152 protein-coding genes and 1 tRNA gene (1 of these 153 cut by a window edge) are annotated in these 230,686 nt (G+C 34.9%); 95 read left to right on the forward strand and 58 right to left on the reverse strand.

Features of this window, described 5'->3' with window-relative positions:
* The 11 genes in view from HQN62_RS09150 to flxY are tightly spaced (at most 34 nt apart) and all read left to right on the forward strand, a layout consistent with a single transcriptional unit that may run on beyond the window.
* Nucleotides 1-33 carry the 3' portion of a polysaccharide deacetylase family protein gene (locus HQN62_RS09150; protein WP_254454511.1) on the forward strand. 741 nt of this gene lie to the left of the window's left edge, so the window shows 33 of its 774 coding nt (coding positions 742-774); the start codon falls outside the window, past its left edge; it ends in the stop codon at nucleotides 31-33.
* A complete protein-coding gene (lolA2, locus tag HQN62_RS09155; protein ID WP_173504118.1) occupies nucleotides 23-658 on the forward strand; it encodes a flexirubin biosynthesis/transport protein LolA2 in 636 nt (211 codons plus the stop codon). Before HQN62_RS09150 ends, lolA2 begins: the two co-directional genes overlap by 11 nt.
* Entirely contained in the window at nucleotides 636-1,271 is a 636-nt protein-coding gene (gene lolB2, locus HQN62_RS09160) for a flexirubin biosynthesis protein LolB2 (RefSeq protein ID WP_254454512.1), read from the forward strand. The genes lolA2 and lolB2 overlap by 23 nt, the downstream gene beginning before the upstream one ends.
* A 5-nt stretch (nucleotides 1,272-1,276) precedes the next feature.
* Nucleotides 1,277-1,882: an outer membrane beta-barrel protein gene (locus tag HQN62_RS09165; protein ID WP_173504120.1), complete on the forward strand. Its 606-nt coding sequence runs from the start codon at nucleotides 1,277-1,279 to the stop codon at nucleotides 1,880-1,882.
* A 4-nt stretch (nucleotides 1,883-1,886) separates the two neighbouring features.
* Nucleotides 1,887-2,258, forward strand: coding sequence for an ApeI family dehydratase (locus HQN62_RS09170; RefSeq protein ID WP_116795486.1), 372 nt, complete (start codon nucleotides 1,887-1,889; stop codon nucleotides 2,256-2,258).
* Between the two features lie 34 nt (nucleotides 2,259-2,292).
* Complete coding sequence (locus HQN62_RS09175; RefSeq protein ID WP_173504121.1) at nucleotides 2,293-2,775, forward strand: hypothetical protein; 483 nt, start codon at nucleotides 2,293-2,295, stop codon at nucleotides 2,773-2,775.
* A 16-nt stretch (nucleotides 2,776-2,791) separates the two neighbouring features.
* The gene (locus HQN62_RS09180) at nucleotides 2,792-3,973 is read left to right on the forward strand and encodes a DUF2062 domain-containing protein (protein ID WP_173504122.1); all 1,182 of its coding nucleotides are present in this window, start codon (nucleotides 2,792-2,794) and stop codon (nucleotides 3,971-3,973) included.
* A 4-nt stretch (nucleotides 3,974-3,977) separates the two neighbouring features.
* On the forward strand, nucleotides 3,978-7,667 hold the full coding sequence (locus HQN62_RS09185; protein ID WP_173504123.1) for an MMPL family transporter: 3,690 nt from the start codon (nucleotides 3,978-3,980) through the stop codon (nucleotides 7,665-7,667).
* A 2-nt stretch (nucleotides 7,668-7,669) separates the two neighbouring features.
* A complete protein-coding gene (locus HQN62_RS09190) occupies nucleotides 7,670-9,187 on the forward strand; it encodes a phytoene desaturase family protein (RefSeq protein WP_173505546.1) in 1,518 nt (505 codons plus the stop codon).
* 16 nt (nucleotides 9,188-9,203) lie between these two features.
* Nucleotides 9,204-10,871: a C45 family autoproteolytic acyltransferase/hydrolase gene (locus HQN62_RS09195; RefSeq protein WP_173504124.1), complete on the forward strand. Its 1,668-nt coding sequence runs from the start codon at nucleotides 9,204-9,206 to the stop codon at nucleotides 10,869-10,871.
* The gene (gene flxY, locus HQN62_RS09200; protein ID WP_173504125.1) at nucleotides 10,871-12,169 is read left to right on the forward strand and encodes a flexirubin biosynthesis putative acyl-CoA ligase FlxY; all 1,299 of its coding nucleotides are present in this window, start codon (nucleotides 10,871-10,873) and stop codon (nucleotides 12,167-12,169) included. The genes HQN62_RS09195 and flxY overlap by 1 nt, the downstream gene beginning before the upstream one ends.
* Nucleotides 12,170-12,342: 173 nt before the next feature.
* Here flxY and HQN62_RS09205 read toward each other — a convergent pair whose 3' ends face one another.
* From HQN62_RS09205 to HQN62_RS09215, 3 genes are all read right to left on the reverse strand, one after another.
* Nucleotides 12,343-13,770, reverse strand: a complete 1,428-nt coding sequence (locus HQN62_RS09205) for a membrane dipeptidase (protein ID WP_173504126.1) — start codon at nucleotides 13,768-13,770, stop codon at nucleotides 12,343-12,345.
* Between the two features lie 276 nt (nucleotides 13,771-14,046).
* On the reverse strand, nucleotides 14,047-14,283 hold the full coding sequence (locus HQN62_RS09210; protein ID WP_173504127.1) for a heavy-metal-associated domain-containing protein: 237 nt from the start codon (nucleotides 14,281-14,283) through the stop codon (nucleotides 14,047-14,049).
* Between the two features lie 201 nt (nucleotides 14,284-14,484).
* Entirely contained in the window at nucleotides 14,485-16,896 is a 2,412-nt protein-coding gene (locus HQN62_RS09215) for a heavy metal translocating P-type ATPase (protein WP_173504128.1), read from the reverse strand.
* 374 nt (nucleotides 16,897-17,270) lie between these two features.
* On the opposite strand from HQN62_RS09215, the gene HQN62_RS09220 reads away from it, so the two are divergent.
* The 10 genes from HQN62_RS09220 to HQN62_RS09265 all read left to right on the forward strand — a co-directional run bounded on the left by HQN62_RS09220 (nucleotide 17,271) and on the right by HQN62_RS09265 (nucleotide 27,588).
* Nucleotides 17,271-18,152: a pirin family protein gene (locus HQN62_RS09220; protein ID WP_173504129.1), complete on the forward strand. Its 882-nt coding sequence runs from the start codon at nucleotides 17,271-17,273 to the stop codon at nucleotides 18,150-18,152.
* A gap of 5 nt (nucleotides 18,153-18,157) precedes the next feature.
* The gene (locus HQN62_RS09225) at nucleotides 18,158-18,547 is read left to right on the forward strand and encodes an OsmC family protein (protein ID WP_173504130.1); all 390 of its coding nucleotides are present in this window, start codon (nucleotides 18,158-18,160) and stop codon (nucleotides 18,545-18,547) included.
* A 132-nt stretch (nucleotides 18,548-18,679) separates the two neighbouring features.
* Complete coding sequence (gene tpx, locus HQN62_RS09230; protein ID WP_116795476.1) at nucleotides 18,680-19,177, forward strand: thiol peroxidase; 498 nt, start codon at nucleotides 18,680-18,682, stop codon at nucleotides 19,175-19,177.
* Nucleotides 19,178-19,186: 9 nt separating this feature from the next.
* Nucleotides 19,187-19,561 (forward strand): diacylglycerol kinase family protein, encoded by a 375-nt coding sequence (locus HQN62_RS09235; protein WP_116795475.1) that lies wholly within the window; start codon nucleotides 19,187-19,189, stop codon nucleotides 19,559-19,561.
* Between the two features lie 18 nt (nucleotides 19,562-19,579).
* Entirely contained in the window at nucleotides 19,580-22,021 is a 2,442-nt protein-coding gene (locus HQN62_RS09240) for a DNA translocase FtsK (RefSeq protein ID WP_173504131.1), read from the forward strand.
* 415 nt (nucleotides 22,022-22,436) lie between these two features.
* Nucleotides 22,437-23,102 (forward strand): outer membrane lipoprotein periplasmic chaperone LolA1, encoded by a 666-nt coding sequence (gene lolA1, locus HQN62_RS09245; protein WP_483299265.1) that lies wholly within the window; start codon nucleotides 22,437-22,439, stop codon nucleotides 23,100-23,102.
* 8 nt (nucleotides 23,103-23,110) lie between these two features.
* A complete protein-coding gene (locus HQN62_RS09250) occupies nucleotides 23,111-24,562 on the forward strand; it encodes an LptF/LptG family permease (RefSeq protein ID WP_116795473.1) in 1,452 nt (483 codons plus the stop codon).
* 1 nt (nucleotide 24,563) lies between these two features.
* Nucleotides 24,564-25,697 carry a 3,4-dihydroxy-2-butanone-4-phosphate synthase gene (gene ribB / locus HQN62_RS09255; RefSeq protein WP_173504132.1) on the forward strand — a complete coding sequence of 378 codons (1,134 nt, stop codon included), beginning with the start codon at nucleotides 24,564-24,566 and terminating at the stop codon, nucleotides 25,695-25,697.
* A gap of 322 nt (nucleotides 25,698-26,019) precedes the next feature.
* Nucleotides 26,020-26,107 (forward strand) — tRNA-Ser (locus HQN62_RS09260).
* A 260-nt stretch (nucleotides 26,108-26,367) separates the two neighbouring features.
* On the forward strand, nucleotides 26,368-27,588 hold the full coding sequence (locus HQN62_RS09265; RefSeq protein WP_173504133.1) for a site-specific integrase: 1,221 nt from the start codon (nucleotides 26,368-26,370) through the stop codon (nucleotides 27,586-27,588).
* Between the two features lie 71 nt (nucleotides 27,589-27,659).
* Here HQN62_RS09265 and HQN62_RS09270 read toward each other — a convergent pair whose 3' ends face one another.
* From HQN62_RS09270 to mobA, 3 genes are all read right to left on the reverse strand, one after another.
* A complete protein-coding gene (locus tag HQN62_RS09270; RefSeq protein WP_173504134.1) occupies nucleotides 27,660-27,944 on the reverse strand; it encodes a helix-turn-helix domain-containing protein in 285 nt (94 codons plus the stop codon).
* 43 nt (nucleotides 27,945-27,987) lie between these two features.
* On the reverse strand, nucleotides 27,988-28,413 hold the full coding sequence (locus HQN62_RS09275) for a hypothetical protein (RefSeq protein ID WP_173504135.1): 426 nt from the start codon (nucleotides 28,411-28,413) through the stop codon (nucleotides 27,988-27,990).
* A gap of 244 nt (nucleotides 28,414-28,657) precedes the next feature.
* Nucleotides 28,658-29,089 (reverse strand): conjugal transfer protein MobA, encoded by a 432-nt coding sequence (gene mobA, locus HQN62_RS09280; protein WP_173505548.1) that lies wholly within the window; start codon nucleotides 29,087-29,089, stop codon nucleotides 28,658-28,660.
* A 165-nt stretch (nucleotides 29,090-29,254) separates the two neighbouring features.
* Here mobA and HQN62_RS09285 point away from each other — a divergent pair, with 165 nt between their 5' ends.
* Nucleotides 29,255-29,572 carry a DUF6922 domain-containing protein gene (locus tag HQN62_RS09285; protein ID WP_173504136.1) on the forward strand — a complete coding sequence of 106 codons (318 nt, stop codon included), beginning with the start codon at nucleotides 29,255-29,257 and terminating at the stop codon, nucleotides 29,570-29,572.
* A 7-nt stretch (nucleotides 29,573-29,579) separates the two neighbouring features.
* Here the strand turns inward: HQN62_RS09285 and HQN62_RS09290 are convergent, their stop codons facing one another.
* The 5 genes from HQN62_RS09290 to HQN62_RS09310 all read right to left on the reverse strand — a co-directional run bounded on the left by HQN62_RS09290 (nucleotide 29,580) and on the right by HQN62_RS09310 (nucleotide 33,435).
* A complete protein-coding gene (locus HQN62_RS09290; protein WP_173504137.1) occupies nucleotides 29,580-29,996 on the reverse strand; it encodes a hypothetical protein in 417 nt (138 codons plus the stop codon).
* Between the two features lie 921 nt (nucleotides 29,997-30,917).
* A complete protein-coding gene (locus tag HQN62_RS09295; RefSeq protein ID WP_173504138.1) occupies nucleotides 30,918-31,259 on the reverse strand; it encodes a hypothetical protein in 342 nt (113 codons plus the stop codon).
* A 55-nt stretch (nucleotides 31,260-31,314) separates the two neighbouring features.
* Complete coding sequence (locus HQN62_RS09300; protein WP_173504139.1) at nucleotides 31,315-31,866, reverse strand: hypothetical protein; 552 nt, start codon at nucleotides 31,864-31,866, stop codon at nucleotides 31,315-31,317.
* Between the two features lie 144 nt (nucleotides 31,867-32,010).
* Complete coding sequence (locus HQN62_RS09305) at nucleotides 32,011-32,556, reverse strand: hypothetical protein (protein ID WP_173504140.1); 546 nt, start codon at nucleotides 32,554-32,556, stop codon at nucleotides 32,011-32,013.
* A gap of 3 nt (nucleotides 32,557-32,559) precedes the next feature.
* Nucleotides 32,560-33,435 carry a hypothetical protein gene (locus tag HQN62_RS09310; RefSeq protein ID WP_173504141.1) on the reverse strand — a complete coding sequence of 292 codons (876 nt, stop codon included), beginning with the start codon at nucleotides 33,433-33,435 and terminating at the stop codon, nucleotides 32,560-32,562.
* 172 nt (nucleotides 33,436-33,607) lie between these two features.
* Here HQN62_RS09310 and HQN62_RS09315 point away from each other — a divergent pair, with 172 nt between their 5' ends.
* From HQN62_RS09315 to HQN62_RS09400, 18 genes are all read left to right on the forward strand, one after another.
* Entirely contained in the window at nucleotides 33,608-34,003 is a 396-nt protein-coding gene (locus tag HQN62_RS09315; RefSeq protein ID WP_173504142.1) for a helix-turn-helix domain-containing protein, read from the forward strand.
* Nucleotides 34,004-34,269: 266 nt separating this feature from the next.
* Nucleotides 34,270-35,268, forward strand: a complete 999-nt coding sequence (locus tag HQN62_RS09320; protein ID WP_173504143.1) for a helix-turn-helix transcriptional regulator — start codon at nucleotides 34,270-34,272, stop codon at nucleotides 35,266-35,268.
* Nucleotides 35,269-35,328: 60 nt separating this feature from the next.
* Nucleotides 35,329-37,785: an N-6 DNA methylase gene (locus tag HQN62_RS09325; RefSeq protein ID WP_173504144.1), complete on the forward strand. Its 2,457-nt coding sequence runs from the start codon at nucleotides 35,329-35,331 to the stop codon at nucleotides 37,783-37,785.
* Nucleotides 37,775-38,941, forward strand: coding sequence for a hypothetical protein (locus HQN62_RS09330; RefSeq protein WP_173504145.1), 1,167 nt, complete (start codon nucleotides 37,775-37,777; stop codon nucleotides 38,939-38,941). The genes HQN62_RS09325 and HQN62_RS09330 overlap by 11 nt, the downstream gene beginning before the upstream one ends.
* Nucleotides 38,942-38,991: 50 nt before the next feature.
* The gene (locus HQN62_RS09335) at nucleotides 38,992-41,997 is read left to right on the forward strand and encodes a hypothetical protein (protein WP_173504146.1); all 3,006 of its coding nucleotides are present in this window, start codon (nucleotides 38,992-38,994) and stop codon (nucleotides 41,995-41,997) included.
* Between the two features lie 8 nt (nucleotides 41,998-42,005).
* On the forward strand, nucleotides 42,006-47,906 hold the full coding sequence (locus HQN62_RS09340; protein WP_173504147.1) for a DEAD/DEAH box helicase: 5,901 nt from the start codon (nucleotides 42,006-42,008) through the stop codon (nucleotides 47,904-47,906).
* Between the two features lie 65 nt (nucleotides 47,907-47,971).
* A complete protein-coding gene (locus HQN62_RS09345; RefSeq protein WP_173504148.1) occupies nucleotides 47,972-49,234 on the forward strand; it encodes a DUF2130 domain-containing protein in 1,263 nt (420 codons plus the stop codon).
* A gap of 13 nt (nucleotides 49,235-49,247) precedes the next feature.
* Entirely contained in the window at nucleotides 49,248-50,174 is a 927-nt protein-coding gene (locus HQN62_RS09350; protein WP_173504149.1) for a 5'-nucleotidase, read from the forward strand.
* Nucleotides 50,175-50,180: 6 nt separating this feature from the next.
* On the forward strand, nucleotides 50,181-51,659 hold the full coding sequence (locus HQN62_RS09355) for a type I restriction-modification system subunit M (protein ID WP_173504150.1): 1,479 nt from the start codon (nucleotides 50,181-50,183) through the stop codon (nucleotides 51,657-51,659).
* Complete coding sequence (locus HQN62_RS09360; RefSeq protein WP_173504151.1) at nucleotides 51,652-52,857, forward strand: restriction endonuclease subunit S; 1,206 nt, start codon at nucleotides 51,652-51,654, stop codon at nucleotides 52,855-52,857. Before HQN62_RS09355 ends, HQN62_RS09360 begins: the two co-directional genes overlap by 8 nt.
* Nucleotides 52,854-53,351: a hypothetical protein gene (locus HQN62_RS09365; protein ID WP_173504152.1), complete on the forward strand. Its 498-nt coding sequence runs from the start codon at nucleotides 52,854-52,856 to the stop codon at nucleotides 53,349-53,351. The genes HQN62_RS09360 and HQN62_RS09365 overlap by 4 nt, the downstream gene beginning before the upstream one ends.
* Nucleotides 53,352-53,361: 10 nt before the next feature.
* On the forward strand, nucleotides 53,362-56,799 hold the full coding sequence (locus HQN62_RS09370; protein WP_173504153.1) for a DEAD/DEAH box helicase family protein: 3,438 nt from the start codon (nucleotides 53,362-53,364) through the stop codon (nucleotides 56,797-56,799).
* A gap of 22 nt (nucleotides 56,800-56,821) precedes the next feature.
* Nucleotides 56,822-61,366 carry a DEAD/DEAH box helicase gene (locus tag HQN62_RS19110; protein WP_371811600.1) on the forward strand — a complete coding sequence of 1,515 codons (4,545 nt, stop codon included), beginning with the start codon at nucleotides 56,822-56,824 and terminating at the stop codon, nucleotides 61,364-61,366.
* 1 nt (nucleotide 61,367) lies between these two features.
* The gene (locus HQN62_RS09380; protein WP_173504154.1) at nucleotides 61,368-62,201 is read left to right on the forward strand and encodes a V-type ATP synthase subunit I domain-containing protein; all 834 of its coding nucleotides are present in this window, start codon (nucleotides 61,368-61,370) and stop codon (nucleotides 62,199-62,201) included.
* Nucleotides 62,198-62,746 carry a hypothetical protein gene (locus HQN62_RS09385; protein ID WP_173504155.1) on the forward strand — a complete coding sequence of 183 codons (549 nt, stop codon included), beginning with the start codon at nucleotides 62,198-62,200 and terminating at the stop codon, nucleotides 62,744-62,746. The genes HQN62_RS09380 and HQN62_RS09385 overlap by 4 nt, the downstream gene beginning before the upstream one ends.
* 293 nt (nucleotides 62,747-63,039) lie before the next feature.
* On the forward strand, nucleotides 63,040-63,273 hold the full coding sequence (locus HQN62_RS09390; protein WP_173504156.1) for a hypothetical protein: 234 nt from the start codon (nucleotides 63,040-63,042) through the stop codon (nucleotides 63,271-63,273).
* Nucleotides 63,274-63,276: 3 nt separating this feature from the next.
* A complete protein-coding gene (locus HQN62_RS09395) occupies nucleotides 63,277-64,044 on the forward strand; it encodes a nucleotidyl transferase AbiEii/AbiGii toxin family protein (protein WP_173504157.1) in 768 nt (255 codons plus the stop codon).
* Between the two features lie 302 nt (nucleotides 64,045-64,346).
* Entirely contained in the window at nucleotides 64,347-64,964 is a 618-nt protein-coding gene (locus HQN62_RS09400) for a hypothetical protein (protein WP_173504158.1), read from the forward strand.
* A 290-nt stretch (nucleotides 64,965-65,254) separates the two neighbouring features.
* On the opposite strand, the gene HQN62_RS09405 is transcribed toward HQN62_RS09400, so the two are convergent.
* The 6 genes from HQN62_RS09405 to HQN62_RS09430 all read right to left on the reverse strand — a co-directional run bounded on the left by HQN62_RS09405 (nucleotide 65,255) and on the right by HQN62_RS09430 (nucleotide 69,170).
* On the reverse strand, nucleotides 65,255-65,503 hold the full coding sequence (locus HQN62_RS09405; RefSeq protein WP_173504159.1) for a hypothetical protein: 249 nt from the start codon (nucleotides 65,501-65,503) through the stop codon (nucleotides 65,255-65,257).
* Between the two features lie 23 nt (nucleotides 65,504-65,526).
* Nucleotides 65,527-66,507 (reverse strand): DUF3871 family protein, encoded by a 981-nt coding sequence (locus HQN62_RS09410; RefSeq protein WP_173504160.1) that lies wholly within the window; start codon nucleotides 66,505-66,507, stop codon nucleotides 65,527-65,529.
* Nucleotides 66,488-67,381, reverse strand: a complete 894-nt coding sequence (locus HQN62_RS09415) for an AAA family ATPase (RefSeq protein ID WP_173504161.1) — start codon at nucleotides 67,379-67,381, stop codon at nucleotides 66,488-66,490. Before HQN62_RS09415 ends, HQN62_RS09410 begins: the two co-directional genes overlap by 20 nt.
* Before the next feature lie 63 nt (nucleotides 67,382-67,444).
* Nucleotides 67,445-67,789 (reverse strand): hypothetical protein, encoded by a 345-nt coding sequence (locus HQN62_RS09420; protein WP_173504162.1) that lies wholly within the window; start codon nucleotides 67,787-67,789, stop codon nucleotides 67,445-67,447.
* 182 nt (nucleotides 67,790-67,971) lie between these two features.
* Nucleotides 67,972-68,622, reverse strand: coding sequence for a hypothetical protein (locus HQN62_RS09425; protein ID WP_173504163.1), 651 nt, complete (start codon nucleotides 68,620-68,622; stop codon nucleotides 67,972-67,974).
* A gap of 26 nt (nucleotides 68,623-68,648) precedes the next feature.
* A complete protein-coding gene (locus HQN62_RS09430) occupies nucleotides 68,649-69,170 on the reverse strand; it encodes a P-loop NTPase family protein (protein WP_173504164.1) in 522 nt (173 codons plus the stop codon).
* A 159-nt stretch (nucleotides 69,171-69,329) separates the two neighbouring features.
* Here HQN62_RS09430 and HQN62_RS09435 point away from each other — a divergent pair, with 159 nt between their 5' ends.
* Entirely contained in the window at nucleotides 69,330-69,581 is a 252-nt protein-coding gene (locus HQN62_RS09435; RefSeq protein WP_173504165.1) for a helix-turn-helix domain-containing protein, read from the forward strand.
* A 183-nt stretch (nucleotides 69,582-69,764) separates the two neighbouring features.
* Here HQN62_RS09435 and mcrC read toward each other — a convergent pair whose 3' ends face one another.
* The 9 genes from mcrC to HQN62_RS09485 form a co-directional block, all read right to left on the reverse strand.
* The gene (gene mcrC / locus HQN62_RS09440; protein ID WP_173504166.1) at nucleotides 69,765-70,796 is read right to left on the reverse strand and encodes a 5-methylcytosine-specific restriction endonuclease system specificity protein McrC; all 1,032 of its coding nucleotides are present in this window, start codon (nucleotides 70,794-70,796) and stop codon (nucleotides 69,765-69,767) included.
* 2 nt (nucleotides 70,797-70,798) lie between these two features.
* Entirely contained in the window at nucleotides 70,799-73,432 is a 2,634-nt protein-coding gene (locus HQN62_RS18855; protein WP_217362479.1) for an AAA family ATPase, read from the reverse strand.
* A 51-nt stretch (nucleotides 73,433-73,483) separates the two neighbouring features.
* On the reverse strand, nucleotides 73,484-74,857 hold the full coding sequence (locus HQN62_RS09455; protein WP_173504167.1) for a restriction endonuclease subunit S: 1,374 nt from the start codon (nucleotides 74,855-74,857) through the stop codon (nucleotides 73,484-73,486).
* A 6-nt stretch (nucleotides 74,858-74,863) separates the two neighbouring features.
* Nucleotides 74,864-76,411 carry a hypothetical protein gene (locus HQN62_RS09460; RefSeq protein ID WP_173504168.1) on the reverse strand — a complete coding sequence of 516 codons (1,548 nt, stop codon included), beginning with the start codon at nucleotides 76,409-76,411 and terminating at the stop codon, nucleotides 74,864-74,866.
* Nucleotides 76,408-78,585: a type I restriction-modification system subunit M gene (locus tag HQN62_RS09465; protein WP_173504169.1), complete on the reverse strand. Its 2,178-nt coding sequence runs from the start codon at nucleotides 78,583-78,585 to the stop codon at nucleotides 76,408-76,410. Before HQN62_RS09465 ends, HQN62_RS09460 begins: the two co-directional genes overlap by 4 nt.
* Before the next feature lie 556 nt (nucleotides 78,586-79,141).
* Nucleotides 79,142-80,425, reverse strand: coding sequence for an AAA family ATPase (locus HQN62_RS09470; RefSeq protein WP_173504170.1), 1,284 nt, complete (start codon nucleotides 80,423-80,425; stop codon nucleotides 79,142-79,144).
* 4 nt (nucleotides 80,426-80,429) lie between these two features.
* Complete coding sequence (locus tag HQN62_RS09475) at nucleotides 80,430-80,717, reverse strand: helix-turn-helix domain-containing protein (RefSeq protein WP_173504171.1); 288 nt, start codon at nucleotides 80,715-80,717, stop codon at nucleotides 80,430-80,432.
* Between the two features lie 74 nt (nucleotides 80,718-80,791).
* Entirely contained in the window at nucleotides 80,792-81,790 is a 999-nt protein-coding gene (locus HQN62_RS09480) for a hypothetical protein (RefSeq protein ID WP_173504172.1), read from the reverse strand.
* Nucleotides 81,791-81,806: 16 nt separating this feature from the next.
* Nucleotides 81,807-83,039, reverse strand: a complete 1,233-nt coding sequence (locus HQN62_RS09485; protein ID WP_173504173.1) for a tyrosine-type recombinase/integrase — start codon at nucleotides 83,037-83,039, stop codon at nucleotides 81,807-81,809.
* 474 nt (nucleotides 83,040-83,513) lie between these two features.
* On the opposite strand from HQN62_RS09485, the gene HQN62_RS09490 reads away from it, so the two are divergent.
* Both HQN62_RS09490 and HQN62_RS09495 read left to right on the forward strand, forming a co-directional pair.
* A complete protein-coding gene (locus tag HQN62_RS09490) occupies nucleotides 83,514-83,732 on the forward strand; it encodes a helix-turn-helix domain-containing protein (RefSeq protein WP_116795471.1) in 219 nt (72 codons plus the stop codon).
* 183 nt (nucleotides 83,733-83,915) lie between these two features.
* Entirely contained in the window at nucleotides 83,916-88,721 is a 4,806-nt protein-coding gene (locus HQN62_RS09495) for a RecQ family ATP-dependent DNA helicase (RefSeq protein ID WP_173504174.1), read from the forward strand.
* Nucleotides 88,722-89,380: 659 nt separating this feature from the next.
* Here the strand turns inward: HQN62_RS09495 and HQN62_RS09500 are convergent.
* The 3 genes from HQN62_RS09500 to HQN62_RS09510 form a co-directional block, all read right to left on the reverse strand.
* A complete protein-coding gene (locus HQN62_RS09500) occupies nucleotides 89,381-89,545 on the reverse strand; it encodes a hypothetical protein (RefSeq protein ID WP_173504175.1) in 165 nt (54 codons plus the stop codon).
* Nucleotides 89,546-90,090: 545 nt separating this feature from the next.
* Nucleotides 90,091-91,590: a serine hydrolase domain-containing protein gene (locus tag HQN62_RS09505; protein ID WP_173504176.1), complete on the reverse strand. Its 1,500-nt coding sequence runs from the start codon at nucleotides 91,588-91,590 to the stop codon at nucleotides 90,091-90,093.
* A 105-nt stretch (nucleotides 91,591-91,695) separates the two neighbouring features.
* Nucleotides 91,696-92,268, reverse strand: coding sequence for a helix-turn-helix domain-containing protein (locus tag HQN62_RS09510; protein ID WP_173504177.1), 573 nt, complete (start codon nucleotides 92,266-92,268; stop codon nucleotides 91,696-91,698).
* Nucleotides 92,269-93,204: 936 nt separating this feature from the next.
* On the opposite strand from HQN62_RS09510, the gene HQN62_RS09515 reads away from it, so the two are divergent.
* The 9 genes from HQN62_RS09515 to HQN62_RS19030 all read left to right on the forward strand — a co-directional run bounded on the left by HQN62_RS09515 (nucleotide 93,205) and on the right by HQN62_RS19030 (nucleotide 108,253).
* On the forward strand, nucleotides 93,205-95,943 hold the full coding sequence (locus HQN62_RS09515) for a substrate-binding domain-containing protein (protein ID WP_173504178.1): 2,739 nt from the start codon (nucleotides 93,205-93,207) through the stop codon (nucleotides 95,941-95,943).
* 230 nt (nucleotides 95,944-96,173) lie between these two features.
* Complete coding sequence (locus HQN62_RS09520) at nucleotides 96,174-97,532, forward strand: sugar porter family MFS transporter (RefSeq protein ID WP_173504179.1); 1,359 nt, start codon at nucleotides 96,174-96,176, stop codon at nucleotides 97,530-97,532.
* The gene (locus tag HQN62_RS09525) at nucleotides 97,495-99,096 is read left to right on the forward strand and encodes a glycoside hydrolase family 32 protein (protein WP_173504180.1); all 1,602 of its coding nucleotides are present in this window, start codon (nucleotides 97,495-97,497) and stop codon (nucleotides 99,094-99,096) included. The genes HQN62_RS09520 and HQN62_RS09525 overlap by 38 nt, the downstream gene beginning before the upstream one ends.
* Before the next feature lie 12 nt (nucleotides 99,097-99,108).
* Nucleotides 99,109-102,213: a SusC/RagA family TonB-linked outer membrane protein gene (locus tag HQN62_RS09530; protein WP_173504181.1), complete on the forward strand. Its 3,105-nt coding sequence runs from the start codon at nucleotides 99,109-99,111 to the stop codon at nucleotides 102,211-102,213.
* Nucleotides 102,214-102,234: 21 nt separating this feature from the next.
* Nucleotides 102,235-103,926 (forward strand): RagB/SusD family nutrient uptake outer membrane protein, encoded by a 1,692-nt coding sequence (locus tag HQN62_RS09535; RefSeq protein ID WP_116795463.1) that lies wholly within the window; start codon nucleotides 102,235-102,237, stop codon nucleotides 103,924-103,926.
* 20 nt (nucleotides 103,927-103,946) lie between these two features.
* A complete protein-coding gene (locus tag HQN62_RS09540; RefSeq protein WP_173504182.1) occupies nucleotides 103,947-105,344 on the forward strand; it encodes a DUF4960 domain-containing protein in 1,398 nt (465 codons plus the stop codon).
* A gap of 19 nt (nucleotides 105,345-105,363) precedes the next feature.
* On the forward strand, nucleotides 105,364-106,920 hold the full coding sequence (locus HQN62_RS09545) for a glycoside hydrolase family 32 protein (RefSeq protein WP_173504183.1): 1,557 nt from the start codon (nucleotides 105,364-105,366) through the stop codon (nucleotides 106,918-106,920).
* Between the two features lie 117 nt (nucleotides 106,921-107,037).
* Nucleotides 107,038-107,958: a carbohydrate kinase family protein gene (locus HQN62_RS09550; protein ID WP_116795460.1), complete on the forward strand. Its 921-nt coding sequence runs from the start codon at nucleotides 107,038-107,040 to the stop codon at nucleotides 107,956-107,958.
* 166 nt (nucleotides 107,959-108,124) lie between these two features.
* On the forward strand, nucleotides 108,125-108,253 hold the full coding sequence (locus HQN62_RS19030; protein WP_256411838.1) for a hypothetical protein: 129 nt from the start codon (nucleotides 108,125-108,127) through the stop codon (nucleotides 108,251-108,253).
* A gap of 491 nt (nucleotides 108,254-108,744) precedes the next feature.
* On the opposite strand, the gene HQN62_RS09560 is transcribed toward HQN62_RS19030, so the two are convergent.
* The 3 genes from HQN62_RS09560 to dinB all read right to left on the reverse strand — a co-directional run bounded on the left by HQN62_RS09560 (nucleotide 108,745) and on the right by dinB (nucleotide 113,556).
* Nucleotides 108,745-109,206, reverse strand: a complete 462-nt coding sequence (locus tag HQN62_RS09560; RefSeq protein ID WP_173504184.1) for a DUF1810 domain-containing protein — start codon at nucleotides 109,204-109,206, stop codon at nucleotides 108,745-108,747.
* Nucleotides 109,207-109,277: 71 nt separating this feature from the next.
* Nucleotides 109,278-112,331: a DNA polymerase III subunit alpha gene (locus HQN62_RS09565; RefSeq protein ID WP_173504185.1), complete on the reverse strand. Its 3,054-nt coding sequence runs from the start codon at nucleotides 112,329-112,331 to the stop codon at nucleotides 109,278-109,280.
* A gap of 43 nt (nucleotides 112,332-112,374) precedes the next feature.
* On the reverse strand, nucleotides 112,375-113,556 hold the full coding sequence (gene dinB, locus HQN62_RS09570) for a DNA polymerase IV (RefSeq protein ID WP_173504186.1): 1,182 nt from the start codon (nucleotides 113,554-113,556) through the stop codon (nucleotides 112,375-112,377).
* Nucleotides 113,557-113,643: 87 nt separating this feature from the next.
* Here dinB and HQN62_RS09575 point away from each other — a divergent pair, with 87 nt between their 5' ends.
* Nucleotides 113,644-114,414, forward strand: coding sequence for an XRE family transcriptional regulator (locus tag HQN62_RS09575; RefSeq protein ID WP_116795456.1), 771 nt, complete (start codon nucleotides 113,644-113,646; stop codon nucleotides 114,412-114,414).
* A gap of 387 nt (nucleotides 114,415-114,801) precedes the next feature.
* Here the strand turns inward: HQN62_RS09575 and HQN62_RS09580 are convergent, their stop codons facing one another.
* Nucleotides 114,802-115,500, reverse strand: a complete 699-nt coding sequence (locus HQN62_RS09580) for a DUF1826 domain-containing protein (protein WP_173504187.1) — start codon at nucleotides 115,498-115,500, stop codon at nucleotides 114,802-114,804.
* Between the two features lie 201 nt (nucleotides 115,501-115,701).
* Between HQN62_RS09580 and HQN62_RS09585 the strand changes: the two genes are divergently transcribed.
* A complete protein-coding gene (locus HQN62_RS09585; protein ID WP_371811601.1) occupies nucleotides 115,702-115,854 on the forward strand; it encodes a hypothetical protein in 153 nt (50 codons plus the stop codon).
* A 162-nt stretch (nucleotides 115,855-116,016) separates the two neighbouring features.
* Here the strand turns inward: HQN62_RS09585 and HQN62_RS09590 are convergent, their stop codons facing one another.
* Together HQN62_RS09590 and HQN62_RS09595 are read right to left on the reverse strand one after the other, a co-directional pair.
* A complete protein-coding gene (locus HQN62_RS09590; protein ID WP_173504188.1) occupies nucleotides 116,017-116,829 on the reverse strand; it encodes a DUF6544 family protein in 813 nt (270 codons plus the stop codon).
* A 704-nt stretch (nucleotides 116,830-117,533) separates the two neighbouring features.
* Nucleotides 117,534-118,064: a GNAT family N-acetyltransferase gene (locus tag HQN62_RS09595; protein WP_173504189.1), complete on the reverse strand. Its 531-nt coding sequence runs from the start codon at nucleotides 118,062-118,064 to the stop codon at nucleotides 117,534-117,536.
* Nucleotides 118,065-119,246: 1,182 nt separating this feature from the next.
* Between HQN62_RS09595 and HQN62_RS09600 the strand changes: the two genes are divergently transcribed.
* The 13 genes from HQN62_RS09600 (at nucleotide 119,247) to nagB (ending at nucleotide 141,099) form a co-directional block, all read left to right on the forward strand.
* Nucleotides 119,247-119,858 carry a sigma-70 family RNA polymerase sigma factor gene (locus HQN62_RS09600; RefSeq protein WP_173504190.1) on the forward strand — a complete coding sequence of 204 codons (612 nt, stop codon included), beginning with the start codon at nucleotides 119,247-119,249 and terminating at the stop codon, nucleotides 119,856-119,858.
* Between the two features lie 128 nt (nucleotides 119,859-119,986).
* Nucleotides 119,987-121,156: a FecR family protein gene (locus HQN62_RS09605; protein ID WP_173504191.1), complete on the forward strand. Its 1,170-nt coding sequence runs from the start codon at nucleotides 119,987-119,989 to the stop codon at nucleotides 121,154-121,156.
* 182 nt (nucleotides 121,157-121,338) lie between these two features.
* A complete protein-coding gene (locus HQN62_RS09610) occupies nucleotides 121,339-124,986 on the forward strand; it encodes a TonB-dependent receptor (protein ID WP_173504192.1) in 3,648 nt (1,215 codons plus the stop codon).
* Between the two features lie 18 nt (nucleotides 124,987-125,004).
* Complete coding sequence (locus tag HQN62_RS09615) at nucleotides 125,005-126,468, forward strand: RagB/SusD family nutrient uptake outer membrane protein (protein WP_173504193.1); 1,464 nt, start codon at nucleotides 125,005-125,007, stop codon at nucleotides 126,466-126,468.
* Nucleotides 126,469-126,569: 101 nt separating this feature from the next.
* Nucleotides 126,570-127,499 (forward strand): dihydrodipicolinate synthase family protein, encoded by a 930-nt coding sequence (locus HQN62_RS09620; RefSeq protein ID WP_173504194.1) that lies wholly within the window; start codon nucleotides 126,570-126,572, stop codon nucleotides 127,497-127,499.
* Between the two features lie 54 nt (nucleotides 127,500-127,553).
* Nucleotides 127,554-128,690: a galactose oxidase gene (locus tag HQN62_RS09625; protein ID WP_254454424.1), complete on the forward strand. Its 1,137-nt coding sequence runs from the start codon at nucleotides 127,554-127,556 to the stop codon at nucleotides 128,688-128,690.
* 93 nt (nucleotides 128,691-128,783) lie between these two features.
* On the forward strand, nucleotides 128,784-130,028 hold the full coding sequence (locus tag HQN62_RS09630) for an MFS transporter (RefSeq protein WP_173504196.1): 1,245 nt from the start codon (nucleotides 128,784-128,786) through the stop codon (nucleotides 130,026-130,028).
* Nucleotides 130,029-130,225: 197 nt separating this feature from the next.
* On the forward strand, nucleotides 130,226-132,334 hold the full coding sequence (locus tag HQN62_RS09635) for a GDSL-type esterase/lipase family protein (protein ID WP_173504197.1): 2,109 nt from the start codon (nucleotides 130,226-130,228) through the stop codon (nucleotides 132,332-132,334).
* A 92-nt stretch (nucleotides 132,335-132,426) separates the two neighbouring features.
* The gene (locus HQN62_RS09640; protein ID WP_173504198.1) at nucleotides 132,427-133,614 is read left to right on the forward strand and encodes an AGE family epimerase/isomerase; all 1,188 of its coding nucleotides are present in this window, start codon (nucleotides 132,427-132,429) and stop codon (nucleotides 133,612-133,614) included.
* Between the two features lie 56 nt (nucleotides 133,615-133,670).
* Nucleotides 133,671-136,892 carry a LamG-like jellyroll fold domain-containing protein gene (locus tag HQN62_RS09645; RefSeq protein WP_173504199.1) on the forward strand — a complete coding sequence of 1,074 codons (3,222 nt, stop codon included), beginning with the start codon at nucleotides 133,671-133,673 and terminating at the stop codon, nucleotides 136,890-136,892.
* Nucleotides 136,893-136,966: 74 nt separating this feature from the next.
* Nucleotides 136,967-138,082: an N-acetylglucosamine-6-phosphate deacetylase gene (nagA, locus tag HQN62_RS09650; RefSeq protein ID WP_173504200.1), complete on the forward strand. Its 1,116-nt coding sequence runs from the start codon at nucleotides 136,967-136,969 to the stop codon at nucleotides 138,080-138,082.
* A gap of 21 nt (nucleotides 138,083-138,103) precedes the next feature.
* Entirely contained in the window at nucleotides 138,104-139,021 is a 918-nt protein-coding gene (locus HQN62_RS09655; RefSeq protein ID WP_217362480.1) for a DMT family transporter, read from the forward strand.
* A gap of 140 nt (nucleotides 139,022-139,161) precedes the next feature.
* A complete protein-coding gene (gene nagB, locus HQN62_RS09660) occupies nucleotides 139,162-141,099 on the forward strand; it encodes a glucosamine-6-phosphate deaminase (RefSeq protein ID WP_173504201.1) in 1,938 nt (645 codons plus the stop codon).
* 568 nt (nucleotides 141,100-141,667) lie between these two features.
* On the opposite strand, the gene HQN62_RS09665 is transcribed toward nagB, so the two are convergent.
* The 4 genes from HQN62_RS09665 to HQN62_RS09680 all read right to left on the reverse strand — a co-directional run bounded on the left by HQN62_RS09665 (nucleotide 141,668) and on the right by HQN62_RS09680 (nucleotide 146,588).
* Nucleotides 141,668-142,432: an SDR family NAD(P)-dependent oxidoreductase gene (locus HQN62_RS09665; RefSeq protein WP_173504202.1), complete on the reverse strand. Its 765-nt coding sequence runs from the start codon at nucleotides 142,430-142,432 to the stop codon at nucleotides 141,668-141,670.
* A 30-nt stretch (nucleotides 142,433-142,462) separates the two neighbouring features.
* Nucleotides 142,463-144,103, reverse strand: a complete 1,641-nt coding sequence (locus HQN62_RS09670; RefSeq protein ID WP_173504203.1) for a UxaA family hydrolase — start codon at nucleotides 144,101-144,103, stop codon at nucleotides 142,463-142,465.
* Between the two features lie 24 nt (nucleotides 144,104-144,127).
* Complete coding sequence (fucP, locus tag HQN62_RS09675) at nucleotides 144,128-145,417, reverse strand: L-fucose:H+ symporter permease (protein ID WP_173504204.1); 1,290 nt, start codon at nucleotides 145,415-145,417, stop codon at nucleotides 144,128-144,130.
* A gap of 304 nt (nucleotides 145,418-145,721) precedes the next feature.
* Nucleotides 145,722-146,588, reverse strand: a complete 867-nt coding sequence (locus HQN62_RS09680; RefSeq protein ID WP_173504205.1) for an AraC family transcriptional regulator — start codon at nucleotides 146,586-146,588, stop codon at nucleotides 145,722-145,724.
* 286 nt (nucleotides 146,589-146,874) lie between these two features.
* On the opposite strand from HQN62_RS09680, the gene HQN62_RS09685 reads away from it, so the two are divergent.
* Complete coding sequence (locus HQN62_RS09685) at nucleotides 146,875-149,184, forward strand: glycoside hydrolase family 20 protein (protein WP_173504206.1); 2,310 nt, start codon at nucleotides 146,875-146,877, stop codon at nucleotides 149,182-149,184.
* Nucleotides 149,185-149,265: 81 nt separating this feature from the next.
* Here HQN62_RS09685 and HQN62_RS09690 read toward each other — a convergent pair whose 3' ends face one another.
* From HQN62_RS09690 to HQN62_RS09765, 16 genes are all read right to left on the reverse strand, one after another.
* On the reverse strand, nucleotides 149,266-150,318 hold the full coding sequence (locus HQN62_RS09690; protein WP_217362481.1) for a sialidase family protein: 1,053 nt from the start codon (nucleotides 150,316-150,318) through the stop codon (nucleotides 149,266-149,268).
* Nucleotides 150,319-150,334: 16 nt separating this feature from the next.
* Nucleotides 150,335-152,461, reverse strand: coding sequence for an alpha-L-fucosidase (locus tag HQN62_RS09695; RefSeq protein WP_173504207.1), 2,127 nt, complete (start codon nucleotides 152,459-152,461; stop codon nucleotides 150,335-150,337).
* Nucleotides 152,462-152,551: 90 nt separating this feature from the next.
* Nucleotides 152,552-154,000, reverse strand: a complete 1,449-nt coding sequence (locus tag HQN62_RS09700) for an alpha-L-fucosidase (RefSeq protein WP_173504208.1) — start codon at nucleotides 153,998-154,000, stop codon at nucleotides 152,552-152,554.
* Nucleotides 154,001-154,059: 59 nt separating this feature from the next.
* The gene (locus HQN62_RS09705; RefSeq protein WP_173504209.1) at nucleotides 154,060-154,734 is read right to left on the reverse strand and encodes a copper homeostasis protein CutC; all 675 of its coding nucleotides are present in this window, start codon (nucleotides 154,732-154,734) and stop codon (nucleotides 154,060-154,062) included.
* A 27-nt stretch (nucleotides 154,735-154,761) separates the two neighbouring features.
* The gene (locus tag HQN62_RS09710) at nucleotides 154,762-155,766 is read right to left on the reverse strand and encodes an isoaspartyl peptidase/L-asparaginase family protein (protein WP_173504210.1); all 1,005 of its coding nucleotides are present in this window, start codon (nucleotides 155,764-155,766) and stop codon (nucleotides 154,762-154,764) included.
* A gap of 43 nt (nucleotides 155,767-155,809) precedes the next feature.
* Nucleotides 155,810-156,718, reverse strand: coding sequence for an ROK family protein (locus tag HQN62_RS09715; RefSeq protein ID WP_173504211.1), 909 nt, complete (start codon nucleotides 156,716-156,718; stop codon nucleotides 155,810-155,812).
* Between the two features lie 259 nt (nucleotides 156,719-156,977).
* Nucleotides 156,978-159,161 (reverse strand): alpha-galactosidase, encoded by a 2,184-nt coding sequence (locus tag HQN62_RS09720; protein ID WP_173504212.1) that lies wholly within the window; start codon nucleotides 159,159-159,161, stop codon nucleotides 156,978-156,980.
* 91 nt (nucleotides 159,162-159,252) lie between these two features.
* Nucleotides 159,253-160,335, reverse strand: coding sequence for an alkaline phosphatase family protein (locus HQN62_RS09725; protein WP_173504213.1), 1,083 nt, complete (start codon nucleotides 160,333-160,335; stop codon nucleotides 159,253-159,255).
* A 10-nt stretch (nucleotides 160,336-160,345) separates the two neighbouring features.
* Nucleotides 160,346-161,806, reverse strand: coding sequence for a glycoside hydrolase family 125 protein (locus HQN62_RS09730; RefSeq protein WP_173504214.1), 1,461 nt, complete (start codon nucleotides 161,804-161,806; stop codon nucleotides 160,346-160,348).
* Nucleotides 161,807-161,883: 77 nt separating this feature from the next.
* On the reverse strand, nucleotides 161,884-164,169 hold the full coding sequence (locus HQN62_RS09735) for a GH92 family glycosyl hydrolase (protein WP_173504215.1): 2,286 nt from the start codon (nucleotides 164,167-164,169) through the stop codon (nucleotides 161,884-161,886).
* Between the two features lie 34 nt (nucleotides 164,170-164,203).
* Complete coding sequence (locus tag HQN62_RS09740; RefSeq protein WP_173504216.1) at nucleotides 164,204-165,061, reverse strand: endonuclease/exonuclease/phosphatase family protein; 858 nt, start codon at nucleotides 165,059-165,061, stop codon at nucleotides 164,204-164,206.
* Nucleotides 165,062-165,098: 37 nt separating this feature from the next.
* The gene (locus tag HQN62_RS09745) at nucleotides 165,099-167,366 is read right to left on the reverse strand and encodes a GH92 family glycosyl hydrolase (protein ID WP_254454425.1); all 2,268 of its coding nucleotides are present in this window, start codon (nucleotides 167,364-167,366) and stop codon (nucleotides 165,099-165,101) included.
* 32 nt (nucleotides 167,367-167,398) lie between these two features.
* Nucleotides 167,399-169,411: a beta-mannosidase gene (locus tag HQN62_RS09750; RefSeq protein ID WP_254454426.1), complete on the reverse strand. Its 2,013-nt coding sequence runs from the start codon at nucleotides 169,409-169,411 to the stop codon at nucleotides 167,399-167,401.
* A 42-nt stretch (nucleotides 169,412-169,453) separates the two neighbouring features.
* The gene (locus HQN62_RS09755) at nucleotides 169,454-171,319 is read right to left on the reverse strand and encodes a glycoside hydrolase family 35 protein (protein WP_173504217.1); all 1,866 of its coding nucleotides are present in this window, start codon (nucleotides 171,317-171,319) and stop codon (nucleotides 169,454-169,456) included.
* A 122-nt stretch (nucleotides 171,320-171,441) separates the two neighbouring features.
* A complete protein-coding gene (locus HQN62_RS09760) occupies nucleotides 171,442-173,898 on the reverse strand; it encodes a carboxylesterase family protein (RefSeq protein ID WP_217362482.1) in 2,457 nt (818 codons plus the stop codon).
* A 246-nt stretch (nucleotides 173,899-174,144) separates the two neighbouring features.
* Nucleotides 174,145-176,433 (reverse strand): hypothetical protein, encoded by a 2,289-nt coding sequence (locus HQN62_RS09765; protein ID WP_217362483.1) that lies wholly within the window; start codon nucleotides 176,431-176,433, stop codon nucleotides 174,145-174,147.
* 646 nt (nucleotides 176,434-177,079) lie between these two features.
* Here HQN62_RS09765 and HQN62_RS09770 point away from each other — a divergent pair.
* The 15 genes from HQN62_RS09770 (at nucleotide 177,080) to HQN62_RS09840 (ending at nucleotide 206,180) form a co-directional block, all read left to right on the forward strand.
* Nucleotides 177,080-178,528 (forward strand): alpha-L-fucosidase, encoded by a 1,449-nt coding sequence (locus HQN62_RS09770; protein ID WP_173504218.1) that lies wholly within the window; start codon nucleotides 177,080-177,082, stop codon nucleotides 178,526-178,528.
* Between the two features lie 74 nt (nucleotides 178,529-178,602).
* A complete protein-coding gene (locus tag HQN62_RS09775; protein ID WP_173504219.1) occupies nucleotides 178,603-178,950 on the forward strand; it encodes an L-rhamnose mutarotase in 348 nt (115 codons plus the stop codon).
* 86 nt (nucleotides 178,951-179,036) lie between these two features.
* Nucleotides 179,037-179,816 (forward strand): SDR family oxidoreductase, encoded by a 780-nt coding sequence (locus HQN62_RS09780; RefSeq protein ID WP_173504220.1) that lies wholly within the window; start codon nucleotides 179,037-179,039, stop codon nucleotides 179,814-179,816.
* 46 nt (nucleotides 179,817-179,862) lie between these two features.
* Nucleotides 179,863-181,680, forward strand: a complete 1,818-nt coding sequence (locus HQN62_RS09785; RefSeq protein WP_173504221.1) for a right-handed parallel beta-helix repeat-containing protein — start codon at nucleotides 179,863-179,865, stop codon at nucleotides 181,678-181,680.
* A gap of 54 nt (nucleotides 181,681-181,734) precedes the next feature.
* Nucleotides 181,735-184,290: a beta-galactosidase GalB gene (gene galB, locus HQN62_RS09790; RefSeq protein ID WP_217362484.1), complete on the forward strand. Its 2,556-nt coding sequence runs from the start codon at nucleotides 181,735-181,737 to the stop codon at nucleotides 184,288-184,290.
* A gap of 22 nt (nucleotides 184,291-184,312) precedes the next feature.
* Complete coding sequence (locus HQN62_RS09795; protein ID WP_173504222.1) at nucleotides 184,313-185,650, forward strand: alpha-L-fucosidase; 1,338 nt, start codon at nucleotides 184,313-184,315, stop codon at nucleotides 185,648-185,650.
* 125 nt (nucleotides 185,651-185,775) lie between these two features.
* Nucleotides 185,776-188,442 carry a glycoside hydrolase family 38 N-terminal domain-containing protein gene (locus tag HQN62_RS09800; RefSeq protein ID WP_173504223.1) on the forward strand — a complete coding sequence of 889 codons (2,667 nt, stop codon included), beginning with the start codon at nucleotides 185,776-185,778 and terminating at the stop codon, nucleotides 188,440-188,442.
* Between the two features lie 117 nt (nucleotides 188,443-188,559).
* Nucleotides 188,560-191,229 (forward strand): glycoside hydrolase family 3 C-terminal domain-containing protein, encoded by a 2,670-nt coding sequence (locus HQN62_RS09805; protein ID WP_173504224.1) that lies wholly within the window; start codon nucleotides 188,560-188,562, stop codon nucleotides 191,227-191,229.
* Between the two features lie 72 nt (nucleotides 191,230-191,301).
* Nucleotides 191,302-193,569, forward strand: coding sequence for a glycosyl hydrolase family 95 catalytic domain-containing protein (locus HQN62_RS09810; protein WP_173504225.1), 2,268 nt, complete (start codon nucleotides 191,302-191,304; stop codon nucleotides 193,567-193,569).
* A 36-nt stretch (nucleotides 193,570-193,605) separates the two neighbouring features.
* On the forward strand, nucleotides 193,606-194,796 hold the full coding sequence (locus tag HQN62_RS09815) for a peptide-N-glycosidase F-related protein (RefSeq protein WP_173504226.1): 1,191 nt from the start codon (nucleotides 193,606-193,608) through the stop codon (nucleotides 194,794-194,796).
* 36 nt (nucleotides 194,797-194,832) lie between these two features.
* Complete coding sequence (locus tag HQN62_RS09820; protein WP_173504227.1) at nucleotides 194,833-197,082, forward strand: family 20 glycosylhydrolase; 2,250 nt, start codon at nucleotides 194,833-194,835, stop codon at nucleotides 197,080-197,082.
* A 206-nt stretch (nucleotides 197,083-197,288) separates the two neighbouring features.
* Complete coding sequence (locus tag HQN62_RS09825) at nucleotides 197,289-199,514, forward strand: glycoside hydrolase family 3 C-terminal domain-containing protein (RefSeq protein WP_173504228.1); 2,226 nt, start codon at nucleotides 197,289-197,291, stop codon at nucleotides 199,512-199,514.
* A gap of 439 nt (nucleotides 199,515-199,953) precedes the next feature.
* A complete protein-coding gene (locus tag HQN62_RS09830; protein WP_173504229.1) occupies nucleotides 199,954-200,967 on the forward strand; it encodes a LacI family DNA-binding transcriptional regulator in 1,014 nt (337 codons plus the stop codon).
* A 281-nt stretch (nucleotides 200,968-201,248) separates the two neighbouring features.
* A complete protein-coding gene (locus HQN62_RS09835; protein WP_173504230.1) occupies nucleotides 201,249-204,578 on the forward strand; it encodes a SusC/RagA family TonB-linked outer membrane protein in 3,330 nt (1,109 codons plus the stop codon).
* Between the two features lie 33 nt (nucleotides 204,579-204,611).
* Complete coding sequence (locus HQN62_RS09840; protein WP_116795411.1) at nucleotides 204,612-206,180, forward strand: SusD/RagB family nutrient-binding outer membrane lipoprotein; 1,569 nt, start codon at nucleotides 204,612-204,614, stop codon at nucleotides 206,178-206,180.
* A gap of 614 nt (nucleotides 206,181-206,794) precedes the next feature.
* On the opposite strand, the gene HQN62_RS09845 is transcribed toward HQN62_RS09840, so the two are convergent.
* The 3 genes from HQN62_RS09845 to HQN62_RS09855 form a co-directional block, all read right to left on the reverse strand.
* Entirely contained in the window at nucleotides 206,795-207,763 is a 969-nt protein-coding gene (locus HQN62_RS09845) for a M20/M25/M40 family metallo-hydrolase (RefSeq protein WP_173504231.1), read from the reverse strand.
* A 70-nt stretch (nucleotides 207,764-207,833) separates the two neighbouring features.
* A complete protein-coding gene (locus tag HQN62_RS09850; RefSeq protein ID WP_173504232.1) occupies nucleotides 207,834-209,165 on the reverse strand; it encodes an alpha-L-fucosidase in 1,332 nt (443 codons plus the stop codon).
* A gap of 91 nt (nucleotides 209,166-209,256) precedes the next feature.
* Complete coding sequence (locus HQN62_RS09855) at nucleotides 209,257-210,930, reverse strand: GLPGLI family protein (RefSeq protein ID WP_173504233.1); 1,674 nt, start codon at nucleotides 210,928-210,930, stop codon at nucleotides 209,257-209,259.
* A 324-nt stretch (nucleotides 210,931-211,254) separates the two neighbouring features.
* On the opposite strand from HQN62_RS09855, the gene HQN62_RS09860 reads away from it, so the two are divergent.
* The 12 genes from HQN62_RS09860 to HQN62_RS09915 all read left to right on the forward strand — a co-directional run bounded on the left by HQN62_RS09860 (nucleotide 211,255) and on the right by HQN62_RS09915 (nucleotide 230,461).
* Nucleotides 211,255-212,007 carry a GntR family transcriptional regulator gene (locus HQN62_RS09860; protein WP_217362485.1) on the forward strand — a complete coding sequence of 251 codons (753 nt, stop codon included), beginning with the start codon at nucleotides 211,255-211,257 and terminating at the stop codon, nucleotides 212,005-212,007.
* A gap of 6 nt (nucleotides 212,008-212,013) precedes the next feature.
* Nucleotides 212,014-214,680, forward strand: a complete 2,667-nt coding sequence (locus tag HQN62_RS09865; protein ID WP_173504234.1) for an ROK family protein — start codon at nucleotides 212,014-212,016, stop codon at nucleotides 214,678-214,680.
* Between the two features lie 65 nt (nucleotides 214,681-214,745).
* Nucleotides 214,746-216,188, forward strand: a complete 1,443-nt coding sequence (locus HQN62_RS09870; RefSeq protein ID WP_173504235.1) for a sugar porter family MFS transporter — start codon at nucleotides 214,746-214,748, stop codon at nucleotides 216,186-216,188.
* Between the two features lie 9 nt (nucleotides 216,189-216,197).
* Complete coding sequence (locus HQN62_RS09875; protein ID WP_173504236.1) at nucleotides 216,198-217,046, forward strand: sugar phosphate isomerase/epimerase family protein; 849 nt, start codon at nucleotides 216,198-216,200, stop codon at nucleotides 217,044-217,046.
* Nucleotides 217,047-217,048: 2 nt separating this feature from the next.
* A complete protein-coding gene (locus HQN62_RS09880; RefSeq protein WP_173504237.1) occupies nucleotides 217,049-218,023 on the forward strand; it encodes a phytanoyl-CoA dioxygenase family protein in 975 nt (324 codons plus the stop codon).
* A complete protein-coding gene (locus HQN62_RS09885; protein ID WP_173504238.1) occupies nucleotides 218,010-221,378 on the forward strand; it encodes a glycoside hydrolase family 38 N-terminal domain-containing protein in 3,369 nt (1,122 codons plus the stop codon). The genes HQN62_RS09880 and HQN62_RS09885 overlap by 14 nt, the downstream gene beginning before the upstream one ends.
* A gap of 25 nt (nucleotides 221,379-221,403) precedes the next feature.
* Nucleotides 221,404-223,785 (forward strand): GH92 family glycosyl hydrolase, encoded by a 2,382-nt coding sequence (locus HQN62_RS09890; RefSeq protein ID WP_173504239.1) that lies wholly within the window; start codon nucleotides 221,404-221,406, stop codon nucleotides 223,783-223,785.
* Nucleotides 223,786-223,800: 15 nt separating this feature from the next.
* Nucleotides 223,801-225,096: a GH36-type glycosyl hydrolase domain-containing protein gene (locus tag HQN62_RS09895; protein WP_173504240.1), complete on the forward strand. Its 1,296-nt coding sequence runs from the start codon at nucleotides 223,801-223,803 to the stop codon at nucleotides 225,094-225,096.
* Between the two features lie 82 nt (nucleotides 225,097-225,178).
* Nucleotides 225,179-227,431: a DUF4838 domain-containing protein gene (locus HQN62_RS09900; RefSeq protein ID WP_173504241.1), complete on the forward strand. Its 2,253-nt coding sequence runs from the start codon at nucleotides 225,179-225,181 to the stop codon at nucleotides 227,429-227,431.
* Nucleotides 227,432-227,692: 261 nt separating this feature from the next.
* Nucleotides 227,693-228,430 carry a (Fe-S)-binding protein gene (locus HQN62_RS09905; protein WP_173504242.1) on the forward strand — a complete coding sequence of 246 codons (738 nt, stop codon included), beginning with the start codon at nucleotides 227,693-227,695 and terminating at the stop codon, nucleotides 228,428-228,430.
* A 46-nt stretch (nucleotides 228,431-228,476) separates the two neighbouring features.
* Nucleotides 228,477-229,850: a lactate utilization protein B gene (locus HQN62_RS09910; protein ID WP_173504243.1), complete on the forward strand. Its 1,374-nt coding sequence runs from the start codon at nucleotides 228,477-228,479 to the stop codon at nucleotides 229,848-229,850.
* A 26-nt stretch (nucleotides 229,851-229,876) separates the two neighbouring features.
* Nucleotides 229,877-230,461, forward strand: coding sequence for a LutC/YkgG family protein (locus HQN62_RS09915; protein ID WP_173504244.1), 585 nt, complete (start codon nucleotides 229,877-229,879; stop codon nucleotides 230,459-230,461).
* The last annotated feature ends 225 nt before the right edge of the window (nucleotides 230,462-230,686 follow it).

Here is a 230,686-nt window from a genome sequence, read left to right on the forward strand (position 1 = left end):
GAACTTCTGAATATAAAAGCTTATGAAGACTAAAATTTTTCTATTACTGATTTTTTTGAATATTTCCATTTTTAAATCTTTGGCTCAAGAACAAAAAATGAGCGAAAGTGAAATTGCTGCATTCAAACAATCTGTTGCGGTAGTGTCCACGAAAATCAAGACTTTGAGTACTGATTTTGTGCAATACAAACATCTTGATTTCCTGTCAAAAGATATTGAAACTTCTGGTAAAATGGTTTTCAAAGAACCTAATTCATTGCTCTGGCAGTACAAAAAACCATACAGTTATTCGATTGTTTTTAAAAACGGAAAAATACTGATTAATGATGAAGGAAAGAAAAGTGCTGTAGATATTGGAAACAGCAAATTATTTGGAAAAATCAACAGACTGATTGTGGGAAGCGTGAGTGGCGATTTATTTGATGATAAGGAGTTTTCTATTTCGTATTTTAAAAACAAAGATCAAAATATTACCAAGTTTATTCCAAAAGATGCGACGCTCAAAAAATACATCAAGCAAATTGAATTGACTTTTGACAAAGAAGATGCTACGGTTGTTCAGGTCAAATTATTGGAATCATCTGCAGATTTTACCCGAATTGTATTAAAAAACAAAGTAATCAATGGCAAAGTCGATGAAGCTTCTTTTACGAATTAGCAGTATTCTGGTACTTGTTTTATCATCCTGTTCAGCTAATAAAGTGGTACAAGATTATAAAAGTGCACCTTTAGAAAAAACGTCTTTGGAAGTCCCTTATTTTTCAAATCCCGCAATGGATTATGTTTACAAAGCAAACATTACAGTTTATGGTAATGAGCTAACGGGTATCTTTATTGCCAAGAAAATAAATGATACCACGCATAGAGTGGTGTTTACTACCGAATTTGGAAATAAACTAATGGATTTTGAAATTTCAGAGACTGATTTCAAAGTCAATTTCATTCAGGAAGAACTGGACAGAAAAATAGTGATTAACACTTTGATCAACGATTTTAGATTGCTTTTGCGAAGTCATTACACCATAAGCGAACAGTTTGAGAATAACGAAAATAATGTTTATAAGGCATTAGATAAAGACAAAATGAATTATCTATTCGTTTCAAAAACAACAAATAAAATAAATAGAGTTGTACATGCGTCTAAAAGAAAAGAAATAATAAACCTCATTTATACTTCAGAAAACGATATTTTTGCTGAGAAGATTGTTATTCAGCATCAAAACATAAAATTAAAAATAGAACTGAATTATTTTAACCAACAAGCCAATTAACCATTATGAATAAAAGAACTAAAGGAATACTGATTTTACTTTTTTTGTTTTTTGGAATAGTACAAACACGTGCTCAGGTGAGTTTTAGACCCGGATTTAGAGGAGGAGCCAATTTTAGTCATTTCACGAAAGGAAGTAATTATTATGCAGATCCTTATGCCCCTGCTTATCCAAGCGTTTCAACTGTCGATTATTCAACTAAAACGGACTTTTATATTGGCTTTTATGGCACTTTGAAACTGTCCAAATATTATTCTTTGCAACCGGAAATTGATTATTCATCGCAAGGTTCAAATTATAGATCGGGAACCAACAATGAAATTACTTTGGATGTTGATTATTTATCTTTTGAAGTTCTGAATAAATTTACTTTTAACGATAGATTCAATATGCATTTTGGCCCAACCCTTGATTTTGTAACAAGTACAAACTTCAATACGGATGCGAATGTTGATATGGCTTTTGTTTTGGGAATGGGAATTAATTTAACACGCAATTTTGGAATTGAAGGAAGAGTTAAAAAAGGAATAATTCCTGTTGTTGATTTTAATGATAACCATACTAATGTGGTCTTTTCGATAGGTGGAACTTATACTTTTGATGTAAAATAAAGCTATGTTATTAAAAGATTTTTATAAAATAATTTCATTGGAAAATACTGTCGATTCTAAATATAAGGCAGTGATTTCAATCAATGAGCAGCACGATGTTTTTAAAGGACATTTTCCTGGAAACCCGATAATGCCGGGTGTTTGTATGATGCAAATTATAAAAGAGCTGACGGAGCAAATTACTGGCAGTTCTTTGTTTATGCAATCATTATCCAATGTGAAATTTATGGCATTGATTAATCCGTTTCAAACCCCAGAATTACTTTTGGAATTGGATATTACCACAACAGAGGATAATTTGGTTAAAGTTAAAAATGTGAGCTATTTTGATGAAACCATTGCTTTGAAATTGAGCAGTGTTTACAGAAAAGTTTAGATTAAAAACGTATTAATTTTTTAATTTTACCTAAATGAAAACTATCTTTTTAGCCTTTTTTTTATTCCTTTTCAGTAGTCCTTCCATTATTGAAATTAGAAAATTGTATGCTGGCGCCAATAACTCGGAAAGTAATGCCAAAGAGTTTGCTGCAAAGTTGAATGGGGTAAGCAAAGAGGATAGTAAAACTCTGGTTGCCTACAAAGGCGCTTCATTGGCAATTCTTTCAAAACTGGAAAAGAAAGTATCGGACAAGTCCAAAAAATTCAAGGAAGGTTCGAGTTTAATTGAGTATGCTGTGGCAAATGAACCCAACGCTATAGAAATAAGGATGATTAGATTGAGTATTCAGGAAAATGTTCCAAAGATTGTTAATTATAGAGGAAATAAAAAAGAAGACGCAACCTTTTTATTGGATCATTATAAAGAGCAAACTGGGGCTTTGAGAACCTATATTGGTGATTTTATTGTACAGTCAAAAAGTTTTACAACTGCCGAGAAACAATCAATCAAATAGTTAAAGAATCGAGTAAATGAATACTAGCTTTCCCGAAATGGTAGGTTTTGAAAAATACAAAGTTTGTGTTATTGTGCCCACGTACAATAATCACAAGACTTTAAAACGAGTTTTGGATTCGGTTTTGCAATATACTTCCAATGTTATTGTGGTCAATGATGGCTCTACAGACAGTACCACTCAGATTCTGGAAACCTACTCTGATTTGGTTCAAATTCACCATTCCAAAAACAGCGGAAAAGGAATGGCGATACGCAATGGCTTCAAAAAGGCATTGGAATTAAATTACAATTATGCGATTACCATAGATTCTGACGGACAACATTTCGCCTCAGACATTCCTAGCTTTATTGAGACTCTAGAAACGAATGAAGATGAGCTCTTGATAGGCTGCCGAAATATGACCCAGGAAAATGTGCCTAAAAAAAGCAGTTTTGGAAATAAATTTTCTAATTTTTGGTTTTGGTTTGAAACGGGAAATAGGCTCGCAGATACCCAATCGGGTTTTAGAATGTACCCTTTACGAAAAATTCCGAGGCGCTATTTTACCAATAAATTTGAGTTTGAAATTGAAGTTATTGTTCGGTCGGCTTGGAAAGGTATTCCGGTAAGGAACATTCCGGTTCAGGTTTTGTACGATCCTGCTGAAAGGGTTTCTCATTTTAGGCCTTTCAAAGATTTTACCCGAATCAGTATTCTAAACACCGTTTTGGTTACCATTGCTATAGTTTATATCAAGCCGAGAGATTTTTTTCTGAAACTAAAAAAAAAAGGACTTAAGAAATTTTTCCTTGAAAACATATTAGAAAGCAGTGATTCGAATGCCAAAAAAGCATTTTCAATCGCGCTCGGGGTTTTTATCGGGATTTGTCCTTTTTGGGGATTTCAAACCATTCTTGTCTTGTCTTTGGCGGTTTTGCTGAAGCTGAATAAAGCCATTGCTTTTACCTTTTCCAATATCAGCTTTCCACCTTTCATTCCGTTTATTATTTATGGTTCGCTAAAAATTGGCAGTTTTTTTGTTACTAGCGATAAATCTTTGATTTTGAATTCGGATATGACTTTTGTCGATATCCAAAAAAACATAGCCCAATATGTTGTCGGAAGTTTTATTTTAGCGACTTTTATGGCTATTCTATTTGGTCTTACGAGTTATTTGCTTCTCGCTTGGGTAGATAATTTAAAAAACAAAAAGTAGCAGCATGCACAATTATCTATTCGATTTATATTCATTCATGACTAAGAGAAAGTTCCTTTCTGCAGGTATAGTAATTGCTATAGCTTTGTTTTTAGGTTTCTTTGCTTCCCAAATAACGTTTCAGGAAAATATAAATCAGTTAATCCCGTCCAACGATAAATCTGGAGTGACTTCAAAAGTATTGGAGCAGGTTAATTTTGCCGATAAAATCACCATCATTATTTCGACAATAGACAATGGTTCCCCCGAGAATCTGACGGAATATGCCAATGCCTTTATCGATAGTTTGGATGGTAGTTGCAAACCGTTTGTGGCAAAGGTACAAGGCAAGATTGAAGAAGAAAACATCCAGGAAACCTTTGATTTTGTGTATGCCAATCTGCCACTTTTTTTGGATCAAAAGGATTATGAGCAAATTCAGAATAAATTACAGAAAGACAGTATCGCCAATAGCGTTGCCTCCGATTACAAATCCATAATTTCTCCAGCGGGATTGGTTTCCAAAGATTTTATTCTTCGGGATCCGCTTGGAATTTCGTTTATTGCCTTGAAGAAATTGCAACAACTGAGTGTTGGCGATGATTTTGAGATTCAAAATGGGTTCCTATTAAGCAAAGACAAAAAGAATTTATTGCTTTTTGTGACGCCTAAATTGCAAACCAATGAAACGGACAAGAATACCACTTTTATTCATAATTTGGAGAAAATCAGAGTAGATTTGAATGTACAGTTCAAAGGAAAAGTGGAAATGACTTATTTTGGAGCGACACCAGTTGCGGTTGCCAACGCGACCCAAATCAAATCCGATGTGAAAAATACTTCTATTTTTGCCGGAGTTACGTTGGTTTTAATTTTGGCTTTTTTCTATAGAAACCTGTCAACCCCGATAATTATTTTTATTCCATCTTTGTTCGGAGCTCTTTTTGCTTTAGCAGTTTTGTATTTCTGTAAAGGGAGTATTTCGGCCATTTCTTTGGGTATTAGTTCTATTTTGTTGGGAGAAACTACTGATTATTCTATTTATGTTTTAACCCATTTGAGGAATAATAAAGATGTGAAATTACTCTACCGAGACATTACAAAGCCCTTGTTGCTTTGTGGTGTGACAACATCAATCACTTTTTTGTGCCTGTTTTTTATCAAATCAGAAGCTTTGCAGGATTTGGGAATTTTTGCGGGTTTGAGTGTGGTTTCTACATCTGTTTTCTCCTTGATTTTAATACCGATTTTGTACAAGTCGAATGGAAAATTATTCATTCCAAAGCCTAATGTTATTGATAAACTCGGCGCTTATTCCTATCATAAAAATAAATTTTTGGTTGGTTCAATGCTCTTGTTATTGGTCGTTTCGCTTTTTACCTATTCTAAGGTTACTTTCAATAATGATCTTTCGGCTTTAAATTTTATGACTCCCAAGTTAAAAATGGCCGAGAAACAGTTGGAGCATATTGCCAATGATGACTCATCAAAATCTATTTATTTGGCTACTTACGGAAAGAGTTATGAAGAAGTTGTAGCCAATAATAATCAACTTTTCAAGACATTGGAAAAGGACAAAAAAGAAAAAGGAATCTTGAATTTCAGTTCGATTGGGGGTATTGTTTTTTCGGCAGAAGTTCAAAAGCAAAAGATAGCGGAATGGAATACATTTTGGAGTTCCCAAAAAAAATCAAATCTGACGCAAGCCTTAATCAGTGAAGGAAATCAATATGGTTTTAAAACGACTACTTTTGATAGCTTTTATGAATTGTTGGATAAAAACTTTGGTCCAATATCGATTCAGGAATTCCTCAAGGTGAAATCCTTTTTCTTGGATGAGTTTATCTCCCAAAAAGACGGCTTTTATACCATTTCTACCTTGGTGAAAGTACCTAAAGTAAAAAGGGATGTCTTTGTGAATCAAATAAAAAAACAACCCAATTTAGTTGTTATCGACAGGCAACAAACGAATGAAACTTTTCTTGGAACACTAAAAACAAGTTTTGAAGATCTTGTCAATTATTCTTTTATAACCGTATTTTTTGTGTTGTTATTTGCTTTTAGAAAAATAGAATTGGCCATTATCAGCATTATCCCGATATTCATAAGTTGGATTTTTACCACCGGTCTTATGGGAATGTTTGGATTACAATTTAATGTTTTTAACATCATTGTCTGTACTTTGATCTTCGGAATAGGAGTGGACTATAGCATCTTTATGACATCGGCATTGCAAAAGGAATATACTTTTGGAAAAATCGAATTGCCAAGTTACAGAACCTCCATTTTATTATCGGTTGCAACCACAATTTTAGGAATTGGAGTGCTTATTTTTGCGAAACATCCAGCCTTGAAATCAATAGCTTTAATTGCGATTATTGGGATATTCTCGGCACTGCTGATCACCTTTATTTTACAGCCTTTAGTGTTTCACTTCTTTGTTACCAATCGGGTAAAAAAAGGAAAAGCTCCATATGAAATCAGACGATTATTGCATTCAACTTTTTCATTTGCCTATTTTGGTTTGGGAGGCTTTTTATATTCGATAGTGAGCGGAATTCTGATGAAAATCATGCCTTTTCCAAAAAAATCAAAACTGAGAGTTTTTCATTATATCTTATCTAAGTTTATGAAATCGGTTTTGATGAGCTATCCATCGATAAGACGAAAAATTATAAATAAATCCAATGAAAAATTTGATAAGCCAGCGGTAATTATAGCCAATCATAGTTCATTCCTTGATATTTTGGCAGTAGGATTGTTGAGTCCCAAAATCATTTTTTTGGTAAGTGATTGGGTTTATAATTCACCTGTTTTTGGAAAAGGAGTTCGTTTGGCGGGTTTTTATCCGGTTTCAAGCGGAATGGATAACGGAGTAGAGCATTTGCGGGCCAAGGTTGAACAAGGATTTTCCATTATGGTTTTTCCCGAAGGAACGCGATCTGAGGATAATTCGATAAAGCGTTTCCATAAAGGAGCTTTTTATTTGGCGGAGCAATTGCATTTGGACATTGTTCCAATTCTTATTCATGGCTATTCCGAGGTTTGTCCAAAAGGGGATTTTATACTCAATGGAGGAAATACTACTGTGACTATTTTGGACCGAATTTCACATGATAATTCAGTTTTTGGAAACAATTTAGCAGAACGGACAAAAAAAATAAGTACTTTCTTTAAACTAGAATATAAAAAGATACGTTTGAATTCAGAAGGTCCTGATTATTTCAAGGCAAAGTTGATGAACAGTTATGCGTTCAAGGAAGAGCAAGTTATATTAGCCATAAAAGGAAATTTAGAAAAATATTTAGATTTATACTATAGCTTGAATAAATGGATTGACTCTAAAGCCAGAATTCTACATTTTGCTAATGATTTTGGACAGTTGGATATGCTTTTGGCTTTGCAGGAACCGCAGAGAAAAATTGAATCCGTAATCGTTTTGGATGAAAACAGAGCGGTTGCCCAAACAAATTACATCGTAAAGAAAAGAAAGATTCAGTATTTAAATCCAATTAAACCGATTGTTCCAAATAAATATGATGTTATTTTGATTTCGGATAAAAACGCCTCAAATAATTTGGAAGCAATTTGTAATTTGGCTACAACCATCATTTTGTTAAATGCTGAAAATCTAAAAGACAGCGTATTGAATTTTGGATTTGATATTACTTTTGATAATGAAAAACTGATTGTTCTAAAAAAGAAGATACAATGAAAATGAAAAAACACTATGATGTAGTCGTAATAGGAAGCGGTTTGGGTGGACTCGTTTCGGCTGTCATTTTGGCCAAAGAAGGTTATAGTGTTTGTGTGTTGGAGAAAAACAATCAATACGGAGGGAATTTGCAGACTTTTGTGCGTGATAAAACCATTTTTGATACAGGAATTCATTACATAGGAGGATTGAACGAGGGGCAAAATCTGCATCAGTATTTCAAGTATATCGGAATTATGGATGGACTGAATCTCAAGAAAATGGATGAAGATGGATATGATATGATTTCTTTCGAGGATCATGAGCAAGAATTTCCACATGCACAAGGATATGATAATTTTAAAAAACAGCTAACCCAATTTTTTCCTGAAGAAAGAGAAGCCATTGAAAAATATTGTGAAGCAATAGTAAATACTTGTGATCGATTTCCACTTTATAATTTAAGATCGGAAGGAAAATATGACAATGATATTTTAGCTATAAATGCTAAAGAGTTCATCGATGGATTGACTGAAAATAAAATTTTGCGGGCAGTTTTTGCGGGCAGTAATTTTTTATATGCAGGAATGGGAGACAAATCTCCTTTTTATGTCCACGCATTGACGGTGAACACCTATATGCAAAGTGCTTGGCGTTGTATTAATGGCGGAAGCCAAATAACCAAACAGTTAATAAAAGAACTGAAAAAATACGGAGGCATAGCTTTTAAATACAAAGAAGTTTTTGAGTTAAGTGTTGAAGATAACGCTATTACAAAAGCCAAAATGAAGGACGGATTAAGTGTTTCTGCCCAATATTTTATTTCTAATATTGAGCCCAAAACCACTTTGAAAATGGCTGGGGAAGATCACTTCAGGAAAGCTTTTGTCAATAGAGTTTCCAGTTTGGAGGGCGGTGTTTCAGCTTTTAGTCTGTACATTGTTTTTAAACCTAAGACTTTCAAATACCTGAACCGAAATTATTACCACTTCAAAAACAGTGACGATGTTTGGACCGCTCAGGATTATACTGAGGAAACTTGGCCAAAGGCGTTTTTGGCTTCTATGAATGCCACAAAAAAGGAAGATGGTTGGGCTGAAGGGATGACTTTTATTGCTTACATGAAATTCTCAGATGTAGAGGCTTGGAAAGATACTTTCAACACGATTGCTGAGGAAAATGAAAGGGGAGAAAGTTATGAAGCTTTCAAAGCGCGTAAAACAAAACGTTTTCTGGAAGAAATTGAGAAAAAGTTTCCCGGAATTAAGGAGTGCATAAAATCGGTACATACATCGACACCACTGTCTTATAGGGATTATATCGGCGGCCATAATGGAAATATGTATGGTTATGAGAAAGATTCCAATAACCCAATGAAAACATTTATTCCCTCAAAAACAAAGCTGGATAATCTTTATCTGACTGGGCAAAGCATTAACATGCACGGGGTCTTAGGCGTAACGATAGGCGCTGTTGTTACTTGTTCGGAGATTTTGGGCAGAGAATATTTAGTCAATAAAATTAATCAAAATACGGATTGATGATAAATTGAGGTGTATGAAGAAACATATTCGACATATTGTTTTCATCGTTTTAGCTTTTGTGGTCGTATCTTGCGGTACTTCAAAATCTATGCACCATCAACCAGAAATAACAAGTTTTAACAACACCATTCCTGTTGTTACAAAACAATCCAATACCACTTTTTGCACTGGGAATAATTTTTTGCTAAAAAACAAACAAAATTTTTGGGAACTTTATGTTGAAGGCGATCCATTGGAACGAGGTTTGGCAATCGGAAGTTTGACAGATTCTTTGCTAAAAAAGCAAGAGTATGTTTTTTTTGATAGAGTAGATGTTTTGATTCCATCCAATTTTAAGAGGAATGTGATGATGCGCTTTTTAAATTGGTATAATCGAAAATTATACTTGAATGTTGATAATGAGTATCAAACCGAAATTTATGGACTTTCGCAATATGCGCCAAAAGATTTAAGTTATATAGCACCCAGTTTTTTAAGAGATATGTATTTGCATGGTGCTCATGATATAGGTCATGCCGTTCAGGATTTGGCTTTGGTAGGATGCACCTCTTTTGCGGCTTGGGGAAACAAAACGGAAGATGGGAACTTAATACTTGGTCGAAATTTTGATTTTTATGCTGGCGACGCTTTCGCAAAAGACAAAATAATTGCCTTTATCAATCCAAAAGAAGGATATCCATTCATGATGGTAACCTGGCCGGGAATGATAGGCGTTTGCTCAGGAATGAATGCAGAAGGGTTGACACTGACAATCAATGCCAGTAAGTCTAAAATTCCGTTGATTGCCAAAACACCTATTTCTATATTGACACGGGAGATATTGCAATATGCAAGAACTATTGATGAAGCAATTGAAATAGCTAAAACGAAAAAAGTATTTGTATCCGAGTCGATTATGGTAGGAAGTGCCAATGATAATAAAGCTGTTTTGATAGAAATCGCACCCGATAATTTAGGGGTTTTTGAAGTTTCAAATGGTAATCAGTTGGTTAGTTCCAATCATTTTCAAAGTGATGCTTTAAAAGAAAACGATCGAAATAAAGAACAAATTAAAAACAGCCATTCTCAATATCGTTTTGATCGAATGACTCAATTATTGGATGAAAATCCAAAAATAACACCTCAAATAGCTGTTGATATACTCCGAAACAAAGAGGGATTAAATAATTTACCTTTGGGATATGGGAACGATAAAGCGTTAAACCATTTATTAGCTCATCACGGAATTGTGTTTCAACCCTCGAAACGATTGGTTTGGGTATCGGCAAGTCCCTATCAATTGGGTGAATTTGTCTGTTATGATTTGAATGCCATTTTTAAAAACAGAAAAGTAAATGACAGTATAGTTTCGTTAGAAGATGAAAAACGAAATATTGCCGCTGACCCATTTCTGAAAACAGTTGCCTATCAAAACTATGAAAGTTTTCGGATTGAGGATAAAAAAATGGATCTCTTATTAAAAAATAAAGAGGATTTACCTACGGATTTTATTGAATATTATCAATCTTTAAACCCAGATTATTGGGTTGTTTATTATAAAGTAGGATTGTACTTTTATCAAAATAAAAAATACGTTTTGGCTCAAGAACAATTTGAAAAAGCATTGACCAAAGAAATTAGTACCCTTCCTGAAAAAGAGGAGATTACCAACTATTTAAAGAAAATTAAAAGAAAACGATAATGATTCCAAAGATAGAAATTGCCACTACAGCCGAAATAAAATCGTTTCAGGAAGATAAATTGGTAGAACTTTTGCGCTATGTGAATGCCAATTCCCCTTTTTACCGTTCCCTTTTTACTAAAAAAAATATTGATATTGCCAATATAAAAACAATTGAGGATTTGACTCAGTTGCCGGTTACCACCAAAGAAGATTTGCAAAAACACAATGATTATTTTTTATGTGTTCCTGCGAATAAAATTATTGATTATGCTACCACTTCCGGGACTTTGGGAGATCCAGTAACTTTTGGGTTAACCGACAGTGATTTGGACAGACTGGCTTATAACGAAGCCATTTCGTTTGATTGTGCCGGTATAAAAGAAGGTGATATTGTGCAGTTGATGACTACAATTGATCGCCGTTTTATGGCAGGATTGGCTTATTTCTTGGGTCTCCGAAAGATGAAAGTTGGTGTTATTCGTGTTGGTGCCGGAATTCCGGAACTGCAATGGGATTCCATTTTAAAATACAAACCGACCTATTTAATTACGGTTCCTTCCTTTTTGCTAAAAATGATTGAATATGCCGAAAACCATAACATTGATTTCAATAATTCCAGTGTTAAAGGTGCTATTTGTATTGGTGAATCACTTAGGAATCAAGATTTCACGATGAATGCGCTGTCCAAAAAAATATCGGATAAATGGAAAATAAAGTTGTTTTCTACTTATGCTTCGACCGAAATGAGTACCGCCTTTACCGAATGTCAACACGGAGTAGGTGGGCATCATCATCCCGAATTGATTATTGTGGAAGTGTTGGATGAAAATAATAATCCCGTAAAAAATGGTGAGTCAGGGGAATTAACTTTTACCACTTTAGGGATTGAAGCTATGCCTTTGGTTCGTTTCAAAACGGGTGATATTGTTCAGTTGCACACTGATCCTTGCCTGTGTGGACGAAACACGTTGCGGGTTGGCCCCGTTATCGGAAGAAAACAGCATATGATAAAATACAAGGGAACGACTTTGTACCCACCTGCAATGCACGATGTTTTGAATGATTTTGATACTATAGAAAGTTACATCATTGAGATTGGAACTAATGATTTGGGAACAGATGAGATTCTGATCAAGATTGCGGTAAAAGATCCCACACCAATTTTTCTGCAGGAATTAAAAGATCATTTTAGAGCCAAATTGCGCGTCACTCCAAAAATTGAATTCACTACGAATGAAGTTCTAAGACCTATTATTTTCAACCCCATGAGCAGAAAACCGATTCATTTTTTTGATAATAGGAAGAGTGTTGTTTAAGAGTTTTTTTTGGAATAATTGCAAAAATGCAAAATACTTCACTTTAGCCCCGGTAGCAGTGGAAATCCTTTTGTGCCGGTGTTCGGTACAAAAGATTGCAACGAATAGCGGGACCCATGCCTGCTAAAAAAAGCCAAATCTTTCTGCTCCAAAAAATTATAACAGAATTTAGGTTAATGGTAGTTTTTCTGTATAAACTGATACGTATTAATACCCATTATGCGGTCAACGATTTCTTCGGGATCAATACGGTTATGACTTTGGGTTAAATTGTTTGGGAAGTCTTTCCTGTAGTTATGGGCTTGTATTAAGAGGTAATCCGAAAGAGTAGGGTAGTTTTCTACTGTCCAATATCCGTTGAGAGGATTAATCATTCCATCAAAATCACTGCCGAGACTTTGAATTCCCCAAGCAAAAAGACCTTTGGAGTCCAATAATTCGGCAATATGTTGTATTTGCCTCCAAATTAAAACGGATGAATGAAATAAAACTTTTCGTCTTTCCATCCCATGAGATTTTTTTAATTCCTTATCTCCCGGTGCTACGATGCGTCTTTCGTCGAGTTGTATGCCAAACAAACCATTGGTTTCAGCTATCTTGATTATTTCATCATCATAAAAATTAATATCTTCCTGCAGAAATAAATGTTTGTCTTTTTCATTGCCAATTACAGCACCATGACTGACAATTATAGGGATGTTTTCATTTTTATATTTTGTTTCCAATAACTTAAAATATTCAAGGCGTGATTTCCTGCTCATGTGTTTGATGTCAATTAGGATTCTTTTGTTATTGGAGTTGTCGAGCAATTTTTCAAGGACAACAAGACCTAATGGGGTAAATCCTTCGTTCATACCATAGCTTTGGTCTGTAGCTTTTTTTACAATTCCTGTTAGACTTTTGGCATGGCCACATAATTCGTTGTAAAAGTGATGCGTCAGGGTGATAAATACAGGACGATGTTCCCAGTTTTTGACTTTATCTACATTGGCAAGAACCTGTTTTGGGTCGGTAGGATTCGTTTTTGGTTTTATTCCTGTTCCAAATGCATGAGCGCCTTCAATAGTGATGAATACGGCTATTGAGCTTACTTTTTTATTATTTATAGCATCTTGATTCAGAATTGCGTCTAGATGACTTGCACTTTTTGCAAGTGTATATTGATAGTTTGCCCGATCCGCAAGCGTAACTGTTTTGCCGTCTAACTGTTTTAGGTAATTGTATTCATTTTCAAGATCAATAAAATAATCGGTAATAGACTGAATATAATCAATTCTGCTTTTACCTACTGACGTTATAAAATTCAAGAGCATATCGTTGAAGTCTCCCGTTTTTAGCTTGTTGTCAAAGAAACTCCGCTCCATTGGATATAATGAGACAAATACAATTCCAGTGTTACCAAAACCCATAGCCGAAAAATTGCTCTGCCGGTATTTTACAATTCCTCCTAAAAGATCAATAAGTTTTTCAAAAAGATTAGGAGGATCATAATACCAAATGGAACTGTTAGATAATGGATTTTGACTATTTTCTTTTGATGGAAAGCTATGTCCATAGGACTTCATGGTGGGATGACTGTGAATGTCTGCAAAGTATTTCATGGCTTTACTATTTAAGAATTTATCCTGTTGATAGTTTTTTGCTTTTATACCAATTTTTTTTGTAAATATTAATTAAATGTAGTTATTATTTTCATATGTTCGTAATGTTATTCTTTAATAATGAAGCAATTATGATTTACAGGTACGGTTGTTAGGAGTGAATAACATATAAAGGGACAACTTTTAATTCGCTACTAATGAAGCTCTGAGGCCTCTAATTTATAATCCAATGAGCCGAAACCTGTTCATTTTTTTTGATAGCAGAAAAACGGTTCTTTAATCTAAAACTTCAATTTTAAACCCTGCCTTTTGAACCGTATCAATAATTTCGTTTTTTGAAATACCGTCGGAGGTAACGGATAGAATTTTGTCATTATCTGTTGTGTCAACTGACCATTGACTAATGCCTTTTGCAGCATCTAGAAATGGAGTTACTGTGGCTACGCAACCACCACATTTTATATTTGTTTTGAAATGAAATGTGGTTTCTTTTTCGTTTAAATTAGTGTTCATTGTTCGTTTATTTTATTGTTGTTTTAAATTTTGTATTAGTCAGTTTGTAAATTTATTATTAGCCTTAAGAGCGCCTTAGATGCAATCAACTGTCCGAGATAATTTTTATCTGTGATCTGCGTAAATCTGCGTGCTAATTATTTTTAAAGCAGATTAATAATTGAATTTTAAAATTTATATGACTTACATGTTTAAGCGATGTCACTTCCATTTTAATCTAAGACTGTTGCTCACCACACTTACGCTGCTCAATGCCATCGCTGCTCCGGCAATCATTGGATTCAGCAGGAATCCATTGATCGGGTACAAAATACCCGCAGCTATCGGAATACCGATGACATTATACAGCAAGGCCCAAAATAGGTTTTGTTTGATGGTTGCAACGGTTTGTTTTGAAAGTTTTATGGCTTCTGGAATTTTGTTAAGATCGGACGAGATGATAGTCATTTTTGCCACATCCATAGCAATGTCACTTCCTTTTCCCATGGCAATGCTCACATCGGCTTGAGCCAGTGCAGTGCTATCATTGATTCCGTCTCCAACCATCGCTACAATTTTTCCTTCGCTTTGCAATTGTTTTATGAAAGCTGCTTTTTGTTCGGGCAAGACTTCGGCTTTGTAGTTGGTGATTCCTGTTTTTTGGGCAATTGAAGAAGCCGTAACTTCATTGTCGCCGGTAAGCATATAAATCGCAATTCCCGATTCCTTTAATTGCTGAATAGCCTCAATAGATGTTTCTTTAATTTTATCTGCAATGGCGATTATTGCTATTGCTTGGCTGTCATCCGAAAACCAGATAACCGTTTTCGATTCGGCACTCCATTGATTGGCTTTTGTAATAAGTTCATCCGAAAGTTTAATGTTCTTTTCTAACAACAGTTTCTTGTTTCCAACCAAATACATTTTATCTGCTACGTTTGCTGCAACTCCTTTCCCTGTAATGCTTTCAAAATGTTCCAATGAAATACTGTTATTGTCATCAAAATGTTTGATTACGGCTTCCGCCAAAGGATGTTCGGATTGTTTTTCGATGCTTGTTAAGATTTGTTTTAAAAATGTACTTTCGTCTATCCAATGCGAATCAGTTACAACGGGTTTGCCTTCGGTAATAGTACCCGTTTTGTCCAGAACAACGGCATTCACTTTTTGAGCCAATTCCAGACTTACCGCATCTTTAATCAATATTCCGTTTTCTGCACCTTTACCAATTCCGACCATAATCGCGGTAGGAGTGGCCAAGCCCAAAGCGCACGGACAGGCAATGACCAAAACGGTAGCAAAAGCTATCAAACCTTGGGAGAATCCGTTTTCTCCGCCTAAAAGAACCCACGAAACAAAAGCAATAATCGCAATCACAATTACTATTGGAACAAAAATTCCCGCTATTTTGTCTACGAGTTTTTGGACGGGCGCTTTGCTTCCTTGTGCTTCCTGAACCATTTTGATGATGCTGGCCAACATCGTTTCGGAGCCCACTTTCTCGGCACGGAATTGAAAACTTCCTTTTTGGTTAATGGTTCCGGCATAGACTTTTTCGTTTTCTTTTTTCAAGAGTGGAATTGGTTCACCGCTCAGCATACTTTCGTCCACGTACGAGTTTCCCTTGGTCACGATACCGTCCACCGCAATTTGTTCCCCCGGTTTTACAAGAATAATATCTCCGTGCTTAACTGTATCGATCGGTATCGTGCATTGTTGTTCATCACCTGTAATAATGGTTACCGTTTTGGGCTGTAATCCCATCAGTTTTTTAATGGCAGTCGAAGTGTTTCCTTTGGCTTTTTCTTCCAATAATTTGCCCAATAATATAAACGTAATGATTACCGCTGCTGCTTCAAAATAAACATGGGCGTGCAATCCTCTTTCGTGCCAAAAATGAGGAAATAAAGTATTGAATACACTAAAAACATACGCTACTCCTGTTCCCAAAGCCACTAACGTATCCATATTAGCCGAACGGTGTTTGGCTTGTTTCCAAGCATTGATGTAAAAATTTTGACCAAACCAAACAACCACAGGAGTCGATAAAACCCACATGATTTCGTTGGCGTAGGGAATATCCATGAAAAACATCCCAATGATCACCACAGGAACTGTAAGCAATCCCGCCCAAAGCGTTTTCAATTTCAATTGGCTGAATTTTTTTTCGTGTATTTCTTCCAGCGATTCCTGTTCTTTATTGGCCTCTTCTATAAACAAATCATAACCGGCCAGCTGAACCGCTTTCTTGATTTCGTCTACAGAAATCATATTCGGTAAATATTCTATCGCCACAGTTGCAGTGGCAAAATTGACTGATGCCGAAACAATTCCAGGTTGTATTTGTATAGCGGTTTCTACCCCAATTGCACACGAGGCGCAACTCATCTCCAGAACGGGAACCGTTTTCTTTACCGTGGTCACGCCGTAACCCAAATCCCGAATCGCACTCACAGCTTCCGGTAATGCTTCGGGTTTCGAAGTCGTAATCACGGCTCTGTTATTGTTGAGTTCCACTTTATGGGAATCAATATTTTTTAATTTCCCCAAGCCGTTATCAACGATAATCGCACAATGTTCGCTCTCGACATCTTCCAGTGGAATATAAAATGTATTATTTATAGGAGTTGCCATTTTTGTATTTCTTTTAATTTATAGTACAAAGCTCAGCAGATAATCTTCTAATAAGTTACAGATTCTTGTGAAAGAGTTGCAAGACTTTGGTGGGTTTCAATTTGGGCATGACCTCGTTGTACAGCATTTGTTTTCTTAACATCAATTTTGGCAACGAGGTCGGGCTCTCCACTATATTCCCGATTTAGAAAAACTACGGCAAAAGCCTTGTTTTTCTAAATCGGGAGATGCCGTTGCGATCCCTCATGCAAATCCATTTGCATAACAATATTTTGATTTCATTCCCAATTCCTTTGTTTTTTTAATTAATTTAGTTTGTCTTTTGAATGACATTATTCCATTCCTAAGGATTTTAAACTCTCAAACAATATGTTATGTCAAATATTGGATTAATAATAGAAGAAAGAGCTGCCGATATAGGGAACTTTCTAGTGGGCAGATTGTTACCCTTCCGTGAAAAGCGTGCCGTTGGGCCTTTTGTTTTTTTGGATCATATGGGGCCTGCAAAACTAAAACAATACCAAAACTTAGATGTCGGACCCCATCCGCATATTGGTTTATCGACACTTACATATTTGTTTGAGGGAGCGATACTGCATAGGGACAGCCTTGGCACCGAAATGGAAATTACGCCAGGAGCCGTCAATTGGATGACCGCAGGAAAAGGAGTAGTCCATTCGGAGCGAACACCAGAGCGTTTGAGAACTACCGATAAAAGTCTGCATGGTTTGCAAATTTGGGTAGCCTTGCCCAAAGCAATGGAAAATATAGAACCTTCTTTTTTTCATATTGAAGCCAAAGACATACCCGAATGGCAACAGGATAATGTCTCCATAAAACTCATTGCAGGTAAAGCTTTTGGAAAAGAATCACCTGTTCCCGTTTACAGCCCTTTGTACTTAATCGAAATTAAAAGTACCAGTCCAGCCATACTGAATATTGGCAAAGACCTGTTTGGGGAAAGTGCTTTGTATATTTTGGAGGGCGAAATCAAAAATGACGGCAACACTTACGGATCAAAGCAAATTTTGGTAGCCAAGGAAAGCAGTCTTTGCCAGTTTGAAATGAGCGAAAACTGCACAGTCTATATTTTTGGAGGCGAACCCTTTCCAGAAGAGCATTTCATCTATTGGAATTTTGTTCATTCCGATAAAACCGTAATTGAAAAAGCAAAACAGGATTGGATTGATCAAAAGTTTCCAAAAGTACCCAATGAAACCGAGTTTGTACCCTTACCACAACCTAAATTCAGATAATTATCATGGCAAAAGTAATCGCTCATATTAAAGAAGTTCCTTTTAAAATAGAAATCAAATCTCCTACCGGAAATACCGTCATTGCTGACGAACCAGTTGAGAAAGGAGGGAAGGACATCGGATTTTCACCCAAAGAATTACTTACGGCATCATTAAGTGCCTGTACCTCGGCAACACTGCGGATGTATATTGATAAGAAAGGCTGGGACATACCCGAAATAAAAGTAGAAACAGAACTAATCGAAATGGAAGACAAAACGCTTTTTGCCAGAAAATTGGAGTTTATGGGCACAGTTGATGAAGATCAGAAAAAGCGTTTGATTTTAGTAGCCAATGCTTGTCCGGTTCATAAGATACTGTCCGGTACCATTGAATTCGAAACTGAATTAATATAATAGTCAATACTATTTTGGTGCAAAATAACGTAATAATATTTCAGAACTCTCAAGCCACAACTCAAAAAAACAAATCCTTTTAGATTCAAATATTAATCCTTACTTTTGAACCTCATTAAAAAAACAAACATTATGGCGTCTATAACATTAGGTGGAAACCCAATACACACTTCAGGTGAATTACCAAAAGTTGGTTCAAAACTGGCTGATTTTAAATTAGTTCAAAACGATTTATCTGTTGCTGATTTAAGCACTTTTGCAGGTAAAAAATTAGTTTTAAATATTTTTCCAAGTATCGATACAGGAACTTGTGCAACATCAGTTAGAAAATTCAACGAAAGTGCAAGTAACTTAGCAAACACCACTGTTTTGTGTATTTCCAGAGATTTACCTTTTGCCCAAAAACGTTTTTGTGGTGCTGAAGGACTTGAAAATGTGGTGAATCTTTCTGATTTTCAAGATGGAGCTTTTGGAAAAAATAATGGTTTAGAGATTGTTGACGGCCCATTGGCTGGTTTGCACTCAAGAGTGATTATCGTTGTTGATGAGAACGGTGTGGTAACTCACACGGAACAAGTGGGTGAAATTGCAAACGAACCGAATTACGAAGCCGCTTTAGCTGCACTTTAATAGTATATAATGGAATTTCAAAAAGACAATACATTACTTACGGGCCGATTGAAAAGCGTAAAATTCGCTTTTCTGGGTGCCGTAAAATTAATTACCACCGAGCACAGTATTATGGTTCAATTTTCAATTGGAATCTTAATGACCATTGCCGGTTTTTATTTTCATATCTCCACTACCGAATGGCTTTTTCAAACGATGGCCATTGGTTTAATTATGAGCATTGAAGGATTGAATACAGCTGTTGAAAAAATAGCTGATTTTATTCACCCTAATTATCATGAAAGAATCGGTTTTATAAAAGATATTGCTGCTGGAGCAGTATTTTTTGCTGCATTAACAGCAATCGCAATTGGTCTAATTATTTATATTCCAAAATTTTTATAGGTTCAATTAAATTCAAGAATGGCAAAATCTACAAAAAAAGAATCTTCAGATACAAAAAAAGAATCGGAATCTAAAGGCATAAGATCATGGGAATTCACCAAACAACACAAAATTGTTTTGGGATCTCTTTTGGTATTATTTTCAATCGCTTTATTAGTCGCATTTGTTTCCTTTTTTATCTATGGAAAAATCGATCAAAGTGCTGTTTCCGAATTAACAGACCGCAAAGAAGTGGTTCAAAACTGGCTGGGTAAATTTGGTGCTTATCTTGCCGATTTATTCGTGTACAGAGGTTTTGGTATTGCTTCCTTTTTATTTGTGCGTTTATTTTTCTTGACCGGTATGTATTTGGTTTTGAGTCTTTCAATAAAAAAACTAAAAGGAGTTTGGTTTTGGGATTTATTTGCTGTTATTATTTTATCTGTTCTATTTGGCTTTTTTGCCACTTCAATGCCTGAATTGGGCGGAACAATTGGATATGAATTGAATTTATTCTCTCAAGATTACATCGGAAAAACAGGAACCCTTTTGGTTCTGATTTTTGGTTTGATTATTTATTTGATTTTCAAATTGCAGGTATCACCAGAAAAAGTGCAATCTTTTTTTGAAAGCACCAAAAAAGAAATTAAAGAGGACTTGGCTACAAGCCCAATATTGACGTCTAATGACAGTGTCTATAATCTTGAGGAATTTGCAGTTGAAGAAACTGAAGAAGAAGAATTGGATGATATCCATTTGAAAACAACAGGATCTCAGTTTGAAATCAACAAAGAAGCTTTGAAACCAACAATTTCAAATGCTTCCGAAATTAATTTGGAACCTACTCTTAAACCGCTTCCAATGGAAATTTTGCCAACGGCTGCACCTGTTAAAGAAGAATCATTTGTTATTGAAAAAGCAGTAGAAGAAGATATTATTGAAGATAATCTGGCTTCACGCTTGGTGTCGGATTTTGGTTTGTTTGATCCTACTTTGGATTTATCGAATTACAAATTTCCAACCATTGATTTATTAAAAGAATATTCGACTGGTGGTATTACCATCAACCAGGAAGAACTGGAAGAAAACAAAAATAAAATTGTTGATACCCTTCGCAATTACAAGATAGAAATAGCACAAATCAAAGCGACTGTTGGTCCATCCGTAACTTTATATGAAATTGTACCCGAAGCGGGAATTCGTATTTCCAAAATTAAGAGTTTGGAAGACGATATTGCCTTGTCACTTTCGGCATTAGGGATTCGTATTATTGCTCCAATTCCAGGAAAAGGAACTATCGGTATCGAGGTTCCGAACAAGAATCCAACGATGGTTTCGATGAAAAGCGTTATTGGTTCCGCTAAATTCCAAGAAGCGGAAATGGAATTGCCTATTGCTCTTGGAAAAACTATTTCGAACGAAACTTTTGTGGTTGACTTGGCCAAAATGCCCCACTTATTGATGGCAGGTGCTACCGGACAGGGGAAATCGGTAGGATTGAATGCAGTTTTGACTTCGCTTTTATACAAAAAACACCCAGCCGAAGTAAAATTCGTATTGGTTGACCCGAAAAAAGTAGAGCTTACGCTTTTCAATAAAATCGAAAGACATTACCTAGCTAAATTACCCGATACCGAAGATGCCATTATCACTGATAATGCTAAAGTTGTTGCCACATTGAATTCACTTTGTGTGGAAATGGACAACCGTTATTCGCTATTGAAAGATGCGATGGTGAGAAACATCAAGGAGTACAACGAAAAATTCAAGGGAAGAAAATTAAATCCAGAGAATGGACATCGATTTTTGCCTTATATCGTATTGGTAGTCGATGAGTTTGCCGATTTGATTATGACAGCCGGTAAGGAGGTTGAAGTACCTATTGCGCGTTTGGCACAGTTAGCCCGTGCTATCGGTATTCACTTGATTATTGCGACACAAAGACCGTCGGTGAATGTAATTACAGGTTTGATAAAAGCCAACTTTCCTGCGAGAATTGCTTTTAGGGTAACCTCCAAAATAGACTCCAGAACAATCTTGGATACACAGGGTGCGGATCAATTGATAGGACGGGGAGATATGTTATATACGAACGGAAATGATGTGGTTCGTGTACAGTGCGCCTTTATTGATACTCCAGAAGTAGAAAAAATAACCGAATTTATTGGGTCACAAAAAGCGTATGCCACTGCTTATTTACTTCCTGAATTCGTAGGAGAAGATGGAGGAATTAGTTTGGAAATGGACATTTCTGAAAGAGATACTTTGTTTAGAGAAGCAGCTGAAGTAATTGTAAATGCACAACAGGGATCGGCTTCGTTATTGCAACGCAAACTGAAACTGGGTTACAATAGGGCAGGGCGATTGATTGATCAACTGGAAGCTGCCGGAATTGTTGGTCCTTTTGAAGGAAGTAAAGCCAGAAGCGTGAACATACAGGATATGACGGGGTTGGATCAGTTTTTTAATAATGAAAGTTAGAATATTAGAATGCAGATTTCAGAATAAAGATAAAAGAATAAAGATAAAAGAATAAAGATAAAAGAATTTAGGTTGCAGATTTTGGATAATTAGACTTTTAAATCTTTCAATCTTTCAATTTATAAATTTTTTCAATATTACAAAAGAGCGTTGATAACAGAAATTTAGCTTTTTTTTAGATGCTTTTCATTTTTTAGGTCTTTACATTTGCACCAAATATGATATTGCACGGATGCGTGAGGGATAGAAGCTAGTTACCGAAGTAACGCGGATAGCCCGACGCCGTTGAGGAAAGGGGCTTTGTAAGCGTTGCTATCAGTAAGCCCCTTTTCTCAATGGGGGCACGCCCAAGTGATTTCAATATTCAATTACGTACAAAAAATCATTAATAAGCATACAACAAAACACAGAACAAATGAGATTACAAAACAAAATGGGAGTGAAAATGGTGATGGGACTTTTGGTTGCCTTTTTTATAGGATTTACGACTCAGGCACAAGATAAAAAAGCAAAAGATTTACTGGATAAAGTAACTGCCAAAGTAAAAAGCTACGAGAATATTACAATCGATTTTAAATATTCTTTGAACAATGCCAAGGAAAATATCAATCAGGACAGTAAAGGAACCGTGGTGATGAAAGGGAATCAGTATGTGTTGAATTTTATGGGAATCACCAAGATTTTTGACGGTAAAAAGAATTATACTATTGTTCCTGAAGATGAAGAAATCACTATTTCGAAAGTGGATGAGAAAGACGATTCGGCTATCACACCATCAAAAATGCTGACTTTCTTTAATACGGGTTATAAATTCTCAATGGATATTGCCCAGAATGTAAGCGGTAAAAAAATACAATACATAAAACTGACTCCTACCAATGCGAAAGATCAAAGAAAAGAGATTTTGGTGGGTATTGATTCTAAAACCAACAATATTTACAATGTAATAGAAATTGCCAAAAAGGGAACGAAAACAACATTGACGGTTAATTCTTTTAAAACAAATCAGACATTGCCGAAAAATCAGTTTACCTTTGTTGCAAGCAAATATCCCAATTATTACATCAATAAATTAGACTAATTATTTAGGTGAAGATTCTAGACAGATACTTATTAAAAACATTTCTGGGTACATTTGCTACGGTATTTGTTATCCTTTTTTTTGTGTTCATACTGCAAACCGTCTGGTTGTTTATTGCCGAATTGGCCGGTAAAGATTTGGATTTCGTAATGGTTATTAAATTTTTGGCGTTCTCCATGCCTCGAATCGTGCCTTTGGTTTTACCGTTATCTATTTTATTGGCTTCGATAATGTCTTTTGGAAACCTATCTGAACATTATGAATTTGCGGCTATGAAATCTTCAGGGATTTCGTTGCAAAGAGCGATGCGAAGCTTGACTATTGCTATAGCGATATTGAGTATAGTCGCTTTTTTATTTGCCAATAATGTTATTCCGTATGCCGAATTTAGATTTGTCAATTTTAGAAAAAATATTGCCCAAGCCAAACCGGCTCTTGCCATTACCGAAGGACAATTTAGCGACGTTGGCACGTATAATATTAAAGTGAATAAAAAGTCGGGAGAAAATGGAAATCACCTTACCGGAATTACCATTCATCAAAAATCCGTAAATGGTGACGGCAGCAAAACGGTGATTCGCGCCACGGACGGAGAATTAATCAGCAGTGATAAAACAAGTATTTTACAGTTGGTTTTGAATGACGGAAATTATTATCAGGATATTGTGCCTAAAAAATACGAGGATCGAGATAAATTGCCTTTTGCCAAAAGTTCCTTTAAGAAATACCGCATCAATATTGATCTGTCCCAATTGAATAAAGTGGATACAAAAGATGAGAGCGTATCCAATACCAGTACTATGTTGACGGTGGGTGATTTGAAGTACACTTTGGATTCCTTGACTAAGAACAGGAACACCGAAATTGTTTCATTTTCTGAAAACAGCGGAGCAAGAATAGGTACCCTAACCAATAATAATGCTCCTCAAGTTGCAAAGAAAAAGGCTCTGGTTAAAAATTTGTTGTCAATCTACGATAACAAACAAAAAGTTGAAATTTTAAAAGCTGCCAGCAGTAATGCGCAAAGCACATTGTATACTATTGACGCTACCAGAAGCGAACTGGACAATAAAAAGAAAAACATAAACAGTCATATTTTGGCACTTTATGATAAATTTGTTATCGTTTATGCTTGTTTCCTGATGTTCTTTATTGGAGCTCCGTTGGGAGCCATTATACGAAAAGGAGGTCTTGGTTTGCCTATCGTATTCGCCGTTTTAATTTTTATATCCTTCCATTTTATCAATACTTTTGGGAAGAGGATTTCTCAGGAAGACGGTTTGCCGCCTTTCTTTGGGGCTTGGATGTCGTCTATGATCCTGACGCCGTTGGCCGTTTTATTGACTTATCGTGCCACCAATGATATTGGTTTAATCAATATGGATGTACTATTGGCACCTGTACAAAAAGTATTTCAAAAGTTGTTTCAAAAAATAATTCCATCTCAAAATAAAGAATAAGATGTCTACCACAAAAATACAACTCAACACAATAGAAGAAGCTATTGAAGATATTCGTCAAGGCAAAGTAATTATTGTGGTTGATGATGAAGACCGTGAAAATGAAGGTGATTTTCTGGCCGCTGCCGAAAAAGTAACGCCCGAAATGATTAACTTTATGGCTACGCATGGCCGCGGTTTGATTTGCGCACCATTAACGGAAAGCCGTTGTAAAGAACTTGGATTGCATGTGATGGTAACTAACAATACCGATCCTATGGAAACTGCTTTTACGGTTTCGGTAGATTTAAGGGGTAATGGAGTAACCACAGGAATATCCGCTTCTGATAGAGCCAAAACAATACTTTCGTTAGTTGATTCAAATACAAAACCACATGATTTGGCGCGTCCTGGACATATATTTCCGTTGATAGCCAAGCAAGGAGGCGTTTTGAGAAGAACGGGACATACCGAAGCTGCCATTGATTTTGCACGTTTGGCAGGGTTTAAATCGGCCGGAGTAATTGTCGAGATCATGAATGAAGACGGTTCTATGGCGCGATTACCACAATTGGTAAAAGTGGCCAAGAAATTTGACTTAAAATTAGTCTCAATTGAAGCATTGGTTGCCTATAGAATGCAACACGACAGTTTGATTGTCAAGAAAGAAGATTTTGATATCGAAACCCGTTTTGGTACTTTTAGACTTAGAGCGTATCAGCAAACAACCAACAAGCAAATACATATTGCCTTGACCAAGGGAACTTGGAATATTGGTGAACCAATTCTAACCCGTATCAACTCCACTTCGGTGAACAATGATATTTTAGGTACATTGACCAATGATGCCCATAAAAAGTTGGATGATATGTTTCAAATAATCAATGCAGAAGGCAAGGGGGCAGTATTGTTTATTAATCAAGAATTGCAATCAATAGATTTATTGAATCGCATTGTTGAATTGAAAGAATTACAGGCGAAAGGTGAATTCAAAGCGCCACAAATCAAGATGGATAATAAAGATTTTGGTATTGGTGCCCAAATATTGCACGATATAGACATTTCCAAAATTCGATTATTGTCTAATACCGAACAAACCAAACGCGTTGGTATGATAGGATATGGCTTGGAAATTAAAGAATATGTGAAGTATTAGATTTTTAGTGAATTGTGAATTGCGAATCGCTAAAAGTGAATAGTAGAATCCTTCGGAAATAATTTCGAAGGATTTTTTTTGATCCTTTTTATTCTGAATGAGCAATTGTATAAGGGGTCGAAGTCAATTATTAATCACTATTTATAAATCATACCGTTATTGTAAAAACTTTTTTTAAAAATATTTCTATTCTAAAACAAAGCAAATGAAACAATTAAAAAGTTACTTGTAAAATAGATGTAAATTTTATAAAAATACATTTGCATAACCAAAAAAGGTTCTTATATTTGCACTCGCAATCAGGTAATGAAAGCGACATACTGGAGAAATGGCAGAGCGGTCGAATGCGGCAGTCTTGAAAACTGTTGACTGTAACAGGTCCGGGGGTTCGAATCCCTCTTTCTCCGCCAGTAGAAGTTTCAAAAGAAACTTTAAAAATCAAAACCCTTTAAATACTAGTATTTAAAGGGTTTTTTCTTTTTTACAATATGTCAAAAAACACATATTAGAGCAAAGCGTGGTACACTTTTTAGTACACTTTTATTTTTTTGATTTTTGCGTCAAAAAAAAGTGTACTAAATTGAAAGAATTCCCCGGGAATTCCCTGTAAACAAAGGTGTCCTTCGAAATTTTTAAATCAATTTGAGTATTAATTTAAAAACTAGAAAACATGTTAAAAGTAATTTTTTACCTTAAATCCGAAAAAGCAGATAAAAACGGAGAATGCTCCATATTTGCGCGCATTACCTACAAAACCAACAGAGTTTCTCTCAGCACAGGAAAAACTATTTCCAAAGAAAGATGGATTTACACCAATAACCTCAGGAATCTGCTGCGACTCGAAAAAGAAAAGATCCTTAAAAATTATCTTGAATTATACCGCCTTAATGTCGAGAAAAAATTTAACCACCTTTTCAACATTGATCCCGAGGTATCTTTAGAAATGCTTAAAGCCGAACTTACCGGAAAATCTAAAATCCTAACAAGTAAAACAACAATCAATGAAGCTATGCAACGGCATAACAAATTTTTCAAAAGAAAAGTGGACGCAGGTGAAAGGTCAGCTGCATCACTTCAGAAGTACAAACGAAGTGGTGAGCTTTTGACCGCATTTATGAAAAAACATTATACTGTAGAAGATATGCCGGTCAGCGAAATTTCAAATTCGTTCGTTTATAATCTTGAAGAATACTTAAAGTACGAGAGTTCATTTAAGGGGCAGGTCGGAATAAAAAACAACTCTGTGGTTAAATATATGAAAATGTACAAAACAGCCTGCAACTATTGCATACGGATGGATTTGTTTGCCCGCAATCCCTTTGATGCCTACGACGGAAAATTAAGCGTAAAGGACGCGGTATTTCTAACCCAACATGAACTTAAACTTATTGAAGAAAAGCCAATCTTTATGGAGCGCCTACAGAAAGTCAGGGACATATTTCTTTTTTGCTGCTACACAGGATACGCACCGGTGGATGCTTTGAACCTGACCCCTGCAAATCTCTTCGAAGACAATGACGGTAACCTTTGGATAATGACAAACAGGACAAAAACTGCGATTAGGGAAAATGTACCTGTGCTTCCTCCTGCCATGGCTGTGATCAAAAAATATAAAAATAAACAGATAGGGCTGCTTCCGCAGATTTCAAATCAAAAGATGAATGCTTACTTAAAGGAGATTGCGGATATATGCGAGATCAATAAGCATCTGACTTGGTATGTTTCAAGACATACCTTTGCTACTACTGTCACTCTAGGAAATGGCGTTCGTCTGGAACATGTCTCAGCAATGATGGGTCATACAAATATTAAGCAGACACAGCACTATGCTAAAGTTTTAGATGTTAATATAATGGAAGATATGGAGAAACTGAAACTAAAGTACAAGTGAAATTCGTTAAAAAAAAAGGCTCCAAATTTGGAGCCTTTACTTTGACATTGTTGTGACTGAATACACTTTTGTTAGCCATTATTTTCGTCAAGAATTTTATCTATTTTTGCTGCATCGTACAGAAATATATCCCCCAGTTTAGTAAATGGGAGTATTCCTGTCTGCCTGTATTTTATAATAGTATTGCTAGACAATCCAAATATCTTTTTTAAATCTTCATTTCTATAATATACAGGTATCACGCCTTTACCCTGTCCGCTGATTTTTGAATCAATTGTTTCCAGCCTCAACAGTACAGGCTCTATTAATTGTTTTACTCTCATTACAAAAGAGAGTTTTCTTTCTTTTTTTGTCATAACTAAAGATTTAAATTTTGACACTAAACTATTTTACAAGCTCTTACCAGCTTTGAAGTCTTCTTTTTCTTTCCTGCATTTTTGTAATGAGTTCTTCTAAAAATGTAATCTGCTTCCCTTTATACGTATAACCTTTACATTCGGAGAACTGTCTGCTGATCGACTTAATTTTCGACTGTCCCCCATCATCGCCGGCATATGTGAAATTATTTTCGAGGAAAAGCTGAAACTTACTTCTATTATTTTTTTCATCTGCATTATCAAAAAACAATAGACCTTCATCCATTAAGATATAAAAGAGCTGGGCAAAGTCAATTTTACTGTAACAGGATTTACATTTTTCTTTTGAAAAAACAGATTGCACTTTGTTGTCCATGTCAGTTTCGCTGACTAGATTTTCTAATAATCGTAACCTTTCATCATATTTCAATATAACATTAAAGAACTCTATTTGCTTACCCCTTTTCATTGCTTCTAAAATTTAGTCATCATTCTTTAAATATGAACTATATCGTTTATTTGTATTCCTTGTCAGGGCATACAAAGAATTTCTACACTAATGCCAAATAGCATTGATGTAATTAAGACACCAATCTCATTACAGTAGTAAAGCGAATTTAAAAAGTAAAAGTATATCTCAGCTTTTTATTGTTTTCAAAGGAATATAATGACTTTATTTGGCATTGTTAGAAAATATAAAACATTGGCAATTCCTATTTCTTCAGGTGCTTTTCTTCAAATTCCTCAGTAAGTGATATGATTTTTTGGGATAAAACGGCAAATTCTGCGGTTTTTTTTTCCAGTTTGTACAGATATGCCAAAGCTTTCTTTTCGGAAAATTTTTGATATAAAATCTTTACCACCTGATTATAATTAACCCCGATAGCCCTAAACTGGCTGTAAAAAGAGGTCAGGCGCATATAATAATCCATTGTTGCTTTATCAATCTTGACTGTTTTTATGCCTTTTTGAAAAACACACGCTGTAATAAAGTGCGCCTTTATATTCATACCCGATGTTTCAAAAAGAGTCAGAAAACGGGCGTTTTCCTGAGCGGTAAGACTGATCGAATAGCGGTGGACGGCGGGATCATCTTTGGGATTCCTGCCTCCTTTGTGCGGGTTGGTTTTACCATTGTTTTCCATGACTTTTATTGCTGGCATTATTTAAAAACCAATATATTTTATTATCAGCATTGACGCTCAAATGTGGAAGCATTTGGAAGCAATCGGCTTCTTATTTCTTAAAGAAAAGGACGATTTCCACAGGCAAACGTTGCATAAGTCACTGAAAATCATTAAATTTAAAGTATGAAAAAGACAAAAAAACACAAAGAAATCCCCAATCTTCATCCCAAATTCTTTTGGGAATTCATATTTGATAAGATTGATTGGGATGGGGGATATAAAATGGTAATTGCTCGTATTATAGAGCGTGGAGGTCAGGATCAAATTGACGAAATTGTCCGTTTTTATGGTCGTGAAAAAGTGATTACGGCTGTCCGTGATGAGATTTACTTTCTGCCCAACTATGCCATTGAAGATGCCCTTAAATTCTTTCCCGAACTCAAAAAAGAAGAGATGTACTGCTACCTGAACCGCAAGGACAAACCGTATCACTGGATTTAGTGAATACCTAAATTCCTAAACGACTTTTTCTTGGTTGATTTACTTCCTCGTCTTTACTCTGCTGGGTCTTAATGTCAATATTAAGTGGCTGGTTTGTACGCTGTCTCAATGATTCTTTTTCGCTTGGAGTTAAATTGTCCGTGCTATTATTGTTTACATAACGAAAAACCGTTTTTACAGACCCCATTATATCCAAAGGCTTTTCAGGCTTCTCTGCTGGCTTCTTTTCACTTTCCTTAATTTTAATAACCAATAGCTTATCTAACAGTTTGCTTAGCCCTGTTTTTGTTGGATTTTTAAATTGTTTGAGAAAATTAGAGAAGAAATTTGTAAAGATGTTTCCACCCCTGTCTACCTGCATAAATGGAATATTTTTCTTATTCTTTTTTTTCTGCTCTTGATTTTTGTGCTTATCTTTTTTCATGATTTTGATTTTAAGGCAAAAGGTAATTAACAGACTTTTACATTCTTCTTTCTGGCACTTTAAGGCTTCGATCGGCTGAATATGTCAGACTTTGGACGGGTTGGACTTTATATTTTATACAAAGAAATAATAAAAAGAAAACCAAGGTAGGACGTGATGGATCAGCCTGTCCAAAAGACTTCGGCATAATGTTTTGCTCGTTCCTCACAAACCACCCTTCGGGACTTATTCCGATTCCTTTTAGTCTGTCTGCATCCCGTCCTTTAAAATTGCTTTCTTTTTCTTTTTTTCGGTTTTTCTGTTTTCTTTTGAAAATATATTTATGTTTTTAGATATGGATATATGTGTGTATTTGAAAGTCTATTTATTTACATAAGGGAGCATCCATGACTATGCGTAAAAGCATACATATATAAAAGAATAAAATTGTAAAAACGTACATACATACAGCTATACAAGCGCATTTACTTATAGGATTAAGTACTTCTTTAAATCTGCCCGTCCGTACAGAATTGCATTTATACGCAAATAGTCATGAGAAGATGTATTTAAATTTTAATGTACGCATCTGTATATTTCCAATTCGGCAGAGAATTGCAGTTAAATTTCTCTAGAATTTATGAACTTAAACGCATAAAGCCTGGACTGCCAATACTATCGTGTTTCTAAACAGCTATATCAAGGCTGATTTTGATCAAACGAATCACAGTACATAACATTCCTAAATAACTCCAAAACAAAAAAAAGGGCCTCAAGCCCTTTCAATTAAAACCATCGGTAATAATGTTTTCGAAAGAAAACAGCAAGTTGTGTTTTGAGATGCTTGAAATGAATTCAGCATCTCAAAACCACTTGCCCCTGCAGGGGGCTGGAAAACGTCTCCAAAGTCGCCGTTTTATTAAATTTACAATTGGAAACAGGTTAATTGGAATCACTCTTATTTTTTTCATTTAAATGTTTTCCATAAAGTATGTCCAGTAATTCCGCTTCTTCCAATGGGATCAGCATTTCTATTATTCTTAAAAGACTTCCAACATATCTTTCAGTATTTTTTGTATTTTCAATATTGACTTCAATTCCGTCTAAAGCAAATTTTGCTGTTTTAAGTAAATCCATTATCATACAAAACAGGTCTCTATATCCTTCCACATTTATTTCGATAATGTGTATATCATTTCTTGTTTCTAATGCTGGTTTTAGCAGTACAAAATAATGCTCTGGGTTCTCTATGAACTCGTTTAATTTGATTTTATCTTTTTCCATAATCTTTATTTTAAATCGATTAATAATTTATCTAGCGGACTGTTTGAAGTTTTCATCAAGTCGTGTTTTTGAAGTTTTTATCAGGACTATTGAAATAAGTATAAACCGATTCTAAAAATAGCCTCACTAACGCAAACCATGTCATCAGATCAATATGCTCATTCAGTTCAGGATCGTTTTGCAGTTCTATTGCGCTTTCTGAATCAAAATTTAAATTTTGTATTCTCTGCTGAAACTTTTGGTAGTAGTCTGTTCCAACCAGCGATATAACAACATAGAGCAGTTCATGTACAAACTGGGAGCAGGTAATAGATTTTAAAATATACCTGAGACTATCAAACCGCTTATCAGCTGGATTTGGATTTTCTTTTAGTTCATAACAAAAATGTAGCAGTAATTGCAGGCAAGACAGCAATCCTGCTGTCTTGACGTCCTGTGTCTCCGCATCAATGATTTCAAGATCACCTGAAAGCAATTCTTCCAAATCGTATTCCTGCAAAAGGTCAGGATATCTGTCAAGTAGCAAATCGAGCTTGGGATTTTTTAATTTATCGAGAAGTTCTGAAATCCCGCTTTCGAGATTCTTTTTTGAATTCTGCAAAAGCATATTCAATACTTTCTTTGCCTGTTCTGTTGATTTTACAAGTTTTTTTCTTTCTTAACGTTTTTATTATTTTTCATATTAAAAAAATTATAGTTTTTACAGTTGAGAATGTGCAGATATTATATTCCGTTACTGGAAATGTTATCTTTAAGACTGTACATTATTTTTGATCTTTTCAATCCCTCTTTCACGCATAAGCTGACTTGCATCCAGCATTTTGATTAAATAGATGTAGGGTGTGATCAAGTCATAATCAAATTCTTCGGTGCATCGAGACAGTGACAGGTGTATAACTTCAAATAGGAAGAATTCGAATTCATCAATGGTTTTCTCGGCAAATGCTTTTTTAAATACAAGGAAAGGATTCTCATACTCTTCCATTGTCAAGGATGCCAGATGAAGTTTTGACTTACAGTCAGATGGTTTCTTGACTTTCCATTTTTTATTTTTGTACTGCAGGAGAAAACAAACTTTAAGAAAAGAGCGCAGAGCAGTATAGAAAACAATTACCTGTCCGGGATAATCTTTTTTATACACTTTCTTTTTATGGACATATAAAAATGCTTCGCACAGTATCTCTTTATAGCAATCAAGATGGGCAAAGTCAAAAAAAGCCTCCAGCACTTGAGAAGAACTTTTAATCTCATGGCCTGCCCAAAAAATAGATTCAAAGGATATTTTATTCTTTTTCATAATTTATACAGGTTCTTTATCGGTTTTCTCGGGTTCATTTTCCAATTCATTTTGTCGGTTAATTTCATTTTGTATCAAAATTTCCGCTTGCTCTTTGAATTTTTTGCACCTTTCTTCCACTATCTGATAATATAAATAATCAACTTCGTTAGCCTTACTAAAACGCAATGTGTTGGGCTGTTGCTTAAGAAGTTTGAATATGGATTTGTCTTCACGGGTTTGTCGGGGGAAAAAATCTGCAGTTATGGTAGTAAAGTATTCGCAGAGATTAAATAAATACTCCAGTGCAAAATGATTAGGAGTGTAACCTATAAAGACACGGATCAAAGACAAACAGATTTGCTCCACTATTTGATGAAGAGCGGACATTTTTACTTCATCTGAACTATAAGCATCATCATCATTATACACCCAGCCCCAGATTGTAGCAATATTATTCTTCCTCCATGCTATATAATGCGATGTGGATTTTAAATTTCTTTTTGGAGTTTCGCTAATATTTAAATAAGGAGGCTTGTTAATATCTTGAAATAACAGCTCTGCGTTCCGCATGATCTGCCAAAAGAAAAACTGCTGGTCTTGGCAAAGGTCTTTAAGACTCTGTACGTGGTGTATAAGAACAGTAGCGGTCAAAGAACCCTGAGTCTTTGTTTTTATCTTATCACTTATATCACTGCCCGCATTTTCTTTGGTCTCCTGTACAAAAACTAAGAGGTATAAATGACTATGTTCTTTTTGAAGTTCTTTATCAGGATAAATTTTCCTGCTCGAACTATAAATTGTTTCCTGCCTGCCAAAACAATAAATAGCAGATGTTTTAATGTGGTCTGTAATTACTTCCTTCAACTCTTTTTGCTGTGAAAATTCAATTGCATTCATAATTTTAAATTTTTAGTTAATAATTATTTGAAAAATTGTATTTTTGTTTAAATACATAGCAAGTAAGCAATAGATTGTACCGTACCGAACTAACGGGAATTGTATCTCACAAAAGCGGGCTTGTTTTTTACCATAGCCTTTTTTTTAAAAGAATTTTAAATACCTTTGAGTTATGAATACAGCAACAAAACCAAAACATATTGGCAGGAATATCAGCCGAATTAGAGAGCTTAGAGGTATGAAACAAGAAGCATTGGCTAACGCTATTGGTGTAAGCCAACAATCTGTTTCTAATATTGAAGGAAGTGAAACTGTTGACGAAGAAAAACTACAAGCAATTGCTGAAGTGTTAGGCGTTTCAGCTGAGGCAATTAAAAACTATAGCGATGAAACGGTATTAAATGTTATAAATAATACTTTTACTAGTCATGATAGTTCAACAATTAATGCAATTAATATTCAACCAAATTTTAATCCCCTAGATAAAGTTGTTGAGTTATACGAACGTTTAGTTCAGACTGAAAAAGATAAAGTCGAGTATTTGGAAAAATTACTAAAAGGAAAATAATCTTTTATAAAACATATATTAATTCAAAGAAAGAGACCCTCACGAGTCTCTTTCCTGTTTTAGGCTATTGTTAAATTTTACTACAGATCATTACAAATAAAACTAACACAATGGATAAAACTCTGTGTTTTTCCCTTACACCCTACACCCTAAATTTATTTTCACTATTTTTCACTTATTTTCACCAGTTTACGGTTTTCCACAAAGAACTATAGATTACTTTTTTGTAAGTTTGTAAGAATATGTCTTTTTTAAAATAAATTGATTTGTCTACAAATAAACATGCTATAATCAGATATCAAACTTTAGATAGGTGCTTCCGGAATTCAGGGAGAAATTACGCTATTGACGATCTTGTAACGGAATGCAATAAATCAATTTATGAATATTCAGGAATGGATGATGGAGTGAAGAAAAGACAGCTTTACGATGATATTAGATTTATGGAAAGTGATCAAGGTTGGAGCATAGAACTAAAAAAAGTAAAAGATGGTAGAAGAGTTTTTTACAAATATGAAAATTCTAACTTCTCTATTTCAAATCAACCATTAAATGAAACGGAAGCTAATCAACTTAGAGAAGCTTTATTAACATTAGATAGATTCAAAGGTTTACCACAATATAATTGGATTAATGAAATAAATGCAAGATTAGAATCTTCATTTAATTTAAAACAACAAAACGATATTATAATCAGTTTTGAACAAAATGAGTACTTAAAAGGATTAGAATATATTCCAGAAATTTATAATGCAATCCTATATAAAAAAGTATTACATATTGAGTATAAGAATTTCAAAACTGAAAATTCAACTACTATTATAATCAATCCATATTATCTAAAGCAATATAACATGCGCTGGTTTTTATTTGGAAAATCGCATGGCTATGAGACTATCACTAATTTGGCATTAGATCGAATAGAAAAAATTGCTTCAGGCAGTGAAGAATATATGGAAACAGATATCAATTTTAGCGAATATTTTGAAGACGTTATTGGAGTTACAATTCCAAATGAAAATATTGTCGATATTGTTCTCAAAGTGGATAAAACATTAATTCCTTACATAACAACAAAACCATTACATGGATCTCAAAAAATCAAAGAAAAAGATAATGATATTGAAGTTCACTTAAAATTAATTCCTAATTATGAATTAGAAACATTGATTTTATCTTTTGGCGAAAAAATTCAAGTTTTAAAGCCAATTACTCTAGTTGAAAAAGTAGAGGATAGAATCTATAAAATGATGAACAATTATTAATGCACGTATAGTGCACAAATACAATATACATTTGCAAAGCAATTAGTAAAACAAATGTTTATGTCAGATAAGTTAGGTATGGTAGATAATAAAATGATAAATGAAATTTCAGAAAAAATTTGGTCATCTTTTAATATTTTAAGAGGTGAGATTAGTTCTGATGATTTTCATTTGGTATTATTTTTATTAACTATTAAGAGAATGGGTTTTAAATCAGAGTTTTTTTCAAATTCTATGGAAAACCAAGTTGCTCTTCTAGATTTTTTAAGTGACTATGACAATGTTAATGCTTCAAATATTATTGATGTTTATGGAGTTTATGATTCTTTGATCTATCGCTTACCAAACGAAAAACTCATACAATTATATTTCGTTATTGATTCTATAGATTCTAAAATATTGGATGACAATTTCTTAGAAATATTTGATTATATTTTATATAAGTTCTTACAATCTCTTGGTAAATTTTCTGGCGAATTTATTTTACCTATTGAGTTAAGTAGATTTATGATAAATATTGCTAATCTTAAACATAAAGGAAGTATTTATAATCCTTTTGCTGGAGCAACTTCTTTCGGAGTTTTAGCTCCTGAAAACAGTAATTACATAGGTCAAGAAATTAATCAAACAACCTGGGTTGTAGGGGTGTTAAGATTATTAGCCACAAATTCATTTCATTCCAAATCATTGATTTTAGGAGATTCTATTAAACAATGGAATCCAAACAGCTTAAAGTATGATTTAATAATTGCATCACCACCTTTTGGAATGAGATTACCTTTTGGTGTTTCAGGAAAATGGGGAACAATCAGAAACTTTGAAAATTTTGCTATCGAAAAAGGGTTAGATGATTTAAAGAATGATGGTAAACTGGTTATTTTAGTTCCAGAAAGCTTCCTGTTTTCTAGTGGACAAATTGCAAATTTGAGATACCATTTAATTGATCAAGATTTAATAGAATCGGTTATTTCATTTCCAAATGGAATTTTGCATCATACTGCTATCAAAACTTCTGTTTTAGTGATTAACAAATCTAAAAAAAATAAGGGATTTATTAATTTCATTATTGCTGATGATTTTGTAATTAATGGTGTGAATAGATCTAAAATTCTTAAAGATTTAGATTTTGTTGAAACTATTTCAAAAGGAAAAGAAAGTAGTTTTTTAAGGAAAATTTCTATTGAAGAGGTTAAATCTCAGGATAGAGTTTTAGATTGTCAAAGATATTTTTTAGAAAATTTTGATGGTGTTAAATTAAATGAATTTGTAACTAGAATAAGGGGACAAAGATTCAATTCGGGTGAAAATGGTAAGTGGGTTAAAATTAAAGACCTAAAGGATGACAACCATAATTTTTATTTAGATGTTGATAAAGTTGAAGAAATTCCATTTATCAGACAAGTAAGTAAAATTGAAGAGAACTGTATATTGATTTCTAAAATTGGTAGAACTTTGAAACCTACTTTTTTTGAATTTAGTGGCGAATCTATTTATATTAATGATGATATTTTAGCATTAAGAGTAGATAAGAAAATTGCATTACCAATTTTTGTTGTAATGGAATTCTACAAAGATTATGTTGTAGAACAAGCTAATTCATTTAGAAAAGGTGCTGTTATACCATTTTTAAAAGTTTCAGATATTTTATCCATAAAATTTGATTTACCTAATCTGCTTGAACAGCAAAAACAATTAGATTATTTTATTGAATTGACCTCTAAACTATATGATTTAGAGCAACAAAGAGACAATCTAAAGAGTGGTTTTAAAAAATATCAATTTGACGAATTTGCTTCGTTAAAGCATTCATTAGGAGCACCAAGGCAAAATATTTTATCAAATTCAAAAACTTTAATTAGGTTTTTTGAGAATGACAATTCAAATGAATTTAAAGTAGTTAGTGCCAAGTTTTTTGAGCATTATGGTATTGAATTGCAAGAAGTTTTTAATCAATTTAAAAATGATATTAATCAAATAAGTACCATTCTTGAAAAAGGAGAAAATGGTCTGTTAGTTAATGATTATAAGAAAGAACTAATTTCTTTATTTGAAATTAATAAATTTATAAATGGGCTATCAGATAATGGTTTTAATTTTAAAATTAGACCCAAACCTTTAAGCGAAGTTGATACTATTGAGAAATATTTTGAGTGTAATTTAACATTGTTGAAAATCCTTTTTGATAATATTTTTACAAACGCAAATAAATACGCTTTCGATAGTTTCGAAGAAACAAATGAAGTAGTCATTGAATTAGCTTTAATTGGTAATCAATTAGAGGTTTCTATAAAAAATAATGGTAGGCCTTTCCCTAAAAAATATAGTAAGGAGAAGTTTATTTCGAAATTTAGCACGAATAACACTAATAAAGGAAAAGGTATTGGTGGTTACGATATTAATAGAATAGCCGCATATTTTGAAAATGAGGATTGGACTATTGACTTAAATACAAATCCATTATATCCAGTAGTTTTTAAATTTTTATTCCCTATAAAAAATAGTGTAAATGAGCAATAAAGTATATCATATTCTTTGGGTAGATGATGAACATGAAGTCATGCCTGCATTTAAGCGACTAGCATTAGATTATGATTTAAAATTAGTGCCTTTTAAATCATTAGAAGCTGGAATGGCTGAACTAGAAAAAAATCTTGTTTTATATGATGGGGTTTTACTAGATGCAAAATTCTTTGAGAAAGAAGATGATATTCCAGACACAGAAGATACAGATTATGTTCATAGAGCAAAGGAGCGTATTTTACAACTTCCAAAGAAATTTGATATTCATATTCTAACAGGTCAAGCCGAAGCTTTTGATAGTCGAACTTTTAAACAAGCTTTTACGAAAGTGTTCCGTAAAGGTATTTCTGATGATGAAGATGCCATGTTTAATAGTTTGAAAGTTACAGCTGAGGGTCAGTTAGATTTTCAAATAAGAAATGAATACAAACGAGTATTTGAAATTGGTAATGAAAAATATTTAGGCTCAAAAATCTATGAACCAATAATCAATCTATTGAAACAAATTAAGTCAACAAATGATTTTGAACCAACCAAGGATAATTTGTTGCCATTAAGGAAAATTATTGAAAATAGTTTTGATAAATTATTTGAATTGGGAATAATTCCAGAAGAAATCTACAAAGCTGGGTTAAATCCAACAGTTAAATTTTTGAGTAATAACAAAAATAATTCTGGATATAGTGCAGTTAAAGATTTTATGCATCCATTTATGGCCTATTTCTTTGACAATCTAGTTTTTATTACCCAAGACAGTCAGCATGATAAAAAAGGATTAAAACTAAATGTGGATGAATATATTTCAAATATAAAATCACCTTATTTATTTAAGAGTTTAGTTTTTCAATTACTTGATTATTTGATTTGGTTAAAACAGTTTATTGACGAAAATTCTAATCCAGAGGTTAATTCAAATTTGTGGACTAAAGAGAATATTGTTGAAATAGCTATAACTGAAACCGTTCTAAGAGGTCAATTACAACAAGATGAAAGACGTAATTACTACATTGGTCAGTGTTTATTTCCTTACACTAAAGTGGATGGAAAATATAATATTGGTGATACGTTAGAAATCACAAAAACAACACTAAACGATAAAACAACAAAAGATAAATATCCATTATTTGTTTTTAGTTTCAACAAACCTGACTAGCGCACATCTGCCGCACACATTAATTATAGATTTGATGAAAATTGAAATATATGAGCGAATTTTACAAAATCTTAAAAACACGAAAGCTTGAATTTCATTCAGGTCAGCCAGTGTGGAAATATTCTATTTCTGATTTAGAGTTTAATCAACTAAAAGAGCGATTTAAAATTGTTCAACGTTTTTCTGAACTTGACTCAAGGGATTGTGCAATCTATTTTGCAGAATGGTGGAAAAGAATTTTCAATGGTGGATATCCATCAAAAGATGAAATTTATAATTCATTAGGTTCACAAAATTTGTGTTTTGATGTTAATGACTTTTATGAGTCAGCAAAAAAAGGTGGAAATCTTTTAAATTATAAATGGATTAAAATTCAAAATACTCATTACCTCAAAACCTTATTATTGCAAGGTGGCCTTCCGTTAAAACATATACAAAATAATAGCGGTAAGTACAGGGATTTTCTTTTAAAAATTATCCATTTAAACCCTAGCTCAATTGAAGATTTTTCTTCTAATACTGAATTAACTAGTTTTCTTCCTAAGTCTAGTCAAAATGAAATTATTTATAGTAGTTGCCTCGAAATTGTTCGTGCCGTATTAGATAATGATGAAAATGAACTGTTAAGTTTTAGAACTAATGCATATTTAAAACAAATTACCGAGGAGTTAATTATTGAAAGAGATAAGGTTAGAAAAAAAAATAATGCTATTAAATTTAAATGGAATTTTAATTCCAAAAGCAAAACTTTTTTTCTCAGTACTATTATTACTTCAAAAATAGGATTTGAAGAACTGAATTACATTTTAGATGATCAAATTGATGATTTTCATAATGAATATAAATTATTCGTTGGTGTAGATTTAATTGCTAAGATGATAAAAAGAAATAATGAAACATACAAAGTAATCCAGTTTAAAGATTTTGTCAGTTTTAAAGAAGATTTTGATACTGAAATTTATGTAATTGATAGTTCTGACAAAATTTATTATGCTAATCATTTACTCTATTCCAGATTAAACTTGGATTTTCCAACATTATGGGCATCAGGTAATAATGAAAATTTTGTTTTAGAAAAATCTAGACACACAAATAATAATTATGGTTACGTATTATCAAATGATGCTTTTTCAATAGATGGAAATTTTGAAGAAAAAATAGTAATAGAGATAAATAGTAAAGCTTTCTCTATTATAAAATTTCAAAATGAAATCAAATTAAAGAAGCCTGATGGTAATACAATAAAATTCAAAACAAATACGGAGAACATATTTGAATGGACAATACTATGTGAAAAACCAAACTGGTTAGTCAAAGGAAACTTAAACGTTGTAAAAGATAGTTTAAGAATACTTGTTTACGACAAGAATGGACAAAGGATAAATAATCCGAATATAGAATGGAAGTCAGTTAATAAAAATAATTGGAATTCAAAAAACACTGCATTAGAATTAGGAACTTTAGATGTCAAAATATCTCATGATGGGATTAATGAATTTGATAGAGTTTTTAATATTGGTAATTTATGTTTGTTGAGTTGTTCAGATCATAATAATCCTCAATTAACTGTTAATAACAATTCTTTTATTTTGGAAATATATAAATCTGAATTTTTTGATTTTAACATAAACCAAAATAAAATTAATTTTATTATAATAAATCCCGCCAAATTTCCTGCTTCAATTAAAACTAGAATTAGAGTTAATAATCAAAGTTTCGGTTTAATTGCTAATGTTCAATCACCTTTTCAAGGTGTTCTTTTGGTTGACCAAAATGAAAATATCATTGAGGAAGATGAAATATATTTGGATAAAATAAAAGGTTGGCGATTAATTACAAATTCTCACAGTAAAGAGTACGAAGTAAGAATTTCGAATAATAAAAATCATGAAATTATAATATCAAAAAAGATTAAAAGAAATATAAAACCTTTATTTGAGTTTTATGATACTTTTAAATCACTATTTCAACTTTTTAATATTATCGATTCTGATAATTTCTTAAAAATGGATATTTGTGAAATTCTCCCGAATAGAAGAAGCAAAACAATTAAAAGTTATAGTATCAAGCAGTTTTCTGAAACAATAAAATGGGAAATAAATTCTGAAAATGTTATAAAATTTACTGAAATCGAAAGTGTAGATATTTCAAGCAGTGTGTATGCTTTACCAATAGATTGTGATTTAGAGTATATCGATAAGATCGAAATAAAAAAAGATTCAGACTTTTATTCAATTAATACAACTAACGTCAATAAATTTATTCTCTTCTCTGATAAAAATTCAAAATTCAAAATTAAACCCGAGTTTATCTCAGTTAATCCCGAAAATGAATTAACTACAATTGAGGATAGAAATATTCGAATAATGAACTATTCAAAGCTGCTTTTAACAGAAGATTTTAGTTGTGATATATGGAACAAGTTTTGGGTTTATTATTATTTATGTAAAGAAAATGATCTGCCTTTTGCAACATTTGATATTATAAAAGCAATTACAACATCATCCGAATTAGCAGCAAAGGCATTTACTTTTTTATCGTTAAAATTTGATTCTGGTGAATACAAATTTTCAGGAAATGATTTTATTGAATTAGAAAATGACTTAGGATTCTCTTTCCATTGGGTTAAACTATCTGATTGGGAGAATATCTGTCAAATTTATCCAGATACTTATGGAGCTATTGCCATTATGTTTAGTTTGAATTGGAATATGCTTAAAGTTTGTCTACTACAAAATGGTAAAAACAACAATTTTGTTTTTCATGCAGAATTGAACAATGTTAGAGAACGTTTAGGTGAAAGGGTATTAAATCAACTACCTTCTTATGAAATAGAAAAAGATAGAAATAAATATGTTAAACCTATTCCGCAAAAACAATGGAATAATCAAGTTAATATTCTTGTTATTGCACCTTTAACGGTTGCATCATCTATTTCGGGTATTAATACAGGTCTTTGGCATGTCAATGGGGATAATTTCAGAAGAAGAATTAGGTATGTAGAAGACCTTGATAAAAAGTGGTATGAAGAATCATTAATTTATTATTTAAATTAAACTAATATATGAGCCAAGAAATTAAATTTACAAAAATATATAGCGAAATTCAAGAAAGGTTAAAAGATTCTATTTTATCACTTTGGGCAACGGGGGACGCTCAATTTCAAGACTATTTAACAAATTTGTTTGAAGAAGAAAAATTGTTAGCCGAACCAGTTTTTCAAAATACTTTCCCTTGGACACCTGCAAAAGAAACTTTTGGGGATCTATCTAATTTATTTGATAACAAATTTATCAGCAAACTAGATAAAATTAAAGGTGAATATGAGTTTCCTAAAAATAGAAATCCATATGAACATCAAATTAGAAGTTGGAATGCCCTTTTAAAAGAAAAAAAGTCTATTGCCGTTACAACAGGAACAGGCTCAGGTAAAACTGAATGTTTTATGTTGCCCGTTTTACAGGATTTGTATGAGAACTGTCAAGATGAACCAGGTATAAGAGCCATATTCTTATATCCTTTAAATGCATTAATTGGTAGTCAGAAAAAGAGAATGGATGCATGGGTTAAAGCGCTTGATGGCTTAACTTATGCAGTATATAATGGAAATACTCCAGATGGAAATACTCCTGCAAAACAAAGAAGCGAAGCGCGCCCTGAATTGATTGATAGAAAAGATATTAGAGAAACTCCTCCACAAATTCTTTTCACTAATCCCTCCATGTTAGAATATATCTTGGTTAGAGATAAAGACGTTTCTCTCTTAGAAAATTCAAAAGGGAAATTGCGTTGGATTTTATTAGATGAGGCACATACATTGGTAGGTTCAGCAGCTTCTGAAATGGCTTTGTTGATAAGAAGAGTTATTGATGCTTTTGAAGTTGATGTAAAAGACTTACGTTTCGCAATAACTTCAGCTACAGTAGGAAGTGGACCAGAAAGTGAAAATAGTTTAAAGGATTTCATGGCTAATCTTTGTGGTATTGAAAAACATCAAATTGAAGTGATTACTGGGAAAAGAGAATTTAAAGAGCTGCCTGATGATTTTAAAATTCAAAGTAAAACAGAAATAGAACTATTAAGAAAGAAAGTTTACAATTCAGATGCCATTACTTTGTCTGAAATAACAAACAGTTTTATTACCAAGGATAGTTCATTTGACCAAAAATTAAAAGTTGTAGACAGTATAGTCGAAAATAAGCTTAATGATATTTCTATTTTACCATTAAGAGCCCACCTATTTTCTCGTGGCATCGGTGGTGTTTATGTTTGTTCAAATCCTAATTGTGATAAGCATAAAAATTTTGAAGCCAAAAGTTTAATGGGGACTATGACAACCTATGCTGAAAAAAACTGTTCACATTGTAATTTCCCAATGTTTGAATTGATTGCATGCCGTTCATGCGGTAATGAATTACTTAAGGCTGAAAAGCAAATAGATAAAGGTTATGAATTTTTAAAATTGTCGACATCAATTAATCAAGACAATTTTATTGTTGATGATATAGACAATGATGAAGACGAAAATACTTGTTCTCCCTCACAATCATTTTTCTTTACAAAAAGAAACAACAGCAAAAGATATGTGGCTAATACGATTGATTTTGGTATTGATAATAATGGTAAAATAAACAGAAATCAAAATGAATTTATAGAGGCGGATCGTGATGGTGAATGTGTTTGCCCCCATTGTTCAAGTAATCTGGAAAATCCTTTGCATTTTAGAATTTCTTCTTCTTTTATGAACAGAATTTTATCAGATGTATTTCTTGAAAATACACCAGGCGCGAATGAATTAAGAACAGAAATGCTTTGGGATGGGCATAAATACATATCGTTTACAGACAGCCGACAAGGAACGGCCAAAATATCTGCGCTAATAAACATTGATAATGAGAACAATTGGATACGTTCCCAAATATTCCATTTAATTTGTACAGAACAATTAAATACTACTCTGGATCGTACATTTGATTCTGCTGATTTAAAAGAACTGGAAGAACAATTATTACTTCAAAAAAATCCTTTACTAAAAAAAATCATAGAGGAAAGCATTGATAAAATAAAAGCCACAGCACAGAAAAGCAATGCAAAAGTGAGATTATCATGGAAACAATTATATGAATTTATAAATCCTAAGTCTGATTTAAAAACATTATTCAAAAACAATAATCCTCGAGAGGGTAATGATGTTAATATTGAAAAATATTCAAGAGCATTACTTTTCGATAATTTTGCTAGAAGATTACCCCGTGAACGTTCCTTAGAAAATCTAGGAATGGTTAGTTTGGTTTATCCTGATTTGGACAATGTTCAATTACCTAAAATTGCGGAGCAATATAATATAACAAATGAAGAATGGAAAAGTTTGTTAAAAATTGGTTTGGATTATATTATCAGAAATCAATTTTATTTCTTTTTAGATAATTCTATTTACCCTTATTCTACATCATTTCTAAAAAGTTTTCAAATTCATGATTTAGATTCTAATATTACAAACGCCAAAAAATGGCCTGCTTACAGTAGAAATGAAGTTCGTCCAAATAGAATGTCACTATTATTATGTGCTGGATTGGGGTTTCATGATAGGTCAGAAATAACAAAAGAAATTGAGGAGGACATTAACAACCTTTTGATGCAAATTTGGAGAACCATAAAAGCAAGAATTTTAACTGCTGATGATAATGGCTTTAAACTTAATCTTGAAGAAAAAACTAGATTTCAATTACCTGACAAATTGTGGCTATGCCCAGTAAAAAGACGTTTAATAGACGCTCAATTTAGAGGTTTTTCTCCATGGATATCTGGTTCGTTTACTGAAGACAATATTAGACATTTTGAAATAAAGCAAACGCAACCTTACTCATTTCCAAAATTTCAATTTCCGTTTAATAGAAATGAACATAATGAATTAGACTTAGAAGCCACTAAAAAATGGATTGTGGAAAATTCAATTGGTTGGAAAGAAAAAGGATTATGGAATAACATACATGAAAAAACAATTTTAAATAGACCTTTGTATTTGTCTGGAGAACATTCTGCTCAACAAAATGAAAAGAGATTAAAACAACTAGAAGATAAATTTGAGAAAGCAGAGATTAATATTCTTAACTGTTCTACCACTATGGAAATGGGGGTAGATATTGGCGGTATCTCAACTGTTGTGATGAATAATGTACCGCCTGGTCCTGCAAATTATTTACAAAGAGCTGGGCGTGCTGGACGTAGAAAAGAAAGTAAATCACTGGCTTTTACTGTTTGCACACCAAATCCTATTGGATTGAATGCTTTTAGTAAACCTACTTGGGCATTAACACATAAAATTGCCCCCCCTTTTATTTCTTTCAATAGCACACAAGTAATAGAAAGACATATCAATGCCTTTTTTTTGGGTAAGTTTGTTCAAACGGATGAAGTAAAAGGTATTAGAGTTACAGATAAAATTGATAGCTTTTTCTTTGATGAAGTTGAACCGATTGCTGTCAAATTTAACAGTTGGTTATTGGGTAATGAGGCAGCCTCATTTTCAAATCAAGTAAAAAGTATAACCAAAGAAACTAGTTTTGCAGATAAAAGTTTCAATTATATTTTAAACAAAGTTTTTTTAAATTTTAATAAAATACTAAATAAATCCAAAAACAAAAAAGAAGGTTTCGAAAATAAATTAAAGGAGATGGAAGCAGAATTTGGAAAAAATTCACCTGCATTCAAATCCATAAACATTCAATCTATTCAGTTTCTTAATAAAAACGCTTTATCATATTTAGCTCAGGAAGGTTTTTTGCCAACGGCTGGTTTGCCTACAGGTGTTGTTGAATTTGATATAAGAAATATTGATGCAATAAATAAAAAGAATAGCAATTCAAGAGAAAACCCCTCCTACTTTATAACAAGAGCATTAACGGAGTTCGCTCCAGGCAATAATATAGTCATTGATGGTATGAATTATCGTTCTTCTGGGATTATTTTAGATGATAACCGGGGAACACAATCCTCTAAAGAAATCATCCAATTATGTAATTCTTGTGGGTATCAAAGAATTGTAGAAGTTGCAGAGGGACAAAATATTGATACACAATGTCCACATTGCAATAATAACAATTTTAGAGGGATTAATTTTAACGACACAGATCTGCGTAGCAATTTTACGGAAATGATTCAACCTGCTGGTTTTGCTGTGGATATTTATCAAACGGCTAATCGTAAAATATCAGAATCGTCTAAAATTCAATATGTGGATCCATTATTAATCAATGTTAAACCTTGGGAACAAAACAGCAATAATATTTATGATATTAGAGAAAGCGAAGAGGACGGAGAAATATTGTATTACAATGTAGGTAATGGTAATGGCTTCCATGTTTGTTTACACTGTGGTAAAACAGGTTTGTCATTGGAGGAACTTAATGACCATAGAAGATTAAGAGGAGGAAAAGACGATTCTGGCAACACTGCATGTTCTGGTAATTCTTCTCCTTCAGCAATAAAATCTAATGTAATATTAGGGGGAAGATTTAAAACAGATTTTTGCGAAATTAGAATTAGAGAGAAAACCGCCTATTCGAAAAATGAAACATTATTGTATTCATTAGGTTCAACTTTCGTGAAAGAACTGGCAAGTTATTTAGCCATTGAAGCAAATGAACTGGATTTTGGGATCAAACGATATGACAATTATTATACAATTTTCATTTTTGACACGACGAAAGGCGGTGCAGGATACGCTAATCAATTCTTTTTATATGCAGATGAAATATTTAAACAATCTCTCAATAAATTAGAATGTGAATGCCAAAATGCCTGCACCAAATGTTTAATTGATAGAAAGACCCAATGGCATATCAATCTACTAGATAGAAATATAGTATTAGATTGGTTAAAAACTATAAATGATTTCAAGATTCCGGAGGATATCATAAATATTTATCCCTTAGCTAAAAGAATGTTGGGAGGTATTAAACAAGAATTAGTCAAATTAAATTACGCATCAAAAATTAAGGAAATTTGGTTGTTTGTAAATCCTGCAATTCAAAATTGGGATTTAGATGGTAAATTGTTTTTAGAAAATTTAAAAAACAAAACAAAAATCAATATTGTTCTTAACGGCAATCCTATAATAGCTAATAATCAAGAGCTAATGACGGTAATTCAGCTTGCAGCGTGGTCTAGTTTATGGGTTAATAAGAGTACTGATAAGACACTATTTAAGGCGATTTCTTTGGCTCAACTTCAAGATGGAAGTATTTATAGCTATTTTGTTAATGATCAAGTAATCCTTGACTTAAATAAAAATTGGGGAGAAACAAATAATGGGGAGCTATATAAAATTAATTTGCAAGCATTACCTAATTTGGAAAAAATTGAAACAGACAAACTTTTAAATTCAGGTAATGTATTTGAGATCTACCTTGACACAGTTTTAAAGATACAGTCTGTAAATTTAGCAGATGAAGTACTTGCAAAACTAAAAAGTAAGGTAGATTTAAAAGCAAAAATGAATGGGAAAAAATTTAATATCTCATATTCTGACCGTTATTTAAAAACACCTTTTGGGTGCCTATTAATGTTACAATTTTTGGATCGACTACAAGTTGTTTTAAATTTTGAAATAGAAAATTTCACATTTTATGGTCAAAAATTTTATAATGAAAGAACACCGTATAAAATTTTCCATGAGTTCAAAGATAGTGAATCCAGAGATAGTTATATAAAATCAATTGCTTACGAATTGAATTTAGATACTGTAAATGTTTTAAGTGATTCAATTCCTCATTACCGTTATTTTGAACTTAGTAATGATGAAAATAAAATAATTATAAGACCTGATGCTGGTGTAGAACATGGTTGGAATTTAAAAGATAGTAACGCAAGAGTCGAAGATGCTAACAGTTTAGATATACAATTTGAAATTTTAAAAATGAATAATCATCCTATTTTATATACTATTAGTATTGAAAATAATTAATTGTGCAGATATACCGCACACATCGAGTTTACCTTTACAAAGTAAACCAATAAAAAGTAAATATTATGTCTGAGCAAACTGCTATCCAATGCCCTAATTGTGGAACTTCTATCGATGTGAATGATATTCTTAAACATCAATTAGAAGATAAAATTAGACAAGAATACCAACAAAAAGCAAACCAACAAGCTAAAGAATTAGCAACCAAAAACGAAGCGTTAGAAAAAGCCAAAGCCGATTTTGAAGCCAAGAAAAAACAGGAAAACGAACTATTTGCAGAACGCTTAGAACTAGCTAAAAAAGTATCTGAAAAAGATATAACAGAAAAGTTAAAAAAGAAGCTGGAAGAGGAAAGCAAAGACAGAGTAACGGAAATGGAAAAAGAACTATCTGAAAAATCAGAAAAGTTACGAGAATTAAGTAAAATGGAAGGCGAAGTGGCTAAACTACAACGCGAAAAACTCGAGCTGAAGGATACTATTGAAACAGCCGCTCAAAAGCAATTAAACGAAACCCTAGCTGTAGAACGTGAAAAAATCCGTAAACAAGAAGATGATAAAAATGAATTGAAATTTGCTGCGCTCCAAAAACAATTAGAGGATCAAAAGAAATTGACTGAGGAAATGAAACGCAAGCAAGAACAAGGTTCTATGCAGTTACAAGGTGAAGTGTTGGAATTAGCCATTGAAGACTGGTTGGCTTCTCAATTTCCATTAGACACCATCGATGAGATAAAAAAAGGAGCTATCGGTGCCGATTGTTTGCAGATTGTAAACACCAGAGAACTACAAAATTGCGGCACGATTTACTATGAAAGTAAGCGCACAAAAGCTTTCCAACACACTTGGATTGAAAAATTTAAGAATGATATTCGAGAAAAAAATGCTACTTTAGGGGTTTTGGTTACCGAAGTCTTGCCTATTGGCATGGACCGTTTGGGACTCAAAGACGGTATTTGGATTTGTACTTTCGAGGAATTCAAAGGGTTAAGTGCTGTCTTACGAGAGTCAGTAATAAGTGTAAGTAAAGCGATGCAAAACCAAGAAAACAAAGGAGATAAAATGGCGATGTTGTATGATTTTCTAACCAGTAATCAATTTCATTTGCAAATGGAAGGTATTGTGGAAGGATTTAGCCAAATGCAAAATGATTTAGTGAAAGAAAAAAGAGCCATGCAAAGCATTTGGAAACAACGAGAAAAACAAATTAGCAAAGTAATTAATAACGCTATCAATATGCACGGTTCTATTCGCGGTATTGCAGGTAATGCGGTACAATCAATCAAGGCACTGGAGTTAGATAATGAAATAAATGTAATAGAAGAATAAAGCAACTAAATATATGCCAGTAGATTTATCAAAAATATTAGTAGTGGGAGTTTCGACAAGGGCTTTATTCAATCTGGAAGAAGAAAATAAGATTTTTGAAGAACTAGGAATTGAAGCCTTTAGAGATTATCAATTAAAAAATGAAGATGAACTTTTAGAAGCAGGAACGGCTTTTCATTTGGTAAGAAGTTTATTAGAATTAAACAAAGTTGCCGATGAAAAGATTGTTGAAGTTGTGGTGATGTCAAGAAATAGTCCTGAAACAGGCATGCGAGTACTGAACACAATTGAAAAATATAAATTAGACATAACAAGAGTGGCTTTTACAGGTGGAGAACCTTTATCTCCATATATAGATGCGTATGGTATTGATTTGTTTCTATCAAAAGACCAAATCGATATTCAAACTATTATTGACTCTAATGAATGTGCTGCTGCATTTATATATGATCCTCCAAAAGCCTTTTCATCATTGGATCCAAGAGTGAAAATTGCCTTTGATGCAGATGCTGTTTTGTTTTCAGATGAATCGGAATATCGATATAAAACGGAAGGAATGGATTCATTCCATAAATATGAAAAAGAACATGAAGATGATGCTTTGGCTGAAGGTCCTTTTGCAAAATTATTAATAAAATTATCTAAGATACAAGAACATTTGCCAATGCGAATAGAATATTCGCCGTTAAGACTAGCAATCGTTACAGCAAGAAATGCTCCTTCACACAAAAGAGTCATTAAAACATTAAGAAAATGGGGGGTGTACGTAGATGAAGTATATTTTTTAGGAGGATTAAGTAAGGACAAGATTTTAAAAGCTATGGGAGCACAAATATTTTTTGATGATCAAGATACCCATCTAATTGACAGTTGTAAAGTAGTTCCATCTGCAAAAGTTCCTTATCAAACTACCTCTAAATTGAATGAAATAACACAATAATAATAAATGATAACAGGAGATTTAAAATCGCAAGTAGATAAAATATGGGACAGTTTTGCCACTGGAGGAGTGTCAAATCCTCTAACGGTAATTGAACAATTCACTTACCTTTTATTCTTAAGAAGATTAGACGAAACGCAGTTGAAGGAAGAGAAGAAATCGGCTATGATTAAAAAGTCTATTGTTAATCCAATATTTACCGAAGAGCAAAAAGAATTACGATGGAGTTCCTTTAAGAACAATGAACCACAGGCAATGTTTGACTTGTTTACCAAACCAATGGTTGAAGGACTTTCTGTTTTCGACCATATGAAACAGGTAGGTGCCGAAAATGGAGTTTTTGCCAAATACATGAGCGGAGCCACTTTTATGATTCCAACTCCAAGACTGCTTGACCCATTGGTGCAGATGATTGATAAAATTAAGATGGAAGACAGGGATACCAAAGGAGATTTATATGAATACTTACTTTCCAAAATTTCAACTGCTGGAAGAAACGGTCAGTTCAGAACACCACGACACATTATCAAGATGATGGTGGATATGGTACAGCCTAGCAAAGAAGATACTATCTGTGATCCTTCAGCGGGTTCTGCAGGATTCTTGGTTGCTGCAGGTGAATATTTCCATGAGAAACATCCCGAATATTTTCATGATAAGACTTTCAGAGAGCATTACAATACGCATATGTTTACCGGTATTGAATTTGACAATACCATGTTGCGTATTGGGGCTATGAATTTGCAACTGCATGGGATAGAAAACCCTAATCTGATTGGGAAAGATTCATTGAGTGAAAGTAACGCAGACATAAGAGACCAATTCTCTCTGATACTGGCAAATCCGCCTTTTAAGGGAAGTTTGGATTATGACGGTGTGGAAACTTCTATTCTAAAAGTAGTAAAATCTAAAAAGACCGAATTACTCTTTTTAGGTTTAATGCTTCGTATGCTGAAAACAGGAGGTCGTTGTGCAGTAATTGTACCTGATGGCGTTTTGTTTGGTTCTTCTAACGCTCACAAACAAATTAGACAAGAAATTATTGAAAATCACAAACTCGATGCGGTTATTTCTATGCCAAGTGGTGTATTCAAACCGTATGCAGGAGTAAGTACTGCAGTATTGTTTTTTACAAAAACAGGAACGGGTGGTACAGATAACGTTTGGTTCTATGACATGCAAGCAGATGGTTTTACCCTTGATGACCAACGTAGAGAAACAGTAGCTAATGACATACCCGATATTGTAACACGCTACCATAATTTAAACACTGAAACCAACAGATTACGTACTGATAAAAGTTTCTTAGTGCCTTTTGCAGAGATTAAAGCCAATGAATGGGATTTATCTATAAAAGGATACAAAGAGGTAGTTTATAATGAAGTTATTTATTCACAACCATCAATTATTATAGAAGATATTAAAACGCTTCATAATGAGAACAAATTGAAATTACTAATTTTAGAAGAGTTATTGAATGGATAAATTGAAAAGATATTCTCTAAATGAACTTGTAGATGTTAGGGATGGTACTCACGATAGTCCCAAATATGTTGATGATGGATTTCCATTGATAACATCTAAAAATTTAATTGATGGGAGGGTTGATTTTGAAAACGTAAACTTCATCACTGAAATTGATTATAATTCTATAAATAAAAGGTCAAAAGTAGATGAAGGAGACATTTTGTATTCTATGATTGGTTCCATAGGAAATTTTGCCATTGTCAATTTTGAGCCAAGATTTGCAATAAAAAACGTTGCGTTAATCAAGTTTAAAAACAGTAGCTTAAGTAGTAAATATTTTATTCATTATATAAAATCCAATGAATTTACGTCCCAAATAGAAAAACAAAGCAAAGGTGGTACGCAGAAATTTGTAACACTTAAAATATTGAGAAGCATTCAAATTCCCCTCCCGCCATTACCCCAACAACAAAAAATAGCCAACATACTCGATGCAGCAGATGAATTAAGACAGAATGACAAAGCATTGCTAGCAAAGTATGATGAACTTAAACAAGCATTGTTTTTGGATATGTTTGGAGATCCTGTGAATAATCCTAAAGGCTGGGAAGTTATTAAGTTAAAAGAAATTTCAACTAAGATACATAGTGGTAACACTCCAAAAGGAGGAAGTGAAGTTTATGTTGAAGAAGGAATTACATTTTTCAGAAGTCAAAATGTATGGAAAAATAGATTAGTTTATGAAGATATAGCTTTTATAGATCAAGCTACTCATGACAAAATGATGAAAAGTAGTTTGAAGCATAAAGATATTTTAATGACAAAGACTGGAAGAATAAATACTGAAAATAGTAGTCTAGGTAGGGCAGCAATATATTTAGGTGAGGATGATAAAGCGAATGTCAATGGTCATGTTTATTTGATAAGGCTAAAAAAAGACATTATCAATGAATTTGTTTTACATATACTAACAACAAAAGAATACAGAGGGCATATTAGGAGTGTATGTGTAGGAGGAATTGATAAAAGACAGCTTAACAAAGACCATCTTGAAAATTTTCCTATCATTAATCCACCAATAGAATTGCAAAACCAATTCACAAAAATAGTTGCACAAATTGAGGAACAAAAAGCTATTGTGCAAAAAAGTTTAGAAAAGTCAGAAGAGTTGTTTAATAGCCTTTTGCAAAAGGCATTTAAAGGGGGGCTATTATGAACCTGTTTATTGATTACTTCACATCTGAAGAGAGAAGTAGGAAAATATACAGAGATGCTATTGCATTAATAAAACCAATTGATTTACATTTTTCTGTGGATAATCGAGATGATTTTTTTGATGTAATAAATAGAAGAGATTTAACTAGTATCAATCACATTACTATTCTTACCCATGGAGTTAATAATAGTGAGTACATATGTAAAGATGGGCAATTAATAAATGCAATTAGTTACTTAGAACTTGTTCATTCTCTAAATTCTACGATCAATGGAATAGATGTTAAATTGAATTTAGTCGGTATTTGTGAGAGTTTTGAAATTAAACCATTTGTTAGATATTTAAATACACGGTTTTCTGAAATTTGGATATCTAAAGTCAAAAATCCTTCTCTTAGTGCACCAATAATAATGGTTTATGAAGGATTTGATTATTTAATATATGATAAAGATGAAGAAGATATTATTTATGAAAAAATATTAAACCCTTTATAGATTTGAAAAAATGAGCAATTTTAAATTCCTTCAAAAGGAGTGGTATTCACTCTACAGTAAGTTAAAAACAGCCGAAGAAAGGGTTTTTATAGAACCGGTTTCTTCGGCCAGTTATTGTCGTTTGGTATTAGAAGAGTCCATGTATCTCATGTACGATTTAGAACATATTGAAAAACCATTCAATACTGAACTCATCAACTTGATGAATGAAGAAGCGATTAAAAGTCTCATTCCATTTCAGCTTCATGAAGGATTGCATATTGTTAGAAAAACAGGAAACAATGCAGCGCACTTTGGTAATCGTATTAATTCCAAAGATGCATTAATAAGCATACGTTACATTTATGATTTTACCAAATGGCTGGCTCAAACCTATAGCGCAGAAATCCCTGATTTACCTGGAGTATTCAACGAAGCTTTCATCCCAAAACTAGGAGAAAAACAAAGACTCCTAAAAGAACAACAGCAAGAACAAGAAAAAGCATATCAGCAGTTACAAGAGCAAATTGCAAAATTACAACAAGAAAAAGAAGCTATTCTTGAAAAAGCACAAGAAAGTGAAGTCACACTTATAGCTTTACAGCAACAAACCCAACAAGCGGTTGTAAAACTGAAAAAACAAAAGCAGGAAAGACTAAAACCCTTAACTGCTGAGTTTACGGAGGCACAAACACGTCAGCACCTCATTGATGTCGATTTGAAAGAAGCAGGATGGACCAACCTCAATGTAGGTAGAGAATTAGAATATCCGGTAACAGGAATGCCAATAACGACAGACAATCCAAAAGGCAATGGCTTTGTAGATTATGTTTTATGGGACGACAACGGAAAACCACTTTCCATAATCGAAGCAAAACGCACTACAAAAGATGTTGAGGTTGGAAAACACCAAGCTTTTTTATATGCCAATTGTTTAGAAAAGATGCATGGTCAAAGACCAATTATTTTCTATACCAATGGCTATGAAACCAAAATTTGGGAAGACACTTTTTATAGTTCTCCCAGAAGAGTTTTTGGTTTTTATACCAAAGAAGAATTACAATGGTTAATTCAAAAAAGAACAACCATAAAAGACATTCGTAAGGCAACGATTAATACTGCCATTGCAAACAGACCCTATCAATTTGAAGCCATAAATCGGGTTGCAGAAACCTTTGTAACTGATGGTGCCAATGGCTTGTGTGGTAACAAAAGAAGAGCCTTATTGGTCATGGCAACAGGAAGTGGTAAAACAAGAACTGCTGCGGCTATGGTTGAGGTGTTATTCAAAAATAATTGGGTAAAACGAGTACTGTTTCTAGCAGACAGAAACGCTTTGGTGCGTCAAGCCAAAAATAACTTTAGCGAATACTTACCCGATTTATCAGCAATTGATTTAACAGAGGAAAAGGAAAATGATACCACGCGATTGGTATTCAGTACCTATCCGAGCATGATGAATAAAATAGACAATATTCGCAATGCCGATGAACGTTTTTACGGTGTAGGGCATTTCGATTTAATTATTGTTGACGAAGCACACCGTTCTATTTACAACCGATACAAAGCTATATTTGATTACTTCGATGCTAGTATTGTTGGACTTACAGCTACTCCTAAAGATGGAATAGATCATAATACTTTTGAGCTTTTTGGATGCAGTAATGAAGACCCAACATTTTTGTACGAGTTACATCAAGCTGTACCTCAGTATTTAAACCCGTATAAGAATATTGACATTACAACCAATTTTCTAAGAGAGGGTATCAAGTACAAAGACCTATCCGATAAAGAAAAAGAAAAGTACGAAGAAACCTTTGAAGACAAAACCACGGGACTTTTCCCAGAGGAAATAAGAGCCAACGCCATGAACAAATGGTTGTTCAATAAAGATACGGTAAATAAAGTGTTGGATGCTTTAATGGCAAACGGATTAAAAATTGAAGGTGGTGATAAGTTAGGCAGAACCATCATTTTTGCTGTAAATCAAAAGCACGCCAAATTCATTGTTGATTGTTTCACCGAAAGATATCCGGCTTTACCTTCAGGATTTATTTCTATGATACACAATGAAGTTTCTCATGCTCAAAGTTTGATAGATGCATTCTGTGATAAATACAAAGAAAACAATCCGCAAATTGCCGTTTCTGTCGATATGATGGACACAGGAATTGATGCTGTCAGAATACTGAATTTGGTCTTTTTCAAAGTGGTGAGGTCTTATGCTAAGTTTTGGCAGATGATTGGAAGAGGAACAAGATTATGTGAGGATGTTTTTGGACCAAATCAACCCAAAGACCATTTTTTAATATTTGATGTATGTGGCAATTTCGATTTCTTTGAAGTTCAGAAAAAAGGCAAGGAAACACTGATTGCAAAACCAATTACACAACAAATTTTTGAATCAAGATTACATTTAAGTAGGTTATTGGTAGAAGAAGGGGAAGAAGAAAATATAGAGCTTTCCAATACTTTACGTGATATATTGCACTTGGCAATACAACAATTAGACAGAACACGTTTTCAAGTAGCCATGAATTTAAAATATGTGGATGAATTCAACGAAAGAAACAGATGGAACAATTTAGATAGTAATGACGCACATATAATTGAAGAATATCTGTCTGAATTACCAATTCCGGAAACAATCAATGAAATGGCAAGACGTTTTGACTTGATGATGCTAAAACTACAAATAGCAACACTGATGATGTCAGGCACAAAAAAGAGATACGAAGAAACTTTAATTGATATTGCCGAAGGATTGAGTAAAAAATATACCATTCCTGCCGTATTACGCGCTAAACCAACAATTGAAAACATCCAAAAACAGGATTTTTACAAAGAGATTTCACAAAAGAAGTTAGAAAGCATAAGAGTAGAGCTTCGAGAATTGATTCAGTATTTAGATACCAACAATAGAGCAATAATTTACACCGACCTGGAAGATTCGGAAATAAGTATGGTTTTGAATGAACCAAACATATCGTCAAATTACGGTACATCCTACCGAAGAAGAGTAGAGAGTTTCATTAGAGAAAACAAACATCAATTGACGATTTCAAAATTGGTTTCAAACAATCCAATCACAACAAAAGAATTAAAACTTTTAGAAGACATTTTGTTTGATGGAGAAGAAAGAGGAACAAGAGAAGATTTTGAAAAAGAATTTGGGAAAGAACCATTAGGAGTATTCATTAGAAACATCATTGGTCTTGATGTAAAAGCAGCACAAGATGCCTTTTCAGAATTCCTACAGACAGGGAATTTGAGAGCTGACCAAATGACATTCATACAAAATATCATTACCTACTTAACCAAAAACGGTACCATAGAACCAAGCATGCTATTTGAACCTCCATTCACAGATATGAATGATCAAGGATTAATGGGAGTGTTTGAGGATAGTGATGCACACAAAGTGATAAGTATAATTGAAAAGATAAATGAGAATGCTTGTATAGCGTAATATAAATCAGCATTATATTAAGATGAAACAATTCAAAGCAGGATACATAGTAGATGCAATCAGTAATATAGTTACTGAGAACTTTAAATCATTGAATTATTTCAGTGAAAAAGAAAATAGTGAAATTAATAAAATCAAAGGATTGATTCAAAACCTGAGTGCTTTTGATGTAGAGTTTCCTGAACCTCATAAAATTGATTACGACAAAATCCATCCTGTTTTAGCAACCATTAATAACATTGTTACAAGAGGCTTGCCAACAAAAGCACCACTTATTATTGAAGAAGTTTTTACAGAAATTGGATTAACCATAAAGAATGACAATGAATATATATTAGACTATTCAAATGCAGTTAAAGAGTTAAGTTTTGAAACGGTTTTTGAATTACTACATATCATAGAACCCAATTTAAAATTCAATGATGAAAACTACATTGGAGAATTAGGTAGTCAATTAGAAAAGAAATTTTTAGGCAACCATCAGTTTATCAAACAACTTTTTCAAACCCAAAGAGACTTTGCTACAATAAATCCACATATGATTGGTGATAAATCAGTTGATTTTAGCTTTACATCGCCTTATTTGTATTGGAATAACATTCAAAATAGAGCAGAATATAAAACACGAATATTTGAAATAGATGGTCCACATCATTTGTTAGAAGAGTATGTTTTTTATGATACAAATAGAGATTTAGCTGCAAGTAAAGTGAATGCGGAAACGTTTCGTTTCACTCAAAATGAGATTAATAAAAATGAGATTCCTTACGATCGATTATTTACAGAGGAATTATATAAAATTTTTGAAAAAAACTTCACTAAAAATATTTCTGATTATTTAGAAGAATACAGTTTACTTTTTATTCCATTCGCAGTAGCTAGAATTCAAAAAACAATAATAGACCATTTTATTGCTAATAAAGATTTACTGAAAAAAGAAATTCTACAAATAGCCATCATTGAAAGAGATCTGCCTTGTGGTGCTTTAGCTATCAAAAGTTTAGAAGAATTATTTTCAAATTTAAATGCTTTATTGGAAGATCAAGACAAACTCCAAATACCAAAAATTGAACTAAGCATTTTTGAAAATGAAAAATGGGTAATCAATCAAAAACTGCATTGTGGTTATAAGCCGAAAAACGAGACCTATTTTGGAGCTAATGATTTTGATATCATAATTGACCATTCTATTTTAAGACGTTCTCAAATCTATAAAGAAAAAGAGTATTCTATTCGCGAAGCAATAGTGATTCGTTCATCGCATTACTATGATAACAGCATCGAAAGTTGTAAAAAGATATATTGTGCCAATTTACTACACTTCAAAGAATTAGTGGATAAAAAAAATGATGGCTCATATATTTCAATTGAAAAACACGAAAAAAACATTAATTTTTTTATTCAAAATATCTTTAGAAAATCTAGTTTTAGACCAGGACAATTACCAATAATTTCTAGAGCATTACAACAAAAACCTGTTATTGGTTTATTACCTACCGGTGGTGGTAAATCATTAACCTATCAGTTACCAGCTTTTTTACAACCGGGTTTATGTTTAGTAGTCGATCCCATTAAATCATTAATGGAAGATCAAGTTAGGGTTTTAAATAATAATTGGATTGACTGCTGTGATTATATAAATTCCAATTTAAAAAGAGAGGAAAAACAAAGCAAACTAATTGATTTTAAGTTTGGACAAACACAATTTCTCTTTGTTTCTCCTGAAAGATTTGTAATGGAGGATTTTAGAAAAATCATAAACACTATTGACAATACCAAATACAAGTTAGCATTCTCTTTTTGTATAATAGATGAAGTACATTGTTTATCAGAATGGGGACACGATTTCCGTTCCACTTATTTGATGTTGGGTAAAAATGCTCAAAAATTTGTAAAAACAAGAAGCGGTAAAGTAACTTTAGTTGGACTTACAGCAACAGCTTCTTATGATGTTTTAGCAGATATTGAAAGAGAACTTGATATAAAACACGATGATGCTGCAAATGCAGTAATTTCAATTGATAACACAATACGAAAAGAATTGTTTTTTGATTTTATCGAATGTAATGCGAAAATAGATAGCCATAGTATTTCTGATAGAGAAATTAAAAACAAAATCGGTACTGTCAAAAGAGATAAACTAAATGATTATGTCAAAAACAGTATAAATAAATTAAATACAATAGATAATACGGTTATTTCGCAATCTCTTGAACAACATTATGATGAGTTTGAGATGGATGCAATTGATAAAACTACACTAGATATAATAATTAGTGAAGAATGTGAATCAATAAATGAAATCCCAAATAGTTTAACATTTGATACTACAACTTCAATAATATTTTGTCCGCACACTCAGGGAATATTAGGTGTAACGGGTAGAGTCAATAATAGTATAAATCCAAAAGAAGTATTTGAAAATCTAGCAATAATCGGTTCTAAAAAGTCTTATTTCATTGGAAATGATGAGGCAGGTAGATTAAGTGAAGAAATTCATAACCATTTCACAAGTTTTTTAGATGGTAAAACCAGTTATATGGTTTGCACAAAAGCTTTTGGAATGGGAATAGACAAGGAAGACGTAAGAACGGTTTATCATATCAACTATTCTTCTTCACCCGAAAGTTACATCCAAGAAGCTGGAAGAGCTGGAAGAGACAAGAAAAAGTCTTTATGCGTAAACTTAATTAATACAGAAGAATTCTATTTTTTAAACCCAAGCTATATAAAACAATTCTCAAGAGAAGCTAGATTTAGATTAAGACATCTTATTGAAGCATTTGACGGTGAAAAATTCTCATTGATAAGAAATTCAAATAAAGAAACATTAATTAATGATATTAAACTAATAGTAGCTGATTTTTCAAATAGCTTTACGATAGAAATAAGTAAAAAAGAAGTACAATTAGATACTATTTTAACCTACAATTTAGATGAAAGCATTCATGATTTCTTTCACAAGAACAGCTTTAAAGGCATTGAAACGGAGTTATATCAATTAGAACGTTTTTTTACAAGAAAGGAAGAAATTAATAAAACCGTTTTTAAGCAAATTACAGATATTTATAATCTTGAAAATGATAAGGAAATAAAATTTTATTTAACCACCGATGGTAATTTTCAAGGTAATATTTGGTTAAGAAATGTAAATAATGTTGTTTTTGGTAAAATAATAAATACTAGAGGGTTAGGTAACTTAACTGTTGATTTTAACTTTGGTAATGGAGGTGGTACTATGGATATTCCACTAACAAACCATATTTTAGATTTTATAAAAATCCAATGGCAAGAAAACAGTCCTAATACCACACTTTATGAATATTTAAGTAGACCTATTGAAAATGTTATAAATAATGGGCTGTCATTAAAAGATTTCTTTGAATCGGAAGGCAATAATTTAAATTTCATTGTACCATTAGATTTAATAAAAGATAGTTTGTCAGAAATTCTTATTACAGATTTTAATTTAATTGCAACTCCAAATATTCATAATGTTCATAGCTATTTAGAAACATTACAAAAGCAATCATCTGATTTTGTTGATTACGTTCAAAGAATAGAAGAGTCTTGGAATATTGAAATTTTAAAATCTGAAATCTATTTCAATAATAAGAAGTTATACAAAGAACTGTATTATTCTAATATTAACCGTCAGGATATATTGAGAATCATTTATCGTCTATATAGCATTCAATTCATTTCAGATTACACTATAGATTACAACAAAGCTTTAGTAACAATCAGCATTAATAAAAAAAATAAAGACTTCTATTTGAATGCAACCAAAGAGCATTTATTAAAGTATTTATCCAAAGAAAAAACTACGAAAAAAATCAAAAATTTAGAAAAAGTATGTTTTGATTTAGGTGTTTTTGATACAATTAAAAAGTCGGTAAAAGTAATATTAGATTTCACGTATTCCGATATAGTTGGAAAAAGAAAAAAAGCGATTGAGGATATTAAAGAATTTATTACAGAAAGTATTAATCAAAATTCAAAAACGGATTTAAAGTTTAATAATGCAGAATATAATATCCATTTTAAGCAGTTAATGTATTACTACTTCAATGCAAAGTATGCTAAAAGTGGTTATGTTGAATTTGGTGAAGACCGTTCTTTAATTGATGACTTTAAAAATAAAGAATTAAATGATTGGAAAGTTTTTGTAAAATATACTAAAATATTAAATGATAAAGCATCATTCATTAATGAATGCAAAATGATGCGTGGTTCTTGTAAAAGAATTTGGCGTTCTTTAGCAATAGAAGATACTAAAGAAGAATATGTATTAAAACTGCTTTATGCTTATGCCAGTTTCGGTTTAAATAACCCATATTATTTTCAAGAAGCAGAGAAATATTTTTTAGAAGGTTTTGAAAACTTATACTTAAAAAACGATTATTTATATTTTGAAAATAAATTAAACAAGTTTTTAGTAATTATTTCAGAAAGTGTAAAATATGAAAATTCTAAAGAATATATTAGAAGGATAAAACATAAGTTAATGCTTAAAATTTCAACCCAAAACGTCCAAAATTTAATAAAAGAACTAAACGATATTTAATATGGATAATATAGATCAAATATTAGAAAAGAATTACGAGCAATTAGATATTCTTAAAAGTGAATTGAGTAATCTAAAGGAAATAAAAAATAGAATAGAAGTATTAATTGGCAGTAATGATAAGTTACCAATCATTTTTAGTGAACTATTTGATAAAATAAATCAAGTTACTAATGATTTTACCAAAGTTTTAGGAAACTCAGTTAATGTTTTTTTGGAAGGCAATAACGATTTGTTAGTTAAAAACAACACTGTTTTTTCTAATAAAATAACTGAACTAGGTTCGGAAATATCAAGATTAGTCGCAGTAGATTTCAAGGTTTTATTTAAAGATTTAGAAACAAATTTTTTAGAGAATTCCAAAGTAGAAATAGCCAAAGAACTAAAGAAGTTTGAAGAGAAAACAAATAATTTTCAAAATAAGATTGATGATTTAGGTAAAGAAATTACGCGTTTATCTAAAATAGATTTAGAAGAACACTTCAATAAACATCAGAGCAAATTATCGGAAGTTTTTATTTCAGTTAATGGTATAAATGGAGTAATGACTACTATATCACAAAACATAAATAAGATAATTCAAAACTTTGGAGAAATTGAACAAACACTTTCTAAAAACCAAAAAGAAATTAATAAAAGTTTTGATGCACTAACCCAAAGTCAAGAAAAAACAACAAATGATTTATTAAATAAAATAAAAGAATCAGATACCAAATTAGAGGCAATAGTTTCTCAAAATGAACTATTAAAAAAAGAACTAGATTTCAATAAAAAATTAAATTTTGCAATTATTATTTTAGTTATAATTTCCATTATTGTAAAGTTTCTAGGATGATATTTTTAATTTATTTAGTGGTTGGTATTCTATTAAATTTTGTTGGTCCACTTGCAAAACATTTACTAATTGAGAATAATTATTTTCTAAAAGAAAATAGAAACAAAAATTGGTTTTACAGATACACATTTATTATTTTGATGAGATTTTTTATGACAATAATTTATCCTATTTTCTATTTTAGTTATTATATCTTGAAAAGAAAACCAGATGAACCAGTTTCATCCGAAGATAAACTAAATACTAGCTTAGTTAAAAGATTAAGAAATATCGGAGAATATAATAATATAGCTCCAACAGATAAAACTAGCGATGAAAAGATAATTGAAATATACACTCTAATTTGTTCTTCATTTAGAAAAGCTAGTTCAGAGAAACAAGAACGAATTCCTGCTGATAATTTAAACACCATCGTAATGAAATTCTTTAAACTATATGAGGAGTTTGGGGAAGATTTTATGCAGGAGCATTTGGAGTACGAATTAAAAAAATATGCGATCGAAGGACTAAGACCAGAATATAAAAAAGGAATTTCATTGTTTTAGACCATAAATATAAATTACCTCATTCATCTGAACAAAAATCGCTCCTAATCCAAGTATTCCTAGCATCAATGCTGCAGTTTGCTTCATTTCGCTAATTTCATTTTAAGAAAGCAATATTGATTAAAAATTGTTTTTTAAAATCTATTAAATTTTTATTTTTTTTAAGTCGTTAAAATCAAAGAAGTTAAACTTTTTTATAGTAATGCACCATTTATCACTAAATTCAGTATTTTTGCATAGTGAAGCAATCAATAAACATAGCGACAATTTTTCCCAAACACTTATTTTGGGATATGGATCCTAGTAAACTTAATCTTTCTAAAGATAAGTCTATTATTATACCAAGGGCTTTGTATGCAACAACTCCAGATACATTTGAAACAGACATTCAAAAATTAGAAACACTGTATTCTGCTAAAGATATTGTTAAATACTTAAAATTAACAACAGAGAATATCAGTAACAAAGTTTGTGTAAGTGTTGCAAAAAGATACAATGTAAAACCATTTCTTCGTTTTTCTCTTTAATTTATGAAGGCAGTTACTCCAGCAATAATTAAAGCCATCATAGAATTACAAACATTACCAACAGTATCAAAATTTACTTTAGGTGGTGGTACAAATCTGGCATTACAATTCAATCATAGAGTTTCTGATGATATTGATTTCTTTTACAATGGAATAATTGGCAAAGAGGGATTTAAAAACATCGAAAATGAAGTCAAAAACTACTTTGGTACAAAAGCAAAAAGCTTTGACGATCCTTGTGATATTAATGACCAATATTGCTTTCTGCGTTTCTTTCTTGATTTAGAAGATGGTGTAACCATAAAAGTGGAAATGCTTCAAAATATGAAGAATTTGTTTGAGGTAGAAGTAAATCAAGGAATAAGTTTACTTTCAAAAAGAGACATTGGTTTATTCAAATTAATCAGCACCTCAAACCGTTCAACCAAGAAAGATATTTATGATTTAGACTTCATAACCGATACAATTTCATTAATCGATTTATATGAAGACTTAAAAGTAAAAACACTTAAATTCAATAAAGAAGAAGATAAAACAATATTTGATTTAAGTAAAAACAAAACACCTGTTGACAATCCAGAATTACTATTAAAATTTGATGATAATTCCGATTATTCAAAGTTTCCATCACATACAAACGATACCATACAAATTATCGAGGGAAGCAAAACTTGGATTGAAGCAAAAATAAGTTGGCGTTCAAAAGTAAGACGCCTTTACAGCTATTTAGGCAAAGATTTTCCTGGGCCAAAAGGAATAAAAATCAAATAACCAACAAAGTTGCATTTTCTTAAAATTCAATTTAAACAGTCATAATTTATATAAAATTATAGTACTTTTACACAGTATTTTTTACAAAAATTTTGAAGTACACTTTTAAGTACGCAAGTTCTAATTAAACACTGAAAAGTCCAGTATTTACTGGGGTTTATAAAATATACTGTGGAGCCTCTTTCTCCGCGGAATTAAAACCCTAACAATTGAAGATCAATTAGTTAGGGTTTTTTGTTTTTGCATCTAGCCCGCATTTAGCCCACAATCTGTTTTTTTCTTTAATTTTATAATAAAAAAACATGAAGCAAAGCATTTCTACAAAACAAATCTTAATTGATCTTCTTTCGATCAAAGATCAGGTAAAAAAGCTATTTGAAAACCAAAAAGAATTCAATTCGTTAGTAACCTACCTATGTGCGAAAGATTATTATAATGATGATAACATACCTTTTCCAACTTTAAAGGAAATTGAAATAGGGACAGGTTTAAACAGCAATCAGCTTAGGAAGCAACTTTTAAGGATTTATGAAGATCTTTTTAATTATGATCCTATCTACAATCTAGAGTTTAATGAAACGGAATATGTTTTTTATTTAAACTACAATAAGGTATACGGATCATTCACTCTAACGAAAATAATGAATCTTCCGAGAATAGGAGAAAACGTTACCATTCCATTTTTAAAGGCTAAAGTGAATACGGATTATTTTTACGTCGATGATATCAGACACTATTTTGAAGGTAACACTCAACGGATCGATATATACTTATTAGCCGGATCATTTAATTCCTATTGGTATAATCGAAAACATCAGGCTGTAGAAGAGAATGAAATAAGTTTTAGAGATTTATATGATTTGTACGACTTTCAATTAAAAAAACTATTGAAGATTGGTCGATATAAGTATGATCGCTAAATTGATTTTATTCGTATCAATTGCGAAATATTAATACGAAAATTTAAAACCATTCTTTAGAAGAGAGATATATTGAATAAAAAAGGAAGAAACTTTATACTCCTAAATCATAATAAGGAAGAGTCATAAAGACTCTTCCTTAATTATATCAATTGCTAGCACTTTTTAGGGGTTTTTATTTGGTAACGAAGTAAAACCATCTCAAACAGATTGATTAACTGAAAATAAAGCTTAAAACTCCGGGTATTTTAATATTATATTATTTGTATTAAATTATAATATTACATGTATTAAATTATAATATTGAAGTAACAATAGAAATAAGGCTTGTCATCTATGATGTAAACCAGTTTGTTGTTGGTTGCAAGTTTTACCAAAGTAACTTCCTTTTTTTCTCCTATCATCATATACTTAACGTCTTTAATTACTTCAACTTCAAACGGGCAGGATAGCTCTACGAGCCTATCTTCTTTTGTTACAACTAGAATACTATAAGGGCTACTATATTTTAATAAAAAAGCATAGGCGTTATTATCCATTTTTGATTGATATAGTCATAGAATTAATTATCCAAGAACCAATTATGAGATTGATTTTCTATGGAATTTAGGAGGTTATTGATTAACTGATATGAATTGACATTTCTTTCCAAATTGGAATCGATGTAAGTGCTTTTATTTGCCTCGGTCAGTAAATTGTAGAGATTCCAAAAGTTAATCGTACTGTCCTTTGATTTAGAAAAGTGAGCATCAATGTGATAATCCCTCACCACAATATTTAATTGGGTATCATTTATAGCAAGTGGAAATAAAGTCTGTTTCTCTTCTTTGCTCAAATAAGGGAAGAGTTTCATTTTCCCAATCAAATGGGCAAACTGATTTTCTGTCAAAGAGTAATTAAACATTCGTTCCATACTAATCAGGTGCTCTTTCTTATTATAGTTGTTGATCAAATCATAAACTTTACCTTTCAATTCTAAAACGGAGCTGACCCGTATATCCTCTTTCAAACCACTTGTACTGACACATAAGTTTGTACAGACTGTATTGCTAAAGCCCACAAATATTTTGAATTTTTCCAAGGATTTTTTAGAAAACAAGTTCTCTTGGTTGTGGCTTCTTACTCCCCCGACGGTTAAATTGAGCTTTTGACCGTTGATAACTTCGCTTATTTCTGGAATTTCAATAACGAATGCCATACGCTCGTAATATATGGTCTTCTCGTGCTCTAGGAGCTGTAGTGCGGGCTTACCAATAGCGGATGGAATTCTACCCTTTATTACGTGTGACACGCGAATATCAGGCTTTAAAACACCTTTGTAGCCAAGAATATCTTCAAGAACTTCTTTAGTATTATTGATGAATTCATAATGACTAATGGTACATTCATTGTCTTTGGCGAAAACTGGAATTGTGCATTCATTTTTTAGATGATCCAAGGAAACTTCCGTTGTGTTGGCTTCGATAAAATTACGCTTTGGGAAAACAATCACTTCCGCTTCATCAATGATTTGATGTTCTATACTATTTAATACTAAATTCATTGTTTTGGGGGTTTAGGTTTTGAATTATTTCATTTTCGTAGATTACTTGAGCTGAGACATTGTCAAGCATTTCTTTTCGAGCCATTACTACAGGGTAGAGTTCTGTGCTCAAATTGGGATATTTATTGTAGATCAGTTTTAATCCTTCTGCTGTGTCACAGGAATTGATTTCTTCCTTGATTCTTTCAACAGAAATACCTTGATTACACCATTCGATTAGTTTCTTTCCTGTTGAGGAGTTGATAATGAATTCAGGTTTTCCCGAAAACAATTCAGTTCTGTCTTTAGATGCTGACACTAAATGCTTGTCATTCAGAAACTCAAAATTGACTGTAAGTTCGTATTCAAATCCTTCTCTGGTTATAGACTTGGTTCCCAACTTCATCACTTTCGTTTTTCCATTTCCATCCTTATCAAGACTATAATCCACTTTACTCCTTGAAGTAGCGACAATATGACACTTGGATAAGATGATAGCATCTATAAAAGACTGGTGACGAGGTGTAACTTTTGCCCAATCTTGGAATCGACCCCCTAACTGTTCGTGAGCTTCCAAACAGCCGCCTTTTCCTTGCCACTCATGGCTAATACTGTCAATAATGACAACTTTCATGCCTGATTCTTCACATATCTGTATAGCCTTTAAATAACGTTCAGGAGCAAATGGTTCATCCAATGAGAGTACATTAAAATCCCCTAAATGGGAATAAAGACTTGCAGATTTATTTTCTGTATCAATCAAAGCAATTTTGTTCCAATCATTAGTGATACCGAAAGCCAATAACAATGCGGAGTAGGTTTTCCCAAAACCGCTGGGACCTGAAAGTCCGATACGTAATTTTACTTGATGCCTTTCGGCTTTTTGTAGTTTCATAACTTTTGTTTTTAGTTTAAATAAAAAAGAGAACACCTTTCGATGCTCTCTTGCTTTTGTTTATTAATTGACTAATTCTTTTTTTATGACCTGTGAATGTGCGTTCATAAGGTCTTCATCAATGTACTGCCAATTGTGCTTAAGTGTAAGGATTTCTCCTGTTTCTTTGACAATGTATTCGTAAGGTTCGCACGCAACCTTCTCAATGTTTCCTGGCAGTTCTGTTCCGACGAGGGATTTGCAAGTAGCTTCATCAAATGTCGTTGAAATGTTAGCCTTGCGCATCGTCAGATAGATCTTTCCTGTCTTGTTGCTTACTAAAGGCTCTAAACCGCCTTGAACAATAAGCATCGATAATACTTTTCCTGTTTCTGTGGTAAATGTTTTTACGTCGAAAATTTTAACCATGGTTCTTCTTTTTTAAATTAGACATACGGGGGATCACCCAATTCAAAAAAGCAGGGCGGTTGGTGGGTGGATAATCTCGCTCTTTGAAAAAAAAAATTTTTTTTCAAAGAAAAGTGAATCTTGATAGAATAAAAAAACCTAACTTGGGAGTTAGGTTTGAGATAAATTTATACAATTAGGTTTTATTCATGATACGAAAAAGATTCCGGTTCAATGAAAGTTCTTTCTTCAAAAATTCGTAAGCTACTTTTGTAAAATTTAGACGTTGCTTTTTTAACGTCAATGTTTAAATGATTAATTTTTCCAATAATTGATATTGAACTTTCCAGTTCGGGATGTCCTAAGCTGCCAACTTTTTCAGTAAATAAAAAATCTATAAACACCGTATTTCCTTCGACATAATATTTTCCAAAGTCGACTCCTAAATGTTCATCTGTCAATCCATTTAAAATACCATACATTCTTTTTACGTAATTTTTTGTGTCGGTAACAGCTTCAGTATTTAATAATTTATTTTGAAAATCTCTGAAAACGTATCCATCTTTTCTAAAATAAAAAAACATATATCCGTCGTTACTCCCAATTTTTGCAACATAATACCCTTTAGTTTTAATTAGGTTATTAGTGTAATCTTTTTCATTTTTAGAAGATATATAAAATTCTTTGTCCAAATTTCTCTGCTTAATTGCTTCAAGTTCTTTTCTATTTGCTTCTGCTTTTTGGTGACGTATTATTGGATCAGAATTTTGCTTATCTAAGTCTTTTTTTTCATTATTCGAATAGATTATAATTCCAAGTACTGCTAAGATGATTATTACTATAGTTAATGTCATTTTGTTTAATTTAAATTATTATTGTTTTAATTATAGCCATAAGCCACTCCCGTCACACTTGCTTTGGTGCCTCCACTAAAACCAAAACTACCACCTTTACTTGTAATGGTAAGAATAAGGACAATATGTGCACCATTTTTTGCCGCAAGTTTTTTTAATTTTTCCATAGCTTGTGCTTGCATCTTTCCTTCTCCAGTAGTACTCCAACCGCTTGAAGCTTTAGCCATATATTCTCCTTTTTTCTTTAGACCATCTATATCAGATTCAAGATTAGTAATTTGGACTTTCTTCCAATCAGATTCTCCATTAATAACAACTTTTTCAGATATTTTTTGTGTTCTGCCACTTGCAAAATTTATTTCATTTACAAGATTTTTGGAAATATTATTTATCAATTCTTCTCCTTCAAATTTATACTTAATACTTCCATCTGTAAGTTCTGTTACTTTACAAACGATCGTTTCTCCAGTGTGAGTCAAAATTTTATCTTGCGCTGATACAAAAATACTTTGAGCCAATAAAACCAATACTACAATTGTTTTTTTCATAATTTATTTAATTTGTCCCTACTTTATTATCGGCATTGGGTATCCGAATTATTGTTATAATGTGTAATGGAAGGTGAATTTTATTTCAGAATGCAAAATGTTTCAAATATAGGCAAATATGCTTATTTGCAATATGCTTAATTCCACGAATTTTATTTCGTGGAGAATCATAATAAAAAACTCATCTTAATTGAATTCGGAAATACCTTGCGAGCTATTCGTTTAGCTAAGGGATTTACGCAGGAGAAACTTGCAAATGAATTAGGCGTTGAAATTTCTCAGATAAGCAGAATTGAAAGGGGGATTATTAATACTTCGGTTGTTACAATATATCAATTGGCAAAGATTTTAAATACCAGTGTTTCTGACTTATTTAATTTTGAAGTGAAGAATATCAATAACCTTCCTTAAAAAATATCATATTTTTCTTTATCTCTAGGAAAGAGTAATGAAGTTAGCATTATCTCGTAAGATAAATCTCTTCTTTTTTATTTTCTCTAATAATTTTGTGAAAGTTTTTTTTAGTGCAATCAGAATGTCATTATTTACTAATTTCAGCCAAGGATAACCGATTTTATAAGTAAGACATCAATCTTATATAATCCCTTTCAATCGGTTTGAAATTAATTTCCAATTAGAATTCAAATTTATTGTTCTGATTTCAATTGTGTGGGTTTTGTATTTGTATTGTAAATCAAACTCCTTTTCGATTGTAGGATAGAGAAGGATTCCTTTTGCATTTTCCGTTTTTGGCGTGTTATCTTCTTGATTTAGTAAGTAACTGAATAACTGATATAGATTATTTGATTTGATTTTCTCTTTATCATAGTTGATTATCATTGTTTCTCGATAATACTTAGCATCAATAATGATTTTCTCGGAGTTGTTTTCTAATGTAATATCCGTTTCCATTTTTGGAACAAACTGAAAACTATCTATCTCTTCATATTCAAATTGCCAGTTTATTGTTTCCTTTTTTACAATATTGTATTTACTTTGTTCTATTTTATAAAAGTTTCTAATGAATGCCTCAAAGAGTTGATTCATTTTGCGTTCATCTCTTGTGAAATCAGTAAATTTATAACTTCCTTGTTCTTCTGATGGCAAAGTGTTTTCATAGATTATTTGGCAAACATTAATTAAAAACCCATAAAAACGATTGTTTCTATTTAGTTTAATTTGACTGAAAAGTGAATTATTTATTTGAATTAATTCAATACTTGAAAACATTCTTTGAAGTGTAATCAATTCTTTTTTTAAATCCTTATCAAGTCCTTTAGTTCTTGACAATGAATATATTGTAGATACTAAAATTCGATTGGTTAAAATATTAGAAGAAAAAGTATCAAAGGTGCAAATTGTTCTTTGTTTGAAGAGTAAATTGCTTTTTAAAGTCTGACTGATTTGTACTTTCCCTTTTACTCCCGCAATTTCATCTGTAAAATCTATGTAACTCCTATCGACACCTCTTTTGAGTAGTATTTTAGTTCCGTTAATTAGAATTTTAGCAAACAGGTCTAGTAACTCTGTTTTATCATCAACTGACACGTTTACGCGTTCTTTTTCTTCTAGCTTGTTCCAAGCATAGCATAAAAGATAGTATATGTTTTCAATTGGAATTTTCATTTTTATTTTGAAAGTAATCTTATCATATCTGAAACATTATTCAATTCATCAAACCATATTTCTTCTAATAATGGTTTTAACTCAAAATCAATAATTTCCTGCCACCACATATTTTCATCTTCCCCATTACAAAAATTACAAAAATAACTATGTCCTATTTGAAAACCTTCTCCAAGATTACTATCTGCTTTGATTTTTTCATTTACTTTAAATACTGATGAACTAATGTGTTCTATCATACCGTTTGAAAGCCCGTTTGAAGATAAGAACGTGCGGAAGTTTTCACCATAATCCGGTTGTAAACCAATAAATGCAAATCTTCTTCTTAGAGCATAATCTACTATTGCCAATGAGCGGTCTGCAGTGTTCATTGTTCCGATTATGTATAGATTTTCGGGAACAAAAAAGCGGTCTTCTTCATCTTCAGCATACGTTAGTTTTAAAGCGTATTTTTCAGCTCTTTTATCTGCTTCAATTAGCATCATCAACTCACCAAAAATCTTGCTTAAATTACCTCTGTTTATTTCATCGATAATAAAAAAGAATGGTCTCTCTGGATGTGCTAATGCTCGTTGGCAAAATGTATAAAAAACACCGTCTTTTAAATCAAATCCCCCTTTTTGTGTTGGTCTTAATCCCTGAATAAAGTCTTCATAGCTATAGGATTGATGAAATTGTACCATCTCGATACTTGCATCTTTTATCTCCTGCATAATTTCATACGCCAGTTTTCGAGCAATGAAAGTTTTACCAACACCAGGAGGACCTTGTAGAATTATATTTTTCTTTCTTTTTAATAATGAAACAGACTTTAAAAACTGTTCTTCACTGATAAATGGTTTGTCAGCATCTTCAGAGAATTTGTATTTCTTTATGTTGCTATGTTGAAGTAATTTTTCATTAATAATATTTTTGTTGTCTATTACTTCGCGAATTATGTCATATTCTTCTTCCGTTATTTTGAATAAACTTCCTTGGTTATTTATAAATACTTCACAATTTTGCAGAGCAGGATTATTTTTCAGTTCATTCCAACTTACGGGAATTTCTAATTTTTCTACTAATTCAAATTCTATTTCTTCGCCTTTGTCGGTGTTGTGAATGCCTTTGGTAATTTCGTAAATTGCCTTGATTTGTTTGGTTGGTGTACTTTCGTAACCAATAATTAAATCTCCAGGTTTAGTTTGTTCGAAGTATTTGTATATCCTACGTTTGTTTCCTTTCTCATTGTGGGTTGTGTAGGTTTGTAATTCACCCTCTTTATAATTATTTATGCTCCAAATTTTAGGATTAGCATTGAGCCACCAAAAATTTATTGGTTCCGTAATTTCAATTTCATCCAAATCTTCAACTTCTTCTTCAACGAAATCCGTTTTTACAGTTTGTTCGTTATTGAAAATTAGATTTTGTTTTTGAAAAACAGGTACTAATTCTGGGTACATTCTAGCATACTCTTTTAACAAAAATTCCCAAGGCTTAGTTGGACTGAATGTATCTGGTCTGAAAAGTGTTTTGTAATCTTTATGCGTGTTCGATTTGTATTGATATACTTTATCTGTTATCCAGTTTACTTTTCTTCGGTGATTGTAACCATTTGAATTTTCATCATAATAGTAATCACTTTCTATAATACCAATCCCAAGACAGGTGTTAACCCCTTTGTTGGCAAAAACTACATCTCCTTTATTAGCAGATTTAAAAATCCAGAGATTCCAAGTTTGATTAGATTGACTATCAGAAGGCAAACTTGCTTTTTCGTTTATTTCCTGCAAAGAATTGCAATTTGAAATATCTCCAACTTTCATATTACTGTAATCTACAGCTATAATACCTTCATTATAAAACTCATCCCATTCTGAAGCTTGACTTCCTGGTGCAAACTTGAAATAATTTCTACTTTCTTTATTTAATTTTACAATTTCATTTTTTATTTCTTCAAAAAATCTTACTACATCTAAATAACTAGTAACTTTTTTAAATTGGTCTGGTTTTGCATTTTTTAAAGAGTGGCCAGCGACAATTCCTACTTCTGGGCTACTGCATAAGTTGAGGAAAAATTGATATGCATCTTTATGTGATTTTTTGATCATTGGAAATATAGCAATCCAAGACCTAACATCTCCAAAATTAGAAGGTCCTTGAAAATCAAATTTACTATATGTGTAATCTTTTAATTCTAACTTTTGTAGTAAGTCTTTGCCTATTTGATCTAAATAATTTTGAACGTTTTCTTTTTGTTTTGTCCATTTGTTGTAGAAAAAAGTATGTAAAATAGACCAAGGTTTTTGCCAGTTTGCAAACATATCTCTTTTACCAACTGGATAAGCCAATAATTCATTTCGAAATTCCGGTGTCAAATGATTAAAGTATTCTATATCCTTATTTCTAATTTTATCTTTAATATCATTTACAAAATCAGCATTGATGTATACCTTATTCAAAATTTGTCTTGCGATTTCTGCACGTAATAAATTAACTGGTTGAAATCTATTTTCTGGATTACCATAGTCATTGTAAACTTCAGTAATTACTTCTTCAGGTAAGTTATTTAAAGCCAAATACAAAACTTCTGGATTTTCTGTATATCCATTGTATTGCTTTGCTAAATCGACTACATATTGAAATTGTGTTTCCATATCAATTTTTATTTTTACGTTTTAGAATAAATGTTTTTTTTTCATATTATTTTATCCTAAAATTATCTTTTCTACCTGTTGTTTTGCTTTGTCAAGAATTCCCAGTGCTTCTTTTTGCAATTGTTTAGCCTGATTTCTAATCGACAGAATATAGTTTACAATTTCTGTTTGCTTTTCTAATGGGGGTAATGCTATTGGTAATGATTTATATTCTTCAGAATTAATATTAGGTTGAGCAGAAGGCCTCTGAATAGCTGAAATCCAATATTTATAAAAACTCGAATTAAGATAATAGAATATATAATCTGGGTTTGCCTTTTTTTTGTCAATTATAAATCTAATCATATAGCCAGCAAAAATTGCTTGAAATTTATTTTTTTTATATATAAAACTTTTACCTACTGTAGCTCCAGTCCTTGCAATTAATATATCATCATTATTTAAGATATAAACAGGGTTGATATTATTGGCAGTTTTCCAAGTGTCTTTTTTTAAATTTCCCCAGTCATCGATGTCTGTTATTCTAATATACCTTGTGTCGTTATTCAAATCCCCATCTATAGCTTCTTCATTTGCGCCATATTGAGGAGATTTAATTAAAACGTTCTTGAAATCAATAAAATCAAATTTTGATTCTCTAGAAACTAAATAATTATGTTTAGTAATATAATCTGGATCAAATCGTCCTCCACTGATTTCTTTAAAAGAAGTTCTAAAAATTCTATTAGTTAAACTATTGTCTTTTTCAGGTAATGTTATGCCTAATTCTTTGAGTAAATAAGCATCAATACTTTCGAGAAGTTGTTTGGCTTGGGCTTCTTTTTGTTGTTTTTGTGAGTAGGCAATATTGTATAAATCAACAATTTGTTGCTGTGTTTCGATTGAGATATTTGGAACTGGCAGATTGTTTATATCATCAGTTTGAAGACGTGGTAAAGTATTGCCAGTCATTAAATGTTTGGTTTGATTTACAATTAAATCAGACCTTAAATAAATGGTAAGAAACTCGTTTAGAAAAGTATCACTTTTGAAAATGTGAAATTCTGTTGAACATATTCCATCAAATTCAGCTAAATACACTTTATTCAAATAAGGTCTCAATTTTGGAAACAAGATTTGTCCTTTTTTGAATATTCCCGCACTACTTATTGAGAGTTTGTCTTTGGTTTCAATATATTCTCCTGTATTACTGGTTATATTTTCTAAACCAATATAAATATCACTTTCTGAAACTTGCGTAGTTGTTGTTTTTACATTTTTTACAACATCTTTTAATTTTAAAAGTTGGTTGTTCTTTTTTAGTTTTGCAATTGCTTCTTTCCTTTCAATATGGTATTGATTGGGGTCAATGCGTCCTTCTAATTCAGAACGATTGATTAAGAAAACTTTGCTGGGGTCTATATTATCTGGAAGTTTAAATGTCATTGTATATTAAATATGAACATCAAAATTATCAATTAAAATTGCGGATATATTATTAATCAAAATTGATTTTATAGAAGAATAGTAACTTTCCTTATCATATGGAATCCATTGCATTTTATCCATATCGAATGGAGGTACTGAATCGTCACTTTCAGCCTTAATTAATAGTTTATGTTTACCTGAACCTTCTGCATAAGCAACTTCGAAAAGTACATTTGGATTGCATTCTGTTATATCTGCAACAAATACATCACATTTTTTAATACAATCTAAAAGTCTTTTATCAATTCTTTCACTGGCACCTTTAAATCTCATTATAGGAATTAAATCTAAAACAATATTTGATTTTGCTTTACTTTGTATTTCCGCTAAAGCTTCTTTAAACAGTTTATTATATTCATTTACTTTTTGATGACTCCAATAAGGCATTGCAACAAAAACACTAATGTTTTTCTTTTGATATATTTTGTCAAATATTCGAATGATACTTTCCGATGTAGTTTCTTCTGCCTCAAATAAATGATTATTTATAATCCATTTAGAAAAGAAATTAAACTTTGCTTCTGAAGAAAATGATTTAAAATAAAGAAAAGAAGTAAGTATTTCAATACTTTGGTGATTTTTTAATGACTTATTTTCTTTGTATAGTAAGTTTATTGCCTGTAAGGCATCAAATACTTTACTTATTAGAAGTTCATTGTCAATTTCACTTTCACTTGCTTCTGACACCTTAACATAGTGTTTATATATACTTAGACATAAAGCCCATTTGTTTTTTTCTAAAATTGACTTTATTGAAGAAAAATCTTTAGGAATAATTCTTTTTCCTAACTCTCTTGCTAATGAACCATTATTGTCAAATATTTTATCAATTTCATCATTATTGAAATGTTTTTCACTGCCTAAAATACCTCTTAAATTTTCTTCAGATGTTAATGGTATTGTTTTAGTATTAATGTTATGAAAGTAGACTTGTACGGATTTATTAAAATATTCTGAATCTTCTGTAACGACTTCAACTATGTTTTCATCATAAAACTCTTGACCAAGAATAATACAAAAAGGAATTTTTAGATTACTAATAAATGAAGAATCTGTCGCTTCAGCAGCTGAGAGCCTATGATTACCGTCAATTCTGTGAAAAGGTTCATTATTACTTTCGATTAATTGATTTAAAAACTCATCATCTACTGATAATTCTGCGATTTTAAGATCGAAACTTGAATTAGCTGTTGGTAGTCTAAATTTTATTCCAGCTTTTTTACCTTGAACAGTGAAGTTTTTACCTATCTCTATATATTGAAGAGGTGTTTTATTTAATGCTATGTTATCTGTCTTCAGTAATGTTTTAAATTTATAACTCAAAATTACCTCTGGAAAAAAAAGAAAGCTTTCGGTTTCAAGAAAATTACTTATTGTTGCTTGTTGCTTGTCTAAAATATCTCTTTGGTAAGTGTAATCAGCTTTAGAAATTCTTGCTAATTCTTTTATTGGAGCAAAACCTCTTAAACATAATTGCCCTAATGACCTATCAATAATTCCTTTTAAAATCATAATTTGCTATTTTCAATTTCCATAATAAACTTGGTCAACTCATTTCCAATAAAATCGAGTTCGTTGTTGTTCGTTTTTTTCCCAGTAGCATCATAACCAATATCTTCTGCTATTGCCATAAAAATAGGATAATCAGGTAATTTAGTTTGTTTTGCTTGTTGGTATGCGTCTTGTAATTCTTCTTTGAGTGCATTTACTTTGTCAGAATAAAATGCACTTATTTCTTCTTTCCAAGTTTTGTATTCTTCTGTTTTTTTTTGGTCGGTGTTACTTAATGTCGTATCTAAAAATTTAAACCCATCTAAATCTTTTACTTTTTTAGTTTTCTCTTTTTCCCAAAGCTCTAGTTTTTTATGGTATTCAAATTCTGCCTTCAAATTTATTTGAATTGCTGCTTTGGTGTTTTGTAGTTTTTCTGTTGTTACTTTTGATTGTTTTTTTACAAATAATACAGAGCTTTTTACACCAGCACCAGTTGCTGTAAATGCAGTTTGAGGCATTGAAACTACAGCCACTATTCTAAATTTGTCTTCTAATCCATCACGCACATATTGTAAACTACTGTTGGTTAAAATACCATCAGGAATAACTACCGCTAAATAGCCTCCTTCACGCAAAAAATTATGACATTGTTCTAAAAATAATACTTCGGTACTTTGATTTTCACGAGGTGTAATGGTGTTTTTACTTTTCACATCTAACCAATCACTGTCTTTTTTTCCGAAATCGTAATGTACTAAATAGCTTTTTTCAGTTTTCTTAACTGATGATCCAAATGGTGGATTGGTAATGATAAAATCGAAATGATTGTATTTGAATCCTTTGTTTTGAGTGATTTTTTGAATTTCTTGTTCGTTCAATAATCCGTCGGCAGTAATCACGTTTGTATGACCGTCATCGTGAATAATCATATTCATTTTAGCCGCACGAGATATTTGCTCGTTTATCTCAATACCGTAAAGATTTTTTTCTGCGAAATCGTGCCAAAACTTGTAATGTTTTTGGTTTTGTTTTATATCTTTTTTGTGATTTGGATACAATTCATTAGCCTGTTTACGAACTTTGTTTAAAGCGTATAGCAAGAAACCACCACTACCACAAGAAGTGTCTAAAACCAATGATTCATTTGTAATCGGCAAAACATCGGTTGTAAATTTCACAATTTGTCTTGGCGTGAAATATTGTCCAAAATTACCTCTAAAAAAAGAATCCATAAAAGTTTCAAACGCTCGCCCTTTACTGTCTAAATCAGTTTCTCCAAGATTTATCTCTTGTAAGTACCCGACAACAGTTCTTATTTTATCAGGTGACAAACGAATATTATCTCTGAAAACTTCGGGATCTTTTTTTCTACCTTCCTCGTAGAGCTTTCTAACTCTTTCAGTTAATTCATCATTTTCTTTGTAGCGTCTTTTTGCAGGGTCTTCAATTTCTTCTTTGTCGATTGTAATGATTTGAAAATCGTATGGTTGTCCTGGTTTACGGTCTTTTCTTTCGTCCCAAATTTTACAGAATATCAATTTATCTAATTCGTCAAATGCTTCTGACGGATTGAGTTGTCCACCAGCCCAAAGTGCATCATGCGCTTGTCTAAATCTGCGCGTTAAATCTTCCTCAGAAATTGTGTTTAAATCAAAAAACTTTTGTTTTCCAGTTTCATTTTTAATTGATTCCGGTTCATAAACATATTTATAATTGGCTAATTTTTTTACGCCAAATTGTGGAATATCTGGTTGTGTAACCCTAGAATTTTTCTTTTTATCAACTTCGAAATATTCGTTTTTGAGTTCAGAAGTTACCCAAACATACTTTACATCGTTAGGTAATGCATAGGCGTAACTATATGCCTGTTCTATAGCTTGCTGAAATTCTTGTTCACTAACTTCTTGCTTTTTACATTCTACAAGTATATGTGGCTTATTACATTCATCATCTGCATATACAATCATATCGGCTTCACGTGAATCAGAACCCATTTTAACATGAACAAATTGTTTGATTCTTTTAGGGTCGTAACCGTAATCAATTACTAATTTTAAAAAAGCCTCCGCTTGTACTTTTTCCTCGGGATTAGTAAATATTCTTGGCTTTGGATGATTGCAATAATTGATATGCTTTTCATCATCGCTGATTGAAATATATCCTTTTTTAATTCCTTCTTGTAGTATGCTCATTTTATATTGATATGTTTTTAAACCCCCTTCTTAAGTTATTCTATTTTGTTTTTTACTCTATGTTTGCCACGGTAACTTTTTTCTTTCAATTCTTTCTGTTGCTTCAGTAAAAAGCAAGTTTTTTTTGTGGTAAGTCAGTCCAGTATTCTACTAACAATATTCCATCTTTGTCCGCTTCAAATAGCTCTATTTGTTCTCGTTTGAACAACTTTTTGGAGTTATAAAAGGAATCATATTTTATACTTCTAATTTCATATGAATCTATATTATTATCCCATTTTAGCATATTCCCCAAAAATACTGTTTTAATAGTTATTGACTGCTGTTGATTTTTTTTTTTTACATTTTAAGAGAGATTAAGTGATTTAAAATTTACAATATAGCAGATTTCCAACTTTAATTTTATTAAGCAAAATAGTTCAATATGAAATTTATCTGATAAAATGCTCCGCGATACTAGCGCAACATCATAATCCCATTTATTAATATGGAAGGTATCAAGTATCAACGTATCATTTTGTAGACATTTATGACACCTTGATACTTGATACCTTGACTACAAATCTATAATATCAAAAATTGTAGAATCATTTTCCAAATTTTCAATTGATTCCTCTTCAATTAAATTCTCGTCTTCAATTTCTTCTTCAAAATTTTTATCCTTTATTTTATATCCACCTTCAACTTGCTCTATAATTTCTCTCTTCACTAGATCCAAATGTGCTCTCTTAGCTGTTGCTAAACTTTTGCCTGTAAGAACCATATATTGATCACAAGAATCTGTATAAGACAAAATTTTGTTTCCGAAAATTTGATTAGCCAAGTTTTCAATTTCAATACTTTTAACTTCAATCTTAGTATCATTCATTACGTTTTTCAATCCGACATTCAACATCTCACTTCTGACTTGCTTTCCAGTATTAGTAAATAAAAGTGTCTCTTCAGAAAAAGATAACTCTATCGCATTCTCTCTTAGTTCCTTCGGAGAATTATTTGCTTTTACGACGTTAAAGTATCTTATGTCACCTTCCCCTTCTTTAATTATTATAGCCAATCTTACCTTTTGAACTAATCCAGAACCTCCTTGTATTTGTTCTTGTCCTGGTGCTTGCTTATAACTAGCTTTGTTTACATGATGCACAAAAAGAATCAAACAATTATGTTTTTTAGCTATTTTATCAAATGCTTTAACGGTATTCCTCATTGCCATGTTATTATTGCTGTCTGACCCTTTAAATATGTCTCCAAAACTATCAACAACGACTAAATCAGCAGGGGACAAACTTAACTCATCATTTATTTTTAATAAAATTTCATCTTGATCCATTGCATCTGCAAGTATGAACCTAAGTTTATCAGTAGGTTTCTCATTTAATCCCTCTATTTGCTTTTCAACTGAAGAGGATATAGATTCTTTGTCGTCTTCGGTTGATACATAAATAGCCCTTTTATGAACTGAGTTAATTTCATAATTTAAAAAACTTTTGCTATCTAAAGCTATTTCAAGACTGAGTTGCCTTGCTAATTGACTTTTTCCAATTCCTGGTTTACCTGCTATTACAGCTGTTCCGCATCTAGGAAATATAGGAGCTACTAAATATTCAAATTTTGAAGCTCCTTCATCCAGTAATTCAATAAGAGTATATACTACTTTTTCTTTGTCTACTTCAAGCTTATTATTATCTTGAATTACGTCTTCATTTGTTTCCCTTACAAACAGCTTATTTTCTTCTGTCGGGTTCTCTTGCATTGTTGCATCGATACATTTGTTTACATCAATATTTTGGGTATCTTTACCTTGTATTTTTCCAGAATCAAGGTTATGTGAATTCGTTTCCATAACCTTATTTTTTTAATAAGGTTAGGCATTCTAGCAACTCACTACGTTTATAGTAACGTCGAGAACCTATACCATGGGCTTTAACTTTTCCGCTATTAGTCCATGCCCATAATGTACTGCTATCAATTTTAAAAAACTGACAAGTTTCTTCTCTTGTAAGGAGTTCTTCGGAATTTTCTTTTTTACGAAACTCTTCATTGAATTGTTGAATTCCTTCTTTAACTGATTTATCAATAAGTTGTGCTAACTTTTCAATTGATAAATTTTCGACTAAGATTGCATTGTTTTGCATAGCTTATATGTTTTATATTTATAAGCCAAATTTCTACGCGAAGTCGTGTTATGGATTGAATGCTATCGTGTTTTTTATGACACGGTATTATTCGAGTTTATACATAATTTATAGGTTCTCTCTTTAGCAGATTTATATCCTATAAGATTAAGTGTTTTTACTCTATCAATGTTAATATCAAACTTTAAAAGAAAAAAAACGAATTGAGTTTGTTGATAATCATCATATATTAAATTATCTTCTTTCATTCTATGAAAAACAAAACTATAATTAGCAAGATTCTCATCAGTATTACCAAATTCATCCAATGATTTTTTAAAAACCGCAAAGGCTTTATCTGTTGTAAAAATTCTTGGGTAAAGATTTATAGATATAGTAGATTTCAAATTAACATCGATTAGATCATTATTTTGTATACTATTGCTATAATCTATCATTAATTCATTCTTTCTTATTTTATTTAAAAACTCCTCAAAATAGATTTTGAATTTAGTATGTTTCTGAACAGCTATTAGTTCATTTAAATTGTCTAAGAAATCGCCTTTAAATCTAATCTGATCTTCTTTGTCGTCCAATTGACAAAGTAGATAATTGTATAATTTTTCTTTAGCGTCAATTGCTTTTTGAACATCTAGATAATGTTCCTCTTCAAAACATATGATCTTAAAAAAAGAAAAAAATTTGCTTCTGTCATAAAAAACAGAAGCAAAATGGTTTTTATAAAATGACTCCATTTCAAAAAGCTCTTCCCCATTTAGCTCTAAAATTTTATAATAAGCATATATTTTTTTCTTTAAAAGATTAGATATATTAGGTAAAGTTGTGTAAGGAATAACAGGAGTTATATCTGGTGATATTTTTGACGGTTCTAACTGGATCTCTTCAGTTATTTCATATTTCTCTAAGAAAGCACGAAAAATTATTAATTCATCTTTTACAAAATCAAACTCGTTTTTGTCTTTATTAATGCTCAAGTAACTCAATTTAAATTCCTCGTAAACACTCACAACATTTGACAAATCATAATTAATTTTGTCGACTCTCAATAAAATATCTGTTCCAATCTTTACCATAAAAAATAATTAAAATTTAAAAATAATTCGCCAATTCCATTGCTATATCCTTATTACTTTTTCCGATATAAGTCAAAAACATAGCTTCAGTTGTATGTCCTGTCATATACATTAAAAATGAAGTTGGAACAGTTCCATAATTATTGGAAGCAAAAGATCTTCTACCAATATGCGAAGATACTAATTCCCACTTTTGATATTCTTTCTCCACCTTTATTTTTATTTCGTGGTCAAATTTAGTACCTATTATCAACTCATTTATTTTTGCAATTTCACAGACTTTTTTAATGTGTATATTATACTTTTGATCGGAAATCTTTTTGGGGAAATTACCATCATATTTCTTCATTATTTCTATGACTTTAGGACTTAATGGTATTGTCATTAGTTTATCTGTTTTCATTTGAGTAAACTCAATTAATGGCGTTAATACTCCTTGTTTATTTTTTTCATATCTAATCATTGATTTATCAAAGCGCAAAAAATCAGAAACTCTTTGCCCACAATAACAGCTTATTAACAACCAATCACGAGCATTTTCTATACCTTCAGACAAATCCTTTATCGGAATATTTACTATTTTTGAGATTTCTTCTTCAGTAAGGTAGATATTATCTACCTTATGGTATTTTGCTTTTATATTATCGAGTTGATAATTAGTTTCAACTCCATTAGACTTAGCGTGTCTACAAAATGTTTTTATAAAACGAATATTCCTTGCTATAGTATTAGGAGCATATTTTTTACTCAAACAGTACTTTTCAAAGTCCATTTTGAATTTGACATCAATATCTCGGATATGTAGAACTGTCTTAGTATATTCTTGGTAGCGCATTAATAAATGTTTAATTCCATTACATTTAGTTATTGTACTAGCTTTTACATCTTGTTTTCTAAAAGCAATAAATATATCAATATAATCAATCAGTTTATTTGAATAGATTTCGGCTTCCTTTGGTGGATTTATATAGTCATTAATCCATTGATTGTCAATAATCTTAACACCTTTACTGTTATTATATTCTTTTAGTAATCCATTTTTCAAATCTTTTAAGTCAGTATCTAAGTTTGCAAAATCAATATCTTTTCTAACTTTTTTTATTGGTCTTTGCTCTGATTGATCCCAATTTAAAGGATCAATATGATAATTAGTTTTTGCCTTTAGATCTATATTTCTGCCGTCTCGTAAACGGATGTAGATAACTGCAGGACTTTTTGTACTTTGAACTATAAGGTTAATTGAAGCCATATTTCTTAAATTTAATTTTTTTTTGTTTTTCTATTTGACAAAGCTAAATTGGCAGTCGTGTTTTTTAGCCCACGGTTAGCCCACATATATAAAATGTATTCCAATTTCATCCAATCCAATCAAAATGAATAGGACAAAAAAATCCAGCTATACACTGGATTCATTAGTATTTATACGATTATATAAGAGTTTTTTTGATTCAGAGTTTTGGATTAATTGAATCCCTCTTTCTCCGCCAGTATTTAAACCCTCAACAAAGGTTGAGGGTTTTTTGTTTTTATGCCTAATTAACATGCGATATTAAGGATTAGGGGTTAATCATGAATCAGTTTTTGATTATATTTGGTGATAGATGTCAAATTAAACATTAATGGATTTTTAGAGTTTACACAAAATAAAGTCCAGTCTTCTTTTTTATATTCAAAAGAATATAATTGAGTGGTTTTTATTACTTTTATATGCAAATACATATAGATGAATACAATAGCAGATTTTGTAAAGAAGAGACGAAAACAAGCAGGGCTTACGCAAGAAGAATTTGCCATGAAAGCTGGTGTAGCATTGACCGTTGTCCGAAAGATTGAACAAGGTAAGGACAATTTAAGTTTATCTGGAGTAAATCAGGTACTGAAAATGTTTGGGCACGTTTTAGGTCCCGTAAATGAGAGAGAATTATTTAAAAATGAGGAGTAAGGAGTTTGAACATTGCTGTCAAATAAATAGTGTTTTTTTTTCATAAATTTACGCAATATCAAAAGGTTACCGATTAACTTTACAGTATACCAATTTAGCTTACGGTGAGGGTTAAGAGTAAAATCTTAATTTTAACTTAGAAACGAGAGAAAAAAATGTAATCCAGTTTTTAAAACAAAAGCAGTGAATTCTATCGCATTCGTTGATACCGAGATTGATCCTAAGAGCCAAAGGATTCTTGACATAGGGAGCGTCAAAAGCGATGGTAATTCATTTCATTCCAATTCCATTGCTGACTTTATAACCTTTCTCAGTGGAGCACAGTTTATATGTGGGCACAACATAATAAATCACGATTTACATTATATTTACAATGCGATCACAGATGCTAAAGTTGATTCTGCAAACATAATTGATACTTTATTACTGTCTCCTCTGTTGTTCCCGACAAAGCCTTATCATGCTTTAGTAAAAGACGATAAGTTACAAACAGAAGACACTAACAACCCACTTAATGACTCTATAAAAGCTAAAGATCTTTTTTTTGATGAAGTTTCAGCTTTTAATCGAAGTGACGAAAAACTTAAGCAGATTTTTTATCTATTGTTAAATGAAAAAATAGAGTTCCACTCCTTTTTTCGCTTCATTGGATACAAAAGCAGTAATACAGAAACAGAAAAACTAATTCATGAAAATTTTGATTCTGTTATTTGCAAGCATGCAGACTTATCAAAAATAATTTCAGACCATCCAATTGAATTAGCTTACTGTTTATCACTGATTAATTGCAACAATCGATACTCAATTACACCTCCTTGGGTTTTAAAAAACTATCCTAAAGTTGAGCGAATAATGTTTCTTCTTAGAAGCAATCCCTGCCTGACTGGTTGCGAGTACTGCAATCAGGCTTTGGACATCCACAAGGGACTGAAAAATTATTTTGGATTTGATGCTTACAGAACTTATTCAGGGGAACCTCTCCAGGAGAACGCAGTTCAGGCCGCAGTTGACAACAAATCATTATTAGCCGTATTTCCGACAGGTGGAGGAAAGTCAATTACTTTTCAAGTTCCTGCTTTGATGGCAGGTGAAAACATAAAAGGCTTAACAGTTGTGATTTCACCATTGCAATCGCTTATGAAAGACCAAGTGGATAATCTTGAAAGGATTGGAATTACAGATGCAGTTACCATAAACGGTTTGCTTGACCCGATTGAAAGAGCGAAATCTATTGAGAGAATTCAAAACGGCAAAGCATCCATACTCTATATCTCTCCTGAATCACTTCGTTCAAAGACAACTGAAAGATTGCTCTTAGGCAGAAAAATTGTCCGCTTTGTAATTGATGAGGCTCACTGCTTTTCTTCATGGGGACAAGATTTCAGAGTCGATTATTTATACATTGGTGATTTCATTAAATCGCTACAGGAAAGCAAAAATCTTGAAGAACAAATTCCTGTTTCTTGTTTTACTGCTACAGCAAAGCAAAAAGTCATTGAAGACATTTGTGAATACTTCAAAGAAAAATTGGGAATCAAATTTGAAATATTTCCTTCCAAAGCGTCAAGGACAAATCTGCAATATAGGGTTTTTGAAAAAAGAGATGATGAAGAAAAATACAACACCGTTCGCGATTTAATAGAGGAGAAAGATTGTCCGACTATAATTTATGTTTCAAGAACCAAACGGGCAAGAGACCTTACAACAAGATTAAATGAAGACGGATTTAATGCAAGAGCATTTTACGGTAAAATGGAAAGTCAGGAGAAAACAGAAAACCAAAATGCTTTCATTACTGGTGAAGTTCAAATTATGGTGGCTACTTCAGCTTTTGGGATGGGCGTTGACAAGAAAGATGTAGGCATGGTAATTCATTTTGAAATTTCCGATTCACTTGAAAACTATGTTCAGGAGGCAGGAAGGGCAGGCCGAGATGAAAATATAACTGCTGATTGTTATGTTTTATTTAATGAGGAAGATCTGGGTAAACATTTCATACTGCTGAACCAAACCAAACTAAATTTACATGAGATAAAACAAATTTGGAATGCCATAAAGTTCATTACCAAATTTAAGTCAAGTGTTCAAAAATCTGCTTTGGAAATCGCAAGAGTAGCTGGTTGGGATGACAATCTGAGTGAAATTGAAACGAGAGTTACAACAGCAATTGCAGCATTGGAGGAAGCTGGCTATGTGAAACGAAAACAAAACATGCCAAAAGTGTTTGCAAATAGTATTTTACCAAAAACAGCGCAAGAAGCGATTGATAAAATTATGCATTCGCAAAAATTTACTGAGGACCAAAAAATAACTGCAACTAGGATTATTAAAAGCTTATTTTCAAGCAAAAGTAGAAAGCAAACAAAATCTGATGAGGCAGAATCAAGAGTTGATTATATCTCTGATACTTTAGGTCTTGACATTAAAAATGTAATTTCCATTGTTAATTTGTTAAGAGATGAAAAGATATTAGGTGACACAAAGGATTTAACCGCATTCATAAAAAAAGGAGAAAACAAAAATCGTTCTCTTTCAGTTACCCAAAGCTATGGACTAATAGAAAATTTCCTTTGTCCACTTTTCGAAGAACAGCAAAAATCATTTCACATTAAAGAACTTAACGAGCAAATCGAAGAAAGTGGCTGCAAAGATGTTTCTCCAAACAAGATAAAAACCGTAATCAACTTTTGGGCAATAAAGAATTGGATCAAACGACATAATCAGGATTACTCAAAAAATCATATTATAGCGATTAGCTGTCAACCCAAAGAAGAATTAAAAGAGAGATTAGAAAAGCGACACATTTTAGCCGAGTTTATTGTTGGTTATTTATATGATAAAAGCAATTCCATAATTGGAAAAGAGGAAACCAGGAGAGAAGAAGTTTTGGTTGAATTTTCAGTTCTTGAATTACAAGAAGCATTTGGAAATCAGGTTCAGATGTTTGAAGTGAAAGCATCAATTGAAGATATTGAAGATACTTTGTTTTATCTGTCACGTATTGAAGCAATAAAAATTGAAGGTGGATTTCTTGTAGTTTACAATAAACTCACTATTTACAGGCTTGAACAGAACAACAGAGTTCAATACAAGGAACAGGATTACCAGAAACTAAGCCAATATTATGACCACAAAGTTCAGCAAATTCACATTGTAGGTGAATATGCTAAGAAAATGGTTGACGACTACTCTGGTGCTTTAAAATTTGTTGATGATTATTTCCAGTTAAATTTTCCCTCATTTATAAACAAATATTTCAAAGGCAGCAGAGAGCTTGAAATAAAAAGAAATATAACCCCAAAAAAATACAAACAGCTTTTTGACTCTTTGTCTGATGTTCAGCGAAGAATTATAGACGACAAAGATTCAAGATATATAGTTGTTGCTGCAGGACCAGGAAGTGGTAAGACAAGAGTTTTAGTTCACAAGTTAGCTTCATTGCTTTTGATGGAAGATGTTAAGCATGAGCAGTTACTTATGGTAACTTTTTCAAGAGCAGCAGCAACCGAATTTAAAAAGCGTTTGATTGAATTAATTGGAAATGCCGCTCACTTCATTGACATAAAAACATTTCACTCTTATTGTTTTGACTTGTTGGGAAAAGTAGGAACAATTGACAGAGCAGGTGCGATTATCAAAAATACTGTTGAGAAAATAAAAACCAACGAAGTTGAAACCAGTAGAATAACAAAAACTGTTTTGGTAATTGACGAAGCACAGGACATGGACGAGGAAGAATTTGAATTGATAAAAGTGCTGATGGACAAGAACGAGGAAATGAGAATAATTGCAGTTGGGGATGATGACCAAAATATTTATGAATGGCGGGGAGCAGATTCAAAATATTTATCAAGTTTTATTACAGAAAAGCAGGCAACAAAATACGAACTCATAACGAATTATAGGAGCAAAAGCAATTTAGTCTCATTTACTAATCAATTTTTAAAGACTATTGATAAGCGCCTTAAAGAAATTCCGATTGCCGCTAGTCAGCCTGGCAACGGAAAAATTAGAATAATTCATTATAATAACGGAAATCTTATCACTCCGTTAATTAACGATATACTTTCAACTGGACTTTCAGGAACAACTTGCATCCTGACTCACAAAAACGAAGAAGCATCACTGGTTGCAGGACTTCTGACAAAAAACGGACACCAGGCAAAGTTAATTCAAAGCAACGATAGTTTTAGCTTGTATAATCTTGAAGAGGTTCGTTTCTTTTTGAATGAGCTGAAATTAAACGATGGTATTTTTATTATCAGTGATGATGTCTGGGTAAACGCAAAAAGAAAATTGATTGACAGATACAAGTTAAGTTCAAAGTTTGAAATCTGCAATAACCTTATCAAAGATTTTGAAGGGACTAACACAAAAAGGAAATACAAATCTGACTTTGAAATTTTCATCAGAGAATCAAAGCTGGAAGATTTCATAAGCACAAATGGTGAAACAATTTTTGTTTCAACGATTCATAAAGCAAAAGGTAAAGAGTTCGACAATGTGTTTTTGCTTCTTGATAACTTTGATGCAAGGGAAGATAAAATGAAGAGACAAGTCTATGTTGCCATGACAAGAGCAAAACAAAATTTGACTGTTCATTTGAACGGGAATTATCTTGACCAAATAAAAACTGAAGAATTAGAGAAAATTGAAAACAACGAAACATTTCAAAAACCAAGCGAATTGGTAATGCACCTTTCACATAAGGATTTGAATTTAGGATACTTTGAGTATGTTCAGAAGCGATTAAACACATTGACAAGCGGAGATTCAATTATTATTTCTGATGAAGGCTGCAAAAATGATATAGGGGAATTGATTTTAAAGTATTCCAAAAGATTTCTTGAAACAATATCAGAGAAGAAGAAAAGCGGTTATGAATTGAAAGAAGCCAAAGTGAATTTCATTGTTCATTGGACAGATGAAGACAAAAAGATTGAAGTAAAGATTGTTCTACCTGAATTACATTTTGAAAAAAATCAATAATTACCGATTAACTTTATAGTATACTAAAGCCTAATCAGAGCTATAGATAGTGTATGAAAACAACGTCCAAGAGATTATATCCATCCTGAAATAATGATACACAAAAACCATTGTTATGGAAGAGAACATAAATTGTGTGAAACGGATCCAAAAAGCTATTTGATGGTTACTGGGGTTGCAAATGTCGTGGTGTTGGATTTCAGAATTGTATAGTGGTTGGAAGGGAGATTGTAGAAGGCGGAAGGCAGGTTGCAGATTGGAGAAGCAAGAGGAAAGAAGGGCGAGGAAAGAAGGGCGAGGAAAGAAGGGAGAGGAAAGAAGGGAGAGGAAAGAAGGGAGAGGAAGGCAGATTGCAGGTTGGAGAAGAAAGATGAAAGATGAAAGAACAAAGAAATGTTTTTTATTTTGAATTGCTTTGCCTATTCGCTATCACTCGGGTTTGAATGAAGGGTTACGTAAATATTATAGGAATTATGAAGAAGGTAATACTGTCTTTGTAATGCAAATATTGAATCTTTAGGGTAATCTATTTATGAGAATCGCGTTGCAAACGCTTTATTCAGTTCATATAAGTAAGTAGGCACTCGTTACAAACGAGCACCAGAGGGGGTAGTAGGTCTTTGTAAACTTCTTTCAGGACGAGACATTCATTTGTAATATTATAAGTCCTTCTCATCGTTTAACTCTTCTTCATTGGGTTTTTTAAAGTAGTTTAATTCATTTTCAACTTCTTTTTCATCTTTGTTATTTTGCTTTATTAATACAACAATTAATATTATAGCACCAATAAAGACGATCGATAATATATACCAATTGATTTCCATTAGATTTGTATATTACAATTTGCAATCTGATATTTACATAATCAGAATATGATGTATTACCCTATATGGTCATTACATTTTAATAATAAAATTCGATTAGCATTCGCTTTAAATTCATCGATGTCATAATGCTCTTTATTAGGATTGTGGTTTGGGCAGTTTATCTGACTTAAGCAGTTTCTTTTCATTCTGGAATAGTATAGTTTCTTTTTAAATCATAAAAATTTATATCTTTTAAAGTTAAACATAAATAATCAATATTTGAAATATACTTCATTAATAATCAGTTATTTATGTCATTTTTGGTAAAAATTAGAATCAAAAATGGATATATTGAATAATGGAAGATTAATATCTTAACTATCTGTGAAGGCTACTTTAGTATGTTCGATTACATCTAATTGGTTCCGTTCAACAAAGGTTTATCTTGTTGGCACTTGTTTTTTTAGTATGTAGTGATTTTTAATTCATTACTTTGTCTGATCGCCATCGCTATGGCGTTAGTGCTGCCCAGAGAACGAAACCCTTGCCTCTTGAGGTAGTTACTATTTCATCTCAATGTCAAATATTTTCTGTCCATTTTCTCCCAAATAATGCTTCAATAGCTTCTCATATAGACTTGCACCTGTGTCAGAGTTTGTGAAAATCAAAATACCTTGTTTTGTTTTAGGAAAAATAAACACAATAGTCTGAACGCCATTGTCTGAACCGCCGTGAGATAAAGCGTACTCTCCGTTACCCAAATCATAAATTTCGAAACCCAAACCAAAATGCTTTCCTTTTGTGCTTGCAACTTGAGGAGAAATCATTTCTTTAAATACTTTTTCTGTGAATCCGTCACTATTCATTACGCTAATCAAGAAATTTCCGTAATCTTCAATGGGAGTCAATAAATCATCCGCTGCATTTGGAGTTTTGTTCTTTACGGTTTCATAGGCATTTCCGTCTTTATCATAACCAATAGCAAGCCTTGATGGGTCTATGTTTTTGTCCCAAACATATCTAGTGTCATACATCTTTAGAGGCTGAAAAATAAGTTCGCTGGCCAATTGCTGCAGTGATTTTTGAAACTTCTTTTCCAACGCTTTTCTTAAATATTCAAAACCCTCGCCCGAATATTGGTATTTTGTTCCAGGATCAAACTGGAAATTGAGCTTTTTATCCTCATTCATCCAACGCCAATTCGGAAAACCTGTTTGATGGCTCAGAATAAGTCTTGTTGTCAATTTTTTATTTCGAGGGTCATTTGCAATTTCCGGGTCAATCCAATAGTTATAAAGAGGTTCGTCCAAATTCCATTTTCCTAAACTAACCAATTTCAAAGCTAGCATTGCTGTGACAGGTTTTGTTAAGGAAGCAACATTGAAAATAGTGTTGTAAGGTGCGGAAACACCTTTTGTTATTTCTCCGTAAACTTTTATCTGTTCGAGTTTTCCATTTTTAATTATTCCAAGCCCAAGAGTTGGTACTTTGTTTTCTTGAAGCCATTTTTCAATTCCAGCATTATCGTCAAATAGTGAAGTATTTGCAGTTTTAAGCTGTTTTTTAATATGTTCGTAGCTGAATGATTTTGAAAGTTTCCATTCTCCATTTTCCAAAAGCCAAACGTGGGTAAATCTTGCAGAACTGCCAAACTTTTCAGATTTTCCAGTTTGTTTTTCAAAAAACTGATGCACACCAATTTGAATGGCACCATAAATTTTGCCCTGATTTGATTTATTGTAAAGAGCATAAATTTCGGTACTTTCTGGCAGCAATTCTCTTCTTGCCTGATAGTTTTTCCTGTCACCACACAAACCTGTTTTGAGATCGTTTAAAAATTTATTTCTATCAGAAACACCATCTACATCGTGAAAGAATTCAAATTTTTCACTCAACAAATTTTCAAACTGCGAAATGTCGCACTTGTTGAAGCCAATTGTAAAAAGTAAACTGTCTTTAGAAATAATGACTTTGTATAGTTCCGAATTTTTGTCAACCTGCGCTTCGCTGTTTGCATTAAAAAAGAGGGCAATAATGAAGCTTAAGAGAATTTGTTTTGTCATCGTGAATTTTGTTTTGCTATAATTATTTTTTAGCAAAGGTTAGAAACTCTTGTTTTCTACCCTAAAAACTTCCCCGACAATAACCTGACAAAATCCCGACAATTTTTATATCATGCTAAAATTCAGCTTGTAATGGAGTTTTTTGTTTCTATCTATTTCTGTTGCATTCCGAAGAATAATGAATACATTAGATAAAACAATAAGTATAATAATCAGTAATGTGAATTGACGTCCCAGTTTCAAAAAAATGCCTAACATAAATACAATAGGTGCAATTATGGTCCAAAGTATTTGAACTGAAATTATTTGTTTAGTTAAGTGATTTTTTTGCTTCATTACCAACATGAGGATCAACGGCACGAGAATATTTAATGGTGGAATTACTATAAATGGAATAGAGGAGAGGTTGATTAATTTCAAAGAGGAATAATTAATGAAAAAGTCTTCTTTAGGCTCTTCGTTTTCTTCAATAATCTTTGTGTTTTGTTCTTGTGTTTCTTGGTTTAGTAATTCGTTTTCTTCTAATTGTAATGCTTTTGCCAAAAGGCGAAGTGTATACCCTTTTGGGTCTTTTCCTGACTCGATTCGCTGAATTGTCCTTACCGAAACTCTTGATTTTTCTGATAATTCTTCTTGAGTCAGATTTTGTAATTCTCTTATACTTTTTAATTTTGACATTTTACGATTTTAAAATTACTGCCCAGGTCAGTTTGTCTAAAAACTACCTTTCATCCATATTTTGGTTAAAAATCACGTAAATATAGAAGATTTAAACTACAGTAAATGTGCTTTTCCTAAAAAATGAATTTTGTCTTGATAAAAAATAAACAGTGACAAAAAGCCATTTAAAGTCACAGAAAATGATTGTGCAGTGCATTAAAATTAATACTCATTGCTAACGGGAATAAGTTTAAGTAAAACCAGTTCCGTTTATCGCGGCCTTCCTTACTACCTCCGTTCGCTATTACTCGTCTATTTGTCTTTACTCTCAACAGAATCCTTAACTGTAAGATGAGGACGTGAGACCTCGAAGAGATTTTTTGTTTTTATGCCTAATTAACATTCGATATCACACAGGCAATTACTTTGCCTCGTGTGTTAGAAGTAAAAGAAGTAGTTGAACTGCTAAGTTAACAGATCTTGTTACGCTATAATTGAGTGATAGAATTTATAATTCTTGGATTCTTATCCGATTATACAACGTAAAACATGTTCCAGTTGAAGGCCTGAATACGAACAAAATTCCTCTATAGAAATTAATTGATGTGGTTCTTTATTCAAGTTGTCTTTAATTTTGTTTAAATACAACCTTGCCTGTCTGTTTTACCGGTAATACGCTGTACATCTTTTGGATACATACATACTCTGATGTTTCCTGTTATCACACTAGTACTTTTAATACATTATCCCAACTAAAGAAGCTTTTTTTTTGTACATCACCATTAAATGTATTTACAGTTTTGCAGACATAAAATAAAAGTTTAATTTTACGTTTAATTATTACGGCTTCCTTGCTTATCATCACTAAAATAATCCTTCCTAATTATTTTTGATAAGAGTAATTTTAAAATTAAGCATTTTAAAAACAATCCATTTTCCTAATTTTATTATGTTATGAATATTATTATCAAATATACATTGCTATTATTTGTAGCATCACTCAGTTTAGTGTCTTGTAAGCAGAAAAAAAGTAACAAGATAAAAGTTGGTTTTTCACAGGCCATGACTACAGATGATTGGCGTAAGCAAATGAATAGTTCCATAAAGGTTGAGGCCTCGTTACGACCTGAAGTTAATCTTAGTATACGGGATGCCAATAATAATGTAGATAAACAAATTGAAGATATTGAAAGGTTTATTTCAAATAAAGTAGATGTCATTATTGTATCTCCAATTGAGTCAAAACCACTGACTGCAGTTGTAGAAAAATCAATAAAAGCCGGTATCCCGGTATTGGTAGTTGACAGAAAAATTGACAGTGAAAAATACACAGCTTATCTTGGAGCTGATAATATTGAAGTAGGTCGAATTGCTGCGAAGTATATTATATCCAAAAGTCGGGGATCTGGAAAGATAATTGAAATTATGGGAGCAAGTGGGTCTTCACCCGCTTATGAACGCAGTCTTGGTTTCAATCAAATTATTCAAGATAATACTCGATTTAAAATCATAAATAAAATACAAGGGGACTGGGAAAAGGAATCAGTTAAAGAACCTTTGAGAGAAATTCTATTGCAAAACCATGATGTTGAATATATTTTTGCCCATAATGACAGGATGGCTTTGAGTGCATGGGAAACTGCAAAAACATTAGGGCTAGAAAGAAAAATAAAATTTATTGGAGTGGACGGATTAAATTCTGTAAATGGGGGGATTGAACTAGTTAAAAACGGTATTTTAGATGGTACCATCTTATACCCAACAGGCGGAAACGAGGCTTTAAAACTTGCCTTAAAAATATATAACAATGAACCAATAGCTAAAAACAATATATTAAAAACGATTGTAATAGATCAGGTAAATGCTGAGATTATTGAAAATCAAATGGATAAAGTCGATCAGCAGCAGAAAGTCATTGAATCACAGCAAGGTGCTATAAAAATTCAGGAAAGAGAATATGCTTCGCAGAATAACCTTGTTCGTTTACTTAGTTTTTTCTTAGTGATTATTTTGAGTTTAACCATTTATAGTATTTATTCTACTATTTCTATTTCAAGGAAGAAAAAACAACTTGAAAGAATTAATCAAACTGTAATTGATCAGAATGATGAAATTCAGAAGATGTCTGAAATTGCTAAAAAAAGCAACGAAGCAAAATTAAATTTCTTCACAGGATTGTCGCATGAGTTTAAAACACCTATTACTTTGATAATGAGTTATGTGGAATCGTTAATTGAAAATGATAAGATTAAAGGAACTGCACTGATAGAAGAAATAAAGCTAATCCATAAAAACTCCAATCGATTATTGAGGTTGATTAATCAATTGCTGGATTTTAGAAAAATAGAAGAGCAAAAGTTTACTTTAAGAGCATCAAATACCAAAATTTACAATTTCACCATTGACGTAATGGCGAATTTTAAGGGGGAAGCGGCCCGGAGAAATATTGATTTTCAATTGACTTGCAAAAACAAGAATCTTGAGTTGTTTATTGATAGAGGTTTGATGGATAAGGTATATTTTAACCTACTTTCTAATGCTTTTAAATTTACTCCTGATAATGGTAAAATTGCTATTGTAATCACTGAAAGTTTAGATAATACTGTAAAGATTAACTTTAAGGATTCCGGGATAGGAATTCCTGAAAATGAATTAGGCATGGTATTTAATCCTTTTTTTCGCGCGTCAAATAACAATAAAAACAGTTCAGGAATTGGATTGTATTTATCAGAAGAGTTCGTGGAGTTGCATCACGGTAAGATTGAATTGAAATCAAAACAAGGATGCGAATTTACAGTTACATTACTTAAAGGGAATAAGCATTTAAAGGCTTCAGAAATTGTTGATAAAAGTGACAATCAAAATAATATATCTAATTTTTTAATTGACAATATAAATTCAGAGGCTGATATAGAAATTGCTAAAGTACATTCGGAATCAGAAAAGCATACATTATTGATCATTGAGGATAATGTTGAATTGGTTTCATTTTTAAAAGTAAAACTTTCAAATGAATATTCTGTTTACTTGTCAGATGGCAGTGATGCAATCGAGAAAGCAATGGAAATAATACCTGATATTATTATTTGTGATATCAATTTAGTAGATAAAAATGGTTATGAAATTAGCAAGGAATTAAAGAAAGATTTAAGGACATCACATATACCAATTATTGTTTTAACGGCGCAAAGTAATAAAGAGTCCGTTTTGAAAGGATTTCAAAGTGGGGTGGATCAATATCTTACTAAACCATTCAGTCTTTCTGTTTTAAGACAATCTATTTCGAGTTTACTTTTTAATAGAGAAAAACTAAGATATTATTATACCAACAATATATATAGAGTAGAACCAGAATCGAAATTTGGAAATCAAGAACAATCATTTATTACTAAGATGAATGATATCATTAATTTAAACGTCGAAAATCCAAAATTTTCAGTTGAAGACCTGGCAGAAAAGCTTAATGTGTCCAGAGTACAATTGTATCGCAAAGTAAAAGCTATAATTGGAATTAATATAAGTGATCATATTAATAATGTAAAATTGGAGAAAGCAGCAGAGCTCTTAAAGTCAAATACAATGAATATTTCTGAAATTGCATACTCTCTTGGATTCTCTTCTCCAAACTACTTTTCTACCGCTTTTAAGAATAAATTTGGAATATCACCTAAAGAATACAAATCTTCAAATTAATTAGTTACAAAATTGATATCATTTTAGGTATCAATTTTGAACGTTATGTAACAGAATCGAAACTACAAGGTTTTCGTAAATAATTAAAAATTAACGTAAACACTTGAAAACAAAGGCTTTACCTTTAAAATGCGAAACCAATAATAATTGATGAATTAAATTGTAACATCGTTAAAAATAAGTTGTTTTTTTTGCGGATATCTTAGCAACAAGTTTTTAATACATGTACAATGAATAAGATATTACTTTGGTCTGTTACTGCTGCACTGGCAGGTTTTCTATTCGGTTTTGATACCGTAGTTATTTCAGGAGCTGATAAACAATTGCAGCTTCTTTGGCATTCATCTGATGCTTTTCATGGATCTGTTGTTATGGCAATGGCGCTTTGGGGAACTGTGATTGGTGCAATATTCGGAGGAATTCCAACAAATAAAATTGGTAGAAAAAAGACATTATTCTGGATAGGGGTTTTGTTTCTTATTTCTGCTATTGGTGCGGCATTTGCAAACAATCCTTATGTTTTTGCTGCTTTTAGATTTTTAGGAGGCATTGGGGTTGGAGCTTCAACGATTGCTGCACCTGCCTATGTTTCTGAAATAGCACCTGCTGACAAGCGTGGGCGTTTGGTCGCTTTATATCAGTTTAATATTGTGTTAGGAATTCTGATTGCCTTTGTTTCTAATTATTTCCTGAAAGATATTGGTGCTAATTCCTGGCGATGGATGATTGGAGTTCAGGCTTTCCCATCATTAATTTACCTTCTTTTTATATTGGTTATTCCAGAAAGTCCAAGATGGCTTCTGTCTAAGAACCGTATTGATGAAGCACGTTTGATACTTTTCAAAATTGATCCTTCTGCAGATATTAAAAGTTTGATAGATGACAGCAATGAAAATCGTGCTAAAAAACATGAAAATATTTTCATGAAAAAGTATCGTTTTCCATTAATCTTAGCTTTTTTGATTGCGTTTTTTAATCAATTTTCAGGAATTAATGCCTTTTTGTATTATGCCCCAAGAATTTTTGAAGAAGCTGGTTTAGGACAAAATACCGCTTTATTAAGCAGCATCGGAATCGGAATCACGAATCTTATATTTACTTTAATCGGAGTTGCATTAATCGACAAATTAGGAAGAAAGTTGTTAATGTACGTTGGTTCTGTTGGATATATCATTTCGTTAGGTTTGGTGTCAGCTTCTTTTTATTACAACTGGGGAGGTTTATCGGTACCTATTTTTCTTTTCATATTTATTGCTTCACATGCCATTGGTCAAGGGGCTGTTATATGGGTTTTCATCTCAGAAATTTTTCCAAATCATATTCGAGCTTCAGGACAAGCTTTTGGAAGTTCCGTGCATTGGGTTTTGGCAGCAATAATTCCATCATTGATTCCAATGTTGTTCTCTGAAATAGGGACGGCCACCGTATTCTTAATTTTTGCATTAATGATGGTATTGCAATTACTGTTTGTGATTTTTATTATGCCTGAAACCAAAGGAATTTCTTTAGAAGTATTAAGTGAAAATCTAACTAGAAAAAAAATTAAAAAAAATGAAATCAAAGAAACATCTGCCGCTGGTATTATATAGTGCTGCATTATTATCGATAGGAGGCTGTAAACCAGCTTTTGCACAAACAGCTGTCGTCTCAGCTTCAATTGCTACAGAAGAACAAATGTACCGTCCTAATTTTCACTATAGCCCGAAAAAGGGATGGATGAATGATCCTAATGGAATGTTCTTTGCTAACGGGAACTATCATTTGTTTTATCAATATTATCCTGATGGAAATACTTGGGGACCGATGCATTGGGGGCATGCAATCAGTAAAGATTTAATTAAGTGGGAAGAGCAGCCAATAGCAATTTATCCGGATAAAGACAAATATATTTTTTCTGGAAGCGCTGTCGTTGATGTCAATAACACTTCGGGTTTGGGTACGGGTAAAACAGCTCCAATTGTTGCAATCTATACTTTGCATGATATGACAAAGGAAAAAGAAAATACAATCGACGTCGAGCAACAGGATATGGCCTATTCGAATGACAATGGTTTTACATGGCAGAAATTTGAGGAAGGAAATCCTGTCGTGAAAAATCCTGGAATTCGTGATTTTCGTGATCCAAAAGTGACTTGGGATGAAACCCATAAGCAATGGATAATGATTTTGGCCGCACAAGACCGAGCACAGTTTTATAAATCCAAAAACCTTAAAAACTGGGAATATGCATCTGATTTTGGGAAGGATATTGGTGCACATGGTGGTGTTTGGGAATGTCCCGATTTCTTTCAGATGAAGGTTAAAGGAACTAATGAAACCAAATGGGTTTTAATTCAAAGCTTAAATCCAGGCGGAGCCAATGGAGGTTCGGGAACGCAATACTTTATTGGTGATTTTGATGGAACAACTTTTACTTTAGATGCCAATTTTGCACAAAGAGTTGTAAATGAAAAAGCAGTTTGGTTGGACTATGGTAAAGATAACTACGCAGGAGTTACGTGGAATAATATCCCAAATTCTGATGGAAGAAAATTATTTGTCGGATGGATGTCAAATTGGGATTATGCGCAACAGGTTCCAACAACTGGATGGAGAAGCAGTATGACAATCCCACGTGAAATTCAATTAATCAAAAAGGATAATGACTATAGTCTGATCAGTAATCCTGTTTTGGAATTGGAGAAGTATTATTCTAAAACCAAAAAAGGGAAAAAGCTGAGCGCAAAAGGTAATCTTGAAATTGTGTCATCAGGAAAAATTGATCTGACGAAAGCTGTAATCTCTTTTAGATTAGAAAATTTAAAAAAAGCCACTTACAATTTTACATTATCTAACGAAAAAGGGGAGTCGGTAACTTTTGGGATTAATAATTCAGAGAATTACTTATTTCTAGACCGTTCAAAATCTGGTAAAATTGATTTTTCTGAAAAATTTGCTTCAACCATTTCAAAAGCACTTTTGAATAAAAGTCAAAAAACAGGCGACTTTAAAATTGTACTTGATAAAACCTCAATTGAACTATTTTATAACAATGGTGAAAAAGTAATGACAGAATTATTTTTTACAACTCAGCCATTTACTCACTTTTCAGCCTCTTCAAATGAAGATATTGAAATCAATAATTTAATAATTAACCAATTAAATATTAACTAAAACCACAAATTTATGAAAAGTAAAATTTTTTATTTACTGTTTTTATTTTTTCCATTGCTTGCAACGACAGCTCAGGAAATAGTAGTAAACGGTACCGTAATTTCTTCAGATGATGGACTGCCAATTCCTGGGGCTAATATACTTATTTCAGGTACCAATAAAAGTGCTTCGACAGACTTTGATGGGAAATTTATTATTCAAAATGTTTCGTCTGAGGCTACCTTGATAGTTTCTTTTATGGGGTATACTTCTCAAACGATTGCGATTAGCGGTCGAACCACATTAAAGATTGCATTAAATCCAGAAAATAAACAATTGAATGAAGTTGTTGTTGTAGGTTATACAAAACAAAAGAAAAGAGATATTACCGGGGCAGTAGCTGTCGTTAATATGAAAGAATTAATGAAGCAACCGGAACCAAACCCAATCAAAGCTTTACAAGGAAGGATAGCTGGGGTAAAAGTTTCATCTGATGGTTCTCCGAGCGGTGGAAACACAAGAGTTGTGATACGTGGAGTAGGAACTTTAAATAATACGGATCCACTTTATGTAATTGACGGAGTGCCTACTAAATCAGGTATGCATGAACTAAATCCCAACGATATAGAATCGATGCAGGTTTTAAAAGATGCGTCTTCTGCCAGCATTTATGGCTCCCGTGCTTCGAATGGTGTAATTATTATTACCACCAAAAAAGGAAAAGATGGTAAAACTAGAATTAATTTTAATCAGTACACTTCTTTTTCAAATTATGCCAGCAAACTGAAAGTTTTAAATTCAGAGCAATTTGGGCAAGCGTTGTGGCAGGCTAATATCAATGATGGATTGAATCCGAATAACAATAATTTGAGTTATCAGTTTGACTGGTCAGTAGTAAATAACAAACCACAATTGAATAAAGTTTTGGTTCCAGAGTATTTAGATTCCGGGCAAACATTAAAGTCTTCAAATACGGACTGGTATAAAGAAATTTCACAAACCGGAATTGCAAAATCCTATGATTTGGAAGTTTCCAATGGTTCTGATAGAGGTAACTATTTATTTTCTCTTGGTTATTATAACAATGAAGGAGTTGTGAAAACAACGGAATTCGAAAGAATCTCAGCCAGAATGAATGGTTCTTATAAATATTTTGACGGCAAATTAGTTATAGGAGAAAACTTCAGTTTCAACAGAACCAATGAAGTAACTGATCCAGGCGTACTTGACCCGGCACTTCGCGCTTTGCCTTTAATTCCAGTTCATACCGTGGACGGAAAAGGTTGGGGAGGACCAGTAGGAGGTATGAACGACAGACAAAATCCTGTTAGGTTATTAGAATATAATAAAGATAATAAATACGATTATTTGAGACTTTTTGGGAATGCATATGCTGATTTGGAAGTCATTAAAAATCTTCACGTTAGAACAAGTTTTGGTATTGATTATAGTTATTATAACAAACGCACTTTGCAAAGAAGTTATAAATCAGGATATCTACAAAACGACCAAAATTCAGTAACTATTGATCAATCGGTTGGTGATAAGTGGACTTGGACAAACACTGCAACCTACAATTTGAAATCAGGAAAGAGTAATTTGAATTTGATGGCTGGAACAGAAATGTACAAAGACATTTTTGACACGAATACTTTACGTAAAAATGATTTTTTAATAGAAACGCCAGATTATATGTATCCTGATGCAGGAACAGGAGAATCGTTTACGAGTGGTACTTCGACTGCTTATTCTTTGCTTTCTTACTTCGGAAAAGCGGATTATGAGTATGATAATCGTTATTTGGTTTCGGGGACAATACGTCGTGATGGTTCTTCCCGTTTTGGAAAAAACAACCAATTTGGTACTTTTCCTGCGGTTTCTGCAGGGTGGAGAATTAGCAATGAAAGTTTCATAAAAGACAATGTTTCTGTGATTTCTGATTTGAAATTGCGTGCAGGATGGGGACAAACCGGAAATCAGGAAATCAGTAATACAGCGGTGTATTCATTGTATGTTGCCAATTATGCAGGCGGCAGCCCTACTTGGGCGACTTCTTTTGGAACGGCTTATGATATTGCAGGAAACGGAAACGGCTTATTACCATCTGGATTTATCGCTACTCAATCAGGTAATGATGATTTAAAGTGGGAGACTACCACCCAAACGAACGTAGGTTTGGATTTTGGATTTTTTAATCAAAAATTGAACGGTTCGGTAGATTATTATATCAAAAAGACTGATGATATTTTAGTGTTGCCCCCTTATTTGGGAGTAATTGGTGAAGGCGGAAATCGTTGGGTAAATGGAGCTTCTATGGAAAATAAAGGATGGGAATTTACTTTAGGCTATCAAGATGAAACTTCGTTTGGGCTAAAATATGATGTATCTGTTAATTTATCGGCCAATAAAAATAAAATTACGGAGTTGCCTGCTGAAGTTAAAAACAATTATGGAGGAGATGGTGTAAATGACAATATTTTAGGCCGTCCGATAAATTCTATGTACGGTTATGTTGCCGATGGACTATTTAAAAGCCAAGAAGAAGTTGATAATTCGCCCAATCAGGAAGGGAAAGGTCTTGGACGTATTCGTTATCAGGATTTGAATGGCGACGGAACTATTACTGATAAAGATCGTACTTGGATAGGAAATCCGAATGCAGGATATCTTTACGGATTTAATTTAGGCTTGAGATATAAAGATTTTGACTTCACTATGTTTTGGGAAGGAGTGAATGACGTTGATGTAGTCAATACAACTAAATATCAGACTGATTTTTGGAGTGTTGACGACGTAGGATCTAACAAAGGAACTCGTTTACTTAATGCGTGGTCATTGGATAATCCAAATTCTACAATTCCGGCTTTGACTACAGTTGATAAAAATGCAGAATCCAGATTTTCAACGTATTATGTTGAAAATGGAAATTATTTAAAACTTCGTGTACTGCAATTGGGATACACCATGCCTAAAGATTTCTTGAAAAAAACGGGCTTAGATACTTTTCGTCTTTATGTAAGCGGACAAAATTTATTTATAATAGATGCTAAAGAATTCACAGGTGTCGACCCTGAAAGTCCTGCATTTGGATATCCACTTCCAATGACATTTACACTTGGACTCAATTTAGCGCTATAACTAACCATTAAATATAAAAACATGAAAAAAATACTATATATAACAGGATTTTTATTGCTGGGGATATTTTCTTCCTGCTCTGATTTTCTAGAAAATGAGCCACGAGGGGTTCTATCTGAAAAGGATATTATTACACCGGAAAACATAGATGGCTACATGAATGCGGCCTATGCCCAATTAGGTAATGATCATTATGATTCTCCATATAGTTTATGGCCTTTTGGAAATGTTCGTTCTGATGATGCCTATAAAGGAGGAAGTGGAACCAACGATATTCAAGATTTTCATTTTTTTGAAGTGTCTAATAACATAAGACCTGATTTTGGAGAATTGGACTCATTTTGGTACATCAGTTATGTTGGAGTTTCCAGAGCGAATAAAGCTTTGCATGCTTTGGAACAACTCAACGAAGCGGATTATCCATTGAAAAAGACACGCATTGCCGAAATGCGTTTCTTGAGAGGACATTTTTATTTTATGCTTAAAATCATGTTCCGAAACGTTCCTTACATTACGGAAGATATTCCAGTTGAAAAGTATAATACTATTTCAAATCATGATTTATCAAATGAGGAACTATGGAACAAAATTGCTGAAGATTTTGAGGCGGCAGCAGCTGTTTTGCCAGATACTCAAACACAAGTAGGAAGAGCCACAAAAAAGGCTGCCTATGCTTATTTGGCTAAAACTCGCTTATATCAAGCGTATACCCAAGATGATAATTTTGCAGTGACCGGCATAAACCAACAACATCTACAAGAGGTTGTTGCCGCTACGGATAAAGTTATGGGTTCAGCTTCTTTAGAGCCTGATTTTGCAAATAATTTTTTACCTGGAAGTTTTGAAAATGGCCCTGAATCCATTTTTTCAATTCAATTTTCCGATAGTGACGGTACTCTGTATGGCAGATTAAATTTTTCAGATGTACTTTCAACGCCACAAGGATTAGGATGCTGCGATTTTCACAAACCAAGCCAGAATTTGGTTAATGCATTTAAAACAGGTTCAAACGGTTTACCAGAATTTGACACCTATAATGATAAGGATTTTGATTATAAAAAAATAGACGATTTCACTGTTGATCCAAGATTATACCATACTGTTGCAATGCCAGGTTTGCCGTATAAATACGATCCTGAATTTCTATATGTAGAGGCTTGGGTAAGATCTCCAGGAACATATGGCTATTATGCTTCTTTAAAAGAAAATGTGGCTCCAAGCTGCCCTTGTGTTGTAAACATTGACCCATTTTACGGAAATTCAAAAAACAGAATACAAATTCGCTATGCTGATGTAATACTAATGCGTGCTGAAGCTTTAATCGAATTAGGAAGACAAGATGAAGCTTTACCATTGATTAATGAAATTAGAAATAGAGCGTCAGCAAGTACAGGAAGACTTCCTTACGTTACTAATTTTAAAATAAGCCCTTACATTAATGGAACAAATTGTTCTTGGACACAAGATTTTGCTCGTAAGGCATTGCGTTGGGAAAGACGTTTAGAGCTGGCAATGGAAGGAAATCGATTTTTTGATTTAGTTCGTTGGGGTGTTACCGATGAAGTTATGAATGAATTTTATGCGAAGGAAAAAACAAAACGCACGTATTATCAAGAAGCCTTTTTTGATAAACATAAAGAAGAGTATTGTCCGATTCCATTAAAGCAAATTAATTTCAGTCAAGGATTATACAAACAAAATCCAGGTTATTAATCATTTATAAAAAGATAAATATGAGAAAATTAATATATAAAAATATGACTAAAGCCTTTATGGCATTGGCATTAATATTTGTGATTTCGGCTTGCGAAGACAGTTTTGAAAATGGTGGTTTTGAGGTTGATTCTCCCTCAAATGTTACTGCTTTTAAAATAAATGGAGTAAATGGAAGCATTGACCAGAAGACAGGAAAAATAAATGTTACGATGCCTTACGGCTCTGAAATTACTGCCGTCACTCCGGAAATCGCATTACAAGAAGGGGCAACAACAAATTTGGATCTAACAAAACCGATAAATTTTACGAACCCGGTTAAGTTTAGAGTTGTGAATGGTAATTTGTATAAAGATTATACCGTTACGGTTGTGGTCTTGAGTCCCATTAAGAGTTTTAAAATCAATTCTGTTGCCGCAATAATCAATGATGTAAATAAAACGATTACAATGACTTTGCCTGAAAATACCAATTTGAAGGCTTTGCAACCTGTAATTGAATTAACGGAAGGAGTTTCAATAGCTCCTGCATCAGGAACTACTATTGACTTTACTAATCCGGTTATTTTCGTAGTAACATCTAATGGAAAAAGCGTTAACTATACCGCAAATATAGGCGTACCAGTAACTGGTTTAGTCGTTGCTTTCTTAGGAACGGCGGCAACTAGAGCAGGAATAACAAATATGGATGAAATTACTGCTGCAGACTGGTTGTTCCAAAATTTTCCTGGAGCAAAATACATATCATTTGACAGTATTCTGAAAGGAGCGGATTTAAGTGGTATAAATGTAATATGGTGGCATTTTGATTCTGCCACGAATTTGCCTGCAGTGGCTTACAATCCTGTTGTAACGGATGCTTTGAAAAATTACCGTACCAATGGAGGAAATTTATTATTGACCACTTTTGCATCGCAATATGTTGATGCTTTGGGAATCGTTCCTTCCGGAAAAGGGCCAAACAACGTTTTTGGAGATTTTCCTCCAAATGGATTTGTAGATGGAAATTCATGGGGAATGTCTTTCAAAGGACATGAAAGCCACCCGATTTTCCAAGGGCTGACCACTTATGAAACCGGAAAAGCAAATTTACTTCAAAGCGGTACTTTCAGACAGAATCATACTGCATGGTGGTTTGTTCCAGAATGGGGAGGATATGTTAACGGTGAAGGTTGGAGAAGTCAAACCGGAGGTACAAATCTTGCCAGCGAGTCTTGGGATGATTCACTTGATGGGCGTGTAACTATCGCAGAGTGGCCAAATAATGCCACAGATAAAAACGTAGTTGTAATTTCAATGGGAGCGTATGACTGGTACAACGAAACCAACAGCAGCGGAGTACCAAGCCAACCGAATGAGTTTATAACTAACATCAAGCTTTTGACACAAAACAGTATTAATTATTTAGTTAAAAATTAATCACACTTACACAATTACAATGAAGTATAAAAAAATAGTACTGTTATCATCAATCTTTTTTTCGCTGGTTTCCTGCAGTCAAAATGATGATACCTATATTGGGGGTTCCATTTCTGGAGGTCCCGTAGAAATGACAAGTATTTATCCTGTACCACCATCCCAATGGATGGGTGGTACGGATCCTTACTATAGTGCAGGTTATACAGGAGACATAATGCCTTATTTTGATAATGGAAAATTCCATATCTTTTTTCTGCATGATGCACAGAATAAACCTGCCGGAAAAGGATTTCATGATATCCATGAATTTCAAAGTAGCGATTTAGTTAAATTTTCATATGAGGGCCAAATGATTCCATTCGGAAATGCCACCGATCCGGATTTTGCGGTAGGAACAGGTTCGGTTGTCAAGGTGGGTAATGTATATTATTTTTATTATACAGGCCACAATGAAACGCCGGCTTTTATGCAATCTAATGCAAGAGAAAGCGTGTTATGCGCCACAAGTACCGATTTGAAAAACTGGATAAAAGTATCTACATTTAAAATTACAGCTCCTGCAGGATACTACAATTATGATTTTAGAGATCCTCATGTGTTTTATAATGAGGAACTAAAAAAATATTCAATGATTGTAAGTACCCAAACTGAGCCAGGAAGGAAAGCCGTTTTGTTGCATTTTACATGTGCGGATCCTGTATCTGGTAAATGGGATGTTCAAGAACCTATTTATACGACTACAGCACAAGAGAATTATCTGATGATGGAATGTGCTGATGTTTTTAAAATGGGCAATTATTGGTACTTATTTTTCTCTGAAAACTGGGGCGGTTCAAAAGGAACACATTATAGAATGGCATCTTCAATCAATGGACCTTGGATCACTCCTGAAAATGATATGATTGATGGTGAATATTTTTATGCAGGAAAAACAGCTTCAGACGGAAACAAACGTTATGTTTTTGGTTGGAATGCCAGAAAATCACCTGAGAATGATACTGGAAACAAAGAGTGGGCGGGTAATATGGTTATTCATGAGTTGACACAAAATGCAGACGGAACTCTTGGAGCTCAGGCACCGAAATCGGTAAAAGATTTATTTTCTAAAAGCATCAAGGTTGAAACAGCTACAACTTTAGGGAATGTAACAGAAAGTAACGGTACTTATAATTTAAATGGTGCATCGGAGAAGGCGATGGTGTTGTTTAAAAATATTGAGAAAAAAGTTAAGATAAAAGGACAATTCACTCTTGGAAATGCAACTGGTTCAGCTGGTTTTGTATTTCAGACCAATGATGGCGGAAGCTATTATAAAATTGCTTTTGAGCCTAGTAAAGGTAAAATTGTAGGTTACAATTCGGCTTCACAAGAAGTAACCAGGATTCCTTTTAAATTTCAATCGGGCGTGAAATATGATGTTGAAATTGTTGCCGAAGGAAGTGTTTGTATTCTTTACATTAATGGAAAAGCAGCATTGAGCAATCGTATTTATGGAAGGGATAAAAATAAATGGGGAATCATAGCAGAGGGACAAAATTTTACAGTTTCAGATCTTCAGGTGACAAAACCAGAATAATAAAGTGATTTATCGTAATTCCATTTATTATTTAGATGCAAAATAATGCTAGATTAAGTTAAGTTGTTATAGGGTAAGGCTATACTCTTACCCTTTAATTTATTAAAATTAGAAAAAATGATTAAGTTATTTAAAGTTAAAGCGGTCACATTCGGAGAAGTTTTATGGGATGTATTTCCAACCCATAAGAAAATAGGAGGAGCACCATTGAATGTTGCACTTAGAATGAAATCCTTTGGAGCTGAATCTACTATTATCAGTAAAATTGGTTCCGATGCTGATGGTAAAGAAATTGTTTCTTTTTTATCAGAAAAAGGGATTGATACGGATATAATTCAAATTAGTGAAGAGTATAAAACGGGTGTTGTTAATGTAATGATTAATGAAAAGGGAAATGCATCATATGATATTTTATATCCTTCTGCATGGGATAAAATAGTATTGAATGAAAATATAAAGAAAAAGGTTTCTGATGCTGATGTTTTTATTTTCGGAAGTTTAATCTGTAGGGATGAAGAATCTAGGTCAACTTTAAAAGCTTTATTGGAAGAAGCAAAATATAAAGTTTTTGATGTCAATTTAAGAGCTCCCTATTATACAATTGATGTATTAGTAGAGCTTATGATAAAGGCAGACTTCATCAAGCTTAACGATGAAGAACTTTTTGAAATAAGCAGAAAATTAAATTCTCCCTATAATTCTTTTGAGCAAAACATTAAATTTATTGCAGACAAAACAAATACAAAACAAGTATGTGTTACCAAAGGTGCATTTGGAGCTGTTTTGTACTACAATGAGAAGTTTTATTATAATAGCGGTTACTTTATTAAGGTAGTGGATACTGTTGGTGCAGGGGATTCATTTTTAGCATCACTAATAGTAAGGTTACTAAGAGGGAAGTCGCCTCAAAAGTCATTGAATTATGCTTGTGCAATTGGGGCTTTAGTAGCTGGAGAAGAAGGGGCAAATCCGAAGATTTCTGAAAAAGTAATTAGTGATTATATGAAAATTGATAAAAAAAGCACTATTACTAAATAGTTTTACGCTATCCAAGACACTGTCCCATAAAGTGTGTAAGTTGAAAAGTTAAGGCTTCTGTTATAAAATCGAAGCCTTAACTTTTTAAATATTACTTTTTCTTATTCTTTTGGATATTATTTTTAGGTATTATTGGATTGGCATTGGCTACTGTAGGCGGTACTGTTTGGCCGCATCAATTGCTTTGCCTGTAGTCGTTACTTCAATTGAAGGCTATATGGTTGTGGCTGCTGTTATTTTATCTACTATCAGCCAGCTTACGACGCAAAATGATGATGTAAATGCAGTCCAGTAATTTTAATAGTTTTATTGGACTTTTTTTTGTTAAGAACATTTTACTTTTTTAGCTCACTTAATTTTTATTATAAGTGGTGTTCGTTGAATCTTCGATTTGTCTTGATGAAAAAAGTAACAAAAAAATATTCATGGGTTAGTATTGTTTTGTGGTATTCATGAATCTTCGATTTCAAGCCTGAATATTTTTATAGCAGAAAATCATCGAACGTATTTATCTCACGAATCACTTATTGTTATTGGTGTTCGATGAACCTCACTTCGTTTCGGTTTTCCTTATCGCGGCTCCAGCCGCTCGTGTTTCACACTCCACTCCGAGGTCACTCCCTACGGCAATGGCGCAAATCCTTACCTTGATTTTTTGGCCTAAAAATATAAGGGCAGTGGAGAGGACGTTTTTCATGCACATCCTCTTTTATGTGGATTGGCAATATTATGTGGTATTGCATATTTTTAAAAACAGGAATTAAACCATATAGGACATCAATATTTTCATGAGGTTGTAGAATCAATAGGTTTATGTGAAGTTGAATTAATAATGGACAAAGTAAGGGTATCAAACTGACCTGAAAAATAAACATCCAATACTTCTTTGAATATGGGATTTGTATTTTTTACCGAAGCAAAAAGAGTCATTGAAGAACGTAATTTGATGGCATCTAAGTTTCCAAATATTGCTTCTGCAGATTTATGTTTCAAACGTAGGAGTAGTGTTGTAATTTCTATAAGGTGTTTGCCCAATATGGGGTGCTCCAGAAATTCTTCCGCTTCTTTTAGGTTGGCAATGGCGTAATAATTTGCAGTATCACTGTGTCCCAATCCTTTTATCTGAGGAAAGATAAACCACATCCAATGGGTCTCTTTTTTACCTTTTTCAATTTCAGAAAAAGCGGTGAGGTACATTTTGTTTTGTGCTTCTAAAAAGCGCATTAAAGTAGTGTTAGAGTATGGCATTTTTGGTATTGTTTAAATAAAAAGGGTTTGTAAAATTACAAAAAAGTGAGCGTTTAGTTAATGAAATTAAATCAAGAAATCATTCTATGTCTAGGGAGATGTATCTCATGTTCCTGTGGATAAGGAGCACGATGGGTACTGCTGACATCTTCCTTGATTTGGCTTTGGGTTTTGAACTGGTCTTTGGAATCCATATATCTAGGATCGGGGATAAAGGGCATCTTGGCCATTTTGGTTATGGTAATAGTTGGGAAATGATAATCTACTTCTACTGTGCCCAGAAGGAGATAACAGCCACCTCCCAGAAAAGGATACTGAGTCAAACTGTCGGGAAAGTGTGCCGTATCAAAATAAGAACCTTCATGGTCAACCCAAGTTCCAAAATACATAGTTCCTCTTTTGGTGGGTACCTGTTTTCTGGAGATGAGATAGGCCAGCATTCGTACTTGTTTTTTATGACAGGAAAGAAGATCTTTGGCCATTATGTCGCCGCGTGACTTGGTCTGCAAAAGGTCAAAGGGAGTGCAGGAAACAGGGAAACTGAGTAGTTCAATTTCGTCAAAAGCGTCTTCAAACAGAGAACGCTCCAGCGTTGGGAGTTTGTATTCTTTAACAGGTTCTTGTATCAATAATAAGTTTCTGTTTTCGGGTTTGAAATTATTCAAGAGTAAACTGGCGATAACGAGCAACTGGTTTTTGGTTTTGCCAGTAAAGCGAAAAGCGCCTATAAAAATTAAGATTTTAATTCCTTCAATGCCCATTGGGATGCGATTGATGAAATCTTCCAGCGATTGAAAGTCACCATTTTTGTTCCGATCCGAGACTATGAAATGTGCCATTTTGGATTCCAAACTTTGTAGGTGCATAAATCCCAAATAGACATCAGTACCATAGAGCGTGGTTTCGTATTCGCTTTTGTTCACGCAAGGATTATGGATGGTGGCTCCTGCCATACGCGCTTCGTGCACATAGACTTCAGTTCTGTAAAATCCACCCTGATTGTTGATGACAGCCACCATAAACTCAATGGGGTAATAGACCTTAAGATACAGGCTTTGATAGCTTTCCACGGCATAGGAAGCAGAATGCGCCTTGCAGAATGAATAACCGGCAAAAGATTCAATCTGTCGGTAGATTTCCTCGCTAAGGGCAAGGGGATGTCCTTTTTGGGCACAGCAGGCGAAGAAATTGTCTTTGACTTTTTGAAGTGCTTCTTTAGAGCGTCCTTTGCCACTCATGGCACGACGGAGAATGTCTCCATCTGCTGCGGGAAGTCCACCGTAGTAGAGGGCAATTTTAATGACATCTTCCTGATAGACCATAATGCCATAGGTTTCCCCAAGCTGTTCTTTAAACACTTCGTGAAAGTATTCGAATCTGTCGGGATGGTTGTGACGAAAGATATACTCTTTCATCATTCCAGACTGTGCCACACCCGGACGAATAATTGATGAGGCAGCTACCAGTGTTTTATAATTATCACATTTCAGGCGTCGCAATAAACCTCGCATGGCCGGGCTTTCTATATAAAAGCAACCAATGGTTTTGCCTTGAGCCAAATAGTTATTGGCTAAAGCTTCATCTTTAGAGAGGGAAGTGTCGCGAATATTCACTCGGATTCCCCTGTTTTTTTCAATAAGTTTCACGCTGTCATCAATATGTCCAATGCCCCGTTGGCTCAGGATGTCGAATTTTTCGAAGCCGATGTCTTCGGCGATATGCATGTCAAAAAGCACAATAGGGAATCCCTTGGGAGGCATTTCCAACGGTGTATAATTGGTGATGGGGTCTTCGGAGATTATAATTCCGCAGGAATGCATACTACGCTGGTTTGGGTATTTCTCCAGCAACATACCGTATTCTTGTACCAATTTCACTATGCTGTTGCTGTCGTGCAACTTCATTGGATTCTTGGCGAGTCTATCGAGTTCTTCTTTGGGTAATCCAAAGACTTTACCCACTTCCCGAAAGATAGAACGGTATTTGAATTCAACATTCGTACCACAGAAGGCAACATGGTCGGCTCCGTATCGGTTAAAAATGTATTCTAAAATTACATTGCGTTCTTTCCAACTCCAGTCGATATCAAAATCGGGCGGGCTCTTACGATTCAGATTCAAAAAGCGTTCAAAGTACAAATCGAGTTCCAACGGGCAAATATCTGTAATCCCCAGGCAGTAGGCAATGATGCTGTTGGCCCCGCTACCACGACCGATGTGCATAAATCCACGGCTGTTGCTGTAGCGAATAATATCCCAAGTGATTAAAAAATAACCGCAGAACTGGAGTTGGTCAATTACTTTAAGTTCTTTTTCCACACGGGTTTTGGCCAAAGTATTGTCTTTACCATAACGCCACAAAAGTCCTTGATAGGCTAGGGTGGTTAACAGTGCCAGATCACTTTCCCGATTGGTGGTGTAGAACTTTTTATTTTTGGGGGTATTGAATTCAAATTCAAAATTGCACAAATCCATTACTGCTTGTGTATTGGAAATAATTTCGGGGTACTCCTCATAGGCCAATAAAAGGGATTCCAAGGGCAACATTACTTCGGAAGTCTTGCAATAATCCGACTCGGTAAGTTTGGACAGGATGTTGTTGGTATCTATGGCCCGCAGAATCTTATGCAGGTTGAATTCTCTTTTGGTTCTAAAAGTTACGGGCTGGAGGATGACCATTTTTGAAATTTTACTTTTCCATTCCAACAGAAATAGCTTCGGTAGTTCTTCCGGTCGAATTCCAATATACTCGTTCTCCCGAAGCGTAGCAGGAGCTTCCTCTAAGTAATAAATGATAAACACGTTATTGAATTTGGGAGCGCAAATAGGCAAGGACTCCCCACTGAAATTATGGGCAGTCAAAAAGCGGTTCATCTCGGCGAGTCCATTGGTATTTTTAGCCAAACCTATGTATCGCAATTGGTGATGACAACGAAATTCGATACCTACAATCGGTTTGATTCCCACGGCATCACATCCTTTTATAAAGTCATAAATTCCGGTTACGGTGTTAATATCCGTAAGTGCCATTGTTTTTACCCCACAAGCGACCGCCTGTCCAATGAGCTCTTTTAGAGGAATAGTGCCGTAACGCAAGGAATGGAAGGAGTGGCAGTTGAGGTACATTGTTTTTTGTTGTTTAATCGTGTAATTGTTTATTGTTTATTGTTTAGAGTTTACGTCTTAAAATTTCATCTTTGGTGTTGGGTTTAAAGGATGCGCCGGCACAACGCATTACGGCATCAAACCCATAACGGCTCTTCATTTTGTCCATGGCGGCATAAAGGGACAGCATTTCCTGTGTGTCTTCAAAGAGATTGATTTGGTAGGTACCTCTTACGAGTCCACTGAAACGGATGCCTATTAAACGAAGCCGCATTCGTCGATGGTATAGTTTATCGAAGAGATCGGTTACATTTCGGGTTAGGACGTGGTCTGCTGAGGTGTAGGCTATTTTGCATTGTTTGGTTTCGGTGTCAAAATTGGCATAACGTATTTTAACCACTATCGTTGAGGTTAGCCACTGTTCGGAACGGAGTTGGAAAGCCAGTTTTTCGACCATACCCATCAGCACCGATTTGAGTTTTATGATGTCAATCGTGTCCTGGGAAAAAGTATGCTCGGTAGAAATGGATTTTCGCTCCGTATAGGGTTCTACAGGAGTATTGTCAATGCCATTGGCTTTCTTCCATATTTCCAGACCATTTTTGCCAATCATGCGTTGGAGTACTTCGGCAGGCATTTCGGAGAGTGTCTGGATGGTGCGAATGCCAATTCGGGATAAAAGCTGAAAAGTCACATTGCCCACCATTGGTATCTTTTGGATGGACAGCGGATTTAAAAAGGCTTGTACATTATTCTCGGGAATTTCTAAATTCCCTCTGGGTTTGCCTTCACCCGTGGCTATTTTGGAAACCGTTTTATTGACAGACAAAGCGAAACTGATAGGCAATCCCGTTTCTTTAATTACCGATTGTGCTAGTTCATTCGTCCATTTATAGCTGCCATGAAAACGATCCATGCCTGTAATATCGAGATAGAACTCATCAATACTGGCTTTTTCCATTATGGGTGCTTTTTCCTGAATCACCTGGGTTACATCATGCGATAATTTGGAGTACAATTCCATATCGCCTTTGACAATCTTGGCCTGTGGGCAAAGCCGCATCGCCATGTTGATGGGCATAGCCGAGCGCACTCCAAAACGACGTGCCTCATAGGAGCAGGAAGCTACCACACCGCGATCTCCACCACCAATAATTAGTGGAATTCCCTCCAATTGAGAGTTTTCCAATCTTTCGCAGGATACAAAAAAGGTATCCAAATCCATGTGTACAATTGCCCGTATCATTTTCCTTTGTTTTTGTAGTGAACAAAATTAGTACAGGTTGTAACATTTTTTAATATATTTGCTGTTACAAATTGTAACAAAATTGCTATGTCCTTATTTTCAGACAATATCAGAACCCTTCGGGTAAAGCATAAGATATCGCAGGAGAAACTTGCCGAGAATCTTTGTATTACCAGGGGAAGGTATGTGAAATATGAAGATGGCACATCGGAGGCTCCCTATGATATTTTGAAGAAAATAGCGCATTATTACCACATCAGTATCGATTTGTTGTTGTCGGTAGATGTACGTAAAATTGACACGCAAGATTTACTGAAATTGGAGAATAATCGATTAGTGCTTCCGATTATGGTGGATAGGGAAGGAGAGAATTTTATTGAAGTGGTGACACAAAAGGTGAAGGCCGGTTATTTAAACGGTTATGCCGATCCCGAATATATTGAGAGTCTGCAGCAAATTTCACTCCCTTTTTTGGGTGCTGGCAAGCACAGAGGATTCCCCGTAGAGGGCGATTCCATGCCTCCACATGAGGATGGTTCCATCATTATTGGTCGTTACGTAGAATCACTGGGAGAGGTGCTTGATGGCAAGACCTATATATTCATCACTAAGAGTGAGGGGATGGTTTATAAGCGTCTCAACAAAAACAAAAAGAATGCACTTGTTTTGGAATCCGACAATCGGTTTTATCCTAACTATGAAGTTAAAGCTTCTGATATATTGGAGATATGGGAGTATGAATGCAATATTGGGCGAAGTGATATTAAGCCCAAGGTTTCTGAAGCTGTAAGTGTGGAAGAGATGTTTTTGGAATTAAAGCGTGAGATTTTTGAAGTGAAAGAAAGTATTAAGAAGTGATTTTTCTTTTAACTCACTTATTTTTTATTTTAAGTGGTGTTTACTGAATCTTCGATTTGCCTTGATGCAAAAGAAACAAAAGATCAAGTCTAAAATATTTTTGCACAAAAAATCATCGGACGGATTTCCTTATCGTGACCCCAGCCGTTCGTGCCGGGCACTCACTAGGGGGTCACTCCAGACGGCCAGCGCGCAAATCCTTACCGTGATTTTTAGTGCAAAAATATAAGGGCGGGAAGAGGACGTTTTTATGAGTTTATTTCTGTGGCCAACGCGCAAATCCTTACCATGATTTCAGGTGTAAAAATATAATGGAGGTAGAAAAGACGGTCACAGAATGCAATTCCGAGTATCGGGAATCAAAGAAGTTGATATAACGCCTGTTTTTTAGCAAATCAACAATAAACGGTATTCTCCTTCATTTTCTATTGGTGCTCTGTGAATACAAGGTAGCACCTGTTGTTTTGGATGATCCACCGCCAGACGCCAAAGATGTCCTAATCCTAAATTAATAGGCACTGCATGGGGTTGCGCCTGATAATGCAAATCAAAATAATTTTCCTTTAAAAAGTTTTCAAATTCCTCCGATGGGCCGTTATGCAGCTCTTTGAGCTTTTTTCGAATTTCAGGGATTAGAATTTTTTGGTCCGCTTGTTCATTAGAAATAATATCACTTGCCATACCGTGATAGGTACATAAAAAAGTATCCGTTGCAATGGGCGAACGATCAACATGATATGAATACACATCGGTGGATATGAAATCAAATTCATCATCCCGTTCGTAACATTTAAGTAAATTAAGAGAAGGGGAAGCTCCGAAATCGGCTAATAAGCGTAAATCATTTAAGATAATTTCCCTTGCTATATTTCCCTTTTCCGATAGTTGGAGTGCCAATAAATCTTTAGGATAAACTTCCGTTATATTTTCTTTTATTTGCAGTTGATTTACAATGGCTGCAAAATCGCCTTCCAAATTTCGGTACCAGCATAGGGCATTCATTTCTCCCTTAAAATCCGTATTTACAAGTTCAGAAAAAGTGGATACCATTCCAATTTGGCTGCTGTCAGAAAATGTATTGTTCATAGTTTGATATCAAGAAGCTAGTTACTTAATGCACTACAAAATTACGCAATTCCACCTTCAGGCTTATTGTACATCCTAAAATAACTATACAGGCTGTTAAATCAAATTGACATTATGAACAAAGTGAAATGGAATTTTGAACAAAGTGACTTGTATGTTGTCTCCTTAATTTTGCCTTATAACATTTAAATAAACACTAAAATGAGACAAAACAATTATCACGGAGCATTACAAAAACCTTTAGATTCTGGTTTTAACGCAACGTTAACAGCAAGTGATGTAATAAAAGGCATCAGCCTTAAAGGAAAAACAACAATCGTTACAGGAACATATCTCAAAATATTTGACCCCTGAAATCAAGCTTTCCTGCTATGATGACAAACTGTTTAAATCCGATTTGATGTTTGATGATCATATGCTTATTTGGTTTATTTCGGGTGAGACCAAAATCATACAGGCCGATGTCTCTTTTTGCTTTAATAATTCAACGACTCCCAATACCGTTTACTATTGAAGTTAGAATTTTTCAGGTCTGTCGTACTCCACTTCAGTGATATTGAATTTTGCATAACTGAAATCTCCTTTGTCCAATCGCCATATAACGTCAAAAGCTGTTGGTATAATTACGTTATTCCATTCTTTGTAATTTGCCGCTTTTATAACCCAGGTTTCTAAACTGTCTTCGCCCATATATCTTTTGGTTTCCATTTCCGTTATTTCGCCTATTTCATTAAACGTGATTTTGAAAAACAACGAAAGTCCGTTATACTCAAAAGTCAGTTTTGCTGTATTTGAATCTATCGGGAACCATTGTAATCTTTCACTGGGTAAAAAATTTGTCGGATATAAAACACTCTCTCCCAACCAGCGAAGCAGTTCGCCTTCATTGTATTTGTCCCCTTTTGCATCCACAACATTATACAGTGAAAAAAGCGTGGCAATCAGTCTGCCTTTGTCTGAAATATACATATCCCGGGCAACAAACATTGCGGTTGTGCCTTTCCAAATAAAGCCCGGCTTTTCTGTTGTTGCATATTGTTCCCCCGTTATGTTTATCCAACCTTTGTCAAGCCCTGTTTTGAATAGCCCATTGTGCTTTATTCTAGCATAACTGATGTAGGGTTGCCCTTCTTTTAGGATATGGTTAAAATAGCGTTGCACGGGTTCCGGTAAACTGTCCAATTGGGTTTTATGAAATGACTGGCCAGCTATTCTCTTGGATTGAGCAAAAAGTGCTTTTACTTCCCTGCTGAATTTTATGGACAAGTTTACTTTGCCAAGAATGAATAGGATCAGAATGAAGACTACTATAGATAAAGTGGTTGTCATAATTTTATTTTGTTTCATTATGTCTTCGGTGGTATAACCGAATTCTCATTGTACAAAAGTCCGTCTTTTACTTGTATAAAGTGTTACATCATTAAAAGTAAAAGTTATGCCACTCCCACATTTCTAAATTTATTTTTTCAATTCAAAATATTCTAAAAGCATTCACGGAAAAAGGTACCATCTTAAAAATCAAGAAAAAAACACAAAATAGCGAGACTTTGCCGAACTGAGGTCAGGAGACTTCTAAGAGCTGGGATGCTCGCTATGGCAAGCACGCAAATCCTTACCGTGTTTTCTGTTATAAAAATATTAGAGCTGGAAAGAAGACGTTTTCATCAGTTTATGCTGTTTTATTTTAAGAGCATTTTTTCTTTTCCCTTGATGGAAAAGAAACAAAAGATCAAGCCTGAATATTTTTAAACTAAAAATCATCGGACAGATTTCCTTATCGCGCCCCAACCGCTCCGCTAGGGGGGCACTCCCAGCGGCCAGCGCGCAAATCCTTACCATGATTTTTGGTATAAAAATATAAGGGCGGGGAAGAGGACGTTTTCATGAGTTTATTGTTAACTCTCTGTAAAAACAGGTGAACACGCGAGCGATAGCGAATAGACGAAGTAAATCATCCGAAGTACAAGACTAACTTTCCATTAGGGCAATTGCCTAAATCCGTTGTAGTAGTTGTTCTACGTTCGTTTTTCTATTTATTGTTCATTAATATTGATTCTGTAAATATTTACTAACATTCCATTATAATCAATTGTTTTGTCATTTTTCATTCCGTTTTTCTCGGCAACTTTTTCAGAATTAACATTTTCAATATTAATTATTGAAATTAAGCTTTCAGAAAATTTATTTGCAAAAGCAAACTCTTTACATTTTTCAGTCGATTCGGTTGCGAATCCTTTTTTTCTAAATGCTGGCAAAATTGAATATGCAATCTCTATTTCTTGCTTACCATCAATTTCTCTGACTATAAGTCCACTTTGACCAATAATTTTATTTGTCGATTTTTCTATTAATACGTTCGCTCCGCCCAAATCTTTTTTATATCTTTCAAATGTCATTTCAAACCAAAGTTTACATCTTTCTTTTGGTGTTTGAATTTTGTCCACTCCTAAAAACCTACAAACTTCAATATTTTCAAAGAATTCAACCCAAACATCAAAATCCTCAAGATTTAATAACCTAAATTTTAACCTTTCCGTTTCTTCTCCTACTAGTGTATATTTCATTCTGTAATTCTTATTTTATAATTGATAAAACTACAAATTTATTCCCCTTTGGATTAGTTTTCTTTTTTTTATTATGTTGGGGCAAAATGACGTTCTTGTACTGGAGCGGCTTTGGGATTAAATTAAGCCCTGTTTTCGGATTAGCCACCCGAGTCCCGATAATTATTGGGACGAATAGACGAAGTACCCGAGCGATAGCGAACAGGCGAAGCTAATCATTCGAAATATAAGACTAACTTTCCATTAAGTTTATTGTCCAAATCGGTTGTAGTAGGTGTTGTATGCAGGATTATTAGATTATTTTGTGTGATTTTATCATATCACACAAAATTAGGTTTGGAATAACATTCAGTTAGCTAGGTCAGGAGACCTCGAAGAGAGGTTCGGGTTATAAGTGTATTTTGATGAGAATGCCATCCTTCATATACTTTATGTTGATATTCAATTTCTATTTTATAGAAACGCATTCAGTTGTACTATATACATTTTTCGAATTTTCTAAGTATTTTTTTTTCTAAATTATACATTCTTTACCGTTTGAAATGAAATTGATGTTCAAGTATAAAACAGTTTGAACAAATCGATTTTTTGATTGGTTTAAAGCTAGACATCCGTTTTTGCTTTTGCTAAGGTGTAGCTTTTTTTACATAAAATACAAACGCTATTTGTGGGAATTAGTAAGTCAAGATTAAACCGTTAGATATCTGTTATTGTAAAGCGGGTATCTTCTTACCTTGCTGAAAATGATAGGTAAACGATTTCATATCTGCACAAAATAGCTCAAGAAAGGATTTTTTTTGCAAAAAAAAAGAGTAATTTTAAGCTTAAGCTTGATCATCTCAAATCCAAGTTTTGTTCATGATTTAATTTTATGCACACTTGTTATAACAGGCAAAATCTTTCTCGCAATAAACAATAAATTTAGTTATGAAGCGTATAAAAAAAATAGACGAGGATGACAATGTTTCGTTGTATAACGGGTAGTAAGAATAAATGAGACAAATTTTAAAAGGAGTCTATAACGGCATGCATAGTAAGAAACAGCTTTGTACTGATACAAGATTAGGGGGCAATATTGTGGAGTGTTATTAAGGGGGGCATTCTTTTATTTTTTTAAAGTTTAATATATTTAGTTATGTTTGCTTAACCAATAGTTAACCAACTAACCTCCAAAAACGTATTATGAAATCACCATTGCTCACTTCAGATGAGTCAGTTATTTTATTAGAATTAGCATCAGGGAACGAAATGGCTTATAATTATTTCGTAGAGAAATATTGGCAAAAAGTGTTGCAACAGGCTTTGAGTTTTGTAAAATCGTATCCTGTAGCCGAAGAACTTACCCAAGATATTTTTATACAAATTTGGCAAAAAAAAGAAAAGTTGTCCGAAATAAAAAGTTTTGACAATTACCTTTTCATCGTTAGCCGTAATTTAATTATCTCCCATATTCGTAAAAAATTGATCGAAACAGAATCCTTTAAAGGAGAAAAACTTCAGGAAATGTTTTTAAAACCGGACGAGCAATACGAATATAAGGAATTAGATAAAATCATAAATGAGGGAGCCAATCTTTTGACAGAACCAAGACGTACTATATTTTTATTGAGTCGTGTAGAAGGAAAAGATACGGATTTCATTAGTTCAGAACTTGGTCTGGCCAAAAGAACCATACGTTGGCACTTATTAGAGGCCTTAAACTTCCTTAGAATTTATCTTCACAGGCATTATGGTATCCGTTTGCTGATCCTTTTGGGTATAGGTCTGCGTTCTTTTATTTCTTCTTTTTTGTGATTTTTATTGAGCTCACAATATTTTTTTATTCTTTTTTTAGTTTTTTTATAATTTTCATTGCCACTTTGTTGAAGTATCCTCGTCTTTATATAAGAAGGACATTATCACAAGGCTTAAATCTTTTAGTTATGTATCAAAAAGAAGTGTTTAAAGAACTTATGTACCAGTTTGTTTTAGGGGAAATATCTCCTGAAGGGAAAGCACAGTTGTTAAAAATGATTGATGATCCTCAATATGCGGATGATTTGGATTATATCCTTCGCGAAAATTATGAAAGTATAGAACCTATTAGTGAGAGTTCGGAATCGACTCAGCATTTTATTGAAAAGCTTAGAGTGAAAATGAATGCTAATAATGAAATTGAAGAAGAAGCAGATTTTACTTTATTTAATTGGAAAAGATTAGTTGTTGCTGCGAGTGTCGTAGTTGTTCTTGGGCTTGGATATTTTAAATTTTCTCAAAAGGATACTATTGCTCCTGCTGTAGTTAATAATGAAAAAAATGTAATTCCTCCAGGAAGAACAGGTGCCATACTTACATTGGCAGATGGCTCTCAAATTGTTTTGGATAGTGTAGCCAATGGAGTTTTGGCCAATCAAAGTAATACAGCTGTTTCAAAAAAGGATGGAGAATTGGTTTATAAGGGAGAGAACAATGCTAAAGCCGTTACTAATATTATGACTACGCCGAGAGGGAGACAATATAAATTAGAATTGTCAGATGGTACAAAAGTTTGGCTTAATGCTTCTTCCTCAATTACATTTCCAACTTCTTTTGCCGCTAATGAAAGAAAGGTTTCTATAAAAGGAGAAGTTTATTTTGAGGTAGCCAAAGATAAAAGCAGACCTTTTACAGTAAGTGTTAAGGATGTTGAAGTAAAGGTGTTGGGAACTCATTTTAATATCAATAGTTATGATGATGAAAGTGAAATTAATACCACGCTTTTAGAAGGTAGTGTCTTGGTAGGTAAAACAGATAAAAAAGTACTTTTAAAACCTGGTCAGCAAGCCGAAATAAAAAATACTGGAGCTGTAGCTGTTAAGGACCTTGATAATTTTGATGAAGTGATGGCTTGGAAAAAAGGCATGTTTTATTTTAACAATGCAAGTTTAGAAACTGTTCTGCGTCAATTAAGCAGATGGTATGATGTAGATATTGTTTTCGAAAAAGGGGTTGTTTCCAGAAATTTTGAAGGTGAAATAAATCGTGATTTAGAACTATCACAAGTATTAAAAATTTTAGAGGGAAATAATATTCATTTTAAAATAGAAGGCAAAGTTTTGAGAGTAATGCCTTAAGAAAAAAGACAAATCGAGGAAACTCATTTTATAAAATATTTATCTGTAATTCAATAAAAAAAGCCAGCAGATGTTGGAAGCATCGCTGGCTTGTTCCTTAGTACAAAGGAACTATGACTTGAAAAACGTATAAATAGACCAAGCAAGGAAAATTTATTATTAACCAAAATCATTACAAAAGTATGAAATTATTACCAAAATGCAAGTCAAGAAATTCTTGGCTTACTCCTAAATTCTGGAAAGTTATGAAATTAACGTCCATATTGATAATTGCTCTTACGCTCAATGTATCGGCAGCAGTATCTTCTCAAACGATAACTTTTTCTGGAAAGAATGTGTCAGCAAAAAAAGTTTTGTCAGTTATTAAAGAACAAACAACCTACGTTTTTTTCTATGACGTTACTATTTTAAAGAATGTAAAGCCAATTTCAATTGATGTGAAAAATGCTTCAATCGAAAAAGTATTGCAAGAAGCTTTTAAGGAATCGTCAGTAAAATGGATTATTCAAGGTAAAACCATTTCTTTAATTCCAAAAGATGAGCCTACTTTAAAGAAAAGCACAATAGCACCTATCAATAGAAAAATAAAAGGAAAGGTTTCCAATGAAAAAGGAGAGTCATTGCCTGGAGTAAATATATTGGCTAAAGGCACAAAGGTTTCTACACAGACTGATGTTGACGGCTCTTTTGAAATTGAAATTCCAGATGATGTGACTGTATTGGTTGTAACTTATATAGGTTTACAAGATCAAGAAGTTAAGATTGTAGGCGATGCACAACTGAATATTGTTTTAAAAGAAGTTGGACAACAAATGAATGAGGTAATTGTTGTAGGGTATGGTTCTCAAAATAGAAGAACTGTTAGTACTTCGGTTTCTAAATTAGATAGAAAAGTTTTAGAAAACGTACCTTATTCTAATGTTACTCAGGCATTGCAAGGGAATGTAAGTGGTGTAGTTGTTCGTACAGCATCTGGTCAACCGGGTAAAGCTTCAAATATTTTAGTTCGTGGGGGTACCTCTATTGATAATCCTGCAGGAGCTACACCATTATATATTGTTGACGGGGTAATTCGTAGCCAAATTGACGATATTAACTCGGCCGATATTGCTTCATTGCAAGTATTAAAAGACGCTGCATCAACTTCCATTTATGGTGCACGTGGGTCTAATGGGGTTGTTATTATTACTACCTCTACTGCTAAGGTTGGGAAAACTAAAATTACTTTTGGGTATTCTTCTCAGTTTAGTCAAATCGCAAAACAGTACGATTTTTTGGGAGGAGAAGATTTTATACGTCTATCTCGCTTAGGGGTTAAAAATGCTGCTGATATTATGGGTGGTACACGTCCTAATGCAAGAGACAATCAATTACTTGGTGCAACTCCTTATGGGACTGGGAATAATTTGAATAATAATACACCATTTGCAACATTATTAAAATCGAGTTTGTCAGCAGATACGATTGCCTCTTTGCAAGCCAAAGGATGGCAAGAAATGGCAGATCCTCTTAATGCTGCGAATACAATTATGTTCAAAAGTACAGATTGGAATGATGTTTTGTTTCAAGATGCTTTTACACAAAACTATAATTTAAATTTTAGTGGGGGAACAGACAAAGGTCTTTTCGATTTAAGTTTAGGATATTTAAAAGGAGATGGAGTGACAATCTATACAGGTTACGAAAGATTTACAGCAAAAATGAATGCATCTTTTAACTTGGCGGATAATTTTACATTAAACGGTAAAATGTTATATGCTAGGTCTAATAATAATCAAGTGGTAAGCAATAGTGTTGTTTTTAATAGATATTTAGGAAATGCTCCAACCACCAAGTTTTTATTGGAAGATGGCACTTTGGCTCCGGGGCAGAATAACATTAACGGAAATCCATTGTATCAAATGGGGAAAGTCAAAGGGATTAATGAAAATGAAAAATTGCAATTAGCTGTTGATGGAGATTTGAAGATTACAAAGGATTTGAATTTTGCGCCTTCGATGTCTTTGTATACCGAAAATACTTCTGGAAACACTTTTCAACAAGCTTTTTTGAGTGGAAGTACTGGATTAGTAGATAATACTCGAACTGCAACTCAATTGAATAATCGTTTGTTTCAAACACAATTTGAGGGAGTTTTTACCTATACCAAATCATTTGATGAAATAGGAAATTTTCAAGCCAAGTTAGGAGCTTCAAATTATGGAAGAACTATAAAAACATTTAATGCTTCAGGAAAAGGAAGTCCTTCGGATCTGGCACAAACATTAGATTCGTCTCCAATTCCAGTTTCAGTGTATGCCAATAATACCAAATTAGTTATGAACGGCGTTTTCGGACGTTTGAACTACGATTATAAAAACAAATATTTATTTACAGGATCTTTCCGTTATGATGGTGCTTCAAGTTTAGGACCGGATAATAAGTATGGATTTTTCCCAGGGGTATCTGTTGGGTGGAATGTCCATGAAGAAGAATTCTGGAAAGCAATGCCAACCGTTTTGTCTTCATTTAAATTAAGAGGAAGTTTTGGTATCAATGGTAATTTAGGAACTCTAGGTGACTTTCAAGCTGGAGGATTATATTCTGGTTCAGTAAATGGAATTGCCAATAATTACAACGGTCAGTCTGCTATTGTAAATTCTCAAATTGCAAATCCCGGATTAAAATGGGAGCAATCACAAACGAATAATATTGGTTTTGATTTGGGGATAAACGAAGACAAAATTCGATTAATTGGTGATTTCTATAATAAATTGACTTCAGATTTATTGACCAATTTGACTTTGCCTTCTAATAGTGGTTTCTCAACCGTTTTGACCAATCTAGGTGGTTTAAGAAGCAAAGGATTCGAAATGGAGTTGTCAGCTAATATTTACAATCAAAATGATTTGAAAATTAATGCAGGATTTATTATCTCACACAACACTAATGTTATTGAAACACTTCCTTACAACGGAAATTTAAACAATAGAATTGGTGGTACTCAAATTTGGGATGCTGGAAGTAAATCGTATGTATATGTTGGTGGATCACAAGAAGGACAAAAAATTGGAGATTTTTACGCTCACAAACAATTGTATATTCTTCCAACACAAGCCGCTGCGGATGCTTATAATGCAACAACAAAAGATACTTATGTAACTAAAACAAATGCAGCAGGTGGTAATCCAAATGGTATAAAATATCCTGGAGACGCTGTTTTTGAAGATACTGATGGCAATAATGTTATCGATAGTAAAGATAGAACCTACATGGGAAATATGTTTCCTAAATATGTAGGAGGTTTTAATTTTGATGTAAGTTATAAAGGATTTTCATTAGTGGTAAGAACCGATTATTCTTTGGGAGCAACAATATACAATGAAGCCAGAGCTCGTTTTGTAGGTCAATTTCAAGGAAATTATGGGTTGTTAGCTGAAAGTTTACAGTCTTGGCAAAAAGAAGGAGATATTACAGATGTACCACGTTACCGTTGGGCAGATCAAACGAATCAAAACAATTTATTTAGATCTGAGGCAAGCGGAGCCGCATATAATACAAATATGTTTCAAGGAAATAGCCGTTATTATGAAAGTGGAGATTATTTATGTTTAAGAGAAATCACTTTAGCATATACCGTTCCTACTTCTTTTGCAAATAAAATAAAATTGGCATCTGCCCGCTTTTATCTAACGGGAAGTAATCTTTATTATTTCACTAAATATACAGGTTTAAATCCTGAAGTTCAAGGTATTGATGGAGGGTCTAGCCAAGGTTTAAATTCGGCTGGAGCTACAGGAACATATCCTGTACCAAGAAATATTATACTTGGATTAAATGTAAGTCTGTAAATTTTAATATTAAATATCATGAAAAATAAATATATATTATATTCTATCTTATTCGCTTGTCTCTCGCTATTGAATTCTTGCGCGGACGACTTAAACTTAGAATCCGAAAGTGTAATCACCTCTGGTGTTTTTTGGAAAACTGAGGATGATGCCAAGGCAGCTGTCAATGGACTGTACTTTAATTTTAGAACACAAACTCAACAAAATTATTATTTATTGGGTGGCGCAAGAAGTGCCGAAATTAAAGGAGGAGTTCAGTCTCCATTAACTTTAGCGAATTATTACAACAATAATCTTACGGCTCAAAATGTAGATGTAGATTGGGGTGGTTTGTATACTGTTGTACAACAAGCGAATCTAATTTTAAAGTATGTTCCAACTATTCAATTTAGTCCATCTACTTTAAACGAACAAAAAAGATATCTGGCTCAAGCCTATACGATGAGAGCTTTAGCTTATTTTATTATGGCTCGTTCTTGGGGAGGCGTTCCAATTGTGACAACGCCAACAGAGAACACGAATCAAAACGAATATATTGTTCCCCGTAATACTTTGGAGGAGACTTTTGCTTTCATCAAATCGGATATTGAATCGGCACTTGCTAATTTCCCTGACGAGAGTATCAATAAAGTACAATTGTCAAAATCGGCTGCGAATGCTCTAAAGGCAGAAGTTAATTTGTGGACAGCCAAACAATTAAATGGAGGATCGGCTGATTTGAATACTGCATTAAGCGCTATAAATGCTATACCAGCAGGATTTACGCTACTTCCTAATTTTAAGGATGTATTCAGTTATGCGAATAAAGGAAATAATGAAGTTCTTTTTGCAGTTCGTTATTCACTAACGGATGTTACTTCAAATTTATCGGATAACTGGAATTCTTTTATGTATGTAGGCCCTTCAGATTATCCAGGAGCAACGACAGCAGCTGCTACAGCAATGTTTGGAACATTGGGTTCTGGTGCCGGAAATGCCGGTATTTCAAGAGTGCAGCCTGATCCAGCTCACTTTAGTTTTACAGTTACAGACGTTAGAAAAGATGCTACTTATTTAACCTTACGAAATACTGCAAATACTGCAGATGTGGTTACAGGTTTAATGAAATACAATGGTACTGTTGACGGTACTTTAAGACGATTTACAAGTGATATCATTATTTATCGTTGGGCTGATATTTTATTGATGAAAGCCGAAATAAAGAACGCTTTGGGACAAGATCCAACGGTAGAGATGAATCAAGTCATGAAAAGAGCCGATGCAACTGCTTCGTTCACAAATTCTTCAAAAGCTGCAAATGACGATGTTATTTTGAATGAGCGTCTAAAAGAATTGGCTTTCGAAGGAAAAGCATGGTGGGATTTAGTTCGTTTCAATAAAACCGGTAATGTGCCTTCTATGACTGGGAAGCAGATATTATTCCCAATATCTCAAAACACAATTAATTACAATCCAAAAGTCACTCAAAATCCTGGGTACTAATCTAGATTAAAAACTTACTGTTATTGATTGAGTCGAAAATTCAAAAATTCAAAAATTTTCGGCTTAGTCAAATAACACCCATAATTTAACGAAAAAAAATCATGACAATTCAACACTTACAAGGGCTTATAGCTGCACCATTCACACCATTTGATAAAAACGGAAAATTAGATGTTAGCTTAATTTCAGGATATTACGCATTTTTAAAACAAAATAAAATTACAGGAGCCTTTATAAATGGCTCTACAGGTGAAGGGGTTTCGATTACTTTAGAAGAAAAAAAAGCAGTTGCACAAGCATGGGCAGATTGTTCAAACCATGATGACGATTTTAAAGTAATGGTATTTTTGGGAGGTACTTGTCTCTCAGATTGTATTGACTTAGCAAAGCATGCTTATGAAATAGGTTTATATGCTGTTTCCCTTACGGCTCCTTTTTATTTTAAACCAGCGAATGTTGATATGTTAGCTCAAGCGTGCATCATGGTTGGTGAGAGCGTACCAAATATGCCATTATATTACTATCATATTCCGGTTTTGACAGGCGTAAACGTGCCTATGTTTGATTTGGTTCAAGCACTAGATGGTAAACTGGATAATTTTGCCGGAGTAAAATATACTCATGAAGATTTTATGGATTTCCAAAGCTGTATGAGCTACAAGGAAGGTAAATATGATATGCTTTGGGGACGTGACGAAAATATGTTGTCAGCTTTAGTACTAGGAGCAAAGGGTGCAGTGGGGAGCACTTTTAATTATGCAGCGCCTTTATATCACAGATTGATTGATGCTTTTAATTCTAATGATTTGGTTTCAGCCCGTGTTTTACAACAAAAATCGATTAACATGATTCGTCTTTTAGGCAAATATGGAGGAATTTCAGTTGGTAAATCCTATATGAAAGTTGTAGGATTGAATTTGGGTGATTTTAGATTACCAGTTAAAAACATGAGTGCTGAGCAATTTGTGGATTTTCAAAAAGATGTTGAAAGCTTGGATTTCAAAAGCTTTAGATCAAATCCGGCTAGTTAATTATAAATGAACTCAATAGAAAAGTTATTACTTTCTCTAATTCCATTATTTTTTATGATGTCAATAACAACAACGGTTAGTTCTCAGGTAAGAGATTTTAATACCATCGAATGGGAAATTGCAGCTTATTTGCAAAATAATGAAGGGAGTAAATCTCTCGGATTTGCAGGGCCTATAAATGGGGTACATAAAAATGTCTTGATTGTGACTGGTGGGGCTAATTTTCCGGATAAAATGCCTTGGGAAGGAGGAGCAAAGAAATATTCTGATGAAATCCATGTACTGCAAAAACAGGGAGAGAATTTTGTTTGGAATAAAAAGACAAAAGCTAAATTACCTGAGCCGATAGCGTATTGTGGTGTTACTTCAACAGATTTAGGAGTTGTATATGTAGGAGGTGAAAATGAAAATGGACTGTTGAATAAGGCTTATATTTTGAAATGGAAAGATTCTAAAAATGACATTGCCATTCTATCGTTGCCACAATTCCCTTTGGCAATGGCGAATATAGCATTGACACATATTGGAAATACGGTATATGCAATTGGTGGTGATGAAGCTAAAAAATCATCAAATCATTTTTATAGTTTGGATTTAAATGTTTTGAATCCAGCATGGGAAGAGTTGCCTAATTTACCTATTGCTTTGGCCAATGCTGTTGCTGTTGTTCAAAAAACAAAAGAAGGTACAGCCATTTTTGTGATTGGAGGAAGAACCAAAACGGCTACCGGTATCAGTGATTTACACAACACTACTTTTGTTTTTAATCCAAAAAAGAAAGCCTGGTCAAGTGTAGCTGCTATATCCGATGGAACAAATACTACCAATTTTTCTGCGGGCGCGGCGGTTGCGGTAGGAACGCATTCGATTTTAATTCTTGGGGGTGACAATGGTGTGACTTTTCATAAAATTGAAACGTATTTATCACAGATTGCTCAATCAAATTCGCTAGAAGAAAAAGGAAGGCTTATTGCAGAGAAGAATGTGTTGAATACGACACATCAAGGATTTTATAAAGAGATCTTGTTGTATAATACGCTTACGGATGTTTGGACAAAAGTAGGTGAATTGCCTTTTTTGGCTCCCGTTACAACAACTGCAGTATTATGGGGAGATGATATTATTTTGTCTAATGGTGAAATAAAGCCGGGAATAAGAACACCTAATGTAATGTTGGGAAAAATAAAATAATTGAATTTAATCTTAGATTTTTCTGGTTAGCTTTTTTCACTCCAATAGAAGAGACGAAAATCATTAGAATACATTTTTTAATCATAAAGAATTATGAAGAACTCAAAATATTATCCTTGGATGGTAGTGGGCTTGCTATGGGTTGTAGCGTTGCTCAACTATATGGATAGGCAAATGTTGGCCACCATGCGCCCTTCAATGGAAGCAGACATTCCAGAATTGGTCTCTGGGGAGAATTTTGGACGCTTAATGGCAATATTTCTTTGGATATATGCTTTGATGAGCCCAGTGTCAGGCCTTATAGCTGATAAATTAAATAGGAAGTGGTTGATTGTTGGGAGTTTATTTGTTTGGTCTGCAGTTACCTATGCCATGGGATATGCAACGGGTTATGATCAAGTGTATTGGTTAAGAGCACTTATGGGTGTTAGCGAAGCATTGTATATTCCTGCGGGATTATCTTTAATTGCCGATTATCATCAGCAAAAAACAAGATCACTTGCCATAGGAATTCACATGACTGGTCTTTATGTCGGGTCAGCTTTAGGAGGATTTGGAGCAACGATTGCGGCTGCTTATTCTTGGCATACAACCTTTCATTATTTTGGTTTAATCGGAGTTACTTATGCTGTTGTTTTGGTTTTTCTCTTATTCGAGAAAAAAGCTCCACAGATCAAGTCAGTAGATTCTAATTTAAAATCAGAAGCAGAAAAAAGCTCTGTTTTTAAAGGATTAGGATTGTTGTTTACGAATATTTCGTTTTGGATTATTTTATTCTTTTTTGCAACAATCAGCCTACCGGGTTGGGCTACCAAAAATTGGCTGCCAACATTGTTCTCGGATAATTTAGGAATTTCTATGGAACAGGCCGGACCATTGGCAACAATAACAATTTCAATGTCTTCTTTGTTAGGGGTTATTTTCGGAGGAATATTATCCGATAAATGGGTTGTCAAAAATATCAAAGGGAGAGTTTATACAAGTGCTATCGGATTGAGTCTAACGATTCCTGCCTTATTGTTAATTGGTTTCGGCAATTCTCTCTTTCATATTGTAAGTGCTGCTCTTTGTTTCGGAATTGGCTACGGAATGTTTGATGCCAATAATATGCCGATACTTTGTCAATTTGTTTCGTCAAAGCAAAGAGCAACGGCCTATGGAATTTTGAATATGACGGGTGTTGGTTGCGGTGCATTGGTTACATCATTATTAGGAAAATATGCAGATGCAGGAACATTAGGAAATGGTTTTGCAATGATGGCTGGTGTTGTATTGGTTGCGTTATTGGTTCAAGTTATTTTTCTGCGTCCTCAGGTTAACGATTACATTGATGCATAAAAACATTTTAATTTTTTAGAATTTTTGAGTTGGTTATTTGGTTGTTTATCTGCTGAGGTGGAATTAAAACTTTCACCTTGGCTGATAACTTTAGTTTGCATTTTTTTTATAAATAAAAAATTTCAAGATTCATAAACACAAACAGGGATTGATAATTACGATGCCATTTTCTATTAAAAAATAAATATTAGCTGCACATGAATAATTCTAAAGGATACCTATTATTTCTACTGATTCTTTTATTGTTTTTAAAAAACAATAGAATAGTGGCGCAAACTTCTTTGGTGAAGGTAGCGTGTATAGGAGATTCTGTGACTGCAGGTTATCTTTTAGCGAATCCTGTTACGGATTCCTATCCTTCACAACTCCAAATAATGATGGGGAATAACTATGAGGTAAAAAACTTTGGGCACAGTGGAGCAACACTTTTAAAAAAAGGACATACACCCTACTGTAAAACCAAAGAATGTGCTGATGCGATTGCTTTTGCACCCGATATAGCGATTATCCATTTAGGATTGAATGATACAGATCCAAGAAACTGGCCGAATTACAAAGAAGAATTCGATGCCGATTATGCTTGGTTGTTGGATACTTTAAAAAAGCAAAATCCAAAAGTAAAACTATATATCTGTCGTTTGACACCAATCTTTAATGAACATCCTCGCTTTAAATCAGGGACAAGAGATTGGTTTTGGGAAATCCAAGCGCATATCGAAAGAATTGCAAAAGCGAATCAAGTTGGTTTAATCGATTTGCACGAAAAATTATATAACCGTCCGGATCTTTTTCCAGATGCATTACATCCAGTCAAAGAAGGAGCAGCTATCTTGGCACAAACTGTTTATGGGAATGTCACAAAAGATTTTGGCGGGCTAAAATTGGCAGCTGTTTTTACAGATAATATGGTTTTACAGCGCAATCAACCTATTGTTATTTATGGCAAAGCCAATGGAGGTGATCCAATAAAAATCTCATTCCTGCAACAAAAAAAGACAGTAATTACAGATGAATATGGTAAATGGAAAGTCCGCTTTCCGGCAATGATTGAAGGTGGGCCTTATCAGATGACCATTCAGAATAAAGGAAATAGTATTCTCTTGAAAAATATATTAGTTGGGGATGTTTGGTTTTGTTCGGGACAATCGAATATGGCTTTTCCGCTCCAAAAATCTGAAAATGGAATGGCCGAGGTAAATAAGGCAATTGCTAATTCGAAACTTCGCTTGTTGAATTGGAAAGTGATACAAGAAACAGATGATATGGCATGGGATTCTGTCACTTTAGCTAAAACCAATCAATTAAAATTTTTCTCGGGAAGTTGGGCTGTTTGTGATTCAACATCGGCAAAAGACTTTTCGGCAATTGCCTATTATTTCGGTAAAAATATCGCTCATGAGGAAAATGTTCCAATTGGTTTAATCCAAGTGGCGGTCGGTGGTTCGCCCATCGAATCTTGGATGGACAGATACACATTAGAACATGATGACAAAGAAGTGGATGTATTGAACAACTGGCGAAAATCAGATTTTATTATGCCTTGGGTTCGGGAACGTGCTGGGGTAAATTTAAAAAACGCCACCAATCCCAAACAGCGACATCCGTACGATCCCTGTTATAATTTTGAATCGGGAGTAGCAGATTTTACTCAATTTCAAATCAAAGGTGTTCTTTGGTATCAAGGGGAAAGTAATGCCCATAATGTCGCTCTTTACGAACATCTTTTTCCTGTAATGGTGCAAAGTTGGAGAAAAGCTTGGGGTGTCGATTTCCCTTTTTATTATGTGCAATTATCAAGTACCGATCGACCAACTTGGCCTGAATTTCGAGAGGTGCAAAATAAAATTCAAAGTCAAATCCCGAATAGTGGAATGGCTATTAGTATGGATTATGGTGATGAAAAAAATGTGCATCCAATAAAGAAGAAAGAGGTTGCAGACCGTCTCGCCCGTTTGGCATTGCATTATACGTATAAAAAAGCAATTGCTGCCAACGGACCATTAGCATTAAAAGCAGAACAAAAAAAAGAAACGATTTGGATATCTTTTGCGTCAGCGAAACATTTAAGTACCTCAGATAAAAAAGCAGTATTAGGTTTTGAATTAGTAACAGATAAAGGGAAACACATAGAAACTGAAGCTTCAATTGTAAATAATCAAGTAGTTATAAGCATTCCGAAAGGGGAGAACATTAAAACGGTTTTGTACGCATGGAAGCCATTTACATTAGCCAATTTGGTTAACGAATCAAGTTTACCGTGTTCTACTTTTAGATTAGAAGTGGACACTTTCCAAAAAAATAAATAAGTCAGCAAGAACTATATAGAGATAAATATTAATGATAGATCGATCGAAAATTTGCTTTGCATTATTCGTTTCGGCTTAAAAATTCCAAAAAAATGAGCTATTCAAATACAGAACTTCAAAACCTTAAAGATTTTTATCAGAACCAATTACTAAATGATACAATTCCTTTTTGGTTTCCCCGCTCGATAGATACTGAATATGGGGGGTATTTATTGATGCGTGATCAAGACGGAAGTTTAATAGATGATGATAAAGCGGTCTGGATTCAGGGGCGTGCTTCGTGGTTATTGGCAACGCTTTATAATACAGTAGAACCTAAAAAAGAATGGCTGGAGGGGGCAAAATCGGGTATCGATTTTTTAAACAGTCATTGTTTTGACACGGATGGACAGATGTTTTTTCATGTCACACGTGAGGGACTGCCTATTAGAAAAAGGCGCTATTTTTTTTCTGAAACTTTTGCAGTAATTGCAATGTCTGCTTACGCAAAAGCGAGCGGGGACGAAGCTGTTGCTGAAAAAGCTCGTTTTTTATTTGGAAAGTGTATTGAATATGCTACGGTACCAGGTTTATTGGAACCTAAGTTTACTTCAACCCGACCTTCCAAAGGAATTGGCGTTCCCATGATTATGATGAATACAGCCCAACAATTAAGAGAAAACATTGGTGATCCACGCTGCGATGAATGGATAAGCAAATGGATTGCCGAAATAGAACGTGATTTTGTAAAAGAGGATATCAAATGTGTGATGGAGCAAGTCGCGCCTGATGGATCTATTATGGATCATATTGATGGGCGTACTTTGAATCCAGGTCATGCTATTGAAGGGGCTTGGTTTATTTTGCATGAAGCAAAATATAGAAACAATGATCCTCATTTAATTGCTCTGGGCTGTAAAATGTTGGATTATATGTGGGAACGCGGTTGGGATAAGGAACATGGCGGAATTTTATATTACCGAGATGTTTATGATAAACCCGTTCAGGAATATTGGCAAGACATGAAGTTCTGGTGGCCACATAACGAAGTAATTATAGCAACACTGCTGGCTTACACTATGACAGGAGACGAAAAATATGCCAAATGGCATAAAATGGTTCATGATTATGCCTATGAGAAATTCCATGATGACAAGAATGGAGAATGGTTTGGCTATCTGCATAGAGACGGGAGTATAGCGCAAACCGCCAAAGGAAATATGTACAAAGGACCCTTTCATTTGCCTCGCCAAGAATGGTACTGTCTTCAGATCTTAAATGAGCATTTGAAAAACGTATAGTTTTCGAATAGCAAAAGAGTATAATTAAATTTCACTATTAACTAAAACCACAAATTATGAAAAAATTATTACATGAGTTTTGTTTGCTTTTTTGTTTTGTTTATTGTTTGAATCTTAATGCACAAAGCGGTAAGGTGTTAAACTTAAATGGAGTCAATACGTATATGTCAGTGGCTGACCATCCCGATTTAGATTTTGGCGCAAGCCAAAGCAAAACCGTTACCTGTTGGATAAAAACCAGTACGACTACCGGAACTCCAAGAATTTTTGCCAAAAGAGCCGGTTCTTCCGGGAATGGATATGAATTTTGGACAGGAAATGGATCTAACGCGGGTAAGTTTGCTATGAATATGAGTGGAACTGGTACGCCAAATAACATCAGTACGGCGGGATATTCACCTACTTCTGTAGCCGATGGGAATTGGCATCATGTCGCTTTGGTATTGGATGCGTCCAGTACTCGAACATTATATGGCTACTTAGATGGTGTTTTGGTTAATACAGGAAAAACGTTTACTTCAACGACATCCGATTTTTCCAACGCACTAAGTTTTATAGTTGGAGCAACCTCTGATGCTGTGAATAGTTATAAATGGGCAGGCCAAATTGATAATATTCGAATTTGGAATAAAGCCATGACAGCAACTGAATTGCAAGCGGATATGACTTCCGTAATAACGGGACCTACGGCTAATCTTTTGGGAGCTTGGGATTTTGAAAATGTAACTGGTACAACTGTTCCAGATATTTCAGGAAATAATCATCCTGGAACGCTTTTTGGATCACCAACCACTTCAAATGCTTATCCGATGGTTTTGGCTTTGGATGGTGTGAACGATTATATGTCGGTTACAAACCATTCCGATTTTAATCTAGCTGCGGGACAAAGTTTAACGATTACTTGTCGTATAAAGACTGCTGATTTCTCCAAACGTATTCTGAGCAAAAGACCTGGTGGAACAGGGGTAGGGTACGAGTTTATTAATAATTCGTCTGCTGGCGGAGGTCAGTTTGGAGTTAACTTAACTACAAGCGCAGGAGCTGCAGGACCTCCATACGGAACTTCCACTATATCAAACAATGTTTGGCATCATCTGGCGATGGTCATAGATGTAGCGACCACAAGTTGTAAAATATATGTTGATGGCGCTTTGCAACAAACTAAAACTACTACTAATATAGGTGGAAGCAATACGGTTTCGAACACAGGTGATTTATTTTTTGGAACGTTAAACAACCTGGCTTCTTTTATGAATGGGCAATTGGATGATATTCGTTTTTGGAATAAAGCCATGACTGCGACAGAAGTCTTGAGTGATAAAACTACTATTGTTATAGGAAACGAGACAAATCTTTTGGCGGCATGGGATTTTGAAAATGTGAGTGGGACAACCGTTCCGGATATTTCAGGTCACAATCATCCCGGAACGCTAAATGGCGGTGCTGCGGTAATCGCCCAAACTAATACCATGCAAATAAACACTGTATCGTTGGTGCAAACTGAATTGCCAACGGGTATGGGGGATACGGACCAACGCATTGTTGCCGTAAAAGTTTCGGCTAGCGGTACGGTCAATCCACTTTCGCTAAGTGCACTAAAATTTACTATGACAGGAACGACAAATGTAAGTGATGTTACCGATATAAAAATCTATTCCAGCGGAACTACGGCCGTTTTTAATCTCGCTACGGCGACTTTATTTGGAAGTATAGCTCCAGCGACAGGTGCCTTAACGGTTAACGGAAGTAAAGCCTTGGTTTCTGGCGACAATTATTTTTGGATTACCTATGATGTGGCTGCTGGTGCTACCGAAGGAAATGTACTGGATGCTACTTGTGAATCCATTGTTGCCAATTCGGTTACTTATAATTCTGTTGCAAGTACTGTTGCCGGTAATAGAGTTGTTTTATTAGGAAATACTCTTTTATATACTCCTGGAGATGCGGGATCTGCCAGTTATCGCATCCCTGCAATCATTACAGCTGCCGATGGGTCTTTGGTAACGGTAACCGATAAAAGATGGAATGGAGCTGGGGATTTGGCTGCCAAAATTGATCCTGTAGTGCGTCGCAGTACTGATAACGGAAAAACATGGTCAGCTCCTGTAACCATAGCAAACTTTGGAGGGCCCAACGGTGCCGGCGATGCGGTATTGGTTATAGACAAAGCGACTGGAAATTTATTATGTTTATTTGTTGCCGAAAAAGGATTTTTTGCCTCAACACCAACAAATCCAATAAAAATACAATATTGTAGAAGTACCGATAATGGAATCACGTGGGGAGCTCCAGTAGATATTACCAATCAAATTTATGGTGCGGGTTGCAGTAATCCAATTACTCAAAATTGGTTAGGAGTATTTATTGGCTCGGGTAGAGCACATCAATTGCGTGATGGATCTATTGTTGCAGCATTGACTGTTAGAGAATCAAGTGGTGGAATAAATAATTATATGATGTCCAGTACTGATGGTGGAATTACTTGGACTCCATCAACAGGAAGGGCCGAAACAGGAGGAGATGAAGCCAAAATTGTGGAATTAAACAATGGGAATTTGATGATGAGTATTCGTAATTCGGGTACCAGAAGATTTAATGTTTCAACTGATAAAGGATTAACTTGGGGGACGGCATACAATCAAGCCGATTTGACTGATCCTAATTGTGATGGTGATTTTATACGATATACTTCAACGTTAGACGGATATGATAAGAATAGATTGTTGCATACGATTCCTTTTGCGGGAAATAGAACCAATGTTTCTGTTTTGATGAGTACTGATGAAGGTGCTTCTTGGCCCGTTCGTAAAACCATATTCTCAGGAGCTTCTGCTTATTCAAGTATAACTGTTTTACCTGACGGAACCATGGGGATTTATTATGAAAATGGCGAAAATTCGACCTATCAAATGTATTTTGTTCGTTTTAGTTTAAATTGGTTGACCAATGGGGCAGATACTTTTATTCCAAATTCAGGTTTGGCTGCTAAGTTGACATCAAAGAAAGCAATAGATTCAAATTTGAATACTGATTTAGAGTTTAATGCTACAATAGATCCCAATCCTACAACTGATATGGTAAGAGTTACTATTGATAATGCAAAAGGGAATGTTGAGGTTAAGTTATTTAGTTTACTTGGACAATTAGTAAGTAACGTGTCTCTAAAGGATAATGAAAAAGAAATCTCACTTTCTCTGAGCAATCTAGTTAGCGGAATTTATATTCTAAAAGTAAGCGACAACAATGGGACGCTTTCTCAAAAAATAATAAAAAAGTAAGATATTAAGAGAGCCCTCGGTATAATAGAGGGCTTTTTTAAAGAGTCAAGTAAAATAAAATGTAATTTTAAAAGATGAAACAAGCTATTGTAAACGGAATAATCCATACAGGTGATGAAATATTGAATAATGGTGTTGTCATTATCGAAAAGGGTATTATTCTTTCCGTTCAAAATGAAATCCCTACGGATATTGAAGTTATTGATCTGAAAGGCAGTCATCTTTCGGCGGGATTTATTGACATCCAAATCAATGGAGGAGAGAAACACTATTTCAGTCAGTATCCAACGGAAGAAACGATTCAGGATATCTATGAATCCAGTTTAAAGTACGGGACAACCCATACACTTCCTTGTTTAATATCATCATCAAAGGAAACCATTTTTCAAGGGATTCAAGCGATTAGAGACTATCGGTCAAAGCACAAAAATGGGGTATTGGGAATGCATTTAGAAGGCCCTTTTTTAAATCCTTTGAAACGAGGGGCGCATAGTTTGAATCAGGTTCGGAAGCCTACTAATTCGGAGTTGGAAGAGATTATTCGTTATGGTAAAGATGTTATAAAAGTTATTACTATTGCTCCAGAATGTTTTACAGAAGAGCAACTGGATATGCTTTTGGAAAGTGGCATTGTGATTTCGGCTGGACATTCAACAATGACTTACAAAGAAGCGCAATATTATTTTTCGAAAGGGATACATTTAGTGACTCACTTATTTAATGCGATGACTCAGTTTGGGCATCGTGAACCGGGTTTAGTTGGGGCTACTTTTGACAACGAAGCTGTTTATGCTCCTGTAATTTTAGATGGTGCGCATTGTGATTATGCCGCTGCGAGAATAGCTTATCAATTAAAGAAAGAGAAATTCTTTTTGATTACGGATGCTGCATTTTTGGGACGTAAAGTTTCCAATTTCAAATGGGAGAATTTTGATGCTCATCTGGAAAATGGTTTTTATAGAAATGATGAAGGCAATTTGGCAGGAGCGAGTATTTCAATGGATGAAGCTGTTCGTAATGCCAATCAACATTTGAATGTGACTATAGATGAGGCTATAAAAATGGGGACTTGTCGAGTAGCAGCCGCCATTAAAATGGAAGATAAATTGGGTAAAATAAAACCGGGGTATCCAGCCAGTTTTGTTCGTTTTAATAATGATTTATCAAAAGTTGAATCGTTAATTTTTTAATAAAGAGTAAAAAAATACATTTTGAGTGAAATAATTAAAGTGAAGAGTTTGTTAAGCGGAGTTGAGGTTAAAGAATGGAAAAGTGTTTTTGCAGGGATAGTATTTGCTTTCCTTTGGTCTTCTGCTTCAACTGCAACCAAGATTGGATTGGTTTCTGCTCAACCCTTTGTAATATCTATTTTTAGATTTATTATTGCGGGAAGTATTATGTTATTCGTTTCTCATATAGTGTTAGGAAATCGCATGCCAGTTAAAAGGGAATGGATACAAATTAGTATTTATGGATTTCTAAATATTACATTTTATCTCGGGTTATATGTTATTGCCATGCAACAAGTTTCCGCAGGTTTGGGGAGTTTGGCAGTCGCTACGAATCCTGTTTTTATTGCGATGATGTCTGCCTTTTGGTTTTCTCATAGAATCAAGTTCAAAAATATTCTGAGTTTATTATTGTGTTTTATGGGAGTGGTTATGGCAGCTTATCCGCTTTTGCAAAACAGCTATGCAACGCCTTTTGGGATAATAGTTTTATTGATAAGCATGATTGCTTATTCACTGGGTACTATTTATTATTCTAGAGTGAATTGGAATGGGTTGAACATTCTAACTATCAATGGGTGGCAGACTATTTTGGGAGGTGTTTTTTTACTGCCGGCTTTATGTGCAACTTATGAATCGGATAAGAATAATTTCGACACTTCTTTTTGGACTTCGGTTTGTTGGTTGGCTATTCCGGTTTCAATAGGCGCAGTGCAGCTTTGGCTTTATTTATTAAAAAGTAACCCAATCAAAGCTTCGTATTGGCTGTTTTTATGTCCAATATTTGGTTTTTTGATTGCTCATTTTATAATGAAAGAACCGATAACTTTTTATACTGTTTTTGGAGTTATTCTTGTTATAAGCGGATTATACATAGTTCAAAAGAAAAGCAAGTCCTGAATTTAAGATTTAGAGTTTTTGGCTAAAAAATAACTTATTGTTAAACAGTTGTTATTGAAGAATAAAAGAATAAAAGAGATTTTTACAGAAAAATTAATCTCAATATTTAAAGAATAATAAAATTTATTAAAAATAAGAAAATGGAAAATACATTAGAATCAGAAAGAGAGATAAGCTTCAAAAAAGCAGGTCAGTTTGAAGATACCCGTTTTGAAAAAATCCACAACGTAATTTTTAAAAACTCAGCGGATGCTTCAATAATCGTTGCTCAAGAGATTGCCGATTTAATTCGTTCCAAACAAGAAAAAAACAAAAAGTGTGTATTAGGTCTAGCTACTGGTTCTTCTCCAATAAAAGTATATCAGGAATTGGTTCGTATGCACAAAGAAGAAGGTTTGAGTTTTGACAATGTTGTGACTTTCAACTTGGACGAATATTATCCTATGCCTAAGGAAAGTAACCAAAGTTACCATTATTTCATGCACCAGCATCTTTTTAATCATGTTGACATTAGACCGGAAAACATCAATATTCCTGACGGAACTGTTTCTTTGGAAGACCTAAACCAGTTTTGTGTTGATTATGAAATGAATATTAAAAATGCCGGAGGATTGGATTTTCAATTGTTGGGAATTGGTCGCACGGGTCACGTTGGTTTTAATGAGCCGGGTTCACACATAAATTCTGGAACTCGAATTATCACTTTGGACCATATTACAAAAGTGGATGCTTCTGGTGATTTCAATGGAATTGGGAATGTTCCAAAAAAAGCGATCACGATGGGAGTTTCCACCATTTTGAGATCCAAAAGAATTGTCTTGATGGCTTGGGGACAAAACAAAGCATCCATTATCAAGAGAACCATTCAAGGCGATATCAGCTCTGAAGTTCCTGCGACATTTTTGCAAAATCATAACAATACTACTTTTGTGTTGGATGAAGGAGCAGCTTCGGAATTGACGAGATTGGAAACACCTTGGTTGGTAGGGGAGTGTATTTGGACGGAACAGTTAAAAAATAAAGCAATTGTTTGGCTCTGCCAACATACCGATCAATCAATCCTTAAATTGACTGACAGAGATTACAACAACAATGGAATGTCCGATTTATTGGCAGCAGGAAGTTCGGCTTACGATTTGAACATCAATATGTTTAATGTATTGCAACATACCATTACTGGCTGGCCAGGAGGAAAGCCGAATAAAGATGACAGTAATAGACCGGAACGCTCGAATCCCGCCAAGAAAAGAGTGATTCTGTTCAGTCCACATCCAGATGATGACGTTATTTCGATGGGAGGAACATTTGCCAAATTAATCAAACAAGGTCACGATGTACATGTGGTGTATCAAACTTCTGGAAACATTGCGGTTACTGATGATGAGGCTTTGAAGTTTGCTGAAGTTTGCAATGATTTTGTCGAAAAAGATAAATCAGGAATCAATTTTCAAGCTGTAATAGATTCAATCAATTCAAAAACAATTGGACAAAGCGATTCTGCCGAAGTGCGTAAATTAAAAGGATTAATTAGAAGACGCGAGTCGTACGCGGCAACAAGATACATCGGTTTGAAAGACGAAAACACTCATTTCTTGGATATGCCATTCTATGAAACGGGTATGGTTCAAAAGAAACCATTAGGACCAGAAGATATTGCAATTGTAAAGGAAATTATCGAGAGAATTAAACCACATCAAGTATTTGCTGCAGGAGATCTTGCCGATCCGCACGGTACACACGAAGTATGTTTGAATGCCATTTTTGCGGCTATGAAAGCATTAAAATCGAAACCATTCATGAACGATTGTTGGTTGTGGCTGTATAGAGGAGCTTGGCACGAATGGGATATTCATGAAATTGATATGGCTGTTCCATTGAGTCCTGATGAAGTTATGTTGAAAAGACAAGCCATTTTGTACCACCAATCCCAAAAAGACAGAGTAATGTTCCAAGGAAATGATTCAAGAGAATTTTGGGTTAGAGCCGAGGATCGAAATAAAAGCACGGCAAAATTATACGATAAATTAGGACTTGCCGAGTATGAGGCAATCGAAGCTTTTAAACGTTTTGAGTACTAAATACCAATTGCTTTGAGTGTTTGCTAAAACCACAAATCCTAATTTTGTACCGGCCCTTAAACAAATTAAACTATAATTCAGAAAAAAAATCAGGAATGCGGGTGATTCAAGCACAGATTAATAAAGGACATCTTCAAAAGTATTTTGAGTGTTACTTTTTTTTTCTTAAATCATTTAATTTGTTTGAAAACCAAAGGAAAAACAAAATCTCATAACTTAAAAGTATTAATTTAAAGAAAATCTTGTATTCCAAAAGGAGCAATCTATAAAATCAATAAATTTCAAAGTGTGAATAATTTATCTGATTTTGTAAAAAAAAAGAAACTAGGTAATGCCATACAGGAAGACTTTGCGGAATGAGTTGGAGTATCACTTATGGTTAGTCGAAAAATAAAAGAGCACAAAAAAATCTGAAACTTAAAAAGTAAAACAGGTACTCAAAATGTTTGGGTATCCATTAGCTCTTAGTACTAATAGATAAAGTATGAAGTTCACAATACCCCATAAAACAAAATACTCTGCACTTTCAATGCAGAGTAATTTGTTTATTTCAACTAATGACTTCGAATTAATTATTCAGTTTGATAAATCCACCATCAATTGGATAATCGCAACCGGTAATAAAACCAGCTTCATCACTACATAAGAACAGCGCTAAAGCAGCAACTTCTTCTGGTTTAGCCATACGGCCTATGGGTTGTGATTTTGATAATTTTTCAAACATTTCGGCTTCCTGGCCTGGATAATTCTTGGAAATGAATCCATCCACAAAAGGAGTGTGAACTCGTGCCGGAGAAATCGAATTACAACGAATATTATCTCCCAAATAATCTCTGGCTACCGATAAAGTCATTGCCATTACAGCTCCTTTTGCCGTAGAATAAGCAAATCGATCTGGGATACCTACCCAAGCCGCAATTGAGGCCATATTCAGTATTACTCCACGACCAGAAATTTTTAGTTGTGGCACAGCCATATGCAAACAATTGTAAACACCTTTTACATTTACGCTCATGATACGATCAAAATCGGCTTCTGGAGTAGTTTCTACTTTTCCCACATGGGCGATTCCAGCATTGTTAACCAAGATATCGATAGCTCCAATTGTCTCGAATGTTGCCGATACTTCTTGCTGATTGGCCACATTGCAGGCGTGAGAAAACACTTTTCCTCCAGACAATTTTATTTCTTCCACTGCTGATTGTGCGCTTTCCTGAGTCAATTCAACAATATGGACTTCGGCTCCTTGTTTGGCAAATAAAACCGAAATTGCTTTCCCTATTCCGCTTCCGCCTCCTGTTATTACCGCCTTTTTATTTTGTAATGAAAACATGATTTGTATATTTTAAAATTATAATATTTTTTATAATGAAACACCACGTTTCCATGGGATGAAATCATCTTGGTTCAATTGTACTGCTTTAGGAATAATTTCTCCACTGGCCGCTTTAATGCAATATTCCAAAATATCTTCACCCATTTCTTCAATGGTTTTTTCTCCACTAATTACCGGTCCACAATCGATATCAATAATATCACTCATTTTTTTTGCTAAAATGGAATTGGTAGCTACCTTAATTACAGGGCAAACGGGATTGCCCGTTGGAGTTCCCAATCCTGTGGTGAACAAGATTAATGTCGCTCCAGAAGCTGCTTTACCAGTTGTTGCCTCTACATCATTTCCGGGTGTACAAACCAAACTCAAACCTGCTTTTGTTGCTGGTTCAGTATAATCCAATACATCGACCACAGGTGCTGTTCCTCCTTTTTTGGCGGCACCGGCACTTTTTATAGCATCGGTTATTAATCCGTCCTTGATATTTCCTGGAGATGGATTCATATGAAAGCCAGACCCCACTTTATGAGCCAAAGCATCGTAAGATTGCATCAAATCAATAAATTTTTTAGCCGAAGTTTCCGTTGTGCAACGATCAATCAGGTTTTGTTCAACACCACATAATTCAGGGAACTCAGCCAATAAAACTTTAGCTCCCAAAGCTACCAATAAATCTGAAGTGTATCCTACGGCTGGATTAGCGGAAACCCCACTAAAACCATCGCTTCCACCACATTTTACACCAACACACAATTCGCTTAACGGAGCTTCTGATCTTTCATATTGATTGATTTCTATTAAGCCCTCGAAGGTCTTTTTAATGGCATTAGCAATTAATGTTTCTTCGCTTTCGGTTTGCTGTTGTTCAAAAATAAGTAATGGTTTATTGAATGCCGGATTTTGTTTCTTCACGTCATTCACAAAATCCTGCACTTGCAAATGCTGACAGCCCAGACTTAACAACGTTATACCTCCCACGTTTGGATGGTTAGCATAAGATGCCAATAAAGCACTTAAAGTTGCCGAATCCTGACGTGTACCTCCACAACCCCCTTGATGATTGAGAAATTTTATTCCATCTACATTTTTAAAAACACGATTGGCACTATTATTTGGCGTAAGTTGTAGGTCAACTGAATCAATATTTTCTCCGCTTTGGTAAGCCTCCAATAATTGGTGGGCATACTGTGTGTATTTATCGCTGACTGAATAACCCAATTCATTGTGCAAAGCTTCTTTAATTACATCCAAATTTCGGTTTTCACAAAAAACGGTTGGTACAAATAACCAGTAATTGGCAGTTCCCACACGGCCGTCTTTTCTTTTGAATCCCTTAAATGTCTTGTCTTTGTATTTTGAAACATCTGGGGCTTGCCATGTAAAATCTGTTTGACGATACCCGTAAGGTTCAGCGGCATGTTTTAGATTTTCGGTGGTCATCAGACTTCCTTTGGCCACATCACATTGTACTTTTCCAACCAAAACACCATACATAATCACTTCATCCCCTTTACTCAAATCAGAGGTGTAAAATTTATGTTTTTCTTTAATATTGTCTTGAAGGATATATGTTTGCCCTTCAAAAATAACACTTTCTCCTTTTGATAAATCGATCAAAGCCACCAATGCATTATCGCTTGGGTGCATTTTCACTACTAATCTTTTCATTTCCATAATTATATTAAATAGAATTTATGCTTGATTTGTTTTATGTCCATTAAATGCAAACAACAGTATTACTGAAAAACAAGTCAATGGAACAACATAACCGTTTTGAATGTTTCCTGTAGCATCCGAGATTAATCCTAAAACCGGAGGTAATAAAGCTCCTCCCACGATTGACATTACGATCAACGAAGATCCAATTTTAGTATTGTGCCCAAGTCCATCAATTCCCATAGAAAAGATAGTTGGAAACATAATGCTCATAAAAAATGCAATTGCAATTAGAGTATAAACCACAATCATACCTGTACCCATTATCGCTAAAATTGAAAGTAAAATATTGATTATTGAATATATAATCAGTAATTTTCTTGGCTGTATATATTGCATAAAAAATGTTCCGGCAAAACGTCCTATCATGAACGTTAAACCAAAAATGCCTAAATATTTGGCTGCAGTATCTTCTGTAAGAGCTGCAGAAGTGGTTGCCATTTTTATGAAAAAACTAGCCACACAAACTTGTGCTCCCACATAAAAAAATTGTGCCAGAATTCCCCATCTTAATCGCATCGATTTCAGGGCGCCGGCAAAACTTGCACCGTCTACACCTTCTTTATCTTCGTCTTTTACATCAGGCATATTAGTAAAATAAAATACTACGGCCACAGCCAAAATAATCAATCCTAAAATTAAATAAGGCATTTTGACACTTGCAGCTTCTTCTAAAAGATAATTGTGCAATTGCGAAGGGTTCATGGCATCCATCTGCTCTTGAGTCAAATTTTTCCCAGACAAAATCATGGGTCCAATATAAGCTGGAGCTATAAAAGCAGCTAACCCATTAAAGGACTGCGAAAAATTTAATCTTTTGGTTGCCGTTTCAGAAGGTCCCAATATAGTTACATACGGATTGGCCGCTGTTTCTAAAAAAGTAAGTCCGCAGGCGATAATGAACAAAGCTCCAAGGAAATAAATATATTGTAATGAATTGGCTGCAGGCACAAATAAAATTGAACCTATACCAAATAAAGTCAATCCTATCATAATACCCGATTTGTATCCATACTTTCGCATGATATAACCCGCTGGCAAAGCCATAACAAAATAGGCTATAAATACGGAAGAATCTATCAAAGAAGACTGTAAATCTGTAAGATTAAAGGCTTTTCTTAGATGAGGAATAAGGATTGGATCCAAATTGTGTACAAATCCCCAGAAAAAAAACAAGCTGGTTACCAAAATAAAGGGAAATAACCACTTTTTATTTTCTGTAGAATCAACGCTCTTTCGAACAACTGAAGTAGGTGATAATGCCATACGGATTTTATTAATTTTTTACTATTTTAGAATTCGAAAGGTATAATTCCTAAAGTAAATTTATTAATTCAATATTATCCTAGATTAACTATTTATTATCTCTGAAAATAGAAATAATAAAAATATGTTACCTAAGTAGCTGTATGTCTATTGTTTGCTGTAAAAATGTTTGCCTAGAAAAGAGAATTACTGAAAGGGGTATCTAGATTGTTGTATTGTTGGGTTTGGAGATTTCTTTGTTTTTTAAAAAAAACATTATAAATTTTGTACAATATAAAGGAGTCCTGTATAAATTCGAAAGAAATTAGTTTTCTGTGTTTTTACGGTATTCTTTTGGAGTGGTTTCAGTCAATTTTTTGAAAAGTTTATTGAAATTGGAAACAGTTTTGTATCCACATTCATATGCAATTTCAGACATGCCCATGTCGGTTTCAATTAGAAATTTGCAGGCATTGGAAACCCGAATCTCGTTAAGGTATTCCACAAAATGTTTTTGGGTTTTTGACTTAAACATTCTGCAAAAGGAGGTTGGTGTTAGATTAGCAATTTTGGCAATTTCATCCAGCGAAATATCTTGTTTAAAATTATCTTTTACATATTCGAAAACATCCGAAAGGCGATCGTTTTTGGCACTTTCATTTGCCGGAGTGTAAGCTTCGTTATTTACAAATGAAATATCGCTGCTTTCGGAAAGCATTGATAAAATCTCAAAAAGTCCAATAATGATTTCGAAGTTTTTTTTGTGAACCAATTTCTCTAATTTTTTAGCAATCAATTCGTTTGTTTTTCCTGTAATAGATAGGCCTCTGCCTGCTCGATTAAAGAGATTGTTTATTTTTTGGGTTTCTTTTAATTCATAAAAAATGGGACCAAAGATGTCTTTGTTAAAATAAACTACTATAGCTTGGGCCTTTAGTGTGTTTATACCCTTGTAATAAATTTCGTCATTTAACCATACATGAGGAATGTCTGAACCAAGAAAAACCATGTCGCCAGACACAAATTGTTCTACAGAATTCCCAACAATTCTCTTTCCATAACTTTCTTTGATATAGACTAATTCGAGTTCCGGATGCGAATGAAAAGGAGATTGAAAAAAAGGATCTTCACGAGAAATAACAGAAATGTAGCTATTTAGGTATGATGTGATTTTTGTTTTTTCAATTTTCATTATTCGTTTTTTTTTGTAAAGATAATTAATAATTAAACTAAGATAATATTGAATTAAAAAATATGCTTTAGTTATTATATCTTTCAAATTCCCAAATAATGCAAATTTAACTAAAAACTTGCAGTTTATCTGAAGGTTAGTGTGGAGATTCTTGTTATTGCGCTATACTTTTTTTGTAAAATTTTATAAAAATTAATAGGGTAATTTCTAAGAAGAAAACCTTTCATATCTGGGAAAAAATGATTTTTTTTAAAGTGATTCATAAAATAATATAAACCTGTAAAAAATGAAAAAAACAATTTTATTGACGGTATTGCTATTCTCCATGTTATCGAGGGCGCAGCAGGCAGTTCACATTATTCCGCAACCCGTAAGCTTAGAAATGAAACAAGGCAGTTTTGTCATTGATGACAAAACAACAATAAAATTTTCCAAAAAAGATAAGGAAACGGAGAAAGTGGTTCACTTTTTCACAGAATATGTAAAGAAAGTTTCCGGCTATGAGTTAAAAGATAATAAGACTCAAGGAGGGAAGATTATTTTTAGCATCGATAAAATTGGAGAAATAGGGGATGAGGGCTATTTGATTAGTGTGAATCCGAACGAAATTCTTGTAAAAGCCAATACATCCAAAGGATTGTTTTATGGGGTTCAATCGTTATTGCAAACTTTACCTTTTACAAGAAACAATGATTTGGTTCAGATTCCTAGTATGGAAATCAAGGATTATCCTCGTTTTCAATGGAGAGGATTGATGCTGGATGTCAGCCGCCATTTTTTTGCACCCGAATTGGTGAAAGAATTTATCGATTTGCTTGCGACTTATAAAATGAACGTTTTTCATTGGCATTTGGTTGACGGAGCCGGATGGCGTTTGGAAATCAAAAAATATCCTAAACTTACCCAGCAGGCAGCTTGGCGTGTAGATGATTGGGGGAAATCGTGGAACTGGGCCGAGGTAGAATTTAATGCAGACAGAAGTAAATCGACTTACGGAGGCTATTATACCCAAGAACAGGCCAAAGAAATTGTGGCTTACGCCAAAGAAAGAAATATTACTGTGGTACCAGAAATTGAAATGCTAGGTCATTCAGAGGCGGCAATGGCTGCTTATCCTGAGCTTTCCTGTAACTCAAAAAATAATTTCGGTCAATCAGGAAATTTCTTTGCCAGCAAAGGCGAAAGTAATTACTGTGCGGGCAATGATCAGGCTTTTGCTTTTTTGGAGGATGTACTTACTGAGGTGATGGCTATTTTTCCTTCTAAATACATTCATATTGGAGGAGATGAAGTGGATAAAACGAGTTGGAAAAATTGCGCAAAATGTCAAGCCAGAATGAAAACGGAGCAATTGAAAGATGAAAAAGAATTGCAGAGTTATTTTATTCGTCGAATGGAAAAATTCTTGGTTTCAAAGGATAGAAAAATGATTGGTTGGGATGAAATTCTGGAAGGAGGATTAGCTCCAGAAGCGACTGTTATGAGCTGGCAAGGCGAAGCAGGAGGAATCGAGGCTGCCAAGATGGGACACGATGTTATTATGACTCCCGGTTTTCCTTGCTATTTTGACCATTATCAGGGTGATCCGGAAACAGAGCCAGCTGCGATTGGAGGTTTTAATACTTTGAAAAAAGTGTATAGTTATGAACCGATTCCTGCCGAATTAAGCAAGGAAGAAGGTAAACGCGTTTTGGGTTCGCAGGCTAATCTATGGACAGAATATATACCAACAGCAGAACAGGCAGAATATATGATTCTTCCTCGTATGCCGGCTTTGGCAGAAGTATTGTGGTCTCCAAAAGAACAACGCAATTGGAAAAATTTCAATGAGCGTTTGCAACCTCATTTGGTAGGTTTTGAGCAAAAAGGGCTTCATTATTCCAAAGGGAATTTTAAAGTGGATATTATGCCAATTGTAGAAAATAACAAACTTTCTATTGCTCTCGATACAGAGAATACAGATGGTGTAATTTATTATACAATCGATGGAAGTATTCCTTCAACCGGAAGCACTAAGTATGAAAAACCTTTTGAAGTCAATAGTTCTATGACAGTAAAAGCAATCATGGCGTTGAACAACAAGGTGATGAATGCCAAACCAGCAGAACAATCATTTACTTTTAATAAGGCTACAGGAAAAACAGTGACATATACAAATGCCTTTAGTCGCTATTATCCTGCTAATGGAGCCAATTCACTAACGGATGGTTTTAGAGGGACAAAAAATATAAGTAAACAATGGCATGCATTCAATGGAAATGATTTGGTTGCCACTATTGATTTGGGAGCGAGCACTGCTGTTGGCAGCATTACTTTGGGGTGTATCCAAAATTGGGGGCAGTGGGTGTTTTTGCCGCAATGGGTGAAGTTTGAAGTATCGAATGATGGAATTAATTTTAAGGAAGTAAAAACAATAACCAATACTATTCCAGTTGCAGAAAGAGACACGCAGATAAAAGACTTTACGGCCAAATTTTCGGAACAGAAAGTGAAAGTTGTTCGCGTTACCGCCAAAAACCTAGGTCAGTGTCCTGCGGGCCATCCCGGCGAAAATCAATCTGCTTGGTTGTTTGTTGATGAAATTATGGTCGAGTAATAAAGAGATTTCTCAAAAAAAAAAACAGCTGTGATTTTCGTTTAAATCACAGCTGTTTTTTTATGTTAAAGGATTTTTCAATTATAATTGAGTGATATCAACCGAAATATAATGTATGTTTTTCCTGTTGTCAGTATATGAAATGTGAATATTTCCGTCCTCGCTCTGTATGATTGCAGGATAACTGTATTCCCCTTTTTCGTGTTTTTCTAAAGTGTAAATATCAGTCCAGTTTTTTCCGTCTTTAGAAATGGCCAATCTCAGTTCTGAGCGTCCCAACCACCAATCTTTTCCAGAAATCATTGGATTATAAACCAAAATCTGACTACCGTTTTTAAGCATCACGGAATCAATACCTGAATTGGGATTGGGGAGTGAAATCGCAGCAGGTTTTGACCAAGTCAATCCTTCATCTGTTGACCAGGTTTCGACGATTACATTTTGTCGACTTCTGCATAGCATTTGAAGACTTCCATCTGTGTATTCCACAATAGAAGGTTGAATCAATCCAAATTCTCCGTTGTCGATAGCTATCTTATTCCATTTGGAAGCATTACTGTCGCTAATTTCTATATGTATTTTCCAAATATCATCCTTTACGCTTTCTGTGCTCGAAGGATAAATAATTTTACCAGATTTAAGTTGAATCGGTTTGTTTTTGATAGGCCCCAGAATTGCATTAGGCAATCTTATGGCTTTTCCCCACGATTTTCCGTCGTTGTTGGAAACCTTCATTTCTCCCCACCATTCCCGTGGATTTGGGCCTACTTTGTAATACAAAAACAATTTTCCTTTTTTGTTTTTGAATAAAACCGGATTCCAACAGGCAAAACGTACGGTGTCATTTTGAATTCCGTTGGCAACGGATTTAGGTTGACTCCATTTTCCGTTTTCCAAAACTGATGTCCAAATCGCTACGTCATTGGCACCTTCATGCTCGCCTGCAAACCAAGATGCCATTATACGATGATCACTTAATTCAACCAAGGTAGAGGCATGACAGCTTTTGAAAGTGTTCTCAGGGAAAATATTCTCCTGAGTAATTAATTTAACTTTTGAGGAATTCTGTGCTTTTACAACCATCATTGATAAAACTAACATCAGTATGATACTATTTTGTTTTAAAATACGCATGGTCCTGTTTTAGATTTTATTTTAGTGTTTTTACTCCCAATTCAGCGGCACTGATATAATTCCCATCCACACTAGTTTTTCCGATAAATTTAAAATATCTCGCTTTTATAGGTGCTTTTAAAACTATGTTTTGCTCTACTGGATTACTTTTGATATTGGAAAATTCACCTTCGGCAACAGTTGTCCAAGTACTATTATCTGTACTGGTCTGCCATTGGTAGTTTTTCACAATTCCACCAGTTCCATTTTGACGCGGTAAATAGGAGAAGGAAACGATTGATATTTCTTTACCCATATCGACAGTAATAGATTGAGGTAAGGCTGTTGCCGATGTATTATCGGAAGTGTTCCAAAGGGTTTCTTCATTTTCGTCAATTGCATTCGATGATTTTCCTTTTTCCTGATTATCAAAAGAAGCAGCGACTATTTTCCAGTCTTTTTTACTGACATTAAACGATTGAATTACCGTTTCACCAGCGTTCATATCGGTACCGAATGATTTGGCTTTGATTTCACCAGATGTTAAAAATGAAAAGGCACCTTCATAGACCGGAGATTGAGCAGTAGGTTCAGTTCCGTCGATGGTGTAACGGATTTGGTTTACCGCCATATCGGTAGATATTGAAACCATTCCCACTTTGTCTCTTTTGATTTTTGGAAGCGGTAATTGTTCCGGTTCTTTAAACACTCCCACATCGCTTAAAGCAATACAAACAGGTGATTCTTCGATACGAATTCTCAGTTTTGAAGTGGATATATAATTTTGTAAGCGCACTAATCTATTAGCTCCAATACTTGTAGCTTCGCCCACTTTTTTCCAATTACCATTGATAAAAGCATCAATTTCAATTTTTTCGATGCGTTGACCAAGTTTGATGTTTTCTCTCAGACGGATGATATTAAAAGTTTGTTCTTTTTTCCATTCTAAAGTAACTGAAGCTTTTTTTACATCATCACTGGTAGCCCAATAGGAGTAACGATCGTCATCAGTCAGATTTTTGGTTCCGAATGATTTGTTATCATCTCCTCTAATTTCCGAAGCAGTAATTACCGCTGATTTTGCTAGATTATCGGCATATAATTGCTTTAAGAAATCTCCGAAATCTTTCAATGCTTTGACGTCATTTTGATGTAATAAACCTTCTGTATTAGGTGAAATTCCTAAATCCAGACAACCACCTCTTCCAACAGATTTACAGTAAATCTCGAATAATTTTGAAACTGATTTTGCCTGATTGTCTTCGTTTGCATGGTAGAACCAACCATTTCTGAGAGGTACATCACATTCGGCAGGTTTCCAAAATTCACCGTTTCGTGTTCCTTCCGGTGCTTTTTCTGAATTGGTTTCTCCGGGAGCAGCTTTAGTTTTACCTGCTGTCGGTTCAGGAGTGAAGGTTGCCCAAGAGGTTTCAGCTGCAAAACCGTTTTCATTTCCTACCCAGCGAACATCACCATTATCCGCAAAAATAGCAGCTCCAGGCTGCATTTCTTTCGAAATCCCCCAAGTTGTATCCCATCCGTAATAAGTTGAGCGGTCGATATTTCTTTTTTCTTTTTTACCGCCATAATAACCGTCGCCACCATTGGCACCATCAAACCAGGTAATGAATAATTTTCCGTAATTCGAGTACAATTCTCTCAATTGATTACGATATTTGGTAACATATTCAGGCTTTCCATAATCTTCATTGTTTCTGTCCCAAGGCGAACAATAGAGTCCAAATTTCATTCCTGCATTGCGTGTTGCAAGTTCAAACTCTTTCACCATATCGCCTTTTCCGTCACGGAAAGGGCTTTTGCTAATATTGTAAGAAGTTGTTTTAGTAGGCCACAAACAGAATCCATCATGGTGTTTGGCAACAAGAATCACTCCTTTGAAACCTCCGTCTTTGGCAGCATTCACGATTTGACTCGCATCAAATTTGGTTGGATTAAAAATTTGTGGGTCGGCATCTCCATATCCCCATTCTTTGTTTTGAAAAGTTGTTGGCGTGAAATGAACCAAAACATATTGTTCCAATTCCTGCCAATGCAATTGGGCTTCACTTGGTAAAGCTCCATAGGGGGCAGGAGCACTCACTTTTTGGGCTGTCATCGATAAAAACGCAAAACATCCTAAAACTGTTAATAACTGTTTTTTCATCTTTTATAATTTTAAATAGGAGCAAAAAATAATCAGTCAATAAAATGATTGTATTACTGACTGATTATTTCTATCGCTTCTTCCAAAGAATTATTTACTTACTTTGATAACAATGGCTTCTTGACTAGCCAAAGAAGTTCTAAGTTCTTTCGGAATAGTTATTATAATTCCATTGTCCGTTTTTTTGCTGGACAACTTTTGTTTGTTGCTCAATAAAGTGGCTTTCAAACTGCCTTTCAAATCGGTTTTGATGTTAATTTCGGCAGGTAATTCTTTTTCATCTTTTGCAGGCATATAAATACCGTAAATTGCATTTCCTTTTTGAGTATAACCCACTTTTCCGTCTAAATATGGCGCAATAGGTTTAGTATTGTAAATAGCTTCACCGTTTACTGCAAGCCATTTCCCTACGCTAGCCAAAGTTTTTTCAATTTTTGGATCAAATTCACCTTTAGCATCAGGTCCAACTCCCAGTAACAGGTTTCCACCTTTTACTACGATGCTGGTCATCAATTGCACTACTTCTTTTGAAGATTTGTAATTGTCATTTGGTACCCAGCCCCAAGCTCCTCCAAGAGTGATGCAACTTTCCCATGGCACAGATAATGGCTTCTCCGGTGTTTTTTGTTCTGGGGTCAAATAATTTTCATATTCGCTGGGAACCCAACGGTCTACAACCAACATTCCCGGTTGTTTTTTGCGGGCTGTTTCCGAAATCAATTTCATGTTGATGTCCATATCGTATGGATATTTACAGAATTCCTCCACTTTTTTGTTAATGGTGGACAATGGTCGAACCCAACATCCATCAAGCCAAAGAATGTCAACCTTTCCGTAATTTGTAGTTAACTCGTTTAATTGATTTTGAGTGTATTGTACATAGCTTTTCCATCTGTCTGGAAATTTTGTGATGTCATAAGTAGGGTTTCTGTCTTTTGGCGGGTAATAGGACCACCAGAAGTTTTCGGTTGTCCAGTCAGGTTTTGAGAAATAGACTCCCACTGCCAATCCTTCTTTTCTGGAAGCATCCAATACGTTTTTTAACACATCGGCTTTAGGGTTTTTGGCATAAGGCAGTTCTGGATTTGTGATTTTAAAATCGGTAAATTTCGAATCATACATACAAAATCCATCATGGTGTTTGGAGGTAAAAATCAAATACTTTGCTCCGGCACCTTTGAACATTTTTGCCCATTTTTCTGAGTCAAGATTTGTCGGATTCAATTTGTATTTGGTGTTTCTGTAATCGGTGGCATATTTGTAATAACTGTCATAACCGTCTCTGGTTACCCAATCTTCCGGAGCCAAGCCCCAAGATTCCACTGTTCCTAACTGAGTGTAAAGTCCCATGTGGATCAATACGCCAAATTTGTAACCCTGCCATTTATCAAGGTTGGCTTTTACAAGTGGATCTTTTGTCCATACATAACCTTCCTCTTCTGATTTGTCAGCCTTCATGCTGAAATCGTTTTGGGCATGAAGCGAAATTGTATTGGCAAATACGAATGTTGCAAACAATAACTTGAATCTGTTTTTCATTTTGTGTCTTTTTTAAAATGATAAATGCCTCACAAGTAAAATATTTATGCGAGTGTTTTTTACTTTAAATTAGTAACCAAAGCTTTTATTTCTTTGCCATCGGCTATTTCTGTTCCATCGGTTATTGCCGATGAATGGTAGAATGATGTATTCATTTTTTCTTTTAGCATGGTTATATTCGAGGAACGAACACCTCCGCCAGGCATAATAACGATACGGTTTCCTGCTTTTTTGGCCAGTTGCTCCAAAACTGAAATTCCTTCCACCACATTTGGTTCCTGTCCCGAAGTCAAAATGGTTTTGAATCCACAATCAATAACGGTTTCCAAGGAATTGTAAACATCGGTAACCACGTCAAAAGCACGATGGAAAGTACAAGGCAACGGTCTTGCCAAAAACACCAACTCTTTGTTTCGTTCTACGTTGATACTGTTGTCCTTATTTAAAATTCCGAATACAAATCCGTCAACTTTAAATTTTTTGTATTCTTTTACTTCTTGTTTCATTTGTTCGAATTCCGCGTCGCTATAAACGAAATTTCCGCCACGTGGACGAATCATTACGTTCAAGTCAATGGTCAACTCTTCGCGAGTTGCGATTACAGCTTCTGGCGAAGGTGTTGTTCCTCCTTCGATCATTTCATCACAAAGTTCAACACGATTTGCACCATTTTTTTGAGCAATTACTGCCGATTCCGGATTGAAACAAGCAATTTCCAAATTGTATCTTTTCATTGTACTGGTTAATACTTTTGTTTTTTTTTATGGTTTTAAATAAAAATCTGGATCGATCAATCGGTTTCCGGTTTCGTCATAGACTGCATAGTTAAAACCACTCTGAACACAATAAGAACCGTATTCGCCTTTCTTGTTCAAGGCAATAAATCCAACCTGAATATCTTTTAAATTTTTATTTCTATTTTTCATCAGTTTAACTACTCTCAAAACCGCTTCTTCACATGCTTTTTGAGGAGATCTGCCTTGACGCATCAATTCGACAACCAAGTGACATCCTGCAATTCGGATTACCTCTTCGCCGTGCCCAGTTGCAGTTGCGGCTCCAATTTCGTTATCCACATACAAGCCAGCACCGATAATAGGGGAGTCACCTAATCGTCCGTGCATTTTGAATGCCATTCCGCTCGTAGTACAGGCTCCCGACAGATTTCCGGCAGCATCCAATGCAATCATCCCGATGGTATCATGGTTTTCGATATTGGCAATTGGTTTATATTCTGAAGTTTTCAACCATTCTTTCCATTCTCTTTCGGAATCAGGAACTAATAAGTTTTCTTTAGGAAAACCTTGCGATAAGGCAAATTGAAGCGCTCCGTCTCCCACCAACATTACGTGTGGTGTTTTTTCCATCACGGCACGTGCCACAGATATTGGGTGTTTGATGAATTCTAAACATCCTACTGACCCTATATTCGACATTTCGTCCATGATGCAGGCATCCAGCGTTACGCGTCCATCTCTGTCGGGACGTCCTCCGTAACCCACACTTCTTTCTTTCGGATCGCCTTCGGGTACTCTTACACCAGCCTCAACAGCATCTAAGGCACGTCCTCCTTTTTTCAATACTTCCCAGGCCGCTTCATTGGCCTCAAGCCCAAAACGCCAAGTAGAAAGAACAATAGGCTTTCTTACTTTTGAAGAATCAATAATTGTTTCTTCACCTTCTGAAGCAATTCCTTTGAAGGAGCTCAATGCAACTGCTGCGGATGCAATGGCAGTTTTTTTTAGAAAATTTCTACGATTTGTCATCTCTTTTTATTTTAAATCTGATTGTAAAAATCAGAAAGTATTATTATACGTTAACTTCGTAAAGCAATGTGGCTACTCCTAATAAAGCGGCTGTTTCATTATCACTTGAGATTACCAGTTCAATTTCAATTCCTGCGTCTTTTACTTTTTTTCTGAAAATATTCAGAAATAAATCTCCCGCGTTTGCTAATTTACCGCCAATAACAAGCATATCGGCATTAAAGCTTTTTAACCAAGGAATTACAACCTCGGCTATGTCTTCTCCAAATTTATTAAAAGATTTGATTGCTTTTTCATCTCCCTCAATAGCCAAGTGATATAGTTCTATGCCTTTTTTTAGTTGGATGTCGCTTAAATGATGGTAATTGGAAAGTAATCCTCTTAATGATATAGAATCTTCGGCTATACCGTTTTGATAAGGATGATCCCATATTTCACCATGCTTAGGGACGTTTTCACCTGAATTTACAATTTTTCCGTTTTCGATAAAACAAGAACCAAGCCCTGTTCCCAATGTAATCGCCATTACTTTTTTAGAAAGGTTTTGTGTGTTTTTGTAAACTTCTCCTTTTCCGAAACTGATAGCATCGTTTTCGAAAACAATTGGGAAATGCTGATCAAAATCAAAACGTTCTCTTAACAGGTCTTTTATGTTTAGACCGTAGAAATTATCGTATTTATTTTGGTCTTTAATCCAGCAAGTTCCATCTTCATAATCAAATGGACCTGGGATAGCCATAGCAATTCCGGATAGTTTTTCCACCTGTGTTTTTTCACATAAAGAACGAATAGCATTTTCCCAAAAATCCATTACCACTTTAACTGGTAAATTAGAATTGAAAGAAACTTTAGAAACAGACCCTTCAACGACTTTCATCTCATTTATATCAATAATTGCGGCAGTAATGTGCGAACCGCCAATATCCATTCCTATTGCAAATCTTTTTTTCATTTTTATACTTTTGTTCCTTTATTTTTTTCTTTTTTTAGATTTTTTGCTAAAAGTAGGTAAATTTTATTGAAATACTAAATCGTATTAGTAAATTGAATATCAGGTACCCAGTTTTTAACATAAAACCAATATTTTCCTTTTTTTATGCTTAGTTTTAGTTAGTGTTTTTGATTCTAATGCAACTTTTTTTTAATGAATTAATTGAATTATCTTGACATAGTTAAAGCTAATATGCCTTTTAAAATTCAATTTCTATTTGTTATTCGACGACATACCAAGTATAACTTTCCGGTTCGATTGTGAAAGTCAAATCCACTTCATAATTGCGGTTGATTTTGTAACTTTTGGCTACATTTTCTTTCTCACGAATCATGGCTTTGTCGGTCAATCCCGAATAATATAGCGGTACTTTGATTGTTTTGGTCATTTTTTCTTTGGTAGGATTGTACAACATGATAAATGCTTTTTCTTTCAATGTTGGATTCACATGCACGAACCCGTCCCAGTCTCTGCCATCGGCACGACGCAATTGAATCATATCGGAATTCAGAATTTCACGGTATTTTTTGTACCAATTGATTGTTGTTTTAACCAATTCTTTCGTGGCATCGGTATCATACAATCGTGGTCCTCGATAACAGGCCTGAACTCCCGCTCCGTAATATTGGATCATTAATTGTTCGTAGTCTTTTAGATGTTCGCTCAACGGTTCCAAAACTGCCGAAGCGTCTCCACCTTGATAAACGGTCAAAGGAACAAATCCCCAAGACATTGAGGCCGATTTTTCAATCGTTCCGTCGTGGATGTTCTGACGGTTCAAAATACGTTGTTGTTCTCTCGACCTAGAGAAGTTTGTTTCTCTATAGCCCAAGGCAATTTTGTGTGTTCCGTCAAGGAAATACCAATCGGGAGCGTTGATATAAACTCCTTTTTCGTTCAACCAACGGTAAAGTTCTTTTTGGATTTCCATTTGTCTCCATTGCGAATCATCCAAACCTTTGTGTCCTGGATGTGTCGTCGAAGCACAAAGATCACCAGGATACGGCCCGTCATTTTCCCAAATATCAAAACCGGTCACCGTAAAAAAATTCTTGATATGGTCTCTGTATGACAATCCCCATTTGCTTCCAAAACAAGGAGCATTACCAAAAAAGGCACCACCTGGTTTTCCAGTTTTTGGATCGACCACATCGTCTTCATCACTGATTCGTCGACTGCTGAACAAGGAATACCCTCCGATTTTAACTCCTTTGCCGTGAGCGTAATCGGCCAAAGCTTTCCATTTTAGGTGATTTTCGGGTGTGTCCAATTCCATATTCAAATGACTTCCGAAACTCAAAATTAACGCTTCATAACCCGTAGCGGCACATTGGTCAATTGCTGTACGCACTTGTTCGTCATTTTGACTTACCAAGTGCATGAAAATTGGATTTTCGGTAGTCCAAGGCGCAATCGTGCTGTACATTCTCTTAATCATCAGCCCGCGACGTTGACGGTCGTAGGTATCAATCAGTAATTCATTAGAGCGAACCGAATTGTAAACTTCGTTTGGTTTCAATTCAATACCCGGTGCTTTATCGGGATACACTTCAAGAAGACATGGCGTTTTGTAGTTATAATGTACTTGGGAAGTGTAAACGGAATCCATTTTCCAATGAGTCGTTTGGTCGCTCAACTCATAACTCATCGAATTGTTGAAAGCATAATTGGTTTCAATATAGAATCCGTGTTGGTTTCTCATCTTTTCGGGATTGCCTTCTACAGCGCTTTGTTCTTCGACCATTGCGATGGTTTCGCTTACAACTTTATTTAGTTTAAAAACTTTCTGGCTTGCATTTTCGATTGAAATCGATTTTGTAATCAATGGCAAACCATCATATAATTCGTAATTTACTTTTACTTTCACACCTTTCATTTCCGGTAGGGAAGTGGCGTATTCAAAAACTAACAATTTTCCGGAGGCTTGTTTTTTGTTCATTGCCCAATTGGTCGATTTCCAATTGATGTATGGTTTTATATCTGAAATTGTATAATTCACGAATGTGAAATCTTCTTTTCCAACTTCCATTTTATCAATCCATTCCGGCAATAAATAGGCATTTTCTTTTTGGCCTCTCAATCCTCCGATGGCATATTCTTTTCCGTCAAGTGTGATTTTTGCTTCTGGTTTTACTGCTCTGAGTAATTGTTGGTTATTAGTCAGATTGGTAAAATCGGTACAGGCAACATTGGGTGTAATTCGAAAAGTTCTTCGTACCAATCCATTATTCAAGATAATGTTTTTTCCTTCCGTGTAAACTGTTGCTTTTTTTGTAATTGGTGTAACCAGCCAATCAACATTAGTTAACTGATTGGGCGAATTTTGTTTGCGCTCAGTCTTATTTTGCGCTTGGGTAAGCACTATATTTAAGATTGTCAGGATTGAAAACAAAAATCGATTCATTTGAAAATTTATTTTGAAATTAAATGTTTTTAATTGAGAGGATAACTGAAAATTATTGATTCATTAAAATGATTATTTGAAAAAAAGTTTATTATTTCAATACTTCTGTTATTTCTTTAGCTATAGGATGTTCTGCCTTATAAGTATATCCCATCAGTTTAGCAATGGTCTGGGCAAATTGTTGTTGATAGAGCTGTCCTTCCATTTTTACTTCTCCTTTCTCACTAATTCCAGGTCCCATAGCGGCAAACCATATTTCGGATGCATCCTGAATAGAACTACCATGACTAGTCCATTCCTGTTTTATTTTATCACCACGACCATGATCCGTTGTAATGAACAAAGCTGTTTTGTTTTTATATTTTGGATCATTCTGTACAAAGTCCCAAATTTGTTTAACCCAAGCGTCAACCTGATGAGCCGCATCCAAATAAGAACGATACTGTCCCGCATGGGCCCATTCGTCTGTTTCTCCAAAAGCAACATACAATACTTTTGGCTTATTTGTTTTTAATTCTTCCATGGCTTCGTATTGCGTAAAGACATCAAAACACTCATCGGCATGCCAAGGTTTGTAAGAATCCCTAAGCATGTTATTGATTAGTTTCTGCTGTTCCGTTGGGTGGTTTCCTCCTACATTATCAAAAGCTGAAGCCACGGGTATTCCGCTTCGTTTTTCATTTAAGATTCGATCAAATGCTTCCCATGCACCAAAAGCCGCTACTTTTCCTTTTAGTTTTGGTTGTTGGTTTAAAAACTCCAGTAAGGTAACATGAGGATTCGGAGCATAATCATTTGAGTTTATGGCAGGATCGGCATAACCAGTCATTATTTCGCTATAACCCGGATAACTGAACCAATGTGGATTGGCATTATTTACTTTATTTCCATAATTTCTGTTTCCATATAATTGTCCTTTTGAAGCAACAAGTGACCACATAAATGGCATCAATTTTTCTCTACGTTCTTTAACGTCAGGACTCCAGTATTTATTAAAAATATAGGTACTGTCCCCTTGATTAAATCTTTTGTCTTTGGTAATTGTCTGATCCATCCCTTCAAAAATCTCGTGCCATCTTAGCCCATCTGTCGTTATGATGATAATGTTTTCAGCTCGTTGTGCATAAGATAAAACACTTGTAAAAATCAGCAATAGTAATAAGTATTTTTTCATAGGAATGTATTTAAATATTTTTATCAGCTAGAATATTTGGATGATTTTTGCTGACATTGACAATCAATTCCCCGAACAAAGTATTTGCCCAAGCAAACCATTTGCGAGTAAATTTTGTGGCGTCGTCTTTATGAATTGATTCGTGCATAAACCCTGTATCGGCGTGAGTTTTCTTTAAGGTGCTGATACAATTTCGAATTTCGTTTTCATCCACACTCGTAATTGCTCTCAGAATGATACTCATTGGCCAGATTGTGTCGGCTCCTGTGTGTGGGCCTCCAATTCCTTCGGCTGCTTTTCCTTTATAGAAAAATGGATTGTTGTCTGAAAGCACCACTTTTCGGGTATTCAAATACAATTTATCATCAGGTTTTACTGCTCCTAAATAAGGTAATGACAATAACGATGGCACATTAGCATCATCCATAAAGTGGAAACTACCATAACCGTTTACTTCAAAAGCAATAATTTCACCGAATTTTGGGTGGGTGATGATTCCGTTTTCTTTCAATCCTTTTTGAACTTGTGCTCTTAATTCGGTTGCTTTCCTTATAATTTCATCATCTTTCAAAGCCGAAGTAGAACACATTTCAATCATGTAGCCCAATATTTCGATGGCAAACATATTGCTCGGAATCAAATAGCCAAACAATGTACTGTCATCACTAGGACGGAAAGTCGAAACAATTAATCCGCAAGGTTTTACGGGATAGCCATAACCCGATAAAGGCACGCCATCTGTCGCCCAAGCGGTGTTTCTTTGGAAAGTGTAAGGTCCTTTGTCTGTCCAACGTTGTTGTTCTTTGAATGTTTGTAAAACCAAATTCATGGCTTTTTTCCAATTTTCATCAAACATCGAAATGTCCCCAGTTTCTTTCCAATAGCCATAAGCCAAACGAACGGGATAACACAAACTGTCTATTTCCCATTTGCGCTCGTGAATTCCTGGCTGCATTTTGGTAATATCGCTTTTCCACTCGCTTACTTGGTTGAAATCTTTGTAAAAAGCATTCGCGTAAGGATCTAACAAAATACATTTCGTTTGACGGTTGATTACTCCTTTTACCAATTCTTTCAGCTTTTTATCTTCTTTCACAAAAGGAATATAAGGCCAAATCTGAGCTGTGGAATCACGCAACCACATGGCATCAATGTCACCCGTAATCACATAGGTGTCTGGTTTTCCGTCGATGATTTCAAAATCGACAGTTGTGTCCAAAGTGTTTGGAAAACAGTTTTCGAACAGCCAGGCCAATTCAGGATTGGCAATTTGTTTTTTGATTCTTACAATGGCATCTTCAATGGCTTTACTGGTGAACTTGCGTTGTGCCAATGGTGGACGTTGACTAACAAAATCGGAAGCGAAATTGAAAAAGGAATTAGTATTTGAAGCAAAAACTTCAGTGTTCAAGGCAAGCATTCCTGCCGATAAAATCCCGGTGTTCTTTATGAATTTTCTACGTGATTGCATATTTTTTATTTTTTTGACTCAAATTGAACTAATCTCTATAAATTAGGTTTGTAGAAAGTAGTGAAATCTGAGTTTGTTTATTTTTTCTCTGTTGAATAAGAATACGGATAACTTGCTTTTGAAGTTCCTCGTTTTTCATTTGGTTTATTTACCATATCGAAATCCAATTCAGCTCCTTTTTGCAATTCAAAATGATTGATATAATTTTTATCATATACTTTTTGATTCCATTTCAATTCCTGAACGTACTTGTTTTCGGCTGAATTTTTTTCTGCTTTGATAACTATTTGTTTTCCGTTTTCTAAAGTAACCGTAACTTTTTTGAACAAAGGCGCACCCAAAACATATTCATCCGAAGCTGGGCAAACAGGGTAGAAGCCCATTGAAGAGAAAATATACCAAGCTGAAGTTTGTCCGTTGTCTTCGTCACCACAATAGCCATCAGGCGTTGGTTTGTATAAACGGTTCATCACTTCCCTTGACCAATATTGCGTTTTCCAGGGTTGTCCCGCAAAATTGTATAAATAAATCATATGCTGAATCGGCTGATTTCCGTGGGCATATTGTCCCATATTCATAATCTGCATTTCGCGTATTTCATGAATCACGCTGCCATAATATGAATCGTCAAATGTTGGGGCTAACGAAAATACCTCGTCCAATTTTGCAGTAAAGGCTTTTTCGCCCCCCATCAAATCAATCAATCCCTGAATGTCATGAAAAACGCTCCAGCTGTAATGCAAACTATTCCCTTCGGTAAAAGCATCACCCCATTTGAACGGATTGAAATCCTTGGTAAAACTGCCGTCTTTGTTTCTTCCGCTCATCAATTTGAATTCCGGATTGAACACGTTTTTATAATTCATCATTCGTTTTTCGTACAAAACAATTTCTGCAGCCGGACGATTTAGTGCTTTCGCCAATTTCCAAATCGTAAAATCATCATAAGCATATTCAAGAGTACGGGCGGCATTTTCGTTGATTTTTACATCATAAGGAACATAACCCAGAGTGTTGTAATATTCCACACCTTTACGTCCTGTGGCATTCGGGCCTTCGTTGTTTGCACCGTGCTGTAAAGCTTCATATAAAGTGTTGATGTCGTAGCCTCTTAAACCTTTTAGATATGCCTCAGCAACTACTGAAGCAGAGTTGTTACCCACCATGCAATCTCTTAAACCTGGACTTGACCACTCAGGTAAAAATCCACCTTCTTTATAATCGTTAATCAAAGCTTCCTGCATTTCTTTGTTGATTGAAGGATAAACCAAATTCAACAGAGGATATAATGCGCGGAAAGTGTCCCAAAATCCTGTTCCGCCATACATATAACCGTCCAAAACTTTTCCGTTGTACGGACTGTAATGTACAATTTTTCCTTTGGCATCTATTTCATATAATTTTTGTGGAAAACAAACAGTTCGGTACAAGCAAGAGTAAAAAGTGTTAATCTGCTCTTCGGTTCCGCCTTCTACTTTTACTTTTCCTAAAGTTGTATTCCAAGCTGCTTTGGATTCAGCCACTACTTTTTCAAACGGGGCATTATTCAATTCGGCTTTTAAATTTTGTTCCGCCTGTTCAATGCTGATGAATGACGAAGCTACACGAACATTCACTTTTTCGCCTTTATTGGTTTTAAAACCAACGACAGCGCCCGAATGGTCGGCTTTCATTTCGAGTTGGTCTTTTACCAATGCATTGTCATTCCAAGTATATTTTGTTTCAAAAGGCTTGTCGAATATCAAAACAAAATAATTTTTGAAATTATCAGGAACACCACCGCTGTTTCTGGTCGTGTAGCCAATGATTTTATTTTCTGAAGGAATAATTTTGATATACGAGCCTTTATCGAAAGCATCAATCACAACAGATGATTGTTCATTTTTTGGAAAAGTGAATTGGAAATGAGCCGCTCTTTCGGTGGCAGTCATTTCGGCATTAATATCAAAATCCGCAAGATAAACGCTGTAATAATGCGGTTTTGCAATTTCTGATTTATGGCTGAACCAGCTAGCTCTGTCGTCTTCTTTGTAAGCTAATTTTCCTGTAACCGGCATGATTGAAAATTGCCCATAGTCGTTAATCCAAGGGGATGGCTGGTGAGTTTGTTTGAATCCGCGTATTTTTTCGGCGGTGTAAGTGTACATCCAACCGTCACCCATTTTGCCTGTTTGCGGTGACCAAAAATTCATTCCCCAAGGGCGGGCAATTGCGGGATATGTATTTCCGTTTGACAAACTGTAAATCGATTGTGTTCCCATTAAAATATTAACGTGATCCGCAGGACTTTCGGTTTTGTTTTGGGCATTTGCAACAAAGCTCAAAAAAAGTAGTGCCAAAAAGAAGAAGCTGTTATTTTTCATTATAAAGTTTTTATTTTGAACAAATGTTGATTATTTAGAAAGAAACGTTGATAAACACAGGTGCATGATCCGAAAGGAAAAGGTCATTTAAAGTTTCTGCAAAAACAGCATATTTATGAACTGTAATTCCTTTGGTCACTAAAATATAATCAATCAGCGGTCGGTCTTTAAAAGGTATTTTTCCAAAATCGTGAAAAGACCAATTTGGACCATATACGATTGAAGCCAGTTTTTTGGAATCCAATAAACTTAGCGATTTATCTCCAGTCAGCAACGATTGTATCACCGATGAATCAGGTGTTGCATTCAAATCCCCCATCATGATTTGAGGCATTCCTTCACCTAGTTGGGCAATTTTTCTTTTAATTAAATTTACACTTTCTCTTCTTGCCACTTCGCCTATATGATCAAAATGTGTATTTAGAACAAATAGTTTTTTCCCGGTAGCTTTGTCTTTCAATTGTACCCAAGTTGCGATACGTTCGCAAGCGGCATCCCATCCTTTTGAAGGTTTTTCAGGAGTTTGGCTCAACCAGAAATAGCCCGATTTGATAAGCGTAAATTTATTTTTATTGTATAAGATTGGGCTGTATTCCCCTTTTTCTTTTCCGTCTTCTCTACCTACACCTATAGCTCCATATTCAGTAAGATTTGCGGTGAAATCTTTCAATTGATGAGCTAGAACTTCTTGCATTCCGAGGATATCAATTTCGTTGAAACGAATCATTTTTATTGCGTTTTCCTTTCGATACTGCCAGCTGTTCGAACCATCGCCCGGATTATCATAACGGATATTAAACGTCATGATATTCAGATTCGATTTTGTTTTGGTTTGCGCATTTGCATTTGCAAAAGCGAAAAACATTCCTAAAAAAACTATTATTTTCTTCATGTTTCTTTTCTGAATTGGTTGTGTGTTTTTCGTACGCCTACAGTGGTCTATCCGCTTTTGCTGTTCCAAAGTCCAATGAAGGCTGATTTCCCATATACAATTTTAACTCACCACCTTTTACGATCATGTCGTGAGTGATGTATGATTTTGTATATGGTTTTCCGTTGTATTCCACTTTTTGTATGTACATATTCGTTTTGCTGTTATTTACTGCAGTCATTTTGAATGATACATTTTCTTTGTAATGAACAATCGCTTCATCAACTGCTGGACTTCCAAAAACGTAAGTTCCGTTTGCAGGATTCACAGCATAGAATCCCATTGAGGATAGCACGTACCAAGCCGACATTTGTCCGACATCTTCGTTTCCGCAAATTCCGTCAATTTTGGTTGTGTAAAATTGGTCAAAAACCTGACGAACGATCTTGGCTGTTTTCCAAGGTTGTCCCACATAAGCATACAAATACGGAATATGGTGACTCGGCTCATTTCCTTGAGCGTATTGTCCAATTAATCCACTAATGTCTGGTGAAGCATCCTCGCCGGCTACTTTTTCACTTTGTGTAAATAACTGGTCGAATTTTTCGATGAATTTTTGGTCTCCGCCAAATAAATCAATTAAACCATAAGGATCCTGAGGAACCAACCAAGTGTATTGCCAAGCATTTCCTTCTACATAATCATCTTTACGGTGAGCGGAAGACATTGGATCAAAAGGCTCATTCCATTGGCCATTAGTCAATTTTCCACGCATGAAACCACTGTTTTTATCAAAATAGAGTTTGTATAATTCCGCTCTTTTTGTGAAATAAGCGTAATCTTCCATTTTATTTAAATCTTTTGCCATACGGGCAATGCACCAATCATCAATTGCATATTCTAATGCATTGGCAACAGTTTCGAATTGACTGTCTGCAGGAATGTATTGCAGTTTTTGTACATAATCCATTCCGGCACGGGTTTGCATCGCAGTTTTTTTGATCGCTTCATATGCCAAATTCACGTCGTAATTTCTATATCCTTTAAAATAGGCATCCACAATTACGGCTATCGAGTGATTCGCGTTCATACAATCGGTTTCATTGCCCATCAAATGCCAAACCGGTAGTCTTCCCTGTTGTTGGTAAATTGCTAAAAATGTTTTTATAATATCGTTGATTTTGTCCTCTTGGGTGATAGTGTAAAGTGGATGAAGCGCACGATATGTATCCCATAAAGAGAAGGTGGTGTAGTTTACTAAACCTGCATTTTTATAGATTTTTCTGTCTGTTCCTCTGTAATCACCATTTGCATCATTGAAAATTGATGGAGCAAACATCGTGTGATACAATGAAGTATAGAAAATTGTTTTGGTATCAGCGTCGGCTTTAATGTCGATTTTCGCTAAAGCTTTATTCCATTTTGCATCTGCATCTTGAACTACTTTCACAAAATCCCATTGTGGAATTTCGGCTTTGATGTTGGCTACAGCATTTTCTACACTCACTGGTGAAATTCCCACTTTCACCATAATTACATTTCCTTTTTTGTTTTTGAAATCCAAAATGGCTTTCATTTTTCGGCCTTCGCCCTGAAGACCATTTTTTACGGCAGTGCTATCATACAATGCAATATTTGAAATTTCTTCCGAAAATTCCATGGCAAAAAACAAACGTTGGTCATCGGCCCAACCTTTTGAATGGCGATAACCTACAATTGTTTTGCTTCCTGTTTTTTGAATCATAGTCTGTTTTGGACTATCCCAACCCACACCATCAGTAAGGTCAAGCAACACATGAGCTTCATCTTTCGAATTGAAAGTGTATTTGTGAAAACCAACTCTTTCCGAAGCGGTTAATTCGGCTTTTACATTGTATTTGTCCAAAAGAACACTGTAATATCCTGGCTTTACAACTTCATTTTGGTGTGAATAAGTGGAACCATAACCGCTTGGGTCTTTTTTCTCCGCTTTGACCAAAGGTACTTTTCCCGTTGCAGGCAGCAATAGAATGTCATTCAAATCACCGATTCCAGTTCCGCTCAAGTGAGTGTGTGTGAATCCTAGAATTGTATTACTGGAATAATTATAGGCACTGCACCAATCCCAGCCTTCAAAAATGTTGGAAGGTCCCAATTGAACTGCACCGAAAGGAACATTTGCCCCAACAAAAATGTGTCCATGACCACCAGAGCCGATGTACGGATTTACAAATTGGGTATAATTGGCATTTGGAGATTTTTTTGCTTTGCCCTGAGAAAAAACAGGCATTGCAAAAAACAAACTTGCCATTGCCAGAATTGTGCCTTTTAATTTGTTTGGTTGCATCTTTTTTATTTTTAAAATTTAATTGACTTATTTTATTTAGTTCTGCTCAAAACATCAAACAGCGAAGTAATTGTAATTACTGGTTTTGATGTTGGAGTTTGTATTGTGATGGTTTTTTCTTCACCCGCTTTCAAATCGAAATAATTATCACTCAATCTTCCAGTGTAACCTTTAATGTCAATCCACACAAATTTTGCGTCTTTTGATGCTTTTAAAGTGATGTTGTTGCCTTCAACTTTGAATGTAATTTGTGGATTTTCCAATTTCAAATCAATTGGACGTACTTTGTCGATTGTAGGTTTCACGTCATCTCTGTAGGCTTCTTTTACTGCATACCAGGCGGCTTTTGGCTGACGGTTGTAATAATCGGTGATACTCCAGCTCGCCACTGGCCAACAATCGTTCAATTGCCACAATAAGGTTCCCATATTGTAAGGTTCTTTCGAGCGGTGAATTCCGATGATGTTTTTAAAAGAATAATATTGTAAACATTGAGTCAAATACGTATAATCTTTTACCGACCAGGTTTTTACATTCGTTGTGTCCTTGAAATAACGTTGAATGTATGAATTTAGTTTTGTAAACCCTTTTCCGGCTTTTTGATGGGCTTTCAGTACGTCAGAATACAGTTTTCGATCCTCTTCTAAAGTAATTTTTTCAATTGTGGAATAGTTTGGCATTGCCTGCATTCCATATTCGCTTACAAAACGGCCGGTTTTATTATGCACTACCTCAATATCTTCCAATCCCCACCAAGTTCCCCAATAATGACTGTCACCTTGTTTGATACTTTCCTTTTTGCCCCAACCAAAAAGAGGAGAACTGCTTATATAAGGACGGTATGGATCGACTTCTTTCACCCATTTCGGGATACTGTCCTGAAACAATCGTTTGTAATCACCCCACAATTTGATCGAATCTTTTTTGTTTATTTTGAATTGTTTTTGCCAACCCCAATTTTTGAAAGCTTCATCTATCTCGTTATTTCCACACCAAACCACAATTGATGGATGATGGCGTAAACGTTTTACTTGGTATTTTACTTCTTCTCTTACGTTGTCGAAAAAGTCTTTGTCACCAGGAACCATTGTTCCGGCAAACATAAAATCCTGCCAAACGTAGATTCCGTTTTTGTCGCACAAATCATAGAAATAATCGCTTTCATAGATTCCGCCACCCCAAACACGTAGCATGTTCATGTTCGCGTCTTTTGCCGTGGCAATCACTTTGTCGTATTCTGCATTTGTCATTCTCGACAAAAATGCATCCGACGGAATGTAATTTGCTCCTTTCATATAAACCGCTTTGTCGTCTATTTTAAAATAAAACGAACTTCCAGCTGTGTCTTTTTCCTGAACCAATTCGTATTTTCGTGGTGCTTTGTATTCTTCTTCAGTCTTCTTTTCATTGTAAGCTTCCAAACGAACGGCTTTCCAAATTCCGCAAGTGGTGAATTTTGGTCCCCAATCCCAGCCGAAATGATATTGTGCTTTACGTACATAACATCTTGGATTGTCTGGAATAACATATGGCAAATCTTTTTTTGCCAACGAGTCCACCACATTTTGGGCAGATTTAAACACAATCTTCAACTCGTTATTTTCCGGTTTCAAATTTTGTTTCACATCTGCAGACCATTGACGGAACATATTATTGGCATTCAAAATTTCTATTCCGTTGATATAAACGGTGGCATAAGTGTCCAATCCGTCAAAAACCAAGAGATTGTTTTCTTTTTTTAGAAATTCAGGAGAGACATTAAAAGTGGTTTTGTATTCCCAATCTTTTTTCTCAATCCAGACTAATTTTTTCTCGTTATCACGATAAAACGGATCCGGAATCATTTTGTTTTTCAACAAATCGGTATGCACTTCGCCGGGAACTGTTGCAGGATGCCAATCATTTTTTGTTACTTCAGTAAACTGCCAACCTTTGTTGATTTCCATCGAAATTTTTTCCTGGTTGCTGGAGCAGCTTGTCCCCAAAAAGTACATTGCCACTAAAAGGAGCAACATGCTTAAATTGTTTTTTTTGATTCTATTCATGTTTTTTATCTTTTAACCACTAATTGTGAGTTGGTTTAAATTTTATTTAATATCACCTTTTTCAGGTTGTAGATCTTCTAAAATTGGTGTTTCGATAGATTTTACTGTTGTTTGAAGTTTGTCATTTTTTTGTTCGAAAATCACAATTTCATTCGCTCCTTCTTTTAACCAACAACCGGGAACATAAAGCGTTTGTTGTGGTCCAACACTCCAATAGCGCCCAATATTGATACCGTTGATGAATACAATTCCTTTGCCCCAATCACGCATATCAAGAAAAGTGTCTCCTTTTTTAGTCAATTGAAAAGTACCTTGGTAAAGTGTAGGTTGACCTGCTTTGGCATTGCTTTTGGCATCTGCCAGATTCGGCATTTTGTCCATCGGTAGTGAATACATATTCCAATCGCCAGTGATTTTTTCACCGTTGATAATAACTGGAGAAATAATCCCTTTAGTACTGTTGATGATGTTTGCTCCGTAGTTAATACGTCCCATATTTTCAACTATAATATCCAAAGTTGCATTGAAAGGGACGTCAATTGTGCACTCGTAATTTTTATAATAACTATTCAATTCGGCTACTTTTTGACCATTGACATACACAATTGCGTAGTCGCGAAGTCCGTTCAATTCTAATTTTCCGCTGATAGGCTGTTTGAATTTTTTGCTGTACCAAACATAACCATGCCCTTGATTCAATTCTTCAAAAGTCAATGGATTTTCGCTGTTTACCGGTTTTATTTTATTTTTCAATGATTCCAAAGTCACTGCTTTTGTCAATTTGATTTCAGGAATCGAAATCACATCTATTTTAGCGGGAACAGCTGGTGTCTTTGGCGTTTTCAATAATTCGCGTAAAGCATTATATTTTTCAGTTGCCCAGCCTGCTTCACTGATAGGGGCATCATAATCATAAGTAGTCAGGTCTGGTTGAATATCGTGATTACCGTCGTAATTTGCTCCAGAAGTAAATCCGAAATTCGTTCCTCCATGAACCATGTAATAGTTGAAAGAAACACCTGCATCAAGGTACTTTTTAGTTTGCTTGGCTACAGTTTCGGCAGGAACCTTTGGGAAAGGCTCCGCCCAGTGATCTAACCAACCCGGATAGAATTCGGCGACCATATAAGGCCCATTTCCGCCGTTAAATTTATTTACAACTTCTTTTAGTTTGTCAACATTGTCTTCACCATTTGCAGTAGGCAAAGCACCTGGAAGAGCGCCTTCGGCAAATAGCCAACTTCCATCTGAAGTAAAGAAAGGCACGTTGAAACCAACATCTTTCAACTGTTGGAAAACGGCTGCACTGTATTTTTTGTGTTCTTCTATCGAAATATCTTTGCGTTGGGCAACATAGGAACCAAATTCATTTTCACCCTGAACCATGATAATTGGCCCGCCATTGGTCACCAATAAATTTTTTACTTGTCCGTAAAGTGCCGTGAAATACGATTTTGTCGCTGCCAAATATTGTGGATTGTTTCCGCGAATCACCATTCCCGGTACTTTTTGTAGAAACCATGGGTAACCGCCAAATTCCCATTCGGCACAAACATAAGGTCCCGGACGTAAAATCACGTACAGACCTTCTTCCTGTGCAATTTTGATATATTCAGCGACATCACGGTTTCCGGTTTTAAAATCCCAAACTCCCGGTGATACTTCGTGATAATTCCAGAAAATATAAGTCGCCACAGCATTCAGTCCCATCGCTTTCATCATCTGCAAACGATTGCGCCAATATTCTTTAGGAATTCTGGCATAGTGCATTTCACCACTATGAATCTGGATGTTTTTTCCATCCAAAACGAAATTACCGTCTTTGATGGCAAAAGTGTGTTTTTTTTGTCCGATTGCATTCGAAATCAACAAAAAGAAAAGAAAAATGGAGAGAATATTTTTTTTCATTTTATAAAAATTGTTTTTTATTGGGAAAAACGATTATGTTTTAAGTTCACCACTAAAACGCTAATTTATGCTTGCAACATCTTGTTTTAATTAGCGAATTAGCAGTAAAATATGTTTTCTTTTTAATTTAAAAATTCAAGTGTTCTGGTTGACCAATCGTTGTCAAAGAATCCACTTACTTTCATTTCCGGTAAACCTTTCAAAAGTAAATCGGCTTTGAAAATCATCACATCTGGAAACCCCGTGATTCCCGAAATGTAGTTGTTTGCCCAAGTTGCTTTCATTCCTTCTTCCGAAGTTCCGGCCACAACACCTACCATTGCCGTTTTGCTGTCTTTTCTCGGTAGTACAAAATATGCAGCCAAATCATTTCCTTTTAGCACTTTGTCGCCCACTTTCACTTGTTGATTATCAATTTGAATTGGAGAATTTTTCAATAACAATTTCCAGGCAATGTTGTTGGAAGCATTTCCGTAAATCACCACATTCCTGTCTTTGTATTTTTCTAATGAAAATTCTTTGTCTGAAATCACATCAATGCTTCCGTTTCCTCTGTAATAAAAAGTTTCTGCATCAAAACGGGCTCTGTTTAGATACCATTCACGCTCCGAGGCTGACCCACCAGTAGCATACACAAAAACGACGTTGTTATTGAACGCAAATTTGAATCCACCTTGACGATCAGCGTATTTTTCGGCTGTGTTGATTTCGTTTATCAAAGTCCACTTTCCGTCTTTTAAAGCCAGAATTGCTTTTTTATCTGATGCTGCTTTTACAGTTTGATCGTTGATATTTATCGTGATTTCTCCTTTAAATTCCAATGAAACCAAATCAAGTTCTAAGATAGAGACATTTTTTGTTTTAACTGTAATTTGTTGATTATCAATTTTTGCGTTAATGTTGGAGAAATCAAAAGGACGAATTTGTTGTTGTAATTTTATCCAATAATCAGTTGAAGAGACCGCAGGAGTGGCTGTGTGGAAATCAATTTCTTTTACTTCTTTGTTAGTCGGAATCGTTTGGCGTTTAAAGAATTCGAAAATAGGGAACCAATCCACAGAATGATCACCATACCAATGTTCGCCACCCGGATATTCGTAATAGCAGAAATTCGGGTGAAAAGTGCTTAATATCTCACGCATTTCTCTCACTTGCGAAATTGGCACAGTCGAATCGGCATCGCCGTGCAGAACATAAACACCGGATTGTTTCAGGTTTTTAACGATACTTTTTACACGACCTGAATTGGCTGAACGTTTGATTGATTCAAAAGCTTTGAATTGATCGTGCATTTCATCGCCTTTATCAGATCCATAAGTCGAAATGTCAGGGTAGGAGGCGCAAGGTGCAATTGCTGCAAATTTATCAGGATAGGTCGTTCCCAGAAACCAGGTTCCGTGACCACCCATTGAGTGACCTGTTAAGTAGGTCTGGGCAGGAATGGTGTTGAATATTTTTTTGGCTTCTGCCAAAACTTCCAAGGCATCTATTCTTCCCCAATCTTCCCAGTTGAAACCAAAAGGGCGACGATTTGTCGCTGCAACAATGTGTGCCCAATCTTTTTGTTTGTAGGCGCGTGCCTGATTTCGTGCTTCAACAGAAGCGCCGTGAACTGAAAGGATTAAGGCTTTTGGTCCGCTTCCCAATGCAGGAGCCACACTATAGTATTGAACGCTGTTATCTACTTTACTCACAAATGTACGCTCGTGGTGAACGGTTGCAGAACGTTGTTGAATCGGAATTTCGGTTTCGTCAATCACTTTTCCGCTTTTGTCTGAAAGCGTTATTTTCATTTTTAATTCACCGGTATAATCAGTTTTTGCAGCCGGAACTTTAAATTTTACTTTTCTGACGAACAAAGGTAGAATTGCGTCGGTAGCATAAGTGGCAGTTTCTCCACTTGATAATTTTGCAGTAATAACAAGGTTTTTTAGGTCTTTTTCGGTTGCATTGATTACACGAACCGAAGCCCATTTTTCGTCTTTTTCACCATTAATAACATCCGGAAGCGTCAAATCGCGTTTGGTAAACAGTATGCTTTTTGAAGGGACAACAATTTTTGATTTCACACGTCCAAAGCGGCCTTTAGTATAAACAAATTCGTTCACGCCTTTACGAAGTTTAAAGGGGATCAAAGTATATCCAAAATCATAATGATCTCCTTCGTGAGGCATGCCGTTGATGTAGGTGCGGGTTCCGCCAGTAGTTTCTAATAGAACGATTTGCTCTTTTTGCGAATTATATTCAGTAAAAAGAAAAGCCGATTTCATTTCTTTTTGGCTGAAAGCCCCGGCAGAATCAATTTTGATAGGCTGCCAGTCTCCTCTTTGTTTGTTTGGATTAATGAATTTTCCAACCGCATATTGCCAAGCGATAGGGTCTTGCCCGTTAAAAAGTGTTCCAGTTCTTTTATCGGCAGGAAGAAAATAACCATTGCTGAAATGGTGTAAAACGCTCCCTTCGGCTGTCGTTACAATTTTTTCTTTTCCAAAATATTCAACCACATTTCCCGTAACTTTTGTTTGTGCAATCAAACTAGTACTTAAAACAAGTAACGATGTCATCAACTTTAGCCTCATTTTTTATCAAGTTTAGTTTTTATTTATTCTTGTTTTATACTTAATTTTTATCACAACTTTTATAAATCACCTTTCACTAAATCGGTTTAGTATAAAGGGTTAAAAAAATGGAAACACTATGATTTCCATTTTTAGATGAACAGCAATGATTCCCATGCTGTTGTCACAAATATAAAGAAATTAAATTCACTAAAACAATTATTTTTCTTTCTGTAAAATCATTTTTAAATTTTCTTAATATTTGTGTTAATAGCCTTTGGCTCTTATCAGAGTAATCGGATTTATTTTTGTTCCATTAATTTTTTCAAACAAAATCCAAGTATTGTTGTCTTTTCCTTTTTCGAGAGTCCAATTTCTTTTGGGATCGGCCAGTTTTATTTTCAAATCATCAGGGAATGCATTTGCTGCTCTTGCATCTTCCCAAGTTCGAATTGCTTTGAAAATTTGGTATTTTTGAGGACAACTTTCTACATTTTTTTGATTGATTCCCAACATATATGTAGCTCCGACACCAACCGATATGGCTTGAACATGTTCGTAATCTTCTACTTTTGAAGATTTGTCAATACTAAAATTTCCTCCGAAAGTTGCAGGAAAATAATTGGCATAGGCAACGTCACGAATGTCTTTACCCTCGCTGGTGGTACTTCCCCAAACACGTTTTTCAATATCATACATGTTTTTTCCGCCACCAACGTTCCAAACGCTTTGATAATGCCAAGAACCTTCGGAAAGGGTTGCTCCAGTAATCCTAATATAATCTATTTTGTGATAGGCGGCTCTGTCAAACATTTTTCTAAAGAAACGTTTTACACCATAATAGCCCTGACCGGTGTTGAACAGAAATTCCTGTCCGTCCAAATCCATAAAGTAAATTCCGTTGATTTTGGCAACGTCAGCGTAATCTTCAGCAATGGCATCCTGCAAGTTCAAATCCGGAATCAAACCGTCATAGCCGTAGTTGATGGTTACCTGTAATTTATAAATATCGTCATTCGCTTTATGGGAGGAAGGAGTTGTATCCCAATAACCTCTTTTTACATTCAAAAGGCGGTAAGGAGCGGTTTTTGAAACACCCAAATAATGAATAAGTTCTTTGCCGATCTTTACCATATTTAGGTTTTTGCAATGACCTTCCCAACTGGCAATTTCGTCTAAATATTTGGGGTCGTTTACCACTATAATCGTATCTGTTGCCGAAATTGATTTCACTAAAAGGCGCTTTTGTAGGTAACACAAACTGTCGCTTGGAATCGGGCTTGCATCTTTTGTTCCTGGTGCCAATGCCGTTGCAATCGTGTGTCTGCCCATGAAAATCCCTTGTACATTCGAAATATCGGTGAACTCTTTATGCGATTTATTTCCAGAAGTAAATTTGAAAGGTTTTGTTTCAAAATTTTTTCCGTCGAGATAGCCTTTATAAGCACGATTGACTTTGTAATAAGGCAAATCATTCGCTTCAATGGCTTTAAAACCCATTTGTTTTGTATAGGAAACAATGCTGTCAAACAAGTTGCCTTCGGAAGTAACATCTGGAGTATATCGCGCTGGATCTTTTACCCATTTGCCATTAACGGTAGGATAGGGAAGTCCTTCGGATAAAACAATATTTTGGAGAACATCCATCAAGGCTGTGTTGTCGGGACTTCCCCAAAGCGCAATCGAGGAGCCTATATAATCAACTCCCGAAACTGGAGCGACTTCGTGATGGTTTGGAATATTGGCTGGTAACATCGGAATCAAAGAAAAGAAAATGTTACGCTTTTTGGTTCTATCTTTTGAATGATAGGTTACGTAAACTTGCCCTTTGTTATCAATCATCGCCGCATTTCCATACAAAATTCTGTAATATTCTTCAGGATGACTGTAAAATGCCACGTCACTTATTCCGTCTCCTCCAATTGAAAATATTTGTCCTTCATGCAAATTTACAGGTAGAGGAAATTTCATTTTGTCAGGAGAGTGAATAATGTATTGAAATGGGGCTGCCTCGCCTTCAGTATTTGCAATTCCACCTGTAGTTTGATCATTCAGCGCCATTGCTCCAATAGCATAATTGACAGTTTTGGTGGTATCTCTGGCGACACCTATGATTTCTCCAAACAAATTCGTAATATTTGTATGGTAAGAGCCCCATTGAATATCATCGATTCCTTCTCGTTTCGTGAGCGATTGAAGAGTTAATTTAAAATATTTTGTTTTTGGTGCCAGTACAACTTTTGCAACAGAACCATTTGAATAATTTAGTGTAAAAGTGTTGTTTTTCTGCTCGAATTTGGCTTGTTGAGGCTCGTAATATTTCTTTTTTGAACTATCATACAAACACATCAACGGAGATGGTTTGTCCGTTGGGCTGAACTCACGATTGGATGCTACCGTCGTGTTTTTCATGCTCGTAATAAATCCTTTGTCATTAATATGGATTTTGAAATAATTAGTATTGAAATCCCATTGAGCTTGGACTTTTAAACCAAATAGCAATTGCAATGCAATGAAAAATGTCAGACTGCTGAAAGTGAAAATTCTCTTTTCCATCTTTTTGTTTTATTATTTCTGTTTTTTTAGAGAATCTAAAATTACTTCTTAATTAATTTAGCTATTAGTTCGATTTTATCCATATTTAATTAGTAATTATCAATCCAGCTATGTTTCAAAAATCAATATTCAAAAACTGCTTATTTCATTGGATTTATTCTTTCTAAAGAGGTGTTTTTTTGAAACTATTATGTTGAATTTTAAATTAAAAGTTACTTCAAAAATGAAAATTGCAAAATGAAAATTGTGTCCTATTATATATGTATCTCATTTTTGTATTTCCTGTGAAGAATATTTTCAGTCTTTTTTTATTTGAATTCTTATCAAAAAATCAATGACACTCGATGAGTGTATTAAAACATTTCTCTTCATTTTGTTTTGAAATATTCTAAGTATTTCTAAAATAACAGAATATTTAATGGTGTTTTTTGATACTAAATGTTAAGATAATAATTGCTTAATTAATGATAATTTTGAGTTAAAATAAAACTTAATTATACAATAACTTTATTTTTTTAAGATTGAGGCAAAATGCTGTGTCTGAAAATATAAAACGTTTTAGTTGATACAGTTATTTTTGGTAGGATACGCCGTATTGCTAGAACTAAATCGTTATCGTTCCAAAGAAAAAAACAATTAATAAAATATGAAAAACAGAATAAAATTAGTGTTGGCTGCCTGTTGTTTTACTACTGCGTCTTTGTCACACGCACAAGGAGATATTATGGCCGAAAACGAAAAAACTCCTTACGATTCTTATGTTGCGCCAAAGGATAAGGCTGTAAAAGAAAATCTAGCCAAGTGGCAGGATTACAAATTTGGAGTCTTAATTCATATGGGGTTGTACAGTCAATTGGGGATTTGCGAATCGTGGGGTTTAGCTCCAGAAGATTGGGTCACCCGCAACGGTTATGATGATTACGATTCTTTTGCTTCGGATTACCGTGGTGCAAGATTCAGTTTGAATCCAACAAATCTAGATTCTGAAAAATGGGCAAAAATGTTCAAAAATGCGGGAGTTAAATATTTAATTTTTACATCCAAACACCACGATGGGTTTTGTATGTATGATTCGAAATTCACCGATTTCAAAATTACCAATCCAAATTTGCCAAACGCCAAAAACAAGAATCCTGATGTATTGAAAAACGTTTTGGATGCTTCTAGAAAAGAAGGATTATCGGTTGGAATTTACTTCTCAAAACCAGATTGGACTTCTCAGGATTTCTGGTGGAAATATTATCCTCCAAAAGACAGAAATCCAAATTACGATATCAAAGCATATCCTGAAAAATGGCAAAGCTTCGTAAAATATACCCAAAACCAATTGGATGAATTGACTACCAATTACGGTAAAGTTGATATATTGTGGCTTGACGGAGGATGGGTTCGTCCAGTTTCTACCGTAAAGGAAAACGAAGGAAAAAAAGGGCGTCAGAATTTAGATATCAATATGAAACTTATCGCAGAAACAGCGCGTAAAAAGCAACCGGGATTGATTGTGGTGGATCGTTGGGTTCCAGGCGAATATGAAGATTATCTTACTCCCGAACGAAAAGTGCTTGAAAAACCAATTCCGGTGCCATGGGAAAGTTGTGTAACACTAGGAACCGATTGGGGATGGGTGCCAAATGCGAATTATAAATCAGGTGCAGAAGTGATTCAATTATTAACTGGAATTGTTGCCAAAGGAGGAAATTTATTGCTTGGTGTTGGTCCTGATGGAAAAGGTGATTTTGAGCCAAAAATTCAGCAAACATTGGCCGAAGTTGGTAAATGGCTTGATATTAATGGGGATGCCATTTATGCTACAAGACCAATCGCGCCTTATTCTGAGGGTAATTTGTACTATACTTCGAAAGGTGAAAAAACAGTTTACGGAATTTACCTTCCAACTGCAACTGAAAAAGAAATTCCTTCACAAATTGTCATCAAAAACAATTTAAAAGGGAAACTAAATGTTACGCTTTTGGCAAGCAAACAAAAACTAAATTACAAAAACGTTACTGGTGGAATCAGTGTTACGATTCCTAATTCATTGAAGGCGGAATTAGCAAAACAAGGAGGTGTAACCATTAAAGTGAGTGCTCAGTAAATGGTATTTTGCCTAGATTGTTTTTCAATCGATCAATCATTAACTTTAATCTTTTTAACCTAAAATAAAATAGAATGGTAACCCAAAAATATTGTCTTGCATTAGACTTGATTGAAGACCCAACATTAATGGAAGAATATAAAAAATACCATGAAAAAATTTGGCCGGAAATCACAAAAAGCATCACTGGTTCAGGGATTGAAAATCTTGATATTTATTGTGTGGGCAACAGGATGTTTATGATTATTGAGGCCAATGAGACTTTTAGTTTTGAAAGAAAAGGAGAGATGGATGCCAATAATCCGAAGGTTCAGGAATGGGAAGAATTGATGTGGAAATATCAAAAAGCATTGCCTTGGGCAAAAGAAGGTGAAAAATGGATGATGATGGATAAAATATTTGACTTGCATAAAAATGGGTAGCCATTAGAGTTAATTTGAATAATTGTCAAATAAGAAAAATTAATAAGGATTAAGAAACGTAGTTCAGACCCATAAAAAAATAGCAAATGAATCTCAATTTAAAAGACAAAATTGTAATCGTTACAGGTGGAGCAAAAGGAATTGGACTTGGAATCTGTAAAGTTTTGGCTTCGGAAGGAGCTATTCCTGTAATTGTAGGAAGAGTTGATGCCGACAACCAAATTGCGATTAAGGAAATTAAGGACGAAGGAGGAAAAGCATTATCAGTCGTGGCTGAATTGACCAATCCAGAAGAGTGTAAAAGTGCCGTTGACCAAGTAATTGCACTATGCGGTCGCATTGACGGGTTAATCAACAATGCCGGTGTAAATGACGGTGTAGGTTTGGAAAGTGGTGACTACGAAAAATTTATGGCATCCATTCATAAAAACTTGGTTCATTATTATTTGATGGCGCAACACGCTTTGCCAGAGCTGAAAAAAACAAAAGGAGCAATTGTGAACATCGGCTCAAAAACTGCCGATACGGGACAAGGAAATACTTCGGCTTATGCAGCTTCTAATGGAGGGCGAAATGCCTTAACCCGTGAATGGGCAGTTGAATTATTGAAATATGGAATCCGCGTAAATTCGGTTATTGTTGCCGAATGTTATACACCATTATATGACAAATGGATTAAAACTCTTGAAAATCCAGAACAAAAATTAAAAGAAATCACAGATAAAATTCCGTTTGAAAACAGAATGACGACTGCGGAAGAAATTGCAAACATGACGGTTTTTTTATTGTCTGACAAATCGAGTCACACCACAGGTCAGTTGATTTATGTGGATGGCGGTTACACACATTTGGATCGTTCGTTGTAATCTATAACTGAAATCTTTATTTCTAATCTCAGACTTTTAACTAAAAATGATTTTTTTCAAAGCAAAAGGCATAGTTTTTATATTTTTCCTGACAACTTTAGGAGTTTCGGGTCAGGTTGCCGACACTATCAAAGTGACGCAATTTGGCGTAAAATCCAACAGTTATTTGAATGCCAGTAAAGGTGTTCGGCAAGCTTTGGAAAAATGCAAAGGCAAACAAAATATAGTTGTTCAGTTGCCGGGCGGAAGAATTGATTTGTGGCCTGAGAATGCTGTAAAAAAAGAAATTTATATTTCGAATTCGACAGAAAGCGATACTTTATCGAAAGAAAAAAACATTGGGTTTTTCTTTGATAATTTGAAAAATGTTACTTTGGATGGAAACAATACTTTGGTTGTTTTACACGGAAAAATGGTTTCGTTTGCTTTGTTCAACTGCCAAAATATTCAGATAAAAAATATTCAATTTGACTATGAGCGCCCAACGATGTCGGAAGTGACCATCCTTTCAGTTTCGCCAACGGTCATCGAAATGCAAATTCATCCCGATTCAAGATATTTTATCGAAAACGATAAAATCGGTTTTTATGGTGAAGGATGGAAAAGTAATTCGTATCACACAATTTCATTGGATAAAGAAAAAAATCTGATGCGTTATTCTACATTTGGACCATTTTTGAAATCAAAAGCGATTCAGAAAGAGAACAGAACCGTTTTGTTTGAAGGTGATTTTGCAAAAGAAAATTACAAAGTGGGTGATGTGCTTTCTATTCGTGATACTTATAGAGACAATTGCGGTGGATTTATCACTTTGAGTAAAGATATTGTTCTTTCGAATGTAAAAATGCACTTTATGCACGGATTGGGAATCGTTTCTCAATTTGCCGAAAATATTACACTTTCAAAAGTTGTTGTTGCACCACGGGAAGATTCCGGTCGTGTGATTGCTTCGTTTGCAGATTGTTTTCATTTTTCGGGATGTAAAGGAAAAATTTTGGTTGACGGATGTAAGACTTCAGGTTCACATGACGACCCGATGAACGTGCACGGAACTCATTTGAAAATCATCGAAATTTCAGCTGATAAGAAAATAAAAGTGCAATTTATGCACCATCAAACGTATGGATTTGAAGCTTTTTTTGCAGGTGACAGCATTAGTTTTGTAAGTCCACAAACGTTGAAACCAATTGTTTCTGGCAAATTGAAATCGGCAAAATTGATTGGTAAAAAAGTAATGGAATTGGTTTTGGATGGCGAATTATCGAATAAAATAAAGATAGGAGATGTTATCGAAAACGCAACCTGGACTCCCGAAGTTACCGTTCGAAATTCATGGTTTGAACGCACCAATGCACGAGGATTATTATTAACGACCCGAAGAAAGATTTTGATAGAGAATAATACTTTCTTTCGTACAGGAATGCATGCAATTCTGATTGCAAATGATGCTTCAAGTTGGTTTGAATCAGGAGCAGTTTCAGATGTAACCATTCGTAACAATACTTTTGAGGAATGTGGATATAATTCAGGAACGGTCATCAATATCGCACCAGAAAATCATGAATTGGTTAACGGTTTTTACGTACATCGCAACATCAGAATTGAAAACAATACGTTTAAGATTTTCGACAAACTGATTTTGTCAGCGAGATCAACAGATGGATTGTTTTTTTCGAATAATACAATCAATCAGTCCGATTTGCTTCCTGCCGAATCCAATGAAAATTCATTTGCCCTTACTGCTTGTAACAATGCAGTAATCAAAAATAACAAGTTTAACACAACTTGGAAACCGAAAATAGCAGCCTTTAAAATGACGAAGAAGCAAATTAAAACGGATATAAAAGATTTGAATATTAAATAAAGAATATTAACTAAATACCGTTCGTTTTTCGAACAAAACCAAATAAATAAATAAATGAATATGAACAAAAAGATGTTTTCGCTGAACAATTGCCTTGCTTTGGTATTTTGTTTGATGATGGGATTGTCTGCCTTTTCACAAAATACAACGATAAAGAGAATGGGTTCGACCGATACTCAGTCATTTGACGATAATTGGCTTTTTTCACGATTTGGGCTGCAAGCCGATGGATTGATTAAAGACGAGCCTAAGAATTTAGAAGCCATTTCATCCAACGAAAATAATTGGGAAAAACTGAATTTGCCACATGATTGGGCAATCAAAGGGCCTTTCAGAATTGAATTAAGAGGTGAAACCGGAAAATTACCATGGAAAGGAATTGGTTGGTATCGCAAACATTTTACAGTTCCGACTTCAGATGAAGGAAAAGAGATTTTTGTTGATTTTGATGGCGCTATGGCTAATGCCAAAATATATTTAAACGGAAATTATGTTGGAACTTGGCCTTATGGGTATAATTCATTCCGCATGAATTTGACGCCATTTTTAAAATTCGGACAAGAAAATATCTTAGCCGTTCGCTTGGATACCGAAAATTGGGATTCCCGTTGGTATCCTGGTGCCGGAATCTATCGCCACGTTTGGTTGGTAAAAACCAGTCCGGTGCATGTTGGTCATTGGGGAACTTATATTACGACTCCAAATATTACCAAGGAAGCCGCTGATATCAGAATGATTGTAAATGTTGACAATGCATCCAACCAAAATGTAAAAGCGGTGGTGACGACAGATTTATATGAAATGGACATCAATAATACACCTAAATTAAAAGTAGGTTCATTAATTCGTTCGACACTTGAAATTAAACCAAACGAAACTGGAAGATCTGAGGCGCATTCAGTTTTGAACAATCCAAAATTATGGGATTTGAAAACTCCAAATCGTTATGTGGCACAAACTAAAGTGACTGTTGACGGTAAGGTGGTGGATACTTACAATACCCCTTTTGGTGTTCGTACTATTGAATTTACACCAAGGAATGGATTTCTTTTGAATGGAAAAAGAGTTGAAATTTTCGGAACTTGTAATCATCACGATTTAGGGGCTTTGGGAGCAGCTATCAACACTTCGGCATTGAAGAGACAATTGGTGATGTTGAAAGAAATGGGATGTAATTCTTTGCGTACTTCTCACAACCCTCCAGCTCCTGAATTATTGGAATTAGCTGATAAAATGGGATTCTTGGTTTGGGATGAAGCTTTTGATGCTTGGAAAAATGGTAAGAAAAAATTGGATTACAATGTGATTTATGATGAATGGCACGAAAAGGATTTACTTGCTTTGGTTCACAGAGACAGAAACAATCCTTCGGTGTTTATTTGGTCAATTGGGAATGAAGTTCCAGACCAACAAAACGTTGCAATGACCAAACATCTGGCTGATATAATGCGAAGAGAAGACCCAACTCGTCCTGTTTCGAATGGTTACAATGATCCAGATGGAGGACGCAGTTCTGGTGCAGTTGTGGGATTGGATATTATGGGTGTAAATTATTTCTTCAGCCAACAACCAAAATGGGACGTTGATCCAAGGTATGAGAAAAAGCCAACCATTGGTAGTGAAACTGCTTCAACAGTGAGTTCTCGTGGCGAATATTTCTTTGGTGACCCATATAATAAAATGTCTTGGCAAATCTCGTCATATGACGATGCATTTCCAGGTTGGGGTTGTTCACCAGACACTCAATTCCGTACTAATGCCCAATTTCCTCATTTATTGGGTGAATATGTTTGGACAGGATTTGATTATTTAGGAGAACCAACACCTTATAATTCGGATGAAACTAATCTGTTAAACTTTAGAACCGATCCTTCAAAACAAGCAGAATTGGAAGCTAAATTGGCAGAATTGCAAAAAAGTAATCCACCTTCAAGAAGCAGCTATTTTGGAATTATCGATTTGGCTGGTTTCCCAAAAGACCGTTATTACAGCTATAAATCACATTGGAGAGCGGATGTACCAACGGCTCATATCCTTCCGCACTGGAATTGGAACGAACGTGTTGGGCAAATCGTTCCTGTACACGTTTATACATCAGGAGATGAAGGAGAATTATTCCTTAATGGAAAAAGTCTTGGAAAAAGGAAAATGGAAGCAGGAAAAGATTTCCGTTTAATTTGGGACAATGTGCTTTACACGCCAGGCGAACTTAAAGTTGTTTGTTATAAAAAAGGAAAAGTATGGGCGACTGATGTCGTTAAAACTACCGGTGCTGCAACAAAATTGAAAATGTCTGCAGACAGAAACGAAGTATTTGCAGACGACGTTGATCTGGTTTTTGTAACTGTGGATATTGCCGATAATGCTGGTTTAATTGTTCCTCGTTCCAATCAATCAGTTAAATTTTCAATTGAAGGAGCTGGAGAAATCGTAGCAACCGACAATGGTGATGCTACTAGTTTTGTTCCTTTCCAAAGTCATGAAAAACCTGCTTACAACGGAAAAGTTTTAGTGATTGTAAAGGCTAAAAAAGGACAAAAAGGACAATTTACTGTGAAAGCAGAAAGCACTGGATTACAAGCTGCTTCCACAGTTATCAGAATCAAATAAAAAAACTCAAAAAATATAAACTATGATAAAGAAATTAATATTGGGGGCTCTACTTATTGGAACTTCGATAGTGGGTAATGCGCAGAATAAAATTCAAGCGAAAGATATTGCTGAAAAAATGAAATGGTTTGAAGACGCTAAGTTAGGAATCTTCATTCACGCCGGAATTTATTCGGTGGCGGATGTTTCGGAGTCTTGGAGTTTTCATAACGGAAACATTTCTGTTGAAGATTACATGAAACAACAAAAAGGGTATAATTTAAGTAACTATGATCCTGCTGCTTGGGCAGAAATGATTAAAGATTGTGGTGCCAAATATTGTGTAATCACAACCAAACACCACGACGGTGTGGCAATGTACGACACCAAATTGGGTAAATTGAGTTCGGTAAAAACGTGTGCTGCCAAAAAAGACATGATAAAACCTTTATTTGAAGAGCTGCGTAAACGTGATGTGAAATGTGGTGCTTATTTTTCATTAATCGATTGGACACACAATGATTATCCAGGTTTTCTAAAAGATAAGGAACGTTATGATATCAAAAAAGAACCAGCTCGTTGGGAACGTTTCCAAAAATTTTTTCAGGGACAAATCAAAGAAATCTCTGATTGGTACAATCCTGATTTGTGGTGGTTTGATGGTGACTGGGAACACAGCGCTGATGAATGGCAAGCTGAAAAAACACGTAAAATGATGTTGGACAGAAATCCAAATACCATTATCAACGGTCGTTTACAAGGGTATGGTGATTATGATACTCCAGAACAAAATTTCCCTGTAGTGCGTCCTGCCTTCAAATGGTGGGAATTGTGTATGACTATGAATGAAAACTGGGGTTACCGTGTGAGCGACAACAACTGGAAGACGCCTTATGAAATTATTACCATTTTTGTGGATGCGGTTTCAAACGGAGGAAACTTATTATTGGACATAGGGCCAAAACCTGACGGAACTTATCCTGAAACAGTTGTTTCTACATTGAAAGAATTAGGAGACTGGAACAGAAGAAACGGTGAAGGAATCTTCGGGACTATACCTGGAATTCCACAAGGGCATTTCTACGGGCCAACAACACTTTCTAAAGATTCAACAACACTTTATTTATTTGTTCACGGAAAAACTTCTGGACAAGTAATGTTGAAAGGATTAGATAACAAAATTCAGGACATTACTGTTTTGGGATCCAATGTGAAGTTGACTCATAAAGTGGTGGGTAAAATCTCTTGGAGTGCAGTTCCTGGATTGGTTTACATTGACTTGCCAGAAACCGCTATCGATAAATATGTGACTTGTATCAAAGTAACATTGGACAAGCCAATCAAATTATACAGAGGTCAAGGTGGTTTCTTGACCAATTAAAAAGAAATGAAAATGTCATCTTCATTCTTTGGAGATGACATTTTTTTATAAAATTTATTTAATCGATTTAGTAATGAATCTGCATGATTTGTAAATGATTAATAAAAATAAATGTTATTTAGAATATGAAAAAAACAGTTTTATTTTTAGCATTTTCCCTTATCCCTTTTTTAGGTATGAGTCAGAAAAAAAGTAAATCGGAGGCTCCAAAAGTAAATGAAGTCATCGTAGTTTTCAAAACGCATTTCGATATTGGTTATACCGACTGGTCGGATAATGTGAAATATAATTACGCCAATTCGATGGTGACCAGCGCGCTGAATACAATCGAACAGTCAAAAAAATTACCAAAGGACCAACAATTCAAATGGACAGTTTCTGGCTGGCCGATGAAAGAAATGCTTTTGAAGTCGAAACCGGAAGTAAAAGGCAAAATTGAAAAAGCCATAAAAGATGGAAATCTTTTTGTTCATGCGTTGCCTTTTTCGATGGAAACAGAATCTGCCGATTTAGAGCCTTTAGTACAATCGCTAGGTTATGCTTCAAAAATTCACAGAGATTTGGGATTGCCTTTGGCCATCGATGCAAAAATGTCGGATGTGCCGAGCCATTCATGGATTATACCTACAATGTTGAACAATGCCGGAGTGAAATTCCTTCACATAGGTTGTAACCCGGCTTCTATGTCGCCCAAGGTTCCGATGCTGTTTTGGTGGGAAGGTTCAGACAAATCAAAGTTGATGACTTTCTATTTTGGAGAATATTACGGAACAAGTCCTGCGCCTCCAAAAGATTGGACACATAAAACTTGGTTGGCGATTGTTCAAACTAATGACAATTCTGGTGCACAGTCTTATGAAGAATACAGAAAAGCTGTAGAAGAAATTGAAAAACTGAATCCTGGTGCAAAAGTTAGAGTGGGGAGTCTTGGCGATTTTTACAACGCAATTATTAAAGAAAATCCAAAGTTGGAAACCGTAAAAGGAGATATGCCAGATACTTGGATTCACGGTTATATGTCGATGCCGCGTGAAATGAAGTCGAGCCGTATTTTGGGTAAATCTACTTTGAATCTGGAAGCTTTCAGTACGCTTTCTTCTATTTGGGGAAGAAAACCTGAAGAACCAATCAATGCCATTGTAAATCAATCTTTGGAGAATATTAATCTATTTGACGAACATACTTGGGGGATAGCGATGAGCCATGGAGATTCTGGCTTTTGGGCGTATGGAAATGAGTTTGAAAAACTTAGAGCCAAAGGATATTACGACATCATAGAGTATTCATGGAAGGAGAAAGGAAATTACATTACTGATTCTGAAAAATTGATTTCACCAACTTTTAGCAGAGAATTAAAACGTTTGGCAGCATCTGTAAATGTTGAAGGTGACCGAATCGTGGTGTACAATCCGTTGCCATGGGAACGCAATGATATGGTAACTATTCAAACGGCTACAACTTTCAAAAAATCATTAAAAAATTTAGCAACTGGAGAGATTATTGCGATTGCTAAAAATAATAATATTCTTCAATTTCAAGCCAATCACATTCCTGCAATGGGATATGCCACTTTTGTTTCGACAGATGAAGAAGCGGTTGCCCCAAAATCAAACTTATCGCTTGATGCTGATAAAGGAATAATTGAAAATGCATTTTTTAAAATTATTTTCGACAAACAAAGCGGAACCATTAAATCATTGATTGACAAAAAATCAAACAAAGAGATGGTGAATGCCAATTCTGAGTACAAGTTCGGTCAATATATACACGAAAGATTTGCTAAAACACAAACTGACAAATACGCCAAAGATTATATTAAGGCAGGTTGGAACTGGGCATATCAGGAATTAGGAAGAATAAATCTAGATGATACACCTTACAAAAAATCATCAGGCAAAAATGCTGAAATTGAATTTTCTAAAGATGCATTGTCGGTTTCGGCAATGATGCACTTCAAAGGTGATGCCGACTTTAATCACAACTATACAATGGTTTTTACTTTGTATGAAAACAAACCTGCCGTAGAAGTGATTTGGAGCATTAACGGAAAACAGGCCGAATCTTGGCCTGAAGGTGGATGGATCAGTTTTCCTTTCAATATTGAAAATGCTCAGTTTAAGTTAGGACGCTTAGGTGGTATTGTTGATCCTACGAAAGATTTTGTAAAAGGTTCCAATCTGGATTACGGTTTCATCAATACAGGTATTGGTGTTTTGGATAAAAATAATCAAGGTTTTGGTGTAACATCTGCTGACGTACCGGGAGTGAGTTTGGATCGTCCAGGCTTGTGGAAATATTCAACTGACTTTGTACCACAAAAAGGAAATGTGTTTTTCAATTTGTATAACAATCAATGGAGTACCAATTTTACCGAATGGGTTGAAGGTTCATGGACTGCAAAATTCTATTTGTGGAGTATTGATAACTATACTGATGGAAGTTCAATTGTAGTTCCTTCTGAGGAAATCAGAAATCCTTTGATGGTATCACTTGCAAGTGGAACTGCTGGTAAATTTGAGGCTTCCGCCAAAGGAATTTCTGTATCCGAAAAAGGCATTTTGGTAACTTTCTTCGGAAAAAACAGAGATGGTGAAGGTGACTTAATTCGACTTTGGGAACAAAACGGAAAAGATACCGCCTGCACTGTTACTTTGCCACAAGGCAGTACTTATAGAACAGCTCAATTCTGTGATTTGAGAGGAGAAGAAAAAGGAGAAGTATTGTCTGTTTCAAATAATACAATTCAAGTGAAGTTGAAAGCAAATCAACCGGTTTCTTTGATTTTAAAATAAGCCACAGACCATTAGCTTTTGGCAATTAGACAAAAGCTAATGGTTTATAAGAATTGATGTTTTCGACCACAATAATAATATATAATTGCACCTTAGAGGTTCGCGAATAGCAAAGACATGAAGAACAAAGCACTTTTACTATGTTTCCTTTTGGGAACTCCGATGTTGTTTTCCCAAAACACTCCAAAGTATAAAAATCCGAAATTGCCTGTGGAAGAACGCGTTCAGGATTTATTGTCCCGAATGACGCCGGAAGAAAAATTTTGGCAGATGTACATGATTCCGGGCGATTTGTCGGACGGAACCGAGAACTACAAAAACGGAATTTTCGGTTTTCAGGTAAGTGCCAAAGGAAGTGCCGATGCGGGTAACCAAATTTTGGATTACAGTGCTGCGAGTAACGCTCAGGAAACTGTAAAATTGATCAACAAAATACAGAAACATTTTGTAGAAAAAACACGTCTTGGCATTCCGATTATTGCTTTTGACGAAGCCTTACACGGATTGGTTAGAGATGGAGCAACTGCTTTCCCTCAATCTATTTCATTGGCGGCGACATTCGACACAGGATTGATGAAACGTGTTTCGACTGCCATTGCATTGGAATCCAAAAGTCGTGGGATTCGTCAAATTTTATCACCCGTTGTTAATCTTGCCTCTGATGTTCGTTGGGGACGTGTGGAGGAAACTTACGGAGAAGATCCATTTCTTTCTTCAAAAATGGGAGTCGCTTATGTGTCTTCTTTTGAAGAGAGAGGTGTAATTACAACTCCGAAACATTTCTTGGCAAATAGCGGAGACGGTGGTCGTGATAGTTACCCGATCGATTATAACGAACGTTATTTGGAAGAATATCAACTTCCTCCTTTCAGAGCGTGTTTTACCGAAGGCGGAAGCAGAAGTGTAATGACTTCATACAACACCGTGAGTGGCAGTCCCTGTACTGCCAATGATTGGTTGTTGAACAAAAAACTGAAAGGGGAAATGAATTTTAAAGGATTCATTATCTCGGATGCTAATGCAGTTGGAGGTGGAAATGTGTTGCATTATACGGCTAAAGATTATCCTGAATCGGGAGCCAATGCAATCAATAACGGTTTGGATGTGATTTTCCAGTCGGCTTACGAACACTATAAATTATTCCAACCACCTTTCCTTGACGGAAGAATCGACACAAAAAACATTGACGAATCGGTAGCAAGAGTGTTGCGATTGAAATTTGAACTGGGATTGTTTGAGCATCCTTATGCAGATGAAAAAGAAACAAATAAATGGAATGGAAATCCAGCACACAAATTATTGTCCAGAGAAGCTGCCGAAAAAGGAATGGTTTTATTGAAAAATGATAATAAAGTTTTGCCTTTGCAAAAATCAATCAAGTCAATTGCCTTAATCGGAAACGATATTACCGAAGCACGTTTGGGAGGTTACAGCGGACCCGGAAACGGAAAAGTGAGTATGCTAGACGGAATTAAAATCAAATTGGGAAAATCGGTAACAATTAATCTAGCCGAAGGCTGTGCGAGAAAAAACACCGAATATGTTCCAGTTCCAAGTTCTAATTTATTGACTGTTGAAAATGGGAAATCAGGGAACGGATTATCTGCCGAATATTTCAATAATGTGCAATTGACGGGAATTCCCGTTTTGACACGATTGGACAATGCAATTAATTTCGATTGGACTTTGTATTCGCCGGATCAGGCAAAAATTAACTATGATTTTTATTCTGCCAAATGGAACGGAAAAATCAAATCTCCTGTAACAGGAACTTACAAAATAGGTTTTGAAGGCAATGATGGTTACCGTTTGTATTTAAACGAAAAATTAATAATTGACAATTGGAAAAGCCAAACGTATTCAACAAAATTGGTTGATTTTAATTTTGAAAAAGACAAAGAATACGATATCAAAGTGGAGTTCTTTGAATCACAAGGAAATGCCAAATTCAAATTGGTTTGGAATGTTGGTGTAGACAATAATTGGCAAAAGAAAATTGACGAAGCCGTTGCCGCTGCAAAAAAATCTGATGTGGCGGTTATTGCTGCCGGAATCGAAGAAGGTGAGTTCAATGACAGAGCCTATTTAGGTTTGTTGGGACATCAGGAAGAGTTGATCAATGCCGTGGCAGCAACGGGAAAACCTGTTGTGGTGCTTTTGGTGGGAGGAAGTGCTATCACGATGGACAAATGGATCAACAATGTACCGGCGATTTTGGATGTATGGTATCCAGGAGAAGACGGAGGTAATGCCGTAGCGAATATCCTTTTTGGCGACAAAAATCCTGCTGGACGTTTACCAATTACTTTCCCTGTTTTTGAAGGGCAATTACCTTTGGTTTATAACCATAAACCAACCGGCCGTTCGGATGATTATACCAATTTGAACGGAGCGCCTTTGTTTCCTTTCGGATATGGATTGAGCTATTCGACTTTCGAATACAGCAATATGCGATTTGACAAAAAACAAATCGGAAAGTCCGAAACCACAAAAGTCTATTGTACCATTAAAAACACCAGCAATGTTGACGGGGATGAAGTGGTTCAATTGTATGTGAGAGATGTTTTGGCATCAATTGCTCAGCCAATCAAGCAAATGAAAGGTTTCCAGAGAATTTCGCTGAAAGCTGGCGAATCAAATGAAGTTTCGTTTGAAATCAACAAAGAAACACTGCAAATGCTGAACGGTGATATGAAATGGGTTGTGGAGCCGGGTGATTTCAGAATCATGATTGGTGCCTCTTCAAGAGACATCAAGTTGAGGGATATTCTTAGCGTTACGGAATAATTATAAATGCTATTCAAAACCGTTTAAGGATTTATTTGAAAGAAGAAACTAGATATTAAAATAATACTGAAAATGAAAAAACTGTTATTGTCATTCTCCCTATTTTGTTTTGCAATAGGTTTCTCGCAAGATATAAACAACTTCCCGAAAGGGGAGAACAATCTCATATTGCAGGCTCCCATCAGTTCTTGGGACGAAGCCATTCCGTTGGGTAATGGATTGACAGGTGGACTTTTATGGGGAGGAAAAAACACGATTAAGCTTTCGCTAGATAGAGGTGATTTGTGGGACGAACGCACCAATGGACCAAAAGATTGGTGGAAAACCCAAACTTGGGTTAAGGGGGGCAATATGTGGGAAGATGCCTATTATGGTGCTTATCCAACCAAATTGCCAGCCGGTGGAATCGAATTTACGTTGAATAACAATACTGTAAAATCGTTTGAATTAGACAAACAAAAAGCAACTGGAATCGTTCACCTTACTAATGGAAAAAAGGCTGAAGTTTTTTTTAGTGCCGTAAAACCGGTTGCAATATTTCGTATTTCGGATCAGGATTTGAAAGGATTTGAAATATTGAGTCCATTACAGGTTTCTGCTAAATATAGAGGCGAATCGGCAGGACCTGACAGTCATTCCGTAAATGCTTTAGGCTATCCCGAAGCAATAAACGGTGTGAAAGGTAACGCCAAATGGTATGTGCAACAGGCCGCCGAAGGATTAGCCTATTGTGTTTATACCGAAACCCGTCACGTAAAAGGGGAGTCGATAATTGCCATTTCCGTTACTACAAATCGTGACGGTGGCAATCCTGTGATGTTAGGAAAACAACATTGTATTGAAGCACTCAATAATGGAATCGACAAATGCTTTTCTGAACACGTAAAATGGTGGAAAGCATTTTGGGGACAGTCACAAATCAATCTTCCGGAAAAAAGGATGCAGGATTATTACACATTTGCCCGCTATCTGTATGGTTCAGGCTCAAGAGCTGATGCGCCACCAATGCCCTTACAAGGTGTTTGGACTTCTGCCACTGGAAGCTTGCCGCCGTGGAAAGGCGATTATCACAGCGATTTGAATACCCAAATGACTTATATCGCATATCAAACAGCCGGAAATTTTGAGGAAGGTAGTAGTTACCTGAATTTTCTTTGGAACAAAAGAGACCTTTGGCGCGCTTTTGCCAAAGATTTTTATGAAACGCCAGGATTGGCAGTTCCTGGTGTGATGACGGTTGCAGGACAGCCTCTGGGAGGTTGGGCAGCTTTCAGTTTGTCACCAACGATGACTTCCTGGAATGCGCATTTGTTTTACCTTCATTGGCTATATACTGCCGATGATACTTTCCTTAAAGAACGCGCCTATCCTTGGTGTAAGGAAGCAGCCGAGTGTTTGCGCGGACTTCTAAAACCGGATAAAGATGGTAAATTAAAATTATTACGGTCTTCATCGCCTGAAATATTTAATAATAAATGGTTGGAACCCAATACCAATTATGATTTGATGAGTATTAAAATGCACTTTTTGGCTGTAGCCGAAATGGCAGAAGCACAAGGATTAACTTCTGAAGCAAAATCTTGGAACGAATTGGCCACCAAATTGGGCGATTTTCACGTGGCTGCAGATGGTGAATTGATGTTGGATTCAAAACTACTTTTGAGAGAACATCATCGTCATCTTTCGAATATAATCGGAATTTACCCTTTCAACCTTATTACTGTCGAAGGGAATAAAGAAGATCAACAAAGAATCAATACGACTTTGAATCGTCCAGAATGGAATGCGCCAAAACACAATGAATGGTGTGGGTATTCTTGGGCTTGGATGGCCTGTATGCAGGCACGTGTGGGCAATGCAGAAAGTGCTTACCATCATCTGGATGTTTTTGAAAAAGCCTATATTTTGAGAAATGGTTTTCATGTAAATCAAGATCAAACTCCGGATAGCCGTTATGGTAGTGGAGGAGGAAAACCGTTTACATTAGAAGGTAATTTTTTAGCGATGCAGGCCGTCCAAGAAATGCTGTTGCAGAGTTGGAGTGCGACGCCCGGAAAATTGGATTCGGGGATTATCCGAATTTTTCCGGCTACGCCAAAAGAATGGGCAGATGTTTCGTTTACCGATCTGAGAGCCGAAGGAGGCTACAAAGTTTCGGCTACTCGAAAAGAGGGTAAAATCAGTTCGTTAAGTATTACGGCAAAAAAAACAGGAACTGTTAGAATAAAAGACAGTTTTGAAGGAAAAACTCCTAAATGGAATTCTAAAGAAGTAAAACTTCAAAATGGGATCTATGAAATTAATTTGGAAGCTGGAGGAAAATTAGAAGCGAAGTTTTAAAAAGAAATACAGGCGAATAGAAATAAACAAGTAATAATGAAGAAAATTATTTTTACAATGCTGTTGGGAACATTGTTTTTTAGCAATTGTGTTACAGCACAGAAAATAGAAATTTTTGATGAGGTAAGAGTTAATCACGATGAAAATCGTAAGGATTTTTCAACTGATAATAACGAAAATATCTACTACGGTGGAGGTCAATATGTGTTTAAAAAAGTGACTTTCCCAAAACAAAAATTGAATACCAAAGTTGAAATCAGCGTTACCGTAATATCAGGAGGGGATCGCTACGACCGTGCAGGGTCTATTTATGTACTTCCTGTGGACAAGAACAATTCGCTTGAGGATGTCGTAAAAAACAAAAAGTTTGCTTCTAATGAATATACCAAAATCAAAACAATTGTTCCAGAAGGAAATTTTTCACCAACCATCGAATTAATGCGTTTTATGACCACATTCGGTATTGGTTTTTTTAGTAATGATTCGTTGCAACGCAAACCTGTTTACATTCCGTATTGGGAAAGGGAAGTGAAATGGAAAGAAGATATTTCGCAATTCTCCACTTTATTGCAAGGCGAAGTTTGGATTGGTGTTCACATTGGTAATTATACCAAAGGAGGACATATTGTAAGCGCATCAATTAATCTTACTCCAAGTGAATTGAGTTGTGATATTGCCAAAAATAAAGTGATTGTATCCATATTAAACACGGATCCTTTTGGAACCAATCAAGGAAACGATGAGCTTTTTGCCTATAAAGATTTTCAAGTGGAATTCAATTTGCCCAAAGGAGCCAAAAACGTAAAATTATATTACATCACTACCGGTCACGGCGGTCACAGCGAAGGTGATGAATTTGTCAAAAAACAAAATATCGTAAAAATCGATGACAAAAAAGTAATTGATTTTATTCCGTGGAGAGATGATTGTGCTAGTTTTCGTCGATTCAATCCGGGAACCGGAGTTTGGTTGAGAAAACGTGTGGCACCCTATATACAGGAAGATAAAGGAACTTATACGACCAAAGAAATCGAAGAACCTATTGCGAGTAGTGATTTGAGTCGTTCCAATTGGTGCCCAGGAAGTAATGTTCCCGCGATGGTGGTTCCTTTGGATTTGAAAGAAGGAAAGCATACGGCAGTTTTCAGCATTCCGGAAGCGCAAAAAAATGCCAACGGAACTTCAAATCATTGGATGGTGAGTTCGTATATCGTTTACGAGCTTTAAAATTTAAAATCACTCGAAAGAGTAAATAATTATCAAATGAAAAAAGCATTCTTATTTTTATTGTTACCATTCCTTTGCTTGGCACAAGCGCCTTACCGGGTTTCTATTATACCAAAACCTCAGAAGATCAGTTTTAGCGAAGGCGGATTTATTTTAAAAAATGGTTCAACTGTTGGTGTTGCTGATCCAAGTCTTGCTCCTTTGGCAAATTATCTTGTGGCTACCATCGGGAAAGAAAATGGTTTGGATTTAAAAATTTCAAAAGATACAAAAGCCGATATTACACTTTCATTAGGTTTCAAAAACGAAAAAGCGGAAGCTTATAAAATGGGGGTTTCTGCCGATGGAATTGCCATTGTCGGAGCTTCTCCTGCAGGAATTTTGATGTCGGTCGCTACTTTGCAGCAACTGATTCCCGTTGGCGAAAGCCAAACCAAAGTGCAGTTTCTCAAAATGGAAGATTTTCCAAAATATAGTTACCGTGGTGCACATTTGGATGTAAGTCGTCATTTTTATAGCGAAGATGAAGTCAAACATTTCTTGGATTTGATGGCAAGATATAAACTGAACAAATTCCACTGGCATTTGACAGACGATCAAGGATGGAGAATCGAAATCAAAAAATATCCACTGTTGACCGAAAAAGGGGCTTGGCGCAAATTGAACAATCAAGACAGAGATTGTCTTAAATTAAGCAAAGAACAAGATAACAGTGATTTCAATTTGCCCAAAGAGCATTTGAAAATCGTTGAAAAGGATACGCTTTACGGTGGATTTTACACTCAGGAGCAGATCAAAAACGTTGTAAAATATGCCAAAGAGCGAGGTATTGATGTTTTGCCTGAAATTGATATGCCGGGTCATTTTATGGCTGCAATTATCGGTTATCCATATCTCTCCTGTAAAGGAGGTGCGCACATGGGAACGACTTTTTCTGATCCATTGTGCATTGGAAACCCGGAATCTTTGAAATTGGTCAAAGAAATTTACACCGAAGTGGCTGGTTTATTTCCTTATGAATACATGCATTTAGGCGCTGATGAAGTAGAAAGAACCAATTGGAAGGAATGTCCAAAATGCCAAGCAAAAGTAAAAAAAGAACATCTGAAAGGTGTTGAAGAGTTGCAGGCGTGGTTTGTTCACGACATGGAAAAGCATTTCAATAAGTTAGGTAAAAAACTCATGGGTTGGGATGAAATTTTAGATGGAGGATTATCACCAACAGCGACTATAATTTGGTGGAGAAATTGGGCGCCAAAAGCGATATCAACAGCTACAGAGCAAGGAAACTTGGCAATTTCAAGTCCGTGTTTCGAAATGTATTTTGATTTACTCGAAGGACCAACTTCTTTGGAATCGGCCTATACGTTTGAACCGTTGAAAGGGCTTACGCTAAAACAATCGAAGAATGTGATTGGAATTCAAGGGAATCTTTGGACAGAAACCGTTCCGACAGTACGTCGTGCCGAACATCAGTACTTCCCAAGAATATTTGCACTTTCAGAAGGTGCTTGGAATGGAGGAAATCGCAATTGGGATGAATTCAGAAGTAGAGTGGTGAACGAAATCGAATATTTGGATGCCAAGAAAATCAATTACCGTATTCCGAACCTAACAGGTTTCAACGATTTGAATGTTTTTACAGAAAACGAAACAGTAAATGTAAATTGCATTTTACCAAATATTACCGTTAGATATACTACCGATGGCTCAATTCCACAAGCGAATTCAACAAAATACATTGCACCGTTTACAGTTTCAGAAAGCACGAATTTTAACTTTAGAGCATTCCGTCCAGACGGAAGCGGTTCGGAAGTGCATAAAGCCGAATTCCGCAAGGAAAGTTATTCAAAGGCCTATGAAGGAGTATTTACAGGCGAGGGGATCGTGCTAAAAGAATACGAATCTAAATCAAAAAAATGTGCCGAAATCAAGAACAGTAGGTTGGTTAAAGAATCCAAAGCGGAAAGCATGGAAATGCCAAAAGATTTTAAAGGATTTGCAGGACTGATTTTTGAAGGTTATTTTGAAGTTAAGAACGATGGTGTTTATACCTTTGAATTGGCATCCAATGACGGTTCCATGTTGTATGTGGATGGTGCAATGGTTATAGACAATGATGGTCCACACGGAAATAAAACGAAAACAGGTCAAAAAGCCTTGGCTAAAGGCTGGCACAAAATGGTGTCTGAATATTTTGATTTGGATTCGGGAGGAAACTTTTCGGTTAAAATCAAATCAACCGATGTTAAAGAATTCACGGTGATGAGTCATTTTAAAAATTAGTAAGAATACGTATTGGCTTGAACTTGAAAGCAAATATCACTTTTACAGGATAGATTTTTGTACAAAATTTTACAAAATGGCCAAAACTTGAAGTGAAAGCAGGAGCAGAGGTATCGGTTTCATTAAACAATAATGGTACTGTGAAAAATGTGAAATAATTGATTTTAAAAAATTAATGATAATAATGCCAAATAAAACTATAAACCATGAATACTAAGAAGAAATGGATTTTTATGACTTTGCTAATGAGTATCTTTTCTATAGGTTACGGGCAGTTACAAAATAAAAATTACTCTTTTCGTAACCCGGATTTGGATATGGATGTAAGAATAAAAGATCTAATATCCAGATTGACTCTAGAAGAAAAAGTGAGTATGATGAAACATCAGTCTCCTGCCATCGAGCGTCTTGGTGTACCTGCTTACAATTGGTGGAACGAAGCCTTGCATGGCGTTGCTCGTACCAGCGAAAAAGTAACTGTTTTTCCTCAAGCCATCGGTATGGCCGCGACTTTTGATGCGGAGGCTTTACAGAAAATGGGTGATATTGCTTCTTCTGAAGGACGTGCACTTTTTAATGAAGACTTACGAAACGGTAAAACAGGTTCAATTTATAGAGGACTAACGTATTGGACCCCGAATATCAATATTTTTCGAGACCCTCGTTGGGGAAGAGGACAGGAAACTTATGGAGAGGATCCTTACTTGACAGGAAAGATGGGATCGGCAATTGTAAGAGGATTGGAAGGAAATGATCCAAAATACTTAAAAGCGGTGGCTTGTGCCAAACATTATGCCGTGCACAGTGGTCCCGAACATAACCGTCATTCTTTTGATGTTCAACCTTCAAAATACGATTTGTGGGATACCTATTTGCCGGCTTTTCGCGAACTCATTACCAAGGCAAAGGTTCATGGTGTGATGTGTGCTTATAACCGTTTGGACGGACAGCCTTGTTGTGGAAACAGTAAACTATTATCAGATATTTTACATAATCAATGGAATTTTGATGGCTATGTAACTTCCGATTGTTGGGCAGTCAGTGATTTTGCACAATTTCACAAGACACATGCGAACAATACGGAGGCTGTAAGTGATGCTTTGTTGAGCGGAACGGATTTGGAGTGTGGTAACTTGTATCAATTATTGGAACAGGGGGTTAAAAAGGGATTACTTTCGGAACGTGATATTAATGTTTCATTAACCCGTTTGTTTAAGATTCTCTTCAAAATAGGAATGTTCGATCCGGCAGACAGAGTGCCTTATGCATCTATTGGCAGGGAAGTAATTGATTGCGATGCACACAAAAAACACGCTTACGAGATGGCGCAAAAGTCAATGGTACTGTTGGAAAATAAGAAAAATGTGCTTCCGCTAAATGATTCTAAAATTAAGAGAATCGCTTTAATAGGCCCCAATGCAGATAATGGTCATACACAGTTAGCCAATTATTATGGTACTCCAAGTGAGATTATTACACCTTATAGCAGTTTGCAAAAACGCTTTGGAGGTAAGATTAAGGTTGACTATATGAAAGGGGTTAATATTGTCGATAAACTGAAAGATGGACCTTCATTTGCACAAGTAGCGGCACAGGCCAAAAAATCGGATGTGATTATATTCGTGGGCGGTATCAGTGCGGATTATGAAGGGGAAGCTGGTGATGCGGGTGCCGGCGGTTATTCGGGATTTGCTAGTGGAGATAGAACCACCATTGCATTACCACCAGTACAGACAGAACTTTTGAAAGAATTGAAAAAAACAGGACGTCCAGTGATTGTGGTCAATATGTCGGGCTCCATTATGGATTTTCAATGGGAAAGCAAGAATGCAGATGCTATTTTGCAGGCATGGTATGGAGGACAAGCTGCAGGAGATGCCATCGTCGATGTGCTTTTTGGACAATATAATCCTTCTGGTCGTATGCCATTGACAACTTATATGAGTGATAAGGACTTGCCTGCCTTTGAAGATTATTCAATGGAAAATCGTACTTATCGTTATTTTAAAGGAGCCGTTAGATACCCATTTGGTTACGGGCTGAGTTATACAAATTTCAGCTACAGTCCATTAGAGAATGATTCAGTTTTGCAGACAGGAGCTAACATTCAAGTGAGTACAATAGTGAAAAATATTGGAAATAGGGATGGGGACGAAGTGGTACAATTGTATCTCGTACATCCAGAAGATAACAACAAAAGAATGCCAATCCATTCCTTAAAGGGATTCAAAAGAATTCATTTAAATAAAGGGGAATTTGCTAAAGTAAGTTTTACCCTAACTCCAGAAGAACTCGCCTTGACTGATAGTGATGGTAATTTGACAGAGAGTGCCAAAAAGATTGATATATATATCGGGGGCGGTCAACCTAATAAATCTACAGGTAGTTTTAACTCTCTAACCATTCAAGGGGAACCTTATAAAGTATTCTAATTTTGCCTAAAGAGCAGGCCAATTTTATTATTTAAGCAATAATAGAGGTGAGAAAAATAATTTAGCCAGTCAATTTCCTGAAATGGTTAAAGAATTAGAAATAATACTTAATGAAAAGTTGGAAGTCAAAAAGTAGTGCAATGATTTTAGTGAAGTATGGGATTTGTTAAAAAAATGTATAATTTTTTATTTTGATTAGATATTTTTTAGAGTTTTAAGTTTTACAGGATTCGGATTGTTTATTGAAATATAGTGAGAAATTATTAAATTGTATTTGTTTTATATGTAGTGTGTTGCGAATTTAATTTAGAAGAATTGGGAGATTAAAAAAAAAATGCTCTTTGTGAAAAAAAAATACTAAAACGTTTTTGTAAAACGTTTTATTGTATATATTTGTTAAAAATAACTTAACTATAGTTTAAGACAGAATTAACACTTTATGAAAAAAATGATCACTATAAAGGATATCGCCAAAGCAGCAAACGTATCGGTAACAACGGTTTCGTTTGTCTTGAATGATAAAGGGGAGAAGATGGGGATAAGTAACGAAGTGATCAAGAAAGTTCTTAAAGTAGCTGAAGATATGAAATACAAACCCAATATGATTGCCAGTAGTCTTAGGACTGGTAAGACAAGATCTATTGGGCTTATTGTGGAGGATATTTCAAATCAGTTTTTTTCTGAATTGGCAAAAGTGATTGAGAGCGAGGCTATAAAATTAAACTATAGAGTGTTTTATTGTAGTACTGGAGGAGATGATGTACGTGCGGTTGAGTTGGTTAACAGTCTGTTACAGGCAAATGTTGACGGTTTTATCATCACACCAACGGCGGGTATGAAAACTACTATTGATCGATTGTTAGAGCTTCAACGTCCTGTTGTTTTGATTGACCGATATTTTGAAGGGCAAAACGTTAGTCACGTAGTGTTGGATAATTTTGGAGGAGCTCAAACAGCAACCCGTTATTTTTTGGAAAAGGGATTTAAAAAAATTGCGTTTGTAACTAATTTTTCTCAATTGGTTCAAATGCAGTTAAGAAAAAAAGGATATGCAGATACGTTGAAAGAATTGGGTTTATACGATGACTCTAGAATTCTTGATTTGGAATACCATATTACCGAAGAAGAGCGAATTGAAAAGATTAGTGATTTTTTGAGTAATACTCCAGAAATTGACGCTGTATTGTTTGGGGCAAATTATCTGTTGCTTGCAGGCTTGCAGTCATTTAAAAAAATAAAAATTAAAATTCCTGCGGATAAAGCAGTGATTAGTTTTGACGACCATGACAGTTTTAGGTTGCATTCTCCGTCAATTACCGTGTTATCGCAGCCAATCGAGGAAATGGGTAAAAAAACAGTAAGATTATTGATGAAGCAGATGAATGATAAAAGTAATTATTTGATCGAGAAAGAAGAAAAAAAAGGAAGCTTAATTATAAGGGAGTCGGTTTAAAACTGATGGCCTTTTTTTTTAAAAGCAAAACTAAAACGATATAGTAAGATTTTTAAAGTATTTAAAGAAAATTAAACAGAATGTTAAATGAAAAAAAACAATTGCTTATGATATAAAAGAAGTAGAGATATGTTAATCTAGTAAACTAATTGTTACCAAAAGCTTGATCAAGAAATAGGTAATATATAATTAAAGGGCCTAGTGTTTAATATTTTTCCAGAAATAAAAACCTTTTAATTTAAATAAATTCAAAACAAAACAAAACCAAACTAATACTAATTATGAGAAAACTGTTATATGAGTCGCTGTTAGTTTTTCTAACGGTGTTGTGCTTCCAAGGTGCGAATGCGCAAAACAAAAAAATCTCCGGGGTAATTACGGATAATGCCAATATGCCAGTTCCTGCTGTTACTGTTAAGGAAAAAGGAACAAAAGAAGGAGGAGCTATTACCGACGAGAACGGACAATTTCAAATTTCTGTAAAAGAAGGTGCAACTTTAGTTGTAAGTTCGATCGGGTTTAAAACAGTGGAAGTAAAAGCTGCTGATGGAGTGAAAATCAAATTAGCCACTGCTACTAACGAACTTGAAGGTGTTACTGTTACTGCTTTGGGGCAATCTAAAAAGAACAAATCGATTGGGTATGCCACAAGTATCATTAAATCGGATGTGATTGTAAAGACAGCTTCACCTAACATCGCTAACTCTTTGTATGGAAAAGCGCCGGGGGTTCGTGTTACCTCTACGCCAGGAGGAGCTGGACAAATCAATATCCAGATTCGTGGGTTAAACTCTATCACTGGTAAAAATCAGCCACTTATCGTTATGGATGGTGTGCCTATTCGTGATGGAGAGGTAAGTAACAATAATTATTGGAATGATTCACGCATTAGAAGTAATGGTTTAGCAGATATTAACCCTGAAGATATTGAGAATATCTCTATTCTTAAAGGAGCTTCTGCTGCTGCATTATACGGTTCTGAAGCTGTTAATGGGGTTGTATTGATCACTTCTAAATCAGGTAAAGGGAAAAAAGGTTTAGGTATTGACTTTAGTAGTAGTTATTCAAGTAACGAACTTGCATACTTACCAAGATTCCAATATGAAAGAGGTCCTGGTTATGCAAATCCTGCTTATGCTCCGTCAGCATATTTGGCTCCAGATGGTTTTGCTCATTACGATGTAGATGGTGATGGTATTAAAGAGACGAGAGGGGTATCAAATGGAAGTTCTAACTTTGGTAACTGGTTCGATGGCAAGCCTATTATGTCTTGGGATGGTGTGGTTCGTCCTTATTCACCTCAAAAAGATGGATACAAAAACTTGTTCCAAAATTCTTGGGATACGACAACAAACCTTGCGCTTACAAACAATACTGATAATAGCAGTACTCGTTTTTCTTATACACACGTTGAATCACAAGGGTTGAGTATGGGTAATTTGAATAAGAAAAATACACTTAACTTGAATACATCATTCAAAACAGGTGAACATTTAAAAACAGATGTGATTGTCAGTTATATGAATCAAAATGTTCATAATCGTGCTATTGCTATGGATCGTTTGATAAATAACTTTACTGGTATGATTAGTCCGTTTGATAATGGTGATTGGTACAAAGCTAAATATAAAACTAGTTTAGGTTATAAATATGTTAGGGGTACAGACCAAAGTTTAACTCCAAACGAAAACATTATACGTAATGGATTCAAAGCGGATGTTGGTGATTATTTCTGGAATACAAATGCTAATCAGCAAGACGAAATTACAAACCGTTTGATTGCAAGTGTTACAGAAACGTATAATATTAACAAGGATTTTGCGCTTCGTGGGCGTGCATCTACTGATTTAACTTCAGTAAATATTGAAACTGAAAATCCGGTGGAAAAACCTTTGGTTTATGGATTTGGAACAGGTTCTTATCAAATGGATTCTCAAGATTACAATATTCTTTATGGCGATGTAATGTTGACTTACAACAAACAAATCAATGAGGATTTCGGTGTAAATGCAGCTGTTGGTTATACAGGATCAACTGAAACAGGTAAAGCTTTATCTCGTTTTACCGATGGTGGTTTAAGTGTTGAAGGGTGGTACGATATGAATGCATCTGTAAATACGGCAAAAAGTACTTCTTCAAAATATGAAGTAGTGAAAGATGCCCTTTTTGGAACTTTGAGCGGGAACTATAAAAACTATTTGTTCCTTGAGGGAACCATTAGAAAAGACCGTACTTCTACTATGAACCCAAATAACAATGCGTTTACTTATCCTTCTGTAAATTCAAGTTTCGTGTTATCGGATGCGGTTAAATTGCCAGAGGTTATTAGTTATGCAAAATTACGTGGTTCTTGGGGTATAGTGGGGAATTACCCAGACAGATACCTTGCTAACGTAGCTTTCAATCAATCTACTTTGGGAACTCAAGGGACTACTTCTCCAGTATTGATTACTAATTCAATGTCTGCTTATGGAAATGAGGGTATCAAACCAGAGATGAAAAATGAGTTTGAGTTTGGTTTCGAAACTAAATTCTTAGACAGAAGACTTGGATTGGATTTTTCTTACTATAATGCAAAAGTTAAAGATCAAATCTTGAATTTGACATTGGCACCTACTACTGGAGCTAATAGTATCTTGGCTAACGTAGGAGAATTGAGTAACCAAGGTTTTGAAATCGCTTTGACAGCTTCACCTTTTAGAACTCAGGATTTTTCTTGGGACATCACTTTGAACTGGGCAAAAAACATAAACAAAATTGTAAAATTGGCTAACGGTGCAAATGAATTATTGCATGCTGACTATGATGGATCGGCTGCTCAGTTGAAATCAGTTGTAGGTGAACCAATGGGAGGAATTTATGCTCACCCTGTTAAAACAGATGCTAGTGGTAATAAAATGGTTGACTCTGATGGATTTTATATGATCGATGGAGATAAATGGGAGAAATATGGAACAGCTACGCCTCAAGGTGTTGGTGGTTTGTTGAACACATTTACATATAAAAACTTAACTTTAGATGTGAATATCGATTATACTTATGGAGGTTATTTAATGCCAACAGGGGTTAACTGGATGAAATCTAGAGGATTGACAGAGGAAACTTTGAACTACAGTACTAATGATCGTGGAGGTTTAACGTACTATAAAGATGCTAGCGGTCAAGGTGTTCAAGTTGCTAATAGTCTAACTACTGGACCTAACGGAGAAACATTATACCGTGACGGTATGTTAATGGATGGTGTGACTGCAAGTGGAGCAACAAACACTAATGTTATATCTCAGGCAGGTTACTATAATATGACTTATAACTGGGGAGGTCCTCAATACAGTAGCTCACGTTACGAATTGTATATTCAAAAGAATAACTATATCAAAGTGAGAGAAATATCATTGTCTTATGGATTACCAAGTGTTTGGGCTAATAAAATAGGTGCTTCTAAAATCAGTTTTTCTGCTTTCGGACGTAACTTGTTCTATATCTACAGAACAATTAAGGATATGGATGCAGAGGCAACTACTGCAGGATCTAGATGGTCTCAAAACGTAAATAATTCCGGAACGACTCCTGCAACCAGAAGTTTTGGAGGAATGGTGAGAGTATCTTTCTAATTTTTGATAAATCATAATTTAAAAAAATATAACATGAGAAAATTATTATATATATCATTAGCGTCAGCAGCTGTTTTCTTTGGCTCTTGCTCGCAAGATGATTTTGCGGATGCTTATAAAAATCCTGCAAATGTTGAGACGACTACAGTTGCTAAGCAGTTTGCTGGATTCATGAAAATCAACTATGAGGATGTAATTCCATCATACTGGAATTATTTTACAGTTTTAAGAACAACTTCCCTAACATACACGCAAGCACACGGTTTTACAAACCTAACGGGTCGTTTTGTTCCGGGTGCTGCTGTAACCAATAGATGGGATAGATATTACAAATTCATTACCCAATATAGAGAGTTGGAAAAAGTTATGGCTTCTTTACCTGCAGCTGAGCAGACTGAAAAAAGAATCTTTATGATTACTTCAACTATCTATTTGTATGATCATACAGCAAAAATGGTTGATAACTTTGGAGATATTCCTTTTTCTGAAGCTGGAAAAATTAGTTTAACAGGTGGAGATTATGCTAGTGCATCGGCTAAGTATGATAACCAAACTGAACTATATACCATGATGTTAGATCAATTGAAAGCTTTCTCTACCGAATTGAATTCAATTACTTTGTCTGCAGGAGTTGGTTTAGAATTCAAAAATCAAGACTTGATCAATAAAGGTAACTTGGATAGTTGGAAAAACTATTGCAATTCTTTGCGTTTGCGAATGTTAAACAGAGTTTCTGCAGTTCCTGCTTTTGCAGCAAGAGCAAATACTGAAATTGCTCAAATCATTGCTGATGGAAAAATTGTAGATGAAAACTCAGAAAATATTGCATTCAGAGTTTACACTCAGGATACTGATTTGGATACTTCAGGATTTGTTGAAGCTTTAGAAAGCTGGAACAACAATGTTGCTCCAAAACCTATGATTGATCACATGAATGCTAATAATGATCCTCGTAAACCTTGGTTGTTTGAAGAAGGAGTTAATACAGCAGGTGTTTATACAGGACTTGATCCACTGTTGGCTTCATCCGTACAAGATCAGTTAATCACTGATGGAAAAATTTCAACCTATAATAGATCTGTAATCAGTAGAAACGACTGGTTGCCAGGAACATTAATCAATGCGGCTGAAGTAAACTTAATTCTTGCAGAGTATTATGCAAGAACGGGTAATGCTGGTACGGCAAAAACTCATTTCGAGAAAGCTATCAGACAATCAGTTGAATATTATGTAAGATTAGGGGATAAAGCTGATGATACAACTTGGAAACCAACTACAGAACCTACAACTGCTGAAGTTGATGCTTATATTGCTAAAATCAACTTCGCTGGAGCTGCAACACCTGCTGCTCAATTGCAGTTAATTGCTTTCCAAAAGTATATCCATTACAATATAATGCAAGCTGATGAATCTTGGGCTGAACAAAGAAGATTAAAACTTCCAGTTTTAACATTCCAAGAGGATGAGACTAGCAGTATTAGAAAAACACCACCAACACGTTGGACATATCCAAATTCTGAGAGTGTTTACAATACTGAGAATTACAATGCTGTTAAAGCAAATGATAATTTGAGTACTAAAATCTTTTGGGATGTAAAATAAGCTCATTTTTTAGTTAATATTTTTTGTTAGTAATGGGTAAACCCCGGACTCTAGATATTTCTTGAGGTCGGGGTTTTCTTTATATGATATAATGATATATTAAATAACAAATAAATGAAATGAGAAGAATCATATTCAGATTATTACTGATTACCTTGTTTGGATTGGTACAATATCATTAAGTTAAGGATTTCTCTCTAAATTTTTAAAAATTTGGCTCTCGCAAAGACACGAAGGCGTTAAGAAATTGGTTCTAAATTTTGTTTCTTTGCGGCTTCTCATGAACAATTAAGGCTTAACTTAATGACATTGTAATACTGCTACAATTACTGGAAGAAAGTAAAAATCGACACCGATTCCGCGTCGTCTAAATAGTAAAACTACGCACACAGCGATTCGTTAAAAGTTTTGGTATTGGATAATCCAACAACCAATGAAGTAAAATGGTCGGCTTCGTTTAAGAAATAAATCTTTATCACATAAATAAATCGGCGAATCTGCGGTTAATTTTACCGCAGATTCGCCGATTTTATTTTTAAAAGTAATTTCCTTTATTCAATTCCAATCGTTGTTCTAAACAGCTAAAATGGGCAATTGAGAAATCTTGAAGTGTTTTAGTTTTGCTTGATAAAACTTAGCGGTTGCTCATAGTTGGCAATAGCTGTCAAAGCATTGTAAATGTATTGGCAAACCAAAACAGCACCTTCTCTGTTAATTAAAGCAGAATCGTCTTCCGGCGTATGGTATTGCGGGTGTCCGCCTGTGTGTAACCCAATAGCCGAAATGTCATTTTTGTAAAAAGTAACGTGGTCTGAACCGCCTACATCTCCGGCAAATACAATCGGATTCAGTCCGCTGCCTTCACCCAGTTTTTTCATCAATTCCACTCCATCAGGAAAAGTGCCGGCACCACCCATATACAGTTCTTTTTTGTCGTTCAATCGGCCAACCATATCCATGTTGATCATTACTTTTACGGCACTTTTATCAATAGGGAGGTGGCTTACGAAATACTTGGATCCCAATAAACCTTCTTCTTCTCCGCTAAAGGAAATAAAAATGATGCTTCTCTTGGTAGTGATTTTATCATTGTGGCATTTCTCCAAAATGGACAACAAAGCCGATACGCCCGAAGCATTGTCATCGGCTCCATTATGAATAGCAAGTGTATCTTTTTTTTTGCTACCAGAACCTTTTCCTCCCCATCCCCAATGATCGTAATGAGCTCCAATCACGATGAATTCTTTTTTCAAGTTTTCATCAGAACCTTCAATATATCCTACCACATTTTGAGTAGATACACTATCCGATTTCATTTTGTTGATGTCTGGTTTTATAAAGACTTTGAAGGACTGATAATAATTGTCATTAAATTTTTTCAACCCAAATTTTTTAAAATATTTTTTGATATAAGCTGCTGCTTCATTGTTGCCTTTTGTCCCAACAAGACGACCTTCTAATTTGTCTGAAGCCAAATAACTGTCATGTTTATAGAATGTTTCGGTTGAAAATGTAGATTGTGCGGTTCCTTTTTCGGTTGCTAGAAAAGCAACGACAAAAAGTAAAATAATTTTTTTAAGCATGTATTTTAGAATTTAATTATAAAAAAAGAAATCCTGCAGGGTTTTTAAAAGCCCCACAGGATAACAAAATTTACTGTATTTGCATTTCGATTATCGTATCTATTGAATCGATTTTCACACCATCCAAGTACACAAAAGTTCCTTCAGGTTGTTGTTTGAATTTCAGTTCTTTTTTGCCGTCCATCAAATAACATTTTTTGATTTTTTGCTTCATTTCAGGGATAAAAATATACTCTGTTTGTTTTGGAGTGTTGATGATGTGTGCATACCAGATTTTGTCTTTGGCAGTAAATACACCCCAATCTTGGGTTTTCATTACCCCACCTCTGGTTCCGTAAATGGTGTTTCCGTTTTGCTCCATCCAAGTTCCCATTTCTTTCAATGTAGCCACAAATTCTGGTTGGATTGTTCCGTCGGCCATTGGACCAACATTCAAAAGGAAATTGGCGTTCAAACTGGCTGCATTTATCATGTAATGCAATAAGTCTTTGGTGGATTTGTATTTTCTGTCAGTAATGTTGAAACCCCATGAATTGTTCATCGTTTCGCAGGTTTCCAAAGGCAATTGAGAGATGGATTGTCCACCAAAACCAGAAGTGTTTCCGCCTGGTAAATCTTTTTCAAACGCCTGAAAATCCTCTCCCGCAATTGGAGTCAGGTGATGATTGTTTGAAATCAAACAGTCGGGTTGAAGTGAATGAATCAATTTATAGATTTCATCATAATGCCAATTTACTTTTGAGGACAATGTTTTGTCTGTATCGTTATCCAATTGATCCCAATGACCGTCAAACCAGATTCCGCTAATTTTTCCGTAATTGGTCAACAACTCTGTCAATTGCCCTTTCATAAAGCGAATATAGCTGTCCCAATCACTTTTTTGAGTTCTACCAGTTCCTTTTCCTGTTTTTCCAGTTTCGTATTGGTAATCGGTTCTTGTCCAATCCAAAAGAGAATAATAGCAGAACAATTTGATGCCTTGTTTGTGGCATTCATCTGCCAATTCTTTTAATAAATCTCTTTTGAAATGGGTATTTGTAATTTTCCAATCGGATAATTTGGTATCAAAATTGCTAAAACCGTCGTGATGGCGTGTTGTGAAAGTGATGTATTTCATTCCTGCCGATTTCGCAATCCCAACCCACTTTTTTGCATCAAAATCCTGCGGATTGAATACATTAATCAATCTTCCGTATTCGGTAACTTTAATGTTTTGATTGTTCATAACCCATTCGCCATTGCCAAGAACACTATAAGGTCCGAAGTGAATGAACATCCCGAATTTATCGTCTTGAAATTCTTTTCTGTTTTTCATATTTCCCTCCGAAGGGGTGTACGTTTGTGCCTGTATTCCCATCCAACTCATCGAGCAGAACAACAGACTAAGTGCCAGTTTTTTCATTTATATTTAAAGGTTTAAGGTTTTTTGAAATAACAGTGTCAATAGGTATTGAAACTGCAATTAGTTAATGTATTTGATAATGATATTATGTTTATTTTTCTCCAATCAAAAATCCGGAAACATTCCAGGCACTACTGCTGGTTCCCTCAGGCTTTCCTAGTGGTATCGAAACACGAATTGTATGTTTTCCGGGTGTAAGATTTCCTAAATCAATCAAATTTGGATTGGTTGTTGTTCCTGGACACCAGTTCGAGCGACTTTCATCAGATGAGGATAATCCGTTGCCAAAATTTCCCGAAGCAGGATTACTCAATCGGTACGATCCGCAATCGGTACGCCAGGGAGTGAATCCAAAAACTTCCTTTCCGTCAATTAGAATGGTGTTCTTTTTTTGTAAAAACTCATCTCCATTTTCCCATCCTCCGTGGCCAGTTGTGGTATAACTCAATTTGAAATTTTTATATCCTTGCGGTACTTCAAAAGTCATTTCGAGTCCTTTTTCGTTGTCAAACATAGTAGAGTATTCCTGCCCCGCCATTTCCATTACGTTCAGTGTATTGAATAGGGGTAAAATAAAATCACCTTTTGGATTGTTGTCTTCGCCTTGGTGAATTGTGATGTTCAAACTCGCTTTGTGTCCGCCCGCATCATAATTTCCAATAAACATTCCTATGTATACTTCCTGATTGCTCAATTTGGGCTGCAATAGTGAAATGTCCTGACGATAGATAACACTGTCTTGCCAAGCTTTGTTTTTTAGCTCTAAATAGTTGAAATGCTTCACTCCAAATGGGGTAAAAAAACGCATCATTTCGAGCAAAGGTGTATATTCGTCTGTTGCCACAACGCCTTGGTATTTTTTGCCGTTTCCGTTTTCATAAGCAGGCAATGTTTTGACTCCATTTTTCAATCCGTCAAGAAATGATTGTTTCTTGTCCATTGGAATCATAAAAACCGAACCGGTTCTGTCGTAAGCATCACCGTTCGACTGTTGGGTAACATCAACATAAATAGCGCTTCCTTTTTTTATTTCTGGGAATTTAATTTTTCGAACGATTACCGTTCCGCTCGCAAATCGAAAAATACTGTCATTCGATTTTGCGTCGGAAACAAAATGTATTTGCTCTTTATTGAAAACGGGGATATTCACAAAGCGACTTTTCCAAAGTAAATCTTTGTAAGTCAATTGATCAACTGCTGGAACTGAAGGAATAGCCAAAACCGAAGGGATTGCTTTTAGAGTCTCAATTTTTGTAGCTGTCAAAGTGCTATTTCCGTTGCGGATGGTTTCGAGAACCAAACCTAAATCTTGTCCCAAAACTCCTGGACCACCTTTCAATCCCAATTCGTTGGTGTACCAAATTTCAATTTTATTTGAGTTTACCGAAGTCGTTGCTTTTTTGCAAGTATAATTCAGAATTTTTTTGGTTTCATTGCTGAATTCAAATTTTTGTTTTCCCAAAGCCTCAGTGTCGTGACTTAGAATCGATTTGGTTGCATACAGTTGTGCCCATTGTGAAATGGTTTTGGTATTAAAATCAACAAAAGTTTGTTCGAATGGAAAATCTGCTTTCTGCTGCATGATTTTGTCAGAGGTAATCAAACTCAAATCTTTGGAAGCAAATAGAAACATCAAATTTTGATTTTCGACCAGTTTTCCATTTGAAGTCCTTTGATATGTAATTTTAATTGCTTTTGGAACTTTTTGAGCAAAAGACAAATTGATTGCACAAAATGTAAAGAATGTAAATAGAATTTTTTTCATGTTTTAGTTTTGATAGGTAGTGTTAGGTTGGGTAAACTGATAATAGGAATTTAATTAACTAAATCGTTTTATTAAATAACAAATATAATTAATAACTCTATATAAAAGTGAAGGGAAGCAATATTATTATTTTCCAATTGTATATGAACATATCATTTTGTATAAATGAAAAAAGAAATTTTTGGCGCCTCATTTGTTGAAAATCAGCCATTTTGCTATAACGTTTTAGTATAAAAGAAATTTTAGTAAACATTACTAAAAATCAGCAGCTTACATTTTTGTTAAATAATTTTTTTCATAAGATAAAAAAACTATTTTTGTCATATGTATGAACATTTGAACAAACTGCCTTTGCTGGATCACGACAGCAAGATTCCGTTGCATAAGCAAGTGGAGGAACAATTACGTGAACTAATCAAACATCCCGATTTTAAAGATGGCGAATTATTCCCAAAAGAAGTCGATCTGGCTAAGCGTTGGGGGATTTCCCGCAACACGCTACGCCAAGCAATTGCCATTTTGGTAAATGAAAATCTTTTGGTTCGAAAAAAAGGTTCAGGAACACGGGTTTCTCAAAATAGGATCACTACCAATCTGAACAATTGGATGAGTTTTACTCACGAGATGGAGGATATGGGACTGGAATTTAAAAACCTATCGGTGAATGTGGAAATGGTTCCGGCCAGTGCCAAAGTAGCTAAACATTTGCAGATTAATGAAGGTGATGAAGTCCTGCTTTTGCAACGCACCCGAAGTATTGATGACAGTCCGATGGTGTATTTCGAATCCTATTTTCATCCACGAATAGGTCTTTCGATTGAAGAAAATTTTGAAATTCCTTTGTATGAAATTCTTGGTAATAAGTACAATGTGGTTCCAGTGTATTCTCAGGAAGAACTCAAAGCCATTGCTGCAAGTAAGCGAATCTCAGGCCTTTTGAAGATCGAAAAAGACCAACCCGTTCTGGAGAGAAGACGTGTGGTACTGGACACGGCCAGAAAACCCATTGAGTACAATATTTGTTATTACCGAAACGACTGGTTTACCTACACGATAGAAATAAAACGCACGATTTAAAAAGGAATGAAGAAAATTGGAATTGATGTAGGTGGAAGCCATGTTACTGTTAGCGTTATCGAAAATAACATTGTTAGAAATTGTCCACAGACAATAATAAGAAAGGAAATTAATGCAAAAGAAAACCCGACGGCAATTATTTCAGCCATTGGTGGTTGCATAAAAGAAGTTTTAAGTGATGGAATGACTGTTGATGCAGTGGGAATCGCTTTTCCGGGACCTTTCAATTACGACAAAGGAGTAAGTAAAATAAAAGGAGTGGGCGGGAAATTCGAACCGACTTTTGGTGTGCATATCCAACAAGCGTTCCAAAACTTTACAGGATTAAATACAGTTCCTTTTGTATTTGCCAATGATGCGCATTGTTTTGCCGAGGGCGCTTATTTCCGTCACCAATTGAAAAGTAATAGAACTATTTTCTTGACTCTGGGAACTGGTTTTGGTTCTGCTTTCATGATTGATGGAGATTTGGCAGAAAAACATCCAGACATACCGGAAAATGGAGTGTTTTATGATAAACCTTTTCTAGATACAATTGCAGATGAATGTTTTTCGACTCGTTGGATTTTGGCCGAATACAAACGTCTTTCGGGAGAAACTATTGAGTCGGTTAAGGCTATTGCAGCTTTAAATACGGAAGTTTCTAATGCCATTTTTAGAAATTTTGGAGCCAATATGGGAGCTTTCCTTTTTCCTTGGTTCGAAAAATTTGGTTGCGAGGAACTTGTCATCGGCGGAAATATTTCTAAAGCCAGAGCTTTGTTTTTGCCGGCTTTGGAAGAAAAATTGAATTCATTAAAAAATAAAATTAACATCGTTTTCTGTGATGATGCTGAGCAAAGCATTTTAAGAGGAGCGACAATTATAGCAGATAAGAAAAATAAAATACAAATGGAGAAAGCGATTCAATCCAAAAGAAAAACTACACAAGCTTTATTACCGATAAATGCGGTCGTAAAAAACAATTCAGAATACAATATCTTTCCTTCTTTCCACACCAATTCAGATGTTTTTGTGGGATTTGCTTCCTTGGCCAATGCCATTACCCAACAAAAAACCGTTGTTATTGATGGATTTGGAGGGGTACTTTGGGAAAATTTTAGAAATCATTTGAATTCGGCTTTGACCGATAAAAAGATAAATGTGCTTTGGTACGATATTGATTCCTGTTTGAAATCATCTGCTGAAATCGACGCAATGATCAAACCTAATATGAATGGGGATGATTTGGTTTTCGGAAAAAGGTATGTAGGTGAGCTTTCGGATTTCTTTGATGTAGAAAAATTGAATATGCTGAAACCAGACGGAACAGCTGATGTTTGTATCGTATATGGAACTGGAGCTTCTTTGGCGAATTGGGAAGGACAGCAAATTTATGTGGATGTTCCGAAAAATGAAATTCAATACCGAATGAGAGCCTGTTCGACCAAAAACATTGGTTGTACCGATACTTTGGCATATTCTCAAATTTACAAACGACTGTATTTTATCGAATGGCCGGTTTTGAATGCGCACAAAGAGCGTTTGTTACCAAAAATCGACCTTATTGTTGATGAACAGCGTATCGATGAAATCACCTGGATGCAGGGAAGTAATTTCAGAAAAGCATTGGATTCGATGTTGGAAGGTCCGTTGCGTGCCCGTCCTTGGTTTGAAGCCGGAGTTTGGGGAGGTCATTGGATGAAAAATCGCATTGAAGATTTAAATCAGGACGAAGTGAATTACGCCTGGTCTTTTGAATTAATCACTCCCGAAAACGGAATTGTTTTTGAAGGAAATAACAATTTATTGGAAGTTTCTTTCGACTTTTTGATGTTCCGTGACAACAAAAAAGTATTGGGAAAAGCGGCTGACCGTTTCGGAAATGATTTCCCGATTCGTTTTGACTACTTGGATACTTTCGACGGCGGAAATCTTTCGGTTCAATGCCATCCGCGCCCGGAATACATTAAAGAGAATTTCGGAGAAGCCTTTACGCAAGATGAAACTTATTATATTTTGGATTGTACTGATGATGCTAATGTTTATTTAGGCTTTACGGAGGACATCAATCCGAAAGAATTTGGAAACGCTTTATTGGAATCTCAGAAAACAGGCGAGCCGATTGAGATTGAAAAATATGTACAAAAATTCAAAGCCCAAAAACACGATTTGTTCTTGATTCCAAATGGAACCATTCACGCTTCTGGAATTAATAATATGGTGCTGGAAATTAGTAGCACACCGTACATTTTTACGTTCAAAATGTATGATTGGGTTCGTCCGGGATTGGACGGAAAGCCTCGTCCTATCAATGTTGAACACGGATTAAACAATGTTTATTTCGACAGAAAAGGGGAAAGGGTTGCTAACGAATTCATTTCAAAACAAAAGGTAGTTAAAGAATTTTCGAACGGTTTAAAAATGAGTTTACCAACTCATGAAGAGCATTTTTATGCGGTTGACCGTTATGAATTTACTGGTGAAATCGAGATTGAAACCCTCGGTCAATGTCATATCTGTATGTTGGTCGAAGGCGATAGTGCCGATGTATCTATCGGAGAAAATACTCAAACATTCAAGTATGCCGAAACTTTTGTGATTCCGGCAAACGTTCCGAAATACAAAATCAATTACAAAGGTGACAAAAAAGCGTTTGTGGTGGTTTCATACGTAAAAGACAGTTGGTGTTAAATGTCAAAATATTAGACAACCTAAATTAACCTATTAAAATTATTATTACCAAAACTAAAAAGAATATGGGAACAAAAGGATCAAGCTATTTTATATCGCTTATTACACTGATTGCGGCTTTAGGCGGATTTTTATTCGGTTTTGATATGGCCGTGGTAAGCGGTATTATTGAACCATTGAAATTGCAATACGGATTATCATCAGGACAGGAAGGACTATTCGTTTCTTGCGCTTTGTTGGGTTGCATTGTCGGAGTGGGTTTTTCGGGTTATCTCAGCGATAAAATTGGAAGAAAAAAAGTATTGTTTGTTTCTGCCGTATTATTCTTGATCAGTGCTGTAGGTTTTGCATTTTCAGAGGCATATCCAGTGTTGATTTTGTTCCGAGTTCTTGCCGGTATGGGTGTTGGAGTGGCTTCGAATGTGTCTCCACTTTATATTTCTGAGGTGGCACCTTCTCATAAACGCGGACAGTTAGTAGTCTTTTATCAACTTGCTATTACGGTTGGAGTTTTGGCAGCTTATATTAGTAATTATTTTTTACAAGGTTATGCCTCTTTGCATGCAGCAGATGAAGGTCATGGTTTAATAAATTGGTTATTTATTGAAAATGTATGGCGCGGAATGTTCGTCGTAGGTGTTATTCCTGCATTAGCATTTTGTTTGTTATTACTGATAGTTCCCGAAAGTCCACGTTGGCTGGTACAATATGGCAGAAACGTCGAAGCTTTGGTTATTCTCACTAAAATAAGTGGTGAGGAGACCGTACGTGTGGAACTCAATTCCATCAAAGAAATGGCCGGTCACAAATCAGGAGGTTATAAAGAATTGTTGCGTTTACCGTTGCGTAAATTACTAGTTTTGGCTATGGTACTTACCGCTTTGTCACAGTTTAGTGGTATCAATGGCGTAATTTTTTATGGCCCCACTATTTTAAAATCAGCTGGAATTGTTACCAGTGACGCCTTGTTTTATCAGGTGATATTGGGTGCAGCTAATGTGCTTTTTACTTTTATCGCCATTTCGAAAGTAGATACCTGGGGACGCCGACCTTTGTACATTGTTGGTTCACTTTGTGCCGCTTTTGCATTGGCATTGACAGGCTTTTGTTTTATGATGAATATAACAGGTTGGTTCATGCTGTTTAGCATCATTTTGTTCCTTTTGTTTTTTGCCTTTTCACTTGGACCTTTAAAATTTGTCATCTCAACAGAAATTTTTCCAACACATATCAGAGGGACTGCTTTGTCGATGTGTATTATGACGATGTGGGTTTCTGACTATGTTGTGAATTTGTTATTTCCAATGATGAGAGACGGATTCGGAATCGCAACTACATTCTTTATTTTCTCTTTCTTTTGTATCCTTTCTTTTTTATATGCAAAGAAGAGATTGTTTGAAACCAAAGGAAAAAGTTTGGAAGAAATTGAAAAAGAATGGAATTCTGATTTGAAGGCAGAAAAGGAATTGTCCGTAAATAAAATGGAAGTTTTGGAAGAAATTAAATAATTGCAAATCATGAGAATACAATTTTTTTATCCGAGATGGGGTTCAGAAGATATTGATTGGGAGCATTTTTGCCAAAAAGTAAAGCAGGCTGGATATGATGGGGTAGAAGCGCCAGTGCCAGAATCTCATGATGAGCAAAAGGTAATTTTGAAAGCTTTGAAAAATAATGATCTAAAGCTAATTGGTCAATATTATCAGTCTTTTGAGAAGGATTTTGAAAAACACAAATTTAATTATGCCAGGGAGTTGCATGTATTGGCTTCAGCCCAGCCAGTAAAAATTAATGCACAAACTGGGAAAGATTATTTCAGTTTTGAACAGAATGCCGAATTATTTGCCATTGCCAATAGAATTACCCAGGAAACGGGTATTACTATTTGTCATGAAACGCATCGGAATAAGGCTTTGTTTGCAGCTCATATTACTTACGATTTTTTGAAAAAGTTGCCTGAATTAAAAATAACAGCCGATTTTTCGCATTGGTGTAATGTCGCCGAAAGTTTGCTCGAAGATCAGGAGGAGGCTCTTGCTTTGGCCTGCAAACAAGTTGGACATCTGCACTCAAGGGTGGGACATTCGCAAAGTGCGCAAGTAATTGATCCTCGATTACCGGAATTTAAAAACGAATTGGAAGCGCACTTAAAATGGTGGGACGCAATTGTAAAAGATTATCAGGATAATAAAGATGAAGCATTAACGATTACCACCGAATTTGGTCCTGCACCGTATATGGTTCATTTGCCATTTACAAATAAGCCTATAGCAAGCCAATGGGATATTAATATACACATGATGCATTTACTGAAAGAGAGATATTGTAAAAAAAAAATGCTTTTTATAAGCTTTAAAAATATATAGTTATGGAAAACGTAAATTTAAATTTTTCAAAAGATTTAGCCGATTATAGTCACCCAATAAGCAAAATGTTTGTGCAGCCAAAAACTGCTAAAGAATGGGAACAGTACATGTTGTCTGAAGAGCAGGTTGCTTCTTTCAAAAAAGACGGGTTTGTCAAGGGGATTAAAATTTTGACGGAAGAACAGGTCGATTTACTCAACAGTGAACTTGTAAAATTACAATCCGTAAATGAGGACGAGAAAAAATTATTTTACCACTACGAAAGCAACGAATCAGAAGATCCAAACAAGGTACTCTTCCATGCCATTGGAGCTTGGCGTTTAACTCCTGGATTTCATGATTTATTTTGGGCGCCAGCATTTCGTATGGCTGCTTATCAATTATTGGGACAATCGTTCCGAATTTTCCATGACCAATTATTTTGCAAACCGGCTAAACATGGCGGGGTAGTGGCTTGGCATCAGGACTTCTCGTATTGGACATTTACAAAACCAATGCACCATCTTACTTGTTGGCTTGGTTTGGATGATGCCAATAAGGAAAATGGCTGTCTTTATTTTGTTCCGGGAAGCCATAAATGGGGATTGCTTCCTATTACAGGTTTAACGGGAGATATGGATTCGGTAAGAACAGTATTGAATGAAGAGCAATTAGAGGCTTTTGAAAAAAGAGTGGCAAATGAGTTACCAAAAGGATACGCCAGTTTTCATCATCCATTGACTATGCACGGTTCTTATGCCAATACTTCGGATCGTCCCAGAAGAGCAACTGTTCTAAATGCGATGAGTTTCTCTACGCAAGGAAACACCGAAGGCTATTACAGACTTGATGCTTTGCATACCTTTCCAGAGATGCCACAGGATCAAGTACTAGACAGTAACTTTTTTCCGCTGCTGTTTGATGGAGATAAAGAATTAGAGGCTTTAGGAAAAGACATTCCTAAAGTGGATTATAGAGAATTGTATGATGTTATATAAAAAAGCGATGGTTACAGATAAAATAATTTTAGCATTAAAAAAATGCTTCTTCATATTGTTGGTTTTTTTGATGCAAAATACATTTGCTCAAAAAGAAGTTCCTTTTTTTGGAAAAATCAATTGGATTAATGGTTTTTCTAAAGAAATTAGCGGTGAAAATATTAGTTATAATTCGGCTTTTCAAGATTATGCCACGGTGGCTCTTTTGACAAGAAATACCGATGGAAATAAAACGATAGAATGGGAAACTGCTCCTGTTCCAAAAGCTGGCAAAGGCGATTATGTTTATTTCAGTTGGGTGGCTGGGCATTCTTCGGGAACGAGCAGTGGTGACAGAAATTTCGATTTGTATGTAGATGACAAAAAGATTTTGACTTTTACCACTTTGCCAAAAAATCAAAAACCAAATTGGATTTTCAAAGCTGACGACGGATCTGCATTAGTTTTTCAACAAATCAAACTAGATGGGGCAAATGATTCACAAGGCTACGCTTTCTTGCGTCTTCCTGCGAGCAAAGTAAAACCGGGACAGCCGGTTCACATCAAAATTGTGGGTCAGAAACAGAACAGCAATGATTGGTTTATGACTTTTAAATTTGCATTTGAGGAAAATGTAAAAATCGTTCCTACGCCTTTTCTTTTGAAAAATGGTAAGCAAACTATTGTTCTCACCGTTTTGCATTTTGGTAAAGACGAAACCGTAAAAGTGGAGGTCAATGACAAAGAAGATTTTAGCTATATCGCCAAAGATGGAATGAACAGTTTTGATGTTCCAATCACCGCGGTGAGCAAAGAGGAAAAAGTAAAAGTGCAGGCGACTATTGGAAATAAAATTTTTATCAATGATTATTTTACAATAAAACCGGTTGTGTACAGGGAACTTCACTTATTGCACCATTCCCATACCGATATAGGCTATTCCCATTTACAGCCAGAGGTTTTGAAAATTCACAATAAAAATATTGATGATGCACTTGAAATGATTGAAAAAACAAAATCATATCCAGAAGAGGCAAGATTCAAATGGAATATAGAGTCTATTTGGGCAGTTGAAAACTATTTGAAGGAAGCCACTCCAGCTCAAAAAGAGAAATTTGTAGCAGCTGTAAAAAATGGAGATATTTTCCTTTCGGCATTGTACGTGAACATGCTTACCGGTATGAGTCAGGCCGAAGAGATGTTTCATTACACGGATTATGCGGCCAAGCTGCGTAAGAAATTTGGATTTAAAATCAACAGTGCAATGATTTCGGATGTGCCGGGATTTGCTTGGTCAACGGTGACGGCGCTTTCAAAAGGCGGTGTTAAATATTTTTCAATTGGTTCCAATTTTATGGGACTGGATCATCCATATATGGGAGACAGAGCGGGGCATTTCTTGAAAAATTGGGGAGACAAACCCGTTTGGTGGACATCGCCTTCAGGTCAGGAAAAAGTATTGTTTTGGGCTGGAGCCAAAGGATATTCCTCTTGGCACGGTATGCAACCAGGAGCTATTTACGAAAGAGGAGCCAAGAAGATTGCTGATTATCTCAATGAACTGACAGCGAATAATTATCCATATGACATGGTGCAATGGCGTTTTAACATTGTTGCCGATAACGGCCCTATCGAACCTAATATTTCTGATTTTGTTAAAAAATGGAATGAAAAGTATGCTTCTCCCAAACTAGTTTTGAACACGACGGAGAAAATGTTTGAAACTTTCGAGAAAAGATACGGGGATAAAATTCCAACTGTAAAAGGTGATTTGACACCCTATTGGGAAGACGGTGCGATGTCAACAGCTGAAGAAGAAGGAAAAAACAGAGTGAACAGTTTGCGTTTGCAACAGTTATCAACACTTTACACCATGTTGGATCCTAAAAAATACAATGAGCAAAATTTCTATGAAGCATGGAGAAATATCATCATGTTTCATGAGCATACTTGGGGAGCGCACAACAGTACCACCGAGCCCGATGTACCTTTTGTTACGGAACAATGGCGCATAAAAAAACAATTTATGCTCGATGCAGACACAGAAATTAATGCATTAGAGAAAAACTTGTTTGAAACCTTGAGCAATTCACAATCCAAAAAAATTGCTGTTTTCAATACTTCATCTTGGAAAAGAACCGGATTGGTAATTGTTCAAACAGCTGTAGAAGGAAAATCGGTAAAAGATACCAATGGAAATATTTTACCATTGCAAAAATTGAGCAACGGAAAATATGCTTTCATAGCCAAAGACGTTCCTGCTTTTGGAACTCTTACTTATGAAATTACAAATAAAGAAGCTTCTGCTTTGTCCAGCAAATTTGTTTTGGGGGAGAACTCATTATCAAACGGAAAAATTGAATTCAGTTGGGACAAAAACAATGGAAGTATCACGAATCTAAAAACTGTTTCGGATTTTAACTATGCGGGAGATTTCAAGAAACAAGGATTAAACAGTTATTGGTATGTACCGGGATTGAATCCTGAAGAAGTACAGACAAACGGCAATGTTCAGGTAAAAATTATCGAAAAAGGACCGGTTATGACGGCAGTTTCGATTACTTCGGATGCTCCGGGAGCCAACAAATTGGAGCGTATCATTTCGCTTTACAGCGGAAGTGATGAAGTGTTGATTCAGAATGTTTTGGATAAAAAAGCCATCCGAGCTAAAGAAGGTGTTCATTTCGGATATCCGTTCAATGCACAATTTACCAAAACTACTCTTGATGCCGGTTATGGATCGATGGAGTTTTTGAAAGACGAATTGGCCGGATCCAATATGGATTATCTCTATGGAAGAAGATGGGTGGATGTTTCTGCGGGAGACAAAGGAATCCAGTGGATGTTGTTGGAGTCACCTTTGGTGGAACCAAACAGTATCATTGATGAAAGAAAAGTGGTTGCACCCAACCATAAGGAATGGAAAAAATCAGAGAAACCCGCTTCAACATGGTTCTCTTATGTGATGAATAATTATTGGCACACCAATTATAAGGCAGATCAGGAAGGAATTGTAAACTTTAAATATGCACTTCGTCCTCACGGGATGGTAAATGATGGCGATATAGAAAAAGAAGCCGAGGAGTTTACACAGCCTTTGATAGGAATGACTATTAAAGAAGATGTAAAACTGCCTTCTAATCTTTTTGAATTGACCAACTCAAAAATTGTGGTGACCAGTTTAACTCCAAACGAAGACGGTACCATATTGATGCGTTTGTTCAATCCGGAACAATCGGCGCAACAAACAAAATTTGTGTGGAAATCGTTAACTCCAAAATCCATTATTGATCTCAATACCGGAAGTGAAAAATCAAACTCATCTGAAATTAGTATGGTTGGAAGCGGTGTTTCGGAGTTTTTATTGAAGAATTAATATTTTAATAAGATTAAAAAGAAATATGAAGACAATCTCAAAATTAATATTGCTGCTGGCAATGGCTATTTCAATTTTTTCCTGTTCGAAGAAAAAGGATGATTTCAATCCCGCTTCATGGGTCGATCCACAAATTGGGTCAGTGCATGGACGTTGGTTTTTTTACACGCCAGCTTCTGTGCCTTTTGGTATGGCAAAACTGGCTCCACATACGAACGCCTATGGAAGTGGAGGAAGTTGGGAACCCTGTGGCTACGATAACCGTCACAACTCGATTGAAGGTTTTGGTCATTTTCATGAATTTCAAATAGGAGGATTGGTAACAATGCCGGTGACAGGAAAATTGCAAACGACTCCTGGAACTTTGGAAAAACCGGAAACAGGTTATAGATCGACTTTTGACAAAGAAGATGAACATGCGGAGCTGGGTTATTATTCTGTTTTCCTAAAAGAGTATGGTATTAAAGCAGAATTGACTGCAACAGAAAGAGTTGGTTTTCACAGATACACCTTCCCAGAATCGAAAGAATCTCGTATTATTTTTGACATTGGTCACCGTCAGGGGGAGAGTAGTGGTGTGACCGAAGCGACTATGAAATTATCGGGCAAAAATACTTTGGAAGGAACGATTGAAACTTATCCTGAGTATTTGAAATTCTGCGATCCCGAAAAACGAGTAAAAATGTATTTTGTGATTCAGTTAAGCAAAACGCCTGAGTCGTACGGTTCATTTGTTGAAGATAAAACTTTTGATAATCAGTCCTCAACCAAAGGAATTGGGAATGGAATGTATGTGAACTTCGCCACCAAAAAAGATGAAGTTGTCGAAATGCAAGTCGGACTTTCTTATACGAGTATTGAAAATGCAAAATTGAATTTGAAAACCGAATCGAAAGATCAGACTTTTGATGCCGTAAAAGAAACTGCACAAGAAAAATGGAATGAGAAATTAGGACGAATCAAAGTCGAAACTAAAGACAGTATCAATAAAGTAAAATTCTACACCGGTTTATATCATGCTCTTTTAGGTCGTGGATTAGCGAACGACGTTGACGGAAGTTACCCAAGACACGACGGGAAAATAGGCCATATTCCGTTGGACGGAAACGGGAAACCAAAATACAATCACTACAACACGGATGGAATCTGGGGTGGATTTTGGAATTTGGGACAACTTTGGGCTTTAGCTTATCCCGATTATTTGAGTGAGTACATTCAATCGAATCTTGATTTTGCAAAAGAAACAGGTTGGTTACACGATGGAGTGGCTGCAGGAGCACATTCGAATGGCGTACAAACGAACTGTTTCGGTTTGATGATTGCTATGACTTATAACTGTGGCATTCGTGATTTTAATGTGGAAGAAGCGTACAATATTGCCTATAAAAATGAAACGGGTTATAACAACCGCCCATTTGGTTCAGGGAAATACGATTTGGCTTATTTTGTAAAAAATGGTTATATCCCTTCAAAAGATACTGTTTTAGCAAACGGATGGAAATTCAATTTTGGAGCATCCCACACACTTGAATTTGCCCATACTTCCTACGGTGTTTCTCAATTTGCAAAGGCTTTGGGTAAAAAATCAGATTATGAAAAACTGATGAAACAGGCCGGAAATTGGAAAAATATCTTTGATCCGGAAACCAAATTCATTCGACCACGTTACGAAGATGGTAAATTTATTGAAAACTTCAATCCGATGCAGGCTTGGAGAGGATTTCAAGAGGCTAACGGTTACCAATATACTTGGTATGTACCGCAAGATCCAGCAGGATTAATCAAGGTCTTGGGCTTGGATTTGTTCAACAAACGTTTGGAAACGACATTTAATGAAAGTCAGAAATCGACCTTTGGTGGTGGAAACGGAATTGACAGTTTTTCTGGATTGGAAATGCTGTACAACCACGGAAACCAACCTTGTTTGCATCATTCTTTCTTGTTTAATTATTCCGGAAAACCTTGGCTGACGCAAAAATGGTCGCGCACGATTTGTGACGAATTCTATGGTGCTGAGCCGCTTCACGGTTACGGATTTGGACAAGATGAAGACCAAGGACAATTGGGAGCTTGGTATGTGATGGCTTCAATGGGATTGTTTGATGTTCAGGGCCATGCAGCCATGAATCCGACGTTCCAATTTGGAAGTCCATTATTTGATAAAGTAACGATCAAATTGGACAAAAAATATTATAAAGGTGATGAGTTGGTGATTGAAACCAAAAACAATTCGAAGAAAAACAGATACATCCAATCGGCTTCTTTCAATGGAGAAAAAGTCGAGAACGCATGGATTGACCGAAAAAAACTGACAGACGGAGGAACCTTGATTTTTGATATGGGTGCAAACCCGAACACAAAATGGGGAGTAAAAACACCACCGCCATCGATGAGTACAAGCAAATAATTCAAATTTGATATAATGAAAAAAATAATTTCGTCTGTAGTGGCACTTATATTTGCATTGACAGCTACAGCTCAACAAAAAACAGAAATTGACAATAAGTTGTCAGAGAAAATCAAAAATGATTCCTATATGTCTTTTGTGAAAAACAAGGCTTTGGAAGTGATGAAAACAGGGGTTAATGCTGGTGATGGTTACCGAGAAGTATGGATTCGTGATTACAATACCTTTATTGAACTGGCAGCTCAAGTAACTAAAAAGGAAGATATAAAAGAAAATCTTTTGGTATTTTTCAGAATGCAGGGCGAGGATGGAAACATTATTGACGGTTATACGCCTAAAGAAAAAATAGGCAAAGGAGAAACCGATTTTTCCTATTCAAAACTTGAACCAAGATATGCTGCCCATAAAAACACAGTAGAAACCGACCAGGAAACCTCATTGGTACAAGCGGTTTATAAATACATCAAACTGACTGGTGATAAATCAATTTTGAATGAAAAAGTAGGTGATAAAACCGTTGCCAAGAGATTGGAATGGGCGATGGATTTCCTAATGAAAAACAGATACACTAAAAAATATGGTTTAATTACCGGCGCAACAACTGCCGATTGGGGTGATGTTCAACCGGAGCCTGGTTATGGCGTTGATGTTGACGGAAACACACATATTGCCTGTGATATTTATGATAATGCGATGTTTGTCATTGCTTTGGACAACTTGATGGAAATGATTCCTGCAACTAAATCGAAATGGAGTAAGATTAAAACGGATGTAGCAAAAAACTGTCGTACCTATCTTTGGGATACCAAAAGACAAAAGTTTATTCCACACTTGTATTTGAACGGATCGCCTTTCCCAGCTGATTTTGACGAAAACAATATTTTCTACTTCGGCGGAACTACCGTAGCAATGGAAGCGGGATTGTTGAGTAAAAAAGAAGTAAAAGCTTCATTGGATGAAATGGTTAAAAGAGTAAAAGAAGTAGGAGCACCATCCATCGGTTTGACACTTTATCCTCCTTATCCTAATGGTTTTTTCGTAAACAAAATCATGAATCCAGAGTACAGTTATCAAAACGGAGGCGACTGGACTTGGTTTGGAGGGAGAACGATTCAGCAATTAATTAAATATGGTTATGTGGAAGAGGCTTACAGAGAAGTACAGCCAATGCTGAAACGTGTAAAGGACAACAATGGTTTCTACGAATGGTATTCGGTAGATAATAAACCAAGAGGTTCTGGGACTTTCAGAGGCGAAGCAGGTGTTTTATACACGGCTATCGTGATGTTCGAAAAGCTGAATAAAAAATAGAATTAAAATAAGGGACGAAGTTGGTAAGAATAGTTTATCAATTTCGCCTTTTGTGTTTTATATGAACAAATCAAAAAAACAAATGAAAAAAAGTATAAACCAATTTATAGGTACTGCCAGTTTGAAAACTTTGCTTTTTTTACTATTGACCAGTTTTCAGTTTAGTGCTTACGGAAAGATAATTCCTCTTGTTTCAAAAGGCAAAAGCGATTATGTTATCGTAATTTCAGCCAAAGAAAACGAGTCAGAAAAACAAGCAGCTTTGCTTTTGCAAAAATACGTTTCCCAAATTTCGGGTTATGCGCCTCCTATTTCTAAAAATCAATTAGTGAACAGAAAAAAGACAATTTATATTAATGTTTCCAATGCCATTAAGAATCCCGATGGATTTTCGATAAAGACCAAAAATGGAAAGCTTTACATTGAAGGCGGAAACAAGAAAGGATGTATTTATGGCGTTGTAACCTTGCTCGAAAAGTATATGGGCTGCCGTTATTATAGTTCGACTTATGCAGTGATTCCGTCGACAAAGGATATTAATTTGCCGGAGATTGACTTAAAAGATGAGCCAAAAAATGATTGCCGAATTGTTTATATCGTGGATAAAGTGGGACAGGAATTTCTGGATTGGAACCGACTCAATACCGTTGATGAAATTTTTGCCAAAGGTTATTATGTACATACGTTTGGAAAATTGGTTCCGTGGCAGGAGTATTTCAAAGCTCATCCAGAATATTTCTCTGAAATGAATGGCAGAAGAAATATTGACCAATTGTGTTTGTCAAATCCAGAAGTTTTGAAATTGACTATCGAAAAACTGAAAAGGGAAATGGCACTTCAACCGAATGAGGAGTACTGGTCAGTGAGCCAGAATGACAATTTTTCGTATTGTCAATGCGAAAAATGTAATAAGATTATCGCTGAGGAGGGAAGTCCGTCTGGTCCAATTATTCGTTTCGTAAATGAAGTGGCCAAACAATTCCCCGATAAAATTATCTCTACTTTGGCTTACGAATATTCCCGAAAAGCACCAGCCATTACAAAACCAGCCAAAAATGTTCAGGTAATGTTGTGCACCATCGAATTGAATCGCAGTAAAGCAATTGAAGAGGATAAAGGAAGCGAATCGTTTAAAAATGATATCATCGAATGGGGGAAAATTTGCAATCATATTTATCTGTGGGATTACAATATTGATTTTGCCAATTCGGTGAGTCCTTTCCCAAATTTACAAGTACTTCAGCCCAATATTCAGTTTTTTGTAAAGAATAATGTTTCGGCTCATTTTCAACAAGCAAATGCTTCGGTGGGTTCTGAATTTTCGGAGTTGAAAGTCTATTTACTTTCCCGTTTGTTGTGGAATCCAGATGCAAATGTGGCTCAAATAACAGATGAATTTTTGAATGGTTATTATGGTAATGCGGCTCCATGGATTAAAAAATATATTGATAAACTCGAAAGTGAATTGAAGAAAAGCGGTGACGGACTTGATATTTACGGACATCCGACAAGTCATCAGAATACTTTTTTATCACAAGACAATGTCAATGATTATAATGCTTATTTTGATAATGCCGAGAAGGAAACCCAGAATGATGCAACTCAGTTATTGCATGTGAAAGTGGCACGATTGCCGTTGCAGTTTGCCATTATGGAAATTGGTAAAAACGATATGTTTGGTCCGCGAGGTTGGTATTCGGAGAAAAATGGTGACTATACCGTGATTCCCGAAAAAGTGCAAATGATTGAAGATTTTTATTCGGTTTGCCAACAGGCCAATATTGATCATTTGAATGAATCTGGTTTAACTCCCAAATCGTACTACGAAAGCACCAAACGTTTCATTGATGTACAGGTAAAAGGAAATTATTCCTTTAAGAAAAAGGTAACTTCAGATGTGGCTCCGTCACCCCAGTACAACAAAGGGGATTTGGCTTATTTGACTAATGGTGTGAGAGGGGACAGTAATTACAAAGTGCATTGGCTGGGTTGGGATGGAATAGATTTTACTTTAACACTCGATTTGGAGAAAACAGTTCAAGCCAAAACAATCGAAATCAGTTCGCTTTGGGATGGCAAAAGTTGGATTCTTCATCCTGCAGGTATTCGCTGTCTGGTCTCCGATAATGGAAAAGATTTTACGGAAGTTGGTAATGTCTTAACAGAAGGCAATCAGGAAAAAGCAGAAGTCAGTAAAGTGTTTTCATTTACGGCTCCACAAAAGGGAATTCGCTATGTGAAATTTGAAATAAAAGGAACAAAACAATTACCGGAATGGCATCCTTCGGCAGGATCGAAATCATGGGTGTTTATTGATGAAATCGTGGTGCGATAGATAAAAGGCAATTGTCTTGTGGAGCACTGAAATATAATATAGATCTGAAGTTGCACTTTTCGGTTGCTTTGAAATTTATGAAGAGGTAATTAATAACTAAACAAAGATAATATTGAGTTAGTAAATCTATTTTGGCTATTATATCTTTAAGATTTTAATGCAGTAGGTAAAAAGCGAGTTATATGAAGGAAGCAGATGCATTGATTATGAATTTATTATACCGCTAAAATCTAAAAGTCTAAAAATTTAATAACTAAAAAAATGAAGGTTGCTTTATTCATACCCTGCTATATAGACCAATTTTATCCAAATGTGGGTATAGCTACTTTACAATTACTAGAAAAATTGGGCTGTGATGTTACTTTTCCTTTGCAGCAAACTTGCTGTGGACAGCCTATGGCCAATAGTGGTTTTGCAGGTCTGAGTAAGGGCTGCGACGTCAATTTTGTTAAAAATTTCTCAGGATTTGATTATATAGTTGCTCCTTCGGGTAGTTGTGTTTTGCACGTAAAAGAACATTTGCATGATGACAAACATCCGGGAGAAGCATTACAGATTCGCAATACTATTTATGAACTCACCGAGTTTCTTACCGATATCCTTAAAGTAGAAAGCATTGATGCCCGTTTTCCTTATAAAGTCGGACTTCATAATAGTTGTCACGGTCAAAGAGGATTGCATCTTTCTTCAATGACCGAAAGAATGTTACCTGAGTTTTCTAAGCCGGAAGAATTGTTAAACATGGTCAAAGGTATAGAGCTTAGTAAACCCAAACGCAATGATGAATGTTGTGGTTTTGGAGGTACTTTCTGCGTGTTTGAAGAAGCGGTAAGCGTGAAAATGGGGAAAGACCGAATAAGCGAACACGAAGCCAATGAGGTAGATTACATAACCGGTGGCGATACCAGTTGTTTGATGCATTTGGAAGGTATATTAAAAAGACAGGGAAGCAAGACAAAAACCATTCATATTGCTGAAATATTGAATAGCTTGTTGTAAAAAATAATTAGTCTTTGAGTAAGGATTAAAAATAAATTTAAAAAGTATGACGGCAAAACATGCTGCATTAGCGGAAAAATTTATAGCAGACGAGCCCAGAACCGATTGGCACGATGAAACGTTGTGGTTTGTTCGTGAGAAACGGGATAAGGCTGCCCATGGTCTACCGGAATGGGAACAGTTAAGGGAATGGGGTTCACAGATAAAAAATCACACACTCTCCAATCTTTCCAATTATTTAAAAGATTTTGAAGAACAAGCCACTGCAAATGGTATCAAAGTGCATTGGGCCGCTGATGGTGATGAACACAATAAAATAATTCATGAAATTATTCGGAAACACAATATTCAAAAAATTGTGAAAAGCAAAAGTATGCTTACCGAAGAATGTCATCTAAATGAATATTTACAGCATCAAGGTATTGAGGTAGTCGATACTGATCTTGGAGAGCGCATTGTTCAATTCAGAAAAGAACCTCCGAGTCATATTGTACTGCCTGCAATTCACTTAAAAAAAGAGGATGTAAGTGCTACTTTTCACGAGCATTTGCAAACCGAAAAAGGAAATAACGATCCGCAATATTTAACCGAAGCCGCAAGACAACATTTACGTAATAAGTTCGTGGAGTCAGAGTTAGCAATAACTGGAGTTAATTTCGCCATTGCCGAAACGGGAGGTTTTGTAGTTTGCACCAATGAAGGAAACGCTGATATGGGCGCGCATACTGCACCCGTACACATTGCTTGCATGGGATTTGAAAAATTAATTCCGAAAGCAGAACATCTTTCTGTTTTTTTAAGATTGTTGGCCAGAAGCGCCACAGGACAGCCAATCACTACTTATTCCAGTCATTTTCACAAACCAAGACCGGGACAGGAAATGCATATTGTAATTCTTGATAATGGCCGCAGCCGACAATTGGGCCGCGAAGATTTTAGAAACTCGTTGAAATGTATTCGCTGTGCTGCCTGCTTCAATACCTGTCCAGTGTATCGTCGTAGCGGAGGTCATAGTTATCATACTGCTGTGGCAGGGCCAATAGGTTCTATTCTAAATCCAAACTTGGATATGAAGGCCAATGCCGATTTGCCTTTTGCATCGACTTTATGTGGCAGTTGTACCAATGTATGTCCTGTGAAAATCAATATCCATGAGCAGTTGTGGAAATGGAGACAAGTGGTTGTAGCCGAAGAATATGTAGCGACCAGTAAAAAAATAGGCATGAAAGGAATGAATTTTGTACTCTCGTACCCCAAAGTATATCGTTTTGCTGGAAAAATGGGAAGATTGTGCATGCATTTATTTCCTTTTGTGGTGAACAATAAATTAAATGTCTGGTATAAGCAAAGAGAAATGCCAGAAGCTCCAAAAGAATCATTCCGTGACTGGTATTTAAAAAACGGGAAAACAAAAAAATAAAACAGAACTCCAGACAACGAAAGAATATGAGTGTAAGGGAAAATATTTTGAATGCCATAGCGGCTAATCAACCTGAATTGGTTTCGCTTCCTGTAATAGATAGAGCCTCTGTTATTCGTTATGAGGATCTGTATACGCAATTTAAAACAGTATTGGAAAGTATTGGAGGAAAAGTGGAATTGATTTCGAATACAGCTTTGCTAAGAGAGCAGTTAGATGCTGATAGATCAACCGGAAGTTTTATTGTGAATACGATAATAGCCCTTGGAGATGTTGATAATCATGTTGCTTCTTTAACGGCAATTGAATTGGAAAAAGTTGATAAAGCTTATGTCGAGGGAACTGTTGGAGTGGCAGAAAATGGTGCTGTATGGATTTATGAAAGCCAAATGATAAACAGACTTGTTCCTTTTATTTGTCAGCATTTGGTTTTGGTAATTGATAAAAAAAGTATTGTGGCAACTTTGCATCAGGCTTACGAAGAAATAGAGGTAGCGCGAGAAGGTTTTGGGGTATTTATAGCTGGACCTTCTAAAACAGCCGATATTGAACAGTCACTAGTGATTGGTGCACACGGAGCAAGAAGTGCAACGGTTTATGTTGTTGAATAAAAATAAATGTAAGTCAATAGGTTAGTCTTGTGGATTAAGTTATAATAGTCCGGAAAGACTTATTTTTAGAATTGTGGATAAATAAGAATTAAATAAAGATAATATTGAGTTAGTAAATATAATTTAGTCATTATATCTTTAGAGTTTCAAAGTAGTATAATTTTAGTAAAAAATATGCGGTATTAATTGTTTTGAATTTGACCACATAAATATAAGATAGATTAC

It is taken from the genome of Flavobacterium sp. M31R6 (assembly GCF_013284035.1).
Lineage (GTDB): Bacteria > Bacteroidota > Bacteroidia > Flavobacteriales > Flavobacteriaceae > Flavobacterium.

What these genes read in the sequence shown, in the direction of transcription:
- HQN62_RS09665 (WP_173504202.1), bottom strand. Translation starts at nt 142,432, where the DNA reads ATGTTTTCATTACAAAATAAAAAGGCGGTAATAACAGGAGGCGGAAGC.
- HQN62_RS09275 (WP_173504135.1), bottom strand. Translation starts at nt 28,413, where the DNA reads ATGAAAAGGGGTAAGCAAATAGAGTTCTTTAATGTTATATTGAAATAT.
- HQN62_RS09185 (WP_173504123.1), top strand. Translation starts at nt 3,978, where the DNA reads ATGCACAATTATCTATTCGATTTATATTCATTCATGACTAAGAGAAAG.
- HQN62_RS09350 (WP_173504149.1), top strand. Translation starts at nt 49,248, where the DNA reads ATGCCAGTAGATTTATCAAAAATATTAGTAGTGGGAGTTTCGACAAGG.
- HQN62_RS09910 (WP_173504243.1), top strand. Translation starts at nt 228,477, where the DNA reads ATGACGGCAAAACATGCTGCATTAGCGGAAAAATTTATAGCAGACGAG.
- HQN62_RS09755 (WP_173504217.1), bottom strand. Translation starts at nt 171,319, where the DNA reads ATGAAAAAAAATATTCTCTCCATTTTTCTTTTCTTTTTGTTGATTTCG.
- HQN62_RS09170 (WP_116795486.1), top strand. Translation starts at nt 1,887, where the DNA reads ATGTTATTAAAAGATTTTTATAAAATAATTTCATTGGAAAATACTGTC.
- HQN62_RS09640 (WP_173504198.1), top strand. Translation starts at nt 132,427, where the DNA reads ATGAGCTATTCAAATACAGAACTTCAAAACCTTAAAGATTTTTATCAG.
- HQN62_RS09685 (WP_173504206.1), top strand. Translation starts at nt 146,875, where the DNA reads ATGAAAAAAACAATTTTATTGACGGTATTGCTATTCTCCATGTTATCG.
- HQN62_RS09500 (WP_173504175.1), bottom strand. Translation starts at nt 89,545, where the DNA reads ATGGAAATCAATTGGTATATATTATCGATCGTCTTTATTGGTGCTATA.
- HQN62_RS09175 (WP_173504121.1), top strand. Translation starts at nt 2,293, where the DNA reads ATGAAAACTATCTTTTTAGCCTTTTTTTTATTCCTTTTCAGTAGTCCT.
- HQN62_RS09205 (WP_173504126.1), bottom strand. Translation starts at nt 13,770, where the DNA reads ATGAAATACTTTGCAGACATTCACAGTCATCCCACCATGAAGTCCTAT.
- HQN62_RS09610 (WP_173504192.1), top strand. Translation starts at nt 121,339, where the DNA reads ATGAAATTATTACCAAAATGCAAGTCAAGAAATTCTTGGCTTACTCCT.
- HQN62_RS09840 (WP_116795411.1), top strand. Translation starts at nt 204,612, where the DNA reads ATGAGAAAATTATTATATATATCATTAGCGTCAGCAGCTGTTTTCTTT.
- flxY (WP_173504125.1), top strand. Translation starts at nt 10,871, where the DNA reads ATGATTCCAAAGATAGAAATTGCCACTACAGCCGAAATAAAATCGTTT.
- HQN62_RS09880 (WP_173504237.1), top strand. Translation starts at nt 217,049, where the DNA reads ATGGAAAACGTAAATTTAAATTTTTCAAAAGATTTAGCCGATTATAGT.
- HQN62_RS09900 (WP_173504241.1), top strand. Translation starts at nt 225,179, where the DNA reads ATGAAAAAAAGTATAAACCAATTTATAGGTACTGCCAGTTTGAAAACT.
- HQN62_RS09615 (WP_173504193.1), top strand. Translation starts at nt 125,005, where the DNA reads ATGAAAAATAAATATATATTATATTCTATCTTATTCGCTTGTCTCTCG.
- HQN62_RS09380 (WP_173504154.1), top strand. Translation starts at nt 61,368, where the DNA reads ATGGATAATATAGATCAAATATTAGAAAAGAATTACGAGCAATTAGAT.
- HQN62_RS09325 (WP_173504144.1), top strand. Translation starts at nt 35,329, where the DNA reads ATGTCAGATAAGTTAGGTATGGTAGATAATAAAATGATAAATGAAATT.
- HQN62_RS09345 (WP_173504148.1), top strand. Translation starts at nt 47,972, where the DNA reads ATGTCTGAGCAAACTGCTATCCAATGCCCTAATTGTGGAACTTCTATC.
- HQN62_RS09215 (WP_173504128.1), bottom strand. Translation starts at nt 16,896, where the DNA reads ATGGCAACTCCTATAAATAATACATTTTATATTCCACTGGAAGATGTC.
- HQN62_RS09630 (WP_173504196.1), top strand. Translation starts at nt 128,784, where the DNA reads ATGAAGAACTCAAAATATTATCCTTGGATGGTAGTGGGCTTGCTATGG.
- HQN62_RS09390 (WP_173504156.1), top strand. Translation starts at nt 63,040, where the DNA reads ATGGATCCTAGTAAACTTAATCTTTCTAAAGATAAGTCTATTATTATA.
- HQN62_RS09905 (WP_173504242.1), top strand. Translation starts at nt 227,693, where the DNA reads ATGAAGGTTGCTTTATTCATACCCTGCTATATAGACCAATTTTATCCA.
- HQN62_RS09705 (WP_173504209.1), bottom strand. Translation starts at nt 154,734, where the DNA reads ATGAAAAGATACAATTTGGAAATTGCTTGTTTCAATCCGGAATCGGCA.
- HQN62_RS09915 (WP_173504244.1), top strand. Translation starts at nt 229,877, where the DNA reads ATGAGTGTAAGGGAAAATATTTTGAATGCCATAGCGGCTAATCAACCT.
- HQN62_RS09165 (WP_173504120.1), top strand. Translation starts at nt 1,277, where the DNA reads ATGAATAAAAGAACTAAAGGAATACTGATTTTACTTTTTTTGTTTTTT.
- HQN62_RS09225 (WP_173504130.1), top strand. Translation starts at nt 18,158, where the DNA reads ATGGCAAAAGTAATCGCTCATATTAAAGAAGTTCCTTTTAAAATAGAA.
- HQN62_RS09680 (WP_173504205.1), bottom strand. Translation starts at nt 146,588, where the DNA reads ATGAAAATTGAAAAAACAAAAATCACATCATACCTAAATAGCTACATT.
- HQN62_RS09285 (WP_173504136.1), top strand. Translation starts at nt 29,255, where the DNA reads ATGAAAAAGACAAAAAAACACAAAGAAATCCCCAATCTTCATCCCAAA.
- HQN62_RS09235 (WP_116795475.1), top strand. Translation starts at nt 19,187, where the DNA reads ATGGAATTTCAAAAAGACAATACATTACTTACGGGCCGATTGAAAAGC.
- HQN62_RS09825 (WP_173504228.1), top strand. Translation starts at nt 197,289, where the DNA reads ATGAATACTAAGAAGAAATGGATTTTTATGACTTTGCTAATGAGTATC.
- HQN62_RS09330 (WP_173504145.1), top strand. Translation starts at nt 37,775, where the DNA reads ATGAGCAATAAAGTATATCATATTCTTTGGGTAGATGATGAACATGAA.
- ribB (WP_173504132.1), top strand. Translation starts at nt 24,564, where the DNA reads ATGTCTACCACAAAAATACAACTCAACACAATAGAAGAAGCTATTGAA.
- HQN62_RS09800 (WP_173504223.1), top strand. Translation starts at nt 185,776, where the DNA reads ATGAAAAAAACAGTTTTATTTTTAGCATTTTCCCTTATCCCTTTTTTA.
- HQN62_RS19110 (WP_371811600.1), top strand. Translation starts at nt 56,822, where the DNA reads ATGAAACAATTCAAAGCAGGATACATAGTAGATGCAATCAGTAATATA.
- HQN62_RS09295 (WP_173504138.1), bottom strand. Translation starts at nt 31,259, where the DNA reads ATGGAAAAAGATAAAATCAAATTAAACGAGTTCATAGAGAACCCAGAG.
- HQN62_RS09870 (WP_173504235.1), top strand. Translation starts at nt 214,746, where the DNA reads ATGGGAACAAAAGGATCAAGCTATTTTATATCGCTTATTACACTGATT.
- HQN62_RS09415 (WP_173504161.1), bottom strand. Translation starts at nt 67,381, where the DNA reads ATGAAACTACAAAAAGCCGAAAGGCATCAAGTAAAATTACGTATCGGA.
- HQN62_RS09190 (WP_173505546.1), top strand. Translation starts at nt 7,670, where the DNA reads ATGAAAAAACACTATGATGTAGTCGTAATAGGAAGCGGTTTGGGTGGA.
- HQN62_RS09895 (WP_173504240.1), top strand. Translation starts at nt 223,801, where the DNA reads ATGAAAAAAATAATTTCGTCTGTAGTGGCACTTATATTTGCATTGACA.
- HQN62_RS09585 (WP_371811601.1), top strand. Translation starts at nt 115,702, where the DNA reads ATGAGACAAAACAATTATCACGGAGCATTACAAAAACCTTTAGATTCT.
- HQN62_RS09835 (WP_173504230.1), top strand. Translation starts at nt 201,249, where the DNA reads ATGAGAAAACTGTTATATGAGTCGCTGTTAGTTTTTCTAACGGTGTTG.
- lolB2 (WP_254454512.1), top strand. Translation starts at nt 636, where the DNA reads ATGAAGCTTCTTTTACGAATTAGCAGTATTCTGGTACTTGTTTTATCA.
- galB (WP_217362484.1), top strand. Translation starts at nt 181,735, where the DNA reads ATGAATATGAACAAAAAGATGTTTTCGCTGAACAATTGCCTTGCTTTG.
- lolA2 (WP_173504118.1), top strand. Translation starts at nt 23, where the DNA reads ATGAAGACTAAAATTTTTCTATTACTGATTTTTTTGAATATTTCCATT.
- HQN62_RS09385 (WP_173504155.1), top strand. Translation starts at nt 62,198, where the DNA reads ATGATATTTTTAATTTATTTAGTGGTTGGTATTCTATTAAATTTTGTT.
- HQN62_RS09730 (WP_173504214.1), bottom strand. Translation starts at nt 161,806, where the DNA reads ATGCAATCACGTAGAAAATTCATAAAGAACACCGGGATTTTATCGGCA.
- HQN62_RS09860 (WP_217362485.1), top strand. Translation starts at nt 211,255, where the DNA reads ATGTATGAACATTTGAACAAACTGCCTTTGCTGGATCACGACAGCAAG.
- HQN62_RS09505 (WP_173504176.1), bottom strand. Translation starts at nt 91,590, where the DNA reads ATGACAAAACAAATTCTCTTAAGCTTCATTATTGCCCTCTTTTTTAAT.
- HQN62_RS09460 (WP_173504168.1), bottom strand. Translation starts at nt 76,411, where the DNA reads ATGATTTTAAAAGGAATTATTGATAGGTCATTAGGGCAATTATGTTTA.
- HQN62_RS09745 (WP_254454425.1), bottom strand. Translation starts at nt 167,366, where the DNA reads ATGCAACCAAACAAATTAAAAGGCACAATTCTGGCAATGGCAAGTTTG.
- HQN62_RS09480 (WP_173504172.1), bottom strand. Translation starts at nt 81,790, where the DNA reads ATGGTAAAGATTGGAACAGATATTTTATTGAGAGTCGACAAAATTAAT.
- nagB (WP_173504201.1), top strand. Translation starts at nt 139,162, where the DNA reads ATGGAAAATACATTAGAATCAGAAAGAGAGATAAGCTTCAAAAAAGCA.
- HQN62_RS09535 (WP_116795463.1), top strand. Translation starts at nt 102,235, where the DNA reads ATGAAAAAAATACTATATATAACAGGATTTTTATTGCTGGGGATATTT.
- HQN62_RS09220 (WP_173504129.1), top strand. Translation starts at nt 17,271, where the DNA reads ATGTCAAATATTGGATTAATAATAGAAGAAAGAGCTGCCGATATAGGG.
- HQN62_RS09820 (WP_173504227.1), top strand. Translation starts at nt 194,833, where the DNA reads ATGAAAAAAGCATTCTTATTTTTATTGTTACCATTCCTTTGCTTGGCA.
- HQN62_RS09560 (WP_173504184.1), bottom strand. Translation starts at nt 109,206, where the DNA reads ATGCCATACTCTAACACTACTTTAATGCGCTTTTTAGAAGCACAAAAC.
- HQN62_RS09690 (WP_217362481.1), bottom strand. Translation starts at nt 150,318, where the DNA reads ATGCGTATTTTAAAACAAAATAGTATCATACTGATGTTAGTTTTATCA.
- HQN62_RS09780 (WP_173504220.1), top strand. Translation starts at nt 179,037, where the DNA reads ATGAATCTCAATTTAAAAGACAAAATTGTAATCGTTACAGGTGGAGCA.
- HQN62_RS09470 (WP_173504170.1), bottom strand. Translation starts at nt 80,425, where the DNA reads ATGGAAACGAATTCACATAACCTTGATTCTGGAAAAATACAAGGTAAA.
- HQN62_RS09710 (WP_173504210.1), bottom strand. Translation starts at nt 155,766, where the DNA reads ATGACAAATCGTAGAAATTTTCTAAAAAAAACTGCCATTGCATCCGCA.
- HQN62_RS09830 (WP_173504229.1), top strand. Translation starts at nt 199,954, where the DNA reads ATGAAAAAAATGATCACTATAAAGGATATCGCCAAAGCAGCAAACGTA.
- HQN62_RS09805 (WP_173504224.1), top strand. Translation starts at nt 188,560, where the DNA reads ATGAAGAACAAAGCACTTTTACTATGTTTCCTTTTGGGAACTCCGATG.
- HQN62_RS09180 (WP_173504122.1), top strand. Translation starts at nt 2,792, where the DNA reads ATGAATACTAGCTTTCCCGAAATGGTAGGTTTTGAAAAATACAAAGTT.
- HQN62_RS09305 (WP_173504140.1), bottom strand. Translation starts at nt 32,556, where the DNA reads ATGAAAAAGAATAAAATATCCTTTGAATCTATTTTTTGGGCAGGCCAT.
- HQN62_RS09890 (WP_173504239.1), top strand. Translation starts at nt 221,404, where the DNA reads ATGAAGACAATCTCAAAATTAATATTGCTGCTGGCAATGGCTATTTCA.
- HQN62_RS09855 (WP_173504233.1), bottom strand. Translation starts at nt 210,930, where the DNA reads ATGAAAAAAATTCTATTTACATTCTTTACATTTTGTGCAATCAATTTG.
- HQN62_RS09265 (WP_173504133.1), top strand. Translation starts at nt 26,368, where the DNA reads ATGTTAAAAGTAATTTTTTACCTTAAATCCGAAAAAGCAGATAAAAAC.
- HQN62_RS09525 (WP_173504180.1), top strand. Translation starts at nt 97,495, where the DNA reads ATGAAATCAAAGAAACATCTGCCGCTGGTATTATATAGTGCTGCATTA.
- HQN62_RS09360 (WP_173504151.1), top strand. Translation starts at nt 51,652, where the DNA reads ATGGATAAATTGAAAAGATATTCTCTAAATGAACTTGTAGATGTTAGG.
- HQN62_RS09240 (WP_173504131.1), top strand. Translation starts at nt 19,580, where the DNA reads ATGGCAAAATCTACAAAAAAAGAATCTTCAGATACAAAAAAAGAATCG.
- HQN62_RS09850 (WP_173504232.1), bottom strand. Translation starts at nt 209,165, where the DNA reads ATGAAAAAACTGGCACTTAGTCTGTTGTTCTGCTCGATGAGTTGGATG.
- tpx (WP_116795476.1), top strand. Translation starts at nt 18,680, where the DNA reads ATGGCGTCTATAACATTAGGTGGAAACCCAATACACACTTCAGGTGAA.
- HQN62_RS09590 (WP_173504188.1), bottom strand. Translation starts at nt 116,829, where the DNA reads ATGACAACCACTTTATCTATAGTAGTCTTCATTCTGATCCTATTCATT.
- HQN62_RS09760 (WP_217362482.1), bottom strand. Translation starts at nt 173,898, where the DNA reads ATGAGGCTAAAGTTGATGACATCGTTACTTGTTTTAAGTACTAGTTTG.
- HQN62_RS09875 (WP_173504236.1), top strand. Translation starts at nt 216,198, where the DNA reads ATGAGAATACAATTTTTTTATCCGAGATGGGGTTCAGAAGATATTGAT.
- HQN62_RS09270 (WP_173504134.1), bottom strand. Translation starts at nt 27,944, where the DNA reads ATGACAAAAAAAGAAAGAAAACTCTCTTTTGTAATGAGAGTAAAACAA.
- dinB (WP_173504186.1), bottom strand. Translation starts at nt 113,556, where the DNA reads ATGATACGGGCAATTGTACACATGGATTTGGATACCTTTTTTGTATCC.
- HQN62_RS18855 (WP_217362479.1), bottom strand. Translation starts at nt 73,432, where the DNA reads ATGGAAACACAATTTCAATATGTAGTCGATTTAGCAAAGCAATACAAT.
- HQN62_RS09795 (WP_173504222.1), top strand. Translation starts at nt 184,313, where the DNA reads ATGATAAAGAAATTAATATTGGGGGCTCTACTTATTGGAACTTCGATA.
- mcrC (WP_173504166.1), bottom strand. Translation starts at nt 70,796, where the DNA reads ATGAAAATTCCAATTGAAAACATATACTATCTTTTATGCTATGCTTGG.
- HQN62_RS09595 (WP_173504189.1), bottom strand. Translation starts at nt 118,064, where the DNA reads ATGAAATATACACTAGTAGGAGAAGAAACGGAAAGGTTAAAATTTAGG.
- mobA (WP_173505548.1), bottom strand. Translation starts at nt 29,089, where the DNA reads ATGGAAAACAATGGTAAAACCAACCCGCACAAAGGAGGCAGGAATCCC.
- HQN62_RS09635 (WP_173504197.1), top strand. Translation starts at nt 130,226, where the DNA reads ATGAATAATTCTAAAGGATACCTATTATTTCTACTGATTCTTTTATTG.
- HQN62_RS09300 (WP_173504139.1), bottom strand. Translation starts at nt 31,866, where the DNA reads ATGCTTTTGCAGAATTCAAAAAAGAATCTCGAAAGCGGGATTTCAGAA.
- HQN62_RS09365 (WP_173504152.1), top strand. Translation starts at nt 52,854, where the DNA reads ATGAACCTGTTTATTGATTACTTCACATCTGAAGAGAGAAGTAGGAAA.
- HQN62_RS09775 (WP_173504219.1), top strand. Translation starts at nt 178,603, where the DNA reads ATGGTAACCCAAAAATATTGTCTTGCATTAGACTTGATTGAAGACCCA.
- HQN62_RS09740 (WP_173504216.1), bottom strand. Translation starts at nt 165,061, where the DNA reads ATGAAGAAAATAATAGTTTTTTTAGGAATGTTTTTCGCTTTTGCAAAT.
- HQN62_RS09395 (WP_173504157.1), top strand. Translation starts at nt 63,277, where the DNA reads ATGAAGGCAGTTACTCCAGCAATAATTAAAGCCATCATAGAATTACAA.
- HQN62_RS09815 (WP_173504226.1), top strand. Translation starts at nt 193,606, where the DNA reads ATGAAGAAAATTATTTTTACAATGCTGTTGGGAACATTGTTTTTTAGC.
- HQN62_RS09310 (WP_173504141.1), bottom strand. Translation starts at nt 33,435, where the DNA reads ATGAATGCAATTGAATTTTCACAGCAAAAAGAGTTGAAGGAAGTAATT.
- lolA1 (WP_483299265.1), top strand. Translation starts at nt 22,437, where the DNA reads ATGAGATTACAAAACAAAATGGGAGTGAAAATGGTGATGGGACTTTTG.
- HQN62_RS09475 (WP_173504171.1), bottom strand. Translation starts at nt 80,717, where the DNA reads ATGCAAAACAATGCAATCTTAGTCGAAAATTTATCAATTGAAAAGTTA.
- HQN62_RS09545 (WP_173504183.1), top strand. Translation starts at nt 105,364, where the DNA reads ATGAAGTATAAAAAAATAGTACTGTTATCATCAATCTTTTTTTCGCTG.
- HQN62_RS09195 (WP_173504124.1), top strand. Translation starts at nt 9,204, where the DNA reads ATGAAGAAACATATTCGACATATTGTTTTCATCGTTTTAGCTTTTGTG.
- HQN62_RS09335 (WP_173504146.1), top strand. Translation starts at nt 38,992, where the DNA reads ATGAGCGAATTTTACAAAATCTTAAAAACACGAAAGCTTGAATTTCAT.
- HQN62_RS09515 (WP_173504178.1), top strand. Translation starts at nt 93,205, where the DNA reads ATGAATATTATTATCAAATATACATTGCTATTATTTGTAGCATCACTC.
- HQN62_RS09550 (WP_116795460.1), top strand. Translation starts at nt 107,038, where the DNA reads ATGATTAAGTTATTTAAAGTTAAAGCGGTCACATTCGGAGAAGTTTTA.
- HQN62_RS09670 (WP_173504203.1), bottom strand. Translation starts at nt 144,103, where the DNA reads ATGAAAAGATTAGTAGTGAAAATGCACCCAAGCGATAATGCATTGGTG.
- HQN62_RS09810 (WP_173504225.1), top strand. Translation starts at nt 191,302, where the DNA reads ATGAAAAAACTGTTATTGTCATTCTCCCTATTTTGTTTTGCAATAGGT.
- HQN62_RS09430 (WP_173504164.1), bottom strand. Translation starts at nt 69,170, where the DNA reads ATGAAAAAAACAATTGTAGTATTGGTTTTATTGGCTCAAAGTATTTTT.
- HQN62_RS09575 (WP_116795456.1), top strand. Translation starts at nt 113,644, where the DNA reads ATGTCCTTATTTTCAGACAATATCAGAACCCTTCGGGTAAAGCATAAG.
- HQN62_RS09355 (WP_173504150.1), top strand. Translation starts at nt 50,181, where the DNA reads ATGATAACAGGAGATTTAAAATCGCAAGTAGATAAAATATGGGACAGT.
- HQN62_RS09865 (WP_173504234.1), top strand. Translation starts at nt 212,014, where the DNA reads ATGAAGAAAATTGGAATTGATGTAGGTGGAAGCCATGTTACTGTTAGC.
- HQN62_RS09485 (WP_173504173.1), bottom strand. Translation starts at nt 83,039, where the DNA reads ATGGCTTCAATTAACCTTATAGTTCAAAGTACAAAAAGTCCTGCAGTT.
- HQN62_RS09520 (WP_173504179.1), top strand. Translation starts at nt 96,174, where the DNA reads ATGAATAAGATATTACTTTGGTCTGTTACTGCTGCACTGGCAGGTTTT.
- HQN62_RS09735 (WP_173504215.1), bottom strand. Translation starts at nt 164,169, where the DNA reads ATGAAAAATAACAGCTTCTTCTTTTTGGCACTACTTTTTTTGAGCTTT.
- HQN62_RS09700 (WP_173504208.1), bottom strand. Translation starts at nt 154,000, where the DNA reads ATGAAAAACAGATTCAAGTTATTGTTTGCAACATTCGTATTTGCCAAT.
- nagA (WP_173504200.1), top strand. Translation starts at nt 136,967, where the DNA reads ATGAAACAAGCTATTGTAAACGGAATAATCCATACAGGTGATGAAATA.
- HQN62_RS09695 (WP_173504207.1), bottom strand. Translation starts at nt 152,461, where the DNA reads ATGAAAAAACAGTTATTAACAGTTTTAGGATGTTTTGCGTTTTTATCG.
- HQN62_RS09885 (WP_173504238.1), top strand. Translation starts at nt 218,010, where the DNA reads ATGATGTTATATAAAAAAGCGATGGTTACAGATAAAATAATTTTAGCA.
- HQN62_RS09420 (WP_173504162.1), bottom strand. Translation starts at nt 67,789, where the DNA reads ATGGTTAAAATTTTCGACGTAAAAACATTTACCACAGAAACAGGAAAA.
- HQN62_RS09750 (WP_254454426.1), bottom strand. Translation starts at nt 169,411, where the DNA reads ATGAATAGAATCAAAAAAAACAATTTAAGCATGTTGCTCCTTTTAGTG.
- HQN62_RS09725 (WP_173504213.1), bottom strand. Translation starts at nt 160,335, where the DNA reads ATGAAAAAATACTTATTACTATTGCTGATTTTTACAAGTGTTTTATCT.
- HQN62_RS09340 (WP_173504147.1), top strand. Translation starts at nt 42,006, where the DNA reads ATGAGCCAAGAAATTAAATTTACAAAAATATATAGCGAAATTCAAGAA.
- HQN62_RS09715 (WP_173504211.1), bottom strand. Translation starts at nt 156,718, where the DNA reads ATGAAAAAAAGATTTGCAATAGGAATGGATATTGGCGGTTCGCACATT.
- HQN62_RS09645 (WP_173504199.1), top strand. Translation starts at nt 133,671, where the DNA reads ATGAAAAAATTATTACATGAGTTTTGTTTGCTTTTTTGTTTTGTTTAT.
- HQN62_RS09405 (WP_173504159.1), bottom strand. Translation starts at nt 65,503, where the DNA reads ATGGATAATAACGCCTATGCTTTTTTATTAAAATATAGTAGCCCTTAT.
- HQN62_RS09720 (WP_173504212.1), bottom strand. Translation starts at nt 159,161, where the DNA reads ATGAATCGATTTTTGTTTTCAATCCTGACAATCTTAAATATAGTGCTT.
- HQN62_RS09620 (WP_173504194.1), top strand. Translation starts at nt 126,570, where the DNA reads ATGACAATTCAACACTTACAAGGGCTTATAGCTGCACCATTCACACCA.
- HQN62_RS09210 (WP_173504127.1), bottom strand. Translation starts at nt 14,283, where the DNA reads ATGAACACTAATTTAAACGAAAAAGAAACCACATTTCATTTCAAAACA.
- HQN62_RS09510 (WP_173504177.1), bottom strand. Translation starts at nt 92,268, where the DNA reads ATGTCAAAATTAAAAAGTATAAGAGAATTACAAAATCTGACTCAAGAA.
- HQN62_RS09770 (WP_173504218.1), top strand. Translation starts at nt 177,080, where the DNA reads ATGAAAAACAGAATAAAATTAGTGTTGGCTGCCTGTTGTTTTACTACT.
- HQN62_RS09785 (WP_173504221.1), top strand. Translation starts at nt 179,863, where the DNA reads ATGATTTTTTTCAAAGCAAAAGGCATAGTTTTTATATTTTTCCTGACA.
- HQN62_RS09580 (WP_173504187.1), bottom strand. Translation starts at nt 115,500, where the DNA reads ATGAACAATACATTTTCTGACAGCAGCCAAATTGGAATGGTATCCACT.
- HQN62_RS09605 (WP_173504191.1), top strand. Translation starts at nt 119,987, where the DNA reads ATGTATCAAAAAGAAGTGTTTAAAGAACTTATGTACCAGTTTGTTTTA.
- HQN62_RS09410 (WP_173504160.1), bottom strand. Translation starts at nt 66,507, where the DNA reads ATGAATTTAGTATTAAATAGTATAGAACATCAAATCATTGATGAAGCG.
- HQN62_RS09530 (WP_173504181.1), top strand. Translation starts at nt 99,109, where the DNA reads ATGAAAAGTAAAATTTTTTATTTACTGTTTTTATTTTTTCCATTGCTT.
- HQN62_RS09565 (WP_173504185.1), bottom strand. Translation starts at nt 112,331, where the DNA reads ATGTACCTCAACTGCCACTCCTTCCATTCCTTGCGTTACGGCACTATT.
- HQN62_RS09455 (WP_173504167.1), bottom strand. Translation starts at nt 74,857, where the DNA reads ATGACATTTAAACTTCCAGATAATATAGACCCCAGCAAAGTTTTCTTA.
- fucP (WP_173504204.1), bottom strand. Translation starts at nt 145,417, where the DNA reads ATGGCATTATCACCTACTTCAGTTGTTCGAAAGAGCGTTGATTCTACA.
- HQN62_RS09540 (WP_173504182.1), top strand. Translation starts at nt 103,947, where the DNA reads ATGAGAAAATTAATATATAAAAATATGACTAAAGCCTTTATGGCATTG.
- HQN62_RS09425 (WP_173504163.1), bottom strand. Translation starts at nt 68,622, where the DNA reads ATGACATTAACTATAGTAATAATCATCTTAGCAGTACTTGGAATTATA.
- HQN62_RS09845 (WP_173504231.1), bottom strand. Translation starts at nt 207,763, where the DNA reads ATGCTTAAAAAAATTATTTTACTTTTTGTCGTTGCTTTTCTAGCAACC.
- HQN62_RS09315 (WP_173504142.1), top strand. Translation starts at nt 33,608, where the DNA reads ATGAATACAGCAACAAAACCAAAACATATTGGCAGGAATATCAGCCGA.
- HQN62_RS09765 (WP_217362483.1), bottom strand. Translation starts at nt 176,433, where the DNA reads ATGGAAAAGAGAATTTTCACTTTCAGCAGTCTGACATTTTTCATTGCA.
- HQN62_RS09370 (WP_173504153.1), top strand. Translation starts at nt 53,362, where the DNA reads ATGAGCAATTTTAAATTCCTTCAAAAGGAGTGGTATTCACTCTACAGT.
- HQN62_RS09490 (WP_116795471.1), top strand. Translation starts at nt 83,514, where the DNA reads ATGAATACAATAGCAGATTTTGTAAAGAAGAGACGAAAACAAGCAGGG.
- HQN62_RS09625 (WP_254454424.1), top strand. Translation starts at nt 127,554, where the DNA reads ATGATGTCAATAACAACAACGGTTAGTTCTCAGGTAAGAGATTTTAAT.
- HQN62_RS09465 (WP_173504169.1), bottom strand. Translation starts at nt 78,585, where the DNA reads ATGAGCATACTACAAGAAGGAATTAAAAAAGGATATATTTCAATCAGC.
- HQN62_RS09600 (WP_173504190.1), top strand. Translation starts at nt 119,247, where the DNA reads ATGAAATCACCATTGCTCACTTCAGATGAGTCAGTTATTTTATTAGAA.
- HQN62_RS09290 (WP_173504137.1), bottom strand. Translation starts at nt 29,996, where the DNA reads ATGAAAAAAGATAAGCACAAAAATCAAGAGCAGAAAAAAAAGAATAAG.
- HQN62_RS09400 (WP_173504158.1), top strand. Translation starts at nt 64,347, where the DNA reads ATGAAGCAAAGCATTTCTACAAAACAAATCTTAATTGATCTTCTTTCG.